Raw genomic sequence first — 201560 nt, 5'->3', positions numbered from 1 at the left:
ACGGCCAGCCGGGTCCTTACGGCCAGCAGCCGCAGGCTCCGCAGCCCGGCTACGGCTACCCCCAGCAGGCTCCCCCGCCCGGCCAGCCCGGATACGGCTACCCGCAGCAGCCCGGCCAGCCGGGCGTCCCGCCGCAGCAGCCGTACGGGCAGCAGCCCCCGTACGGCCAGCAGCCGCCCTACGGCCAGCCCCAGTACGGCATGCCGCCCCAGCCCCCCGCCTCGGGCGGCGGCGGCAAGAAGGCCGGGATCATCATCGGCGCGGTGGCGGTCGTGGCGGCCATCGGCGTCGGCGCGTACTTCGTGATCGGCGGGGGCGGCGGCGCGGGCGGCCTGGAGGACGACGGCGCGCACAAGCTGTCGACGCCGGAGACGGTCCTCGGCGAGTACAAGCGGGTCGGCGACGGAAACCAGACGAGCGATGCCGACACCACGAAGGACATGGAGAAGAGCGGCGTCAAGAACGGTACGGCCGTCGTCGGGCAGTGGTCGACCGCCGACTTGAGCAACTACGACCCTGAGGACCCCACCACGCTTCCCGACCAGTCCGAGCTGCTGACGGCCAAGGGCATGACGATGGTGGGCGGGTACGGCGAGATCGCCGACCCCCAGACCGTCCTGGACAAGTTCTTCGCCAACATCCAGAAGGAAGTCAAGGAGAGCTCGACCAGTGACACCGGCGGCATGCAGAACGCCGAGCTGATCGGTGAGCCCGAGGAGGTCGAGATCGACGGCGCGGTCGCCAAGTGCCAGTCGACCAAGAGCACCAACGCGCTGACCAAGAAGGAGTCGACCGACTGGTTCTGCGCCTGGGCCGACCACAGCACCGTCGCCATGGTCTCGCCCGGCGACAACAACGGCACGGGCGTCGGCAAGGACACCGCGGTGGACCTGACCACCAAGCTCCGCGAGCAGGTCCGCGTCAAGGCCTGACCGCCACCACATCAGCGACTGGAGGGGGAACCCCGTAATGAGCTACAACCAGCCGGGCCCGTACGGCGGGCAGCCACAGCAGCCCGGACCGTACGGCCAGCCGGGTCCTTACGGCCAGCAGCCGCAGGCTCCGCAGCCCGGCTACGGCTACCCCCAGCAGGCTCCCCCGCCCGGCCAGCCCGGATACGGCCATCCGCAGCAGCCCGGCGTCCCGCCGCAGCAGCCCCCGTACGGTCAGCAGCCGCCCTACGGCCAGCCCCAGTACGGCATGCCGCCCCAGCCTCCGGCGTCGGGCGGCGGCGGTAAGAAGACCGGTCTGATCATCGGCGCGGTGGCGGTCGTGGCGGCGATCGGCGTCGGCGCGTACTTCGTCCTCGGCGGGGGCGGGGGCGGCGGTGCGGACATCGCGGACGACGGGCCGCACAAGCTGGAGCCGCCGGCCTCGGTCGGCGAGTACAAGAAGGGCGGCTCGTCCGGTTCGAGCGACGGCGGCCCGACGGGGACCGAATCCGCCGCCGACCTGGAGAAGCTCGGCATCGAGAGCGGCACGGTGGTGAAGGCGTCCTACGCCAGCGGCTCGTCCACCGAGCTCGGCAAGGCCATGTCCTTCAACGGCGCCTACGGGGAGATCAGCGACCCGGAGGCCACCATCGACAAGGGCTTCGCCACCGCCCACGAGAACTCCAAGGACACCGGCGACAACGCGGGTGAGGCCGAGACGGTCACCTGGAAGGGCAGCCCGGAGACGGTCGAGCCGAACGGTCTCGACGGCGCCGTCATGAAGTGCCAGACGGCCTCGATCTCCGAGGGCACGACCGCGCTCGAGATGCCGGTGTGCGTGTGGGCCGACCACAGCACCTACGGCGTGGTCAACGGACTGGACCTGGCCGCGGCGGGCAAGGGCGGCAGCGGTGGCCTGGCCACGGACGACGTCGCCTCGTTCGCCGCCGAACTGCGCTCCACGGCGCGGGTCAAGGCCTGACCGTACGCGGCAACGCGAAGGGGCCCCGGTCGACCGGGGCCCCTTCGCGTTGCCGCCGCTGCGGCGGTTACGCCGTCTTCTGCTCGCCCGGGCCGCGGCCGCGGGCGTCGCGCGGGATCAAGGTGGGGTTGACGTTGGAGAGGACCACGTCGGCCGTGATGACCACGCGGGCGACGTCCTTGCGGGACGGGACCTCGTACATCACGCCCTGGAGGACCTCCTCCATGATGGCCCTGAGACCACGCGCTCCGGTCTGGCGGAGGATGGCCTGGTCGGCGATGGCCTCCAGCGCCTCGCGCTCGAAGTCCAGCTCCACGCCGTCGAGTTCGAAGAGGCGCTGGTACTGCTTGACGAGTGCGTTGCGCGGCTCGACGAGGATCTGCAGCAGGGCCTCGCGGTCGAGGTTGTGGACCGAGGTGATGACCGGGAGCCGGCCGATGAACTCGGGGATCATGCCGAACTTGACCAGGTCCTCCGGCATGACCTCCTCGAACTGGTCCTTGGACTCCCGCTCCTGCTTGGAGATGATCGTCGCGCCGAAGCCGATGCCCTTGGCGCCGGCCCGACCCTCGATGATCTTCTCCAGTCCGGCGAAGGCGCCGCCCACGATGAACAGCACGTTCGTCGTGTCGATCTGGATGAACTCCTGGTGCGGGTGCTTGCGGCCGCCCTGCGGCGGGACCGAGGCCGTGGTGCCCTCGAGGATCTTCAGCAGGGCCTGCTGTACGCCCTCACCGCTGACGTCACGGGTGATCGACGGGTTTTCACTCTTCCGGGCGACCTTGTCGATCTCGTCGATGTAGATGATCCCGGTCTCGGCCTTCTTGACGTCGTAGTCGGCCGCCTGGATCAGCTTCAGCAGGATGTTCTCGACGTCCTCGCCGACGTATCCCGCCTCCGTGAGCGCCGTGGCGTCGGCGATCGCGAACGGGACGTTCAGCATGCGGGCCAGGGTCTGCGCCAGCAGGGTCTTGCCGGAGCCCGTGGGGCCCAGCAGGAGGATGTTGGACTTCGCCAGCTCGATGGCGTCGTCACGGCCCTGGGCGCCGCCGTTCTCGCCGGCCTGGACGCGCTTGTAGTGGTTGTACACGGCGACGGAGAGGGCCTTCTTGGCCGCCTCCTGCCCCACCACGTACCCCTCGAGGAACTCGTAGATCTCGCGGGGCTTGGGGAGCTCCTCCCAGCGGACCTCGCTGGTCTCGGCGAGCTCTTCCTCGATGATCTCGTTGCAGAGATCGATGCACTCGTCGCAGATGTACACACCGGGCCCTGCGATGAGCTTCTTGACCTGCTTCTGGCTCTTGCCGCAGAACGAGCACTTGAGCAGATCGCCGCCGTCACCGATGCGTGCCACGGTGTGCTTCCCCTTCGCCTGGGAGACGCGGACGCGGGCGTCCGGCGGCTCCTGGTGCTGCCTTATGTCCGACGGTACCTTGCCGAGCCCCCCGTTCGGGCCCCCCTTGGCACGGTTCACTTTGACGTGGACCGTGCCAAACCGTGCCAAGGGGCGGCAGACGTCACACTCCCGCCCCGCGTCAGCGCAGGCTGGAGTTGTCCATCTTCCGGGTGGTGATGATCTGGTCGATCAGGCCGTACTCCAGCGCGTCCTCGGCCGTGAGGATCTTGTCGCGCTCGATGTCCTCGCGGATCTTGTCGAGCGGCCGGGTGGAGTGCTTGGCCAGCATCTCCTCCAGCTGGCTGCGCATCCGGAGGATCTCGTTGGCGGCGATCTCCAGGTCGGAGACCTGACCGCGGCCGGTCTCGCTGTACGGCTGGTGGATCAGCACGCGCGCGTTCGGCAGCGCCATGCGCTTGCCGGGCGTGCCGGCGGCCAGCAGGACGGCGGCGGCGGAGGCCGCCTGGCCCATGCAGACCGTCTGGATGTCCGGCTTCACGTACTGCATCGTGTCGTAGATCGCCGTGAGCGCGGTGAAGGAGCCGCCGGGGCTGTTGATGTAGACCGAGATGTCCCGGTCGGGGTCCATCGACTCCAGGCACAGCAGCTGCGCCATGACGTCGTTGGCGGAGGCGTCGTCGATCTGGACGCCGAGGAAGATCACGCGCTCCTCGAAGAGCTTCGCGTACGGGTCGTACTCGCGGATGCCCTGGGAGGTGCGCTCGACGAAGCGCGGGATGACGTAGCGGGACTCGGCCGAGGGGCCGGTGTACCGGCCCTCGGAGGCGGCGGGCGTGCGGTCGTACAGGCCGCTGCCGGGGAAGCTGTTCACGGTGTCTCCTGAAAGGGGCTGAGGCGGTCGGCTGGGGCTGCTGGGGCTGTTCCACCCGGCCCGGGGGCCGGGTGGGGCGTTCACGGGGCCGCGAGGGCTCCCGTGAGGCCGCTCAGGCCCCGGTGCCGCCGCCGCCCGGCATGCCGGCGGCCGTGGCGATCACGTCGTCGATGAGGCCGTACTCCTTGGCCTCGAAGGCGTCGAACCAGCGGTCACGGTCGGAGTCGCGGGTGATCTGCTCGACCGTCTGGCCGGTGTGCTGGGACGTCAGCTCGGCCATGCGCTTCTTGGTGTGCAGCAGTCGCTCGGCGTGGATCTTGATGTCCGAGGCCGAGCCGGCGAGGCCGGCGGACGGCTGGTGGATCAGGATCTCGGCGTTCGGCAGCGCGAAGCGCTTGCCGGGGGTGCCGGCGCTCAGCAGGAACTGGCCCATGGAGGCCGCCAGGCCCATGGCGATCGTCACCACGTCGTTCTTGATGTACTGCATGGTGTCGTAGATCGCCATGCCGGCCGTGATGGAGCCGCCGGGGCTGTTGATGTACAGGTAGATGTCCTTGTCCGGGTCGGAGGCAAGGAGCAGCAGCTGTGCGGTGATCTTGTTGGCAATGTCGTCGTCGACCGGCTGGCCGAGGAAGATGATCCGCTCGCCGAGCAGCCGGTTGTAGACCTGGTCGCCGAGGCCACCACCGATGGAGGGCTCGCCGGCGGCTGAGGGCATCAGATTCGTCACGTATCCACCTGCTCGTCTTACGACGGCGCCGGGCCGTCTCACGTGTCCCTACGGGGGCGGAGCCGTATTCGGTGACTCACGTCCCCTGGTATTCAAGGACCCTAACGCGGTGACTCCGCCAGGGAATCCCGGTAACGGGAGTGTTCGCCGGGGGCGTAGAGGGGTGTACTCCGCGGTGTGCTCCGCGGGGAGCGCCGTTCGCCTTTCCGGCGGGGCCACTGGTCCGTGGGCGGCTGCGGCCCGGTGGGGGCCGGTCGCGCCCACGCGGCGGAGCCGCACGTCGGCACCGCCCCGCGCCCCCGGTCGGCCGCCCCGGCGCCAGACACCAGGGCCCCGGGGTGTCGCACACCCCGGGGCCCTGGTGATCACGTCGAAGGCGATACGAGGGTCAGCCCTCGGTCTTCTCCTCGGCGGCCTCGGCCGACTCGGTGGCCTCGGCCTCGGTCTCGGCGGTCTCCGCCTCGTCCTCTTCCTCGTCCTCGAGGTCGATGACCTCGCCGTTGGTGTCCTTAACCGTGGCCTTCTCGACCACGGCGGCCAGGGCCTTGCCGCGGGCGACCTCGCCGACGAGGAGCGGGACCTGGCCCTGCTCGACGACGGCCTGGGCGAACTGGTCGGGGGACATGCCGGAGGAGGCGGCACGCCGCATGAGGTGCTCGGTGAGCTCCTCCTGGTTGACGTTCAGCTTCTCCTGCTTGACGAGCTCGTCGAGCACGAACTGGGTCTTGATGCCCTTGATCGCGGCCTCGCGGGTCTCGGTCTCGAACTCCTCCTCGGTCTTGCCCTGGATCTCCAGGTACTTCGCGAGGTCGAGGCCCATCTGGCCGAGCTGGTGGTGCTCGAGGTTGTGCTTGCGGGTGTTGATCTCGTCCTCGAGCAGCTTCTCGGGGACCGGGACCTCGACCAGCTCGAGCAGCTTCTCCAGGACACGCTCCTGGGCCTGCGTGGCCTGGTCGTACTCCTTCATGTTCTCCAGGCGCTTGCGGCTGTCCGCCTTCAGCTCCTCGAGGGTGTCGAACTCGGACGCGAGCTGGGCGAACTCGTCGTCCAGCTCCGGCAGCTCACGCGCGGCGACCTGGGACACCTTGACGGTGACCTCGGCCTCCTTGCCGGCCGCCGAACCGCCCTTGAGCTCGGAGGTGAAGGTGGCCTCGCCACCGGCCTCCAGGCCCTTCACGGCGTCGTCGATGCCGTCCAGCAGCTCGCCGGAGCCGATCGTGTACGACACGCCGTTCGCGACGCCGTCCTCGAGGACCTCGCCGTCGACCTTGGCCTCCAGGTCGATGGTGACGACGTCGCCCTCCTCGGCGGCGCGCTCCACCGGGGAGGTGGAGGCGAAGCGCTCGCGGAGCTGCTCGACCGACTTCTCGACGTCCTCGTCGGTGACCTCGACGGCGTCGACCTCGACCTCGATGCCGGAGTAGTCCGGGATCTCGATGGTCGGGCGGATGTCGACCTCGGCGGTGAAGTTCAGCGTCTCGCCGTCCTTCAGCTCCGTGATGTCGACCTCGGGCTGGCCCAGCGGGCTCAGCTCGGCGTTGTTGACGGCGTCGGTGTAGAACTTCGGGAGGGCGTCGTTGACGGCCTCCTCCAGCACCGCACCGCGGCCGAAGCGCTGGTCGATGACCCGGGCCGGGACCTTGCCCTTGCGGAAGCCCTTCACCGTGACCTGCTGGTTGATCTTCTTGTACGCCGCGTCGAGGCTGTCCTTGAGCTCCTCGAAGGGCACCTCGACAGTGAGCCGAACCCGGGTCGGGTTCAGGGTCTCCACGGCGCTCTTCACGGTTCGGTCTCCTTGTGGCTGACTTCTCGGGTTCTGCCGGGACCAGAGGGGTCCGGCCGATTCGCCGCCCGGAGGACGTCAGAGACACACGGGCGTGCAGCTTGCATAGTAACGGCAGCGGCTACGGCACCCAAAAGGCGATCACCGGTGCATGAGCAGGTGGCTGGTCGGGGTGGCGGGATTTGAACCCACGGCCTTCCGCTCCCAAAGCGGACGCGCTACCAAGCTGCGCCACACCCCGTCTGGTGCGACACGTAGGGTACATGCACCCGGGCGAAACGGCCGCCGAGTTTCGCGGGCGCGGTGCGGCACCGGGGGCGGTCCGGAAACGGGGTGTGCGACGGGGGCCCACGACCCGCTACGATGCCTGTCAGTGCCGCGGTCACCGACGCGCGGCGCGTTCCGTGCGGGCGTAGCTCAATGGTAGAGCCCTAGTCTTCCAAACTAGCTACGCGGGTTCGATTCCCGTCGCCCGCTCCATACGGCTCAGGGCCGGGCCGGAGGATCATTCCTCCGGCCCGGCCCTGAGCGCGTCGGCCCGACGTGTGCGGAAGAGGGCACCGTGAGCGCCCGGGGCGGGACGGTCCGCGACCTCGGTAAAAGTAACGGGTGCGGTCCTCGGCGAGGGTGACGGCTGCGGTCCTCGGTGCGATCGGCACGGCCACCGGGATCGCGGGGCTGGTCCGTGCCGTCGGCGGTCGGGGCTCCGGCGCCCCTCAGAAGCTGATCGAGTTGATCATCTCGGCTATCGAGTCCAGGAACCGCTGGATGTCGTCGGCCATGCCGGTGGAGGCGAGGAAGAAGCCGAAGAGGACGGCGACGATCGCCGGCCCGGCCTTGATGGAGCCGCTTCTCATCAGCACCACCAGGATGATCGCCAACAGCAGCACCACGGACAGTGAAATGGCCACAACTGATCACACCCTCGGTCGGTTCCGCTTCCCCGGCCCGGGCGACGCGACCCCGCGCACCCCGCCAGAACCATCGTGCCACCAACACGGCCGCCCTATGCGGCGGCTGACGCATCATCCGTCCCGGTGCGTCCGGACCCGCCCGCGCGCGGCCGTCCGCGCGGGCCAACGGCGGTGCGTCGTACGGCAATTCGAAAGAACACCCGTGGAGAGAATTCAACCGGATCATTTCCGTCTCCACACAATGCGTTCGCAGCCAATTCGAATTGTCTCCGCAGGTGTTCCGGCAGACTTTCACGCAATACCGGAGAGATGCACTGAAGCCGGACATATCACCGGAGCCGCCTGCCGACCTTATGCATGGATCGGTCCGGAATAATCATGACAAGGACGGCCGCGCGACGACCAAGTCCCCTATACGCACAGAGTGTCGGCCATCACTCCGACCGCGTCGCGCACTTTCCCCGATCCGGGGTACCCGAGCCTAATACCGGGAACGACGTCGGACGTTTTACGAAATCCCGCGGACGAGGCTAGGGTGCCTCAGATGTTCCACGCTGCCTCGTCCCCCGCAAGCGCAGCGAGCTCACCGATCGACTTCCCGAGTTCCCGCCGGGAGGGTCAGTGACGAACTCGCAGCGACCGTACGGCAACCGCAGAACGCCGCTCCCTCCGGCACAGTCGCCGGCGCCCGGAGTACCGAGTCCGCGCACGGAGAACCGGCGCGGCGACCGGCCGGCGCCGTCCGGCAGACAGCGCGACGCGTTCTTCGACAACGCCAAGTACCTGGCGATCGTGCTGGTGGCGGTCGGCCACGCCTGGGAGCCCCTCAAGGGCGACAGCCGGGTCCTGGAGGCGGCGTACACGGTCGTGTACTCGTTCCACATGCCGGCCTTCATCATCATCTCCGGCTTCTTCTCGCGCAGTTTCGACATGCGGCCCGACCGGCTGCGCCGGCTGATCACCGGCGTCGCCGTGCCGTACATCGTGTTCGAGACCGCCTATCCCCTGTTCAGGCGGGTCGTCGACCACGCCCCGGAGCAGGAGATCAGCCTGCTCGACCCCTGGTATCTGACCTGGTTCCTGGTCGCGCTGTTCGTGTGGCGGCTGACCACGCCGATCTGGAACGCGGTACGGCACCCGCTGCCGCTGGCCCTCGGCATCGCCGTGCTGGCCAGTGTCACCCCCGGGATCGGCGACGACCTCGACCTACAGCGCGTGCTGCAGTTCCTGCCGTACTTCGTGCTCGGTCTGTGCATGAGGCCGGAGCACTTCCACCTGGTGCGCCGCCGGTCGGTGCGGATCGCGGCGGTGCCGGTGTTCGCGGCGGCGCTGGCCTTCGGCTGGTGGGCGGTGCCGCGGATGAACACCGCCTGGTTCTACCACCGTGACGCCGCGCAGGAGCTGGGCGCTCCGTGGTGGGCCGGCCCGGTCATGGTGCTCGCGATGTTCGGCTGCTCGCTGCTGCTGACCGCCTGCTTCTTCGCCTGGGTGCCGGGCCGCCACCTGTGGTTCACGGCGCTCGGCGCGGGCACGCTGTACGGCTATCTGCTGCACGGCTTCGTGGTGAAGGCCAGCGACTACCGGGGCTGGTTCGACCACTCCGTGCTGCACCGGCCGCTCGGCGAGATCGCGGTGAGCGTCCTGGCGGCGGTCATGGTGACGCTGCTGTGCACCGCTCCCGTGCGGCGGGTCTTCCGGTTCGTGATGGAGCCGAGGATGGAGTGGGCGTTCAAGCGGGACGCCGCCGAACTGGCCCGCGAACGCGAGCGGCGGAGGTCGGCGGAGACCCGCGAGAAGGTCTCCGCCTAGGAGTCCCCCTCCTCCGCCACGAGACCGAGGAGTGCGCGCATCCGCGCGTACTTCTCGGTCAGCCGTGCGCGGGTCGGCCCGTCCAGTACGGCGAGGCGGGCCGGGTCGGCGTTGTGCGCCAGGTCCGCCTCCTTCACCAGCAGCGCGCCGGGGGTGGCGAGGATCCGGGCCGCGTACGCCTCGGGGGGCTCCCCGGACCGTTTGGTGACCGCGAGGACGATGTCCTTGGTCCGCCGGGTCAGTGCGGCCTCCTCCAGCCAGCGCTGCGACAGCCTGTCGTCCTCGACGGCGTCGTGCAGCCAGGCCGCCGCGATCTGCTCCTCGTCGCCGCCGCGCGCCCGCACCCCCTCGGCGACGGCCCGGAGGTGTTCGGCGTAGGGCCGGCCCGCCTTGTCGGTCTGGCCGGCGTGCGCGGCGCGGGCGGTGGCCTCGACCCTGGCCGTGGTCATCGGCGCGGGCGGTGTCGTCTCGGTCACCCGTCCAGTGTGCACGGGTCAGCGGGGAGCGGCCGTCGGACCCTCACGGCAGATGAGCAGCAGCGCACGGTCGTCGTTGACGTCCTTGGCGACCGCCTCGATGAGGTGCCAGGCGGCACCGTGGAAGCCGCCGGCGACGTAGCGGTCGGCCTCGCCGGTGAGGCGGTCGATGCCCTCCACGATGTCCCGGTCGGAGGTCTCCACCAGGCCGTCCGTGAACAGCATCAGCACGTCCCCGGGGCGCAGCGAGCCCTTCACCGAGTCGAACTGGGCGCCGTCGTACACGCCCAGCAGCGGGCCGTCGGCCGCCTTCTCCTCCCAGCGGCCGCTGCCCGCGCTGAGCTGGAGGCCCGGCGGGTGCCCCGCGGAGTAGAGCTCGTAGTCGCCGGAGTCCAGGTCGAGCACCAGGTGGATGGAGGTGGCGAAGCCCTCGTCCCAGTCCTGGCGCAGCAGGTAGCCGTTGGCGGCCGGCAGGAAGGCGTGCGGCGGGAGGCTGCCGAGGAGGCCGCCGAAGGCACCGGAGAGCAGCAGGGCGCGCGAGGCGGCGTCCATGCCCTTGCCGGAGACGTCGGTCAGCACGACCTCCAGGGTGCGCCCGCCGTTGGTGCGGGCCGCGACCACGAAGTCGCCCGAGAACGACTGTCCGCCGGCCGGGCGGAGGGCCATCTCGCGGTGCCAGCCGTCCGGCAGTTTCGGCAGCTTGCTCTGCACCCGGATGCGTTCGCGCAGGTCGAACAGCATGGTGCCGCCGCGCCGCCAGGGCACGCCGACCCGGCTGCGGAACTGGGCGACGAGCAGCCCGAAGAAGCCGCAGGCGGCGACGGTGAGGACCACGCCGGGGGTGACGCGGGCCGCGCCCTCGGTGTAGGGGCCGAGTCGCACCGACTCCACGATCAGCGCCGTCGCCGCGGCGGCGTACAGGCCGAGCAGGCTCGCCGGGCGCAGCAGCAGGCCGCCGGCGACGATCGGGACGACCAGTGCGGCGGGCGCGCACCACACGGAGTTGGCGAGCGTCCCGGCCGCGATCAGCGGGACGGTGAGGAGCAGTCCGGCGAGCGCGACCCAGTCGGAGCCGTCCCCGCGGAAGTAGTCGACGGCGGCCCGGCGCACGCCGACGCGGGCCCGGTGCCACTGCTTCTTCCACCGGGCCGTGAACGTCTCGGCTTCCGCGCGCCGCTCTCGTCCTGCTGCCATTAGTTCGGGACCCTATCCATCAGACCGGCCACTTGGCACGGGAGGTCCTGGTTGTCCCCTTGTCGGGGCCGACTTCACAGTCAACTTCACCGGACGCCGTCGTGGGGCCGCCAGCGGGAAATTGCCTCGCTCGTCCCGTACCGCCCTGGTAGGCATGGCTCATGGCGAACGAACAGGCGGACCTCACAACCGGACTTCGAGTACTTCATCCGGACGATTGGGACAAGTGGTACGCGAACCTGATCCGTGCGTTCGGCGGCGCCGAGGAGGCGGACGAGGAGCGCGAACTGTGGAACTCGCTCACCGAGTACGACCGTTCCCTGGGCGTCTGGGACGGTGACGTGTGCGTGGGGACGGCGGGAGCGTTCTCGTTCCGGCTGACCGTCCCGGGTGGTGAGTCCGTTCCGGCCGCGGGCATCACGGGCGTCAGCGTGGCCGCCACGCACCGGCGGCGCGGCATGCTGCGGACGATGATGCGGCGCCAGTTGGACGACATCCGGTCCTGGGGCGAGCCGCTGGCGGTGCTCACCGCGTCGGAGCCGGCGATCTACGGCCGGTTCGGGTACGGGGCGGCCGCCTTCCAGCTGAACGCCGAGATCGACACGAGCCGTACGCGCCTGTCGGTCCCGCCGGGCACGGACGACGTACGGGTGCGGTACGCGGCCCCCGCCGACGTGCTCGACGCGTGCGAGGCGGTGTACGCCCGGCTCGTGCCGGGCCGGCCGGGGATGCTCGCGCGCCGGCCCGGCTGGGAGCGGCTGGGGACGCTGGACCCGGCGAGCAGCCGGGGCGGGGCGTCGCCGCTGCAGGGTGTCGTCGCCGAACGGGACGGCGAGACGGTCGGGTACGCGTGGTTCCGGGTGAAGGGGGAGTACGGTCCGACGGGGCACGACGGCTCGGTGCTCCTCAGCGCCCTGGCCGCGCTGGATCCGGCGGCGGACGCCGCGCTGTGGCGGTTCCTGTACGGCATCGACCTCACGTCGACGCTGGTGGTGCGCGGCCGGCCGGTCGACGAGGCGTGGCAGTACATGGTGTCGGACATCCGCCGGTGCCGTCCGGAGGTGCGGGACTCGCTGTACGTACGGCTGGTCGACGTCGGGGCGGCGCTCCGGGCGCGGACGTACCGGGCGCCGGTGGACGTCGTGTTCGCGGTGGAGGACGCCTTCTGCCCCTGGAACGCGGGGCGTTGGCGGCTGAGCGGGGACCCGAAGGGCGCGTCCTGCGAGCGTACGGAGGACCCGGCCGACCTCGCCCTGTCCGTACGGGAGCTGGGCGCGGCGTATCTGGGCGGGGTGAGCCTCACGGCGCTCGCGGCGGCCGGCCGGGTGGAGGAGCTGCGGCGGGGCGCGCTGGCGGAGGCGTCCCTGGCGTTCGGGAGCGACCCGGCGCCGTGGCTGCCGCACGGGTTCTGAGGGCTCAGCGGCGCTGGCACTCCGGACACCAGAACAGATTGCGGGCGGCGAGGTCGGCGGTGCGGATCTCGCCGCCACAGATGTGGCAGGGCAGGTGGGCCCGGCGGTAGACGTACACCTCGCCGCCGTGGTCGTCGACGCGCGGCGGGCGGCCCATGGCCTCCGGGGTGTGCTCGGGGCGGACGGTGTCGATGCGGTTGTTGCGGACGCCCTCGCGCATCAGCGCGACGAGGTCGGCCCAGATCGCGTCCCACTCGGCCGGGGTGATGTCCCGGCCCGCGCGGTACGGGTCGATCCCGTGCCGGAAGAGGACCTCGGCGCGGTAGACGTTGCCCACGCCCGCGATGACCTTCTGGTCCATGAGGAGGGCGGCGATCGTCGTACGGCTGCGGCCGATCCTGCGGTGGGCGAGGGCGGGGTCGGCGTCCGGGCGCAGCGGGTCGGGGCCGAGGCGGTCGTGGACGGCGCGCTTCTCGCCGTCCGTGATCAGGGCGCAGGTGGTGGGGCCGCGCAGGTCGACGTACGACGTGGCGTCGGCGAGGCGGAGCCGGACGGTGTCCGTGGGCGGCGGCGCTGGGGCCGGGCCGAAGGTGACCTTGCCGAAGAGGCCGAGGTGGATGTGGACCCACTCGGCGGGCTCGGCGTCGCCGAAGCCGAGGAACAGGTGCTTTCCGTGGGCGTCGGTGGTGTGCAGCGGCGTGCGGTCGAGGAGGGCGGCGGCGTCGGCGAACTTGCCCTGGGGGCTGGTGACGCGGAGGGGGGTGCCGGCCGGGAAGGCCGCGGCGTAGTCCTCGGCCAGCCGGTGGATCGTGTGACCCTCGGGCACGGGTCGGTCCCCCCTCGCTCGCTCTTCCTCCGCTTCGTCCCGCTCGCCCGCTACTGCTGCGGGTGGTGGGCCGGGATCGGCGGGAGGCCGCCGCCGGTCTCGTAGGCGGCGAGCATGTCGATCCGGCGGATGTGGCGCTCGTCACCGGAGAACGGGGTGCTCAGGAAGGTCTCGACGAACTTCGTCGCCTCGTCCTGAGTGTGCATGCGCGCGCCCACCGCGACCACGTTGGCGTTGTTGTGCTGGCGGCCCAGGGCCGCCGTCTCCTCGCTCCACGCCAGGGCCGCCCGGACGCCCTCGACCTTGTTCGCGGCGATCTGCTCGCCGTTGCCGGAGCCGCCGATCACGATGCCGAGGGCGCCCTCGTCCGCGGCGGTCCGCTCGGCGGCGCGGAGGCAGAAGGGCGGGTAGTCGTCCTGGGCGTCGTAGATGTGCGGGCCGCAGTCGACGGGCTCGTGGCCCGCCGCCTCGAGCCATTCGACGAGGTGGTTCTTGAGTTCGTAGCCCGCATGGTCCGAGCCGAGATACACGCGCATGGTCCGAGTGTGACACGGGGGTTCACGGGAAGGCGCGCCGGGTGCCGCAGCCGAAAACGTGAGGAGAATTACAGAACCTCAGGAAAAGCTCAAGTAACAATATGGATTCGAAGGTTCCCCAATTCGTTGGCCTCCGTTTCACTGGTCCGGCCCGTAGACCCATACGGAGTACAGCTCCCCCCACGGCGCAAAGGAAATCTCATCCATGACCTCGCAGCCGACCCTGAAAACAGCCGGAAGCGGTCCCGGAGACCCCGGAGAGTCCGGCAGCAGCCCTTCGGACCACGATTCCGGGCTCCAGGCCGGGCTCAAGAACCGCCATCTGTCGATGATCGCCATCGGCGGTGTGATCGGCGCGGGCCTCTTCGTCGGCTCCAGCTCCGGCATCGCGACCGCCGGCCCCGGCATCCTGCTGTCGTACGCCCTCGTCGGCACGCTCGTGGTGCTGGTGATGCGGATGCTCGGTGAGATGTCCGCGGCCAACCCGACGTCCGGGTCCTTCTCCGCGCACGCCGACCGGGCGCTCGGGCCGTGGGCCGGGTTCACGATCGGCTGGCTCTACTGGTTCTTCTGGGTCGTCGTCCTCGCGGTCGAGGCGACCGCCGGTGCCGCGATCCTCGAAGGGTGGATACCGGCCGTTCCGCAGTGGGGCTGGGCGCTCATCGTGATGGTGGTGCTGACCGCCACCAACCTGGTGTCCGTCGGTTCCTACGGCGAGTTCGAGTTCTGGTTCGCCGGGATCAAGGTCGTCGCCATCGCCGCGTTCATCGTCGTCGGCGGGCTGGCCGTCTTCGGTGTGCTGCCCGGCGTCGACAGCGACCAGGCCGGCCTCGCCAACCTCACCGACCACGGCGGCTTCCTGCCCAACGGCGCCGGCGCGATCCTCACCGGCATCCTGCTCGTCGTCTTCTCCTTCATGGGCAGCGAGATCGCCACCCTGGCCGCCGGTGAGTCGGAGGACCCGCAGCGCGCCGTCACCAAGGCGACCAACAGCATCATCTGGCGGATCGGCGTCTTCTACCTCGGCTCGATCTTCGTCGTGGTCTGCCTGCTGCCGTGGGACAGCGAGTCCATCACCGAGGACGGCTCCTACGTCGCGGCCCTGGACTCCCTCGGCATCGCGCACGCCGGTCAGATCATGAACTTCATCGTGCTGACGTCCGTGCTGTCCTGCCTCAACTCCGGGCTCTACACGGCCTCCCGGATGGCCTTCTCGCTCGGCCGGCGCGGGGACGCGCCGAAGGCGTTCGCCCGGACCACGAGCCGGGGCGTGCCGCGGACGGCGATCCTCGTCTCCGTGGTGTTCGGCTTCGTCGCCGTCTTCTTCAACTACAAGTTCCCGGACTCCGTCTTCCTCTTCCTCGTCAACTCCTCCGGAGCGGTCGCGCTGTTCGTCTGGCTGGTGATCTGCTTCTCGCAGCTGCGCATGCGGAAGATCATCGAGGCGGAGGCGCCGGAGAAGCTGGTCGTGCGGATGTGGCTGTACCCGTATCTGACGTGGGCCAGCGCCGCACTGATCATGTTCGTGCTCGGTTACATGCTGACCGACACCGAGCACGACGGGCGCACGACGGTGCTGCTGTCGCTGCTGGTCGCCGCGATCGTGCTCGTCATCGCCCTCGTCAAGCAGCGGACGGCCGGACGCCGCACGGAGGACCGGGACGGGATCCCGGCCGGCTGAGGCACTCGTCCGTACGGCAAGAGGCTCGGCGGAGGCGCTGTACGGCGCCTCCGCCGAGCCTCTTGCCGCAGCACTCCGGCGGTTACCGCTTGTCGACGAACTTCCAGGCGGTGGGCAGCACGCCCATCGCCAGGGCCGCCTTCAGGGCGTCGCCGACGAGGAACGGGGTGAGGCCGGCCGCGATCGCGGCGGAGGCGGACATGCCGGTGGCGAGGGCCAGGTAGGGCACGCCGACGGCGTAGATGACCGCCGAGCCGAGCACCATCGTGCCCGCCGTGCGCCAGGCGGAGCGGTCGGCGCCGCGGCGGGCCAGGGCGCCCACGACGACGGAGGCCAGCAGCATGCCCAGGACGTAGCCGAAGGACGGCATCCCCATCCCCGACCTGCCCTCCGCGAACCACGGCACGCCGGCCGCGCCCACCAGCGCGTACACCGCCAGGGAGGCGAAGCCGCGGCGGGCGCCGAGGGCGGTGCCGACGAGGAGCGCCGCGAAGGTCTGGCCGGTCACCGGCACCGGGGAGCCGGGGACGGGCACCGCGATCTGGGCGGCGAGGCCGGTGAGCGCGGCGCCGCCGAGCACGAGCGCGGCGTCCCGGACACGGGAGGCCGGGATGAGGTCGGCGAGAACCTGTCCGGATCGGGCGGACGTGACGGTAGCGGTGCTCATGAGGTCTCCGCGGGGTGAGGGCAGTTGGGGACACCGCGACGCTATACCGGCGTCCGCGCGCCGATCACCGTCAGCGGTCGACAAAGGCGCCGACGCGGACTTGGTGGGCTCCGGACAAAGGGCGGGGTGACGAGGGGCGCGAGGTGACACCGGTCACTGAGGTGGCGTGGTTTCGCCGACACACCGTCCGGGAAGGGCGGCTGTAGGGACCCGCCAAACGTGCCGGGTGACGCCTCGCACCGCGCGACGGCCACCAGGAAGTAACCGGAACATCACCCTCCGCATGACACGTGTCCATATGCTGGGCGGCCTCCCCGTGCACGCGGGCGGGCCGCCCACACTGGGCGGCGTTTTTGCCGTCTCCCGCATTGGACGAGCCGCGCCATGCCCCGCACCACTGTCGAGACGCCTTCCGAGGCGGACCGCGTCTCCCTCTCGCACGGTCTGAAGCAACGCCATCTGTCGATGATCGCCCTCGGCGGGGTGATCGGCGCCGGACTGTTCGTCGGCTCCGGGACGGCCATCGCCGCCGCCGGCCCGTCCGTCGTCGTCGCCTACACCCTCTCCGGCCTCCTGGTGATGCTGGTGATGCGGATGCTGGGCGAGATGTCGGCCGCGTATCCGTCGTCCGGCTCCTTCTCGGCGCACGCCGAGCGGGCGATCGGGCCCTGGGCGGGGTTCACCGCCGGTTGGTCGTTCTGGGTGCTGCTGTGCACGGCGGTCGGCCTGGAGGGCATCGGCGCCGCGACGATCGTCACCGGCTGGCTGCCGGGCACGCCCGCGTGGGCGTGGGTGGCGCTGTTCATGGTGGTGTTCTGCGGGACGAACCTCGCGGCGGTGAAGAACTTCGGCGAGTTCGAGTTCTGGTTCGCGGCCCTCAAGGTCGGCGCGATCTCCCTGTTCCTGGTGCTCGGCGTGCTGGCGATCGCCGGTGTGCTGCCGGGCACGGACTCCCCGGGCGCCTCCCACCTCACCGACTTCCTCCCCCACGGCGGCGAGGGCCTGGTGATCGGACTGCTCGCCTCCGTCTTCGCGTACGGCGGTCTGGAGACGGTGACCATCGCGGCGGCCGAGTCGCGGAACCCGGTCGAGGGCGTGGCGGGCGCGGTCCGTACGGCGATGTGGCGGATCGCGCTGTTCTACATCGGTTCGATGGCGGTCGTCGTCACCCTGGTCCCGTGGGACTCCCCGGCGGTGGTCGAGGACGGCCCGTACGTCGCCGCCCTGGACCGCCTCGGCATCCCGGGCGCCGACCAGGTGATGAACGTCGTGATCCTGGTCGCGCTGCTGTCCGCGATGAACGCCAACATCTACGGCGCCTCACGCATCGGCTACTCGCTGGTGGAGCGGGGTCAGGGGCCGAAGGCCCTCGGCCGGGTGTCGGGCGGGGTGCCGCGGGTCGCCGTACTGGCCTCCTCGGCCTTCGGCTTCCTGTGCGTGCTGCTGAGCTACTGGCGGCCGGACGACGTCTTCGCCTGGCTGCTGAACACCATCGGCGCGGTGATCCTGGTCGTCTGGATCTTCATCGCCGTCTCCCAGCTGCGGCTGCGCCGCCGGCTGGAGCGCGAGGCGCCGGAGCGGCTCACGGTGCGGATGTGGGCGTTCCCGTGGCTGACGTGGGTGGCGCTGGCCGGCATGGCGGCGGTCTTCGTCCTCATGGCCCGGGAGCCGGACACGCGGGTGCAGCTGTACTCGACGGGCGCGATGACACTGCTCCTGGCGGCCGGGGGATACGCCTGGCAGCGGGCGCGCGCCCGGAGCTGATGCCCGCCCCGACGGCCCTCGCGTGCCCACGCGGGGGCCGTTTCGCGTACCGGGGCTCACGGGCGGCCCTTTTCGCTGCTAGCGTGCAGTTGCAAGTGCTTTGCAATATGTGTCCTGCCCCGTGACCGTCTTCTCACCGTTCACCCGGCAGGCTGAAAGAAGGAAGCCCCCGCGAGGACAGGACTCGCGGGGGCTTCCGGTATGCGGTGATTCGGGTCATCGTTGCGCAATGGCGACACAGAGGACGATGAAGGACTACTGCTGGACCTGCGACGGGGAGCAGGAGCACCGTCAGCTGAACGAGAAGGAGGAGGACTGGCTCAAGGAACGGCTCGGCCGGTCCGGAGTCGGCGAGTTCTGGCTCTGTGTGAACGTGCTCGACCCCGACACCGGGAAGCAGTGCCGCAACCTGCGCACGGGCTTCAACAAGAAACCCTTCGCCACTCCGATCAAGGCACCCGTGATCGAGTGACCGTCACAGGTTGCTGAAGTCCGGCCCCTTCGTCCGGGAGCGCTTGATCTCGTAGAAGCCGGGGACGGAGGCCACCGCGAGGGTGCCGTCCCACAGGCGGGCGGCCTCCTCGCCCTTGGGCGCCGGGGTGACGACCGGGCCGAAGAAGGCGATCTCCTCGCCGTCGGGTCCGGGGACCGCGATGACCGGGGTGCCGACCTCCTGGCCGACCTTCTCGATGCCCTCCTTGTGGGAGGCGCGCAGCTCGGGCTCGTACGGGGTGGAGTCCCAGTGCTCCATGAGGGACTCGGGCAGGCCGACGTCCTTCAGGGCGGCGGCGACCGTCTCCTTCTCCGGGCCCCCGCCCTGGTTGTGGATGCGGGTGCCGAGCGCGGTGTAGAGGTCGCCGAGCACCTCGGCGCCGTGCTCCTGCTGGGCCGCGATGACCACCCGGACCGGGCCCCAGGCCTTGACCTCGAGCATCTCCCGGTACTCCGCGGGGAGCTCGTCGAGCTTGTCCTCGTTGAGGACCGCGAGGCTCATCAGGTGCCAGCGGACCTCGATGTCCCGCACCTTCTCCACCTCCAGCACCCAGCGGGAGGTCATCCAGGCCCAGGGGCACAGCGGGTCGAACCAGAAGTCGACGGGCGTGGCGGGAGACTTCTCCGACATGTCGCTCCTCAGTGAGGTCGGTGAGGGAAGTGTTTCCCCGGGGGAACACCGCGCCTCCTCCCGGCCATTCCCGGCTGCCCCTCGTCAGGAGCGCATGGCAGGATCGGTCCTGTTCATCCCTGTCGACGACGCCTGAGGAGTGCCGCCCGTGCCCGGTGAGAATCTGACCCGCGACGAGGCCCGGGAGCGGGCAGCCCTGCTGTCCGTCGACGGGTACGAGGTGTCCCTGGACCTGCGTTCGGCGGTCGGCGAGCACGACGGCGGGGGGCCGCGCACCTTCCGCTCCGTCACCACCGTCCGGTTCCGCTGCGCCGAGCCGGGCGCGAGCAGTTTCGCGGACCTGATCGCACCCGGCGTGACGGCCGTCTCCCTCAACGGACGCGACCTGGACCCCGGCCAGGTCTTCGACGGCTCCCGGATCACGCTGGAGGACCTGGCCGCCGAGAACGAACTCGTCGTCGACGCCCAGTGCGCCTACTCCCGCACCGGCGAGGGCATGCACCGCTTCGTCGACCCCGAGGACGGCGAGGTGTACCTCTACACCCAGTACGAGCCGGCCGACTCCCGTCGCGTCTTCGCAAACTTCGAGCAGCCCGACCTCAAGGCGCCGTACCGCTTCGAGGTGCGCGCGCCCGAGGGCTGGACGGTGTGGAGCAACGGGGCCGGTGAACTCACCGACGGGGTGTGGCGGTTCGCGGAGACCAAGCCGATCTCGACGTACATCACGTGCGTGGTGGCCGGTCCGTACCACTACGTGACCGACTCCTACGAGCGGGTCCTCGAGGACGGTACGCGCCTGGAGATCCCGCTCGGCGCGATGTGCCGCAAGGGGCTCGCGCAGCACTTCGACGCCGACGACGTGTTCCTGGTGACCAAGCAGGGCCTGGACTTCTTCCACGACCACTTCGACTACCCGTACCCGTTCGGCAAGTACGACCAGGCGTTCGTGCCCGAGTACAACCTGGGCGCGATGGAGAACCCGGGGATGGTGACCTTCCGCGAGGAGTTCATCTTCCGGGGCAAGGTGACGCGGGCGTCGTACGAGGGCCGCGCCAACGTGATCCTGCACGAGATGGCGCACATGTGGTTCGGCGACCTGGTCACCATGGAGTGGTGGGACGACCTGTGGCTGAAGGAGTCCTTCGCGGACTTCATGGGCGCGTTCTCGCTGGTCGGCGCGACCCGCTTCACCGACGGCTGGATCACCTTCGCCAACCGCCGCAAGGCGTGGGCGTACCGCGCGGACCAGCTGCCGTCCACCCACCCGATCACCGCCGACATCCGCGACCTGCAGGACGCCAAGCTCAACTTCGACGGCATCACGTACGCCAAGGGCGCCTCGGTGCTCAAGCAGCTGGTGGCGTACGTCGGTCAGGACGCGTTCCTGGAGGGCGCCCGGCGCTACTTCAAGCGGCACGCGTACGGCAACACCCGCCTCGGTGACCTGCTGTCGGTCCTGGAGGAGACCAGCGGCCGCGACATGGCCGCCTGGTCGCGGGCGTGGCTGCAGACGGCCGGCGTCAACTCCCTCACCCCGCAGGTGCTGCTGCGCGAGGACGGCCGGATCGACGAGCTGGCGATCGTGCAGGAGGCCGCCGAGTCGCACCCCGAACTGCGCCCGCACCGGGTCGCGGTGGGCCTGTACCGGCGTACGGACTCCGGCACCCTGGAGCGGTACGCGCAGGCCGAGACGGACGTCGAGGGGGCGCGTACGGTCGTGGCGGAGCTGGCGGGCGCGGACGCGCCGGAGCTGGTGCTGGTCAACGACGACGACCTGACGTACTGCAAGACCCGCTTCGACGAGACGTCGCTGGCCACGCTGCGCGAGCACCTGGGCTCGCTGACCGACCCGCTCGCCCGCGCCCTGTGCTGGTCGGCGCTGTGGAACATGACGCGGGACGCGCTGCTGCCCGCGCGGGACTTCATCGGCCTGGTGGTGCGGTTCGCCGGACGCGAGTCCGACATCGGCGTGCTCCAGATGCTGCACGCCTGGGCCGAGTCGGCGCTGGTGCACTACGCGGCGCCGGACTGGCGGGAGACCGGTGAACGGCTGGCGGCCGAGGACGCGCTCCGGGAGCTGCGGGAGGCCGGGCCGGGCAGTGAGCACCAGCTGGCGTGGGCACGGTTCTTCGCGACCGTGGCCTCCGCCGAGCAGGACCTGCTGCTGCTGTTGAAGGACCTGCTGGACGGCACCGTGGAGATCGACGGCCTGGAGGTGGACCAGGAGCTGCGCTGGGCGTTCCTGGAGCCGCTGGCCGCGCACGGGGTGGCGGACGAGAAGCGGCTGGACGAGGAGCTGGCCCGGGACGACACCGCGTCCGGCAAGCGGCACCACGTGCGCTGTCTGGCCGCCCGCCCGTCGGCGGCGGTCAAGGCGCAGTGCTGGGCGCAGGTCGTGGAGTCGGACGCGCTCTCCAACGCGCTGGTGGAGGCGACGATCTCGGGCTTCGCGCAGGCGTCCCAGCGGGAGCTGCTCGCGCCGTACGCGGAGAAGTACTTCGCGGCGATCGAGCGGGTGTGGACCGAGCGGTCGATCCAGATCGGCATGGACGTGGTGCGGGGCCTGTTCCCCTCCTTCCAGGACTCGCGGGCGACGCTGGACGCGACGGACGCGTGGCTCACGTCCCACGAGGACGCGGCCCCGGCCCTGCGCCGCCTGGTCCTGGAGTCCCGCGACGACCTGGCCCGCGCGCTGCGCGGGCAGGCCTGCGACGCGGCCGCCGCCGGTCGCTGAGGGGCGGATCCGGCCCTCGGCCGGGCGTTCCGCCATCGTTACACGATGCCCGTGACCCCTGGTCCGCAGCCGAGCGGACCAGGGGTTCTCGGTATCCGAACACACGTCCTTTAGTGCGGGCTTGTCCTCATTTGTCGACGAACGTGTAACAGGGGTTCGAAGACGGGCCAAAGGCGGGGAAATTGCCGGGCATGAACCACAACACCCCGCTCTCCCCCCGCCCCCTGCACCACCTCTCCGCCGGCGCCGGGCGCCGGGTGCTGACCCACGCGCAGCTGCGCGCCCACGGCGTCTCGGCCGCGGAGGCCGGCCGGCGGTGCGGCCCCGACGGACCCTGGCAGCAGCTCCTCCCGGGCGTCGTCCTGCTCCACCCCGGCCCGCCGACCGGCGAGGAGCGGCTGCACGCGGTGCTGATGTACGCGGCACGGGAGCGGACCGCGGGCGTCCCCGTCCAGCCCGGTACGGAGGGCCCTCCCGCGTCCGCCTACGGGGAGGTGATGATCACCGGGCCGGCCGCGCTGACCCTGCACGGCTTCTCCTCCACTCCCCCGCTGCCGTCCCTGGAGGTCTTCGACGTCCTGGTCCCGCGGCTGCGCCGGCTGCGCTCGACGGGCTGTGCCCGTATCGTCCGCACCGCCGACCTGCCCGTCCCGGAGCAGGTCACGGGCCTGCCGGTGGCCCCGGTCCCGCGCGCGCTGGCCGACGCCGTGGCGGGCCTTCAGGACGCGGGCACGGTGCGCCGGCTGCTCACGGAGGCGGTGCGCGGCGGCTTCTGCGACCCGGCGACGGTGGTGCGCGAACTGACCGCCGCGAAGCTGCTGACCCGGCCGCACGTGGTGGACGCGGTGGACTCGCTGCTGGCCGAGGGGCGGGCGCTGGCGGAGTCCCGGCTGTACCGGATGGTGCGCGACCACGGCCTGCCCGACCCGTGCTGGAACGTCGACCTGCGGCTGCCGGGCGGACCCCGCCTCGGCGGTCTGGACGCGTACTGGCCGGAGCACGCGGTGGCGGTGGAGCTGGACACCCGTGCGCCGCGCCCGGGCCGGCGGCACGACGACGAGGCCGAGTGGTCGGAGTACGCCCGCAAGCGCGAACACCTGGAGCGCCTCGGCATCACGGTCGTCCACATCACCCCGCGCAAACTGCGGGACGCGATGGAGCAGCAGGCGGCGGTGGTCCGTACGGCGCTGATGACCTCGGCCGACCGCGGCCCGTCGGCGTACGTCGTGGTGCTGCCCCGGTAGGGGGCCGGAGCGGCACCGCCAGGAGGGGAGGGGAGGGGCCGCCGGGCGGCCCCTCCTCGTGCGTGCGCCGGGTCAGCGCTTCTTCAGCACCAGCTCGGTGTTGCGGTCCCCCGGGCCGCCGGCCAGGTCCGTGCGGGAGCCGGGGACGTTGAAGGAGAGTTCGCGGTAGAGGGCGGCCAGGCCGGTCTGGGAGAGGTCGGTGAAGTCCGTGCGGTGCGGGGCCGAGGACTCGACGAGGGTGGTGAAGAGCGAGAGCGTGCCGTCCTTGTTGTCCACCAGCTCGATGACGCGGGCCAGTTGGGGGAACTCGACGTGGGAGGCGGTGGAGATCTCCCAGAAGGTGCCGCCGGACCCGGTGTGCGGGGTGATCGCGTTGCGGTGGATGTGGCCGTTGACCCACGCGACCACGTTGCGGTGCCGGCCGAGCAGCGCGGCGACCTCCTCACCGGTGTGGCGCCGTTCGCCGGGGCGGGCCGGGTCGCGCCGGGTGTTGTGCATGCTCGTGCTGGTGTGGTGGCTGAAGACGATGGCGTACGCGTCCGGGTTCGCCCGCAGTGTCCGCTCCAGCCAGCGCAGCTGGGCCGTGCCGACGGAGCCGGTGTAGTGGCCGCCCGGGTCGGTGGTGTCGAGGCTGATGCCGAGGACGTCGTCGGCGACGCGGAAGGTGTAGTACTGGGTGCCCGTGTCGAGGTTGTCGGCGGAGTAGCCGTGACCGACCGGGCCGGGACCGCGGTACGCCGGGTCCAGGTGGGCCCGCAGGTACTCGGCGGGGGTGAAGGGCGCGCGCTTCTCGTCGGGGGTGACGGAGCGCATCGAGCGGGCGTGGGCCTTCAGGAAGTCGCCGTAGCGGACGCCTTCGGGGTCGGTGGCCTTCGAGATGGTCTGCCGGAGCCTGTACGCCTCGTCCGCCGGGACGTCCATCAGTTTGCGCCCGCCGACCGCGAGGTCGGTGAGGTAGGAGTCGCCGTGGGAGGCGTAGCAGCCCAGCGGCATCGCGTCGTGGTTGCCGACGGTGGAGTACCAGGGCAGGTTGAGGCCGGGGCTGTTGACCTCGCGGAGGGCCGCCGCGAGGAAGCCGTCGAGGTGCGGGAAGCCGCGCTGCTTGTCGGCGTCGCGGAGTGCGGAGTCGGGGTGCCAGTACTGCCTCAGGCCGCTGTTCTGGACGCCCTCGTAGTGGCGCGGGTCCCCCGTGTTGGGGGTGATACGGCCTCCACTGAGCACCGTCAGGAACCACTCCAGTTCGGAGCGGGCGTTGTTGTCCGTGTTGTCGCCGGTGGTCATCGCGAAGTGCAGCGGTGAGCCGGTGACGGGGGCGCCCCGCAGCGCGTTGACCCGTTCCACGAGGGCGACCGCGCCCTGGACGGTCAGCGCCTCCTGGGGCCGCCAGGCGTTGACGCCCGCCGCCCGCAGGTACTCCAGACGCAGCGGATGCTGGGCGTCGATGATGTGCAGGTCGGTGAGCTGCACGAAGGACACGAGCGGGGTACGGCGGCCGGCGCGCCCGGAGCGCGGGTCGGCCAGGTCGTCGCGCACCACCCGGCGCCAGCCCGGTCCTTCGGCGAGGCGCCGGTATCCCGGGCCGCGGCGGGCGTCCGCCACGGCGGCGACGGTGGTGCCGCGGGTGTACGGGGCGAGCGGGGCGGCCGGTGCCTGCCGGGAGGAGGCGAGCACGGCCCCCTCCGCGGCGGAGCCGGAGTCCGCCGCGGAGGCGGTGCCGCCGTCGGGCCACAGGGCGTAGCCGGCACTGGCGGAGAGGGCCACCGCTCCGGTGGCGGCGAGGAGGGAACGGCGGTGGGGTCCAGTGGAGCCGGCGACTGAGCGTATGCGCGACATGGCGCTTGTCTCCCCGGGTGCGAACGCGTCGGCAGTGGTCGCGGAGCACTCGCCGGGCGAACGTCCCGCTCGTACTGGATGCTTGGCACCGGGGATGGCCTGGGCGTGAACGAGACGGCAACGCGCGACGCCGATCGCCGTACGTCGATCTCGGACCGCCGCAGGTGTCGACGACCGCTCCCGCACCCGCCGGGGAGCGGTCAGTCCGCGTTCATCTCCCGGGGCAGCGGCCGGCTTCCGGCGGTCTCCAGCCGTCCTGCCGCCGGACGTTCCCGCCACAGTCGCAGCCCGATGTCGACCATGCGGACGCGGACCAGGTCCGGGACGGCGTCCAGGGGCTGCCAGGCGGCGAGGTCGGTGGAGCCGCCGATCTCGTTGCGCAGTTCGCCGCCGGTGATGCGGCCCTCGTAGACCAGCCGTACGCCGTGGTGGTCCACGGAGCGGCCGAAGCGGGCGGGGAAGGTGCGGCGGGTGGAGTTCACGCCGAGCAGTCCGGTGACCTCGATGCGGTAGCCGGTCTCCTCCTCGACCTCCCGCCGCACGGTGTCGTAGGGGTCCTCGCCGTGCTCCATGCCCCCGCCCGGCAGCACCCACTCGGGGACACCGCCGGGGCCCGGTGACCGGGCGAGCAGGAACTGTCCGTCGCGCACCACCACGGCGTAGGCCGCCACCCTCAGATTCCGTCGCATCCGGGGACGTTAACCCGACGGCCGGTACCGCGTGGGCGACTTGTCACCTTCAGTACCCCATCTCCCCATAAGGGCACCGGGGGTTTTCCCCATACATCCATTTCGACTCGGCCAACCCTCGCCAAACACCCGCCCCTTGCGTAAGGCTCAACGATCGTCCGGAATCGCATTCCGGACCGTTGCGACCAGGGTCGATCGACTCCGGTCGCTCCACGACCGTTCCTTTACTTACAAGGGATGCCGATGACCCACTCCCCCCAGCGCGAACCGATACCGGGCGCGAGACGCGTGGCCCGCATCGCCGTGGCCGCCGGTCTCGTCGCCGCGCTCTCCGCGGCCGGGCCGATCCCCCTGGCCATGGCCGCCGACACGCCTCCCGCCGCCCCCGCCGACGCGGACGTCAAGTCCGCGCACGACAAGCTCGGCGCGGACGACGCGGACCTGCTCGCCGAGGCCAAGGCCGACGGCGTCAAGAACGTCACGATGATGATCGCCACCGCCCCCGGGAAGACCGAGCAGGTCGCCGGGCAGCTGGACGCGGTCAAGGGCGGTTCCGTCGGCCGGACCCACGACGAGCTCGGCTACGTCCGCGCCACCGTCCCCACCGGCCGGGCGGACGCGGCGATCGCCGCCGCCACCAAGCTCTCCTCCGTGCACGGCGTCGACCTGCGCGAGGAGATCCCGCTGGACGACCCGACGCCGAGCGCGGACACCGCGAGGAAGGCCGGGGGCAAGGGCACCGCCACGTACCCGGCGCCGGGGAAGCGGACGCCCGCCGAGAACCCGTACAACCCGTCCTTCGAGACCGGTGCCGTCGAGTTCGTCGAGGACCACCCGAAGGCGGACGGCCGGGGCGTCACCATCGGCATCCTCGACTCCGGTGTGGACCTCGGCCACCCGGCGCTGCAGCGGACCACCACCGGCGAGCGCAAGATCGTCGACTGGGTGACGGCGACCGACCCGATCGTCGACAACGACCGGACCTGGCGCCCGATGGTCACCTCCGTCTCCGGACCGACCTTCACCCACGGCGGCAGGACCTGGCAGGCCCCGGCCGGTTCGTACCAGGTCAGCACCTTCCTGGAGTCGTACACCACCGGCGGTGACGCGGCCGGTGACGCCAACCGCGACGGCGACACCACCGACTCCTGGGGCGTCCTCTACGACGCGGCGGCCGGCACGGTCCGCGTCGACCTGAACGGCAACCAGGACTTCGGCGACGACACCCCGATGAAGCCGTACAAGGACGGCTTCCAGATCGGGTACTTCGGCACCGACGACCCGAAGACCGACGTCGCCGAGCGCCAGCCGTTCGTCGTGGAGATCCGCGAGGACGTCCCGATGGACCCCTACGGCGGCGACTGGACCGGCAAGACGGCCGACTTCGTCAACATCGGTGTCATCGAGGGCTCGCACGGCTCGCACGTCGCCGGCATCACCGCCGCCAACGGCCTGTTCGGCGGGCGGATGGACGGCGCCGCCCCCGGCGCGAAGATCGTCTCCTCCCGCGCCTGCACCTGGACCGGCGGCTGCACCAACGTCGCGCTCACCGAGGGCATGATCGACCTCGTCACCGAGCGCGGCGTCGACATCGTCAACATGTCCATCGGCGGTCTGCCGGCGCTGAACGACGGCAACAACGCCCGCGCCGAGCTGTACACCCGCCTGATCGACACCTACGGCGTCCAGCTGGTGATCTCCGCGGGCAACTCCGGCCCCGGCGCCAACACCATCGGCGACCCGTCGCTCGCCGACAAGGTCATCTCGGTCGGCGCGTCCGCCTCCAAGGAGACCTGGGCCGCCAACTACGGCTCCGTGGTGGAGAAGAAGTACGCCATGATGCCGTTCTCCTCGCGCGGTCCGCGTGAGGACGGCGGCTTCACGCCGACGCTGGTCGCACCCGGCGCGGCGATCAACACCATCCAGACCTGGCTGCCGGGCGCCCCGGTCGCCGAGGCCGGCTACGACCTCCCGGCCGGCTACGGCATGCTCCAGGGCACCTCGATGGCCTCCCCGCAGGCCGCCGGCGCCTCCGCGCTGCTGCTGTCCGCCGCGAAGCAGAAGCGGATCGACCTCACCCCCGCGGAGCTGCGCACCGCCCTCACCTCCACCGCCGAGCACATCAGCGGTGTGCAGGCCTACGAGGAGGGCGCGGGCCTCATCGACATCGAGGACGCCTGGGACGCCATCCGCGACGGCGCCACCGCGCACACGTACACGGTGAAGGCGCCGGTCGACACCGCGATCGACCAGTTCCTGAAGACCCCCGGCTACGGCACCGGTCTCTACGACCGCGAGGGCGGTCTGAAGGCCGGCCAGAAGAAGACGTACGACATCACGATCACCCGTACGTCCGGCCCCGACCGCGCGGTCCGGCACGAGCTGGACATCGAGAACAACGCGGGCCGCACCTTCCGCGTCCTCGGCGACGACGACGTCTGGCTGCCGCTGAACGAGCCGGTGACCGTGAAGGTCCAGGCGGCGCCCGGCTCGGCCGGCATCAAGAGCGCGATCCTGGAGGTCGACGACCCGCGCACCGAGGGCGTCGACCAGCAGGTCCTCAGCACCGTGGTCGTCTCCGCGCCGCTGGAGCACACCTTCTCCGCGTCCGGCACGGCCCAGCGCAACAGCAGCACCTCCTACTTCGTCACCGTGCCCGAGGGCGCGAAGACGCTGGAGGTCGCGATGAGCGGGCTGAAGGACGGCAGCCAGACCCGGTTCGTCGCCATCCACCCGTACGGCGTCCCGGCCGACAGCACGTCGACACCGGACTGCTACCACAACTACAACGACGGCAACGGCTGCCGCCCCGACTTGCGTGCGTACGAGGACCCGCAGCCGGGCGTGTGGGAGATCGAGGTCGAGTCGCGCCGCACCTCGCCGCTGCTCGACAACCCCTACAAGCTGGACGTCGCCGTGCTCGGTGCGGCCTTCGCCCCGGAGACCGTGACCGTGCCCGAGGCGAAGGTCGGCACGCCGGCCGCCGTCTCGTGGACGGTGACGAACGAGTTCGCCGCGCTGGACGGCACGCTGGTGGGCGGCCCGCTCGGCTCGTCGAAGACGGAGCGGCCGGCCATCGCGACCGGTGAGACCCGCACGACCACGGTCGAGGTGCCCGAGGGCGCCGCGTCGCTCGACGTGGCCATCGGCAACGTCTCGGACGCCTCCGCCGACCTGGACCTGACGGTCTACGACCAGGACGGCAACCAGGTCGGCCAGTCCGCCGACGGCGACTCGGAGGAGTCGGTCTCCGTCGTCGAGCCGGCGGCGGGCACGTACACCGTGGAGGTCGTGGGCTACTCCGTCCCGGCCGGTTCCACGGACTACGACTACCGGGACGTGTTCTTCTCCGCCTCGCTCGGGTCCGTCGGCGTCGACGGCTCCGCGCCGGTGAAGCTCGGCACGGGCGACTCGGCCACCGTCTCCGGCGACGTCACCGTCGCCGCGGCGGCCCCCGAGGGACGCGCGTTCTTCGGGCGCGTCCAGCTGGTCAACGCGCGCGGCACGGTCGCGGGCGTCGGCAACGTGGCGATCGAGAAGGTCGCCCCGTAAGCGGCTGACGGGGGATCCGGGGGCGGGCGTCCGATACGGGCGCCCGCCCCTTCGCCGTGTTCAGCCGCAGGTCAGGGTGCGTGACTCGGGGAGCGCGGCGGTGATCCGGGCCCGCTCGGGGGCGATGTCCGCCTCCCCGACGATCACCGTGTCCGGGTGGACGCCGGCGGGGGGCATGCCGACCATCACGTGGTCGCCCTCGTGCAGCGGGGGGTCGCCGGCGGGGTCCCGGAGGAAGGTGACCTCGCCCTCGCCCTTGTAGTAGCGGCTCGCCCTCAGCGTGACCCGCTCCGTGCCGGCGGCCCCCGGCACCTGCTCCACCGCCGTCACCGGACCCTCGGCGACGAGGCGGGCGCACGCGAGGTACCGAGGGCTGCCGAAGGCGGCCCCGCCCTCCTCCTTGGAGTCCGCCTGGGCGGCGGCACTGTCCCCCGCCGAGTCCGCCACTCCCCCGCCCTGCGCCACGAGCCACCCCATGCCGAGGACGAGACCGGCGGCGGCCGCGGCGACGAGCCCGCCGAGGGCGACCTTCACCGTCCGGTGACGGAGACGACGACGGGAGGACGGACCCCTCAGCGGGGCGGGCCCGGTCTCCGCGAGGTCGGGCGCCGCGCCGCCCGGGGCGTGCGTCCCCGCGCCGCGTCCCCCCGGCCCGGAGCCGGGTTCCGGCCGCTTCCCGGGCCGAGCGGCCTCGTCTCGCCCCGCCGGCGCACCGTCCTCCGTACCGGCGAGGGCGTCCCCGATCACCGTCAGCTGCTCGCGCAGGACCACGAGGTCGGCGACGGCCGCGTCCCGCGCGGCCAGGAACGCCGGATCCCGCCGGGCCCCCTCCGGCAGCGGCTCGTCGAGGAGGGCGGCCATCAGGGCGTCCGCGCCGTCGTACTCGGGCCCTTCGCCGGACGGGTCCCGGGTCTCGTCGTGGGCGGGCATGTCACACCACCTCGTCCTCGTGCAGGCGGGCGCGCAGGGCGCGTACCGCCGTGTGCAGCCTGCTCTTGACCGTGCCCTCCGGGACACCGAGCTGCTCGGCGATGGACCGTACCGGCAGGTCGGCGTAGAAGCGCAGCACCACCACCTGGCGCTGCGCGTCGGGCAGCTCGTCCAGGCCGCGGGCGACGGCGAGGGAGAGCAGGCTGGTCTCCTCGCCGGACGGAACCGCCTCCGCCGGACGGAGTGCGGTGAGGCGCTCGCCCAGCCGCTCCTGGCGCCGCTTGGCGCGGTGCCAGTCCATGGCGAGGTTGGAGGCGACGACCGCCGCCCACGCCGAGACGTCCCGCGGCGCCTCCCGCCCGCTCGCGGCGCGCTCCAGCAGCCGCAGGCGGACCTGCTGCACCCCGTCCGGCAGGTCCGCCTGCGGTACCCCGCCCAGTGCGAGCACCGCCCGCACCCGGCGTTCCTGCGCCGCGTCCAGCGGGTCGTCGTCCGTGGCGACGTACGACGACCCCCGGCCGCGCCGGGTCCTTCCGCGCAGCACCGGCCACCCCCCTCACGCTGTTTCCCCTACGACGCCGGTCCCGCCCGGAACGTTCGACGGGGTTCTCCGAACCCGGTCGAGGCGTACGTCACACCGCCGTGTGGACGGGGGCGGACCGGGCAGGGGACCTTGCGGTCCACGACCCCCGAAAGCTGAATTTATGCAGTTCAGAGGGGTGACGGCCGAAGGTCCGCAACCGGTGGCCGCGACCGGTGTGTCCCACGTGGTGGGCAGCACCCGCAAAGAATTGGACAGGCGGGCCGTGGTCGGCCGCATCATGGAAGAGCCTCGGCCAGGCATTCAGGAACAAACCAGGACACAGTAGGGAGTCGCCGTGAGGGTCGGAATCGTCGGAGCCACCGGTCAGGTGGGCACGGTCATGCGCAGGATCCTCAAGGAGCGGAACTTCCCGGTCACGGAGCTGCGCCTGTTCGCCTCGGCCCGTTCGGCGGGCACGGAGCTGGACGGCGTGACGGTGGAGGACGCGTCGGCCGCCGACTACAGCGGCCTGGACATCGTGCTGTTCTCCGCGGGGGGCGCGACCTCGAAGGCGCTGGCCGAGAAGGTCGCCGCGCAGGGCGCGGTCGTGATCGACAACTCCTCCGCCTGGCGCAAGGACCCCGAGGTCCCCCTCGTCGTCTCCGAGGTGAACCCGCACGCCGTCGCGAACCGTCCCAAGGGCATCATCGCCAACCCGAACTGCACCACGATGGCCGCGATGCCGGTGCTGCGTCCGCTGCACGCGGAGGCGGGCCTCGAGGCGCTGGTCGTCGCCACGTACCAGGCGGTGTCCGGCTCGGGCCTCGCGGGCGTCGCGGAGCTGCACGGCCAGGCGCAGAAGGTGATCGACGAGGCCGACAAGCTGACCCACGACGGCGCGGCGGTCGACTTCCCCGAGCCCGGCGTCTACAAGCGCCCCATCGCCTTCAACGTGCTGCCGCTGGCCGGCAACCTCGTCGACGACGGTCTGGGCGAGACCGACGAGGAGCAGAAGCTGCGCAACGAGTCCCGCAAGATCCTGGAGATCCCCGGGCTCAAGGTCTCCGGCACCTGTGTGCGCGTCCCGGTCTTCTCCGGCCACTCGCTCCAGATCAACGCCCGCTTCGCCCGCCCGATCAGCGTCGAGCGCGCGACCGAGCTGCTGGCGGACGCCCCCGGTGTCGTCCTCACCGACATCCCCACCCCGCTCCAGGCCGCCGGCCAGGACCCGTCGTACGTCGGCCGGATCCGCCCCGACGAGACGGTGGACCACGGCCTCGCGCTGTTCGTCTCCAACGACAACCTCCGCAAGGGCGCGGCGCTGAACGCCGTGCAGATCGCGGAGCTGGTGGTGGCGGAGCTGTCCGCCGCGTAGGACACCGCCTTCCCAGGGGCGGTCACCCGGTACCGGGTGACCGCCCCGTCCTCGTATGACGCCCCTCGTCGCGGAGTGCGGCAATCCGCCCCGCCACTCGTGTCGATCGTGTGAAGATCACGCCATGACGCAGATGACGAAGGGCGGCAACCTGCCCGTGCCCGCGGCCGCCCTCCAGGTGGCGGTGACCTGGCAGCAGGGCCCCGCCGTACCGGACGTGGACGTCTCGGCCCTGCTGCTCGACGCGACGGGCCGGGTCCGCTCGGACGCCGACCTCGTCTTCTACAACCAGCCGGCCCATCCGTCGGGCACCGTGCGCCACCTGGGCAAGGGCCAGGGGGCCGACGGCACGAGCGCCGACTGGCTGTGGCTGGACCTGGCGGCCGTCGAGCCCGGAGTGGACCGGGTCGCGGTGGCCGCGTCCGCCGACGCGGGAACGTTCGGGCAGGTGCCGCTGCTGGACGTCCGGGTCGCCCTGCCGGACGGGCAGCCGGTCGCGTCCTTCGCGATCGGGGACGCCTCGACGGAGACCGCCTTCGTCTTCGGCGAGTTCTACCGCAGGAACGGCGGCTGGAAGTTCCGCGCGGTGGGGCAGGGGTACGCCTCGGGCCTCGCCGGGCTCGCGACGGACTTCGGCATCTCGGTCGCCGAGGACCCGCAGCCGGTCCCCGCGGCCGCTCCCGCGCCCCTCCCCGCCGCCCCGGCCTCTCCTCCGCCGCCTCCCCCGCCTTCCGGCTTCGCTCCGGCCCCTTACGGCCCTCCAGACCCTTACGCCCCTGCGGCCCCTTACGCTCCTCCGGCCCCTTATGCCCCTCCGGCGGCGGCGCCCCCTCACGCGGCTCCGGCCGCCCCGTCCTCCCCGGCCGCGCCCGCCGGCCGCCTGGCGTCGGAGCTGACGCTCTCCTTCCCGCCGTTCACGCACCAGGCCTCGGGCAAGCAGCGCGTCACCTGCCCGCCGAACCTGCCGCCCGGCGCCCGCGTGGTCGTCGAGATCGAGTGCAGGGACAGCATCTCGGTGCACATCGACGCCTGCGACGCGTACGGCCGCGCCGACCGGGACCTGCTGTCGGCGTACGAGGACGAGGTGCACGCCCGTACGTTCGCCACCGTCCCCGAGGACCGCCCGCTGTCCCTGCTGGTGCGCGCCGACACGCCCTGGACGCTGCGGGTGCTGCCGCTCGCCCACGCCCGGCGTCTGGTGCACAGCCTCAACGGCAGGGGGCCGGACCTGCTGGTGTACGAGGGTCCCGCGGGCGTGCTGTCCTTCGTGCACCAGGGCGAGAGCAACTTCGTCGTCTGGCACCACTTCACCTCGCCCGACCCCGAGTGGCAGGGCGACGACGAGGACCTCCTCGTCAACGAGGTCGGCCGGCTCGACGTGCTGGCCCCCGTCCGGGCGCCCGGCCTCCTGCGCATCGAGGCCGACGGCCCCTGGCGGGCCGGGGTGGGCGGCTGAGACGGGCCCGGGGAGCTCAGTCCCGGCGCACCTCGTACAGGAAGCAGCCGTACTCGACGGCCCGTACGTGCACCAGTGCCACCTCGGGGTCGGTGAAGGCCTCGGTGAGGGCGGGTCCGAAGTCCTCCGGTGCCCCGACCAGGCGGCCGCCCAGGATGCGGCCGTCGGCGGAGTAGCGGCGGAGCGTGCGGTGGGCGTTCGTGAAGGGAAGCTCCGCGCCCTCCGGGCCCGCGCACTCCTCGGCGTGGATGAACACGGGGCCCTGTTCGTCGTAGGCGCCGGGGTCCGCGCCCGTCTCCGCCGCCCAGCGGCGCAGCGGCGCGTAGGAGACGAGGGCCACGCGCTCTCCCGGGCGGCTGCGGCGCAGGCAGCAGCGGAGCGGGGCGCCGCCCTCGTCGTCGGTGCGGGGGACCGCCGGGCGGCCGGCGTCGTCGGCGGCCAGCAGTTCTCGCAGGACCGGTGGCGGTACGGGACGTGCGGTGCGGTGCGTCATGTCCCCCAGGCTCGCTCCCCCGCGCCCCGCCCCGCTGGCGGATTCCGGACGTCGAACCCCACCCTCGCCCGCCGGACGACACAGGGGAATCCCCATGGTCCGGCTCGGTCATCGCCTCATCGCGATGTCGCGTGGAAGGATGGCGCAACCCACACATATCGAGGAGATGACCGCGTGCCTGGCACAAACCTGACTCGCGAAGAGGCGCGGCAGCGGGCGAAGCTGCTGACCGTTGACTCGTACGAGATCGATCTCGACCTCTCCGGCGCGCAGGAGGGCGGCACCTACCGGTCCGTGACCACGGTGCGCTTCGACGTCGCCGAGGACGGCGACGGCGCGGAGTCCTTCATCGACCTGGTGGCTCCCACCGTGCACGAGGTGACCCTCAACGGGGACTCCCTCGACCCCGCCGAGGTCTTCGCGGACTCCCGCATCGCCCTGCCCGGCCTGCTGAAGGGCCGCAACGTCCTCCGGGTGAGCGCCGACTGCGCGTACACCAACACCGGTGAGGGTCTGCACCGGTTCGTCGACCCGGTCGACGACCAGGCGTACCTCTACACCCAGTTCGAGGTGCCCGACGCCCGACGCGTCTTCGCGAGCTTCGAGCAGCCGGACCTGAAGGCGACCTTCCAGTTCACCGTGAAGGCACCCGAGGGCTGGACCGTCATCTCCAACTCGCCCACGCCCGAACCGCGGGAGAACGTCTGGACGTTCGAGCCGACCCCGCGCATCTCGTCGTACATCACGGCGCTGATCGTCGGCCCGTACCACTCCGTCCACAGCGTCTACGAGAAGGACGGCCAGTCCGTCCCGCTCGGCATCTACTGCCGTCCGTCGCTCGCCGAGTACCTCGACTCCGACGCGATCTTCGAGGTCACCCGGCAGGGCTTCGACTGGTTCCAGGAGAAGTTCGACTACGCGTACCCGTTCGAGAAGTACGACCAGCTGTTCGTGCCGGAGTTCAACGCGGGCGCGATGGAGAACGCGGGCGCGGTGACCATCCGCGACCAGTACGTCTTCCGGTCGAAGGTGACGGACGCGGCGTACGAGGTGCGTGCGGAGACCATCCTGCACGAGCTGGCCCACATGTGGTTCGGCGACCTGGTCACCATGGAGTGGTGGAACGACCTGTGGCTGAACGAGTCGTTCGCCACCTACACGTCCATCGCCTGCCAGGCGGCGGCGCCGGGCTCGAAGTGGCCGCACTCGTGGACGACCTTCGCGAACTCCATGAAGACCTGGGCCTACCGCCAGGACCAGCTGCCGTCCACGCACCCGATCATGGCGGACATCCGCGACCTGGACGACGTGCTCGTCAACTTCGACGGCATCACGTACGCCAAGGGCGCGTCCGTGCTGAAGCAGCTCGTCGCGTACGTCGGTGAGGACGCGTTCTTCCGGGGCGTGCAGGCGTACTTCAAGCGCCACGCGTACGGCAACACGCGCCTGTCGGACCTGCTGGGCGCGCTGGAGGAGACCTCCGGCCGCGATCTGAAGACGTGGTCGAGGCAGTGGCTGGAGACGGCCGGCATCAACGTGCTGCGCCCGGAGATCGAGACGGACGCCGACGGTGTGGTCACCTCCTTCGCCATCCGCCAGGAGGCCCCCGCGCTCCCGGCCGGCGCGAAGGGCGAGCCGACGCTGCGCCCGCACCGCATCGCGGTCGGCGCCTACGACCTCGACGCGGACGGCAAGCTGGTGCGCGGCGAGCGCGTCGAACTGGACGTCGACGGCGAGCTGACGGCCGTACCGCAGCTGGTCGGCAAGCGCCGCCCGGCGGTCGTCCTGCTGAACGACGACGACCTCTCCTACGCCAAGGTCCGCCTGGACGAGCAGTCGCTCGCCGTCGTCACCGAGCACCTCGGCGACTTCGCGGAGTCCCTGCCCCGCGCGCTGTGCTGGGCCTCCGCCTGGGACATGACCCGGGACGCGGAACTCGCCGCCCGCGACTACCTGTCCCTGGTCCTGTCGGGCATCGGCAAGGAGTCCGACATCGGTGTGGTGCAGTCGCTGCACCGCCAGGTGAAGCTGGCGATCGACCTGTACGCCGACCCGAACGCCCGCGAGACCCTGCTGGCCCGCTGGACCGACGCCACGCTGACCCACCTGCGGTCCGCCGAGCCGGCCGGTGACCACCAGCTCGCGTGGGCGCGGGCGTTCGCGGCGACGGCCCGTACGCCGGAGCAGCTGGACCTGCTGGAGGGCCTGCTGGCCGGTACGCAGACCGTCGAGGGTCTGGCCGTGGACACGGAGCTGCGCTGGTCGTTCGTGCAGCGGCTGGCGGCGGTGGGCCGGTTCGACGAGGCGGAGATCGCGGGCGAGTACGAGCGGGACAGGACGGCGGCCGGTGAGCGGCACGCCGCGACCGCCCGCGCGGCCCGCCCGACCCCGGAGGCCAAGGCGGAGGCGTGGGAGTCGGTCGTCGAGTCCGACAAGCTGCCGAACGCCGTCCAGGAGGCGGTCATCGCCGGCTTCGTCCAGACCGACCAGCGCGAGCTGCTGGCGCCGTACACGGACCGGTACTTCGAGGTGCTGGCGGACGTCTGGGCGTCCCGTTCGCACGAGATCGCCCAGCAGATCGCGGTCGGCCTCTACCCGACGGTCCAGGTCTCCGGCGAGACCCTCGACAAGACGGACGCCTGGCTGGCCTCCGCCGAGCCGGGCGCGGCCCTGCGCCGCCTGGTCTCGGAGTCCCGCGCGGGCGTGGAGCGCGCCCTGCGCGCCCAGGCGGCGGACGCGGCGGCGTCCTAGCCGGTACGCGCGTCAGGGGCGCCCGGCTTCGTTCCGGGCGCCCCTGTTCCCCGTCGGCGTTCCGCCGGGCGGCGGCCACCCGCTCCGTCTGCGACTCGGCCGCTACCGGTCGTCCCCGGCCGGGAACCCGACGACGGTCCGGACGAAATCGTCCGGGCCGGGCGGGGGGCCGTGACCGTTCCGCCGGGTCCCTCCGATGGCTCCGCGGCGCGGGCCGTCCGGGTGAGCGGGCCGGTCTGTCCCGCCACCGTCGCCCCGAACGCCAGTGCCATGCCCGCCAGTTGCAGCGGGGTCAGCGTCTCGCCGAGGGCCGCCCAGCCGACCAGCGCCGCCGTGAGGGGGCTGAGCGGGCCGAGGAAGGTGACCTGGGTGGCGGTGAGGCGGCCGATACCCCGGAACCAGAGCCAGTACGCGATCGCCGTGTTCGCCAGGGCGAGGTAGAGGTAGCCGCCGACCGCCGGGGCGTCCAGGGCGGGGGGCGCGCCCTCGGCCAGGAAGGCGACGGGCGCGATCAGCAGGCCTCCGGCCGTCAGCTGCCAGCCCGTCAGGGCGAGCGGGCCGACGCCCTCCGGGCGGCCCCAGCGCTTGGTGAGGACGGTGCCGGTGGACATCGAGGCGGTGGAGGCGAGGGCCGCGACGACACCCGGCACGTCCAGCGCGCCGACCGCCCTCAGGACCACCAGGCTGACGCCGAACGCGGCCACGGCCCCGGTGATCACATTGCGGACCGTCGGCCGCTGCCCCAGCAGCAGCGCCGAGAGGCCGACCACGAGCAGGGGGCCCACCGAGCCGACCACCGCCGCCATGCCACCGGGCAGCCGGTACGCGGAGAGGAACAGCAGTGGGAAGAAGGCACCGATGTTGAGCGCGCCGAGCACCGTCGCCTTCCACCACCAGGCCCCGCGCGGCAGCACCCGGACGAGTGCGAGCAGGACCAGTCCGGCGGGCAGGGCGCGCACCAGACCGGTGAACAGGGGGCGGTCGGGCGGGAGGAACTCCGTGGTCACGGCGTAGGTGGTGCCCCAGGAGACGGGGGCGAGGGCGGTGAGCGCGATGAGGGTGGCGCGGTTCGCGGCCATGACGGCGCACCCCTTCCAAGTAGGTCAATGGTGAGTAGCTTAGCCGCAAGCTACTTGCCGTCAAGCCACTTTCTTGCGGATGACCTACTCCCGGCGGATACTCCTGCCCATGACCGCAGAACAGCGCCCCCAGGACCCCGTCGACGCGATCATCGAGCAGTGGGCGCGGGTCCGGCCCGATCTCGACACCGCCGGCATGGAGGTCTTCGGACGCGTCTTCCGGCTCGCGCGCGCCATGGGCGACCGGATGGAGAAGGAGTACGCCAAGTACGGGATCTCACGCGGGGAGTTCGACGTCCTCGCCACCCTGCGCCGCTCCGGGGAGCCCTACACCCTCTCCCCCCGCCAGCTCTCGGCCACGCTGATGCTCACCACCGGCGGGATGACCGGCCGCCTCGACAAGCTGGAGCGCGCGGGACTGCTCCGCCGCTCCCCCGACCCGCACGACCGCCGCGGACTGCAGGTCACGCTCACCGAGGCGGGGCTGCGCCTGATCGACGCGGCGGTCGGCGCGGGTCTCGCCGTCCAGACGGAGGCCCTGTCCACCCTGGACGGGGAACGGGCGGGGCAGCTGGCCGACCTGCTGCGGGAGTTGCTGTTCGCGACCGAGAGGTAGCCGCCGCCTCAGCCGACGTGTGCGGCGAGCGCGGTCTCGATCTCGGCGGGTCCCGCCGAGTCCGACGCCCAGGCCACATATCCGTCGGGGCGCACCAGCACGGTCGTACGACGGGCGCCGGACGCCCAGCGCTCCACCGCCAGCCGTTGCCCGCGCGCGCCCCCGTCGTCGTACGGCTCCGGGGTGATCAGCGCGAAACGGCCGCCGCGCAGGGCCTCGTGAAGGCGGCCGCCCTCCAGTGCCACGTCGGGGACCCAGGTGCCGACCAGGCGGTGGGCACCGCGCGGGGCGGCGTACGCGTGACCGATGCCCGAGATCTGGGCCAGGGCCCTGGTCCGGGCGGGCCGGGAGGCGTTGACGAACGCGGAGACCAGGGCGCGCACGGCGCGCACCGCCGGGTGCCGCGCCCGCGCCGGCCGGACCCGTCGTCGCTGTCCCGGGAGGAGGTCGGCCGGGCCCTCGTGACGCACTTCCTCCCCATGTGGGAGGAGAGTGACGTGCTCGCGGCCCTGCTGCGGGTCGGCGCGACCGACGAGGCCGGGGCCGAGCGCGTGCGGGGCGTCTTCCGGGACCAGGTCCTCCCGCTCGCCCGTCGGTTCTGCCCCGACCCCGAGCAGGTACCGGTGCGTGCCGCGCTGGTCTCGTCGCACCTGCTCGGGCTGGCGCTGACGCGTCATGTCCTGCGGTTCCCGCCGGCCGTGGCGCTGGACACCGAGGAGGCCGTGGCGTGGCCGGCGCCCGCCGTGCAGCGCTGCCTGACGGCGCCGTACCCGCAGTGAGCGTCGCCCGGTCTCGCCGCCTCACCGCACGGTGAACACACCGAGGGCGCCGCCCCGTTCCGTACGGCGGATGCGCGTGCGTACGGAAGGGTCGGCGCCCTCGTGGAAGTGCGCGGGGCCGCTCGCGGGCGGCCTGCCCCGGATCAGGCCTTGGCGTCGGCCTTGGTGGCGATGTTGGAGCTGGTCGTGTCCTTCTTCTGGTGCGTCTTGTCGCCGACCATCACCAGGGCGGCGATGATCACGAACAGCGCGATCGGGGCCACGACGTAGAGGCCCAGCGTCTCGATGACGCTCAGGCCCGTGCCGGGGTCGTCGCCGTCGTCGCGGGTGAGCGCGAGCGCGGGGGACGACATGAGCAGCATCATCAGCGTCGTACCGGCTGCCAGGGCGCCGGCGCGCAGGGCGTTCTTCTTGTCCACGGTGCCCAAACTATCCAACGCGGTCGGGCTCCGCGCGGGCGGGGTGCCGTAAGGGGCGGTCCCGCCCGCCCCCGGCGTCACGCGGTGCCTCGCGCCGGTGTGGGCCGGGAGGTATTCGCGCGGCCCGGCGCTTGCGGGGTGCCGGCGCGCCCACCCTCCCCCACTCTCGGCTGCGCTCGAGCGGGGGGACCCCCATCGCCCCTGCGGCACGACTGCCCGCGATGACGAGTCATTCCCTCAGCACGTCCATCAGTGCCCGCAGCCTCGCCGACCCCGCCAGTTCCTCCAGCGTCACCGGTCTCCCCCGCGCGTCCGCGATCGGCAGCCGCCAGTTCGGGTACTGGTCCCACGTCCCGGGCAGGTTCTGCGGACGCCGGTCCCCGACCCCGTCCGGCAGCCACACCCCGACCATCCGCGCCGGCGTACGCAGCAGGCAGCCGTAGACGGCCTGGATCTCGGCCTCCTCGGAGGCGTCCGCCCCCAGCAGCCCCAGCCTCACGAACAGCTCCCGCCACTCCGCCGTGTCGGCCGCCGCCTCCGCCCGCTCCTCCTCCACGGACCGCGTGAGCAGCCCCAGGCTGTCCCGGAGCTCCACGTGCTCACCGCTGAGCCGCGCGGCCGTCGGCGGCAGGTCATGGGTGGTCGCGGTCGCCAGGCAGTCCGCGCGCCAGCCGTCCGGCGGCAGCGGGCGCCGGTCGCCGTCCCAGTCCCGTTCGAACCACAGCACCGACGTGCCGTACACGCCCCGTTCGCGCAGTGCCTCGCGCACGCCCGGCTCGACGGTGCCCAGGTCCTCGCCGATCACCACCGCCCCGGCCCGGGACGCCTCCAGGACGAGGACGGCGAGCATCGCCTCGGCGTCGTAACGGACGTACGTGCCCTCCGTGGGCGGGTGGCCCTCGGGGACCCACCAGAGCCGGAACAGGCCCATGACGTGGTCGATGCGCAGGGCGCCCGCGTACCGGAAGAGCCCTCGGAGCAGGGCGCGGAACGGGGCGTACCCAAAGGCGGCGAGCCGGTCGGGGCGCCAGGGCGGCAGGCCCCAGTCCTGGCCGCGCGCGTTGAAGGCGTCCGGGGGCGCGCCGACGGACATGCCGGCCGCGAAGTACTCCTGCTGCGCCCAGGCGTCGGCGCCGCCGGGGTGGACGCCGACGGCGAGGTCGTGGACGATCCCGACCGGCATCCCGGCCTCGCGTGCGGCCCGCTGCGCCGCGCGGAGCTGGGCGTCGGTGAGCCAGACGAGCCGGGAGTGGAAGTCGACGCGGTGCGCCAGCTCGCGCCGGGCGCGGGCGGTGTCGGGTGAGCGCGGGTCGCGCAGTGCGGCGGGCCACCGGTGCCAGTCGGCGCCGTGGACCTCGGCGAGCGCGCACCAGGTGGCGTGGTCCTGAAGGGCCCGGCCCTGTCCGGCGCGGAAGTCGTCGTAGGCGGCGCGGCGACCGGGCCCGAGCGGGACCTCGTGCACCAGTTCCAGCGCCTCCCGCTTGGCCTCCCACACGGCGTCCCGGTCGATCAGGGCGCCCTGGTCCAGCACCGCCTCGCGCAGCCGTCCGGCCCGCTCCAGCAGGGCGCGTACGCGGTCGCGGTCGTCGACGTACGCGAACTCGGGGACGTCCTCGATCCGCAGGTGGACCGGGTCGGGGAAGCGGCGGGAGGAGGGGCGGTAGGGGGAGGGGTCGGTCGGCGGGCCGGGGACGGCCGCGTGCAGGGGGTTGACCTGGACGAATCCGGCGCCGAGGGCGCGTCCGGCCCAGCCGGCGAGTTCGCCGAGGTCGGCGAGGTCGCCCATGCCCCAGGAGCGGCGGGAGAGGAGGGAGTAGAGCTGGACCAGGAGTCCGTACGAGCGTCCGGGCGGCGCGGGCAGCCTGGGCGGGGCGACGATCAGGTGGGCGCGGGCGGTGCGGCCGTCGGGGGCGGTGGCGGTCACCTCGTGCACGCCGGGCGGGAGGTGTTCGGCGGAGGCGCGGGTCTCGCCCTGTTCGGTGACGACGTGCAGCCGGGTGCCCTCGGGGAGTGCGGCCAGGGCGGCGGGGGCGTGGGTGTCCCAGCCGACCAGGGTGGGGGGCAGCAGCCGCTCGCCGAGTTCCCGTTCGCGGGCGGCGAGGGCGGCGCGGACGGCCTGCGGAGTGGCCGTGTCCACGCCGAGGGCGGCCAGCGCGAGGGTGACGGCGGTGGCCGAGGCCGCGACCGTGCGGTCCGGGGAGGGGCGGTAGGAGGTGGCGACGCCGTGCAGGGCGGCGAGCCGGGACAGGTCCTCGGAAGGGGGCTCGGCCGGCCGTGGCGCGCCCACCCTAGGGCTCCGGGCGGTACTGGGCCGGGAAGGAGTCGAGTCCGGAGGAGTCCGAGGTGTCCAGGAAGGCGTCGGACTCGCTGGTCAGGGGGGTGGTGTCGGCGAGCGGCGGTTCGCTGGTGAGGGGTTCGGCGTCGGGCAGCGGGGGTTCGCTGGTCAGCGGGACCTCGGCGCAGGAGCCTTCCGCGCTGAAGACGCAGAAGTGCGGCTCTTCGAAGTCGGCGGAGGGCTCCGCCGCGGGTTTGGACAGGGCGGGGGAAGGAACGTAGGCGGGTGCGACCACAATCGGCCTCCTCGTCGGGCACGGCGCGCGGATCACGCGGGGCGTGCGGGTCGTGCGGGTTATCTCGCAGCCCTACCCAGGGGGCGCGACGCCAGACGCACAAACCCTTCCCACGTGTCCCTGATCACATTCTTCCCCCGCCCCCTCTCTCCGTAGTGGGACAAACGCGCCACAACGTCCCCTCTCATTGACACGTTCACCGCAGAAATGGTGGGCTCGGGGTTCCTCGGTAACGGAATGGACACGGCCGCACCGGCCACCGGGCCGGGCGGCCCGTCGAGCGATCAGGAGGGCCCTGTGCGACTGCGGCGTGGGAGGACGGCGAACGCCAGGAGGACCGCCCTCGCCCTCGCCGTCCTCGTCGGCACCCTGGGCGCCGGGACCCTGAGCGCCGCGCCCGCCGCCGTGGCCGCGCCGCCCGCGCCGGGCACCACCACGTCCCCGGTCGCCACCGCCTCCCCGGCCGCCGGCACGTCCCCGACCGCCGGCACGGCTCGCGCGGCGGAGCCGTCCGTGTGGCCGCGCCCCCACGCGCTGCGCGCGAACGGCGCCCCGGTCGCGGTGACCGAGGAGGTCGCCCTGACCGCGGACGCGACGGCCGACGCGTACACCCTCGACGCGCTCCGCGCACTGCTGCGGGAAGCGGGCGCACGCCGGTTCACCGCCCCCGGCGCACAGGTGCCCGAGGGGGCGCTCGTGGTGCGCGTGGGCAGGGAACGCGCCTCGGACGACCCCCGGCACGCCCTCCCCGCCGGCGGCTACGCGCTGACCGTCGGCAAGGGTGCCGTCTCCCTGACCGGCGCGGACGGCGACGGTCTGTTCCACGCCGTGCAGACACTGCGCCAGTTGCTGCGCCCGGACGGCGCCACGTTCACCGCGGCCGTCGTCCGCGACTGGCCCGGCACCGCCGTGCGCGGCATCACCGAGGGCTTCTACGGCACTCCGTGGACGCACGAGCAGCGGCTGGCCCAGCTGGACTTCATGGGCCGCACCAAGCAGAACCGGTACCTCTACGCACCCGGCGAGGACCTCTACCGGCAGGCCCGCTGGCGCGAGCCGTACCCGGCCGAGCGGCGGGCGGAGTTCCGGGAACTGGCCGAGCGGGCGCGGCGCAACCACGTCACGCCCGGCTGGGCGGTGGCGCCGGGGCAGGCGATGTGCTTCGCCTCGGACGACGACCTGCGGGCGCTGACCCGCAAGCTGGACGCGATGTGGGCGCTGGGCTTCCGCGCCTTCCAGCTGCAGTTCCAGGACGTCAGCTACAGCGAGTGGCGCTGCGGGGCGGACGCCGACCGGTTCGGTTCGGGACCCGGCGCCGCCGCCCGCGCCCAGGCGCACGTGGCGAACGCGGTGGCCCGACACCTGGCGGAGCGTCACCCGGGTTCCGCCGCCCTGTCCTTGATGCCCACCGAGTTCTACGAGGAGGGTTCGACGGCGTACCGGCGCGCCCTCGCGGAGGAACTGGACGCGGGGGTCGAGGTGGCGTGGACCGGGGTCGGGGTGGTGCCGCGCACCATCACGGGCAGCCAACTGGCCGAGGCGCGGCGGGTGTTCGGGCATCCGCTGGTGACCATGGACAACTACCCGGTGAACGACTACGCCCCCGGCCGGATCTTCCTCGGCCCCTACCAGGGCCGCGAACCGGCCGTCGCCGCGGGCTCGGCCGCGCTGCTCGCCAACGCGATGGAGCAGCCCGAGGCGTCCCGCGTCCCGCTGTTCACCGCCGCCGACTTCGCCTGGAACCCGCGCGACTACCGTCCCCGGGAGTCCTGGCGGGCCGCGATCGCCGACCTCGCCGGCGGTGACACCCGGCGCGGGGAGGCCCTGGCCGCGCTCGCCGGGAACACCGCGTCCTCGGTGCTGGGCGGCGAGGAGTCGGCGTACCTGCGGCCGCTGATGGAAGCGTTCTGGCGGATCCGCACGACCGCCCGCGGCAAGGGCGGGACAGCGGAGGGGACAGCGGACGGGGCAGCGGAGGCCGGGCGGCTGCGGGCGGCCTTCACCGTCCTGCGCGAGCTGCCGGAGCGGCTGTCCGGGACCGGGCTCGCCGCCGAGACCGGCCCGTGGTCCCGGCGGCTGGCCCGTTACGGCGAGGCGGGCACCACGGCCCTGGACCTGCTCCGCGCGCAACAGTCCGGGGACGCGGGCGCCGCCTGGACGGCGTACCGGCGGCTGGGCGAGCAGCGGGCGCGGCTGGAACCGTCCCGGGTGACGGTCGGCGAGGGTGTGCTGGACCCGTTCCTGAGCCGGGCGCAGAAGGCGTACGAGAGCTGGGCGGGCATCGACCACGAGCCGCCGGCGCGGTCCGGCGGCGACCGCACGCTCCGCCTTCCGCGCGCCCGCGCGCTGGACGCCGTGACGGTGCTCACCGAGCCCGGCACGCGGGGGGCCGTGGAGGTCAGGGTGCCGGGTGAGGGGTGGCGCCGCCTCGGCGCGCTGTCCGCGACGGGCGCCACCGAACTGCGGCCCGGCGACGACCCGGTGGACTCCGTCCGGGTCACCGGCGCCGACGCCTCCCGGGTGCGGCACCTGGTCCCCTGGTACGCGGACGCGCCCGCCGCCTCCCTGGAGCTGTCCGACGACCGCGCGGACACCGACATCGGCGGCACCCGGACGGTGACGGCCACCCTCGGCCCGCTGCGCCCCGACGAGGTCCGCGGCAGGCTGACCGCGAAGGCGCCGAAGGGGGTCGGGGTCCGGGTGCCGAAGGACGCGCTGACCGTCCCGCGCGGTACGCCGGTGGAGGTACCGGTCGAGGTGACCGTGAAACCGGGCACGCCCACCGGGTCGTACGACGTCCGGCTCGCCTTCGCCGGCACGACCCGCACGCTGACGGTCCACGCCGTTCCGCGCACCGCCGGCCCCGACCTGGCCCGCACCGGCCGGGCGAGCTCCTCGGCCGACGAGACTCCCGACTTCCCGGCCTCGGCGGCGAACGACGGCGACCCGGGGACGCGCTGGTCGTCCCCGGTCGACGACGACGCCTGGTGGCAGATCGAGCTGGAGCGCCCGGTGCGGCTGGGGAAGGTCGCGCTGCACTGGCAGGAGGCGCACCCGTCGGCGTACCGCGTGGAGGTGTCGGCGGACGGCCGCACCTGGCGCACGGCGGCGACGGTGCGGGACGGCCGCGAGGGCCGGGAGACCGTCCGCATGGACGAGCCCGGCGTGCGCCACATCCGTGTCCAGGGCGAGAAGCGCGCCACGCGGTACGGCTACTCGCTGTGGTCGGTGGAGGCGTACGCGGTCGCCCGGTGAACGGGCCGCCACCACGGTGAACCGGCGTCCCGAGGACCGTCGATAGACGGGGTGTGAAACTGTTCCGCCCCGTGGGGGGCCATCGGGAGAAGGACGAGGGGGACACCGACGCGGCGCTGCTCCGGGCCGTCGCCGGCGGTGACCCGGCGGCGATGGCCGCGCTGTACGACCGGCACGCGGGCTGGCTGCACACACGGCTGAGCCGGCGCTGCGCCGATCCCGAGACCGTGCGGGAAGTACTCCAGGACACGTTCGTCACGGTGTGGCGGTCGGCAGGCGCCCATCGCGGCGAGCAGGCCGGCGGCTGGCTGTGGACCATCGCCGCGCGGCGCCTGGTCGACGCGTACCGGGCGCAGGAGCGTGCCGCTCGGCTGCGGACGGCACCGATGGAGGAGGCGTGGGACGGCTGCCCACCGGCCGGGGCCGCGTCGCCGTCCGCGGAGGACAGGGTGCTGGCAGGGCTGGAGTACGGCGATGTGGGAACCGCCCTGGACCGGATCTCGCCCGAACTGCGCGAGGTGCTGCGCGCCACCGTCGTCGACGGGTTGAGCACCCATGAGGCCGCGCGGCTGCTGGGCATCCCCGAGGGAACCGTCAAGACCCGCGCGATGCGCGCCCGCGCCGAACTGCGGGCGGCCCTCACCCGGATGAGCCCGTCGCCGATGGGAGGACCCGCATGACCGGCTGGCACGCGTCGGACGACCTCGTGACCCGTTACGCCGACGGCTCCCTGCCGGAGTCGGACGCCTGGTCACTGGAGAAGCACCTGGAGTCCTGCGGCGGCTGCGCACTACGGGTCTCGCACGCGGTGCGCGGGACGGCGGCGGGAGTGGTCCTGGCCGAGATCCGCGAGGCGGTACTGGCCGAGACACGCGACACGGTGCTCGCCACGGCACCGGTACCGGCGGCGGCACCCGCGCCGGCACGCTCGGCGGTGCCCCGGGCGTCCGCTTCCGCGAGGCCCGGCGGGCTTCTGGCGCGGGCCCGGTCGTGGGCATGCCGGTGGCCGGCCGGTGGCTCGGGGCCGGTGCGTGTGCTGTGGGCCCTCGGGCCCGCGGTGCGCGGTGCCTGGCTGCCGGCCGTGCTGCTCGTGGCCGTCGGCGCCGTCGCTCTCGCCTACGGGAGCGACGTCACGGACGCACGGCCCTGGCTGCTGGCCCTCGCCCCGGTCGTACCGGTCGCCGGCGTCGCCCTGTCCTACGGGCCGCACGCCGACCCGATGCACGAGATCACCGCGGCGACGCCTTCGGCCGGGCTGCGGCTGGTACTGATGCGGACGGCCGCCGTGCTGGCGGTGAGCCTGCCGCTGCTGACCCTCGCCGGAACCGCGCTGCCGTCCTCGGACGCCCCGAACGCCGCCGCGTGGCTGCTGCCGGGACTCGCGCTGACACTGGCCGCTCTCGCCCTGGCCGGTTTCCTCGGCCTCCGCTCCGCCACGGCCGTGACCGGCGGCGCCTGGCTGTGCGCTGTCCTCGGTCCGGTGCTCACCGCACCTGGCGGACGGCTCACCGCCCAGCTGAGCGAGCAGCTGTCCCTCTACCTGGACGGCGCCCGGACACAGGGTGGCTGGGCGGCTGCGGCCGCCCTGTGTGCCGCCCTGCTGGCCGCACGCCGTCCCGCCTTCCACTTCCTGGAGAAGAGTTGAGCACAGCCCCGAACACCGCTTCCCGTCCCGCGTCCGAAGTGTCGGCCGCCACGATCCGGATCACCGGCCTGCGTGTGCGGCACCGCAGAGCAGTGGCGCTGGACTCGGTGGACCTCGACTTCGGCCCCGGCGTGCACGGTCTGCTCGGCCCGAACGGCGCCGGCAAGACCTCGCTGATCCGCGTCCTCGCCACGGTCGCCGAACCGTCCGACGGCCGGGTGGAGATCCTGGGCCACGACACCCGCGACCACCGGCATCGCGGCGAGGTCCGCCGTCACCTGGGCTATCTGCCGCAGGACTTCGGCTACTACCCGGGCTTCACGGTGCGGGAGTTCGTCGCCTACGTGGCCTGGTTGAAGGAGATGCCCGCGGACCGCATCCCGGCCGCCGTCGAGCGGGCCGTGGCCCGCGTAGGCCTGGCCGACCGCATCGACGCGAAGGTGCGCGGCCTGTCCGGCGGCATGATCCGCCGCGTCGGCATCGCCCAGGCCGTCGTGAACGATCCCCGTGTGCTGCTCCTCGACGAGCCGACCGCCGGCCTGGACCCGGAACAGCGCGTGGAGTTCCGCGAGCTGCTGCGCGAACTGGGTGCCTCGTCCACCGTCCTCGTCTCCACACACCTGGTGGAGGACGTGGCGGCGGCCTGCACGGAGGTCACCCTCGTCGACGCGGGCCGGGTCGCCTACCGCGGGACGCCCCCGGCACTCGCCGCTCTCGGCGAGTCGGCGGGCGGCCCTGGCGACCACCCGATCGAGCGCGGTTACACGGCGGCGCTGCGGGCACACCGCGCGCCGGAGGCGCGGGCGGTCCGGCCGTCGGCTTCCGAAGGGACGGCCCGATGACCCTCCTGACGGAACGGACGTCCGAGGAACGCGGTGCGTCGCCGCACCCGCCCCTCACCCGGCACCCCCTGCGGGCGGAGGCCGTGCGCGGTTTCGCCCCCTGGGCCGGAGCGGCGATGACGCTCACGCTCGTGGTGACGCTGGCGGTCGGATCGGAGCAGTGGCAGGGGGGCTGGGCGGAGACCCGTGACCATGTGCACACGGCGGCGATGCTCCTCGGTGTCCCGCTGGCCCTGGCGGCCGGCTGCTGGCAGGGCCAGCGGGAACGCAGGCGCGGGACGGAGGAGTTGTTGGCGACGGCCGTGCGCGGCCGGACGGCGGCGTTCCTCGCGTCTGCCCTGCCGGTCGCGCTGTGGCTGGTCGCCGGGTACGCCGTCGCGACGGCCCTCGCGCTGCTCGCCACCTGGTACTGCGCCATGGGTGACCGGCCCCACTTGGGCACACCGCTCGCGGACGCCGCCGTCCTGGCGTGCGCCGCTCTGACCGGGCAGGTCGTGGGCCGTCTGGTGGCCTGGCGGCTGGCGGCGCCGCTGCTGGCGGCGGCCGGGTACGTCGTGCTCGGCGTCGTCGGGTACGAGCACCGCGGCTCCGTCCGTCACCTGTCGCCCTTCGTCGACGCCTTGTCCACCTCGATACCGGTGTGGTGGCAGCCCTTGATGACGGTGGCGTGGACGGGCGGCCTCACGGCCGCCGCGGTCCTCGCGTACGCCGCGCGCCGCCGCACGGTCGCCCTGCTGCCGCTGGTGGCCGCAGCCGCCGCCGGCACGCTGCTCGTCCATACCGGCGACGGTCTGTGGCACACCGACCCGCTCACCCGGCGTCAGGTGTGCGACACCTCCACCACCCCGCAGATCTGCGTGAGCGCCCGCTACAAGGGGCTGCTCCCCCAGATCACCGAGGCCCTGTCCGGGATGACGGGCCGTCTGGAGGGCGTGGAAAACCTGCCGGTGCGCTTCGAGGACCTACCGGGCCGGCCGGGACCGGACGAGGTCGAGCTGCCGATGATCACACCGATCGGCTGGTCCGTCGTACGAGGTCGGCTCGCCGATCCCGAGGAGTACGCGTGGGCGGCGGGGATGGCGTTGCAGGGCCGCGGGGACTGCGACGAGGTGGCGCCGCGGGTGGCCGCCGCGGACGACGCCGTCGAGTACTACCTGGCTCCCAGCCCGCTGCGGCGGCAATTCGACGAGCGGTACGCGCGGGGCAGCGCTGCCGAGCGCGCCGAGCTCAGGGAACGGATCGCGGCGCGCGAGCGTCTGGCGTCGATGGGTGAGGAGGAGCGCCGCGCGTGGCTGTCGGCGTACTTCGCGACGCGGAACGAGTGCGGCCGGAACGGGGTGCCGGCACTGTGACGCACGGCTTCCTGCTGTACGCCCGCGCGCGCACCGTTCCGCGCACCGTGCTCGTGCTCGTCGCGACCGCCGCCCTCGCCGTCCTGGGTGCCCGGAACCTGAACACGTATCTGGACCCGTCCCGACAGGTCCCGGTCGTCGCGCTGGCCCCGCTGTTCGCGGCGGCGGTGATCGGCACGAGCCTGCACAGCGCGTCCGAGGAGCTGGACCGCACCGCCGTACGTCCCTGGTGGCGCCGGCGTCTGGCCCATCTGCTGGCACTGACCGGCTGCGCCGCGCTCCTGCTGGCGGCGACCGTACTCGGCCCCTCGTCCCCGTTCGGTCCGTGGGCGATGATCCGCAACACACTGGGGTGCACGGGCCTCGCCGCCGGCGCGGTCGCCGTGTTGGGGGCCCGGCTGAGCTGGCTGCCGGTCTTCGGTTACATCAGCGCCGTGTATGTGGGCTCCGCGAGTGCACGCGGCACGCTGGTCCCGGTGTGGGCGTGGCCGGTGCAGCCGGCCGGGCAGCACGTCGCCTGGGTGACCGCCGTCGTGCTCCTGGTGGCGGGCACGGCGCTGTACGTCGTGCGCGGGGCACGGCCGGAGGGGCGGCACGACTGACGTGCCGCGTGGGGGCTCGCCACGGCCCCGGGGGAACGGGGGTTCCCCGGGGCCGGGTGGTCCGGACCGTCGTCAGGCGGAGATGCCGTCGATCCGGGCCGGCGCGTCGTCCGCGCCGTACGGCTGCGGGTACGGCAGCCGGCTCGTCTTCACGGGAGACTTCGCGGACCGCCGCTTCCCTGGAGGTCGCCACGGCCCCGGTACCGGGACGCGAAGGCCTTGGCCGCCTGCATCACAGCGTGGGACCGATCCCTCGCCTCACCGCCAGGAGGCATGCACCCCTCTGAAGATCGGGAGCATCTCAGCCTCTGGTGTTCATGTTCCGCTCATCTGAGTGAGCGAGTTGCATTCGTCCGTCAGATGCTCACTCTTTTCGGCAGGAGGAGGTGTCATGAGCGCTCGGGGGATCATGTCCCGCCGGGTGGTGCAGCCGGTCAAGTACGTGGAATACGCAGGTCACCACCCCATCGGCGCGGTCCGGGGACCGCCGACGGCGCTGGCGGCAGGTCGGCCGTGTGCGATGCCGGGGCCGGGGCCGTCGCCCCTGGGGTGGCCGACGTGCGGTTCACCGGAACACGTCGAGCAGGATCGCTTGCACCACGAGGCGGGACACTCCTCCTGTCGGTACCTGACGGCTCAGCGGAGTCGACCCTCTCGTCCCGTCATGGGCCGTCCCCGGCACACCCGACCTCGCCGCTCCGCGAACCACCGCATCCCCACAGCGGCCGCGGCGGTGACCGTGGCACCGCGGTTGACATCACGTCCGCGGTCGCCGGTCCCGCGGCTGATTCCGGCTCCTCCTCTTCTCTCTCAACGCGGTTCCGTAGCGCGGACCGTCTCCCGAGAAATCACATGACGCCACTGCCGCACCGAGTCCTCCAGGCGCTCGACCGGTTCAACGCCGCCCACCCCTGGGACCACAACGCCCACTACCACCGGTGGATCCTGCGGCAACTCCCCCGCCGGTTCGGCCGTGCACTGGACGTCGGCTCCGGCACCGGCGACCTGGCCCGGCTCCTCGCCACACGCGCCGACGAGGTCCGGGGCATCGACTCCGACCCCGCGATCACCTCGCGGGCGCGCACGCTGACCCCTGAGGCAACGCCGGTGTCCTTCACGGTCGCGGACGCCCTGACGGGACTCCCCGCCGGACCCCACGACGTCATCACCTGCGTCGCCACCATCCACCATCTGCCGTTCACCGAGGCCCTCACCGCCTTCCGGCGGCACCTGGCTCCCGGCGGCACCCTGGTCGTCGTGGGCCTCTTCCGGCCGCGGACCGCCACGGACCATCTGCTCGGCGCAGCCGCCACCCCTTTGAACGCCGCCACCGGGTGGCTCAAGAACAAGGGCCGCAGAGCGCCCCGGCCCGTCTCGATGACCGCGCGGACCCGGCCGGCCGACATGACCTTCTCCGACATCGCCGGTGAGGCCCGCGAGGTCCTGCCCGGCGCCCGGCTACGTCGGCGGCTCTTCTGGCGCTACACACTCTCGTGGCGTCACCCCTGAGCAGGCAGCCGCCCCAGCGCCCCTGCGAACCGCGCCCAGGCCCGCGGCGCGAGGCGGAGTATCGGGCCGTCACCGGAGTTCTTGGAGTCGCGGACGGCGACGGTCCCCGGAACGTTGAGAGCGACTTCCACACACTCCCCGCTTCCGCTGCTGTAGCTGGACTTCACGAAGTCGAAGTCGTTCATCAATGCATGTCCTCGCTGATGCTCTCGATCAGTCTGAGCGAGTCCTTGGGAGCCAGGCTCAGTCGTGCGGTGCGATCGAAGAACGAGCTGTACGTGGCGCTTTCGAACTCGTCCTCGACCCACACGGTAGCCGCGATGGTGTCGACGTGGACCACGTCCACGGCCTCGGGTTCGACGAACGAGACGATGCTGAAAGCTCCAGCCATACAGGCGTGTCCGCCCGCACGGAAGGGCAGCACTTGAAGTCGCACATTGGGGAGTTGAGCCAGCTCAAGGATGCGGCGAAGCTGCGCTCGCATCACGTCGGGCCCGCCGACCTGCTGTCGTAGAGCCGCCTCCCAGATCACCGCGTACAGCTGAAGGGGTTCGCTCCCCTCCAGACGCTCCTGCCGCTTCATCCGGACGTCTACGACACCTTCGATCTCGTCCGGGTCCGTCCAGACACCCTCACTGACCACCAAGGCCCTTGTGTACTCGGGCGTCTGAAGCAGGCCGGGCACGAAGGACTGTTGCCAGGTGCGGACCCGACTGGCCACATCCTCCATGGAGATGTACTCCGCCACCGCTTCGGCCTGCGGCGACTGCCTCCACCACCCCTTCGCCTTACGACGTTCCCGGTCCAGCCGGGCAATACCGAGGAGCCGGTTGACTGCCCGGTCCTCGCGTACTCCATAGAACTCACAGAGCGCGCGGATGTCCGGGTCCCGCATGGGAACCCAGCCACGTTCCATCTTCACGATCTTCGTCGCGGTCGCGGAGATGATGCCGGCCGCCTGCGTCTGCGTCCTGCCCGAGGCGTCACGCAGACGCAGCAGTTCGGCACCCAGCTTGCGGCCCAGAACTGTCGAGACCCGGTTTCCTGCGGCTTGAGTTGATCGCGTCACCGCCACAGTGTGGCGGCGATCCAGGGTCGCGTCGAGTTTTGGGGAATTAATTCCCCGTAGCGATTGCTCCCGTACAGCTCGTCTCGCCACGGTGAGTACCCGTTCGCTCACTCGGCGGAAGTGCACCGTCCTGCCCCACGCAGGCACGGCAGAGACACCGCCGCCCCCACTCGGAGGCATCCCCCATGGCAGAACCCGTGCCCTTGCCGGTACCACTCCTCCACGAGGACCGGCTCGACTACACCCCCACCCAGCGCAGCGTCCCCCTCGCCCGGCGCCGGGCCGCGCGGCTCGTCGCCGAATGGGGGCAGCCGGGACTCGCCGGGGACGTCGCCCTCGTCGTGTCGGAGTTGATGACCAACGCCCTGCTGCACGGCAGCGTCCGGGGACGGCTCATCCGCGTACACGTCACCCTCGGTCACCGCACCCTGCGGGTCGAGGTGAGCGACCCGCGCGGCGAGCGGCCGCCGAGGCCGCGGCCGGCCGGGGGCGACGCCGCCGATCAGTTCGGACGGGGGCTCTTACTGGTCGAGGCGGTCGCCGCGCGGTGGGGCTGGGAACCGCGGACCGTCGGCAAGACGGTGTACGCCGAATGGGACGTCCCCGACCGGACGTCGCCCACGCCGAAGCCCGTGACCGCCGGTCCGCCCCACACGCTCGTCACCGACGTCGAATGACTCGCCCGGCACGCGGTCGGGGCAGCGGTGGGCGCGCCCTCACCCCAGACCCCACCAGACCAGCGAAAGCATGAACAGCTGACGCCGACGTGTTCACGCCTTCGCGGAGCCCTCCGGAGCGGAGCCCCTACCGCGCGAAAACCCGGATCGGCGGCGTCAGGCGGAGATGCCGTCGATCCGGGCCAGCGCGTCGTCCGCGCCGTACGGCTGCAGGTAGGGCAGCCAGCGCGGGTCCCTGTGGCCGGTGCCGATGATGCGCCAGGCCAGGCCGGTGGGCGGGGCGGGTTTGTGACGCAGGCGCCAGCCCAGTTCGAACAGGTGGCGGTCGGCCTTCACGTGGTTGCAGCGGCGGCAGGACGCCACCACGTTGTCCCAGACGTGCTTGCCCCCGCGGCTGCGCGGGATGACGTGGTCGACGCTGGTTGCGACGCCACCGCAGTACATGCACCGGCCCCCGTCACGGGCGAACAGCGCCCGGCGGGTGAGTGGAACGGGCCCCCGGTAGGGGACCCGCACGAAACGCTTGAGCCGGACCACGCTGGGTGCGGGGACTGTGACGGTCGCGCTGTGCAGATGGGCGCCGGTCTCCTCGAGGCAGACTGCCTTGTTCTCGAGGACGAGCACGAGCGCGCGGCGGAGCGGTACGACGCCGAGCGGCTCGTACGACGCGTTGAGGACCAGGACATGCGGCACGGACGGCCTCCTTGTACGCCGGCGGCGCGTGGCTCGCGCCGGGACGATCCGTAGTCAGTCTCCCCTCATGCCTGGTGGACGCGCCACCATGTCCCGGTAACGGGCTGGGAGTGTTTTCGACCACATCCCGATTCATCCCCAGGATCACGGCCTGTTCAAGCGCGGGTGAGGACGGTCTCTTCTTCGCACATGCCGCCGATCCGCTCACAATGCCCCGTTAGTGTGGTGGTTCTGCCCGCGACGGTGACCCTTTCGTGACCTTGAAGATATTGACCGCCGCACCGGGGGCAGACATGCACCTGGAGGTACCTGCCGTGTCCTTGTCCGCCGTCCTGTCGGCCGTCGATCCGTCGCCGACGCCCTCGGAGTCCGGGACACCACGGGTGCCCTCGCTCCAGGACGCCCAGGAGACCGCCGGCAACGCCGCCGGCTGGGTCGAGGAGAACTGGTCGACGTGGCTCGCGATCGGGCTCAGGGTCCTGCTGATCCTGGTGATCGCGACGGTGCTCAGAGTCATGGTGCGGCGGGCGATCACCAAACTGGTCGACCGGATGTCCCGGACCGGCCAGGCGGTGGACGGCACCGCGCTCGGCGGTCTGCTGGTCAACGCCGAACGGCGCCGGCAGCGCTCGCAGGCGATCGGCTCGGTGCTGCGCTCGGTGGCGTCGTTCCTGATCCTGGGCACGGCCGCGCTGATGGTCCTCGGCACCTTCCAGATCAACCTGGCCCCGCTGCTGGCCTCGGCCGGTGTCGCGGGTGTCGCGATCGGTTTCGGCGCGCGCAACCTGGTCACGGACTTCCTCTCCGGCGTCTTCATGATCCTGGAGGACCAGTACGGCGTCGGCGACACCGTCGACGCGGGGGTGGCCTCCGGTGAGGTGATCGAGGTCGGGCTGCGGGTGACCAAGCTGCGCGGTGACAACGGCGAGATCTGGTACGTCCGCAACGGCGAGGTCAAGCGCATAGGCAACCTCTCCCAGGGCTGGGCGACCGCGGGCGTCGACGTCACGGTCCGTTCCGACGAGGACCTGGACCGGGTGAAGGCCACGCTGAGCGAGGTCGCCGAGAAGATGGGCAAGGAGGAACCCTGGAACGAGCTCCTGTGGAGCCCGATCGAGGTGCTCGGCCTGGACTCGGTACTGCTGGACTCGATGGTGCTCCGCCTCTCGGCGAAGACCATGCCCGGCAAGTCCCTGACCGTGGAGCGGGAGCTGCGCTGGCGCATCAAGCGCGCCTTCGACGCGGCGGGCATCCGCATCGTCGGCGGCGCCACGGCCATGGAGGACGTGGAGGCCCCCGACCCCACGGCGGGCATCGCGCCCCCGTCGGTCTACTCGAGCACGGTCTCGCCGCAGTCGGCGGCGGCGTCCCCGCTGCCCCCGCCGAGCACCACGAAGTAACCGTCGACCCCGAAGGGCGGCACCCGGAACTCCCCGGGCGCCGCCCTTTCCCGTACCGCTCCCGACGCTCCCCGCGCGGGAACCGAACTGATTTCCCGGGCGTGTTCGTGGGCAGGGTGGGGGCGGAATTTCCGGCAATCGCACCGCGATCGAATCAAGATCGCGCCAAGGCCGGTGCATATGTCAGTCGCGGCGGCGATACTTGCCGCGAGGGATGACCATGGGGGAGGTCACATGACACACACGCCGAACGGCGCGGCGCCACCCGGCACCGGCACGCCCGTGCCCACGCTGCCGGCGGTGCCGCCCCAGCCCACCCCCGCCGCCGTCCCCGTCCCCGTCCCCGCCGCGCCACCGCCGCAGGCCCGCCGCACCGCCTTCGCCGAGGGCGTCGACCGCCTCCGCAAGGCCGCCACCACCGAACCCGGTCGCCTCCGCATCATCGGCGCGGTCCTCGCCGCCCTCGTCGTCGCCTTCGGCGCGGTGACCGCCTGGCAGATGACCGACCGGGCTGCGGCCGCCGACGACGTCCTCACCAGCAGCCAGCCCCTCAGCTCGGACGCCGCCGACATCTACCGCTCCCTCGCCGACGCCAACACCGCGGCGTCCAGCGGCTTCCTGGCCGGCGGTCAGGAGACCGCCGCCTCCAGGGACCGCTACGAGAAGGACATCCGCACCGCCGCCGCGAAGCTCGTCAACGCCGCGGCCAACTCGGACCCCGGCTCCCCCTCCGCGGAGACCATCACCAAGCTCAACCGCCTGCTCCCCGAGTACAAGGGCCTGGTCGAACGCGCCCGCACCTACAACCGCCAGGGCTTCCCCGTGGGCGGCGCCTACCTGCGGTACGCGAACGAGAAGATGCAGGAGGAGATGCTCCCGGCGGCGGAGGACCTCTACACCAAGGAGAACCAGCGCCTCCGCGACGACTACGCGGACGCGACCCCCTACCCCTGGCCCGCCATCGCCCTCGGCGTCCTCGCCCTGGCCGCCCTCGCCTGGGCCATGCGCCGCACCTACCTGCGCACCAACCGGGTCCTCAACCACGGCCTGGTGGCGGCGACGACGGCGGCCACCGTCGTCCTCCTCTGGCTGACGGTCGGCCACACCCTCGCCCGCTCGGGCCTGAACGACTCCTACGACCACGGCGTCCGCTCGCTCAACGTGCTGCACGACGCCCGTATCGCCTCCCTGAAGGCGAGGGGCAACGAGAACCTGACCCTGGTGGCCCGCGGCGCCGAGACGACGAAGATCGGCGACGAGACGTTCGACGCCTACGACCACGACTTCGGCCGCGACATGGACACCCTCGGCAAGGGCCTGGCCCGGGCGGAGCGCCTCGCGGACGACGACAGCGGCACGAAGCCGGTCTCCGCGGCGGTGGGCAACATGACGGAGTGGAAGAAGCGCCACGCGGCCGCCCGTGAGCAGGACGAGAACGGCAACTACCAGCAGGCGCTGGACATGGTGATCGGCGCGAAGGGCGCGACCGGCGAGTGCTTCGACAGCGTCGACAAGAACCTGGCCGCGGCGCTCGCGCACGAGGAGAACGAGTTCGAGCAGGCGGCCGGCGACGGCCGGGACGCGCTGACGGGCCTGCCGGCCGGCGCGGCCGTGCTCGCCGTGCTGGGCGCGGCCGGCGCGGTGCTGGGCATCGGCCGCAGGCTGTCGGAGTACCGGTGAACGGGCGCGTGAAGGAGCCGAAGGGGGCCATGACGATGATCACACGACACCTGCGGGCCCGCCTGAAGGGCTGGGGCGGAGTGGGCGCGATGGCGACCGCCTGCGCCCTGACACTGCTCTTCGCGCTGGCACTGGCCTGCGTCGGCGCTCCGGCCGCCGCTCCCGCGAAGACCACCGGCCAGACCGTGTCCCACACCGCGCGGGCCCAGGCGGACGAGGACTGCGCGGACCCGGAGAAGCAGACCCTCTCCCCCTCCGACGCCGACGGCCCCACCATCGAGGAGATCAAGAACCGCCGGGGCGAGAAGCGCAAGCTGATCGTGGGAGTCGACCAGAACAGCTACCGCTGGGGCTACCGCGACCCCAACAGCGGGGAGGGCGGCACCCTCGAGGGATTCGACATCGACCTGGTGCACCGCATCGCCGAGGACATACTCGGCGACCGCGACGCGGTCCAGTTCAAGGCGATCCCGACCGACCAGCGCATCCCCGCGATCAAGGACGGCCGGGTCGACATGGTCGTCCGCACGATGACGATCAACTGCGACCGCATCGAGGACGTGGCGTTCTCCGCGCCGTACTTCAGGACGGGCCAGCAGGTCCTGGCCCCGAAGTCCTCACCGGTCCAGGGATACGACGAGACGCTCGCGGGCCGGAAGATCTGCACGGCGACGGGCTCGACCGCGTACACGAAGCTGGAGGCGGACAAGGAGGCGGGCAGGCTGCCGGCGTCCACCGACATCCGCACCACCGTCCCCAACCAGCTGGACTGCCTGGTGCGGCTGCAGCTCGGCGAGGTCGACGCCGTGGTCACCGACGGCGCGCTCGCGGCCAGCCAGGCCGCGCAGGACCCGACGGTCCAGCTCAAGGGCGAGGCCTTCACGACCGAGTACTACGGCGTGGCGATGAAGAAGGACGCGGACGACCTGGTCCGCCGGGTCAACCGGATCCTGGTGGACTTCCGCGAGGACGCCACGGACGGCTGGCAGGACGCGTACACCGAGTGGCTCTCGGCCACGCTGGGCGCCGACTCCTCCGAGTCGAGGCCCCCGACCCCGGAGTACCTGCGCGAGAGCTGACCCCGGACCGGCCCCGGCCGGACACACCCCAACCGTCAACAACCCCCCAGCGAGAGGTGATCGATGGCCGACACGGATCCCACCGGGCCGGTGATGGACCGGGACGAGGTGGACCGTGCGCTGGCGCGGCTCGGCGCGGAGCACGAGGCGATCGAGACCTCGCTCCTCGCCCTGCAGGACCACGCGGGCCGAAGACTCCTGGAGGGCGCGCGGCTCACCGGCATCACCGAGGAGCGCTGGACGGCCACCGAGGCGTCGATCGCGCTGTTGTGGACGTACTTCGACGCGTACACGGACGCGCTGCGCACGGCCCGGGACATCCGGTCCCGCCGCCGCTGGTCCAGCCGTGAGGACCTGGTGGAGCTGACGGAGCTGCTGCGCGGCGACTCGGTGACCGTGGCCGGCAGTGCGGCGGCGACCGCCAACGCGCCGACGCTCCACGCCGCCCCCGGGAAACTCAGCGAACGCTACTCGCTGGCCACCCTCGTCGACCGCATGAACGAGCTGTACGCGACCTCGCTGGACATGGTCGTCGCCGCCGACGCGGTGTGGTCCGCGCTGCCCGCCCGGATCGATCTGCTCGCCGCCGAGCTCCAGCGCACCAGCCGGCTCGCGCACTCGGTCGGCGTGCGCCCGGGCGAGCATCCGGCGGGCGACGACCTGGAGCGGATCACCCGCACGCTGACGAAGCTGCGCGAGCAGGTGGTGTCCGACCCGCTGGCGTACTGGAAGCGCGCGGAGGGCAGTTCGGCGCCCGGCGGCGGACGGCCCGACACCACGGTCTACGACCGTGAGGCGCGCGCGCTGGAGGACGTGCGCCGGGAGATCGACGCGGTGCTGACGGTCCGCCAGGACGCGGAGAAACGCATCGTCAGGCTGCGGGACGTGCTGTCCCGTGCCGACCGCACCCTCGCCGAGGCCCGCACCGCACGCGGCGAGGTGCTGGCGAAGATCGCCGCGACGGAGGTGCCGGTGGTCAGCGGACCGCCGACCGTGCTGCAGGAGCAGCTGTCGACGGCCGCGGAGTACCGCAGACACGCCCAGTGGCACCGCCTGTCCCCGCTCCTGGAGTCCCTCGAGCAGAAGGCGGAGGACGAACTGCTGCGCGCCCGCGAGTCGTTGACCGCGGTGACGGCACCGCTGGCGGTCCGTGCCGAGCTGCGCGGCCGGCTGGACGCGTACAAGGCGAAGGTGGCCCGGCACGGCCTGGCGGAGGATCCCGTCCTGGTGGAGCGGTACGAGAAGGCGCGCCGGATGCTGTGGAGCGCGCCCTGCGATCTGCGCGCCGCCGACCGGGCGGTGCTGCGCTACCAGCAGGCCGCCGCGGAAGTCCTCGGCACGGCGCCGCGGGTGCCGGACCAGGGCGTGCCCGACGACCGGAGGGGGCCCGGCGCATGAGCGACGAGGGGGAGGCCGCGCCATGAGCGAACCGGAGAACCGGACACCCGGGACCGGGTGCCAGCGCCCCGACTGCGGCGGCGCGTACGAGGACGTCGGCGGCGGCGAGCTGTACTGCGACACCTGCGGCCTCGCCCCGGTGGTGTCGCCGACCGGCATGGTCGGCTCGGCCCCGACCGGCATCACGGTGGGCGGCCGCGACTCGCGCGGCTCGGCGGGCAGCGGACGCTCCAGCGGACGCAGCGGCCGCAGTTCCCGTACCTCGTCCCAGTCGTCGAAGTCCCGCCGTTCGGTCTCCGGGCGGCTCTCCCGCTCGCTGTCGGGCCGGGCCACGGGCCGTTCGGTGTCGGTGCGCAGTTCCGGCGCGGGCGCCGGCTCGTCCGGCCGGGGCCGCCTCGGTGCCGGTCTGGTCGAGGTGCCGCCGATCCCGCGCCCCGATCCGCGCGCGATGGTGCTGGAGAACCCCGAGGTGCCCGAGCGGAAGCGGTTCTGCTCGCGCTCGGACTGCGGGGCGCCGGTGGGCCGGGCCCGCAGCGGCCGGCCGGGGCGCACGGAGGGCTTCTGCACCAAGTGCGGCCACCCGTACTCGTTCGTCCCGAAGCTGCGGGGCGGCGACGTCGTGCACGGCCAGTACGAGGTGGTCGGCTGTCTGGCGCACGGCGGTCTGGGCTGGATCTACCTCGCCGTGGACCGGGCGGTCTCGGACCGCTGGGTGGTGCTGAAGGGCTTGCTGGACACGGGTGACCAGGACGCGATGGCGGCGGCGATCTCCGAGCGGCGCTTCCTCGCGGAGATCGAGCACGCCAACATCGTGCGGATCTACAACTTCGTGGAGCACCTCGACCAGCGCACCGGCTCCCTCGACGGCTACATCGTCATGGAGTACCTGGGCGGCAAGTCGCTGAAGGAGATCGCCAACGGCCGTCGCACGCCGGAGGGAAGGCGCGATCCGCTGCCGGTGGAGCAGGCGTGCGCGTACGGCATCGAGGCCCTGGAGGCGCTCGGCCACCTGCACAGCCGGAACCTGCTGTACTGCGACTTCAAGGTCGACAACGCGATCCAGACCGAGGACCAGCTGAAGCTGATCGACATGGGCGCGGTGCGCCGGATGGACGACGAGGAGTCGGCCATCTACGGCACGGTCGGCTACCAGGCGCCCGAGGTCGCCGACGTCGGTCCTTCGGTGGCGTCGGACCTGTACACGGTGGCCCGTACGCTCGCCGTCCTCACGTTCGACTTCCAGGGTTACACGAACGTCTACGTGGACTCACTGCCCGACCCGGACGGCATCGAGGTCTTCCGGCGGTACGAGTCCTTCTACCGCTTCCTGGTCCGCGCCACCGACCCGGACCCGGCCCGCCGGTTCGCCTCCGCGCAGGAGATGACCGAGCAGCTGACGGGCGTGCTGCGCGAGGTGGTCTCCCTGCAGTCGGGCCGCGCCCGCCCCGCGCTGTCCACGCTCTTCGGCCCGGAACTGCGGGTGACGGACACGGAGTTGTTCCCCGCGCTGAACGGGGACGTCTCCCGCCTCGGCACCCGCCCGGGCCGCCCCCGCAAGGGGGCGCCCCGGGCGCTCCCGTCCGCCGCCGGCACCTCCGTCCTCGTCAAGCCCGTCGACTGCGCCGCCGCCGCGCTCGCCCTGCCCGTGCCGCACGTGCACCCCGCCGACCCCAACGCCGGTTTCCTCGCGGGTCTGCTGGCGTCCGCGCCCGGCGAGCTGATCAACGCGCTCGCCGCCGCGCCCGCCCCGTCGGCGGAGACCCGGCTGCGCGAGGTCCGCGCCCGGTTGGAGACCGGCGAGTGGTCCACCGCGCTGGCGGTGCTGGGCACGCTGGAGGAGCGGGACCCCGACGACTGGCGGGTGGTCTGGTACCGGGGGGTGGCCGCGCTCGTCACCGGCGACCACGAGGGCGCCGCGCTCGCCTTCGACGCGGTCTACGACGCGTTCCCCGGCGAGATCGCGCCGAAGCTGGCGCTCGGCGTGTGCGCGGAGGTGCTGGGCCAGCTGGACAACGCCGCCGAGTACTACCGCCTGGTGTGGTCGACCGACCCGAGCCATGTGAGCGCCGCGTTCGGGCTGGCCCGGGTGCAGTTGGCGGCCGGGGACCGCGGAGGCGCCGTACGGACGCTGGTGTCGGTGCCGGAGTCCTCCATCCACTACACGGCCGCGCGGGTGGCGTCCGTCCGGGCGCGGCTGCGCGGGCGTGCGGTCACCGCCGGTGACGTACCGTTCCTGGACGACCTGACCGCCGCCGCCGGGCAGGTCGAGGCCCTGGAGGCGTACGGTCTGGACCCGGCGCGGCGCGAGCTGTTGTCGGCCGAAGTCCTCGGCTGCGGGCTGGACTGGGTACTCTCCGGGGGCCAGGGTTCCGCTCCTCCCGCCGCCGGGGGGCGGACGCTGCTCGGCAGCGGTCTGGACGAGCGGGGCCTCCGTTTCGGCCTGGAGCGTTCGTACCGCACGCTGGCCCGGCTGGCGCGCAGCGGCGAGGAGAGGATCGACCTGGTGGAACGTGCCAATCGTTACCGCCCCCGGACGTGGGTGTAGTTGATGTCGCAGATGCCTCAGCAGGCCGCTCTGTCGAAGTGCCCGAGCTGCGAGGAGCCCCTCGAGTCGGGTGACCGTTTCTGCGGTGCGTGCGGATACGACCTGTCCGCGGTCCCCGCACGACCGCGGAACGAGCCGACGATCGCCATGAACGGCGCGGTGCCGTCGCAGGCCCCGGCGGAGCGGGGCCTGCCCCGGCCGCCGTCGGCCCCGCCCGCCGCACCGGCCTGGCCCACCCCGGACGGCCCCGCCGCCCCACCGGCCCACCGCCCGGCCGACCCGCCCGGCACCCCCCTGCCCGGCACGTCGGCCGGCCATGGAGCACCGGTCCAGGGGGCGCCCGTACCGCCGCCTCCGGTGCCCGGCGCCCAGATGCCGCCGTCCACCGTCCCGGACACCCCCGAGGCTCCGTATCCGGACCAGGGCACCCCCGTGGCTCCGCCCCCGGCGCCCGACGCCCAAGTGCCGCCGTCCACCGTCCCGGGCACTCCCGTACCGCCGTCGGCCCAGGGTGCCCCTGTGTCGCCGTCCCCGGCGCAGGTGACGCCCGTACCCCCGTCCCACGTCGAAGGCACCCCCGTGTCACCGGCGTTGACGGGTGCCGTACCGGCGCCTCCGCCTGCGGAACCCCCCGTGCCGTCGTCCGGGGTGCGCTTCGACCGGCGTGCGCAGTCGGAGGAGCGGGCCGCCGCCGGCCGATCGGCCGCGCAGCCCGACGAGTACCCGCTCCAGGCTCCGGACCCGCGGGTGGCGGCCGAGCAGGGGGCGGCGGCCGGGCAGGCTCCGGCCGCCGGTGGTGCCGCGGTGTGCGTGGCCTGCCGTGCGGGCCGGGTCGACGACGACGGCTACTGCGAGAACTGCGGTCACGCCCAGCCACGCGAACGGGACCACATGGAACAGGAATGCGGCCCCGTGGCCGCGGTCAGCGACCGCGGCCTGCGCCACCACCGCAACGAGGACGCCTTCGCCGTGAGCACCACGGCGCTGCCCGACGGCTCCCCCGCCTCCGTGGCGATCGTCTGCGACGGCGTCTCCTCCGCCACCCGCCCCGACGAGGCGTCACTCGCCGCCTCCCGCGCGGCGAACGAGTCCCTGCTCGCGGCCCTGCCGCGCGGCACGCACCCGCAGACGGCGATGCACGACGCGATCGTCGCCGCCGCCGACGCGGTCAACGCGCTGGCCGACGAGCCCGCGGGGGCCCGTGAGCACGCCCCGCACCAGAACGCCCCGGCGTGCACCATCGTCGGCGCCGTGGTGACGGCCGGTCTGCTGGTCGTCGGCTGGGTCGGCGACAGCCGCGCCTACTGGGTGCCGGTCGACCGCTCCGCCCCGGCGGCCCGGCTCACCGAGGACGACTCGTGGGCCGCGCAGATGGTCGCCGCGGGCCTGATGGGCGAGGCCGAGGCGTACGCCGACCAGCGCGCGCACGCGATCACCGGCTGGCTCGGCGCCGACGCGTACGAACTGGAGCCGCACACCGCCTCGTTCAAGCCGGACCGGCCCGGTGTGGTCGTGGTCTGCACGGACGGCCTGTGGAACTACGCGGAGTCGGCCGACGAGATGGCCGGGGCCGTGCCCGCGGACGCGGCCGTACGGCCGCTGCACGCCGCCCGGGTTCTGGTCGGCCACGCCCTCGACGGCGGGGGCCACGACAACGTAACAGTGGCCCTCGTGCCGTTCCCGGCCGTCCCGCAGGGGGCAGGATCGGCCTGAGGCCGCTTACGGGACGCCTCGCACGGGGAAGCCTCAACGGACCGGAGGGGACCGGTCCGTCAGCCGTCGTCGCCCCGCGCCGTCGGGGCAGCCAAGGGGGAGCGAACAGGCATGGCCAATTTCTCGAAATCGAACGTGCCGCAGTTCTCGGTGGACGTGTACCAGAACGAGTACCTGCCGGAGGGCGGCCGCGAGGTCAACGCCATCGTCACGGTGACCGCGACCGGCGGCGGCACCATCGGCAGCGCGGTGGCGGCACCCCACCTCTACCCGCCCGGTGAGGGGCCGTCGGCGGCCGTGGTCCTCATGGTCGACTGCTCGGGTTCGATGGACTACCCGCCGGCCAAGATGCGCAACGCCCGCGACGCGACGGCCGCCGCGATCGACGCCCTGCGCGACGGCGTGAACTTCGCGGTGGTCGGCGGCACGCACGTGGCCAAGGAGGTGTATCCGGGCGGCGGCGCCCTGGCGGTCGCCGACGCGGGCACCCGTGAGCAGGCCAAGCAGGCGCTGCGGAAGCTGAGCGCGGGCGGCGGCACGGCGATCGGCACCTGGCTGCGACTGGCCGACCGGCTGCTGGCGTCGGCGGACGTGGCGATCCGGCACGGCATCCTGCTCACCGACGGCCGCAACGAGCACGAGTCGCCGCAGGACCTGAAGGCGGCCCTGGACGCCTGCGCCGGACGGTTCACCTGTGACGCCCGCGGAGTGGGCACCGACTGGGAAGTGAAAGAAGTCACAGCCATCGCCTCCGCCCTCCTCGGCACCGCCGACATCGTCGCCGACCCGGCCGGTCTCGCCGCCGACTTCACGCGGATGATGGAGACGGCGATGGGCAAGGAGGTCGCGGACGTCTCGCTGCGGCTGTGGACCCCGGTCGGCACGACGGTGAGGTTCGTCAAGCAGGTCGCGCCGACGGTCGAGGAGCTGACCGGCCGCCGTACGGAGGCGGGTCCGCGTGCGGGCGACTACCCGCTGGGTTCCTGGGGTGACGAGTCCCGCGACTACCACGTCTGCGTCGAGGTGCCGCCCGCGGGCATCGGGCAGGAGATGCTGGCGGCCCGGCTGTCGCTGGTGATTCCGCAGTCGTCCGACGGCAGCGTGCGCAGCCTCGGGGCGCAGGGTCTGGTCCGGGCCGTGTGGACGGACGACATGGCCGCCTCGACGTCGATCAACCCCCAGGTCGCCCACTACACCGGGCAGGCGGAACTGGCGGAAGTCATCCGACAGGGTCTGGATCTGCGCAAAGAGGGGGATATCGACGGAGCGACGGCCAAACTGGGCAGGGCCGTGCAGCTCGCGAGCGCGTCCGGCAACGCGGATACTGCGAAACTGCTTGCGAAGGTGGTGGACGTGGTCGATGCCGCGACAGGTACTGTGCGACTGAAGGCGAAGGTCGAGGAGGCCGACGAGATGACGCTCGAGACTCGGTCGACAAAGACTGTTCGTGTAAAGAAGTGATCCGTAAGTAGTCGAGCCTGACCCCTCGGGGTTGGAGAAACCGGCCGGAACCGGCCGGACAAGGAGAGGGGGAAGCGCCGACATGCCGACCTGCCCGAACGGACACCAGTCGGGTTCCGACGACTGGTGCGAGGTGTGCGGTCACCGCATGGCGGGTGCCGTGCCCCCACCTCCTCCCCCGCCGCCCGCACCCGGCGGCGGCTACGGATTCCCGCCGCCCGGCGGCCCCGCCGGCGGTCCTGGCGGCCCCGGTGGTTTCGGTGGCCCCGGCGGCGGCTCGCCGGAGCTGTGCCCGCAGTGCCGTACGCCGCGTGAGGGCGCGGCGCCGTTCTGCGAGGAGTGCCGGTGGAACTTCCTGACGAACACGGCGACCTCGTACACCCCGGCCGCCCCGCGTCCGCCGGCCCCCGGCCCGGGTCCGGGTCCGGGTCCGGGTGGGCCCTTCCAGCAGCCGCCCGGCGGACCGTCGTACGGCGGCGGTGACTCGTTCGACTACCAGGGCTCGCGTCCCTCGCAGGTGAACCGCCCCGCCGAGCCGATCCCGCCGGGCCCGCCCGGCTTCGGCGGCGACCCCTCACGACCTGTACCGCCCCCGCCGGGTCCGCCCGGCCCGGGCGGCTTCGGTGGTCCCGGTGGGCCCAACGGTTCCGGTGGTCCCGACGGTCCTGGTGGGCCGAACGGGCCCGGAGGACCTGGTGGGCCTGGTGGGCCCGGCCGCTTCGGTGGACCCGGTGGACCTAACGGTCCCGGGGGCTTCGGCGGTCCTGGTGGCCCGAACGGACCTGGTGGGCCCGGGGGGCCCGGAGGCTTCGGCGGTCCGGGTGGTCCTGGTGGACCTAACGGTCCCGGGGGCCCGAACGGGCCTGGTGGGCCTGGTGGCCCCGGAGGCTTCGGCGGTTCCGGTGGACCTAACGGTCCCGGCGGTCCGAACGGGCCCGGTGGCTTCGGCGGTTCCGGCGGTCCCGGTGGACCTAACGGTCCCGGCGGCCCCGGTGGCCCGAACGGCCCCGGTGCTCCGCAGGCGTTCCAGCCCGGGCCTCCGGCCCCGCCCGGATTCCCGCAGGAGACCGGCCGCCCCCAGCCGGGCGGGCCGCCCTTCGGCGGCGGTGACAACGACTGGGTGATCTCCCCGCCGACCGGCGGCCCCGGTGGTCCTGGTGGCCCCGGCGGTCCCGGCCCTGGTCCCGGCGGTCCCGGCGGTCCGAACGGCCCCGGTCAGCGCGGCGGTTACGGCTACCCGCAGCCCGGTGCGACCCAGGCGCCGCCCGGGCCCGGCGGCTTCCCGCAGCAGCCCCGGCAGCCGCAGGGACCGGCGACCTGGACCGCGACCATCGGTCCGGACCGTGAGTACTTCATGGCGATGATGCAGCGCTCCGGCCCCGAGGCCGCGGGCCTGAACCTGCCCGCGTACTCGCCCGAGCAGCAACGCACGCTCACCGGCAACCAGATCACCATCGGGCGCCGTCGCCACTCCACCGGCGACACCCCCGACATCGATCTGTCCACCCCGCCGGAGGACCCGGGCGTCTCCCACCAGCACGCGGTGCTGGTGCAGCAGCCGGACGGCACGTGGGCGGTCGTCGACCAGAACTCGACGAACGGCACGACGGTCAACGGCTCGGACGAGCCGATCCAGCCGTTCGTCCCGGTCCCGCTCCAGGACGGCGACCGGGTCCACGTGGGCGCCTGGACGACGATCACCATCCGCCGGGGCTGAACGACAGTCCTACGCGGCGGGCACCGGCCAGACGTGCGGCCCTCCGGGGTCGTCCAGCCAGGCGCGGTCGCCCTCGGCGTCGACCGTGAGGCCGTAGCGTTCGCGCTGCGGCCTCCCCTCGCGCTCCCAGAGGCCGTACGCCTCCCGCCACACCGGGTCAGCGTCGAAGGCCCCGCTCGCACCGATCTCCCGCACGAGCGCGGCCCGCATCTCGCGGTCCTGTCCACCTCTCTTGCCAGGCAGGGTGCCCGGTGGAGAGTGGTGGCGGAGGTGGCTCACTCGTTCGAGTGAGCCAGGCCGGATGCGAAAAGAAAGGCAAGCGTCGGGGCTACGTTTGGCGGCATGTCACGTCTCCGGATGTACCCGACGGCCGCGCAGGTGGAGCGGATGCTGCTGCACTGCGCGCACGCCCGGTACGTCTGGAATCTGGCCGTCGAGCAGCACGCGCGCTGGCGGCCGGGCCGCAGGTCCGCTCCCGGGTTCGCCGAGCAGTGCCGTCAACTGACCGAGGCCCGCAGGGACAACGGCTGGCTAGCCGCGGGAAACGCGGATGTGCAGCAGCAAGCGTTACAGGACTTCGCCAAGGCCAAGAACGCCCGGTTCGCCTCCGGGTCCGGTGAGCCGACCTGGCGGAAGAGACATGTGCACGAAGGCTTCCGGGTGATCGGCACCGACCGCGTCCCGGAGTTCGAGGTGGACGGTTCGCCAAAGCTGAACGCCCGGGGCAGGCAGGTGATGGGCCGGTCGGTGGTGGTGCAGAAACTGAACCGGCGGTGGGCGCGGGTGAAGGTGCCCGGCTGCGGCTGGGTCCGCTTCCGCCTCACCCGCGCCGAGCTGCCGCAGGCGAAGACCTTCCGGGTCACCTTCCGCAACGGTCGGTGGCACATCGCCTTCGCGACCGTCCCCAACCCCATCCCGGCGCCCGGCACGGGTGAGGTCATCGGGATCGACCGGGGCGTGAAGATCACCGCCGCCCTGTCCGACGGCCGAAAACTGAACTGCCCCCAGCTCACGGTCAAGGAGCGCGCCCGGATCCGTAAGCACCAGCGGCGGGCGACCCGTGCCCCGAAGGGCAGCGAGGCCAAGGCCGCCGAGCACGCGAAGGTGGCCAGGCTGGAGGCCCGTGAGACGGACCGACGCAAGGACTGGTGCGAGGAGACCAGCACCATGCTCGCCCGCACCTGCCGCCTGATCCGGTTCGAGAAGCTGAACATCACGACCATGACCCGCTCAGCGAAAGGAACCGTCGAGCAACCGGGCAGGAACGTCAGGCAAAAGGCGGGGCTGAACCGGAGCATCCTGGCCCAGGGCTGGGGTCTGCTGCGCCGCCGCACCGGTGAGAAGGCTCCCGGGCGGGTGGAGGACGTCCCCGCCCCGTACACGTCGCTGCGGTGCAGTGCCTGCGGCTGGATCGAGAAGGACTCGCGCAAGAGCCAAACCGAGTTCGTCTGCGCATCCTGCGGGTTCACCTGCAACGCGGACGAGAACGCGGCAGTCAACGTCGCGGCAGGACAGGGCGGGATCCCCCGCCCCCGGCGCACAGCCGGTGCCGGAGGGGTGACAGCGGCCACCAACCGCTCGAGCACCCGTGAACCCCAACCCGTCCGGATTGGAATCCCCCTCCCTTGAGGAGGGGGAGGATGTCAAAGTAGGCCCGGTCCTAGGCCTCGAGTCCTATGCCGTCGCGTCTGAGACCATGGACGGCGTGACAGAGATTCGGCGCGGCACGCTTCAGGAGCAGACCTTCTACGAGCAGGTCGGCGGGGAGGAGACCTTCCGCCGGCTCGTCCACCGTTTCTACCGAGGAGTGGCCGAGGACCCGCTGCTGAAGCCCATGTACCCCGAGGAGGACCTGGGCCCGGCCGAGGAGCGGCTGGCGCTGTTCCTCATGCAGTACTGGGGCGGTCCGACCACCTACAGCGAGAACCGCGGCCACCCGCGCCTGCGGATGCGCCACGTCCCGTTCAAGGTCGACCGGGCGGCACACGACGCCTGGCTGAAGCACATGCGCGACGCCGTCGACGAACTGGGCCTGTCCGAGGAACACGAACAGACCCTGTGGAAGTACCTGACGTACGCGGCGGCATCGATGATCAACTCCCCGGACTGACGACACAGCCCCGCATGAACAGCCCCTCCGGCGTTTGAGGAGCGGGGTCCGGGGCGGAGCCCCGGGACGGGACGGGAAGGGGCGGCGGGGGCGAAGAGAACCCTCCCGCTCGCATTCCGGTCACCCAACGCCGATTTCCGATCACAATCCGGTCAAGTCCACCTCCTGAACGGTTACCTCCGGCACACCCCCTCTGACAACATCACCCGGAGGTCCGGACAACCACGGGGGGTTGCGGTGCCATCCGCAGGGGGCTCGGCGAGATTCGTGCTCGCCCGCGCACGCGCGCACAGACCCCTCCTCGCGGCCGCCCTCCTCACCGTCCTCCTGACCACGGCCGTCCTCGCCACCCTCACCGCCTACTCCGCCGCCGTCGGCGACGCCTCCCTGCGCCACGCCCTGGCCGCCCCCCGCGACGCCGCCGACACCACACTCACCGTCGAGGCCGAAACCGTCCCGGCGGCAAGCCGCGCCGCCGCCGACACCGCCGTACGCGAAGGCGCCCGGAAGGCCTTCGACGGACTGCCGGTGACGCTGCGCACCCTCACCCGCTCCGGTCCGTACGCCCTGCCCGGCTCCCTCCGCCCCCCGGACGGACGCGCGGAGGCGGACGAACCCGACCTCACGCACTTCGCCGCACTGGACCGCACCCAGGTGCGCGTCACCGAGGGCCGGATGCCCGCGGAGAGCACCGGCACCGAGATCGAGGCCGCCCTCCCGGAGACCGCCGCCCGTGTCCTCGCCCTGGAGCCGGGCGCCCGCCTCACCCTGGACGACCGGCTCGACGGACCGCCGGTGACGGTCCGGATCACCGGCCTGTACCGGCCCGTGGACACCACCGCGCCCTACTGGCAGCTGGACGACCTGAACGGCCGGGGAATCGTCCAGGGGCACTTCACGACGTACGGCCCCCTGCTCGCCGACCCCGCGGTGTTCACCGGAGGCGAGGTCAGCACGGGTCCCTCGGGCTGGCTGGCGTCGGCCGGCTTCTCCGCGATGACGACCGGGCGGATCGACGCGCTGCGCGAGGCGGTGCGCCGGGGCGTCGCCGCCCTGCCCGAGGCCGAGGCGCTGGACGGCACGGCGACCGCCACCAGCGAGCTGCCCGCCGCGCTGGACCGCATCGAGCGCTCCCTGCTCGTCTCCCGCTCCACGCTGCTGGTCATCGCGGTCCAGCTCGCCCTCCTCGCCGCGTGCGCCCTGCTGCTGGTGGCCCGGCTGCTGAGCGCCGAACGCGCGGGTGAGACCCGGCTGTTGCGGGCCCGCGGCGCCTCCCGCGCCCAGGTGGCCCGGCTCGCCGCCCTGGAGGCGCTGCTGCTGGCCGTGCCCGCGGCGGCCTGCGCCCCGCTGCTCGCGGGACCGCTCACCCGGCTGCTGGCCGGGCAGGGCGCGCCGGCCCGGATCGGGCTGCACCTGGACGCCTCCGTCGGCGCGGTCGCCGGACGCGGCGCGGTGTGGCTGGTGGCGGCGGGCGTGGCGCTGGGCTGTGCGCTGGCCGTCACGGTCCCGGCGCTCGTCTCCTCCTTCACGGCCGGCCGTGCCGAGCCGCTGCCGGGCGCGGTGCGCGCGGGCGCGGACGTGGGTCTGCTGGTGGTGGCCGGTGTGGCGTACTGGCGGCTGAGCCGTCGGCCCTCCGGTGCCGTCGGTGAGGACCTCGGCGTCGATCCGCTGCTCGTGGTCGCCCCGGCGCTGGCGCTGCTCGCCGGCACGGTGCTGACGCTGCGGCTGCTGCCGCCGGTGGCGCGGCTGGCCGAGCGCCGGGCGGCCCGCGGCCGCGGGCTGCCGGGGGCGCTGGCGGGCTGGCAGCTCAGCCGCCGCCCGATGCGCGGGGCCGGACCGGTGCTGCTGCTGGTGCTCGCCGTGGCGCTGGGCATGCTGGCGATCGGCCGGGGTTCCTCGTGGGAGCGCTCGCAGGACGACCAGGCGGACTTCCGGGCCGGTGCGCCGGTGCGGGTCCTGGCCGCCGGGGAGGACGCGTTCGGCCGCGGTCAGGCGTACGCGGCCGTGTCCGGCGTACGCGCGGCCGCCCCCGCCTTCCGTACGACCGTGCCGCTGTCCGGCGGGCGGACGGCGACCGTGCTGGCGCTGGACACCGCGCACGCGGCGGACACGCTGCTGATGCGCTCCGACCTGGCACCGGTGCCGTCGCGCGCGCTGGTGTCCGGGCTGTCGCCGGAGGGCGCCGCGGCGGGCGTCCGCGTGCCGGCGGGCACCGCGCGGCTGACGCTGACGGCGGCGCTGCGGGGCGCGGACGCGCGGACCCCGGTCGACGTCACCGCCACCGTGGAGGACTCCTACGGCACCCCGCACACGCTCGGCCTCGGCGGGCTGCGCGCCGACGGCCGCCTCCACGACCTCGCCCTCGACCTCGGGGCGGCCGCCGAGGCGCCGCTGGGCGCGCTGACGCTGACCGGGCTCCGGCTGGAGCTGACCCAGCCCGTAGGGAAGGCCGAGCGGCACCGCCTCACCCTGGCGGCGCTGACCGCCACGGACACCGGCGGCCGGGACCGGGAACTGCCGCCGCCGGCCGAGTGGAAGGTGTCCGTGCGTGCCGGTGGCGCGGCGTCCTCCCCCGGCGGGGACACCGGCCCGGCCCCGCCCCGCGTGGTCCCCGGCGACCCGACGACCGTCGTCTACGGCACCGGTCACCTCCCGGCGGACCTGGCCTGGCGGCCCTCGCCGCTCACGGTCGGCCTCCAGGTGCCGCAGCCGCCGTCGTCCGAGGTCACCGCCGTGGCGACGGACCGCTACCTCGCCTCCACGGGCGCGCGTCCGGGGCAGCGGGTGGACGTGCGGATCGGCGGGTCCACCGTGCCGCTGCGGCTCGTGCGGGCGGTGCGGGAGCTGCCGTCCACGCCGGTCGGCGGGAAGGACGACGGCGGGGCCCTCCTCGTCGACCTGCGGTCCGTCAACCGGATGATCCAGGCGCGCCAGGGGGAGAGCGTGCTGCCGAACGAGTGGTGGCTGGCGACCGCGCCGGGCGCGTCGGCGCGGGTGGCGGGGGCGCTGCGCGGCCGGCCCGACGTCGATCCGTCCCGGGTGGTGGTGCGGGACGAGATCGCCGCGGAGCTGCGCGACGACCCGTTCGGCGCCGGGCCGGGCACGGTGTTCGGGGCGGCGGCCCTCGCGGCGGCGGCGCTGACGGCGGTCGGGTTCGCGGTGAGCGCGGCGGGGTCGCTGCGGGAGCGGTCCGCCGAGTTCGCGGTGCTGCGCGCGCTCGGCGCCTCCCGGCGGCGGCTGGCCCGGGTGGTCCTCGTCGAGCAGGGGGTGCTGGTCGGTCTGGCGCTGGCGGTGGGCGTCCTGCTCGGCACGGTGCTGGCCCGGGCGGTGATCCCCCTGGTCATGCTGACCGCGGAGGCCACCCGCCCGGTCCCCGGGGTCCTGGTGGAGCTGCCGCCCGCCCGGGTGGCCGCCCTCCTGGCCGCCGTGGCCGCGGCGCCCCTGCTGATCACGGCCGTACTGGCCCTGCGCAGGGCGGACCCGGTGACGTCGCTGCGGGAGCGGGGAGGCGAATGAGGGTGAGCGTCCTGACCGTGCGAGCCCCGTGGGCACACACCCGGCGTTGCGCCGGCCCGGCGCTCCCCGCCGCCACGACCATGGCCACCGCCGCGCATCACGGCCGTACCGCCGCGGGAACGGGAGGCGACTGACGTGACCGTGCGGACTCCGGGACGGGCGCGGCCGGTCGCGCCCTGGGTGCGTACCCGGCTGCGGTCGGCTCCCGGTGCGGCGGCGGCGCTCGCGCTGCTGGTGGCGGTGACCGCGTTCCTGGCCGCCGCGCTGCCGCTCGCGGTCGACCGGTACGGCGACGCGGGGCTGCGCCGGTCGGTGGAGGCGGCCGGGCCCGGCCGCACCACCGTCCAGCTGTACGCCTCCCAGGACAGCGCCTTCACGCCGTACGAGGAGTGGGAGGCGCAGCTGCGCCCGGACGCCGTGCGCGGCTCCTACGCCGAGATCCTCGCCCTGTCCGGCCGCTTCCTCCCGCTCGACCCCGGGCAGTCGTCCCACGGTGTGCGCACCACCCGGCGGCTGGCGGCCCCGGACCCGTACCTGTCCCGGCCCGACGGGATCGCCCCGGAGTTCCACCTCGTCGCCCCGAGCGGGCTCGCCGGTCACTCGCGGCTGCGGGAGGGCCGGCTGCCGACGGCCCCGGACGACGTCACCGCGGCGACGTCGGCGGTGGAGGCCGCGGTCACCACGGAGACGGCCCGGAAGCTGAACATCGAGGTGGGCTCGGTCGTCCACGTGCCCGGTGTGGAGCGCGCCCCGCTCGCGGTGCGGGTCACCGGCACCGTCGAACCGCTCGCGCCGCGCGGGGCGTACTGGTCGACCACCCCCGTGCTGCGCGGCCCGAGCCTGCTGACCGTCCCCGGCGACCCGCAGCGCAGCGTGTTCTGGGCCGGCGCGCTGCTGCTGCCCCCGGAGGCGGCGCCGGTGCTGCCGGGCACGGGCGGGTTCCCCGAGCGGTACTGGATGCTGGCCCCCGAGGTGTCCGCCCTGCACGGTCACGACCTGCCGCGGCTGACGTCGGCCGTCGCCTCCCTGGAGGCGGGCCCGCTGCTGCAGCGGGCCCGTGCCGCCGCCTCGCCGGCCGTGGACTCGGAGACCTCGCTCGACGAGGTGTTCGCCGAGCACACCGAGTTGCGCTCCGTCATCGGCCCCCTGGTCGGCGTCGCCGTCTTCGGCACCGGCACGGTCGCGGCCGTCGTCCTGTTCATGGCGGGCGGTCTCGCCGCCGACCGGCGCCGCGCCGAGCTGACCCTGCTGCGCGCCCGCGGCGCCTCCCTGCGCGGTCTGGCCGGCCGGCTGCTGGCGGAGACGGCGGTGGTCGCCGTACCGGCGGCCGTCCTGGGCCTGGCCGCCGCCCGGCTCGCGGTCGACGGGGGCCGGCCGTCGTACGCCGTGGCCGCCGCCGGTGCCGTCGCCCTGCTCGCCTGTGCGGCGCTGCCGCTGCGGGCCGTCGCCGCGCACCGCGCGGTGCGGGTGCACGCCGCCCGCGACGACCTCGCCTCGGCCCGCCCGTCACGGCGTCGCACGGTCGCCGAACTCACGCTGCTCGCCCTGGCGGTGGGCGCGGTCGTCGCGCTGCGCACGCGCGGTGCGCCGGACGGCGAGGGGGCGTCCGGGGACGGGCTGGTGTCGCCGGCCCCGGTGCTGGTGGGGATGGTCGCCGCGCTGGTACTGGTCCGTCTGTACCCGCTGCCGTTGCGCGGGCTGGCCCGCCCCGTCGGGCGGCTGCGGGGCGTGGTGGGCCCGCTGGCGCTGGCCCGCGCGGGCCGTGCGTCCGGGTCCGCGGTGCTGCCCCTGCTCGCCCTGCTGACGGCGCTGACCACGGCCGCCTTCGGCGGTTCCGTCCTCACCGGTGTGGCCGACGCCCGGGACCGCGCGGCCGTCCTCGCCGTCGGCGCCGACGCCCGCGTCGAGGGGCTGCGGGCGCTGCCGTCCGGTCTCGCCGACCGGGTCCGGCGCGCACCCGGCGTGCGGGACGTCACCGCCGTGAGCGTCTCCTACGACGGCCGGCCCCCGGGCGGCGGCCCGACCGTGCCGGTGGCCGGTGTCGACCCGGACGGTTACGCGGCCCTCAGCCGGCACACGGGCATCGGCGCCTTCGACCCGGACGGGCTGAAGGCGTCCGGTGCCGGGCCCCTGCCCGCCCTGGCCTCCCCCGAGGTCGCCGACCGCTACGGCACCGGACGGTTCCGGGTGCGCCTGGACGACGGCAGTGACATCACCGTGCGGATCGTGGGGGTGCGTGAGCAGACCCCGGCGCTGGCCGGGCTGGACTTCCTGGTCGTGGACCGCTCCGGGCTGCCCGACGGCCCCGCCCGTCCGACCGCGCTGCTGGTGACCGGCGACCGGCCGGACGCGGGCGCGCTGCGCGAGGCGGCGGGCGGCGCCGCGCAGGTCCGGCTGCGCGCGGAACAGTTCGCGAAGTACGTCGACTCGCCCCTGCAGTCCGGTGCCGAGCGGGTCTACACCGCGGCGGTGGCGGCGGGCGCCGGGTACGCCGTGCTCGCCCTGCTGCTGACCCTGCTGCGTGCCGCGCCCGAACGCGCCGCGCTGCTGGCCCGGCTGCGCACCATGGGCCTCACCCGGGCCCAGGGCCGCCGCCTGCTGGTGCTGGAGTCCCTGCCGCAGGCGCTGCTCGCGGCGGCCGGCGGCACGGTCACGGCGTGGGCCGCCGTCCGGCTGCTGTCGCCCGGCATCGACCTGACGACCGTCGCCGTCTCCGCCTCCTCGTCCCCGGCGGGGCGGGCGGCGCTGCGCACCGATCCGGTGTCCCTGCTGGTGCCGGCCCTGACGGTGGTGGCCCTGACCGTCGGCATCGCGGCGGCACAGGCGTGGTGGACGGGCCGCAGGGGCGCGGTGCGGGAGCTGAGGGCGGGGGACGCCCGATGACCTCTCCCCGCCCCGTCCCCCCCGTGCCGTACCGACTTCTCCCCGCAGGAGGCCCCCGATGACCTCGGATCCCACGCTCGCCGAGCTGGCCGGCCGTGTCGCCGCCGACCGCGGCCGCCCGACCTACGGCCATGACGCGCTCATCACCTGCGACCGCCTGGTCCGCGTCTTCACCGCGGACGGGGTGGAGGTGCAGGCGCTCCAGGGGCTGGACCTCCTGGTGCGGGAGGGCGAGTTGATGGCGCTCGTGGGCGCGTCCGGCAGCGGCAAGTCGACCCTGATGAACATCCTGGCCGGTCTGGACACCCCCACGGCCGGCGCGGCCCGCGTGGCCGGCCGTGATCTGCTCACGATGACCGCGAAGGACCGGCTCGCCTACCGCCGTGAGGTCGTCGGCTTCGTCTGGCAGCAGACCTCCCGCAATCTGCTGCCCTATCTGACCTCGGCGCAGAACGTCGCCCTGCCGATGCAGCTCGCCGGCCGCCGGGGCCGCTCCCGGTCCGCGCGCCGCGCCCGCGCCGAACGCGCGCTGGAGCTGCTGGAACTGCTGGAGGTGGCGGACTGCCGTGACCGCCGCCCGCACGAGATGTCCGGCGGTCAGCAGCAGCGTGTCGCCATCGCCGTGGCCCTCGCGGGTGACCCTTCCGTGCTCCTCGCCGACGAACCCACCGGCGAACTGGACTCCCACACCGCGGAGCAGATCTTCGCCGCGTTCCGCACCGCGAACGAACGGCTCGGCACGACCGTCGTGATCGTCACCCACGACCAGGCGGTGGCGGGCGAGGTCCGCCGCACGGTCGCCATCCGCGACGGCCGCACCTCCACCGAGGTGCTGCGCCGCAGCGAGGTCGACGCGGCCACCGGCCACGAGACCGTCGTCGCCCGCGAGTACGCCATGCTCGACCGCGCCGGCCGCCTCCAGCTGCCCGCCGAATACACGAAGGCGCTGGACATGCGTGACCGCGTCGCGCTGGAACTGGAGGCCGACCACATCGCCGTCCGCCCGGACGACAGCGCGGAATAGCGCGCGGGTCGGCCTCAGCGCACGCTGAGGCCCAGCGCCCCGAGGCCCGCCCGGCGCACGGCGACCGACCCGTAGGGCGTGCGCAGCCGGAGCCAGGACCCCGAGGAGAACAGTCCCTGTTCGCCGCCCCGCAGGAACCCCAGCGACTGGGCGGCGTGCACCGCCCGCACCGGAAGCCCGGTCTCCGCGACCGTGCGGGACCAGATCTCCCGCCCGATCCGGTCGAGCTCCGCCCGCGTACGCCGCTCGGGCGCCAGCTCCTCCGTACGGGAACGGAATTCCGCGACCGACGCGGCGACGAGCCCGCGCAGCTCCTGCGGCGCCGGCAGCCCGGGCTCGGCCCGCCAGCCGCCGCGCGGCGGCAGCACCCCGGCCCACGGCGGCCCGGTCACCGCGCCCGGCACGACGGCCGTGGCGGCGGACTCGTCCACCGACTCCAGCAGCTCGCCGGCGGACACGGTCACGTCCAGGGTGACGTCCAGCCCGTTCTCGTACGGCTTCGCCAGCCGTACGGCGCGGACGGCGAGCACCTCGAAGGAGGGCGGCCGGCCGAAGACGGCGAGCGCCGTACCGGCCGCCTGCAGCCGCACCGCGGCGGAACGGTCGTAGTGCAGCAGCCGGGAGAGGAAGGCCGCGAGATCCGCGGCCTCCCCCTCGTCGGCGAGGTGGAGCGCCGTCATGCGGCGACGGCCTCCTCGTCGCCGGCGGTGTCGTCCGTGTACTCCTCGAGGAACTCGCGCTCCTCCGCGGTGAGCCGGCGCGGACGCTGCGCCTCGAAGTCGAACGGCACGATCACCGTCGACGCGCGGACGTAGACGAGGTCGTCGTCCTTCACCTCGTAGGTGAGGGTGAAGGACGCCGCCCTGATCTCGGTGACCCACAGCTCGATGTCGACCGGGTGGTGCCGGTGGACGAGCTGCCGCTTGTAGTCGATCTCGTGGCGCGCCACCACGGACCCCTGCTTGAAGTCCTTCTCCGGGCGGAACAGGAAGTCGATACGGGCTTCCTCCAGGTAGCGGAGGAACACCACGTTGTTGACGTGGCCGTACGCGTCCATGTCCGCCCAGCGCAGCGGGCAGCGGTAGATGTGCCGCAAGAGATCAGCCCCGGGTCAGCTTCTTGTAGGTGGCACGGTGCGGACGCGCGGCGTCCGGCCCGAGCCGCTCGACCTTGTTCTTCTCGTACGACTCGAAGTTGCCCTCGAACCAGAACCACTTGGACTCGCCCTCGTAGGCGAGGATGTGCGTGGCGACCCGGTCCAGGAACCACCGGTCGTGGGAGACGACCACGGCGCACCCGGGGAACTCGAGCAGTGCGTTCTCCAGGCTGGAGAGCGTCTCGACGTCGAGGTCGTTGGTCGGCTCGTCGAGGAGCAGCAGGTTGCCGCCCTGCTTGAGGGTGAGCGCGAGGTTCAGCCGGTTGCGCTCACCGCCGGAGAGCACCCCGGCCGGCTTCTGCTGGTCCGGGCCCTTGAACCCGAAGGCCGAGACATAGGCGCGGCTCGGCATCTCGACCTGACCGACGTTGATGTAGTCGAGCTCGTCGGAGACGACCGCCCACAGCGTCTTCTTCGGGTCGATGTTCTCGCGGCTCTGGTCGACGTAGGAGATCTTGACGGTCTCGCCGACCTTGATGGAACCGGAGTCGGGCTCCTCGATCCCCTGGATCATCTTGAACAGCGTGGTCTTGCCCGCGCCGTTCGGTCCGATGATGCCGACGATGCCGTTGCGCGGCAGCGTGAACGACAGGTCGTCGATGAGGAGCTTCTCGCCGAAGCCCTTGGTGAGGTTGTTGACCTCGACGACCACGCTGCCCAGGCGCGGGCCCGGCGGGATCTGGATCTCCTCGAAGTCCAGCTTCCGCATCTTGTCGGCCTCGGCGGCCATCTCCTCGTACCGGGCCAGACGCGCCTTGGACTTGGCCTGCCGCCCCTTGGCGTTGGACCGCACCCACTCGAGCTCTTCCTTGAGGCGCTTCTGCCGCTTGGCGTCCTTCGCGCCCTCGACCTTGAGGCGGGCGGCCTTGGTCTCCAGGTACTTGGAGTAGTTGCCCTCGTAGCCGTGCAGCCGGCCGCGGTCGACCTCGCAGATCCACCCGGCGACGTTGTCCAGGAAGTACCGGTCGTGGGTGACGGCCACGACGGTGCCCTCGTACTTGGCGAGGTGCTGCTCCAGCCAGTTCACCGACTCGGCGTCGAGGTGGTTGGTGGGCTCGTCGAGCAGCAGCAGGTCGGGCGCCTCGAGGAGCAGCTTGCACAGCGCCACGCGGCGCTTCTCGCCACCGGAGAGGTTCGCGACCGGCCAGTCGCCGGGCGGGCAGCCCAGGGCGTCCATGGCCTGCTCCAGCTGGGCGTCGAGGTCCCAGGCGTTGGCGTGATCGAGCTGCTCCTGCAGCTTGCCCATCTCGTCCATGAGCTCGTCGGTGTACTCGGTCGCCATCTGCTCGGCGATCTCGTTGAACCGGTCGAGCTTGCCCTTGACCTCGGCGACACCCTCCTGGACGTTCTCCAGGACGGTCTTGTCCTCGTTCAGCGGGGGCTCCTGGAGCAGGATGCCCACGGTGTAACCGGGAGTGAGGAAGGCGTCACCGTTCGACGGCTGTTCCAAGCCCGCCATGATCTTCAGGACCGTCGACTTACCAGCGCCGTTCGGACCGACGACACCGATCTTCGCCCCGGGCAGGAAGCTCAGGGTGACGTCGTCGAGGATCACCTTGTCGCCGTGCGCTTTGCGCGCCTTGCGCATGGTGTAGATGTACTCAGCCAAGAGAAACCGTCCGGCAGCTTGAAATCTGGCAGTGGGCAGATACACCCCATCTTGCCCGACCGCTACCCCTCGGGGGAAACCCGTATGGTCCGGGGCCTCCGACCTGGGGTTTCACGGACGGCGCCGGAGACCCGACTGTCACTGCCGGTCGCCGCCGGTTGCCGCCGGTCGTTCTCGGGCTATCGTGCCGCCGTGACCAGCGCGGTGGAGCGCCCCCTCCTCTTCCTCGACGTCGACGGGCCCCTGATCCCGTTCGGGTCGCCGTCCGGTCACCCGCGGGCCGCTACCGTCGCCGCCTCGGCGCCCGCCGATCGAGGGAACCCGCTGCTGCCCCGGCTCGCCCCCGGGATCGGGGCGCGCCTCATGGCTCTGGGCTGCCGTCTCGTGTGGGCGACGACGTGGATGGAGGCGGCGAACGAGGTCGTCGCCCCGCGCATCGGGCTGCCGAGGCTGCCCGTGGTGGAGTGGCCGGACGCCGACGCGGAGGAAGGCCCGCGGGGTCTGCACTGGAAGACCCGTCCCCTTGTCGAGTGGGCCGACGGCCGGCCGTTCGTCTGGGTCGACGACGAGATCGGCGCCATGGACCGTCTCTGGGTCGCCGCCGGCCACCCCGGGCCGTCACTGCTTCATCGGATCGACCCGGCCAAGGGCCTCGAAGACGCCGACTTCCACACGCTCGCCGGGTGGCTCGATGCCGTCGCGCCGGGATGAGCACCACCCCAGGAGTCCGGCGGTGCGGCCCCCGCCGGGACCGCCCCGTCCGCCGCTGTCGATGTCAGCCGTGGCCGATGCTCCTTCTCCTGTCGGACCGCCCTGACATCCTGCGCCCGTGAGAATGACATGGGCCGACTTCTGGGCACTGACAGCCACCCTGAACGGCAAGGCCACCCGGGCGAACTGCCAACGCCTCGCCGAAGAACTGAGCCGCCGCTCCGTCCCCGACATCATCGGCTTCGCGGAACGCCATGCCGAGGCTCTCCACCGTCTGGACCAGGAGAAGTTCGGCACCCTCCCCGTCGTCGACCTGACGGCCCGGTACGGCAGCCCCTTCCCGCAGTCGGCCGACGTGTTCCTGTACACCCGCTGCGCTGTGGTGGCCGCGGGACAAGCCGTGTGGGAGAGCGTCTTCTTCGACCCCGCGAAGTTCGCCCCGTACACCTCCTCCGAGTACGACGGCGAACGGTTTCTGTACGTGCCGGGCATGGCGTACGAGCTGGCCACCGGCGAGGAGTGGGACCGCCCGACCCGGTACTGCGTCGAGAGCTTCTCCAACCGGGACGGCTGGCCCCAGCCGCGGGACTGACCGGTTCCTCACCCATCGTGCTTCCTCCCTGCGAGAAAGAGACAAGGAGACATCGTGCTGCTGTTCTTGATGGGCATGCTGCTGCTCATCGGTCTGGCTCGTGTTCGTCTGTCTGCCGGCAAATTTTGCCGTCGTCCTGGCCTGTGCCGGCGCAGTCCTGCACCGGCAGGCCCCCATAGCCTCTGAAGGGTCGCGGTGACAGCGGTGAAGGCGAGGAAGTGTTCCGGCTTGCGCTCGTGGCGGCGGTGGAGGCGTCGACAGCCGGACAGCCAGGACGACCAGGGCAACCGGGACACGGTCCGCTCCACACCCGGCGGTGCCGGCCCAGGCGTCTGGATGACTCGATGCCCCTGCGGGCGAGGCGGTGCCGGATGCCGCGGGAGGACGGGCGGCCGCCGCCTCAGGTGCCGGTAGTCGTACCCCTGGTCCCCGTGCGGCTTGCCGGGCCGTCTGCCGGACCTTGGAGAGCAGGCGCTTTTCCGTGTGGTCCCGGCCGGTCGGCCCGGGGGCGGTGTTCGCCGTCGTCGGTGTTCAGCACCACTGCGACTTCGCGCGGTCCGCGACGATCTCCACGTGGAGGAGGCCGTCGTCCGGACCCTCCACACCGAGGTAAGCGGTCGTGCCTCCCATCGGCTTGGTGAAGCAACCGGGCGCGGTCCGCGGTCGCCAGCCGTCGGCGCGGGCCGCCTCCCCGTAGTACCGCAGGGCGTTCTCCGAGGAGCCGTCGTACCGGTACCGCGCCCCCACGACGACGAAGCGGTCGTCGTCGTCGCACTCCTGGTAGCGGTCCTTCCGGCCCGCCCCTTCCGGAGCCGCGTCCAGTACCGTCTCGCCGGACATCACCTCGGCCAGCCGGTCCTCCTCCTCGCCACAGCCGTGGACGGTCAGGAAGTACAGCGCGGGCAACCCCGCCAGCAGCAGTCCCGAAACGGCCACGGCGGCAGCCGCGCGGATTCCGGCCCCCGTTCCGCTCATGCCGCCGGACGTCGGCGCACCGGGCACCAGGGGTGCCTCAGTCCCCGGAGGGGGTGTTCCTGCGGCGGGCGACGACCAGGCCCGCTCCGCCGAGGACGACCAGGGCGATGGCGGTGCCGGCGATCCACGGGGTGGCGCTGGAGGAACCGGTTTCGGCGAGGTTGGTGTCGGTGGGAGTGCCGGCGACGGGAGTGGGGCTCGGACCGGTGAGGGTGTGGGTGGTGGTGCCGATCTCGGCGGCTCGGGTGAGGCAGTCGAGCATGCCGGTGAACCGCTGCTCGAAGCCGCCCGGCCCCTCGACCGTGAAGTCGTACGGCCGGTCCTCGCTCAGCGGAACCGTCACCGTCCGGGACTCTCCGCCCGCGACGGTGTGCTCCGCACCCGCCACTTCGAAGGTGAACGGCTCGTCGTCCTGGTTGGCGACGGTGACGTCCACACCGCCCTTGGCGCAGTTCTCGCGGGCGGACAGCGCGGGTATCGCGCCCTTGAGCGCCCAGGTGGCGCTCGCCGTCGCCGAGACGGTCGACTCGCTGGAACCGGCGAGGATCTGCGTCTGGCTCCGGCTCTCGGAGACGAAGGCACGGCCGACGGGCACCGTGGTCGACGCCTGCGCGGTGAGCTCCGCGGTGTCCGCCGCCGCGTCCTCGGGCACCTCGAAGAAGATCTGGCTGCCGTCGGCCGCGGTGGTGACGGGCTCGCCGTTCTTGTCCACGATCCGCACCCCGCTCGTGGCGGCGTCCGCCGGCGGGGAGACGGTCACGCTGCGCGCGTCCGTGCGCACCGTCACCGGACCGACCGGCTCACCCGGGCGGCCGGAGACCGCGGGCGGGTCCAGAGCCAGCGACGCCTTGGGCTCCTCCTCGTCGCGGGCGTTCTTCTGCAGGTAGTCGGCGAGCTGCTCGGCCTGGGGGTCGGCGGCGTCCACGGAGACGTCGTCGGAGTACCGCCAGATGGCCACCTGCGTGCCGGCCGCCGCGTCCTGCTCGGTGAGCCGGCCGCGTACGCCGGCCTTCTTCGCGAGTGCCGCGAGGTCGTTGACCTGCGGGTAGGAGTTCTGCAGGATCCAGCGGATCCGGCCGGCGTCCTCGTTGGCGCCCAGCGAGGTCCCGCTCCAGGCGGTCTCGTGGTACTTGGCGTCCTTCTGCGTGGGCGTCTGGATGTCGACGCAGTAGGTCTGCAGCATGCCGCCGCCCTCGACGGACATCTCGAACAGTCCCGCCGACACCTGCTGGTCCCTGGCGGCGCCGCGTATCACGGCCGCGCCGTAGGTCTTGAGTCCGCTTATGGTCGCGGCCGCCCCGCTGTGATCCGGTGCCGTCTCCTCGTCGGCGGCCGCCGTCCCGGCACCGGCCAGTACGGCTGTGGCGACGAGTCCGGACACCAGCGTCCCTGCGGCGAGGCGGGCCGACCCGCGTCCGCGCGCGGGCCCCGCGGAGAACGAAGCAAACACCGAAATCCTTCCCGGGTGGGACCCGTTGACGTGGGGGGTGATGGTCCCACCAGCAGAATCACCGGCCCCGAGAGTCCCGGGAGCCATGCCCGGCATCCTAAGGAGACGGCGATGCACGCTTGCCGGTGATCGCGTCGGAGGAGTGATCCGACTCGGAATCGTTATCGCGGAAGCCGCCGCGGGCAGGGCTTATCGACAAATCCACCCGGGATGGTTCGGTATGCATCCGTCGATAAGCCTCAGTTCGGTCAGCACCGGCACCGAGGCCGGATCACTGACCTCATGTCACCGCTGCGGGCTCCGGCTGCCGTTGGGGTGCGGTTCCGTCCGCGATCGCCGAATTCTCTGTTCCGCTTTCCCAGTTGGGCTCGGGGCGCTCCGGCGCGGAGGCCTGCTCCGGTCGCTGTGCGCGCCGGAAGGCGGCCGTGCCCCGGGCGAGGTCGTGGCCGATCGACACCGCGTCGATGTCCGCCGACATCCACCCCTGCTGCCCCTCGCGCGTCTCCGTACGCACCTTCAGCCTGCCCTGGACGATCACCGGTTCGCCCACCGACAGCGACGCCGCCGCGTTGGTGGCGAGCTGCCGGTTCGCCCACACCGTGAAGAAGTTGGTGTGCCCGTCCGCCCAGGCGCTCTTCTCCCGGTCCCAGTACCGGGACGTGACCGCGATCCGGAACCTGGCCGCGGGGCCGGACGCCGTCTCCCGGTACACCGGCCGCGTCGCCACGTTGCCCACCACGCACACCATCGTCTCGTTCATCGTGTTTCCCTCCCTCGCCCGTCCGCCGGCTACGACACCGGCGCCGGGCCGGTACGCGTACGGGCCCGTCCCGTACGGCTGCCGTCCGGCAGGGCGACCGCGAGCCGTCCCGCGATCGCCGTGCGGCCAGACTGCCTCCGTCGGGCCGGGCCCGCTGAGCGCTGTGGACCACCTCCGGTCTGTGGACATCCCCGCCACCCGAACGAGGTGCTCCGCCCCGGACCCGTCTTGCCCCGCCGCCGTCAAGCGCGGTCGGCCCCCGCCGCCGTCAAGCGCGGCCGGTCCCCGCCCCCACGACCCGCCCGTACTGCTCCCGCACCTCCCGGTACCGCAGCAGCTCCGCCGCCACCGGGTCCAGGACGCGGGCCCGGCCGCACCCCGCAGCCGCCTCCCGCAGCCGTCTCTCCGCCTCCTGCCCGTACCGCCGGGCGGGCCCCCGGGCCGCCATGCGGCAGCTCCACTCGACGAGCGGGCCGCCGACGATGCCGATCACCATCAGCAGCACCGGCACCCCCAGGTTCGGCGCCACGACCCCGACGATCTGTGCCAGCAGCCACAGCCCGCCGATGAACTGAAGAACCGTCATCGACACCTGGGCGAACACGGCCAGCGGCCACCACCCGGGCCGCGGCGGCCTCCCCGGCGGCAGTCCCGCGCGTACGGCCAGCTCGTCCAGCGCCTCCGGCAGGCCCTGGGAGCCGCGTACGGCCGCCTCCCGCACCGCCTGCGCCCACGGCGCCGGCAGTCCGGCGCAGGCGCGGTCGGCCACCGTGCGCACCGCCTGCTCCACGCGCTGCCGGGCCGTCGCCTCCGCGTCGGGCTGACCGCGCAGGGCGACCCGGCCGGTGGACGGCTCGCTCCGCTCCTGGCACCAGCGCCACAGCCGGAGCCAGGGCGTGCCGCACGCGCGGTTGGCATTGCGCAGCCACGCGCGTTCGGCCGCCTCGCCCGTGGCGGTGGCCCCCACGGCGTCCGCGAGCCGGTCGGCGAACTCCTCGCGCGCCTCCTCGCTCAGCCCGGTGCGTCGGCGGGTGGCGTACACCGGCCACAGCCGGGCCGCCGCGATGTCCACGTCCGCGGAGATCCGCCGGGCCGGGGCCCCGCGTTCGGCCACGAACCGGGCGAGCGATTCCCGCAGCTCGCCGACCCCGTCCCCGGTGAGCGCGGACAGCGCCAGCACGGTCGTACCGGGTTCGCCGTACTCCCCCAGGACGATGCCGTCCTCGTCGAGCAGCCGCCGCAGATCGTCCAGGACCTGCTCGGCGGCCTCCCCGGGCAGCCGGTCGGTCTGGTTGAGGACGACGAACATGACCTCCGCGTGGGCCGCCATGGGCCGCAGATAGCGTTCGTGCAGCATGGCGTCGGCGTACTTCTCGGGGTCGACGACCCAGATGACCGCGTCGACCAGTCCCAGGACGCGGTCCACCTGCTCCCGGTGCTGGACGGCCGCCGAGTCGTGGTCGGGCAGGTCGACCAGGACCAGCCCGCGCAGCCGCTCGTCGGCGTCCGCGGTCGCCTGGAGGGGGCGCCGCCTGAGCCTGGGCGGGATGCCGAGGCGTTCGATGAGGCCCGCCGCGCCGTCGCTCCAGCTGCACGCGATGGGTGCGGCGGTGGTCGGCCGCCGTACGCCGGTCTCCGAGACGGGCACTCCGGCCAGCGCGTTGAACAGCTGTGACTTGCCGCTGCCGGTGGCGCCCGCGATGGCCACGACGGTGTGCTGTCCGGAGAGCCGGCGCCGCGCGGTGGACTCCTCGAGGACCCGGCCCGCCTGCGCGAGGGTCCGGTTGTCGAGCCGGGCGCGGGAGAGCCCCACCAGCTCGCGCAGCGCTTCGAGCCGCGACCGCAGCCAAGGGTCGTACGCGAGCGGAGCCACGGTCTGCGGCGCGGGTGTGCGGGTTGCCGCCACCCCGCCCTGCTCCTCGCCGGCGCTCCCGTTCGCCCGGCGCGCGATCAGCCCGTCGTCCCAGGGGCTCGCAGGGCTCGCGGTGTCCGTACGGGGTGCCCCCTCGGCCTCGCGGTCGGGGTGCTCGGGATGCTCGGGGTGCTCGGTGTGGTCCTGGTCAGTGACGGCGGTCACCGGTCACCTCTCCTTCTGCAGTACGGACAACGCGGCGATGAGTTCGGCCTGGGGCTCCGCGTGCACCTCGAGCGCGTCGAGCGGGGCGAGCCGGCGTTCGCGTTCGGCGTGCATGACGCGGTCCACGTGCTCGACGAGCAGCCGTCCGCCCCGGTCGCGCAGCCGCAGCGCGCCGTGCGCGCCGATCCGCTCGGCGATCCCCTCCCCGGCGGTCCGGGCCCGGCGGCCGCCCAGCAGGGCCGTGGCGACCAGCGCGGCGACCGTCTCGGGGTCGGGCGCGGTGCTGCGGTCCAGCACCCGCACCTCGTCCTCGGCGTACTCCTCGAGCTCGCGCCGCCAGCGCCGTACGGCCAGTCCGATGCGGTGCTCGGTGCTCTCGGGCACGGTGTCGCGGCCGGCGAGCTCGGGGGCGTCCGCCGCGGGTTCGCGCCGCCAGGCGTCGTCGACGCGTTCGTCTGCGGCGGCGACGGCGCACAGCAGCAGCGCGCTCAGGCTCTCCACCAGGGCGTCGAGGAGTTCGCCCGGGGTGCAGTCCAGGGGGAAGGCGCGCCACCGTCTGAGCGCGTCACCGGCGAGTACGGCCCCGGCCTGCAGCCGGCCCCGCACGCGCGCGTGCTCGCTGTCGTACGCCCCGTCGATGGCGGCGGTGAGCCGCAGCGCGGCCGCGTACTGCGCGGCGGCGGCACCCGCCAGTTCGGGCATGCGGGAGTCGAGGGAGCCGAGGACGCCGTACGCGGTGCGGGCCATCACGTACTGCCGGGCCGCGGGATCCAGCGCCTGGTGGACCAGCCAGGTCCGCAGCGAGGCCACGGCGGTGGCGGGCAGCAGTCCGCCGCCCCAGGCCGACTCGGGCAGCTCGGGCACGGTGAAGCGCGGTACGTGGCCGAGTCCGGCCTTGGTGAGCAGGGCGCCGTACTGCCGTGACACCTCGGAGACGACCTGGTGGGGCACGCGGTCCAGGACGGTCACCAGGGTGACGTCGTACTCCTTGGCGGTGCGCAGCATGTGCCAGGGCACGGCGTCGGCGTAGCGGGCGGCGGTGGTGACCATGACCCAGATGTCCGCGGCGCTGATGAGTTCGGCGGCGAGGACCCGGTTGTCGGAGACGAGGCTGTCGATGTCGGGCGCGTCCAGGAGGGCGAGGCCGGGCGGCAGGGTGTCGGCGGTCTCGACGCGCAGCACCCGCGCGGGGTTCTCACCGGGGAGGAGCAGGTCGTCCGCGGGGTCCCGGTGGTGGGGCACCCACACGCGCGTGAGGTCGGGCAGCACCCTCATCCCGCTGAACCAGTGGTGGTCCTCCGGATGGCAGACGAGCACCGGTGTCCGGGTCGTGGGCCGCAGCACGCCCGCCTCGCTGACCCGGCGGCCCACCAGGGAGTTCACCAGGGTGGACTTCCCGGCTCCGGTGGATCCTCCGACGACGGCCAGCAGGGGCGCTTCGGGATCTCTCAGCCGGGGCACCAGATAGTCGTCGAGCTGCGCGAGCAGTTCGTCGCGGTTGGCACGCGCGCGTGCGGCCCCCGCCAGGGGCAGCGGGAAGCGGGCGGCGGCGACACGGTCGCGCAGGGCGGAGAGCGCGTCGAGCAGCTGGGGCCGTACGTCCAAGGTCACCACATGCGAAGAATGCCCAATTTTGGGGGAATTCTGAAGCATATGAGTATGCCTGCGCGCCGACAGGACACAAGGGGCGGAAGGGACGACCGCGACGCGTACGCGCTCCAGGCATAACGAGTGCACAACACCCGGTGCGCGAGAGACCAAAAGCGGTGCACGATTCGTACCTGCCTGCGATTATCAGGACCGCTTCACCGAACCTCCACATCGAGCCACGGAGGCGAGGCGACAGGGGGCAAGGATGCGGGAGCCCTATCCTTGTCTCCGGCAACGTCACGGACAGGCCCGGACCCGGGCACCACGACGACAGGCCACCACACCGGCCCCCGTAGCTCAGTGGATAGAGCAGGCGCCTTCTAAGCGCTTGGCCGCAGGTTCGAGTCCTGCCGGGGGCGCCAGTCTCCACCCTCCCCTTCGGGAGGGCTTTCCGCTGGTCAGAGCCATTACCGGCCGCCACGACGAAACCCCGGACGCCCTCTTGACGATCAAGGGAGGGCTCCGGGGCCGTCCGGCTGTCACCTGGGTTTTCGCGGGTGACCGTGTCGAACGCGTGTCGAAATCCCCGCCCGGAGGATCAGCCGACACCGGGCCCCTCCGGCAGATCACCCGCGGCCCCGAGCCGCCGCTTCAGATCCGGCAACCGCCCGTAGACGCCCCGGACGTATGTGGCGAGCAGCACAGCCACACTGTTCCCGGCCCACTCCGCCACCCGGGCGGGCGGAATGCCGTCGTTGAGCCACTTGGCCAGGCGCGTGTGCCGATTGTCATACACGCGCCGCCCGGCCGACGACTCGAAGACGTACGGAAGCAGCACGACCCTGCGCGCACCACGCCACACCCGACGGATGACCGACCCGGCGAGAATGCCGCCCGACTCCCCCTGGAACAACAGATCACCCGGCCGCAACCGCTCGCCCTGGATGCGCTGCCGCAGGCTGCGCGTGAGCGCCGCATGCCCCGGCCCGATGCCTGCCTCACCCTCCGCACGACCCCTCAATCAACTCATCCCAGCGGGATAAGACTTCCCTGCCTCATCAAGGCCCGCGCGCGGCGCGAGCGCGCGCCGCCTCTCCGGCGCGGCCTGCCTCCTGTCTGCGCCCCGGCTGGCCGCGCCCGGCAGCGCGCTCGGCAGCGGGCATGAAGGTGGGAGACACCCTCTGCGGCTGGGGCGGTCGGCTCCACGGCTTCAGGCAGCCACTTTGGGGCGAGCCTCGAAGATCATGGCCCCAACGTCGTGCTTTACCGGGCAGGTCCACAGACTGCCCGACGCGCCGGAAGCTTACGGGGCCAAGATCACTCGCCCCAAAGCAGCTCCCGCCCAAAGCCGCTCCACCGACCTAGTCGGACGCGGTGTTCGGTGCTTCGTCGGTGCCGGGAAACATCAGCCGAGCGCCGAGGCTGATCGCTCCGACCGACGCCAGCGCAAGGCCATGACGGAGCCACCTCATATCGCCCTCCCACTCTTGAGGACGACCGAAGACAACCCAGAACGCGACGGCGATGCCAGTGAGGAGGGTCGCTGTGCCGACCATCCGGCTTAACGCAGGACTCATACGCTCATGTTGCATACGCCTCCGACGTACGTGACGACGGCGCACTCTGTATGACTGGACTCACAGCCCACGAGCCTGCGAGAGCGACGCGACTGTGTGTCCCTCGTGTGCCCGATCAGGCAGCGACCAACGGGGAACAGCGGGGAACATTGGCAAGCACCCCGGAAACGCACAGGTCACGGTCCCCCCGGTCCGCGTACGCGATCTTCCAAACTGATGACATGCCACACATGCAGCAGCCGCCTGCGGCAGGACCGCAGACCGAGTTGGCCCGGAAGGGAATCGTGTCAGAAGTCCGGTCCAGGTTTGGCCTGTGAACCACAGCCGTCCCAACGCCGGGACGCCCCGCGAGCCTGACTTGCCGCCCTACCAGGTGGTCCTGGCGGAGACTGATTGGGGTTCGCTCCAGACGGCTTTCGGGAACGGTGAGGACCTTCCCAGGGTTCTGGCACGGCTGTTGGAGCCCGATCCCAAGGTTCAGGTCTCCGCTTTGTCGGAGCTGGGCGAGCTGGTCGGCCACCAGAACACCATCTACGAAGCCACCGCCCCCGTCGCCATGTATGTCGCCGGCATCCTCACCCACCCGGCGGCCATGACCGTCCGGCCCTATCGCAATGTCCCCATCCGCGCGACGCTGTTGAACTGGTTGGTCTCCACGGCCTACGACGCCTCCGACGAGATTGTTGGCCGCGTAGAGCAGTACTTCCCTGGCTTCCTCACCCACGACACCACCGTGGCGGCCTTCCGGGACCTGCGCCCGATGCTTTACCGGGCCGTCGCGCCCTTCCTCCAGGACAGCCACGAGGACGTGCGCGAAGCCGCCGTCATCGCCGCGCTCATCCTCGCCGAACACCCCGCGCTCGCCGAGCACCGCGATCACCTCGCCGTGCACGCGCGCGCCATCCTGGACACCAGCAGCGACGACCCCAACCGGCGCGTTGCCCGGAAAGCACTCGAAGCATGGGGCCACGACGTCCCCGCCCCTGAACCTTTCCGAGAAGAGCCCTGGGACCGGGGGCCACACAGCGATGGCCGCGGCGATCTCGAACCTCCCTTCTGACCGATACGCGCACGGCCCACCGTCGGACCACTGCAGCAGGTGAGAGACACAAGAGGCGGCTCGCGGGGTGACCGTACGAGCATGGCGCGCGCTACCGGCGTCCTGAGTAGTCCCCACCGGAACCCGGCTGTACGGCAGAGAAGTACAGCAACCCCAGCAACCGGCAGGGCCCCACGCTGCCCCCCCATGGGCTTCCCGGCAGCCTGTACGACCTCCCATGACCGATCTCTACAGAGCTACGGATCAGAAGGCCGAGCACAAGGGCCTGCCCGTCAGGGCAGGCCCTTCGGCCGCTCAGGCGACCGTCCGATGAGACCTACCCGTCGACGTGCTCGGACCACCAGCTTCGGTCGGCTTGCCACTCCTGGAACCAGGCCACGAAGTCGGCCTCAGGCTCGCTTTCCTCCCCCGCGTCCGCATACGGAGCCGCACATCCATCCCCTAGCCACCAGACCCGGCCCCGCTGAGACCCCGTGACCACGAGTACCCAGAACTCACAGTCACGGTTGCCACCCAGGAGGACCGAGCCGTTCCGATAGATGCCGTGGAGGAGAGGTGAGTGCTCATCGTGGTCGTAGGTAGTCGTACTCCCACTGCCACTCCTCCGTCAGCGGGAACGACTCGGTGAACTTGCGTTCGGCCGTTCCATCGAATGGTTCGGGGCTGAGCCAACAATCGGCCTTCCAGCTCAGCCAGTTCTCAGGCAGTCTTCCCAACGGAACGAGTCGGTGAGCCATGGATGCACCCTCCGACGAACCGTTGGAAACCTCCGCGACGAACGTACGGTAGGGCTCTGGTAGCTCGATGCCGTGAGCGGCTTCCCACGCCCGTACGCCAGCCCAGCCGAGGGGAGACCGTCGAAGATCTACGGGGACGGCATCGCAGAGGGCAGAGATCACACTTCTCAATCGGTGCTGCTCTGAACTGCCTGTCATGCGCCTAGTGAACACCGGCCAGACAGCGAAAGCCGCCGCCCAGGTGCGACAAAAGTCAGCTGCCTCACCGCCACCGCAGGACCGTGCCACTCCCGCACTACGGGGGAACCTCAGGGAACACCGGGGAACCAGCCGGCCGCCCGCCAAACACCGGCGCTGCCCCGCCGCAGCTCAGGCAGGTGAACCGCTACGAGTCGCCTCAGCTTCCCAAGCTGAGAGTCTTCACGGCACCATGGGCTGACGGACTAGGGGGGTCGGGGGGATCGTGGTCAGTAGCGTGAGTCGGCGCACAGTCTGGGGCGCAACGTTGGCGGCGTCTGGTGTGCTCATAATCCTCGTAAGCACGATCACCCTGGTGCCTCGTCTGCTTTACCCTCCCCTAAGTGCAGCGGATCTGCGTGGCGTTGGGAGCGCACAGGCGCGCATTGAGCTGCAGCAAGCTCAGTCTCGCTTGGCCAACGACGCGCGATCGGCGATTCTTCAAAGCTGCGTGGGGTTGTTGGTGGTTATTGGCGCCGCGGCGACTTGGCGGCAGGTCCACGTCAGCCGGGAAAGCCACATCACTGAGCGCTTCACCCGGGCTGTGGACCAGATCGGTAATGGGGACATCAACGTCCGCATCGGCGGGATCTATGCACTCGAACGTATCGCCAAGAATTCTCCCGCTGACCGTGACCCGATTCAATTCCTTCTAGGCGCTTTCGTTCGCGGCAGACTCACTTGGCCAGTTGGCGCTGCCGACGGACCGGAGCACCCAACCACCTCAGTGAATGAACAACTGCCGGTGATGAACGTCCGCGCCCCGGATGTTCAGGCCGCCATGTGGGTCTTGGAGCGCCGTCCCAGAACCCCAGAAGATCCTAAACTCTACCTGTCACGAGTGGATCTGCGCGGAATATCGCTCCGTGATGCCCGATTGAGTCGGACCCTGTTTCGCCACTCCAACCTTGCTCGGGCCGCATTGACTGGCGCTCAACTCGATCACTCTGACTTTACAAATGCCGACCTTCGGAGGGCCCTCCTCGATGGTGCGAGCCTCAAGGGCACGAACCTCAGTCGCGCACATCTACAAGGGGCCAGCCTGCGCCGATCTGACGTTCGCGGCGCGAATTTGCGTGGCACCGATCTCAGCGACACGGTGCTTAGCGAAACACTGCTAGCCGGCGCGCACGCAGATGCGACAACAGTCTGGCCCACCGGACTCAGCGCTGAAGGGCGCCGTGAGATGGGAATTATCGACGTCGATCGAAGCCCGTAAGTTGATCCCCGCTCACCCGTCCTCTCGCATCGCAGGGAAATCCGGTAAGCCTGCACTCCGGAGTTCCTTGAGGTTGAACGCGGGAAGTAGGAAACGGGCGATGAAGGCTTGCTCGAGCTGTTCGGCGTGGGGGGCCGATGCGGGCCACCTCGATCAGTCTGGTGGCGTGGAGGGTTCCGACGCGTTCGATAGGGGCGCGTTTCTCGCGCCGCTCACTCACTTACCGCTCGTACGCGACACGCTCGCGGCAGTCCTTGCTTCAGCAGCGGGCGGCTAGTCCAAAGACGCCGGCAGTGGCCACCGGCCACGGAAGCCACGGCATTCCGCCGACGTATCCGGCCACGCCCGCACAGTGAGTGCATCGGAGGCCACGAAGGCCGTTCCGGCAATGGTGCACAGGGATGCTCAACGGGTCGTCCCGTAGATTGTCGACGAGTTGGCGCATCAGCTCGCTGAGGGCTCCGGCGCGGCCCCCTCTGACATCTACTGACCTTGAATGCGTGATGTCGTCATGATGGTTTGCGTAGGCCGGTGCCGGTGAGGCAGCCGTCGAGGACGTCGTGTCGGTACTGGAGCTGGCGCAGGCCGCGCCGGACGGCGGTGATCAGGTCGTCGGGGTCGGCGAAGGCGCGGTTGGCCGTGGTGGTGCGCCGCAGCACGGACCAGATGTCCTCGACCGGGTTGAGGTCGGGTGCGCAGGGCGGCAGCTGGAAGACGGTGAGCCACTCGCGGTCGGCGTTGTAGCGGCGCATCCCGGCGGTGAGGTGGGTGTTGAGGTTGTCCCAGACCAGCACGATCAGGCCGCCGAGCTGCTGGTGGGCACTCTGGATGAGGTCGCGGTAGTCCTTCCAGGAGAAGCTTTTGCGTCCGTCGGGCCGGGCGTCGGGGCAGGGCCGGTAGATCAGCCGCGAGGGTTCGCCGGCTTTGTAGCAGGCCAGGGCGGCGACCGGTAAGCGGCGGCGGGAGCGGCCTCGGACGCGGATCACGGGGGTGTGGCCGCGGCGGGATCAGGTGCGGGTGGTCGGCGGCGTCATCGAGAAGCCTGCCTCGTCCTCGAAGACGAGCCAGGCGTCGAGCGCCGCCACGGCCCTTCCACCTGGGGCCAGGTCTCCTTCACCCAGCCGGCCACCACGTTCTCGTCCCGCTCGATCGCGCGGCGGGCGGGGACCTGGCAGCTCCAGCCGTGCCGTTTGAGCAGGGCGGCCGCCCCTTGAACGGTGTAGCTCTTGTGGAACCGGCGCCCGATGAGCGTCTTGATCCGTGACAGGGTCCAGGTCTGGTCCGGCCAGCCGTGTGCCACCGGCCCTTTCGAGGCCAGGGCCCTCGACCCGGACTGCGACCAGGCCCTGCGCCAGCGCTGTACCGACCGGACGCGGACCCGTAGGTCGTGAGCGATGACCGTGTTCTCGTCGCCCCGGACGAACCGCTCGGCCGCCTCCATCCTCAGCTTCTCCCGGAAGAACCGGCGTTCATCGGTCAGGCCACCACCCTGGGCATACCTCATGTACTCGGGATACCGCAGGGATCAGAGGGCGGGGCGCACGGTCAGCGGTGCTCATCATGGCGAGGGAGGAGTGCGTCGTCCACCACGCGCACCAGGTCGGTCTCCTTCTTGATGTGCTTGGAGCAGTCGAGGTCGTTGTCGGAGGATGAGAAATTCGACTGGTCGATGCCTTCGTTGACCTCACAGCTTTGGACCTGCTCGTTGCTGCCGAGATTCGACGGGTCGTCGTCGGCCGCCTGCGCGGTCCCGGCGGCGCCACCAGCGACGGCCAGAGCGACGAACGCGCAGGCGATGGCACTCTTGAACTTCATAGGTGTCTTTCCTCTCGGAATTTCCTCACGTGGGTGCACTGGCACAGACCCGCACGACCGGCCGACAGTCCGATTTACGGAATTCTCTGCCACTGCGGACAGTTATATCCGCAAGTCATCCAATCCACCCATCACCAAGCAGCGAATGAAGTTCCATCCGAGAAGGTATTACTCCGGTCAGGTGACGCCGACACCGTTCAGTTCGCAGCCAGTTCCTCTCGGTCACCGCTTCGACATCGGCCACTCGCGTGCCATCGGCAGCACTGTCCGTTCCGGAAGCACTACCGCGCTTCGCGCTACGGCACCGGCCATCACAGCCACGGCGAGCAGAACGGCGCCATCACCGCCTACGTCCGCCGGCGCCACGCCCGCGCCGAACCGGGTACGGCCTCCGGGCCCGGAGACGTGGAATTCCCTGACGCTCAGCATGGCCACCCGAGCCGCGGTCCACAACCTCTACCAGGCGAGGCCAGGACCGACGCGAAGGAAGCGGCCGTCGTCACGAACGCCGCCCGCACCTACCGCACCCTTGAACTCGGCGACGAAGTCACCGCCGAGCTGACCATGTTGGCCGGCTTTGACCAGGACCTGGCGGATGAGGTGACTCGCACGTCCAACCGCATCCGCGGCCTGCTCCCCGTTCCACCCCAGGCTCCACCCCAGCCTCGAACGCGTCCTCGGCCGCCGCAATCTCGTCGACGTCGTCCGGCCCAGGGCACCGCACACGGCCGAACGGCTGGCCGACGAACAGACCGTCGGCGTACGAACCCGGGAGCCCCCGCCTCGCTCGACGAAAGACATGGGGGCACCCCCATCCGGCACCTCGAACGCTTCAAGATGCAGCCGCTACCCCGAACCCATCAGATACATCGGGCGGATCAGGCAGGTTGCGGCAGTTCGCCTCGACAAGCCGGAGTCGGCAACACCACGAAAATCCGAGGAGTTCAGACGGGCCGCAAGCACTTCGGCCACAGCAGCCGCGATCACGAGAAGGCCAAAGACACCCGCGCCCGCGGGCACTTCACCAATGAGACCGCAGCCCTGATATGGGTATACACGGCGCTGATGGACCTGAACCCACCGGCAAGGGTCGCAAACGGAGGGACATTCCCTGGAAGGCACCCCTGAACGCCTTCCGGATCGCCTGGGGGCCGCCTCATCCCGACCACCCGGTGGCCGACTCAACAGCATGGAGAACTGGACGAGTTGACGCCTCGGGGGAAGGCGTTTTCGCTACTCACGAGAGCCTGCGGATCTTCCCGACCGGTAAACGACTCAGCCGAAATAGCCAACAAATGAGTAATTGCGCCACTATTGTGTAGTTCCTGATGGTCACGGAATGGTTCGCCGCCTTCCGTCTTCCTGCCGTTCTCCGGAGCCGCTCATGCGCACTGCCGTCATCACCGCACAGAACCCGCCCGCCGTCGGGCGCCCCGGGTCCGTTCCCCCGGCGCCGGGGCAGGTGGAGGAACGGGAGCTCGTCTTCGAGGGCTTCGCGTACGGGTGCCGCATCGTCCACCAGCCCGCGCCGCTGACCGCGCCGCTGGTGCTGCTCGGAGGCTCGTCCCAGGACAGGTACTCGTGGCAGGGGCACGAGAAGTACCTGTCACCGCTCGCCACTCTGGTCACCGTGGATCTTCCCGGTTACGGCACCGCGGACTTTCTGCCCGCCCGGTACGGCATCGACTTCCTCGCCGCCGCGGTCAGGCACATGCTGGTCGAGATCGGAATGCCGCGCGTGAACCTCTTCGGCGGCTGCTTCGGTGAAGTCATCGGGCTGCGTTTCGCGCAACTCCACCCCGAGTTCGTCACCCGCATCGTGTTCTGCGGCGCGGCCAAGCGCTTTCCCGAGCTCTACACCCACGCCGTCCCCCGCCTGACCCGTGCCCTCGAACGCGGCGAGATCGAAGAGGCCGCCGAGGGACTGGTGCGGATGTTCATGTCGAACCCGGGCGCCGGACGGGTCCGCCGGCACGCGGCCGTGACCCGTCTGCTCCACCGGCAGTTCCTGAACCAGACACCGGACGAGCTGGAGAAGGTGGTCGAGCACAACACGAGGCTGCTGACGCACGGTTGCTACGAACCCCTGCCCATCCCCGATGTGCCCTCCCTGGTGTTCAACGGAGAGTACGACACCCTGTGCACCCCGCAGATGGGCCGGGAGCTCGCCGCGGTGATGCCCTCGGCACGGTTCACCACCCTCAAGGAGACGGACCACCTGGTCACCGTCGAACGCCGGGAGGAGTCCTCGGACCTGATCGGCCGGTTCTTCACCGATCGTCCGATCGACGGCCTGCCGTACTGCAACGCCGTGGAGTCCCTGGGGTTCGCGGCCGGGTGAGGCCGCTGCCGTCCGAGAGCCGCGTGCGCGGTCGCCGCCGGTGACGAGCCGGCGGCTCAGCCATGCCGCCGGCTCACCTCACGCGTACCGGTAGATCCGGCCGACGTCCTCCAGCTCGGCCGGTGTCACGTCCCACGGCGGCAGCCGTTCCTGACGCGCCACGACCCGGCCGTGCTGCGCGTCGCCGGAACCCGGCGGAGTCGCGGGCAGGTAGCGGGCCCCGCGGTGCCGACGTTGCCATTGGTGCCACTGCAGGTCGACGAACGCGTGGTGCAGCCAGAAGACGGGATCGTTGACGGAAGCACTGGTGAGCATCGCACCGCCGACCCAGCGGTGCACCCGGTTGTGATTGCGCCATGAGGCGCTGCCCCGGCCGGTGCCCCAGCCCTCCAGCCGGTTGCGGAAACCCCGGGTGACCGTCGAGTCCCAGGGCGTCACGTCGTACTCGATTTCCTTCAGCGCCCACTCCAAGTCGCTCTTGGTGGGCAGGTCGATCGAGGCGCTCCTGCGGCCGAGGTCCCTGGTGAGGAACTCCCCTTCGGTGACGCTCACCTTGATGTTCCAGTTGCCCTCGTGGTGGGCGAACGGTCCGGTCATCACCCGGTGGTCGGAGCGGCGCCCGTTGCCGCCGAGGAGATCCGCCGTCCACGGGGTGGAGGTGGTCGTGCGATCGCGGGTCCAGTCCCAGTACGGGAGGGTCACCGAGGAGTCGACCCGGCGCAGGGCGCTCTCCAGGTCGAGCAGGAACCGGCGGTGCCAGGGCAGGAAGGAGGGCGCCATGTGCGCGGTGCGCAGTCCGCGCTCACCGTCGGACGCGTAGTGGGCGATGTGTATCCGTACGAACTCGTCGTACTCGCCGCGCCGTTTGATCTCGAGCAGCGCGTTGACGAACCGGCGCTTCTCGTCGGCCGTGAGTGTGCCGGCGTCCTTACGCACGTACGCCATGACGGTCCCCTCCGGGCGAGTGTGCCGTGCCGTCGTCCGGGCCCGCGCGTAGCCCCTGGCCGGGGGGAAGGGCGTCGACGGCCGCGCGGGCGGCCTCGAGCGGTGTCCGGTACGAGCAGTAGTGGTCGACCTCGCTCAGCCAGGTGCCGTCGGCGCGGCGCATCAGATGGAGGGGCCGGTCGTCGACGGTGACGTGCCACCGGCCGTCCTCGGCCGCATCGCGTGCGGGGAACCACATTCCTCGGATACGGCGGCCTCGGTGGGTACGGTCGAAGGCGGTGCCGTCCGGAACGCCGTCCTCACGCGCAGGCCGGAGGTACGGGGACCGGGAGGCGGCGAGCAGCGGCGCCAGGGTGACGGTGAGGGCACAGGCACGCAGACCACGCACCACCTCCCGCCGGGTCCCGCCCACCGGGCCGGGCCGGGCCGTTTCCGGTGTTCCGTCCGTGGTATCCACCGGTGTCCCACCGGTGTCGACGACCATGGTCCACTCCTTCGTCCGTGCGGTTGTCCGTAGTAATAACCGCTGGTCGCCTTCTGCGGTCACCGCCGCGCCAGGAGCGGGAACCGTATACACGAAAGGCGGCTCCGATCCCGATCGACGGCCCGGCAAGGACGGCGCCGGCTCTCCGGCCCCGGTCGGCGCATTCGAGCGGAACTCCGTCGCACAGAGCCCCGGTTGCCGGACACCGGTGCCCTCCGACCGGACGACCGCCGGCGGCCTCGAAGGCCGTTCTCCCGTACGGGTCCGACTCGTCGAGTCAGGCCGCGGAACGGAGCCGAAGCGCAGCACCCGCCCGTAAGGGTGATGCGGAACGGGCGGCCGGAGAAGCGGGAGAGGCGACACGGATAGCGCTCCATAGCGCCAATGGATTCATTGGATCACTCTTTCAGCGGCATGACTCATGCGGTTCGCCGTCGTTACCCCGATGCTGATACTCGTGCCGGGCCTCACAAGAAGCCCGGCACAACATCGCCCGCTCGTATCGAATGTACGAGCCAACAGCGGAGGTCCATCTTGCGCCGGAAAGAAGTAGCCGTTCTCTCTCTGTCGGCTGCCGCCCTCTTGATGGCGGGAGGAGGGAGCGCCCACGCCGAGGAAGGGCCCAAGTTCCAGAACGACAACAAGATTTTCTCCTGCACGGTTCTGGAGGTCATCGACATCCCGATCCTGTCGTCCGCCAACAACAACATCGACTGCTCGACCAATTACAACGTCGAGCAAAAGGAGTACGTGACGACCGAGGACGACCACAAGAACTGACCCGGATGGAGCAAAACCTTCCAGTGAGCCCCCTCGTTCACTGGTTGGTAACGTCGGAGGGCATCGCAGAGCACTCGGCTAAAAGATGTAAATTAGCGGATATCTGCGGAGCCGGCGTTAGAACTGGGAAAGAGTGTGCTACAAATCCCAGTCACAGAGACTTTCCGCTCTGCCAGTCCCGGAAAGATGAAGAGAAAAACATCCCTCCACGAGGAGAAGAAGTGAAGCTCAGCAAGGCCCTCATCACCACCGCCGCCACCGCCATGGCCATTGTCGGTGCCGGAGCCGGAGTCGCTCAGGCCGCGAACGACGGCGACACCATCTCCGAGAGCTGCAAGGTGACCGAGGTCATCGACATCCCGATCATCTCGTCCGCCAACAACAACATCGACTGCTCGAAGAGCGTCGAGGAGGAGACGTCGCTGCACGTCGAGGACGAGGACAGCGCTCAGTCGGCCGTTCTCCTCCCCCTCTACGAGGACGACAAGGGCAAGAAGCACTGACCTTCGCAGCCCGCCGAGAACAGCGTGTAGCTGGGCGAGCCGAGAAGGTACCGTGCCGCTCCGGCATGGCCGGAGCGGCACCATAAGCAAGGAGAAGCCCCCATCATCCTGGGGGCTTCTTTGCGTGTCCGGCCGGCCGGGATTTGCTTTCCGGCAGCCGGCACACCGCGTAATCGGCCGTCCCGGTACAGAAGAACCCGCCCGGACTGCCGCGGAGGCAAGCCTCCCGACGCGCCGACGGCCTTATCAAAGGGCCGGTCCGTGGATGCCGCCGAAATGGCTCGAGCCATCGCGATGGAATCCTCACGACGGGCGGGACACCAAGTCGCTCCCACCCGTGAGCGGGTCGGCGTCACGCCGGTTCGGGCGACGGGCGGAATCCGCCCGGCAGTCATCCATCCCTCTCGGAGTCGACATCCGCCCCTCACCTGTTCGGCACATTCACGCTCACATCTGGCCCGGAATTCATTGGCCCCGTTCCGGAGCCGTAAAAAAGGGTGCCGAGGTCGGCTCCACCCACTCGGAGCAATGTCCGTCCTGGGTGACCCCGCACTCGCCACTCGGGGGCAAGTGCGGGTCGGCTCCATACGGATACCGGAACCCCGGGGGCGGGGAATTCCATGAGTCCAACCAGGTGATCGTCCGCGTCCCGCGACCGAAGCACCGACATGAAAGCCCTCGGCCGCGCCCCGGCCCGCCGACCGACCGACAGCACGCCCGCACCCGCTCACCCACAACCGGTCATGCGCCGTTCGCGGTTCCTCGTTCACCCTGTTGCCCGTCCTGCCGGGTGGGCCCGGTTCCCGTTCGGTGGGGCGGCGGCACGGCGGTACCACAGCAGCGGCACGGCGGGATCCGGCTTCACGGTTTCAACACACATGTCGACATTCATCGAGTTTCGGGTGATTTGTCCTTTTGGTGTCTAGAGTGATGAACCTCCCCGCGCATTCCTCCGGGCGGACGCAGCGCACTCGTCCCGCTGCCTGCCACCGGCCTCCCCCTGAAAGGCTCCGACGGTCATGCGTCAATCCCTGGGCCAGATGCTCCGCCATGCGGCGGTGGGCGTCTTCTCCCTCGCAGTGATGTGGGCACCCTGCGGCTCCGCGGCCGCCGCGCCGGTCGCGCCCTCCCCGGAGGCCGACGGCCTCGCCTTCTCCCAGCGGTACCGCGCGGTCCAGCACGGCGGCATCGTGCGGGCCGCCAACGCCTCCGCCACCTGCCGTGCCCAGGCGTCCGCGTGCCGGAACGCGCAGGCCGGCGGGCAGGGGGTGAACGGCGACTTCGACATGTTCTACATCGACGTCGACAGCGACCCGAACACGTACAACTCCTCCCGCGCGGAGGTCCGTCTGCCCGCCGGCTCCCGGGTGACGTACGCCCGCCTGTACTGGGGCGGCAACCTGCTCGCCGGTGAGCAGAAGCCCTGGCAGGACAACGGGCGGGTGCTGATCGCCGAACCCGGCGGGGAGTACAAGGAGTTGCTCGCCGACACGGTGGTGGGGCACCGGGTGGCGGACGGCGCGGACGCCTTCCAGGCCTCGGCGGACGTGACGGAACTGGTGCGGGACAGCAAGCCGGGCCTGTACACGGTGGCGCAGGTCAACGTGGCCATGGGCAGATCGGCGGCCGGGACCTGGGGCGGCTGGACGCTGGTGGTGGCGTACGAGAACCCGGAGGAACCGCTGCGGCACCTCGCGCTCTGGGACGGATTCGCCCCGCTGGGCGGCCGCTCGGGGGTCGAGATGCCACTGAGCGGCCTGCCGTTCCCGGCGGGCGCCGGGGGCCGGGCGGGACTGGTGGCGTACAACGGCGACCGCGGCACCGCCGGCGATTCGCTCGTCCTCACCGCCGGCGGGCCCGTCCCCACCGCGTTCACCGACCGGGCCAACCCCTTCGACGACGTCCTGAACTCCACCATCGCCGATCCCCGCGGAGCGTCCCCCGACCGGGTACCGGCGTACGCCAACACCCTCGGCTACGACTCCGACGTGTTCGACCTCGAAGGGGGCCTGCCGCACGCCGGTGACCGGGTGGCCTTCCGGCTCATGTCCCAGCGGGACGCGGCATGGGCGGGCGTGCTCTTCGCCGCCGTCGACGCCCGGCGGTGAACGCGTCCGCGCCGAGCGCCTTCGGGAACACGGAAACCCTGCCCGCGGACCCCGCGAACCCCGCGGACCCCGCGAACCCTGCGGACCCCGCGAACCCCTCGGACCTCTCGGACCTCTCGGACCCTATGGACCCCGCGGACCCCGCAGACCCCGCAGACTCCGCAACCCCTGCGAACCCCGCGGCCGGCGGCCACCGGCCGCGGGTCCTGCACCTCACTCAGCCGGTGGACGGCGGAGTGGCGCGTGTCGTGACGGACCTGGTGCGGGCCCAGCTCGCGGACGGCCTGGACGTCATCGCGATCTGCCCCGCCGGCGCGTTCTCCGGCCGGCTGCGGTCGCTCGGCGCGCACGTACGGCACTGGGAGGCGACGCGTTCGCCGGGCGCCTCGCTGGCGCGGGAGGTGCGGCAGCTGGCCCGGCTGATCGACGAGGTGCGCCCCGATCTGGTGCACGCGCACAGCGCGAAGGCCGGGCTCGCCGGGCGGCTCGTGGTGCGCGGGCGCATCCCCACGGTGTTCCAGCCGCACGCCTGGTCGTTCGAGGCGGTGGGCGGAAGCACGGCGGCCCTCGCGCTGCGCTGGGAACGGTGGGCGGTCCGCTGGGCCGCGCGGGTGGTGTGCGTGAGCGAGGCGGAACGCGCCACCGGCGTGCGCGCCGGGATCGCCGGCCACTGGGTCGTCGTGCCCAACGGCATCGACCCCGACCGTTTCCGCCCGGCGCCCGCCGGCCCCGTACGGGCCGGGCTCGCGCCGCTGGCCGGGCCGGGCGCGCAGGCGCCGCTCGTCGTGTGCGTGGGCCGGCTGTGCCGGCAGAAGGGGCAGGACGTCCTGCTGCGGGCCTGGAGCGCGGTGCTGCTCCGGGTGCCCGACGCCCGTCTCGTACTGGTCGGCGACGGGCCGGACCGTGACCGGCTGCGCGCGGCCGCCCCCGGCTCCGTGCTGTTCGCGGGGGCCGTCGCGGACGCCTCCCCCTGGTACCAGGCCGCCGACCTCGTCGTCCTGCCGTCCCGCTGGGAGGGCATGGCGCTGGCCCCGCTGGAGGCGATGGCCTGCGGGCGGCCCGTGGTCGTCACGGACGTCGACGGCGCCCGCGAGAGTCTGCCGCCCTCCTTCGCCGCTCCGTGCGTGGTGCCGCCGGAGGATCCTCGGGCCCTGGCGAGGGCGGTCGGCGAGCTGCTGCTCGACCCGGCGCTGCGCGCGTCCCTGGGCGACCGGGGCCGCCGGCACGTGCTGTCCCTCCACGACGTGCGGCACACCGCGCGGGCGGTCGCCGACGTCTACCACGACCTGCTCGGCACCCGGCCCGCCACGGCAAGGACACGCCCGTGCCGGGCGGCCGGGGACGCCGAGGCCGACCGGACGACATCGCGCGTCGATCCCTCCGAGCACAGGGAGTGCCTCCACTCGTGACTGCCGAACACACCGTGCCCTCCCCCGGCGTGCCGCCGCGGGACCACGGATTCTCCTCGCCCGTCTCCGTCATGCCGCCGCGCGGCACCGATACCGGCCCCCGCCTGCCCGCCGCGCCGCCCCGGGCGGCCTCACCGTTGCCGCTGCTCGTCGCGGACGGTGCCGCCGTCCTGCCCGCCGCGCTGGCGCTGCCCGGGGCCCGGCACCATCCGCTGCTCGTCGCCCTGCTGATCGCGGTGTCGCTGCTGCTGCGCCCGCGTGACACCCGGCCGCCGGTGCCGGGACTGCTGGAGGAACTGCCCGCCGTGTGCGGCCGTGTCGCGGTGGTCTGGACGGCCGGCGCGGTGCTGTGGGCCGCGTACCGGCCGGAGCACGCGCTGTCCACCGGCACCGTGCTGACCGGACTGGCCGTACAGGCGGCGGCGGCCTGCGCGCTGCGCGCGGCCGTGCACGGGCGGCGGCGGGCCGCGCTGCTGCGCCGCCCGCACGCCGCGCTCGTCGTCGGTCCGGTCGGGACCGCGCAGCGCGTGGCCGCCGCCGTGCTGCGCCACCCGCGTTGCGGGGTGCGGCCGGTGGGGATCGTCGCCGGGCAGTCGGACGGCGCCGAGGGCGTGCCGGTGCTGCGCACGGACGAGGAGGTCGAGCGGGCGGTCATCCAGAACGGGGTGCGGGCGGTGCTCGCCGTCCATCCCTCGGTACGGACCGAACAGGGGCCGCTGCTGCGGGCGCTGGCCGAGTCGGGCTGCGCGGTCTGGGAGGTCGACGCCGACCCGGTGCCGTACCCGGCGCGGGAGCGGCTGGCCGGGTTCTCCTGCCGTCGGCTGGACTTCGCCCCGGCGCGCGGCGGCGACCTCGGCAAGCGGATGCTCGACATCCTGGTCTCGGGGACGCTGTTGCTGCTGGCCGGCCCGCTGCTGCTGGTGTGCGCCGTGACGCTGCGGCTGGCCGACGGGCCGGGTGTGGTGTTCCGGCAGGAGCGCATCGGCCGCGACGGGGAGCCGTTCACGCTGCTGAAGTTCCGCACCCACCGCCCGGTCGACGAGCACGAGTCGGCGACCCGGTGGAGCGTGGCCAACGAGCACGAGATGCGCTGGTTCTGCCGCATGCTGCGGCGCACCTCGCTGGATGAGCTGCTCCAGCTGTGGAACGTGCTCCGCGGCGACATGAGCCTGGTCGGGCCCCGGCCCGAACGCCCCTACTTCGTCGCGCAGTTCAGCCAGACGTATCCCGGTTATGCGGCCCGGCACCGGATGCGTACCGGCATCACCGGTCTGGCGCAGATCCACGGGCTGCGCGGCGACACCTCGATCGAGGACCGGTGCCGGTTCGACAACGCCTACATCGACGACTGGTCGCTGTGGCGGGACATCTGCATCCTGCTGCGCACCGCGGCCACGCTGGTCCGTCCGACGGGGAGCTGACGCCACGTGAGCCACGCCCTCGTCCCGCCGCGCCGAGCCGCTGCCGCCCTGGCGCCGGTCCTGCCGCTGGTGGCGGTGGTCGCCCTGGCGGGCCTGCCGTCGACGGGGGACGGCGCGGGGCCCGCCGACGTGGCGTCCGCGCTGGTGGCCGGGTACTGCGTGATCCGGCTGCTGCGGGAACGACGGCGTCCGCTGTCGCCCCGCGCGGCCGTGGTGCTGGGACTGCCGGTCGCGGGGCTGGCGCTCGCCGCCATGGGGGCGGCCTCGCCCCAGGCGGCGTTCGGCGGCCTGGGCCGCTATCTGCAGGTCTTCGTGCTCGTCCCGGCCGTCGTCCTGGTGCTGCTCCGCGGCCGGGCCGACTTCCGGGTGCTGGCCTGGTCGTTCGTGGGGCTCGCCCTGTGGCAGGGGGCCGTCGGGGTGCACCAGTACGTCACCGGGACCGGTGCCTCGTACCAGGGCGAGACCGTCCGCGCGGTCGGCACCTTCGGGGCGCAGGACGTGATGGGCATGGCGACGGCGGTGTCGCTGGGCGTGGTGTGCGCGGCGGGGATCGCGCTGGGGCGGGCCCCGGTGTGGCAGCGGACGGCCGCCGCCGGGTGCGCCCTGGTCCTGGTGCTGCCGCTGGCGCTGTCCTTCAGCCGGGGCGCCTGGATCGCGACCGCGCTGACGTGCGCGGTGCAGCTGGCGCTGGCGGGGCTGCGGCGCGCGGTGAAGGTGGCGGCGGCCGTGGTCGCGGCGGGCGTCGTCCTGACGGGCGGCTTCGGAGTCGGTACGGCGATGCTGCAGGAACGGATCGACAGCATCACGGAGGTCGCCGACACGCCCGACCAGTCCGTCGTCGACCGGTACACGCTGTGGGCGGCGGCCACCGGCATGTGGCGCGAGCACCCGCTGACCGGTGTGGGTCTGAAGGGCTTCCCCGAGTACCGCGACGGGCACGCCACCCTGGCGCTGTCCTCGGGCAGCGACATCGAGGGCGCCGGCGAGGAGTACCACAAGCAGGCGCTGCTGTCGCCGCACAGCATGTACCTGCTGGTGCTGAGCGAGCAGGGCCTGATCGGGCTGCTGGCGCTCGCCGGGAGCTGGCTGGCGCTGCTGGTGTGCGCGCTGCGGCGCCTGCTGCGGGCCCGCCGCCGCGGCCCCGGCCTCGACTGCGCGCTCGTCGCCGTCGGCCTCCTGCTCTGGCTGCTCACCGACTTCGTCTACGGCGACATCGGCGGCCCCTCGACCGTCCTGACCGGCATGGCGCTGGGCCTGACGGCGTGGTGGGCGCTGTCCCGCGACGACCGGGCGGACGCCGCCCCGCAGGACGGAGCGCCCGCCCGCATCGAGGAGGCCGCGACCCGATGACGATGCTGCCTTCACAGACTCCCGGATCCGAGCCCGCCGGATCCGAGCCCGGCGGGCTCAAGACCGGCGGTCCCGAAGCGGGTGGACCCCGGACCGGCGAGCTCAAGACCGGTGGCCCCGAAGCGGGTGGACCCCGGACCGGCGAGCTCGAAACCGGCGACCCCGCCTCCGGTCGGCCCGCGGCAGACGCCCCCACGACGGACGGGCCCCGGCCCGCGGAACCCGGACCCGCCGGGCCCCCGGCCGGCACCCGCACGACGGCCGGCGCACGCACGACGGCCGGTGATCCCGTGTCCGGCGGATCCGAGTCCGACGGGCCCGAGGGCGCGGCGGGTGGCGGTCCGGGCGCACCGCCCGCGGCGCGTGCCGTCGGGCCGGGTGGTGACGGTGGTGAGTCGGGCGCGGTGTCCCGGAGGTTCCTCGCCCGGGCCGCGCTGGGGACGGCGGTGCTGTCCATCGCCGGGTCGGTGCTCGGGCTGGTGCGGGACCAGTCGCTGGCGCGGCTGTTCGGGGCCGGGAGCGACACGGACGCCTTCCTGGTCGCGTGGACCGTGCCGGAGATCGCCGCGACGCTGCTGATCGAGGACGGGCTGGCGATCGCGCTGATCCCGGCGTTCAGCGTGGCGCTGGCGCGCCGGGCCCGGGGCGTGCCCGGCGACCCGGTGCGCGATCTGGTCAGGGCCACCCTGCCCCGGCTGTGCCTCGCCTTCGCCGCGGTGACGGCGCTGGTCGCCGCCGGGGCCCCGTACCTGGTCCGCGTCCTGGCGCCCGGTCTGTCCGATCCCCGCCTCGCCGTCGACTGCACCCGGCTCACCGCGCTCAGCCTGCTGGCCTTCGGGCTCGCCGGGTACTGCAGCGCCGCCCTGCGGGCGCACCGCCGTTTCTTCGCGCCGGCGGCGATCTACGTCGCGTACAACACCGGCATCGTGGCGACGATGTTCCTGCTCGGCGGCGCGTGGGGGGTGCGCGCGGCGGCCGCCGGGGTCGCGGTGGGCGGCTGTCTGATGGTGGCGGTGCAACTGCCGTCCCTGTGGCGCCGGCTGGCGTCGCCCGCGCCCACGCCCGCGTCCGCCGCGACCGAACCGGCGGACGGGGAGCGGCCGGTGCGCCTCGCCCTGATCGCCGCCGTGTTGCTGTTCGCGCTGTGCCGCCAGTCGCAGGTCCTCGTCGAACGGTTCCTGGCGTCCTCCCTGCCCGCCGGGTCCATCTCGCACCTCAACTACGCGCAGAAGGTCGCCCAGATCCCGATGACGCTGTCGCTGATGGTGTGCACCGTCACCTTCCCCGTGGTGGCGCGGGCGCTCGCCGAAGGCGACACCCGCCGGGCCCGCGCCCGGGTGGAACGGGACCTGGTGCTGGCGTCCTGTGTGGTGCTGGCCGGCATGTGCGCGGTGATCGCCTGCGCCCCGCAGATGATCGAACTGCTCTTCCAGCGCGGCGCGTTCACCGCCGCCGACACCACCGCCACGGCGAACGTCATGCGCGTGTACGCCCTCGGTCTGCTCGGCCAGACCCTCGTGGGCGCCCTCGTCCGCTGCTACTTCTCGGCGGGCCGCCCCAGCTGGTACCCCCTCGGCGTGATGGCGGCCGGCATCGCCGTCACGTCCCTGATCGGCGCCTTGGCCGTGGGCCGCTGGGGGGTGGCGGGGATCGCCGCCGCCAACGCCTTCGGCATCACCGCCACGGCCGTACTGCTGCTGACCGGCCTGCGCGCACCCCGCCCCGGCGACACGGCCGGCGTCACGGTCGGCGTCCGCGAGGTCCTGGGCCGACTGAGCCGGCCCGTGCTCGCCTCGGTCCTCGCCGTCGCCGCCGGGGCGTTCGCCGCGAGCCGCTTCGAGTCCCCGGTGGCCGCCCTCGCGGCCGGCTGTCCGGCCGTGGCCGCCGTCTTCGTGCCGCTCGCCCTGTCCGCGCCGGTCGCCCGGCACTCCGCATCCGTCGCATCCGCACTGCGCTCCGTACGCACCGTCACACGAAGGCTCACACATGGCCGCTCCCGTTGATTCCGTCGCCCCCGGCAGACCCTCCGCGCCCCGTCCAGGCCCCGTCCCCTGGGTGGCGATGTACCACTCGGTGGGTGACTGCTCGGACGATCCGTACCGCATCACCGTCACCCCCGAGCGGCTCGGGCGGCAGCTGGCCTGGCTGTGCCGGCGGGGGCTGCGCGGCGTGTCCGTCGCCGAGCTGCTCGCCGCGCGCGCCCGGGGCGAGGGCCGGGGCCTGGTCGGCCTCACCTTCGACGACGGCTACACCGACTTCCTCACCGGCGCCCTGCCGCTGCTGCGCCGCTTCCGCTGCGGCGCCACCCTCTTCGTCCTGCCGGGCCGGCTCGGCGGCGACAACGCCTGGGACCCGCTCGGCCCGCGCAAGCCGCTGCTGACCGCGGACGGCATCCGGCGCGCCGCCGACGGGGGCGTGGAGATCGGCTCGCACGGCCTCACCCACGTCGACCTGACCCGCGCGGACGACGCCACGCTCACCGCCGAGGTCGCCGAGAGCCGCGCCCGGCTCACCGAATTGACCGGCGCCCCGGTCGACGGGTTCTGCTACCCGTACGGCACGGTCGACGCGCGCGCCGTCGAGGCCGTACGGAAAGCGGGCTACACCTACGCCTGCGCCATCGACCCCGGCCCGCTGACCGGCCCGCACGCCCTGCCGCGCGCGCACGTCGGGCAGAACGACACGGCGTTGCGCCTGCACCTCAAGCTCCGGCTGCACCGGCTGCGCCGGCGCCCGGTGGAGGGCGTGTGATGAGGGCGCTGCACATCATCACCGGGCTCGGTGTCGGCGGTGCCGAACAGCAGTTGCGGCTGCTGCTGCGTCATCTGCCGGTCGACTGCGACGTGGTGACGCTCACCAACCCCGGCGCGGTCGCCGACGGGCTCGGCGCCGACGGCGTGCGCGTCGTGCACCTGGGCATGGGCGGCAACCGCGACCTGGCCGCGCTCCCCCGTCTGGTCCGGGTGATCCGCGCCGGCGGCTACGACCTGGTGCACACGCATCTGTACCGGGCCTGTGTCTACGGCAGGATCGCCGCCCGGGTCGCCGGGGTGCGCGCGGTCGTGGCGACCGAACACTCCCTGGGCGACACCCAGATGGAGGGCCGCAGGCTGACGGCCGGGGTACGCGCGCTGTACCTGGCGAGCGAACGGCTCGGGTCGGCGACGGTCGCCGTCTCCCCGACGGTGGCCGACCGGCTGAAGCGCTGGGGCGTGCCCGCCCCCCGCATCGAGGTCGTCCCCAACGGCATCGACCTGGACCGTTTCCGCTTCGACCCGGAGCGGCGGGAGCACACCCGCCGGCGCCTGGGCCTGCCGGAGGGCGCGTTCGTCGTCGGCGGCGTCGGCCGGCTCACCCGGGGCAAGCGGTTCGACGTCCTCGTCCGCGCGCTCACCCTGCTGCCGGAGGACCACTGGCTGCTGCTGGTGGGCGGCGGCCCCGAGGAACACGTGCTGCGCCGCACCGCGCACGAGGCCGGGGTGGCGGGGCGGGTCCTGTTCACCGGCGAGCGTCCCGTCGTCCCCGACGGCACCCCCGGCCCCGACCTGCCCTCGCTGACGGCGGCGATGGACCTGTTCGCCTCCCCGTCCGCGGAGGAGGCCTTCGGTCTGGCCGCCGTGGAGGCGCTGGCGTCCGGCCTGCCCGTGCTCTACGCCTCCTGCCCGGCGATCGAGGACCTGCCCCCCGAGGCCTGCGCCGACGCCCGGCGGGTGCGCGGCGGCCCCGGGGCGTACGCCCGCGCGATCGCCGAGGTCCGTACGGCGGGCCCCGGACCGCGCACGGCCGGCCGGGCCGCGCACCACTACAGCATCACCCGCAGCACAGCCCGCCTCATGGACGTGTACACGGCGGCCGTCACCGGCTCGTCGCCGTCCGCCGCACCGTGAGCCCCCACCGCACCTTCGAGGGAGCAAGCCCGTCATGACCGACACCCCGACCCGTCGGCTCCGTCCGTCCCTGGACCGTGTCAGAAAGCTGCCCGCCTGGTCCGCGCTGGTGGCGGGCACGCTCCTCGGCGGTCTGCTCGGCGGCGCGTACGGCCTGCTCACGCCCCAGGCGTACACGGCCACCAGTTACGTCGTCGCCGTACCGACCGACAAGGCCGCCCCGGACGCGGCCAGCGGCTTCGCGCAGGCGTACGGCCGGGTCGCCACCCAGGTCGCGGTGCTCGGCGACGCGCAGGTGTGGGCCGGGGTGCCGGTGCGGACGCTGCGGGACAGCGTGCGCACGGCGACGTCGCCGGACGCGCCGATGGTCGCCGTCACGGCCACCTCCGAGCAGCCCGAACTGGCCGTCGACATGGCCAACGCGGTCGCGCGCGCGCTGACCCGGCACGCCGAGAACACCAAGGGCAGCACCCAGGTCCGGCTCGTGCAGTTCTCGCGCGCGGTGAAGCCGGGCAAGCCCTCGTCCGCGCCGCCGGGGGTGACCGCGCTGGTGGGGGCGAGCGCGGGCGGCCTGCTGGGCGGCCTGGTGCTGCTCGCCCGGCCGGGGCGGTCCGGCCGGGGCGACGGCTCCGCCCCCGCCGCCTCGGTGCCCGGCCCGGCCACCGCCGCCGATGTGCAGCGGTGACGCGGCCGGGGTGGCGCTAGCGGGTGCGCGACCACCAGTCGAAGCGGAGGCAGAGTTTCCCGCCGAGCCAGTACTCCACCCACCGGCCCAGGTCCAGCGGCGAGCAGTTCTCCGGCAGCGGTGTGCCGGGCACGGTCGGTACGGGAGTGGGTGCCGGGGTGTCCGGCTCCCCCTCGTGCGTGCGTCCGTAGAGCACGGATCTGTAGACGCGGGACGAGTCCGGGTTGTCGTCGCACTGCCACACGCCGTGCGGGCAGTAGTCGGTCAGCGTGTTGTAGAGCGGCTTGTGCCGGTCGATCCACGCGAGCATGCGCCGCATGTACTCGGGATTGTCGCCGTTGCGGAAAAGCCCCCATTCGGGATAGGAGAGGGGTTTTCCGTGGGCCTTCGCGAAATCCACGTGCGCCTGGAGTCCGTACGGTTCCTTCACCTGTTCGTCGAAGGAATGCCCGGCGGGCTGGTCGTAGGAATCCATGCCGACGATGTCGACCGTGTCGTCCCCGGGGTAGCACTCTGTCCAGGGAACGGCGTCCCGGCCGCGGCTCGGTGCGAAGTCGAAGCGGAATTCCTGGCCCGGCACCGCGCGCATGGTTCTCACGATCCGGTTCCAGTACTTCTTCCAGGATTCCGGGTCGGGACCGCAGCGGTGGGTGTAGGTGACGCCGTTCATCTCCCAGCCGAGCACCAGCACCGTGTCCGGCACCTTCAGCTCGACCAGCCGCTCGGCGAGGGCACGGAAGTGGTGGTCGAACTCCCCGGCCGCGCCCCGCCGCAGCAACTGCCGGACCTCGTCGTCGGGGACTCCCTCCTCGTTGCGCTCCTGCATGGGGACGTTGAGGACGAGCATCCGGTCGTCGTCGGCGTTGCGCCAGCGCGCCCACGACTTGAGGAAGCCGATGTCCCCCTCGATGTCGCTCCAGTGGTTGCCGGGCAGGTAGGTGTGGCCGACGCGCAGCTCGGCACCGCCCAGCCAGCGGCTGAGCTGCCTCATGCGGGCCACGCCGCGCGCGTCGGAGGCGAGGAAGGCGCCGAAGGCCGGAACGCGCGGGAGCGGCACCGGCAGGACCGGGCCGGGAACCGGCGGGAGGCCGATGTCCGGGACGGCGGGGACCGGCGGGAAGCCGACGTCCGGGACGGCGGGGACCGGCGGAAGGCCGACGTCCGGGATCGCGGGGGCCTGCGGGGCGGCGGGGGCCTGCGGATCCGCAGGGGCCTGTGGGCCCGCGGAGGCCTGCGGGACTGCGGGGACCTGCGGGGCAGCGGGGGCCGTGGGAGTGGCCACGGGCCCGTCCGGGGCCGGCACCGTCGGACGGGGGTCGTCGGTTCGCACCGACCCCGCCGCGGGTCCGGCCGCCAGGGCGGCGGACACGACGACCGCCGCCGCGCCCACGGCCATCCCGCGGGCCCGGACCCGCCTGTGCTGTGGGGCCATTGGCTGCTCCTCTTCTCACTCACATCCGCTTTCTGCCCGACGTCCCTGTTTTTGACGGACAGTCATATGGATTCAGGCACAAGAAATACGACGGTGCCAATGTCACTGCGGCTTTCGAGTGCCGGGCTCGCCCGTGCGGGTGAGCCGGTACCAGAAGAAAGTGAGTATTCGTGTCGCTGCTCGACACCCGTGTCCCCGCCGTACTGCTGCGGACCGACCGGAATCCCTTTCACCACGGAACGCTGGGGGCCGTGCGGTCGCTCGGCAGGGCGGGAGCGGAGGTGCATGTCGTCGCCGATCCCACGGGAAGTCCCGTCCGTCACTCGCGTTATGTCCGCAGCATGCATGTCCCGCCCCCACCGGGCGCGTCCGCGCAGCAGGTCCTCGCCGTGCTGCGCCGGGTGGCCGACCGGGTGGGACGCCCGGCCGTGCTGATCCCGCTGGACGACGCGACCGCGATCGCCGCGGGCCGGCTGCGGGACGACCTCGCGCCCTCCTACCTGCTGCCCGAGATGCCGGCCACGCTGCCCGAACGCGTCGCCGACAAGGCGGAACTGGCCGCCGTGTGCGCCGCCGCGGACGTTCCGCATCCGCTCACGCTCGTCCCGGACAGCCCGCGGCGGGCCACCGCCGACGCCCACCGGCTCGGACTGCCGCTGGTCGCGAAGTGGAGCCGGCCCTGGCTGCTGCCGGCCGGCGGCGGACTGCGCAGCACCCAGCTGGTGCACTCCGCACGGCAGGCCGGGGAACTGTACGCGCGCACCGCGGAGGCGGGCAGCCCGCTGCTGCTCCAGGAGTACCTGCCGCCGGGCGCGGACCGGGACTGGTTCTTCCACGGCTACGCCGACCGCGCGGGCGCCGTGCGCGCCGGAGGTCCGGGCCGCAAGCAGCTGTCCTGGCCGCGCGGCGCGGGGCTGACCGCGGTAGGCCACTGGACACCCAACCCCGAGGTCCGGGAACTCGCCGAACGGCTCACCGGCGAACTCGGCTACCGCGGCGTCTTCGACCTCGACTTCCGCCGCTGCGGCACCACCGGCCGCTACCACCTCCTCGACTTCAACCCGCGCCCCGGCGCCCAGTTCCGGCTCTTCGCGGACAGCGCGGGACTGGACGTCGTACGCGCCCTGCACCTGGATCTGACCGGACGGCCGCTGCCGACCGGGGATCCGGTGGCCGGGCGGTCGTTCGTGGTGGAGAACTACGCGCCGTTCGCCGCGCTGCGCACGGCGCCCGGCGGACGCGAACTGGCCTGGTACGCCAGGGACGACCGCGCCCCCGGATGGGCGATGTGGGCCCTGTGGGCCCGCCATGTGTCCGGCCGGCTGCGGCAGCGGCTGGTCCCGGCGGCTTCCCCGGCGCCCCGCCCGGCCCCCCGGGCGGCCACGTCCTCCCTGACCGACAACGAGAAAGCGAGCAGCTGATGATGTACGACCTCCTGGTGGTGGGCGCCGGTCCGTACGGTCTGTCGATCGCGTCCCACGCCGCGGCCGCCGGGCTGAACCTGCGCGTGTTCGGCCGGCCCATGGCGTCCTGGCGGGACCACATGCCCGACGGCATGTTCCTGAAGTCGGAGCCGTGGGCGTCCAACCTGTCCGATCCGGGCGGGCGCTGGGGGCTGGACGCGTACTGCGCCGAGCAAGGGCTGACGGCACGTCACGCGCACCCGATCCCGGTGGAGGCGTTCGCGTCGTACGGCCTGTGGTTCGCCCGGAACGCCGTGCCGGAGGTGGACGAGCGGACGATCACCCGGGTGTCGTCCGGTCCCGGCGGTTTCACGGCGGTCACCGAGGACGGGCAGGCGCTGCACGCGCGGACGGTGGCGCTGGCGGTCGGGGTGATGCCGTTCATCGAGGTGCCGCCGGCCCTGCGCGGGCTGCACCCGACGCTGGTGACGCACAGCAGCCACCACAGCGACCTGGGCCACTTCCAGGGCAAGGACGTCACGGTGATCGGCGGCGGCCAGGCGGCCCTGGAGACGGCGGCGCTCCTCGCGGAACAGGGCACGCGGGTACGGGTGCTGGCGCGGGCGGAGCGGCTGCGGTGGAACGACGTGCCGCCGCCCTGGGAGCGTCCGTGGTGGCGGTCGGTCCGCTCACCGCACAGCGGTCTCGGGCCCGGCTGGCGGAACTGGTTCTACGCCGAGCGTCCCGCTCTGTTCCGGCGGCTGCCGCAGGCGTCCCGGTCGCGGATCGCGGCCACGGCGCTGGGCCCCGCGGGCGCGTGGTGGGTGCGGGACCGGGTGGAGCGGGCGGTGGACCTGCTGCCGGGCCAGGAGGTCACCGCGGCCGCCGCGGTGCCGGGCGGGCTGCGCCTGGACCTGGCCGGCCGTGACGGCTCCCGGCGTTCCCTGGAGACCGAGCACGTCATCGCCGCCACGGGGTTCAAGGCGCACCGCGACCGGCTCTCCCTGCTCTCCGCCGAACTGCGCGGGACGCTGGCGGCGCTGCCCGACGGTTCCCCGGTGCTCGGCCGCAGCTTCGAGTCGTCGCACCCCGGGCTGTTCCTGGCGGGCCTGGTGACCGCGTCCGGCTTCGGCCCGGCGATGCGCTTCGTGTACGGCGCGACGTTCACGGCGTCGACCCTGGTCCAGGGAGTGCGCCGGCGGCTGAGGTCGGCCCCGGTGCGCGGCGCGGTCTCCGTCCCGGGGACCGGCAGTCGCAGCGGGTCGCCGTCGCCGGTGCGCGGCTGACCGGCACCGACCCGCACCGACCCGCACCACCCCGCACCGACCGGTGCTGACGGCGGCGTCCCCCGGACCGATCCCGGTCCGGGGGACGCGTTGTCGTACGGGTGCGGCTGCCGGTGGGGGGCGGCCCGGCAGCCGACGCCCCCGGCCCGGTCCTCGACCCGTGCGGCGGGCCGTGGGGTGGCCGGCTCCTCCGTCCCGAGGCACCGTTCGACGCCGGACGCCGAAGACCGGGCTAGCTTCGGGAGGCCAGGCGGCTCCGGCGGTAGAGCATCGCGCCGCCGGTGATCAGGACGGCACCGGCCGCCGAGGCGGCGATCATGCCGTCGGTGCCGGTCATCGCCAGGTGCGGCGGGTTGCCGGGCGCCTGCTCCTCCTCGGCCGGGGGCTTCTCGGCCTCGCGCGTGGGAGGCGTCTTCACCTTGGTGGGCGGAGGCGTCACCTCCTTGCCGGGCTCGTCCTCCTTGCCGGGCTCGTCCTCCTTGCCGGGCTCGTCCTCCTTGCCGGGCTCCTCCTCCTTGCCGGGCTCCTCCTCCTTGCCGTAACCGCCGTCGTTGGCGCAGGTGTTCCCGTAGGCGCCGTTGAACAGGCCGTAGACGTCGACGGAGTTGCCGCACACGTTCACCGGCGCGTCGACCGACGTCTGCACGTTGTTCCCGGACAGCACGCCGGGCGACCACTCGGCACCGCCCACCGCGTACGCGCCACCGGAGTCGCCGTACGAGGAGTCGCCGTACGCGCTCTCCCCGTTCTCGCCGTCGGTGGACTCCTCCGCGTGACCGTGGGAACCGTTGACGCAGGTGTTGTCGGACGTCCAGTTGCCGGCTCCGACCACGTCGACGGAGTTGCCGCACGCGTTCACCGGCCCCTGGACCGGTGCCTGCACGTTGTTCCCGGACAGCACACCGGCCGAGCCCTTGGTGCCGCCCACCGCGTACGCGCCACCGTCGGAGTCACCGTGCTTGCCGTCCCCGGACGTGCTGGAGCCGTTGACGCAGGTGTTGTCGGACGCCTCGTTGAAGGCTCCGACCACGTTGACGGAGTTGCCGCACTTGTTCACCGGCCCGTGGACCGGTGCCTGCACGTTGTTCCCGGACAGCACACCGGGAGAGTCCTCGGCAGCGCCCACCGCGTACGAGTCGGCGAGGGCGGGGGTTCCGTACAGGGACAGAATGCCCGTGGCGGCGGCGGCCGCCACGAACACTCCCCTGCTCAGGGTCTGTCGCAATGTGGTTGTCTTCCTGCTTGAAGAGGTGGGAGCGGCCACGCGTTCTGGCCCTCCGCTGCCGCATGGCCTACTCCCTCATCAACCCGACTCGGCCGAATCGGTTGCGCAGGTTCACCCGGTTGGACCGCGCCGACGGGCGCGCGGTCCGGGGGGTCAGGACACCACGTCCTTGCGGACGAAACCGCGGAACGCCAGCGCGAACAGCACCAGCGCGTACGTCACGGACACCGACGCGCCCTGGATCATCCCGGACCACTCCGGGGTCGGCTGGACGGCGTCCGCCCAGGCGAACTGCCAGTGCGCGGGCAGGAAGTGACGCCAGTCGCCGAGGGCGGTGACGGCGTCCAGGACATTGCCGACGATGGTCAGGCCGACCGCGCCGCCGACCGCGCCCAGCGGGGCGTCGGTGCGGGTCGACAGCCAGAACGCGAGCCCGGCGGTGACCAGCTGCGACACGAAGATGTACGCCACTACCACCACAAGCCGCTGCGCCGCCGTACCCGGGTCGAGCGCGCCGCCGGTGGGGATCTCCAGCGGACCCCAGCCGTAGGCGGCCGTGCCGACGGCGAGCGCCACCACCGGCAGCAGCACCATCGCGGCCAGGCTCATCCCCAGTCCGACGATCAGCTTGGACCACAGCAGCCGCATCCGGGGCACCGGCGCGGCGAGCAGATAGCGCAGGGAGGACCAGCCGGCCTCCGAGGCGACCGTGTCCCCGCAGAACAGGGCGACCGGGATGACCAGCAGGAAGCCCGCGGACACGAACAGGTTCACGGCGGCGAAGTTGGCGCCGGAGGCGGTGGCCGTGTCCATCAGGTTGACGCGGTTGCCGTCCGGGCCGCCGTCCGGCGTGCCGCCGATCGCGAAGGCGACCACCAGCACGAACGGCAGGACGGCGAGGATCGCGCCCATCACGAGGGTGCGGCGGCGCTTGAGCTGGCGGACCAGCTCCACCCGCAGCGGCAGGGTGCGGCCCGCGCGGTAGCCGGCGGCGACCTCGACGGGCTCGGCGCGCTCGGTGGGCTCGGTGGGCTCGGTCGGCCCGGCTCGCTCGGTGAGCGTGCTCATGCGGAACCTCCGATCAGGGTGAGGAAGGCGTCTTCGAGGCGGCGGTGCGGGCCCACCGACGCCACGGGCACCTCCAGCCGGACCAGTTCGGCGACCAGGCGCGGGGCGGTGCCGTCGGCGTCGAGCCGGACCAGCAGCCCCTCGTCGGTGCGGACGGCGGAGGCGACGCCCGGCAGCGCGGCGATCTTCTCGGCGACCGGCTCGTCCACGGGCGCGACGGTGCCGACGAGCAGGGTGTCGCCGGAGCCGACGATCTCGTGCACCGGACCGGCCTGGACGAGCTGCCCGCGGTCCATCACCACGAGGTGGGTGCAGGACTGCTCGACCTCCGACAGCAGATGGCTGGAGACGATCACCGTGCGCCCGGCGGCCGCGTACCGGATCATCACCTCGCGCATCTCGCGGATCTGCGGCGGGTCGAGTCCGTTGGTCGGTTCGTCGAGGATGAGCAGGTCCGGCAGGCCGAGCATGGCCTGGGCGATGGCGAGGCGCTGGCGCATGCCCTGGGAGTAGGTGCGCACCGCGCGGGCGAGCGCGTCGCCGAGCCCGGCGATCTCCAGGGCCTCCTCCAGGTGGGCGTCCTCGGGCGGGCGTCCTGTGGCCTGCCAGTACAGTTCCAGGTTCTCCCGGCCTGACAGGTGCGGCAGGAAGCCCGCGCCCTCGACGAAGGCGCCGACCCGGGAGAGCACCGGGGCGCCGGGGCGGATGGCGTGGCCGAAGACGCGGATCTCGCCGCCGTCGGGCTTGATGAGCCCCATCAGCATGCGCAGGGTGGTGGTCTTTCCGGCGCCGTTCGGGCCGAGCAGGCCGAGCACCTGCCCCTTCTCGACCCGGAAGGACAGGTCCCGTACGGCGTACCGGTCCGAGGAGCGGGAGTACCGCTTGCTCAGGCCGGTGATCTGGAGCGGGACGTCGGCCAGTTCCGGGTCGGGCGCCGGGGCGGTGGTGCGGCGGCGGCCGGTGAGCAGCAGGGCGAGCGCGATCAGGGCGCCGGCGAGCGGCAGCCACACCACCCATGCGGGCAGCGGGGCCGCGGCGGTGGTCACGCCGGGGGCGGTGGGCACCGTGAGGTCGCTCTTCAGGGAGACGGTGTACGTCGCCGGGGCGGCCGGGGAGGCGTAGCCGAGGTCGGTGGAGGCGAGGACGAGGCGCAGCCGGTGGCCCTCCTGGACCTCGTGGTCGACGGCCGGGAGGGTGAGCGTCACGTCCTTGCCGGCCTTGGCGCCCTCGACGCGGACCGGCGTGACCAGCTGCGAGGGCAGCACCTGCTGCCGTCCGTCCGGGCCGACGTCGTACACCTTGCCGAAGAGGACGGCGTCCTCGCCGGTCGACCCGACGTGCACGGTGACGGTCGGCGATCCGGTGATCCGCAGGTCGTCGCGGACCGGGGCGGACTCGAAGCGGGCGTACTGGCCCGGGAAGTCCAGGGAGATGCCGACGCCGAGCGAGGACAGCTGGGCCAGGCCGCCGGAGCCGCCGAGGCCGGGCAGGGAGGAGATCGCGGGCGGGTTGGCTCCGGCCGGGTTGGCGAAGCTCTGCTCGCGTCCGGTGAGGGGGAAGGAGCGGCCGCCGTTGGTCAGACCCGGGTAGGTGTCGGCGCTCGCGCCGTTCAGCACGGCCCGGCCGTCGGTGGAGTCCACGCCTCCGGTGCGGGTGACGCGGAAGGCGGGGCCGGTGTCGGCGCCCTTGTCGTCCTTCAGGTACCGGTCGAACCAGGTGCTCACGCGCTGCTGCACGCGGTCCGTCTCCAGGCTGCCGCCGTCGTGGCCGCCCGCGATCCAGTCGACGTCGACCGGGGCGCCGTTGGCGCGGATCGCCTTGGCGGCGGCGTCGGCCTGACCGAGCGGGAAGAGGGAGTCGGTCTGGCCCTGCACGAGCAGCGTGGGCACGTCGATGCGGTCGGCGACCGCGGACGGCGACCGCTCCTCGAGCAGCTCGCGCGCCTCGGCGTCCGGGACGCCGGACTCGGCGACCCGCTCGTACATCGCGCACAGCGCGGGCTCGAACTTCTCGCAGCCGCCGCCGGAGTTGACGAAGACGCCGGCCCACAGCTTCTTGAAGACACCGTTCGGGAAGAGCGCGTCGGCGAGGTCGAAGTAGGTGATCGCCGGGGCGATGGCGTCGACCCGGTCGTCGTACCCGGCACCGAGCAGCGCGATGGCGCCCCCGTACGAACCGCCCGCCATCCCGACCCGCGGGTCGCCGTCCTCGTCGAGCTCGACCTCGGGCCGGTCCGCCAGCCAGTCGATCAGCCGGGAGACGTCGGCGACCTCGCCCTCCGGGTCGTTCAGCCCGATCCTCCCGGTCGACCCGCCGAAGCCGCGCGCGGACCAGGTGAGGACCGCGTACCCGTCGCGCGCGAGGTCCTCGGCCTGCTCCCGCACGTCGTCCTTGCTGCCGCCGAAGCCGTGCCCGAGCAGGACGGCGGGGCGGCGGCCGTCGGGTCCCGCGGTGAAGTACGAGGTGTCGATGCGCACCCCGTCGCCCGTGCTCATGACCCGGTCGGCGCGGCGGACCGCGGGCGCGTCGTCGGAGGCGACGGCGGTCCACGTACCGGCACCGGCGAGCACGACGACGGCGGCCGCGGCGGCGGTGACCCGTCGCGGCCGCCGTGACCGCAGCCACCGCGATCCGGGCAGTCGAAGATCCATGCGTCAACGGTACGGGGCGAACCTGTCGGGCAGATGTCGACTGGAGACCGAACCCGGGGACCTCCCGGGGGCGTACGGCGACCCCCCCGCCTACCGCGTCCGCGGTACACCGGCGGTTCAGGACCGGGCGTCCTCCGGCAGGGTCACCAGCCAGCGGGTGGTGGCGCGCGGGCGGAGGTAGAGGACCCAGTAGGAGGTGGCCACCGCCATGATGCCGCCGGTCCACAGGAGGTGGCCCGGCTCCTGCCGGGTGAGGACGTAGCCCAGGACCACGATCAGGAGGGCCGGTACGGCGGGCCACAGCGGCATGCGCCAGGCGCGGGCGTGGCGGTGGACGCCGCGGCGGGAGAGCAGGGCGGCGACGGCGACGAGCAGGTACATGCCAGTGACGGAGACGCCCGTGACCCCGTACAGGGTGTCCAGGTTCACGAAGCACAGGGCCGCGCCGGGGATGCCGACCGCGAGGGTGGCGACCCAGGGGGAGCCGAAGCGGCCGAGCCGGGAGAAGACGGCGTTCACCGGCTCGGGCCAGGCCCTGTCGCGGGCGGAGGCGAACAGGACGCGCGAGTTCTGGATGACCATGACGATGCCGGCGTTGACGATCGCGAGCGCCACGCAGAGGCTGACGAAGGTGCCGACGGCGGAGTTGGACCAGGCGGTGACCATGGCGGAGATGTCGCCGCCGGTCAGCTCGGCGAGGTCGGAGGCGCCGAGGGTGATGGCGACGACCGGCACCAGGATGATGACGGCGGAGATGCCGAGGGTGGCCAGCACCGTGCGGGCGACGTTGCGGCGCGGGTTCTCCAGTTCCTCGGAGAGGTAGACGGCCGAGGCGAAGCCCTGGGTGATGAACAGGGCGATGGCGAGGCCGGAGACGACCAGCAGGGCGGTCACGGCGTCCGGGCGGCCGTCGGCGCCGGCGACCTCCATGGAGGCGAGGCTGCCGAGGCCGCGCTCGCTGTGGGCGAAGCCCAGCACCGCCACCACGGCCGCCGCGACGACCTCCAGGACCAGGAAGACGCCGGTGATCCAGGCGTTGGCGCGCAGGTCCAGCAGGCCGGCGAGGGTGGCGAGCAGCATGACGGCGGCGCCCGCCAGGGACGGGTCTAGGCGCACGATCGGTTCGAGGTAGTCGGCCGTGCCCATCGCGATCACCGGCGGGACGATCATCACCACCAGCAGGGACAGTACGAAGACCAGCCAGCCCGCCAGCCGTCCGGCGAGCGTGGAGACCATCGCGTATTCGCCGCCCGCGCTGGGGACGAGGGTGCCCAGTTCCGAATAGCAGAACGCCACGGCGACGCAGAGCAGCGAGCCGATGGCGATGGTGAGGGCGGTGGCGGTGCCCAGGGAGCCGAGCAGGTCGGGGACGACCACGAACAGCGTCGAGGCCGGTGTCACGCACGAGAGGGTGAGGAGTGTGCCGCCGACGACCCCGATGGAGCGCTTGAGCTTCTGGGGGCTGTCCGGGGCCGCCGGGGCGACGGCGGTCTCGGCGGGGCGGAGCGTGTCGGTCATGCGGCGGTTCCGATCGACTCGTGCGACAAGAAGTGAGGGCCGGGAGCGCTATCGCCTCCGGCGGATCAGGTCGTACGTCGTGTGTCCGCTCCCGGTTTCGCAGAATGGAATCCGACGGAAACCGTGACGTCAATGGGCCTTCACCTACGGAATTCGTTGCCTTCTGGCCTCGTCAATGACCACCTGAACACAACAGGGCACTGATGAAGCGGCTTTGCCTTCCTGCGGTAACCGCAGGGGGAACCCGCAAAAAAATGAGGCCGCCCGCATGACGGACGGCCTCTGGGGGTGTTCGGTGACGCTCAGTGGTTGCGCGGGAAGCCCAGGTCGACGCCGGTGGGGGCGTCCGCCGGGTCGGGCCAGCGGGTGGTGACGACCTTGCCGCGGGTGTAGAAGTGCGTGCCGTCGTTGCCGTAGATGTGGTGGTCGCCGAAGAGGGAGTCCTTCCAGCCGCCGAAGGAGTGGTAGCCGACGGGGACCGGGATCGGGACGTTCACGCCGACCATGCCGGCCTCGACCTCCAGCTGGAAGCGGCGGGCGGCGCCGCCGTCGCGGGTGAAGATCGCGGTGCCGTTGCCGAACGGGGAGGAGTTGATGAGGTCCAGGGCCTCTTCGTAGGTCTCCGTGCGCAGGACGCACAGGACGGGGCCGAAGATCTCGTCCTGGTAGGCCGCGGCTGACGTCGGCACCTTGTCGAGGAGGGAGATGCCGATCCAGTGGCCGTTCTCGTGGCCGTCGACGGTGTAGCCGGTGCCGTCCAGGACGACCTCGGCGCCCTCGCTCGCCGCGTTGGTGACGTACGACGCCACCTTGTCGCGGTGGACCTTGGTGATCAGCGGGCCCATCTCGGAGGTGGGGTCGTTGCCGGGGCCGATCTTGATCTTCTCGGCGCGCTCGCGGATCTTCTCCACCAGCGTGTCGCCGATCGCGCCGACGGCGACGACCGCGGAGATCGCCATGCAGCGCTCGCCCGCCGAGCCGTAGGCCGCGGAGACGGCCGCGTCGGCCGCCGCGTCGAGGTCGGCGTCGGGGAGGACCAGCATGTGGTTCTTGGCGCCGCCGAGGGCCTGGACGCGCTTGCCGTTCGCCGAGGCGGTGGTGTGGATGTAGCGGGCGATCGGGGTGGAGCCGACGAAGGAGACCGCCTTGACGTCGGGGTGGGCGAGGAGGCGGTCGACCGCCACCTTGTCGCCGTGGACGACGTTGAACACGCCGTCGGGGAGTCCGGCCTCCGAGAGGAGTTCGGCGAGGCGGATCGAGGCGGACGGGTCCTTCTCGGACGGCTTCAGGACGAAGGTGTTGCCGCAGGCGATGGCGAGGGGGAACATCCACATCGGCACCATCGCCGGGAAGTTGAACGGCGTGATGCCGGCGACGACGCCCAGCGGCTGGCGGATGGACGACACGTCGACGCGGCTGGCGACCTGCGTGGACAGCTCGCCCTTCAGCTGCACGCTGATCCCGCAGGCCAGGTCGACGATCTCCAGGCCGCGCGCCACCTCGCCGAGCGCGTCGGAGTGCACCTTGCCGTGCTCGGCGGTGATCAGCCCGGCGATCTCGTCGCGGTGGGCGTCGAGCAGCGCGCGGAACCTGAAGAGGATGGTGGTGCGGGTGGCCAGGGAGGACTGGCCCCAGCTCAGGTACGCCTCCTTGGCGGCGGCGACCGCGGCGTCGACCTCCTCGACGGACGCGAACGCGACCTTCGTGGTGACCTCGCCGGTCGCCGGGTCCGTCACCGGGCCGTAGGTACCCGAGGCGCCTTCGGCGGTCTTGCCGCCGATCCAGTGGTTGACGATCTTCGTCATGACCGAGAACTCCTTCACAGATGGCGGCGACGGGTGGAGACGTGCCGTTCGTACAGCTCGTGCGGCCCGGCCGCGGGCGGACGCGCCGCGGCTTTGGCCACGGATACATCCCACCAGCCGCGGGGCCTCGGGCGGGCCCGACACAGTGTCGGCCGTTCGGGTCCCCGAGTGGACACATGACACTTCGGCGGGACCTCCGGCGCGGGGCCGCGGCGGGCGGGGAGTCGTCGCTCGCTCTTCGCTCCTGCCAAAGCGATGCGGCCTTCCGCGCCGGAGGCGATCGGTGCCGGGGTGCCGGTGGTGGCGCCCCGGGGGACGTACGGGTCGGTCATGTGACGGCTCCCGCGGCGAGCGCCGCGTCGATCCCGTCGGGGGCGGGCATCGCGGAGGGGCACTCCGGGCGGGAGGCGGCGACGGCCCCGGCGGCGTCGGCGCGCCGCACGGTCTTCTCCGGGTCCCGGCCGGCCGGCGGGCCGTGGCGGAGCGAGCCGCCGGGGAACGTGCCGAAGGACGTGACCCGTGGCAGCGGTACGCCCGTCCGGAGCGGGTGGAGGTCCGCTCCGATCCGCCCCGTGGTGATCACGTCGTACGCCATCGCGTCCCCTTCGTACGGCTCCACGTCCGTGTGGTCCTCCCCGGTTCTAGCTCCGGGCGTGAAGCCCTGTCAATGTTTTGTCCGGACATTCGGACGAGACTTTGTCGAGGCTTGCCCGGACCCGTGTCCGCGGGGGAAGTCCACGCGCCCCGCCGACGGACCGGTGTGCGCCTGTGTGACATCCCTGTCACAGACACTCCCGTGCGGTCACGGACGTCACACGTGCGCGGGCCTTCCGTCACACTCGGCGCACAACCCCTGCCCCGCCGCCGACGGGCCTCGTTCACCGGGCACAACGCATGTCTGATCACCAGCGCACGCCCGGTTCCCCCTGACGGTCGCCCCCGGCCGTCGCCGCGGTGTGCGCGGGGAGGTGCCACCATGACCGACCGATCGCTGTGGTCCTACAAGGACATCGCGGCCCACATCAAGGTGCAGCCGGACACCGTCCGCTCCTATCGCAAGCACGGCCTGCTGCCCCCGCCCGACCACGTGGAGGCGGGCAAGCCCTACTGGTACGCCGACACCATCCGGGCGTGGGTCGCCTCCCGTCCGGGCAACCGGGGCCGCGGGGGCGGCTGACCCCCGTCGCCCTTCCGGCCGGGGTCCCGGTCAGCTCCAGGGCTCGATGACGGTCACGCCCGCCCCCGCCGCCGCCCCGCCCATGGCCGCGAGGGCGGACGGGGCGGCGTCCAGGGCGATGGTGGAGGTCACCAGCAGATCGGGGCGGAGCACACCGGCCCGGACCAGTTCCAGCATCGGGGGATAGGCGTGCGCGGCCATGCCGTGGCTGCCGAGGAGTTCGAGTTCGAGGGCGATGGCCCGGGCCATGGGGACGGGCGTGGTGCCCGTCGGTGAGGGCAGCAGGCCGACCTGGACGTGGCGGCCCCGGCGGCGCAGGCCGTCGACCGAGGCGGCGCAGGTGGCGGGTGCGCCGAGGGCGTCCAGGGAGAGGTGGGCGCCGCCGCCGGTGAGGTCGCGGACCGCCCCGGCGGGGTCCGGTACGGCCGCCGCGTCCACGCACTCCGCCGCGCCGAACCGCCGCGCCAGGTCGAGGGCCCCCGGGGACACGTCGACGGCGACGACGCGCGCGCCGGCCGCCGCGGCGATCATCACCGCCGACAGCCCCACCCCGCCGCAGCCGTGCACGGCCACCCACTCCCCCGCCGCCACCCGGCCCCGCTGCACCACCGCGCGGTAGGCCGTGGCGAAGCGGCAGCCGAGCGAGGCGGCCGTCGCGAAGGACATCCCGTCGGGGACGGCGACGAGGTTCACGTCGGCGTGGTCCAGCGCCACGTACTGGGCGAAGGAGCCCCAGTGCGTGAAGCCGGGCTGGGTCTGGCGTTCGCACACCTGCTGGTCGCCGGCCGCGCAGGCGGGGCAGGTTCCGCAGGCGCAGACGAAGGGGACGGTGACCCGGTCCCCGGCGCGCCAGCCGGTGACCCGGGCGCCGACGGCCTCGACCGTTCCGGCGAGTTCGTGGCCGGGGACGTGCGGCAGGGCGATGTCCGGGTCGTGGCCCTGCCAGCCGTGCCAGTCGCTGCGGCACAGGCCGGTGGCCTCGACGCGGACCACCACCCCGTGCTCCGCCGGCTCCGGGTCCGTGACCTCCCGCACCTCGGCCGGTTCCCCGTACCGCTCGAACACCACCGCCCGCATGACCGTCCCGCCCTTCGGTGATCGCCGCTTCCGGCGGAACGCTATCCCCCGGCTCCCGCCTTGTCGCGGGTGTCCTCTTGTCGCGGGTGTCCTCGATCCGCCTGACGCCGCCCCGGCCGTCAGACTTGGATTCATACCCCCTAGGGGTATAGTCTGAAGTCATGGCCAAGGCCACACCGCCCCCATACGCCTCGACGAGGAGTAACGACATGACCTCCCAGACCGACACCCAGGGCTCCGTCACCACCGTCTACAAGGTGAGCGGGATGAGCTGCGGGCACTGCGAGGGCGCCGTCTCCGGCGAGATCTCCCAGATCGCCGGCGTCAGCTCGGTGCAGGCGGTCGCCTCCTCCGGCGAGGTGACCGTCGTCTCCGCCGCCCCGCTCGACGAGGAGGCCGTCCGCGCCGCCGTCGACGAGGCCGGCTTCGAGCTGGCCGGCCAGGCCTGAACCGGGAGTCCCGCTTCCGCACGGCGTGAACCGGGCCGCAGCGGCCACCCGTTCCCCGCGGCCCGGCACGCCACCGCCCCCGGAGCCCCGGACGCCCTCGGAGCCCCGGACGTCCCTGGAGTACGGACATGACCAGCACCACCGCCACCGAGGCACCGGCCGCCGGACAGCCGGCCCTCTCGGAGGTCGAGCTGCTCATCGGCGGGATGACCTGCGCCTCCTGCGCGGCCCGCGTCGAGAAGAAGCTCAACCGCATGGACGGCGTCACCGCCACGGTGAACTACGCGACGGAGAAGGCCCGGATCACCTACCCGCCAGGCACCGAGGTCGCCGACCTGATCACCACGGTGGTGCGGACCGGCTACACCGCCGAGGAGCCTGTGCGGGAGGTGACCGAGGAGGGCCCCGACACGCAGGCCGACCCCGAACTCGCCGTCCTGCGACGGCGCCTCACCGGCTCCGCGCTCCTCGCCCTCCCCGTCGTCCTCCTGGCGATGATCCCGCCCCTGCAGTTCGACAACTGGCAGTGGCTCTCGCTCACCCTCGCCGCACCCGTCGTGGTCTGGGGCGCCGCCCCCTTCCACCGGGCCGCCTGGACCAACCTCCGGCACGGCGCGGCCACCATGGACACGCTGGTCTCCGTCGGCACGCTCGCCGCGTTCGGCTGGTCCCTGTGGGCGCTGTTCCTCGGCGACGCGGGCATGCCCGGCATGCGGCACCCCTTCGAGCTCACCGTCTCGCGCACCGACGGCGCCTCCACCATCTACCTGGAGGTCGCCGCCGGCGTCACCGCCTTCATCCTGCTCGGCCGCTACCTCGAGGCCCGCTCCAAGCGCCGCGCGGGAGCGGCCCTGCGGGCGCTGATGGAGCTGGGCGCCAAGGACGTGGCCGTACTGCGATACGAGGAGGGCGAGCGCGAAGCGCTCTCGGTTGAGGGCGGTGGTGGGAGACGGGTGGGCGGGCGCGAGGTGCGGATCCCGGCGGAGCGGCTGGCCGTGGGCGACCGGTTCGTCGTACGGCCCGGGGAGAAGATCGCCACCGACGGCACGGTCCTCGAGGGCTCCTCCGCCGTGGACGCGTCCATGCTGACCGGCGAGTCCGTGCCCGTGGACGTCACCGTCGGCGACACCGTCACCGGCGCCACGGTCAACGCGGGCGGACGGCTCGTCGTCGAGGCGACCCGGATCGGCGCCGACACACGGCTCGCGCGGATGGCGCGGCTGGTGGAGGAGGCGCAGAACGGCAAGGCCCGGGTCCAGCGCCTCGCCGACCGGATCTCCGGGATCTTCGTCCCCGTGGTGCTGCTGATCGCCGTCGGCACCTTCGGGATGTGGCTGGGTGCCACGGGCGACACCGTCGCCGCGTTCACCGCCGCCGTCGCCGTACTGATCATCGCCTGCCCCTGCGCCCTCGGGCTCGCCACGCCGACCGCGCTGATGGTCGGCACCGGGCGCGGGGCCCAGCTCGGCATCCTCATCAAGGGTCCCGAGGTCCTGGAGTCCACCCGTCGCGTCGACACCGTCGTCCTGGACAAGACCGGCACCGTCACCACCGGACGGATGACCCTCCAGGAGGTGTACGTCGCCGAGGGCACCGACGAGCGGCTGCTGCTGCGGCTCGCGGGCGCCCTGGAGCACGCCTCCGAGCACCCCGTCGCGCGGGCGGTCGCCGCGGGCGCCGAGGACCGCGCCGGCGCGCTGCCTCGTGCCGAGCACTTCGAGAACGTCCCCGGCCGGGGCGTGCGCGGACGCGTGGAGGGCCACGAGGTGGCCGTGGGGAGGCTCTCCGAGCTCTTCGGGGAGCTGCCCCCGGAGCTGGCGCGGGCGAAGGGCGAGGCCGAGCGGGACGGGCGTACGGCCGTCGTGGCCGGCTGGGACGGGGTGGCACGCGGTGTCCTCGCGGTCGCCGACGCCGTGAAGGAGACCAGCGCCGAGGCGGTGCGCGAGTTGCGCGCCCTGGGGCTCACGCCGGTGCTGCTGACCGGTGACAACCGGACCGTCGCCGAGGCGGTGGCGCGGAGCGTGGGCATCGACGAGGTGATCGCCGAGGTGCTGCCCGAGGACAAGGCCGACGTCGTACGGCGGCTGCAGGACGAGGGACGCAGCGTCGCCATGGTCGGCGACGGCGTCAACGACGCGGCCGCGCTGGCCGTCGCCGATCTGGGTCTCGCCCTGGGCACCGGCACGGACGCGGCGATCGAGGCGGGCGACCTGACCCTGGTCCGCGGTGACCTGCGGGTGGCGGCGGACGCGATACGGCTGTCCCGCAGGACACTCGGCACGATCAAGGGCAATCTGGTGTGGGCCTTCGGCTACAACGTGGCCGCGCTGCCGCTGGCCGCGGCCGGGCTACTGAACCCGATGATCGCCGGTGCGGCGATGGCGTTCTCCTCGGTCTTCGTGGTGACGAACAGCCTGCGCCTGCGGGCGTTTCATTGAGGTCTCAAGTTGGGGTGTACCCCTGTCGTCCGGTACGACCCTCACATAAGCTCTTCACAAGGCTCGCGCATCATCCTTACGCTTGAGTCCCGTGAGCGGTTTGCGGGCTCTTGCGCACCTTTGGGGGATATGCAAGAGACGCAGATCACAGTGATCTGAACGTAACCATCGAAGGGGTTCGAAGGTCTAAGTTGGCGATGTCAGGCAGCGTCTTGGGGGGCGCCGTCTGACATCTGGGGAATGTCTTGGGGGACTTTCTCCGGAGATTGCGTTGCCGGGGCACGTACCAGCGGGGAGCTTTGAGCGGCCCTCCCGACACGTGCGCTGTCCCGGCAGACCGCACATCGACGAGTGCGGCGGGTTCAGGTCCGTCCGTGCTCGCACAGCGATTCAGGCGCTGTTCTCACAGACGCCCGGCCGGATCCCGTGGGGGGAATCCGCACCGGGACATGGGAAGGCGCCCCGGCTCGGCGGCCCGTGGGGGGACCGTCGGCCGGGGCGCCTTCTTTCTTGCTCATCACGCTTGCGGCTGCGCAACGCGCCTGAAGGGGCGCGGGACTGTGCCCGGCATGCGGCTCCGCCGCGTGGGCGCGGCCGGCCACAAGACCGGCCCGCGGTCGCCCACGCCCCTTCAGCGACGAGTTCTCAGGCGCACAACACGCCCACCGGCAGGTGTCAGCGCTCCTCGACCGGGACGAAGTCGCGCTCGACGACGCCCGTGTAGATCTGGCGCGGGCGGCCGATGCGGGAACCCGGCTCCTTGATCATCTCGTGCCACTGGGCGATCCAGCCCGGAAGGCGACCGAGGGCGAACAGGACCGTGAACATCTCGGTCGGGAAGCCCATGGCCCGGTAGATCAGGCCGGTGTAGAAGTCGACGTTCGGGTAGAGGCTGCGCGAGACGAAGTAGTCGTCGGAGAGCGCGTGCTCCTCCAGCTTCAGCGCGATGTCCAGCAGCTCGTCGGACTTGCCGAGGGCGGACAGCACATCGTGCGCGGCGGCCTTGATGATCTTGGCGCGCGGGTCGAAGTTCTTGTAGACCCGGTGGCCGAAGCCCATCAGGCGGACGCCGTCCTCCTTGTTCTTCACCTTGCGGATGAAGGAGTCGACGTCGCCGCCGGCGTCGCGGATGCCCTCCAGCATCTCCAGCACCGACTGGTTGGCGCCGCCGTGCAGCGGGCCCCACAGGGCGTTGATGCCGGCGGAGATCGAGGCGAACATGTTCGCCTGCGAGGAGCCGACCAGGCGGACCGTGGAGGTCGAGCAGTTCTGCTCGTGGTCCGCGTGCAGGATCAGCAGCTTGTCCAGGGCGGCGACGACCGTCGGGTCGAGCTCGTACTCCTGCGCCGGGACCGAGAACGTCATGCGCAGGAAGTTCTCGACGTAGCCGAGGTCGTTGCGCGGGTAGACGAACGGGTGGCCGACCGACTTCTTGTACGCGTACGCCGCGATCGTCGGGAGCTTGGCGAGCAGGCGGATGGTGGAGAGGTTGCGCTGCTGCTCGTCGAACGGGTTGTGGCTGTCCTGGTAGAACGTCGACAGCGCGGAGACGACCGACGACAGCATGGCCATCGGGTGGGCGTCGCGCGGGAAGCCCTTGTAGAAGTTCTTGACGTCCTCGTGCAGCAGGGTGTGCTGCGTGATCTCGCCCTTGAACGCGGACAGCTGGTCGACGGTCGGCAGCTCACCGTTGATCAGCAGGTAGGCGACCTCCAGGAAGGTGGAGCGCTCGGCCAGCTGCTCGATCGGGTAGCCGCGGTACCGGAGGATGCCGGCCTCGCCGTCCAGGTAGGTCACCCCGGATTTATAGGCGGCGGTGTTGCCGTAGCCGCTGTCCAGTGTCACCAGACCGGTCTGTGCGCGGAGCTTCCCGATGTCGAAGCCCTTGTCGCCGACGGTGCTGTCGATCACCGGGTAGGTGTACTCGCTGCCGTCGTACCGCAGTACTACAGAGTTGTCGCTCACGTCTTCCCTCACCGACCTAGTGCCTCATCTTCGAGGTGCCCTGACTGTCTCCACCATCCCCCACTCGGCGCAGGAGAGTGCACTCGGGGTCGACCATCGGGCCTATCGGCGGCACTGAGTGCCGTCAACTTGCCCATCCTGCCCCCTGTGTCCCCTGACCGGAAGGGCTCTGTGACCTTCGTGACTCATTTGATCGATCATTTTTTGGTGACGGACCGCTCACCGGGGTGACGCGGGCGCCGAGAGGCGGGAACCGGCGAGACGGAAGTCCAGCGCCGTGCACCGGCGGCCCGCCGAGACCGTGCGCACCGCCTGCCCGATCGCCTTGCGGGAGCCGACGAGGACGACCAGCCGCTTGGCCCGGGTGACCGCCGTGTACAGCAGGTTGCGCTGGAGCATCATCCAGGCGCCCGTGGTCACCGGGATGACGACCGCCGGGTACTCGCTGCCCTGGGAACGGTGGATGGTCACGGCGTAGGCGTGCGCCAGCTCGTCCAACTCGTCGAAGTCGTACGGCACCTCCTCGTCCTCGTCGGTCAGCACCGTCAGGCGCTGGTCGACCGGGTCGAGGGCGGTGACCACGCCCACGGTGCCGTTGAAGACACCGTTCTCCCCCTTCTCGTAATTGTTGCGGATCTGGGTGACCTTGTCGCCGACGCGGAAGACCCGGCCGCCGAACCGCTTCTCGGCGAGGTCGGGGCGGCCGGGGGTGATGGCCTGCTGGAGCAGCCCGTTGAGCGTGCCCGCGCCGGCCGGGCCCCGGTGCATGGGGGCGAGGACCTGCACGTCCCGGCGCGGGTCCAGCCCGAACTTCGCCGGGATGCGCCGGGCCGCGACGTCCACGGTGAGCCGGCCCGCCTCCTCGGTGTCGTCCTCGACGAAGAGGAAGAAGTCCTTCATGCCGTCGGTGACGGGGTGCTGCCCGGCGTTGATCCGGTGGGCGTTGGTCACCACGCCGGACTGCTGGGCCTGACGGAAGACACGGGTGAGCCGCACGGCGGGGACGGGGCCCCCCTCGGCCAGGAGGTCCCGGAGCACCTCACCGGCGCCGACGCTGGGCAGCTGGTCCACGTCGCCGACGAAGAGCAGGTGGGCGCCCGGGGGCACCGCCTTGACCAGCTTGTTCGCGAGGAGGAGGTCCAGCATGGACGCCTCGTCGACCACCACCAGGTCGGCGTCCAGCGGGCGGTCCCGGTCGTAGGCGGCGTCGCCGCCGGGCTTGAGCTCCAGCAGACGGTGGACGGTGGAGGCCTCGGCGCCGGTCAGCTCGGCGAGCCGCTTGGCGGCGCGCCCGGTCGGGGCGGCGAGGACCACCTTGGCCTTCTTCGCGCGGGCCAGCTCCACGATCGACCGGACGGTGAAGGACTTTCCGCAGCCGGGGCCGCCGGTGAGGACGGCGACCTTCTCGCTCAGCGCCAGCCTGACGGCCGCCTCCTGCTCGGGGGCGAGTTCGGTGCCGGTACGGCCCTTCAGCCAGCCGAGCGCCTTGTCCCAGGCCACGTCCCGGAAGGCCGGCATCCGGTCCTCGTCCGCGCGCAGGAGCCGCTGCAACTGGGCGGAGAGGGCGACCTCGGCGCGGTGGAAGGGGACCAGGTAGACGGCGGTGACGGGATCACCGCCCTGCGGGTCGGGGACCTTCTCCCGTACGACTCCGGGGTCTTCCCCCTCCTCCGGCTCGGCGGCCAGCTCGGCGAGGCACTCGATGACGAGGCCGGTGTCCACCTGGAGCAGCTTCACCGCGTCGGCGATCAGCTTCTCCTCGGGGAGGTAGCAGTGCCCCTGGTCGGTGGCCTGCGACAGCGCGTACTGCAGGCCGGCCTTCACCCGGTCCGGGCTGTCGTGCGGGATGCCGACGGACTGGGCGATCTTGTCGGCGGTGAGGAAGCCGATGCCCCAGACGTCGGCGGCCAGCCGGTACGGCTGGTTCTTCACGACGGAGATCGAGGCGTCGCCGTACTTCTTGTAGATGCGCACGGCGATGGAGGTGGAGACCTCGACGGTCTGGAGGAAGAGCATGACCTCCTTGATCGCCTTCTGCTCCTCCCAGGCGTCGGCGATCTTCTTGGTCCGCTTGGGACCGAGACCGGGGACCTCGATGAGGCGCTTCGGCTCCTCCTCGATGACCGTGAGGGTGTCGATGCCGAAGTGCTGCGTGATGCGGTCGGCGAAGACCGGACCGATGCCCTTGACCAGGCCGGAGCCGAGGTAACGGCGGATGCCCTGGACGGTGGCCGGCAGCACGGTCGTGTAGTTCTCGACGTGGAACTGCTTGCCGTACTGGGGGTGCGACCCCCAGCGCCCCTCCATCCGCAGGGACTCCCCCACCTGCGCGCCGAGCAGCGCGCCGACGACGGTCAGCAGGTCACCGGCGCCCCTGCCGGTGTCGACGCGGGCGACCGTGTAGCCGTTCTCCTCGTTGGCGTACGTGATGCGCTCCAGCACGCCTTCGAGGGTGGCGAGCCGGCGTTCGCCGGGGGCGGCGGCTGCGGACTGGGCGGACTGGTTGGACATGATCCGACGGTACCGGTGGGGTGTGACAGGGCGGGGCGTTCCCCGGGCGCACAGGGGACGGGGAGGGGTCCGGCACGCCGGGGCCGCCTCCGTGGCGTGCGGGACGTGTCCCTCCCTCCCCGAAGCCGCGCTCAGGGCGTGGAGACGGTGAGGCCACGCGCGGCGGGCCGGTGTGTCTGCCGGGTGCGGACCAGTGTGGCCGCCGCCGCGGCGATGAAGACGATCTGCAGCAGGGTGCGCCGGCCAAGTGGATCCCCCTGGGCCACGCCCCTGCGGGCGGCCGAGACGTTCGCCGGGAACATCGCGATCATCAGCAGGATGAGCCCACCGGCCGCCCAGCGAGCGGTCGCCGGAATCAACAGGCCGACCATCCCGGCCACTTCGAGCAGACCGGTGACGGTCACCAGCAGGTCCGCACGAGGCATCCACGGCGGCACCATGCCGATGAGCTCGGACCGCAGCCGGGGTACGAAGTGCGCAAGCGAGGTGAGGAGGAACATCGTCACCAGCCCGGCCCTCAGAGCGGGCTGCCACCCGTCGAGAGCACCCACTCCGATCAGCCCTGCGAGACGGGCCCCCGTGAATCCCACCACCAGCGCGATCAGCGGCTCCACGGCGCACCTCCCTTCCCTCCGCACGCAGGCCCTCGCCGGCCGGAACGCCACGCTCACCCGTGTCCCACTCCACCATCACGACCGGCCTCCCGCCACCCGTGACGCCCCCGGGGTCCCACCAGCGGCCGGTGATCCGGAGACGGGGGCCGGCTCCCCCGCGTCATCGCTCCTCATCCGCACAGCCCACACGCCATTACGCCGCCGGTCCGCCACGCCACGCACGCACCCACCCGCTCACCCACCCCGGTCACGATTGGGTTTCGGCCACCCCTCACCCTCTTGCCAGCCACCCGTGTAATCGTTTCCAATCCTCCGTGTAATCGATTCCACGAGGAGGTGGAACGGCGATGGCGAGTATCAAGGACGTCGCCGCCGAGGCGGGGCTCTCCGTCGCCACGGTGTCGCGGGTGCTGAACGACCATCCGTCGGTCAGCGAGGACGCCCGCAGGCGTGTGACGGCCGCCGTCGAGCGGCTGGGCTACCGTCCGAACGCCGTCGCCCGGTCGCTGCGCACCGACCAGACCCGCACCCTCGGGCTGGTCATCAGCGACGTGATGAACCCGTACTTCACCGAGCTGGCCCGCTCCGTCGAGGAGGAGGCCCGCGCGCTCGGCTACAGCGTGATCATCGGCAACGCCGACGAGCGGCCCGATCTGCAGGACCACCACGTCACCACCCTGCTGGACCGGCGCATCGACGGGCTGCTCGTCTCCCCCACCGACGGCGGTTCGCCGCGCATGCTGGACGCCGCCCGCACGGGGACGCCCATGGTGTTCGTCGACCGGTGGATCCCCGGCGTGGACGTGCCCGTCGTCAGGTCGGACGGGCGCGGCGCCGTGCGGGACCTCGTGGCCCATCTGTACGCCCTCGGGCACCGGCGGCTCGCGATCATCGCCGGGCCCGCCGCCACCACCACCGGCCGCGAGCGCGTGGACGCCTTCCGGGAGGCGCTCGGCGCGTACGGGCTCGCCCTCCCCGACGCCTACATAGGCCAGGGCGACTTCCAGGCCGACAGCGGACGCCGGGTCACCGAGGGCTTCCTCGATCTGGCCGAGCCGCCCGAGGTCGTGTTCGCCGCCGACAACCTGATGGCGCTCGGCGCGCTGGACGCCGTACGCGCGCGGGGGCTGCGGGTGCCCGACGACATCGCGCTGGCCGCGTTCGACGACATCCGCTGGTTCGTGCACACCGACCCGCCGGTCACCGCGATCGCCCAGCCCACGGGCGCGCTGGGACGAGCCGCCGTGCGCGCGCTGGTCGACCGCATCGAGGGCGGGCCCGGCGAGTCCGTGACCCTGCCCGCCCGGCTCGTCGTACGCCGCTCGTGCGGTGAGCCGACACCCCCACGGTCCGCACCCCCACAGTCCCCGTCCCCACAGTCCCCGTCCCCCGTACGAAGGAGTACGCCGTGAGCAACCCGGACGAGTTGCTGCGCATCGAGGGCATCCGCAAGACCTTCCCGGGCGTGGTCGCCCTCGACAGCGTCGACTTCGACCTGCGCCGAGGCGAGGTGCACGTGCTCCTCGGTGAGAACGGCGCGGGCAAGAGCACGCTGATCAAGATGCTCTCCGGCGCCTACACGCCCGACACCGGCCGGATCACGGTCGGCGGCGAGGAGGTGCGCATCCACGGTGCGCAGGACTCCGAGCGGCTCGGGATCGCCACCATCTACCAGGAGTTCAACCTGGTTCCCGATCTGACGGTCGCCGAGAACATCTTCCTCGGACGGCAGCCGCGCCGCCTCGGGATGATCGACCGGAAGAAGATGGACGCGGACGCCGAGGTGCTGCTCGAGCGGGTCGGCGTCGACGTCTCTCCCCGTGCCCGCGTGCGTGAACTCGGCATCGCGCGCCTCCAGATGGTCGAGATCGCCAAGGCGCTCAGCCTCGACGCGCGCGTGCTCATCATGGACGAGCCGACCGCCGTGCTGACCTCCGAGGAGGTCGAGAAGCTGTTCGCGATCGTGCGGCGGCTGCGCGAGGACGGCGTCGGGATCGTGTTCATCACCCACCACCTGGAGGAGATCGCCGCCCTCGGCGACCGGGTCACCGTCATCCGGGACGGCAGGAGCGTCGGACAGGTGCCCGCCGCCACGCCCGAGGACGAGCTCGTCCGGCTCATGGTCGGGCGGTCGATCGAGCAGCAGTACCCGCGCGAGCGCGCCGAGGCCGGTGACGCGCTGCTCACGGTGGAAGGGCTCACCCGGGACGGCGTCTTCCACGACGTGAGCTTCGAGGTGCGGGCCGGTGAGGTGGTCGGCATCGCGGGGCTCGTCGGGGCCGGGCGGACGGAGGTGGTCCGGGCGGTGTTCGGGGCCGATCCGTACGACGCCGGGGCCGTGCACGTCGACGGCGTGCGGCTCCGCCGCCACGACGTGAACGCCGCCATGGCGGCCGGCATCGGACTGGTGCCCGAGGACCGCAAGGGGCAGGGGCTGGTGCTCGACGCCTCCGTCGAGGAGAACCTCGGCCTGGTCACCCTCCGGTCCGCCTCCCGCGCGGGGCTCGTCGACCTCAAGGGGCAGCACGAGTCGGCGGAGCGGATCGCCGGGCAGCTCGGCGTGCGGATGGCCGGGCTCGGGCAGCACGTGCGGACGCTCTCCGGCGGCAACCAGCAGAAGGTCGTCATCGGCAAGTGGCTGCTGGCGAACACCAAGGTGCTCATCCTCGACGAGCCGACGCGCGGCATCGACGTCGGCGCCAAGGTCGAGATCTACCAGCTCATCAACGAGCTGACGGCCGCGGGTGCCGCCGTGCTCATGATCTCCAGCGATCTGCCCGAGGTGCTCGGCATGAGCGACCGGGTGGTCGTCATGGCACAGGGGCGCGTCGCGGGCGAACTCCCCGCCGACGAGGCCACGCAGGACGCCGTGATGGCCCTCGCCGTCAGCACTCACACCAACGGAACGGAGGCCTCCCGTGGCCACTGACACGCTCAAGGGCAAGCCGGGCGCGCAGGGCGGCGCCACGGCCGGCCTGCGCCGCCTGCTGCTCGACAACGGCGCGCTGACCGCGCTGATCGTCCTCGTGATCGCCATGTCGGCGCTGTCCGGGGACTTCCTGACCGCCGACAACCTCCTCAACGTCGGCGTCCAGGCCGCCGTCACCGCGATCCTCGCCTTCGGCGTCACCTTCGTCATCGTCTCGGCGGGCATCGACCTGTCGGTCGGCTCGGTCGCCGCGCTGTCGGCCACCGTGCTGGCGTGGAGCGCGACCGAGGCCGGGATACCGGTCGTCCTCGCCGTCCTCCTCGCCGTCGCGACGGGCATCGCGTGCGGTCTGGTGAACGGTTTCCTCATCTCGTACGGGAAGCTGCCGCCGTTCATCGCGACGCTGGCCATGCTGTCGGTGGGGCGCGGTCTGTCGCTCGTCATCTCGCAGGGCTCGCCGATCGCCTTCCCGGACTCGGTCTCCCACCTGGGTGACACGCTGGGCGGCTGGCTGCCGGTGCCGGTGCTCGTGATGGTCGTCATGGGGCTGCTGACCGCCTTCGTGCTCGGCCGGACGTACATCGGCCGCTCCATGTACGCCATCGGCGGCAACGAGGAGGCCGCGCGCCTCTCCGGCCTGCGGGTGAAGCGGCAGAAGCTCGCCATCTACGCGTTCTCCGGTCTGTTCGCCGCCGCCGCGGGCATCGTGCTCGCCTCCCGGCTGTCCTCCGCGCAGCCGCAGGCCGCGCAGGGCTACGAGCTGGACGCGATCGCCGCCGTCGTCATCGGCGGCGCCTCACTCGCGGGCGGCACCGGCAAGGCGTCGGGCACGCTGATCGGCGCGCTGATCCTCGCGGTGCTGCGCAACGGGCTCAACCTGCTGTCCGTGTCCGCGTTCTGGCAGCAGGTCGTCATCGGTGTGGTCATCGCACTGGCCGTCCTCTTCGACACGCTGCGCCGCAAGGCGGGCGCGACCACCCCGGCGGCCGGGGCGTCCGGGAACGGCGGCAGGGGCAGGCAGGCACTGACGTACGTCGTCGCGGCCGTCGTCGCCGTCGCGGTGGTCGGCGCGACCTCGCTGCTGCACAACGGGTCCTCGGCCGGGAGGACACAGAAGATCGGCCTGTCGCTGTCGACGCTCAACAACCCGTTCTTCGTGCAGATCCGCGCCGGGGCCGAGGAGGAGGCGAAGAAGCTGGGCGTCGACCTGACGGTCACGGACGCGCAGAACGACGCCTCCCAGCAGGCCAACCAGCTGCAGAACTTCACCAGCGGCTCGCTCTCCGCCGTCGTCGTCAACCCGGTGGACTCCGACGCGGCCGGCCCCGCGGTGCGCGGCGCCAACAAGGCCGGCATCCCGGTCGTCGCCGTGGACCGCGGGGTCAACGAGGCGGACACGGCCGCGCTGGTCGCCTCCGACAACGTCGAGGGCGGTGCGCTGGGCGCCGAGGCGCTCGCCGAGAAGCTCGGCGGCAAGGGCACCATCGTCATCCTGCAGGGACAGGCCGGCACCTCCGCCAGCCGCGAGCGCGGCGCGGGCTTCGCCGAAGGGCTGAAGGACTACCCGGGCATCAAGGTCGTCGCCGAGCAGCCCGCGGACTTCGACCGCACCAAGGGCCTGGACGTGATGACGAACCTGCTCCAGGCGCACCCCGACATCGACGGTGTCTTCGCGGAGAACGACGAGATGGCGCTCGGCGCGATCAAGGCGCTCGGTTCCAAGGCCGGGACGTCGGTCCAGGTCGTCGGCTTCGACGGCACGCCGGACGGGCTGAAGGCGGTCGAGGCCGGCACGTTGTACGCGTCCGTCGCGCAACAGCCGTCGGAACTCGGCAGGATCGCGGTACGGAACGCGCTGCGGGCCGCCGAGGAGAAGAAGGTGGAGAACATGGTGAAGGTGCCGGTGAAGGTGGTCACCCAGGAGAACGTGGCCGGCTTCGAGGGCTGACACCGAGAGCGGGGAGCAACACATGTACGACTACGACCTCCTGGTCGTCGGATCGGCCAACGCCGACCTGGTGACCGCGGTCGAGCGCCGGCCCGGTGCCGGGGAGACGGTGCTCGGCTCCGACCTCGCCGTCCACCCGGGCGGCAAGGGCGCGAACCAGGCGGTCGCGGCCGCCCGGCTCGGCGCCCGTACGGCCCTGCTGGCGCGGGTCGGCGACGACGGGCACGGACGGCTGCTGCTGGACTCGCAGCGGGCGGCCGGGGTGGACACGGTGGGCGTGCTGGTGGGCGGGGCGCCCACCGGGGTCGCGCTGATCACGGTGGACCCGTCGGGGGACAACAGCATCGTCGTCTCCCCGGGCGCCAACGGCCGGCTGACGCCGGCGGACGTGCGGGCGGCCGGGAGCCTGTTCCACGCCTCCCGGGTGGTCTCCACACAGCTGGAGATCCCGCTGGAGACGGTGGTGGAGGTGGTGCGGAGTCTGGCGCCGGGCAGCCGGTTCGTGCTGAACCCGTCCCCGCCGCAGCCGCTTCCGGCGGACGTGCTGGCGGCCTGCGACCCGCTGATCGTCAACGAGCACGAGGCGAAGGTGATCCTGGGCGACGCCGCCGGGGTGAGCGACGGGCCCGAGGACTGGGCGCGGCTGCTGCTGGCGAAGGGCCCGCGCTCGGTGGTGGTGACGCTGGGCGGCGAGGGCGCGCTGGTGGCCTCCGCGGACGGGGTCGACCGGGTTCCGTCCGTCGAGGTGCGCGCCGTGGACACCACCGGGGCGGGTGACGCGTTCACCGCCGCGCTGGCCTGGCGTCTCGGCGCGGGCGAGCCGCTCGCCGGGGCGGCGGCGTACGCGGCCCGGGTGGGGGCGGCGACGGTCACCAAGGAGGGCGCGCAGGTGTCCTTCCCGACGGCGGCGGAGGTCGCGGCACTGTGAAGAAGCACGGAATCCTGAACCGGCACCTCGCCGGCGCCCTGGCCGGACTCGGGCACGGCGACGGGGTGCTGGTGTGCGACGCCGGGATGCCGATCCCCGACGGGCCGCGCGTGGTGGACCTGGCGTTCCGCGCGGGGGTGCCGTCGTTCGCGGAGGTGCTGGAGGGGCTGTTGGAGGAACTGGTCGTCGAGGGCGCCACGGCCGCGTCCGAGGTGCGGGAGGCCAATCCGGCGGCGGCCGGGCTGCTGGCGGACCGCTTCCCCGGCCTCGGTCTGGTCCCGCACGAGCGGCTCAAGGAGCTGAGCGCGGGCGCGCGGCTCGTCGTGCGCACCGGTGAGGCACGGCCGTACGCGAACGTGCTGCTGCGCTGCGGGGTGTTCTTCTAGGGACGCCCGGTGCGGGGCGCGTCCACACGTCGCGCACGCACTTCGAGGGGGCCCGGTCCGTCGACCGGGCCCCCTCGTCCCTCCCCGTCAGAACCCCTCAAGCCCCCCCGGGTCCCCTCCCAGAAGTCCTGACGCCGAGTAGGACCCGCAAGGCGCGGGGACGGTTGCACAATCCCTCCGGAATTTTTCCGGTCCCGGTTCCCTACGATGTCCTCCTGGGCAGGATGCGGTCGTCCGGTACGCGTTGGGGGCGTGTGGCGATGCTGGTGCAGGAGTTCCGGACCGGGGCGGTGCCGTCCGCCGAGCGGTGGGATCTGTGGCAGGACGTCGCCACGCGGACGCACGTGCCCACCCTGATGCGCAGTGGGCGCAGCGACGACTTCGAGGCCACGATGCGGGTCCTGCCGCTGGGGGACCTGCAGATCGCCGAGCTGGACCTGCCGCACCTGGACACCGTGCGCACACCGCGGGCCATCCGGCGTTTCGACCCCGAGTTCCTGCAGATCAACTGTCAGCTCGCCGGTGACGGCGGTATGGCGCAGGACGGCACCGAGGCGGTGTTCGGGGTGGGGCAGCTCATCATGGCCGACACCAGCCTGCCGTACGACGTCCGCATCAACAGGACGTCTCAGCGGTCCACGACGGTGGTCGTCAGCATGCCCCGGGCCCGGCTCCCGCTGCCGCCGCGCGCGATGCGCCGCCTGCTGGCGGTGCCGGTCCCGGTGGACCGGGGCATGGGCGGCGCGCTGCAGCGCTGGCTGGCCGACGTCGCCCGGCGGGCCGAGGAGTTCACCGAGGCCGACGTGCCGGCACTGGCCTCGATGACCACGGATCTGCTCGCCTCCGTGCTCGGCCGCTGCGCGGACTTGGAGGACGCGCTGCCGCCGGAGTCCCGCCGGCGCGCCCTGCGCACCAGGATCCGGGACTTCATCGACCAGAACCTGGGCGATCCGTCGCTGTCCCCGGCGACCGTCGCGGCGGCCCACGGCATCTCGGTACGGCATCTGCACCAGCTGTTCGCGGCGGAGGGCGAGGCCCCGGCGGCCTGGATCCGCCACCGCCGTCTGGAGCGGTGCCGCCGTGACCTGGCCGACCCCCGGCTGCGGGGCCGCTCCGTCCACGCGATCGCCGCGCGGTGGGGCTTCACCGACGCGGCCACCTTCAGCCGCGTCTTCCGCCGCGCGTACGGCATGACTCCGACGGACCACCGCCACCACCACGCGAGCCCGTAGGGCCGGTGTTCCGTCCTGCCGGAATCGACAAGATCCCTGCACGGACGGTCAAGGATTCAAGCGTCCCGCGGACGCATTCTGGTGCCTGTGCGCAGTGGGGGCTGTGCACTCACGGGGGAGCCGGGGGGAAGCAGCGTGCGGTGCCGGCGAACGTCGGCGTCCGGTCCGGCACCGCACGGCTTGCGCCCCGCGCGGGACGACAGGGCACGGGAAGACCTCTCCCCAGAGTTTTTCCCGTGCCCCGCCGCCTCAGCGCGCGGCGGACCTCATCCCGCGTGCTCCGCGAACCGTGCCGCCGTCTCGGCGAGGACCTCGCGGCCGTCGCGGGCCCAGAGCGCGTCGTTGAACAGTTCGACCTCGATGGGGCCGGTGTAGCCGGCCGCCTCCACGTATCCCTTCCACTCCCGCATGTCGACCGCGCCGTCGCCGATCTGGCCGCGGCCGTTGAGGACGCCCTCGGGCAGCGGGGTGGTCCAGTCGGCGAGCTGGAAGGTGTGGATGCGGCCCTGGGCGCCCGCGCGGGCGATCTGGGCGGGGGCCTGGTCGTCCCACCAGATGTGGTACGTGTCGACCGTGACGCCGACCTGCCGGGCGGGGAAGCGTTCCGCGATGTCCAGGGCCTGGGTGAGCGTGGAGACCACGCACCGGTCGGAGGCGAACATGGGGTGCAGCGGCTCGATGGCCAGTCTCACCCCGTGTTCCTCGGCGTAGGGGCCGAGTTCGGCGAGCGCGTCCGCGATGCGCTCGCGGGCGCCGCGCAGGTCCTTGGAGCCGGCCGGGAGGCCGCCCGAGACCAGGACCAGGGTGTCGGTGCCGAGCGTGGCCGCCTCGTCGACGGCACGGCGGTTGTCGGCCAGGGCCGCCGCCCGCTCGCCGGGGTCGGTCGCGGTGAGGAAGCCGCCCCGGCACAGCGTCGTCACCGCCAGGCCCGCGTCGCGGACCAGTTTCGCGGCCGCCTCCACGCCGTACGCCTGGACGGGTTCGCGCCACAGGCCCACGCCCGGTACGCCCAGCTCCCGGCAGGCGTCGACGAGGTCCGGCAGCGACAGCTGCTTGACCGTCATCTGGTTGATGCTGAAGCGGGTGAGGTCGGCGGTCACGGGGTCACTCCGTACAGGTCGAGCAGGGTCCTCATCCGTTCCTCGGCGAGTTTGGGGTCGGGGAACAGGCCGAGGCCGTCGGCGAGTTCGTAGGCGCGGGCGAAGTGCGGCAGGGAGCGGGCCGACTGCAGGCCGCCGACCATCGCGAAGTGGCTCTGGTGGCCCGCCAGCCAGGCCAGGAAGACCACGCCCGTCTTGTAGAAGCGGGTGGGCGCCTGGAAGAGGTGGCGGGAGAGGGCGACGGTGGGGTCGAGGAGGGCGCGGAAGCCCTCCGTGTTCCCGGTGTCGAGGACGCGGACCGCTTCCGCCGCGAGCGGGCCGAGCGGGTCGAAGATGCCGAGCAGGGCGTGGCTGAAGCCCTGCTCGTCGCCGGCGATCAGCTCGGGGTAGTTGAAGTCGTCGCCGGTGTAGCAGCGCACGCCCTGCGGGAGGCGGCGGCGCAGGTCGACCTCGCGCCGGGCGTCCAGGAGGGAGACCTTGATGCCGTCGACCTTGTCGGGGTGGGCGGCGATGACCTCCAGGAAGGTGCCGGTGGCCGCGTCGAGGTCGGAGGAGCCCCAGTAGCCCTCGAGGGCCGGGTCGAACATCGGGCCCAGCCAGTGCAGGATCACCGGCTCGGCGGCCTGGCGGAGCAGGTGGCCGTAGACCTCCAGGTAGTCGTCCGGGCCCTGTGCCGTCGCGGCCAGCGCGCGGGACGCCATCAGGATGGCCTGCGCGCCGGACTCCTCGACGACCGCGAGCTGTTCCTCGTACGCCGCCCGGACCTCGGCGAGGGTGCCGCCGGTGATCTGGTCGGTGCCGACGCCGCAGGCGATGCGGCCGCCGACGGCCTTGGCCTCGGCGGCGGAGCGGCGGATCAGCTCGGCCGCGCCCGCCCAGTCCAGGCCCATGCCGCGCTGGGCGGTGTCCATGGCCTCGGCGACGCCCAGGCCGTGCGACCACAGGTGGCGGCGGAAGGCGAGGGTGGCGTCCCAGTCGACGGCGGCGGGCGAGTCGGGTGACACGTCCGCGTACGGGTCGGCGACGACGTGCGCGGCCGAGAAGACCGTACGGGAGGTGAAAGCGCTTCCAGGAGTGACGGCGAGGGGTTCCGTGCGGGGCTCGTAGGCGCGCAGGGTGCCGTTCGCGTCGGGCAGGTGGAGGGTCACAGCGCGATCTCCGGCACGTCGAGGCGGCGGCCCTCGGCCGAGGACTTCAGGCCCAGCTCGGCGAGCTGGACGCCGCGGGCGCCGGCCAGCAGGTCCCAGTGGTAGGGGGCGCCGGCGTAGACGTGCTTGAGGAAGAGCTCCCACTGGGCCTTGAAGCCGTTGTCGAACTCGCCGTTGTCCGGGACCTCCTGCCACTGGTCGCGGAAGGCCTCGGTGGCGGGGATGTCCGGGTTCCAGACCGGCTTGGGGGTGGCGGAGCGGTGCTGGACGCGGCAGCCCCGCAGTCCGGCGACGGCGGAGCCCTCGGTGCCGTCGACCTGGAACTCGACCAGTTCGTCGCGGTTGACGCGGACCGCCCAGGAGGAGTTGATCTGGGCGATGGCGCCGCCCTCGAGCTCGAAGACGCCGTAGGCGGCGTCGTCGGCGGTGGCGTCGTAGGGCTTGCCGTTCTCGTCCCAGCGCTGCGGGATGTGGGTGGCGGTGAGCGCCTGGACGGACTTCACGCGGCCGAACAGCTCGTGCAGCACGTACTCCCAGTGCGGGAACATGTCGACGACGATGCCGCCGCCGTCCTCGGAGCGGTAGTTCCAGGACGGGCGCTGGGCCTCCTGCCAGTCGCCCTCGAACACCCAGTAGCCGAACTCGCCGCGCACCGAGAGGATCCGGCCGAAGAAGCCGCCGTCGATGAGGCGCTTCAGCTTGAGCAGGCCGGGGAGGAAGAGCTTGTCCTGGACGACGCCGTGCTTGACGCCGGCCGCGTTCGCCAGGCGGGCGAGTTCCAGGGCGCCGTCGAGGCCGGTGGCGGTGGGCTTCTCGGTGTAGACGTGCTTGCCCGCGGCGATCGCCTTCTTGATCGCCTCCTCGCGGGCCGAGGTGACCTGGGCGTCGAAGTAGATGTCGACGCTCTCGTCGGCGAGGACCGCGTCCACGTCCGTCGAGACGTGCTCGAGTCCGTGCCGCTCGGCCAGCGCCTTCAGCGCGTGCTCGCGGCGGCCGACCAGGATCGGCTCCGGCCACAGCACGGTGCCGTCACCGAGGTCGAGGCCGCCCTGTTCGCGCAGGGCCAGGATGGAGCGGACGAGGTGCTGGCGGTAGCCCATGCGCCCGGTCACACCGTTCATCGCGATACGCACCGTCTTGCGTGTCACGTCATTCCCTTCGTACGCGGTTCGCGCGCCGCGTACGCCCCACTGGTGAGCGTGACAGCAAGCGCTTTCTATGTACGTAGAAGCTAGCCTCTGAACAGCGGTGTGGACAAGACCACGGCGAACCCGAGTTGTTCGAGGGGGCGAACAACCGGGCGGATGGCCGTAGGGTCTGCTCGGAACCATGGGTGTGGGTGTGGGTGTGGGTGTGTACGACGGCGTACGGCGAACGCGCGAGGCGGAGGACGAGACATGACGGTGACCCTGGCGGACGTGGCGGCTCGCGCGCAGGTCTCCCCCGCGACGGTGTCGCGCGTGCTCAACGGGAACTATCCCGTGGCCGCGACCACCCGTGAACGGGTGCTGAAGGCCGTGGACGAGCTGGACTACGTCCTCAACGGCCCCGCGAGCGCCCTGGCCGCCGCCACCTCCGACCTGGTGGGCATCCTGGTGAACGACATCGCCGACCCGTTCTTCGGGATCATGGCGAGCGCGATCCAGGCGGAGATCGGCGGTCCGGGCGGGCGCGCGGGCGGGGAGAGACTCGCGGTCGTGTGCAACACCGGCGGCTCACCCGAACGCGAACTGACCTATCTCACGCTGCTCCAGCGGCAGCGGGCGGCGGCGGTGGTGCTGACCGGCGGCGCGATCGAGGACGCGCCGCACAAGGCGGCCATGGACGCGAAGCTGCGGAAACTGGCGGACGCCGGGACCCGGGTGGTGCTGTGCGGCCGGCCGCCGGCGCCGGAGACCGGGGCGATCGCGCTGACCTTCGACAACCGGGGCGGCGGGCGGGAACTCACCGAGCACCTCATCGGGCTGGGGCACCGGCGGCTGGGGTACATCGCGGGCCCCCAGGAACGCACCACCACCCGTCACCGGCTCGAGGGACACCGGGACGCGCTGGCCGCGCACGGCCTCGAGGAGGACCCGCGCTGGACGGTCCACGGCCGGTACGACCGGCGGTCGGGGTACGAGGCGACGCTCGAACTCCTGCGCCGTGACCCGTCGTTGACCGCCGTCGTCGCCGCGAACGACTCCGTCGCGCTGGGGGCGTGCGCGGCGCTGCGGGACTCGGGGCTGCGGATCCCGGACGACGTGTCGGTGGCCGGGTTCGACGATCTGCCGTTCAGCATCGACGCGGTGCCGGCGCTGACGACGGTGCGGTTGCCGCTGGCGGAGGCGGGGGCCCGCGCGGGGCGGATCGCGATGGGGCGGGAGGAGCCGCCGCCGGGAGGCATCGCGGGGGTCCGGGGGGAGTTGATGGTGCGGGGGTCCACCGCGGTGCCGCGGGGGTGATCGGACCGGGGTCCGGGGTCCGCACCGTCGGTGCGGGTGGTCGGTGGTTTCCGCGTGGTTCCCCGCGCTCCTGAGGGAGTGCCGGTGGCGGAGTCCGGAGGGTGCCGACGGCGCGGAGCGGCCGTGCGAACCGGTTCCCGTCAACGCCGCCGAGGCGGACGCGCAGGTCTGTGTCCGCCGGCCGCGGGCCGCGACACCGGAGTGACGAGAGGGAGTGACACCCGGGGTCGCGGGTAGGGTCCGTTTCCATGAAGCTGGCGTTCTCGACCCTCGGCGTCCCCGGTCTGCCCCTCACGGAGGTGCTGGCCCTCGCGACCGCGCACGGCTACCACGGCGTCGAACTGCGCGCCCATCCCGAGGAACCCGTCCACCCGGGTCTCACTCCCGCACAACGCGCCGACGTGGCCGCCGGGTTCAAGGCGGCCGGCGTCGAGATCCTGGGCCTCGCCGGGTACGCCCGGGTCGCCGCGCCCGGTGAGGACGAACCCGTCCTCACCGAGATCCGCGCCCTCCTCGACCTGGCCCGGGACCTCGGCGCCCCCTTCGTCCGGGTCTTCCCCGGCGGCGGCACCGCACAGAGCCCCGAGGAGGCGGACGCGACGGCCGCCCGCCGGCTGGGCACGGCCGCCGAGTACGCCGCCGACCTGGGCGTACGCATCCTGCTGGAGACCCACGACTCGCATCGCACCGGCGCCGACGCGATCAGGGTCCTCGGCCTCGTCGGCCACCGTCAGGTGGGCGCGCTGTGGGACGTGATGCACACCTGGCTCGGCGGCGAACAGCCCACCGAGAGCTACGCGGCCCTCTCCCCGCACCTCGGCTACGTCCAGGTCAAGGACATCGCCTCCGCCGACGACACGACGCCGTTGCCGCTCGGCGCGGGTGTCCTCCCGCTGGCGGACTGCGTGGAGGTCCTCTCCCGTCACGGCTGGGACGGCTGGCTCTGCTGGGAGTACGAGAAGCGCTGGTACGCCGACGCCGCCCCGCTGCCCGGCCTGCTCACTCAGGGCCGGGAGCACCTGACCCGGCTGCTGAACGAGTCGGCCTGACCGCACGGAAATCCACTGGCCGGGGCGGCCGGCGTCCGGTTAGTGTCCCCGCCATGCCTCAGTACGCCCGCCGTTCTTCCGCCATGCCCTCATGAGCCTGTCGCGCACGTTCATCGACGTGCGTCCCCTGCGCACCTCGCCGGTCTTCCGGCGTCTGCTGATCGGGCGGACGGTGTCCACCCTCGGCGGCTTCATGACCATGGTCACCGTCATGTACCAGGTCTGGGAGATGACGCACAGCGCGGCCTGGAGCGGCGCGGTGGGTCTCGTCCAGGCGGTGCCGCTGGTCTGCTTCGGCCTGTTCGCCGGGGCCTGGGTCGACCGGGGTGACCGGCGCCGGATCTTCCTGGCTGCGACGGTGGGCCAGGCGCTGTGCTCACTGCTGCTGGCGGTCCAGGGGTTCACCGGGAACGTGCCGGTGGCCGGTGTGCTCGCCCTGGTCGCCGCCCAGTCCGCCTGCGCGGCGGTCGGCGGTCCGGCGGCCGGTGTGTTCGTCCCCCGGCTGCTGCCCAAGGAGCAGGTGGCCTCCGGACTGGCGCTCTACCAGGTCACCGGTCAGGCGATGATGCTCCTCGGCCCCGCGCTCGGGGGTCTGCTGCTCGGCTGGTTCGGCATCGGCGTCTGCTATCTGCTCGACGCGCTGAGCTTCCTCCTGTCCTTCTACGGCGCGTTCGGTCTGCCCGCGCTGCCGCCCGAGGGCGAGCCGTCCCGCGCCGGACTGCACGGGGTGCTGGACGGGCTGCGCTTCCTGGCCGGCCACCGGGTGGTGCGCGGCGCGCTCGTCACCGACCTCGCCGCCACCGTCCTGTCGATGCCGGCCAGCCTGTTCCCGCTGATCAACGACGAACGGTTCGGCGGTGATCCGCGCACGCTGGGCCTGTTCCTGTCGGCGATCGCGATCGGCGGCGTGCTGGCGTCCGCGCTGTCCGGGGCGGTGACCCACCTGGGCCGTCCCGGTCTCGTGATGCTGTTCGGGGCCGGCGTGTGGGGGGCCGCGCTGGCCTCGTTCGGTGTCATGAGCAGCCCCTGGGTCGGTCTGGGGCTGCTGGTCGTGGCCGGTGGGGCCGACGCCCTGTCGGTGCTCTCCCGCACCACGATCGTGCAGACCCGTACGCCCGACGCCCTGCTGGGCCGGGTCACGGCCGCCGAGCAGATCGTCGGACAGGCCGGCCCGCACCTCGGCAACATGCGCGCGGGGCTGGTGGCCGGCGCGACGTCCGGGGCGGCGGCGCTGGTGACGGGCGGGCTGCTGTGCGTGGTCGCGGTGCTGTACGTCGGCGTGAGTACGCCGGAGTTGCGTGAGGGGTCTCCTGCGCCCTGACCCCTCCGGGGGCGCGCGAGCTCGGGGCGGAGGCCTTGTGCAGCGGGTGCGTCGTGGTTGTTCGCGCCCACGCGGCGGAGCCGCACATGTCACAGCCCCGCGCCCCTAAGGGGCTTCGCTTCCCGGCGTCCGGGCCGCCGCCACCCTCTGTTCCAGTCGGCGGCGGACCTCCGGCCAGTCCTCCGCCGTGATCGAGTAGATCGCCGAGTCGCGCAGGCGGTCCTCCTCGCCCGGTGCCCAGGAGCGGGACCAGTTGCGCAGGACGCCCTCGAAGCGGGCGCCGGTGCGTTCGATCGCGGTGCGGGAGCGGGTGTTGCGGGCGTCGGTCTTCAGGTCGACGCGGGACACGCCCCACTCCTCGAAGGCGTGCCCGAACAGCAGGAGTTTGGACTCGGCGTTGACGCCCGTGCCCTGGGCGGAGCCGGCCAGCCAGGTGAAGCCGACCTCGATCGCGTCGAGCCGGTCCTCGCTCAGCCAGGAGCGGGGTTCCCAGTACGCCGTGGCGCCCACCGCGCGTCCCGTGGCGAGGGAGATCTGCGCGTAGGGGGCGAGCCGGCCGGTCGCCGCGCGGGCGAGCTGCGCGTCGATGTACGCGCCGACCTCGCCGGCCCTGGGCACCCACGTGTACGCGTACGTGTCCCGGTCCTCCTCCGCCGCCAGGGCCAGCTCGGCGGTGTGCCGGTGCTCCAGCGGTTCCAGGCGCACCGACGCGCCCTCGAGAACCGGTCCTTCCAGGACGAAACCCATGTCGCTCTCCCTCATCGGCCGACCGGGGAGTCTTCCGCACGCGCCTCCGTCCGTCGAACGGGTTTCACCGCCGACACCGCCACCGGCCGCCGCGGGGGCACCGAGGCCAGCGCCACCCCGCCCACCAGCAGTGCCGCCGCGCACCACCGCAGCGGGGTCACCGACTCGCCCAGGAACAGCGCGGCCGACGACATCCCGAAGACCGGGACGAGCAGGGAGAAGGGCGCGACCGTGGAGGCGGGGTGGCGGCGCAGCAGCCAGCCCCAGGCGCCGAAGCCGAACACCGTGGCGATCCAGGCGACGAAGAGCACCGTGCCCGCGCCCGGCCAGTCCAGGCCGCGCAGCGCGTCGAGGTCCTGGGACGGGCCCTCGAGCAGCAGCGACAGGGCGAGCAGCGGCAGCACCGGCACCGTGCTCACCCAGACCATGAAGTTCAGGGCGTCCGGGGGTGCCGCCTTGCGGGTGAGGATGTTGGAGACGCCCCAGCAGGCCGCCGCCGCGACGACCAGGGCGAAGCCGAGCAGCGGCCCGGAGGTGCCCTCGTCGACCGCGGCCACGCCGATCCCGGCCAGCGCCACCGCCATGCCCACCAGCCGGACCCGGGAGGGGCGTTCGCCGAGGAGCGCGAAGGCGAACAGGGCCGTGAACACCGCCTGGATCTGGAGCACCAGCGAGGACAGTCCGCCCGGCATCCCCGCGTCCATGCCGACGAACAGCAGCCCGAACTTGGCCACCCCCAGGGTGAGCCCCACCCCCACGATCCACTTCCACGCCACCTTGGGCCGTCCCACGAGGAACACCGCGGGCAGCGCCGCCACCAGGAAGCGCAGGGCGGAGAAGAGCAGCGGCGGGAAGTGGTCGAGCCCGACCTCGATGACGGTGAAGTTCACCCCCCACACGGCGGTGACGAGGACGGCGAGGAACAGGTGGGAAGGGCGCATGCGTCGAGGATCACCGCCCGCCACACTTCAGCACCAGCGATGATCCCTGCATGGTTGGATGAAGCATCGCTAACCGATCGGGAGCCGCCGTCATGCTCGACCTCCAGCGGCTGCGCGCCCTGCACGCCGTCTCCGTCCACGGCACCGTCGGCGCCGCCGCCGTGGCGCTCGGATACACCTCGTCCGCCGTCTCCCAGCAGATCGCCAAGCTGGAGCGGGAGACGCGGACCGTGCTGCTGGAGCGGGAGGGCCGGGGCGTACGGCTGACCGACGAGGCGCATCAACTGGTGCGCGCCGCCCGGGAACTGATCGCCATCGTGGAGCGGGCGGAGACCGAGCTGGAGGAGCGGCGCGGGGTGCCGGCCGGGCGGCTGACCATCGCCGCGTTCGCGTCGGCGGCCCGCGGGCTGATGCCGCCCGTGCTGGCCGACCTGGCGCGCCGGCACCCCGCGCTCGACACCCGGCTCACCGAGATCGACCCCCATCTCTCGGTGGACCTGGTCGCCAAGGGCGCGGTCGATCTCGTCGTCGCGCACGACTGGGACATCGCGCCGCTGCCCGCTCCGGCGGGCGTGGAGCAGGCGGTCATCGGGGACGACCTGTGCGATCTGCTGGTGCCCGAGGGGCATCGGTTCGCGGGGCGTACGGCGGTACGGCGGGAGGAGCTGGGCGGTGAGCGGTGGATCTGCCAGCCGCCGGGGCGGGTCTGCCACGAGTGGCTGGTGCGCACCCTGCGCACGGCCGGGCACGAGCCGGAGATCGTCCACCAGGCCGACGAGAACCCGACCCTGGTCGCCCTGGTCGCCGCCGGGCTCGGCATCGCGCTGATCCCCCGGCTGGGGCGCGGCCCGCTGCCCGCCGGGGTGGTGGAGGTGCCGCTCGACCCCCTGCCCGTACGGCGGCTGTACGCGCTGTGGCGCACCGGGGCGGCCCGCCGCCCGGCGATCGCGGAGACCGTCCGCGCGCTGGGCGCGCACTGGCCCGAGGTGTCGGCCCACACGCCCCGCTGACCCCGTCCGGACCCCCGGTCCCGACTTCGGGGAACACGCCCCGGGCGGGGAACCCGTCCCCGCCTCCGTCCGTCCCATGTGCAGGCTGCCGGATGAGTCTCCGTGGTGCGGTGTCGGCCCTCGCTGCTGGCTGCGAGGGCCGACCAACCCTCTCCGCCGTGCCGCGGCCGGCAGCACGCCGTCATCGGCGCGCCCCCCTCCCGTTGCGCCGATGACGGCCCCTCCCGGTTGCCGCGCATGCCCTTGACTGGCAGAAACTTCCCGGATATTGGTGACCTCCTGGCAGTTTCCTTCAATGGATGCCCTTCAGCGGATCCCCGGTCCCCCGCGGATCACCTTCCAAAGGAGCGCACGTGCCCGACAGCAGCACCGGAAGCACGGGAAGCACCGCACGTCCGTCCAGACGCGCCGTCCTCGCCGCGACGGCGGGCGTCACCACCGCCCTCGCGGCCGGCGGCACCGCCCTCGCGACCGCCGGCCCGTCCGCGCACGACGACAAGAAGCTGCGCGCCCTCATCTCCCGTATGACGCTGGAGGAGAAGGTCGGCCAGCTGTTCGTGATGCGGGTCTACGGTCACTCCGCCACCGACCCGGACCAGGCCGACATCGACGCCAACCTCAAGGAGATCGGTGTCCGCACGGCCGCCGAACTGCTCGCCAGGTACCGGGTCGGCGGGATCATCTACTTCGCCTGGGCGCACAACACCCGCTCCCCGCACCAGATCGCCGACCTGTCCAACGGCATCCAGGAGGCGTCCCTCGGCCTGGAGCGCGGACTGCCCGTGCTCATCTCCACCGACCAGGAGCACGGCATCGTGGCCCGCGTGGGCGAGCCCGCCACCCTGTTCCCCGGTGCGATGGCCATCGGCGCGGGCGGCTCCCGTTCCGACGCCCGCGCCCTCGGCCGGATCGCGGGCCGCGAACTGCGCGCCCTGGGCATCCGCCAGAACTACTCCCCGGTGGCCGACGTCAACGTCGACCCGGCCAACCCCGTCATCGGCGTCCGCTCCTTCGGCGCCGACCCGCGGGCCGTCGCGGATCTCGTCGTGGCGGAGGTCGAGGGCTACGAGTCGTCCCGTGTCGCCTCGACGGCCAAGCACTTCCCCGGACACGGCGACACGATCACCGACAGCCACGCCGAGCTGCCGTACATCCACCACACCCGCGAGGAGTGGGAGCGGCTGGACGCGCCGCCGTTCCGGGCCGCGATCGGCGCGGGCATCGACTCCATCATGACCGCGCACATCGTCGTCCCGGCGCTCGACGCCTCCGAGGACCCGGCCACCCTCTCCCGCCCCATCCTCACCGGCATCCTGCGCGAGGAGCTGGGCTACGACGGCGTCGTGGTCACCGACTCCCTCGGCATGGAGGGCGTCCGCACGAAGTACGGCGACGACCGGGTGCCGGTGCTGGCACTGAAGGCGGGCGTGGACCAGCTGCTCAACCCGCCCTCCCTGGACGTCGCCTGGAACGCGGTCCTGAACGCCGTGCGCGACGGCGAGCTGACCGAGTCCCGGCTCGACGAGTCGATCCTGCGGGTGCTGCGGCTGAAGGCGAGACTGGGCCTGTTCGAGGACCCGTACGTCTCGCACGCCGGGGTCGACCGCACCGTCGGCACCCGTGCGCACCTGGCCGCCGCCGACCGGATCGCCGAGCGCACCACCACCCTGCTGGTCAACGAGGGCGGCCTGCTGCCGCTGTCCCGGCGCCGGCAGCCGAGGCTGCTGGTGGTCGGCGCCGACCCCGCCTCCCCGTCCGGTACGACGGGGCCGCCGACCGGGGTGCTCGCGGACGCCCTGACCGGGCTGGGCTTCACGGCCACCGCCCTGTCCACCGGCACGGCACCGTCCGCCGCCACCGTCGCCAAGGCGGTCGCGGCGGCCCGGGACGCGGACGCGGTGGTCGTCGGGACGTACAACGTCGGCGCGACCAGCAGCCAGAAGACGCTGGTCGAGCAGTTGCTGGCGACCGGGAAGCCGGTGGTCGCGGTCGCGATCCGCAACCCCTACGACGTGGCCCACCTGCCCGGCGTGGCGGCGTGTCTGGCGACGTACTCCTGGACCGACGTCGAACTGCGGGCGGCCGCACGGGTGATCGCGGGCACGGTGGACCCGCGCGGGACGCTGCCGGTGCCGGTGCAGCGGGCGGACGACCCGGCGACGGTGCTGTACCCCGTCGGGCACGGGCTGACCTACTAGCCGCCGCGCACGGGCACCGCCCCTCCCCCGTCGGACGTAGCGCCCGTACGTCACACACCCGACGCACCACACCCAAGGTGCGCAAACCACCCCGTTTGTCTGGCGTGACCCGGCGGACCGGGTCACGCTGGACGAGGGTGTCCGGGGGGATGACGATGCACGTGAGAAGTGGGTGGGGAACGCGCGCCGTGCTCGCGGCGGCGGTCGCGGTGCTGCTCACCGGCTGCCGGGGCGCGCCGGACGGCGGTGCCGAGGAGGACGGCCGGCCGGGCGAGCGGCGCACGGCGACGCCGACGGCGGTCCTGCCGTCCGGGTACGGGGCGGTGTTCCTCGCGGTCGACGAGTGCAGCTCCTTCGGCCGGACCAGCTTCACCGAGGTGTCCTGCGGGAGCGAACGGGCGGCGGCCCGGGTCGTCGCCCGCCACGACGGGACCGTGCGCGGCGGGCCGCGCTGCCCGGCCACCACCGACTTCGTGCTGCACATCAGCGAGCAGCGCCCCTCCTCCGACGAGGACGGCGACGGCTCGGTGCCGCGCGGCTACGCCTGTATGCGCCACCTCCAGCCGCCGCATCCCGGGGACCCCGGCGGCGGGGGCGGGCCGCGCACCATCGTCGGCGACTGCGTCTACGACCTGGGCGACGGCAAGGTCCGGGAGACGGCGTGCGACGGCAGCGGCGAGCGGAGACCGGAGTTCGAGGTGACGAAGGCCGTGGACGCCCGGTCGAAGTGCCCGGAGTCCACGGCCCTCTACGTCCGGCTCGGCGGGACCACCCCGGTGGGCTGCGCCCGCCCGGTGTAGTCCCGCGCGGGCCTTACGGCCGCAGCGTCCGCTGCCGTTCGACGTCCCGCTTGTCGAGCGTGGCGTCGAACTTCGCCAGCGGCTTCGCCGCCGCCGGGTTCTCCTGGACCGCGTTCGGCGCGACGTCCGCCCAGTCGAGGATGCGGGCCGTGGCGAACGCCTTCTCCTCGGCGACGAGTCCGGCCACGTTCGCGCCGTGGTTCATGCCGGGCGCGGTGAACACGTACGCGTCACGCGCGCCGTGCCCGACCCGGAACGGCTCGGCGCCCCACGGGTCGTTCTCGCCGTACACGAACAGCATGTGCCGCGCGTGGTGGCGGACCCAGGAGTCGACGTCCCGCATGGCCCACGGCTCGAAGTCCATGTCGATCGAGCGGGGCACGAAGTTGCGCGGCGGCTGGTAGCCGTAGCGGATGTACTTCTTCTCGATGTGCGGGAAGCGGATGGTCGGCGCGCCCAGCTGCGTACCGGCCTGGTAGTAGTACGGCGTGTACGGGCTCAGGCCCTGGTCCGTGTAGAACGAGAACCCGGAGATCGTGTCGATCGAGGTCCAGATCTCGTCGTCGGTGGCGTTCTTCGCGTCCGCCGGGATGTCCTCGCAGTCGGCGAGGGTGCTGTACTGCCAGAAGCCCCACACGTAGTCGAGGACGACGGCCTCGTACGCCCGGTCCAGGCTGCCGATGGTGTCGAAGGTGTAGCCGTTCTCGGCGGCGTACGCCTCGTACTTCTTCTCCAGCGGCTCCCGGCGCACCAGCGCCTCGCGCTGCACCCCGTTCAGCCGGTCCCGGCACTCCTCGGTGCCGACGTTCGCGAAGAAGCGGTCGTAGGCCGAGTCCTCCTTGTTCACCACGTCGTTGGGGGCGACGTAGGCGACCACGCCGTCCATGTCACGTGGGTAGAAGCGCTCGTAGTAGGTGGCGGTCATGCCGCCCTTGGAGCCACCGGTGGAGATCCAGTTCTCCGAGTAGATCTTCTTCAGCGCCGTGAAGATGCGGTGCTGGTCGCTGGCGGCCTGCCAGATGTCCAGCTTCGACCAGTCGGCCGGTTCGGGCCGGGACGGGGTGAAGAAGCGGTACTCCATGGAGACCTGGTTGCCGTCCACGATCTGGGTCGGCTCGGCGCGGCGGGGCGTCGTGGAGACGCTGTAGCCGCCGGTGTGGAAGACGGTCGGCCGCGCGGTGTCCTTGTGCAGCACGGTGATCCGCTGCTGGAACGTGCCCTCGGAGGGCCTGCGGTGGTCGACCGGCTGGGTGTAGTTGAGGACGAAGAAGCGGTACCCGGTGTACGGCTTCTCCTCGATCAGGCTCATGCCCGGTACGGAGAGCAGTCTCTCCTTGATGTCAGTGGTGCCGGTGGCCTCCGGCTCGGCGGCGGTGGCCGCCCCGGCCGTACTCATGGTGCCTATGAGCACCGTGAGCGCCAGCAGCCATCTGAGCGCCTTACGCATGCGCACTCCCCTGTGAGACAGATGTGCGCCGGAAGCTACTGGACCAACTCCCCGCAGCACCAGGGGACATAGGGTTAACCCTCGGTCAGGCGCCGGTCAGCACAGGATCCAGCCGGAGCTGACGGACCCGCCGCCGACCCTGCCCTTCACCCACACGCAGCGGCGGCCGGCGTGCACGGTCACCGGTCCGGCGTGGTGCTTGAATTTGCCCTCGTCGACGACCGGGCGGCCCCCGCGCGCCCGCACGCTCACCGACATCTTCCGTTTGGTGCCGGGGTTCTTGGCGAAGGTGACGGCGCAGACGTAGCCGCCCCGCTTGTAGACGGCCACCGAGCCGGTGGAGAACGGCAGCGTGCGCACCTTGCGCCCGGCGCAGTACGCGGCGGCGTGTGCGTCGGCCGGCGCGGCGACGACGAGCAGCCCCGAGACGGTCAGCACCGCAAGGACCGGCGCGAGTCGCCGACGTATCGCTCCACTGCCCACAGTCGTCCTCCCCGTACCGCACCTGCCGCGTCAGGCGGCGTACGCGTGTACGGACGCATGACGTACGCCGGATGGTTGCGCACGGAGCCGTCACGACCGCCGTTCACGCCGGCGTCGGCACGTCCTCCCCCACGAACGTCCGCCACAGCCGGGCGTACGCGCCGCCGAGCCGGAGCAGTTCCTCGTGCGTGCCGTCCTCCACGACCCGGCCGTGGTCCATCACGACCACCCGGTCGGCGCGGGCGGCGGTGGTGAGGCGGTGGGCGACGACGAGCGTCGTACGGCGTCCCGCGAGCCGGTCGGTGGCCTGGTTGACCTGCGCCTCGGTGGCCAGGTCGAGCGCGGCCGTCGCCTCGTCGAGCAGCAGCACGTCCGGGTCGACCAGTTCGGCACGCGCCAGCGCGATCAGCTGGCGCTGCCCGGCGGACAGGTTGCGGCCCCGTTCGGCGACCTCGTGGAGGTAACCGCCGTCCAGCGTGGCGATCGTCTCGTGCGCGCCGACCGCGCGGGCCGCCGCCTCCACCTCGGCGTCGGTGGCGTCCGGGCGACCGTAGGCGATGGCGTCGCGGACGGTGCCGGGGAAGAGGTACGCCTCCTGCGGTACGACCCCGAGCCGGTGCCGGTACGCGGTGATGTCCAGGTCCCTCAGGTCCGTGCCGTCGACGGTGACCCGCCCGCCCGTCGGGTCGTAGAACCGGGCGACCAGCTTGACCAGCGTGGACTTCCCGGCGCCGGTCTCGCCGACGAAGGCGACGGTCTGCCCGGCGGGGATGGTGAGGTCGATGCCGTCGAGCGCCTCCTCGCCGTCGCCGTACGCGAAGTGCACGTCCTCGAAGGCGATCTCCCCGCGCAGCGACGGCACGTCGAGCGGCTTCTCGGCGGCGCCCGTGGAGGCCGGCTCGCGCAGCAGCTCCTGGATGCGGCCCAGGGAGACGGACGCCTGCTGGTAGCCGTCGAAGACCTGGGAGAGCTGCTGCACGGGCGCGAAGAACAGGTCGATGTAGAGCAGGTACGCCACCAGCGAGCCGATCGCCAGCGTCCCGTCGTCGACCCGGCCCCCGCCCACGACCAGCACCGCCACGGCCGCGACCGAGGACAGCAGCTGCACGAACGGGAAGTACACCGAGATCAGCCACTGGCCCCGGATCCGCGCCTCGCGGTAGTCGGCGCTGCGCTGGGCGAACCGGCGCCCGCCGTCCCGCTCGCGGCGGAACGCCTGCACGATCCGCAGCCCCGCCACCGACTCCTGCAGCTCGGCGTTGACCACCGACACCCGCTCCCGCGCCAGCTCGTACGCCTTCACGCTGGCCCGGCGGAAGAAGTACGTGCCGACGATCAGCGGGGGCAGGGTCGCGAAGACGATCAGGGCGAGCCCGACGTCGAGGACCAGCAGGGCCACCATGATGCCGAAGAAGGTGACCACCGAGACGAACGCCGTGACCAGGCCCGTCTGCAGGAACGTCGACAGCGCGTCGACGTCCGTCGTCATCCGGGTCATGATCCGGCCGGTCAGCTCGCGCTCGTAGTAGTCGAGGCCGAGCCGCTGGAGCTGGGCGAAGATCTTCAGCCGCAGCGCGTACAGGACGCGTTCGCCGGTGCGTCCGGTCATCCGGATCTCGCCGATCTGCGCCGCCCACTGCGCGAGCACGGTGAGCAGGCCCAGCAGGGAGGCCGCCCAGACCGCGCCGAGGGCGGCCTGTGTGACGCCCTGGTCGATGCCGTGCCGGATCAGCACCGGCAGCAGCAGGCCCATGCCGGCGTCCACGGCGACGAGGCCGAGGCTGATGAGGAGGGGGGTGCGGAAGCCGCGCAGGAGACGGCGCAGGCCGTAGGAGTCCTCCGGCCGGACGGCCTGGGCCTCGTCGACGTCGGGGACGTCGTCCGCCGGGGGCAGCGCCTCGACCTGGGCGAGGAGTTCCGGGGTGGCCGGGGTGCCGGCCAGGGCGGTGTCCTTGGGCTCGCGGTCGCCGGTCCACAGCCGGGGGGTGACCCCGCGTTCGGCGTCGAACTCGGCGTCCAGCTCCGCACGGACCGAGGTGTCCTCCTCCCGCGGTCCGGCGGGCGGGGTGTGGCCCGGGGAGACGGCGCCGAGCTCGTCGGGGTCGGTGAGCAGCCTGCGGTAGAGGGCGGAGCGCCGCTGGAGCTCGTCGTGGGTGCCGATGTCGGCGAGCCGGCCGCCGTCGAGGACGGCGATGCGGTCGGCGAGGTTGAGGGTGGAGCGGCGGTGGGCGATCAGCAGGGTCGTCCGGCCCCGCATGACGCCCTTGAGCGCCTCGTGGATCTCGTGCTCGACGCGGGCGTCCACGGCGGAGGTCGCGTCGTCCAGGACCAGCAGGCGCGGGTCGGTGAGGATCGCGCGGGCGAGGGCGACGCGCTGGCGCTGGCCGCCGGAGAGGGTCAGGCCGTGCTCGCCGACGGTGGTGTCGTAGCCGTCGGGCAGCTCGTCGATGAACCGGTCCGCCTGGGCCGCGCGGGCGGCGGCGGTGATCTGCTCGTCGGTGGCGTCCGGGCGGCCGTACGCGATGTTGGCGCGCACGGTGTCGGAGAAGAGGAACGAATCCTCCGGGACCAGTCCGATCGCGGCCCGCAGGGACTCGGTGGTCAGCTCGCGCACGTCGTGGCCGCCGACGAGGACGGCGCCGTGTGTGACGTCGTAGAAGCGCGGCAGGAGCAGGGAGACGGTGGACTTGCCGGAGCCGGAGGCGCCGACGACGGCGAGGGTCTCCCCGGGCCGGATCTCGAAGGAGAGGCCGTCCAGGACCGGCCGGCCGGGGTCGTAGCCGAAGGAGACGTCGTCGAACTCGACGGTCGCCGGGGCGTCGGCGGGCAGTTCCCTGGTGCCGTCGCTCAGGGACGGCTCGGTGTCGATCAGCTCCAGGACGCGTTCGGTGCCGGCGCGGGCCTGCTGGCCGACGGTGAGGACCATCGCGAGCATCCGGACCGGCCCGACGAGCTGGGCGAGGTAGGTGGAGAAGGCGACGAACGTGCCCAGCGTGATGTGCCCGCGCACCGCGAGCCAGCCGCCGAGCGCCAGCATCGCCACCTGGCCGAGGGCGGGGACGGCCTGGAGGGCCGGGGTGTACCGGGAGTTCAGCCGGATGGTGCGCAGCCGCCCCGCGAACAGCCGCCGTCCGACCTCGCGCAGCTTGCCGGTCTCCTGCTCCTCCTGCCCGAAGCCCTTCACCACGCGTACGCCGCTGACCGCGCCGTCGACCACTCCGGCCACGGCTCCCGCCTGCGCCTGCGCGTACCAGGTGGAGGGGTGCAGCCGGGTGCGGCTGCGCTTGGCGATCCACCACAGGGCGGGGGCGACGGCGAGGGCGACGGCGGTGAGCGGCAGCGACAGCCACGCCATGATCACCAGGGAGATCAGGAACAGCAGGAGGTTGCCGATGGTCATCGGCAGCATGAAGAGCAGGCTCTGGATCAGCTGGAGGTCGCTGGTGGCACGTCCGACGACCTGCCCGGTGGACAGCTCGTCCTGGCGTCTGCCGTCGAGCCGGGTGATCGTCCCGTACATCTCGGTGCGCAGGTCGTGCTGGACGTCCAGGGCGAGCCGGCCGCCGTAGTAGCGGCGGATGTAGGTGAGGACGTAGACGGCGAGCGCGGCCCCGACGAGCAGCCCGGCCCAGGTGGCCATGTCCTTGGTCTTGTCACCGATGACGTCGTCGATGATCACCTTGGTGATCAGCGGGACCAGTGCCATGACGGCCATGCCGCCGAGGGAGGAGCCCAGCGCGAGGACCACGTCCCCCGGATGCCGCCACGCGTATCCGGCCAGTCGCCGTGCCCATCCCCGTTGCGGTGTCACGCGGGTGCCCTCCGATCGTCCTGATCTACCGGAAGGCACCAACGCGGTCAGCGGCGGATTTCATCCCTCCGCAACATTCAGAGGCGTACGCGCAGAGCGTAGAGGCGGGTGGTCTGGCTCGCGTTCTGGTTGTCGTCGCTGACCAGGAGCACCTTCAGCCGGCCGTGGTCGCGGCCCGTGACCACCATGCCCTCGATGTTGTCGAGGAGCGGGTTGGGCTGGGGCTGTTTGGCGGTGGCGCCGAGGGAGGGACAGTCGGCGAGGTCGGCGAGCAGGGTCTTGTCGTACACGGTGCCGTGCCGGTCGGCCAGGTAGAGCCGGACGGTGTTGCCGACGCCGGAGGTGAAGCCGCGCTCCAGGACGAGCAGCCGTCCGTCGGGGGTGGCGGTGACCTCGGTGACCCCGAGCCCCCGGTCGGTCGTGTACGTGTACTGGGCACCGAGCCGGAAGTCGCCGTGGGCGGTGCGCCGCCAGGTCTGGAGACGGACCTGGTCGTCGGGGTCGCCGGTGAGGGCGTACTCCATCGACGCGACCAGCGTGCGGCCGCCGGGGAGGAGGGTCAGGCCCTCGAAGCTGCCGTTGGTACGGGCGCGGGTGCCGAGCTCCTCGGGTACGGACAGCCGGTCGAGGATCTTCCCGTCACGGGAGTAGCGGCGCACGGTGGGCTCGGTCTCGGAGGAGACGAGGTAGGTCCCGTCCCGGTCGACGACCAGTCCCTCGGAGTCGAGCGCGGCCCCGTTCTCGTCGGCGAGCGGGATCACGTCCTCGGGCCGCAGGGTCCGCGCGTCCAGCCGGAACAGGGCGGACCGGTCGGAGAGGGCGGCGACCGTGCGGTGCCGGTCCGGGGCGAGGGCGGAGAGGTTGCCGACGTAGGTGCCGTCGTACGTCGTCTTGTCGAGCGCGTCGGAGAAGCGGTCGATGGAGACGGTCGTGGAGCAGGCGTGATGCGCCCTGTTCTGCTGGGCGCCGGCGGGTCCGGCGGCGGTCAGGCAGGTCGCGGCGGCGAGAGCGGCGGCGGTGGTGGCGAGGAGGGTTCTCAGGCGCATGCCGCCACCGTAGGACGGCCGGGTGACGGCCGGTCACCGCTTACCGACACATGACCGACACCTCTTCTTCACCCCTGCGCATACATGTCCATGTCACTCTTCCGTTCGGCCGCTCAATCAACTCGCGTAGATCGGACGTCCCCCATGCCCGTGACACACATACGCCGCCGCTGGAAGAGCCTCGCCCTGGCCACCTCGGCCGTCCTGGTCGGGCTCACCGTCCCCGCCCTGACCGCACCGGCCGCCGGCGCCGCGACCACCGCGTACGACGACACGTACTACGCCGCCGCGATCGGCAAGTCCGGCACGGCGCTGAAGGACTCCCTGCACACGATCATCAGCGACCAGACGAAGATCTCGTACTCGGCCGTCTGGAACGCCCTGAAGGTCACCGACCAGGACCCGAACAACAGCAACAACGTGATCCTGCTGTACTCGGGCGTCTCCCGCAGCAAGTCCCTCAACGGCGGTGACACGGGCGACTGGAACCGCGAGCACGTGTGGGCCAAGTCCCACGGCGACTTCGGCACCTCCACCGGTCCCGGCACCGACCTGCACCATCTGCGCCCCGAGGACGTCCAGGTCAACTCCATCCGCGGCAACAAGGACTTCGACAACGGCGGCAGCTCGTTCACCAACAGCGGCGGCAGCCTGACCGACTCCAACTCCTTCGAGCCGCGCGACGCGGTCAAGGGCGACGTGGCCCGCATGATCCTCTACATGGCCGTCCGCTACGAGGGCACCGACGGCTGGCCCGACCTGGAGCCCAACGACTCCGTCACCAACGGCAGCGATCCGTACCACGGCCGCCTCTCGGTCCTGAAGCAGTGGCACCAGGAGGACCCGCCGAGCGCGTTCGAGGAGCGCCGCAACGAGGTCATCTACGACTCGTACCAGCACAACCGCAACCCGTTCATCGACCACCCGGAGTGGGTCGAGTCGATCTGGTAGCCGCCAGGCGGGCGCCCCGGCTCCCGGCGATCCGACGCACGTCGGTGAGCGACTCGCACATGCGCGCGAGCAGGAACCGGAGCTGGTCCGCGGTCACGCGGCGGTCGGCCAGCAGGTCCGCCGCGTGACCGAGCAGCTCGTCGGCCATGGCGAGTTGCGTCCGCTCGACGGCGTCGGCGCGGCGCGAGAGGTGTCCGGTTCCGTCGGTGACGAGGTAACAGGGTTTTCCGTCCACCCCCGTCCAGGGCAGAAGGCGCGGTTCGGGGTCCCGGTGCGTCATGCCGTCACCTCCACGCCGTGGATCGTCCGCGACCCGGCGTCGGTCGTCCACGGCCCGGCGTCGGTCACCCGCGCCCCAGCGTCGACCGTCCTCGGCCCGGCGTCGTTCGTCCACGGCCCGGCGTCGGTCGTCCACGGCCCGGCGTCGGTCACCCGCGCCCCAGCGTCGACCGTCCTCGGCCCGGCGTCGACCGTCCTCGGCCCGGCGTCGACCGTCCTCGGCCCGGCGTCGACCGTCCTCGGGCCGGCGTCGATTGCCCGCGGTCCGATGTCCACGCCGTGTACGGCGAGCCACGACGCGCGGCGCCGGGTCCGCTGCCGCCGCGCCTCTTCCCGGCCCTCGTGGGCGAGGACGCAGGGGTGAACGAGGGCGTCGTCCTCGCCGCGGAGGTACCGGGTGCCGGCCCGCCCAGCGGCCTGCACCTCAACGCCCGGCGCGATCCGCCGCGGGACGGGCGCGGAGGCGGTGCGGTGCCTGCCCCTGCCGGGCGGCAGAAGCAGCAGAGGTCCGGCAGGACGGGTGGGACGGTCGTTCATGTCGTCGACTCCTCGGACTCGTTGATGAGCACACCCCCGGACCGGCCCGACGGTCACGGGAGGGGCATCACCTTGTGCAGCCATCCGATCACAGCGTGGGACGGGTGCGGCTAGGCTCGCCAGAGGGGAGCCGGTGACAAGGCCTTCGTCGCAAGGAGGTTGACGCCATGAGCAGCGCCTACGGGGATTGACTCAAGGAGCAGCGCGAGTCCGCGGGCCTGACCCAGCAGCAGTTGGCCGACACGGTGATCATGACGCGTTCGCACATCGCCCACATCGAGGCGGGCCGCCGGGTGCCGTCGAAGGAGGACGCACGCCGCCTGGACACGGCGCTGAACACGGGGAATGTACTGAGCAGCTTCCTGCCCGAGCAGCATGCCGCGGTCGCCGACTACTTCGAGACGGCGCGGCAGCTCGAACAGCAGGCGGTGATGATCCGCGAGTTCGCCCTCTCGTACGTCCCGGGCATCCTCCAGACCGAGCGCTACGCACGGGCGGTACTCGGCCTGTCGTTCCCTCCCGTGAGTGACGAGGAACGTGACAGGCGCGTTGTCACACGGCTCGAGCGTGCGAAGGTCCTTGACGATCCGGTCTCGCCGGTGGTCTGGGTGTTGCTGGACGAGGCCGTGCTCCGCCGGCTGATCGGCGGGCCGGACGTCATGGCGGAGCAGGTCCGCCACCTCGTACGTCTCGCCGAGAGCGGTCGGATCCAAGTGCACGTACTGCCGTTCGCGTTGGGTGTCCATCCCTTGTTGAGCAACATGCTCACGCTCATGTGGTTCGAGGACCAACCTCCCCTGGCCTACGGCGAGGGACTGCACATGGGCAGGATTCACGACGCCCCGGCCGTGGTTCAGGATCTGCAGCACCGTTACGATTTCGCGCTGGGCAACGCACTGCCGCTGAAGGAATCACTGGCTTTGCTCAGAGCGACGGCGAAGGGCTACGAGGGCCATGACTGACCGAACCATCCCGCACTCGGGCGCGTTGCGGGGCTGGCGGAAATCGTCACACAGCAACGACCAGGGCGGGAGTTGCGTCGAAGTGGCCGATGATGACGGTGTCGCGGGTGTGGCGGTGAGGGATTCCAAGGTGGGGGACGGGCCCGCGGTGGTGTTCTCGGTGGCGGGCTGGACCTCGTTCATCACCGCCCTCAAGAACTGACCCCCTTCAGAAAAACCGTCAACACTTCAGCCCTCACTGTCCCCCCGTCGCTCATCCGAGTGGCCAACAGACGTTGGCCCACCATCTGCTCACCCTTTTCCACCAGGGTGTCCCCCATGAGCTCGCGCTTCGCCTTCGACCACAACCCCCACAGCACCGGCCACGTGATCCGTACCGTGCGCACCCTCATGCGTACCGGTGGCCTGGACGTGTCCCTGACCAGCGTCGCCCGCGAGTGCGGCACCACGCGCAACTTCCTCTACGGCAACTGGAAATCCGCCTCCGCACTCCATCTGCGCGCGCTCGGTTCGGAGTTGACGCAGGCGTTCGACACGGCGCACCGCGTCCGACCGAGTGATGGCACCGTCGCGGGGATCACCGCGCACCTCACGGAAGTGGTGCGGACCGTTCGCCGTCACCCAACCACCGCCGCCGTCGCGCGGACCGCGCCGAAGGTCTTCGCCGCCGCGCACACCGCGACCGAGGGACCGCTGGTGCGGACCGTGACCGAACTCATCAGCGACGTACTGCACCCCCTCTGCCCGCAGGGCGGTGTCTGGGGCGATGCCGCGCTGGGCTCCCGGCCCTGGAAGATCCTGTGGATCGCCCGGCCCGCCGCCCTCTGCCCCGATGCCGTGGGGGACGACATCCGGGAGAACACACTGGACAACGCCTTCGCCGAAGTGCTCCGTGACCTGCTCAGCCCTTGGGCCCCGCAGGGGAGTTGAAGGAGATCCAGACATCGGGAGGCAGGTCAGGCCGGTCCGGCACCCCTCTGCGTTCCTCGGTCCACGCCTCGCCGGCGATCTCCGTGGCGACGCGGCGCCAGAAGCGCACCCCGGCGGCGTTGGCGTCCTGGAAGGCGATGTCCCACGCACCCGGGTGCCTGACCACGATCTCCCGAGCCATGCGCAGCCCGGCCCCCGTCCGCCGCGCGCCCCGCGCGACGAAGAAGCTGTTCATGACGCGGGCCGGCCCGTCCAGCCCACGGACGAACGCGAAACCGGCGGGCCTGTCCCCCATGACCGCGAGGTAGGGCGCCCAGCCGGGCTCGGTGAACGCCATGTGGAGCCGCTCGCTGCGGAAGGTCCCGTCGGCGTTGGGCAGCAGCCCCTGGAACTCCGACATGTCGTGGCGGAACATCAGCCACAGCCGCTCCACCACGGGACGGTCGGCGTGACCCGCGGGGCGAATGGACAGCTCTGACACGGAACTCCCTTCGTCACTTCCGTCAGCATCGCAAGTACGCCGGGCACGGCGCCCACCGGCCCGCACGCCCCGCGCGTGCGGCGCCCGCCCTTCGACGGCGAGCACCGCGTCGAGCCCCTGGTTCGCTCCATCAGGTGGTGTGGACCGGTGACCGGCCGATCGGCCCCACCACGCGGCGACGATGGAATCGCCCCGGCACGTCCGCCGGGGCGATTCCATGCCTCCACGACGCCTTACTGGAGAGTGCCGTGAAGACTCGTTCCTGGTCCCTCGCCGCCGCCCTCGCCCTGACCGCCCTGCTGCTGCCGGCCCACGCGGCGTCCGCCGCCCCGGCCGCGCCGCCGTCCTGTCCCGACGGGTCGGTGTGCTTCTGGAGCGGCGAGGGCTTCGACGGCGACTACTGGGAATGGACCGCGCGCAGCGGCTACCGCGACATGCCGCCCCGCCTCCACGACCACGTCGGCTCGGTCGTGGCAAGCACCCGGGCCTGCTTCGTGAACTGGCAGCCCGTCGAGAAGCGGGACGTCTTCAACGGCGACTGGCGCTCCCGCTACCTCGGCGACTTCGGCGGACGCATCGACGGGGTCGGTCCGGGCGGCTGCTGACCCACCGGACCCGCTCCAGCAGCGCTGCCCTCGCGAGACCGGCGCTCCTGGGTCCGGGATCGTACGGACTTCCGGGCCCCGAACGACTCGGTGCCGGTGCTCGGTCCGCCCGCCGTCCGTCGGTGACGGACGGCGGGCGGTCGCGCGCAAGGATCGGCGTGCGCCTGCCGTTCGATGCCGGTGACGACGGCTGTGAGTTCATCGTCGACCCGGACGGCATCCGACGCGGCGTCCACGAGCGGCCCGGAGAGGTCCCGCCAGCGGACCAGTCCCTCAATGCCGTCGATGCCGTCGATGGCCTCCGCGACCGAATCGATGCTCCGCCAGGTCACTTCGGGGTTCATGATGAACCCGACGCCGGGGAAGACCGGATGGTCGGGCCTCGTCCAGCTCCACGAACCCTCGACGAGCAGCACCGCACCCTCGTCGGGGACGAGCAGCGTCTGCCGGATGAACGCCTCACGTTGTGCCCGCTCACCCTCCGGGTCGATCAGCCACAGATCGCGGCGGAACCAGTGGAAGAAAGGCGAGAGCTGCGGGTGGTTGTCCGTCCCCGCCGTGGATGACCCCGGTTTCCCGGCCACTCGTGGATACCTCCGCCCGGGAGGCGTCCCGGTCCGGCCGCACCTTACGGTGACCGCGCGGGGAGCTGTGCAGGCATTCGCCCTCGACGCGGCTCCCGCTCAGCTCGAACCCGTACGTCCAGCGGACCCCTTCGAGAACGAGGTCCACTGTGCAGAAGCTCGGCTCGCTCTCCGCCTTGGAACCGAGCGCGAAGACGGTGCGCGGCACACCCTCGTACGAGGCCCGCCGCGCACAGGAGTCGAGGACGGCGTTCCGCATGCCGACCAGCGGGAGAGCACCGATGGCCCGACCACTGGCCAATTCCACGGCACGGGCGACGGACTCGTCATCGCTCCGAGACTCGACGAACGACAGCTCCTGCTCGTCCCGCGGGGACCGCACGTTCGCGACGCGGAATCCCGGCGGCAAGCCGTCGTTCTCTCCCTGCCCGGGGCAGTCGCCGCGTACGACGACGGCCCGGCCGGGAGCCTGTGGCCTCGGGGAACACACCGTTCATCGCCGCGTCTCAGGGACCCGCGGGCTGCTCCGCCCGGACCTCGGCGTGCCAGGCGCGGGCCGCGACGGTCTCGGGGTGGTCCTCGCCCAGGATCGCGGCCCGCTGCTCGGCCACCTCGCGCGCGCTGTCGGCGGCCTGCTCCCGCTTGCCCTGCGCGTACTGGGCGCGGCTGAGCTGGATGAGCACCCCGAGGACCAGCGGATGGTCGTCCCCGTACCCGGCCCGCTGTCCGGCGAGCACCCGGCGGAAGAGGTCCTCGGCCTCTGCGCCCCGGCCGGAGCGCAGAAGCCCCCGCGCCAGTGCGTCACGCGCCCACACGGTCACCAGGTGGTCGGGGCCGAGACGGCGTTCGCAGTCCCCCGCCAGCTCCTCGGCCGCCGCCGTGTAACCGTCGAACTCGTCCCGCGCGAGGCGGAGTTCCAGCATCTCGCAGCGGGTCTTGAGGGTGGCGACGTGGTCCTCGCCGAGCGCGTGGCGGCGACCGTCCAGGACTGCTTCCAGCAGCGTACGGGCTTGCGTCAGGTCGCCCAGGCGGTGCAGTACCCGCTGCAGTTCGTAGGCCGCGTCCAGGGTGCGCGCGTCATGGGGTCCGAGCGTGCGCAGCGCGTCCTGGTGGACCGGTCGCAGGAGGTCGGCGGCTTCGGCGTACCGGCCGAGTCTGAACAGGATGGGCCCCTGGCCCGACCGGGCCTCGATGGTGGCCGGGTTCTCGTCCCCCAGGTGCTCCGCGGCCGTCTTCGCCGCGGTGGAGGCCAGGGCCAGCGCGGCGGTCCAGTCCCCCGCCTCGTACACCAGCCGCGCGACACGGACCGCGATCCGTACGGATTCCGCCGTCACCAGCCCGTGGCGGTGGGACCGGTGCAGCAGGCCGGTCGCGTGCGGTGCCAGGAGCCGCACCTGGGAGCGGGCCCGCGGTGACGCGGCGCCCTCCTGCGGCAGTGCCGCCCGCAGCAGCCGGCCCGCCGCTCCCGCCAGGAGCTCGCGCTCCGTATCGGGCACGCCCGCGGCGACACTGTCCAGCAGGACCCCGTGGGCCTTCACGCAGCGGTGCCCGTCCGTCTCGACCATGTCGATCAACGAGTGGTCGAGGAGCGCGCGCAGGGCCGGTTCGACTCGGGTGGCGGTCAGCGGCGGATCGAGGTGCTCGAGGCCGACCCCGCCCTGTGCCGCCGGCATCAACAGCGACAGCGGCACGGGATCCGCCGCCCAGAAGGACAGCAGCCGCAGCAGGGCCGTCGCCTCCGGCAGGCCGCCTTCCGCCAGGCTGTCCAGCGAGAGCTGCCACGTGCGGCCCACGAGGTGGCGGGACTGTCCGCCGCCGGTCGCCGGCGCCCCCCGGTCGACCAGGGCTGTCGACTCCTCGGTCAGTTTCCGGTCGTACTCGTCCATGGACCACGACTCCAGCAGCTGATGGGCCAGATGTGCCCCGGCCAGGGTCAGTGCCAGGGGCAGACAGCCCAGACGCCGGGCGACCTTCCGCGCGGACTCCCGCGTACCCGCGTCCGGAGCCAGATCACGCAGGACCAGGGTCGCGTCCTCCAGGGGAAGTACGCCGAGCCGGTGGCTGCTCACCCCCGGCATACGCCACAGCGGGGAGGTCGCGTGGCGGGTGGTCACCAGCACCGTCCCCGAGGGGCTCGGGCGCAACCAGGCGCCTTCCTCCAGGATGCCGGGGTCGTCGGCGTTGTCGAGGACCAGCAGCCAGGGTTCCGCCGAGTGGTCCAGGTAGTGCCAGACCAGGTCGGCCGCGGCACGTTGGCCGCCGGCCGCGGCGGCCAGTTCGCCGTCGGCGGCACCGCGGTCACCGGCGACGGCGAGCATCCCGGCGCGCAGGGACACCCGTTCGGAGGCGTTGACCCACAGGCCGACGCGGCCGTGATCCCGTACGGCCTCGGTGAACAGGGTGTGGGCTACGGCCGTCTTGCCGCAGCCGCCCATTCCGTGCAGGACCTGGATGCCACCGCCGGGTCCGGCCACGGCGGCCCGTAGGCGCCCCATGAGGTCGGTGCGGTCCCGCAGGACGCCGGGCGCGCGACCGACCAGGGGCATGCGGACGGAGTCGGGAGCGGTTCCCCGGGGCTCGGCCGGGCCCGTCCACGGGTGCCCGAACAGCGGGGCCGAGCCCGGGGCGTAGTGGTGGACGTGTTCCTCGATGTACTGGTCGCCACCGGTCTGGTAGACCCGGGCGCTGCCCGAGGCGCGGCCCTCCATCGGCCTCGGCACGCTCATCGTTCGGTGATGTGCTGGTCGCGCCCGGCCTGGTAGATCCGGGCGCTGCCCGAGGCGCGGGCCCGCAGGTGGATCCGCTGCGTCCCCGGCTCCTCCGGAAGCGACGGGTTCAACTCGTCCAGGATGCGACGCAGTTCGTCGGCGGCCTCCGGCTGGGCGAGCAGGAACCGTCGTACGCGGCCCTGCCATTCGGCGGTCAGCTCGGCCTCGAGTGCGGCGTCACCGGCCCGGCGCGCGAGGAGCAGCTCCTCACGGCCCGCTTCCAGCTCCTCACCGACGCTCTCGGCTCTGGCGGGCTGGAAACGGCGCCACAGGGCGACCATGCCGTCCCGCGCCGATTCCCAGGCGTTCGTCACCATCAACGTGACGACGGTCGTGCCCGCCGTCCCTGCCAGTGCGGCGATCTCCGGATCCACGGTCCCCCCTACGGCCGGCTCCCGATCCTAGGGCCCCGGGGGCGGGGAGAGGGGAAGGGCTCCAGGCACGGGACATGACTGAGCACGCGGACATGCGGGGCTTTGTACCGGTACGTCCGCGTACTCGACGGCGGGGCGGGTGGGTCAGGCGCCGGGGGCCACTTCCGGGGCGGCGTCGGAGGCCGCGTCGCCGTGGGGAGCGGGGAGGCGCGCTCCCCTGCTGCGGGCGATGCGGTGCACGTCGTGGAGCGCTTCGGCCAAGCAGGCGGCGGGAAAGCGGAGTTGGGGCGCGGTGGCCTTGGCGTCACCCAGGAGATCGACGGCGTGACCGAGGAGGTCGTCGGCCATGCCGAGCTGGACGGTTTCGACGTCGTCGGCGAGGCGCGAGAGACGGCCGGTGCCGGTGTCGTCGGTGACGAGGTAGCAGGGGTTGCCGTCGAGGTTGGACCAGGGGAGGAGGCGGGGCCGGCCGACGGTGGGGGCGGCGGCCGGGTGCGATGGGGGCGGTCGGCACGGCGGTGGGCCGCGCCCCTCCCCCGGCGCGGTGCCGGTGGCGCCCGGAGGCGGGCCACAGCAGGGCTCCTCCTGCCGGTCGAAGGGCACGTCCCCGGCAGCCGAGCGGTGCGTCAGCTTCACCGTGTCCTGGCCCGGGCCGTCCCGGACGACCGTCGCTCCGGTGACGCCGAGGTCGGCGACCCTCAAGAGCTCATGGATCCTGGTGGCCCTCGGACCGGACAGTTCCTTCGTGGTGTACCGCGCGCGCTCGTCCCGCTCGGCCTCACACGCACGGGAAAGTCGGCCACCCGGAGTGAGCCGGGGGGATCCGGCGACGCCGGGCCCGTGCACCCCGCGCGTGCGGCGCCCGCCGCTCGGTGGGAAGCACCTCCGCCGAGCCTCCGGTTCGTCCCATCAGGTGATGTGGACGGTGGCGCGGGGCCGATCGGCCCCGTGCCACCGCGAGCATGGGATCGTCCCGGCACGGACACCGGGGCGATCCCACGCTTCGACGACGCCTTACTGGAGAGTGCCGTGAAGACTCGTTCCTGGTCCCTCGCCGCCGCCCTCGCCCTGACCGCCCTCCTGCTGCCCGCCCACACGGCGTCCGCCGCCTCGGACGAGCCCCCGTCCTGTCCCGACGGGGCGGTGTGCTTCTGGAGCAACGAGGGCTTCGACGGCGACTACTGGGAGTGGCACACGCGCAGCGGCTACCGCGACGCGCCGTCCCGCTTCCACGACCACGTCGGCTCGTTCGTCGCCGGTACCCGGGCCTGCTTCGTGAACTGGCAGCCGGCCGAGAAGCGGGACGTCTTCGACGGCGACTGGCGCTCCCGCTACCTCGGCGACTTCGGCGGACGCATCGACGGGGTCGGTCCGGGCGGCTGCTGACCCACCGGACTCGCCCGGGAGCGCCGACAGCGCCCTCGCGAGGTCGGCGCTCCCGGGTTCCGGGAGCGCACGGGACGCGAGCGCCCGGGCTCACTGCAGGTGCGTCGGCGCGAACATCCGCAGGACCGCCGGGAGGACGACGACCGCCGGGCCCGGTGTCGTCAGGGCCTTCGCGAGGTCCTGTTCCAGGGTTTCGGGGCTGGTCCGCAGGCCGGGGACGCCGAAGGACTCCGCCAGGGCCACGTAGTCGGGGCGGGTGAGTTCCGTCGCCGTGGGTTCGCCGAAGGCATCGGTCATGTACTCGCGCAGGATGCCGTAGCCGCCGTCGTCGACGATCAGCCAGGTGACATCGAGGTCGTACTGGCGGGCCGTGGCCAGCTCGGCGACGGAGTACAGGGCGCCGCCGTCTCCCGAGACCGCCAGCACCGGGCGGGTGGGGTCGGCGACCGCCGCGCCGAGGGCGGCCGGGAAGCCGTAGCCGAGACCGCCGGCGCCCTGCGCGGAGTGCAGGCGGTTGGGGCCCATGGCGTCGAACGCGGACCAGGCCCAGTAGGCCAGGATCGTCATGTCCCAGAAGGACGGCGAATTCGTGGGCAGGGCGCGGCGGACCGCCGTCAGCACCTGCTGCTCCAGGGCGAGTTCCTGGGACGCGAGGCGCTCACGGACGCGGTCCAGCACTCCCCGTACGCGCTCGGGCGCGGTCGCGTCCTCGCGCGGTTCCACCGTCTCAAGGAGCGCCTGGAGGGCGAGGCGGGCGTCGGCGTGGATGCCGAGGCCCGGGTGGTTGGACTCCAGTTTGCCGAGGTCGGCCTCGATCTGGACGACCCGGCCGCGCGGCTCGAACGTGTGGTAGTTCGAGGAGAGTTCGCCGAGGCCGGAGCCGACGACCAGCAGGACGTCCGCGTCCTCCAGGAAGTCGGTGGTGTGGCGGTCCTCCAGCCAGGACTGCAGCGACAGCGGGTGCGTCCAGGGGAAGGCGCCCTTGCCGCCGGGGGTCGTGACCACGGGCGCCCTGAGCCGTTCGGCGAGCTGCTTCAGCTTGCCGGAGGCGTCCGAGCGGACCACTCCCCCGCCGGCGATGATCGCGGGACGGGCCGCGTTCGCCAGCAAGTGGGCGGCGAGGGCGGTCAGTTCGGGGCGCGGGGGCAGCTCGTCGGGGGTGGCGTCCACCGCCGTCACCACGGGCAGGTCCGTCTCCGCGAGCAGTACGTCCTGCGGGATCTCCACCCACACGGGGCCGTGCGGGACGGTCAGCGCCGACTTCCAGGCCTCCGCGATCGCGGACGGGATCTGGGACTGCGTACGGGCCGTGTGGACGGACTTGACCACGCCGCGGAACGAGGCCGACTGGTCGGGGAGTTCGTGCAGGTATCCGTGGCGGCCACCGCCCAGGCCGGCCGTCGGGACCTGACCGCAGATCGCCAGCACCGGCGCCGAGGCCGCCGCCGCCTCCTGGAGCGCGGCCAGGGAGGTGAGGGCGCCCGGGCCCGTGGACAGCAGCAGCGGGGCCGCCTCGCCGGTGATCCGGCCGTAGGCGTCCGCCGCGAAACCGGCGTTGTTCTCCACGCGCAGGCCGATGTAGCGCAGGTCGGAGCGGCGCAGGGCGTCGAACACGCCGAGGGCGTGCTGGCCGGGCAGGCCGAAGACGGTGGTCGCGCCGAGCCCGGCCAGGGTCTCCACGACCAGGTCCCCGCCGTTGCGGCCGGGAGGAGGATTCAGCGCGGCCTCCGTCTGGGCGGCGGTCGGGCGGAGCACCAGGTCGTGGTCGTGGGTCACTGCGCGCGGGCCTCTGCAATCTGGCGGGACATGATCGTGGTCAGCTCGTACGCCGTGTGGGACGCGGCCACCGAGGTGATCTCGGCGTGATCGTACGCGGGGGCCACCTCGACGACGTCGGCCGAGACCAGGTTGCAGGACGCCAGTCCGCGCAGGATCTCGAGGAGCTCGCGGGAGGTCATGCCGCCGGCCTCGGGGGTGCCGGTGCCGGGGGCGTGGGCCGGGTCGAGGCAGTCGATGTCGATGGAGATGTACAGCGGGCGGTCGCCGATGCGCTGGCGCAGCTGGTCGGCGACCTCGTCGGCGCCCCGGCGGTAGACGTCCGCGGAGGTGACGATGCCGAAGCCCATCTTCTCGTCGTCGGTGAGGTCCTGCTTGCCGTAGAGCGGGCCGCGGATACCGACGTGGGAGAGGGCGGAGGTGTCGAGGATGCCCTCCTCGACCGCGCGGCGGAAGGGGGTGCCGTGGGTGTACTCGGCACCGAAGTAGGTGTCCCAGGTGTCGAGGTGGGCGTCGAAGTGGAGCAGGGCCACGGGGCCGTGCTTCTTGGCGACGGAGCGGAGCAGCGGCAGGGCGATGGTGTGGTCGCCGCCCAGGGTCATCAGGCGGGCGCCGGTGCCGAGGAGGTCGTCGGCGGCGGCCTCGACCGTCTCCACGGCCTCGTTGATGTTGAAGGGGTTCACGGCGATGTCACCGCCGTCCGCGACCTGGGCGAGGGCGAAGGGGGAGGCGTCCTGCGCGGGGTTGTAGGGGCGCAGCAGCCGGGAGGCCTCACGGATGGCGTTGCCGCCGAAGCGGGCGCCCGGCCGGTAGGAGACGCCCGAGTCGAACGGCACGCCCACCACGGCGACGTCGGCGCGGCCGACCTCGTCGAGACGGGGCAGCCGGGCGAAGGTCGCGGGACCGGCGTACCGCGGGATGCGGGACGAGTCGACGGGGCCGCGGGGCGTCTCGTTGCTGCTCATGGAGTACTGCCTTCTTTCCTGCGCTTTGTCGCGTATGCACTGCCCGCCCTGATGACTCTACTGGGCGGCGGGGACCCGGATGGCCGACCGCCGTGCGGGTCCTTCTTCGCGCACTGCCGGTCACTCCGACCCTAGGTGGCCGAAAGGCGACTGCGAAGTGTACGTTTCCTCCATATCGACCGAACGGGATGGAGGAAACATCCACCATGCCGGATCCCATGGTCCCGCCCACGCCGCCCGTGCCCCTGGAGGCCCTGCTGGCCCGCGCGGACCTCGGCCTGCGCCGGATCGCGGGGCCCGACGACCCCGGCACCGTCGTGCACTGGGCGCACGCCTCGGAGATGGCGGACCCGTACCCGTATCTGCTGGGCGGGGAGCTGCTGCTGTCGGCGGGGGTGCACATCCCGGAGGGGGCGGGCGCGGGGTATTTCGACGCCTATGTCTCCAGGATCGTGGCGGCGGGCGGGACGGCGCTCGGTTTCGGTCTGGCGCCGGTCCACGACGCGGTGCCGGGGGCGCTGGTGGAGGCCTGCGAGATGCACGGGCTGCCGTTGCTGGAGGTGCCGCCGCGGACCACGTTCTCGGGGGTGGCGCGGGCGGTCTGGCAGTTGATGGCGCAGGCCCGCCTGGCGGAGCTGCGCCGGGTCACGGAGGCCCAGCAGAGCCTCGCCACCGCGGCGGCCCGGCCGGACCCGGTCCGGCCGGTACTCCACCAACTGGCCCAGCGGATCGAGGGCTGGGCCGTCCTGTTCGCCCCGGACACCACCGAACTCGCCACCTCGGGCACCACCCCGCCCCCCGAGACACGACAGGCCCTGACCACCCTGACCAAGGTGGTACGACCCCCCACAGCCACAGGCAGCCACACCGACGCAGCCGCGGGCAGTCGTGCCGCTGGGGCGGCACGGGTGGGCGGTGGGGGTCCCCCCGCTCGAGCGAAGCCGAGAGTGGGGGAGGCACCCGGCAAACGCCAGCACGTGACACCCACCCCCACCCCCACCACCGCCAGCGACACCGTCAACGGCACCCACCTCGCCGCCTACGCCCTCACCCCCGGACACGGATACGTACTCGGCGTGGCCTCCCCCCAACGCACCCCCGGCGACCACACCATCGCCTCCGTCGCAGCCGCCCTGCTCACCCTCCTCACCGGCCAACAGCAGAGCGGCACCGGCGCGGCCCACTCCTCCGCCCTCGTACGACTGCTGCTGGGCAGCCCGCCCGAGGACGTGGCACCACTCCTCGGCGGAGAACGGTGGCGGGTGGTGCACGCCGAACCGGACGGCCAGGCCACCCCCGACCCCGTGTCCGCCGCCGCGCTCGGCGCCGCCCTCGGTTCCGCCCTGGTGGACCCGACGGACGAGGTCGTACGGATCCTGGTGCCGGCCGACCGGCCCGTGGAGCCGCTGCCGGGCTGGACCCTCGGCGTCAGCACGGCCGCCGCCCCGCCCGACTGGCCGGACGCCGACACCCAGGCCGCCCGTGCCCTGGCCCGGGCCCGCGCCACCCGCGCCCCGCTGCTCCGGCACGGCGACCGCCCCGCCCTCACCGACCTCGTCCCGCCGCACGACGCGGACGCCCACGCCCGGTCGTTGCTCGCGCCGATAGCGGCCGCTCCCGCCCTCACGGACACCCTGCGCACCTGGCTGTCCCTGCACGGCAGTTGGGACCGTACGGCGGTGGCGCTCTCCGTGCACCGCAACACCGTGCGGCAGCGGATCGCGCGGTGCGCCGCGCTGTTGGAGGCGGACCTGGACGACCCGGACGTACGGATGGAACTGTGGTTCGCGCTGCGGCGGACGTGAGGGCCTGAGTAGCCGTACGGAGTCGACTGAGTACTTGAATCCTCCCCTCCTCCCTGAAGGGAGGGGATTCCTGGATCAGGCTGCCTCCGGGAGCAGCGCTCCCGGAGGTCTTACGCCCTCGGCACCAGCCGGGATGAGACCAGCCCGGACCAGCATCACACGCGCTGAATTCTTGTCCCTGGGCAGGACGACTCCGCACGCGGTGCAGGTGTAGGTACGTTCCGACAGAGGAAGTGCGTGCTTGGTTCTCGCTCCGCACGACGCGCAGTCCATGGTGGTGTGCGCGGGATGCACGAGGCGGATGTCCCGCCTGTACTTGCGGCCCATCTCGATCAGGGCCTGCTTGGTGGCGCCGATCGCGGCGTCCGCCGCCTTGCACGCCATGGTGGTCTTCGCGAGGAACTTCGGCTTGAAGTCCTCGACGGCGATGGCATCGTGGTCGGTCACGACGCGTTTGGCCCACTTGCGGCCGGTGTCCTGCCGCTGCCGGGCGATCTTCTGGTGCGTCTTCGCGCGCAGCTTCTTCGCCTCGCGGTAGCCCTTCGAGGCGGCCTGGCCTTTCTTCGGTCTGCGGCGGGCCATCATCCGGTCGTACCGCGACAGCTTGGCCCGGGCCTTCTGTCTGTGTCGGGGGTGTGGCAGGTCGTAGGCGTCGGACGTGGTGGTCGCGGTCTCCTTCACGCCCCAGTCCACACCCAGCACCGCACCGGTCTGTGGCAGCGGTTGTACCTGGGCGGGTACGACGAAGCTCGCGTACCAGTGCCCGATGCCGTCGCGGTACACGCGCACACTGGACGCGACAGCGGGCAGGTCCCGCGACCAGACCACGCTCACCACGATTCCGCCCGCCAGGTGCATCCGGCCGTCCTTCATCCGGAACCCACGCCTGGTGTAGTTCAGGCTCGGGTCGGCATCACACTTCTTCTTGTGCCGGGGCATCCCGGCGCGCTGCTTCACCGGCAGGCGCTTCTCGATGTCCTTCAGTGCCTTGGAGCGGGACGTGGCAAAGTCCCGGATGATCTGTTGCTGCGGGACGCTCGCGCCCTGCCGGAGCCACGGCAGTGCCGCGCGGGCCTCGGTCAGCATCTTGTCGAGCTGGGCCGGACCGCACGTCAGCCTCTCATCGGGGTGCGCCTTGTTGTGCGCGTGCGTCTGCCGGGACTTGGCAACGCACTCGTTCCAGATCCACCGGCAGCGGTCCCACTCCGCGAGCAACGCCGTTCGGGCGATCGATGACACGCGAAGCCGGTACGTGTACCGGGCGTGCCCGGCCTCCGCAGCAGCTCTCACCTGCGCCATCTCGCCCCCTCGCGACCTCCGGCGGTAACACCACGGCATCCAAAACCCTCCGAAGGACCATACGTACGAACGCCGCACGCACGTACCTCGATCCCACAGTCACCACCCCAACCAGCGATCACGAGCACATGCGTTCGCATCATCCTGGAGGTGCTGAACAGCGATATGGACGCTCCGCGTCACCACACTCTGATGCGATTCCTCTCCGGCGTGAACGCCGGGCATCCTCGCAAGAAACAGGTGACGCACATCCCAGGAGGCGATACGCCGGAGACGCCCGCAGGACGCTGCTCCACAATGGGGGGCATGCCGATACCCGGGACACCCAGCCGCGCCGAACTCGTCGAGCACCTGGTCGCCACACGCATCGCGGGCGATGTCGCCACGCCGCGCGAGAACAACCTCTCCCACTACCGCAAACTGGCGAACGGTGACCGCCACTTCTGGCTCGGTCTGGAGCTCGGCGACCGCTGGACCGACGAGCAGGACGTGCTCGCGGTGATGGCGGAGCGGGTCGGCGTCAACGACGACCCCGAGTACCGGTACGGGCAGGACACCATCGACCCGGAGCTGACCGTGGCCGGGCTCGAGCGCATGGCCGGGCGGCTGCGCAAGGCGGCGGACGGGCAGCAGCGGGTGCTGTTCGCGACCGGTCACCCGGGCGGGCTGCTGGACGTGCACCGTGCGACGGCCGCCGCGCTGCGGGCCGCCGGCTGCGAGATCGTGGTCATCCCGGACGGACTGACCACGGACGAGGGCTACGTGATGCAGTTCGCGGACGTGGCGATGCTGGAGCACGGCGCGACGCTGTGGCACACCCACTCCGGTGAGCCGATGAAGGCCATCCTGACCGCCCTGGAGCGCGAGGGCCGCCCGCTGCCGGACCTGGTCGTCGCCGATCACGGCTGGGCGGGTGCCGCGGGGCAGTACGGCGTGGACAGCGTCGGCTACGCCGACTGCAACGACCCGGCGCTGTTCCTCGCCGAGGCGGAGGGCACCGTCCAGGTCACGGTCCCCCTCGACGACCACGTGGTCAGCCCCCGCCACTACGACCCGATGACGGCGTATCTGCTGGCGGAGGCCGGTCTGGCGCAGTGAGAACGCCCGCGTCGGCCGGTGGCGGGGGAACACCCCCGGCCGACGCGGGCAGTCGGTGGACGCCGGGTCAGCCGGTGAACGGGACGGCGTCGGCGGGGTCGGCGTGCCAGTTGGTGGCGATGGGCTGGTCGACCGTGGCGGTGTCGGGGAGGCGGAGCGTGACGGAGTTCTCCTCGTCGCCGGCGACCGAGAGGTGGAGCCGGTCGAACTGCACGCCGTTGTCGTTGTTGGTGGTCTTGGGGTTGATGCCGGCGTAGGCGGCGGTGGAGCCGCCGAGGACGACGTCGTCGCTGACGCTCTGCTCGGCGGGCGAGACCTCGGTGTCGGGGGAGGAGCCGAAGGAGGCGGAGGGGGACACGCCCTCCAAGTGGCAGATGATGCCGGGCTTGGCCTTGGCGGTGATCAGGTAGTAACCGCCCGCCTGCGTCTCGGAGGTGACCTTGAAGCTCAGGTCGCTGGTCGCGCAGGGCTGGGTGGTGGAGCTGTCGGCGGTGGCCGTGGCGGTGGCGGCGCCACCGAGGGCGAGCGCGGCGACGGCGGCCAGGGCGAGGCGGGCGGAGCGGGTGGCGAGGCGTGAACGCATGACGGTCTCCGTGGTGTGACGAGGTGGATCGTCCAGCGGGTCGCTGGGGATGACCGCAGCTTGTGCCGTGATCCGTCCCACCCGCCACACCGGACGTCCATCATGGGACGCTGGGACGCTGGAACAGGCGCTGACCAGCACGGATGCCGACCGCGTGAAACGGTCCACCGGGACGAGGACAGCCGTCCGGCCCGTGCGCGGGACACGTGCGGGGCCCCTTCCGTGCCTCGGGTGGGCGCGGAGGACGTCCGGAGCCGGCTCAGGGGCGCGGGACGCGGACCACGCCCTCCTGGATGACCGAGACCGCGAGGCGGCCGTCCTGGGTGTAGATGCGGGCCTGGCCGAGGCCCCGGCCGCCGTGGGCCGAGGGGGACTGCTGGTCGTACAGCAGCCACTCGTCGGCGCGGAACGGGCGGTGGAACCACATCGCGTGGTCCAGGGAGGCGCCGACGACGTCGCCGACGGCCCAGCCGCCGCGGCCGTGGGCGAGGAGGACGGAGTCCAGCAGGGTCATGTCGGAGACGTACGTGGCGAGGACGACGTGCAGCAGGGGGTCGTCCGCGAGCTTGCCGTTGGTGCGGAACCACACCTGGGAGTGGGGTTCGCGGGGCTCGCCGAAGCGGCCGTAGGGCGGCTCGTCGACGTAGCGCAGGTCGACGGCGGCCCGGGCCTCCAGGAAGCGCTCCACGACCTCGGGCGCGAGGTGGGCGTAGCCGCGCAGGCGTTCCTGCGACGTGGGCAGCGTGGCCGGGTCGGGGGACGGCGGCATCGGGTCCTGGTGGTCCAGGCCCTCCTCGTACGTCTGGAAGGACGCCGAGAGGTGGAAGATCGGCTTTCCGTGCTGGACCGCGACCACCCGCCGGGTGGTGAAGGAGCGGCCGTCGCGGATCCGGTCGACGGTGTAGACGATCGGGGCGCCGGGGTCACCGGGGCGCAGGAAGTACGCGTGCAGGGAGTGGGCGGGCCGGTCCTCGGGGACGGTCCGTCCGGCGGCGACCAGCGCCTGCGCCGCGACCTGTCCGCCGAAGACGCGGGGGACGACGGCGCTGCGGGAGTGGCCGCGGAAGATGTTCTCCTCGATCTGCTCGAGGTCGAGCAGATCGAGGAGATCCTGTAGTGCCTGACTCATGAGGTCAGTTGTATACGGCAGGGATTTCCGGGACCTTACAGCCCCATGTCCTTGGCGATGATCGTCTTCATGATCTCGCTGGTGCCGCCGTAGATGCGGTTGACGCGGTTGTCCGCGTACAGGCGGGCGATCGGGTACTCGTTCATGTAGCCGTAGCCGCCGTGCAGCTGGAGGCAGCGGTCGATGACGCGGTGGGCGACCTCGGTGCAGAACAGCTTGGCGCTGGCGGCCTCGGCGGGGGTGAGCTCGCCGGCGTCCAGGGCCTCGGTGGCGCGGTCGGCGACGGCCTCGGCGGCGTCCACCTCGGCCTGGCAGGCGGCCAGCTCGAACTTCGTGTTCTGGAAGTGGGCGACCGGCTTGCCGAAGACGGTGCGCTCCTGCACGTACTGCTTGGCGAACCGGACGGCGGCCTTGGCCTGCGCGTAGGCGCCGAAGGCGATGCCCCAGCGCTCGGAGGCCAGGTTGTGGCCGAGGTAGTAGAAGCCCTTGTTCTCCTCGCCGAGCAGGTCCTCGACGGGGACCTTGACGTCGACGAACGCCAGCTCGGCGGTGTCGGAGGTCTTCAGGCCGAGCTTGTCGAGCTTGCGGCCGACGGAGTAGCCCTCGGACTTGGTGTCGACGGCGAACAGGGATATGCCGTGGCGGCGGTCCTCGGCCGTCGGGGCGGCGGTGCGGGCGCAGACGATCACCTTGTCGGCGTGGACGCCGCCGGTGATGAAGGTCTTGGCGCCGTTGAGGACGTAGTGCGTGCCGTCCTCGCTGAGCTTGGCGGTGGTCTTCATGCCCGCGAGGTCGGAGCCGGTGCCCGGCTCGGTCATCGCGATGGCCCACATCTCCTCGCCGGTGACGAACTTCGGCAGGTAGCGCTTCTTCTGCTCGTCGGTGGCCAGCATCTTGAGGTACGGCAGGGCGAGCAGCACGTGCACGCCGGAGCCGCCGAACTGGACGCCCGCGCGGGCGGTCTCCTCGTAGAGGACGGCCTCGAACTTGTGGGTGTCCATGCCCGCGCCGCCGAACTCCTCGGGCACGCTGATGCCGAAGATGCCCAGCTCACCGAGCTTGTAGTAGAAGTCGCGGGGCGCCTGGCCCGCCGCGAACCACTCGTCGTAGACGGGGACGACCTCGGCCTCGATGAAGGCGCGGATCGTCTCCCGGAACGCCTCGTGATCCTCGTTGAAAACCGTACGGCGCACTGTCCGCCACCTCCAGAACCTGGGCATGTCTAAGCGCTTGCTCAGATCAAAGGTACCGGCGAGTATCCACAGCCGTCCAGAGCGGAGGCCCCGTAACGCTCGTCACTCCGCCGGGGTCAGGGCGAGCCCGCCGCCGCGAACGCGCCCCGGGCCATCCGGTGCAGCAGCTCGGCGGTGCCGGCGCGACCCGGCAGGGAGCCGGGGCGGGCCAGGTGCGGGGTGGAGTTGAGCAGGCCGAACACCGAGTGGACGGCCGAGCGGGCGGCCGGTTCGGCCAGCCCCGGGTACAGCTCGCGCACCACCCCCACCCACAGCTCGACGTACTGCCGCTGCAACTGGCGGACCAGCTTGCGGTCGGTGTCCCGGAGGCGGTCCAGCTCACGGTCGTGCAGGGTGATGAGGGGGCGGTCGTCGAGCGCGAAGTCGATGTGTCCTTCGATCAGCGAGTCGAGGACCGCCTCGGGGGCCGCCGCCCCGTCGGCCTCCGCCAGGCGCCGCTTCGCGCCGGTCAGCAGCGAGCCGCTGATCCCCACCAGCAGCTCCGCGAGCATCGCGTCCTTGCCCGCGAAGTGCCGGTAGAGCCCGGGCCCGCTGATGCCGACCGCGGCACCTATCTCGTCGACCCCGACGCCGTGGAAGCCGCGTTCGGCGAAGAGCCGCGCGGCCTCCTTGAGGATCTGCTCGCGGCGGGTGGGGGCGTCGGTTCTGGTGGCCATGAAGACGATTCTAGACAGCGGGGTTAGCGCTCGTTAACCTGAAGGAAATGCGTTAACGCTCATTAACAAGGTGAGGGGACCCGCAGGATGCATGAGGCACCGGAGCTTCACAGCGCGGCCGATCCCGCGTCGGAGGCCTTTCGGGCCAACGAGGAGGCGCACCGCGCCCTCGTCGAGGAGCTGCGCGGCAAGCTGGCCGCGGCGGCGCTCGGCGGCGGCGAGCGGGCGCGGGCACGGCACACCGCGCGCGGGAAGCTGCTCCCGCGCGACCGCGTGGACACTCTCCTCGACCCCGGCTCGCCCTTCCTGGAGCTGGCCCCGCTGGCGGCCGACGGGATGTACGAGGGGCAGGCCCCGGCGGCCGGCGTGATCGCCGGGATCGGCCGGGTGAGCGGCCGGGAGTGCGTGGTCGTGGCCAACGACGCCACCGTCAAGGGCGGCACGTACTACCCGATGACGGTGAAGAAGCACCTGCGCGCGCAGGAGGTGGCCCTCGACAACCGGCTCCCCTGCGTCTACCTGGTGGACTCCGGCGGTGCCTTCCTGCCGATGCAGGACGAGGTGTTCCCGGACCGGGACCACTTCGGGCGGATCTTCTACAACCAGGCCCGGATGTCCGGCGCCGGCATCCCGCAGATCGCGGCGGTGCTCGGCTCGTGCACGGCGGGCGGTGCGTACGTCCCGGCGATGAGCGACGAGGCGGTGATCGTCCGGGGCCAGGGCACGATCTTCCTGGGCGGCCCGCCGCTGGTGAAGGCGGCCACGGGTGAGGTGGTCACGGCGGAGGAGCTGGGCGGCGGCGAGGTCCACTCGCGGGTGTCGGGCGTGACCGACCACCTCGCGGAGGACGACGCGCACGCGCTCAGGATCGTCCGCACCATCGTCTCCACGCTCCCCGCGCGGGGAGGGCTTCCCTGGCGGGTCGAGCCGGCCGTCGAGCCCAAGGTGGACCCGGCCGGGCTGTACGGCGCGGTGCCGGTCGACTCCCGCACGCCCTACGACGTACGCGAGATCATCGCGCGGGTCGTGGACGGCTCCCGTTTCGCGGAGTTCAAGTCGGAGTTCGGGCAGACCCTGGTCACCGGCTTCGCCCGGATCCACGGCCACCCGGTGGGCATCGTCGCCAACAACGGCATCCTGTTCTCCGAGTCGGCCCAGAAGGGCGCCCACTTCATCGAGCTGTGCGACCAGCGCGGCATCCCGCTGGTGTTCCTGCAGAACATCTCGGGCTTCATGGTGGGCCGGGACTACGAGGCGGGCGGCATCGCCAAGCACGGCGCCAAGATGGTCACGGCGGTCGCCTGCACGCGCGTGCCGAAGCTGACGGTGGTGGTCGGCGGGTCGTACGGGGCGGGCAACTACTCGATGTGCGGGCGGGCGTACTCCCCCCGCTTCCTGTGGATGTGGCCCAACGCCAAGATCTCGGTGATGGGCGGCGAGCAGGCCGCGTCCGTCCTCGCGACCGTCAAGCGGGACCAGCTGGAGGGGCGCGGCGAGGAGTGGCCGGCGGAGGACGAGGACGCCTTCAAGGCCCCGATCCGTGCGCAGTACGAGCGTCAGGGGAACGCTTACTACGCGACGGCCCGCCTCTGGGACGACGGCGTGATCGACCCGATGGAGACCCGGCAGGTCCTGGGCCTGGCCCTGACCGCGTGCGCCAACGCGCCACTGAGCGACCCTCAGTTCGGCGTCTTCCGGATGTGAGGGGACCCCTGACGATGACAGATCAGATGTTCGAGACGGTGCTGGTGGCCAACCGGGGCGAGATCGCGGTCCGCGTCATCCGCACGCTGCGGTCGATGGGCGTGCGCTCGGTGGCGGTGTACTCCGACGCGGACGCCGACGCCCGGCACGTCCGGGAGGCCGACACGGCGGTACGGATCGGTCCGGCGGCGGCTTCGGAGAGCTACCTGTCGGTGGAGCGGCTGCTGGAGGCCGCCGCCCGCACCGGTGCCCAGGCGGTCCACCCGGGGTACGGCTTCCTCGCCGAGAACGCCGGTTTCGCGCGGGCGTGCGCTCAGGCGGGGCTGGTGTTCATCGGGCCCCCGGCGGACGCGATCGCCCTGATGGGCGACAAGATCCGCGCGAAGGAGACGGTGCAGGCGGCCGGGGTGCCGGTGGTGCCCGGCTCCAGCGGCAGCGGCCTCACGGACGGACAGCTCGTCGAGGCCGCCCGGGAGATCGGCGTGCCGGTGCTGCTGAAGCCGTCGGCGGGCGGCGGCGGCAAGGGCATGCGCCTGGTGCGGGACGCCTCGCTGCTGGCCGACGAGATCGCCGCCGCGCGGCGCGAGGCCCGCGCCTCCTTCGGCGACGACACGCTCCTGGTCGAGCGGTGGATCGACCGTCCCCGGCACATCGAGATCCAGGTGCTGGCCGACGGCCACGGGGGCGTCGTCCACCTGGGCGAGCGCGAGTGCTCCCTCCAGCGCCGCCACCAGAAGATCATCGAGGAGGCGCCCAGCGTGCTCCTCGACGAGGAGACCCGGGCCGCGATGGGCGAGGCGGCGGTCCAGGCGGCCCGTTCCTGCGGCTACCGGGGCGCGGGCACGGTGGAGTTCATCGTCCCGGGCAACGACCCCTCCTCGTACTACTTCATGGAGATGAACACCCGCCTCCAGGTGGAGCACCCGGTCACCGAGCTGGTCGTATCCATTGGTGCGGCTGGCGCCGCGGGGGGTCTCGATCTGGTGGAGTGGCAGCTGCGGGTGGCGGCGGGCGAGCCGCTCGCCTTCGGGCAGGACGACGTCACGCTCACCGGTCACGCGGTCGAGGCCCGTATCTGCGCGGAGGACCCCGCGCGAGGCTTCCTCCCCTCCGGCGGCACGGTGCTGAAGCTCCGCGAACCGCAGGGCGACGGCGTGCGCACCGACTCCGGGCTGAGCGAGGGCACGGAGGTCGGCAGCCTCTACGACCCGATGCTGTCCAAGGTGATCGCGTACGGCCCCGACCGGGCGACCGCGCTGCGCAGGCTCCGGGCGGCGCTGGCGGAGACGGTGACGCTGGGCGTGCAGACCAACGCCGGGTTCCTGCGGCGGCTGCTGGCGCATCCGGCGGTGGTGTCGGGCGACATGGACACCGGGCTGGTCGAGCGTGAGGTGGACGGGCTCGTACCGGACGGGGTGCCGGCGGAGACGTACGCGGCGGCGGCGCTGCTGCGCCAGGCGTCCCTCCGGAAGCCCGCCGGCGGCTCCGGCTGGACCGACCCGTTCGCCGCCGCCGACGGCTGGCGCATGGGCGGTGAGCGGGCGTGGACGGCGCACCACCTGCGGGTGCCGGGCCACGACCCGGTGACGGTGCGCGTGCGCAGCACACCGGACGGCGGGACGGAACTGCTGCTGCCGGGGACCGACGCCCCGCTGCGGGGATCCGCGGGCCCGGGGGGCGAGCACCGGTTCACACTCGCGCTCGACGGCGTCGCCCACACCTTCGCCGCCCTGCCGGACGGCACCTGGCTGGGCCGGGACGGCGACGCCTGGCACGTGCGCGACCACGACCCGGTCGCCGCGTCCCTCACCCGGGCGGGTCAGGCGGGCGCCGACTCGCTGACCGCGCCGATGCCGGGCACGGTGACGGTGGTGAAGGTCGCCGTCGGCGACGAGGTGAGCGCGGGCCAGAGCCTGCTGGTGGTGGAGGCGATGAAGATGGAGCACGTCATCTCCGCCCCGCACGCCGGCACGGTCACCGAACTGGACGTGGCCCCGGGCACGACGGTCGCGATGGACCAGGTGCTGGCGGTCATCGCCCCCGTGGAGGAGGAGACGGCATGAACGCCCCGGAACTGGGCCTGCCCATGACCGTACCGGCGGACGGACTGCCCGCCCGGGTGCGGATCCACGAGGTGGGCGCGCGCGACGGCCTGCAGAACGAGAAGGCGATCGTCCCGACGGCCGTCAAGGCGGAGTTCGTCCGCCGCCTGGCCGGGACCGGCCTGACCACGATCGAGGCGACGAGCTTCGTCCACCCCAAGTGGGTGCCGCAGTTGGCGGACGCCGAGGACCTGTACCGGGCGGTGTCCGACCTGCCGGTGTCGCTGCCGGTCCTGGTGCCGAACGAGCGCGGCCTGGACCGCGCACTGGCGCTGGGCGCCCGGCGGGTGGCGGTCTTCGCCAGCGCCACGGAGTCGTTCGCCAAGGCCAATCTCAACCGCACGGTGGACGAGTCCCTGGCGATGTTCGAGCCGGTGGTGCGGCGGGCGAAGGCGCAGGACGTGCACGTCCGCGGTTATCTCTCGATGTGCTTCGGCGACCCGTGGGAGGGCGCGGTCCCCATCGCCCAGGTGGTGAAGGTGTGCCGCGCCCTGCTAGACATGGGCTGCGACGAGCTGAGCCTGGGCGACACCATCGGCGTGGCGACCCCCGGCCATGTGACGGCCCTGCTCACCGCGCTCACCGAGGCGGGCGTCCCGGTGTCCGCGCTGGCCGTGCACTTCCACGACACCTACGGCCAGGCCCTGGCCAACACGCTGGCCGCGCTCCAGCGGGGCGTCGGCACGGTCGACGCCTCCGCCGGCGGACTGGGCGGCTGCCCGTACGCGAAGTCCGCCACCGGCAATCTCGCCACCGAGGACCTCGTGTGGATGCTGCGGGGCCTCGGCATCGACACCGGGGTCGATCTCGACCGTCTGGTCGCCACAAGCGTCTGGATGGCCGCGCACCTGGGCCGACCCAGCCCGTCCCGCACCGTACGAGCCCTCTCCCACCAGGAGCAGTGAACGACCATGGACCACAAGCTCTCCCCCGAACTGGAAGAACTCCGCCGCACGGTGGAGGAGTTCGCGCACGATGTGGTGGCGCCGAAGATCGGTGACTTCTACGAGCGGCACGAGTTCCCGTACGAGATCGTGCGGGAGATGGGCCGGATGGGCCTGTTCGGGCTGCCGTTCCCGGAGGAGTACGGCGGCATGGGCGGCGACTACTTCGCCCTCGGCGTGGCCCTGGAGGAGCTGGCGCGGGTCGACTCGTCGGTGGCCATCACCCTGGAGGCGGGCGTCTCCCTGGGCGCGATGCCGATCCACCTCTTCGGCACCGAGGAGCAGAAGCGCGCGTGGCTGCCCCGCCTCTGTTCGGGCGAGATCCTCGGCGCGTTCGGCCTGACGGAGCCGGACGGCGGCAGCGACGCGGGCGCGACCCGTACGACGGCCCGGCTGGACGAGTCGACCGGCGAATGGGTCGTCAACGGCACCAAGTGCTTCATCACCAACTCGGGCACGGACATCACGGGTCTGGTCACGGTCACGGCGGTGACGGGCCGCAAGCCCGACGGGAGGCCGCTGATCTCGGCGATCATCGTCCCGTCGGGCACGCCGGGCTTCACGGTGGCGGCCCCGTACTCGAAGGTCGGCTGGAACGCCTCGGACACGCGGGAGCTGTCCTTCCAGGACGTGCGCGTGCCGGCCGCGAACCTCCTCGGCGAAGAGGGCCGCGGTTACGCGCAGTTCCTGCGCATCCTGGACGAGGGCCGCATCGCCATCGCGGCGCTGGGCACGGGTCTGGCGCAGGGCTGTGTGGACGAGTCGGTGAAGTACGCCAAGGAGCGGCACGCGTTCGGCAAGCCGATCGGCGCCAACCAGGCGATCCAGTTCAAGATCGCCGACATGGAGATGAAGGCCCACACGGCCCGCCTCGCCTGGCGCGACGCGGCCAGCCGTCTGGTGGCGGGCGAGCCGTTCAAGAAGGAGGCGGCGCTGGCGAAGCTGTACTCGTCCACGGTCGCCGTGGACAACGCCCGCGACGCCACCCAGATCCACGGCGGCTACGGCTTCATGAACGAGTATCCGGTGGCCCGCATGTGGCGCGACTCCAAGATCCTGGAGATCGGCGAGGGCACGAGCGAGGTCCAGCGGATGCTGATCGCACGGGAGTTGGGCCTGGCGGGCTGAACCTTGGGGTCCGGCCCGCGTCCAGCGTGTACGCGGGCCGGTCGCCCCGTCAGCGAAGGGCCGAAGACCGGGTTGATCACCCAAAGAACACAGGCGGACACGATGCGAAGTCGTCAGTACTCTGGGGTCATGGACTACGCGAAGATGCGCGCGATCGCCGAGCAGCTCGGGGCCCACGCCGAACAACTCGAAGGTGCCTGGAGCGTAGAGATCGGTCCTTCAGGTCCGATACTGGCCATGATGTGCCCCTCGAAGCGCCACGAGGGCACCATCCGGCGCATCTGCAAGCAGTTGGACGAGCAACTCCTCACCACCCACCCCGGCTACATCTGCGCGAGCGGCCCGGAGATCGAACACCCCGCGATCGGCCGCATGCGGCGCCCCGACGCCATCGTCATTCCCGAGGCCGTGCTCGACGAGGAGGGCCTCGCCGTCGACGCCACGCAGGTCCTGGCGGTGGTCGAAATCGTCTCCCCGTCCAACCCGAACAACGACTACGGCGAGAAGCTCGCCGAGTACCCGGCGATGGGCATCCCGCACTACATGATCGTCGATCCTCGCACCGGCACGATCGAGGTGCACTCGGTCCCCTGCGGGAACCACTACGGCCACAAGGACCCGTACATCTTCGGGGACATGGTCCCGTTCGGTCCCTGGACGGTGGACACCTCCGCGTTCCGCCGCTACGGCCGGGACCGGGACGCCGACTCCCCTGTGTGAGGGGATGCATACGGAGCACCCCCTGGACAGATCATGAGGTTAGGCTAACCTAAGCCTGTTTCCAGCCAAGGCCGGCTCCGTACGCACGAAAGCAGACCCTCCCATGTCGAACGCCAGTACCGCCCGCTTCTCCCGTCGGGGACTGCTCGCCGCCGGTGGCGCCCTCGGACTCGGCGCCGTGCTCACCGCCTGCGGGGACGACGACGCGAAGAGCGGCGGAACGGACGCGACGGGGTCCGGCGCCGCCAAGTCCGGCCCGTGGTCCTTCAAGGACGACCGCGGCACCACCGTGAAGCTCGACAAGGTGCCGACGAACATCGTCGCGTTCACCGGTGTCGCCGCCGCGCTGTACGACTACGGCGTCGAGGTGAAGGGCGTCTTCGGGCCGACCAGGACGACGGACGGCAAGGCCGACGTCCAGGCCGGCGACATGGACGTCAGCAAGCTGACGATCTTCGGCAACAAGTTCGACAGCTTCAACGTCGAGCAGTACGCGGCCTTCCAGCCCGAGGTGCTCATCAGCACGACGTTCGACGACGCCGGGACCCTCTGGTACGTGCCCGAGGCCTCCAAGGACAAGATCGCCAAGCTCGCCCCGAGCGTGGCCGTCTCCGTCTACGACCGTCAGATGCCGGAGCCGCTGCAGCGCATGGCCGAGCTGGCCGAGTCGCTGGGCGCCGACATGAAGGCGACGAAGGTCGTCGAGGCGAAGAAGAAGTTCGAGGCCGCCGCCGAGCGGCTGCGCAAGGCCGCGAAGGCCCGCCCGGAGATCAGGGTGCTGGCCGGTTCCGCCGCGCAGGACGTCTTCTACGTCTCCGGCTCGAACTTCTCCGTCGACCTGGAGTACTTCAAGGCCCTCGGCGTGAACCTGGTGGAGCCCTCGGAGGAGGCCAAGAAGGCGACCGGCGGCTGGTTCGAGACGCTGAGCTGGGAGAACGTCGACAAGTACCCGGCCGACGTCATCATCATGGACGACCGCGCCTCGACCATCCAGCCCGCCGACATCACCGAGGCGACCTGGAAGGAGCTCCCCGCGGTCAAGGCCGGCCAGGTCATCGCCCGCTCCCCCGAGCCGATCCTGTCCTACGACAAGTGCACGCCGCTGCTCGACAACCTCGCCGAGGCCATCGAGAAGGCCAAGAAGGTCGGCTGACCGCACCCACCGCACCCCCTCCCTCCCCGGAGCCGCACGTGAGCACCGCCGTAGCCGCCCCGTTCCGTTTCTTCGCCCTCCGGGTCGCGGGGACGAGGCGGCTCGGACCGTCCCTGGTCCGGGTCACCTTCGAGGGCCCCGACCTGCGGGAGTTCCGCTCCGACGGGCGCGACCAGTCCCTGTCGCTGTTCCTGCCGCACCCGGGGCAGAGCGCGCCGGTCGTGCCGGTCGAGCTCGGTGACGACTGGTGGCGGGGCTGGCGCGAACTGCCCGACGACGTACGGGCCGTGATGCGCTCGTACACGCTCCGGGGGCTGCGCGCGGACGCCGAGGGGCGCACCACCGGCATCGACGTCGACTTCGTGCTGCACGGCGTCACCGAGGGGGCCGGTCCGTCCGCCGAGGCGGGCCCGGCCTCCCGCTGGGCCGCCCGCGCCGCCGCCGGTGACCGGGTGCTGCTGCTCGGCCCCGCGGTCGCCGACAACCGTGCGATCCGCTTCCGCCCGCCGGAGGACACCGACCTGGTGCTGCTCTGGGCCGACGAGACCGCCCTGCCGGCCACCGCCGCCGTTCTGGAGACCCTCCCGGCCGGCACCCGTGCCCGGGTGTGGCTGGAGGTGCCGCACTCCGGGGACGTCCAGGACCTGGCGACCGACGCCGACGCCGAGATCACGTGGCTCGTCGGGCACGCGCACGACCAGGGCTCCCCCATGGCCCTGGACGACATCCGCACCACCGAACTCCCGCCCGCCGAACGGCCGTACGTCTGGATCGCCGGAGAGGCGGACCATGTGAAGCGGCTGCGGCGGCACTTCGTGGGTGAGCGGGGCATCGACCGCCGGCGGGTGACGTTCGTGGGCTACTGGCGCCGCGGACTGACGGAGGAACAGCTGCGCGAACAGGGGTGACCCCGAACGCGGTCCACCCCGGTCACCCCTGATACGGGAGTGATCACGGTCACGGCAGTGGCCGCCTTCATGGCATGTTACTTAGGTTAGGCTAACCTAAGTAACATGCCGCCGGCTTTCCCCGCCCCGGATCGTCCCCACCGGAGGACCCCCACATGCGCTCGCACCTGCTCAACGACACCACCGCGGAGCACTACCGCCGCTCCGTGACCCAAGGAGTCGAGCGGGTGGCGGCCAAACTCGCCACCACCGAACGGCCGTTCACCGGCATCACCGTCGACGCGCTCTCCCCGCGCATCGACGGCATCGACCTCGACCGGCCGCTGCACGACACCACCGCCGCGCTGGACGAACTGGAGGACGTCTACCTCCGGGACGCCGTCTACTTCCACCACCCCCGCTACCTCGCCCACCTCAACTGCCCGGTCGTCATCCCGGCCGTGCTCGGCGAGGCCGTGCTCTCCGCCGTCAACTCCTCCCTGGACACCTGGGACCAGTCGGCCGGCGGCACCCTCATCGAGCGGAAACTCATCGACTGGACGACCGGCCGCATCGGCCTCGGCCCGGCCGCCGACGGCGTGTTCACCTCCGGCGGCACCCAGTCCAACCTCCAGGCACTGCTGCTGGCCCGCGAGGAGGCCAAGACCGACGACCTGGCCGCACTGCGCGTCTTCGCCTCCGAGGTCAGCCACTTCAGCGTGAAGAAGTCCGCGAAACTGCTCGGCCTCGGACCCGACGCCGTGGTGGCGATCCCCGTCGACCACGACAAGCGCATGCAGACCGTCGCCCTCGCCCGCGAGCTGGAGCGCTGCGCCGAGGCGGGCCTGGTCCCCATGGCCGTCGTCGCCACCGCCGGCACCACCGACTTCGGCTCCATCGACCCGCTGCCCGAGATCGCCGAGCTGTGCGGGCGGTACGGCGCCTGGATGCACGTCGACGCCGCCTACGGCTGCGGTCTGCTCGCCTCGCTGAAGTACCGGGACCGCGTCGCCGGCATCGAGCACGCCGACTCCGTCACCGTCGACTACCACAAGTCCTTCTTCCAGCCGGTCAGTTCGTCGGCCGTGCTGGTGCGCGACGCGGCCACGCTGCGGCACGCCACCTACCACGCCGAGTACCTCAACCCGCGCCGCATGGTGCAGGAACGTATCCCCAACCAGGTGGACAAGTCCCTGCAGACCACCCGCCGCTTCGACGCGCTCAAGCTGTGGATGACGCTGCGCGTGATGGGCGCCGACGGCATCGGGCAGCTCTTCGACGAGGTGTGCGACCTGGCCGCCGAGGGCTGGAAACTGCTGGCCGCCGACCCCCGCTTCGACGTCGTGGTCGAGCCGAGCCTGTCCACCCTGGTCTTCCGCTTCGTCCCGGCCGCCGTCACCGACCCCGCCGAGATCGACCGCGCCAACCTCTACGCCCGCAAGGCCCTGTTCGCCTCCGGTGACGCGGTGGTCGCGGGCACCAAGGTGGCGGGACGCCACTACCTGAAGTTCACCCTGCTCAACCCCGAGACCACGGTGTCCGACATCGCCGCCGTCCTCGATCTGATCGCCGGCCACGCCGAGCAGTACCTGGGAGAGTCCCTTGACCGCGCTTCCTGAAGCCCCCGAGACCACCTACGACTTCGTGGGGATCGGCCTGGGCCCCTTCAACCTCGGCCTCGCCTGCCTCACCGAGCCCATCGACGAGCTGAACGGCGTCTTCCTGGAGTCCAAGCCCGACTTCGCCTGGCACGCCGGGATGTTCCTCGACGGCGCCCACCTGCAGACCCCGTTCATGTCGGACCTGGTCACCCTGGCCGACCCGACCTCCCCGTACTCCTTCCTCAACTACCTGAAGGAGAAGGGGCGGCTGTACTCGTTCTACATACGCGAGAACTTCTACCCGCTGCGGGTCGAGTACGACGACTACTGCCGCTGGGCCGCCGGCAAGCTGAGCAGCATCCGCTTCGGCACGACGGTCACCGAGGTGACGTACGACGAGGGCGACGGGCTGTACGCGGTGGCGACGGCGGCCGGTGAGACGTACCGCGCCCGGCGCCTGGTGCTCGGCACCGGGACCGTGCCGTTCGTGCCCGAGCCGTGCCGCGGGCTGGACGGCGGCCTCTTCCACAACGCGCAGTACATGCACCGCAAGGCGGAGCTGCTGGACAAGGAGTCGATCACGATCGTCGGCAGCGGGCAGAGCGCCGCCGAGATCTACTACGAGCTGCTCTCCGAGATCGACGTCCACGGCTACCGGCTCAACTGGGTCACCCGCTCCCCGCGGTTCTTCCCGCTGGAGTACACCAAGCTGACCCTGGAGATGACGTCCCCGGACTACATCGACTACTTCCGCGCGCTGCCCGAGGAGACCCGCTACCGGCTGGAGAAGCAGCAGAAGGGCCTGTTCAAGGGCATCAACTCGGAGCTGATCGACGCGATCTTCGACCTGCTGTACCAGAAGAACGTCGTCAGCGGCGACCGGCCGGTCCCCACCCGGCTGCTCACCAACTCCTCGCTCACCACCGCCCGGTACGAGGACGGCGGCTACACGCTCGGCTTCCACCAGGACGAGCAGGACAAGGACTTCGAGATCCGCACCGAGGGCCTGGTCCTGGCCACCGGCTACCACTACGAGCCGCCGGCCTTCCTCGACCCGGTCCGCGACCGCATCCGCTTCGACGGCCACGGCCGTTTCGACGTCGCCCGCAACTACGCCATCGACGTCACCGGCCGCGGCGTCTTCCTGCAGAACGCCGGCGTCCACACGCACAGCATCACCAGTCCCGACCTGGGCATGGGCCCGTACCGGAACGCGACCATCATCCGCGAGCTGCTCGGCACCGAGTACTACCCGGTCGAGAAGACGATCGCGTTCCAGGAGTTCGCCGTATGAGCAGGACGAGCAGTACGAGCATCGGTACGTTCACCGTCCGCCCCCTCGACCCGCTGAGGGACGCCGAGCTGCTGCACGGCTGGGTGACCCACCCCAAGGCCGCGTTCTGGATGATGCAGGACGCGAAGCTCCAGGACGTCGAGCGCGAGTACATGCGCATCGCCGCCCACGAGCACCACCACGCCTACCTGGGCCTGCACGACGGCGAACCGGCCTTCCTGATGGAGAAGTACGACCCCCGGTACGTCGAACTGACCGGCCTGTACGACCCCGAGCCCGGCGACGTCGGCATGCACTTCCTGGTCGCCCCCACCGACCGGCCGGTGCACGGCTTCACCCGGGCCGTCATCACCGCCGTGATGGAGGAGCTGTTCGCCGACCCGGACACCCGGCGGGTGGTGGTCGAGCCGGACGTGACCAACAAGGCCGTGCACGCCCTGAACGAGGCCGTGGGCTTCGTTCCCGAGCGTGAGATCGACAAGCCGGAGAAGCGCGCGCTGCTGAGCTTCTGCACGCGCGAACAGTTCGAGGCCGCCGCCCGAGGAGTTTCCGTATGACCCTGTCCGACGCCGTGGCGCACCTGTCCCCCCACCGCTGGGCGCGGGCCAACCGCCTGCTGATCCGCAAGGCGCTCGCCGAGTTCGCCCACGAGCGGCTCGTCACGCCGGAGGCCACCGGCGACGGCGGGTACGTCGTCCGCAGCGACGACGGCCTGACCCGGTACGCCTTCACTGCCACGCTCCGCGCCCTGGACCACTGGGTGATCGACGCCGACTCGATCACCCGCCGGCGCGGCGACGTGGAACTCGAGCTCGCGGCCCTGGACTTCTTCATCGAGCTGCAGAAGTCGCTGGGCCTGAGCGAGGAGATCCTGCCGGTGTACCTGGAGGAGATCTCCTCCACCCTCTCCGGCACCTGCTACAAGCTCACCAAGCCGCAGGTCCCGGTCGCCGAGCTGGTCGACGCCGGCTTCCAGGCCATCGAGACCGGGATGACCGAGGGCCACCCCTGCTTCGTCGCCAACAACGGGCGGCTCGGCTTCGGCGTCCACGAGTACCTGGCGTACGCGCCGGAGACCGCCAACCCGGTGAAACTGGTGTGGCTGGCCGCGCACCGCTCGCGGGCCGCGTTCACGGCCGGGGTGGGCATCGCGTACGAGTCGTTCATCCGGCAGGAGCTGGGCGAGGAGACCGTCGAGGGCTTCCACGGCGTCCTGCGCGAGCAGGGCCTCGACCCCGACGACTACCTCCTGATCCCCGTCCACCCCTGGCAGTGGTGGAACAAGCTGTCCGTCACCTTCGCCGCCGAGGTGGCGCGCGGACACCTGGTCTGCCTGGGCGAGGGCGACGACGAGTACCTGGCCCAGCAGTCCATCCGCACCTTCTTCAACACCTCGCACCCCGAGAAGCACTACGTGAAGACGGCCCTGTCCGTCCTCAACATGGGCTTCATGCGCGGACTGTCCGCCGCCTACATGGAGGCAACCCCGGCGATCAACGACTGGCTGGCCCGGCTGATCGACAGCGACCCGGTGCTGCGGGCCACGGGACTGTCCATCATCCGCGAGCGGGCCGCCGTGGGCTACCGGCACCTGGAGTACGAGCAGGCCACGGACCGCTACTCGCCGTACCGGAAGATGCTGGCCGCGCTGTGGCGGGAGAGCCCGGTGCCGTCCCTGGAGGGCGGGGAGTCGCTCGCCACCATGGCGTCGCTGGTCCACGTCGACCACGAGGGGAAGTCCTTCGCGGGCGCGCTGATCGAGCGCTCGGGGCTCGCCCCGGCCGAGTGGCTGCGGCACTACCTGCGGGCGTACTACGTCCCGCTGCTGCACAGCTTCTACGCCTACGACCTGGTGTACATGCCGCACGGCGAGAACGTGATCCTCGTCCTGGAGGACGGGGTGGTGCGGCGGGCGGTCTACAAGGACATCGCCGAGGAGATCGCGGTGATGGACCCGGACGCGGTGCTGCCGCCGGAGGTCTCCCGCATCCGGGTGGAGGTCCCGGACGACACGAAGCTCCTGTCGATCTTCACGGACGTCTTCGACTGCTTCTTCCGCTTCCTCGCGGCGAACCTCGCCGAGGAGGGCGTCCTGGACGAGGACGGCTTCTGGGGCACGGTCGCGGAGATCACCCGCGAGTACCAGGCGTCGGTGCCCGAGCTCGCCGACAAGTTCACCCGGTACGACATGTTCGCCCCCGAGTTCGCCCTGTCCTGCCTCAACCGCCTCCAGCTCCGCGACAACAGGCAGATGGTGGACCTGACGGACCCGTCGGGCGCGCTCCAGCTGGTGGGCACCCTGAAGAACCCGATCGCGGGGCGGTAGCGGTCCCCCCATACCGATGGGCGTCCCGGAGTACGGTCCTCCGGGGCGCCCATCAGCACGAGCGCCTTTGAACTCCGTTGCTGCGCAAGGGAATCCGAACGAGGTACGGACCACTCTCCGGCAGATCCGGTGGAACAATCCCCCCATGGCGGAAATCATCCAGAAGGACGGTACGTGGACCTTCGACGGGGAGGTCCTGCGGCTGACTCCCGGGCGGGACAAGAACGTCGGACTGCTGCGCAGGACCCTGGGTGAACTGGTGCTGCCGCTACGGGCGTTGGCGGGAATATCGTTCGAGCAGGGCAAGAAGTCGGGACGGCTCAGGCTGCGGCTGCGCGACGGCGCCGATCCCCTGCTGCACACGGCCGGCGGCCGGCTCACCGAGCCGCACGACCCCTACCAGCTGATCGTCGACTCCGACCGCTACGGCGTCGCCGAGTACTTCGCGGAGGAGGTCCGCACCGCCCTGCTGCTGGACCAGGTACCCGCCGACCCGGTCACCGAGTACCTGCTGCCCGGCCCGTCCGTGCCGCTGTCCGTCTCCGCCGGGGACGGCACGGTGAGCTTCGACGGCGAGCGCGTCCGGCTGGAGTGGAACTGGAAGACGGAGGACGCCAAGGCCGCCGCCGGCACCCGCACCCTCGCGCTGGCGGACCTGACCGGCGTGGAGTGGCAGCCGGCGGTCGGACTGGAGAACGGCCACATCCGCTTCCTCGTGCGGCACTCCCCCACCAAGGCGCCCGCCAAGTACGACCCGAACTCGGTGGAGCTGTGGGGCTTCAAGAAGGACCCGCTGATGGCGCTGGTCGCCGCCGCCGTCCAGGCCCGTCTGCCGCACCCGGCCGCGCCCTCCGACGAGCGCCCGCGGGATCCCGGGGCCGCACCGCCGCAGGCGACCCCCGCCCCGGCCGAGGACGGCCACGACGCCCTGCTGCGCCGGCTGCGGGAGCTCGGCGAACTGCACCGGTCCGGGGTGCTGACGGACGAGGAGTTCACCCTGGCCAAACAGGCGGTCCTCAAGCGCCTGTGAGCCGAGCCCGAGCCCCGCCTGCGAGCCGAGCCCGAGCCCTGCCTATGAGCCGATCCTGAGCCCTACCTGTGAGTCCTGCCCGAAATCGGGCACGTTTCTTGCGAAACCGCGTCCGGTACCCCAGGATCATCGGGTGCACGACGAACTCGTTGATCATCTGACGCGGTCCACGCCCCTCAGCCGGGGCGAGGCGCTGCGCGTGATCCAGGACGTGCTCGCCTACTTCGACGAGACGACCGAGGAGTACGTCCGTCGCCGCCACCGCGAGCTCCAGGCCCAGGGCCTGGTGAACGCGACGATCTTCGAACGGATCGAGGCGGACCTCAGATACCGCGCGGTGGCCCCGCCCGAGCTCTCGCTCCGGCAACTGCGCCGCATCGTCTACGGCTAGGAACATACACATATGTGCGGAATCGTCGGATACATCGGCAGGCGTGAGGTCGCTCCCCTGCTGCTCGAGGGCCTGCAGCGCCTGGAGTACCGCGGCTACGACTCGGCGGGCATCGCCGTCACGTCCCCGAAGGCCTCCGGCCTGAAGACGGTCAAGGCCAAGGGTCGGGTGCGCGACCTCGAGGCCAAGGTTCCGGCGCGTTTCAAGGGCACCACCGGCATCGCCCACACCCGCTGGGCCACCCACGGCGCCCCCTCCGACGTGAACGCCCACCCGCACCTGGACGCCGAGGGCAAGGTCGCCGTCGTCCACAACGGCATCATCGACAACGCCTCCGACCTGCGCCGCAAGCTGGAGGCGGACGGCGTCGAGTTCCTCTCCGAGACGGACACCGAGGTCCTCGTCCACCTGATCGCCCGCTCGACGGCCGAGAAGCTGGAGGACAAGGTCCGCGAGACCGTGCGCCTCATCGAGGGCACCTACGGCATCGCCGTGCTGCACGCCGACTTCCCGGACCGCATCGTGGTGGCCCGCAACGGCTCGCCGGTCGTGCTCGGCATCGGCGAGAAGGAGATGTTCGTCGCCTCCGACATCGCCGCGCTGGTCGCCCACACCCGGCAGATCGTCACGCTGGACGACGGCGAGATGGCGACGCTGAAGGCCGACGACTTCCGCACCTACACCACCGAGGGCACCCGTACGACCGCCGAGCCGACCACCGTGGAGTGGGAGGCGGCCTCGTACGACATGGGCGGCCACGACACCTACATGCACAAGGAGATCCACGAGCAGGCGGAGGCCGTGGACCGCGTGCTGCGCGGCCGGATCGACGACCGCTTCTCCACCGTGCACCTCGGCGGCCTCAACCTGGACGCCCGCGAGGCGCGCCGGATCCGCCGGGTGAAGATCCTCGGCTGCGGCACCTCGTACCACGCCGGCATGATCGGCGCGCAGATGATCGAGGAGCTGGCCCGGATCCCCGCCGACGCCGAGCCGGCCTCCGAGTTCCGCTACCGCAACGCGGTCGTGGACCCCGACACCCTGTACATCGCGGTCTCCCAGTCCGGTGAGACGTACGACGTGCTGGCGGCGGTGCAGGAGCTGAAGCGCAAGGGCGCGCGGGTGCTGGGCGTGGTCAACGTGGTCGGCTCCGCGATCGCCCGCGAGGCGGACGGCGGCGTCTACGTCCACGCCGGGCCCGAGGTGTGCGTGGTGTCCACCAAGTGCTTCACCAACACCACGGTCGCCTTCGCCCTGCTCGCCCTGCACCTGGGCCGCACCCGTGACCTGTCGGTGCGCGACGGCAAGCGGATCATCGAGGGTCTGCGCAGGCTCCCGGGCCAGATCGCCGAGATCATGAAGCAGGAGGAGGAGATCAAGAAGCTGGCCCTGCGGTACGCCGAGGCCCGCTCGATGCTCTTCATCGGCCGCGTCCGGGGCTACCCGGTGGCCCGTGAGGCCTCCCTGAAGCTCAAGGAGGTCTCCTACATCCACGCCGAGGCGTACCCGGCCTCCGAGCTGAAGCACGGCCCGCTGGCCCTGATCGAGCCGGCCCTCCCCACGGTCGCGATCGTCCCGGACGACGACCTGCTGGAGAAGAACCGCGCGGCCATGGAGGAGATCAAGGCCCGCAGCGGCCAGATCGTGGCCGTCGCCCACCAGGAGCAGGAGAAGGCCGACCACACGATCCTCGTCCCCAAGAACGAGGACGAACTCGACCCCATCCTCATGGGCATCCCCCTCCAACTCCTCGCCTACCACACGGCCTTGGCCCTGGGCAGGGACATCGACAAGCCGAGGAACCTCGCCAAGTCGGTCACGGTCGAGTAGGCCGCCCAGGAGCGCGGGGCCGTATCGACATGCGGCCCCGCCACACGGCCGCGACAAGCCCAGGAACCTCACCGAGTCAGCAACGGCGGAGGAGCAAGCGCCCCACAGGGGCACGGGGCCGTATCGACATGCGGCTCCGCCGCGTGGGCGCGCTCAGCCCCCACGCGCCCGCACGGGCCGGAATACGGGTACGGGCCCCACGTGTCGCCGGCCAACACGTGGGGCCCGTGAACGACTTACGGAATAACGACGACCGGCCGCTGCGCCCGCTTCGCCAACCGCCCGGCGACGGACCCGAAGATCCGCCCCACGAGCCCGTGGGTGGAACCCACGACGATCGCATCGGCGGCATACTCCCGCCCCACCTCTTCGAGTTCATGGCAGATGTCCCCACCACGCTCGACGAGGATCCACGGCACCTCGGCCAGGTAGTCCGCACAGGCGAGCTCGAGTCCGAGCACCTCCGTGCGGTGGTCCGGGACGTCCACGAAGACCGGGGGCTCGCACCCCGCCCACACCGTCGTGGGCAGCCGGTTGGCGACGTGAACGATGATCAGGCCCGAACCGAAGCGCCGTGCCATGCCGATGGCGTACGCCAGGGCCCGTTCACTGGAGGTGGAGCCGTCGAAGCCGACGACGACACCGTGCCGGAACGCGGGGTCGCAGGGGTGGCGCGACTCCTCCGCCGCCAGGGGTTCGGCCGCCGTGGGATCGGCGACCGGCCGCTTGCGGTCCGCTGGTTCGAAGAATTCGTGACCGGCCATGGCTGTCTCGGGGTTGTGATCCTTTGTGGGGGACGACAGTGTGCGGCGGAGCTGTGTCCGGGAATTATCTTCCCAACCCCATACCCTCCAGGGTACGGCGGCACGCCTCCTAAGCCCAGATCCCGCGCATACCGGCAGGCGGGTTCCCCGGAGCATGCACGAGGGTCCGCCCGTCACGCAATGGTTGCTGCCCCGTACAGGTGGTTTGCACGGGGTTCACTCGCCGTTGCGAGGGTCCGCCGCGGGTCCGCGGTGACCGGCGGCCCGGCCGCGCGCCGAACCGCGTGATCCGCGTCACAGGGCTCTTCGTGCCGGCTACCGTCCGGGAGGCCGGAGCCCTTGCGGGGCCGGCCCGGGCGGGCCGGAGCGGGCGGGCCGGGGCGAGGGCGCCGACGGGACCGGCGGCACACTGGCGGGGGTACACCGGTCAACTGACCGGTTTCCGCGCCCTCGCCCGTATCTTTTCAGCCAACTTCTGGCTTGTGTGCTTCCCCCGCCGCACCCACCCCCCAACCCCCGTTCGACCTGCGCGGAAAGGGTCCAACGGGCCCTGTGTGCCCTACGTGGATTGGCCACCGCGACAAGGCGCACTTCCCCACACGGCCCACGAGTGCAACGCTTCGTGATCGAATGCTTCACGCCAAGTTGCCAAGTCGACAATGTGCCGGGTGGCGAACCAGCCACCGGCGCGCGACGGGACGCAGTAGATTCGATCTTGATGTCTTACGGCGGGGGACTCGTGCAGGACCGAGGGGAAACGTGCAGGAGCGACACAACCGAGGAGCCGCGACCACCGAGGGGGGCTTAGCAGTATGAGCCACGACTCCACTGCCGCGTCGGAAACCGCGGCCCGGAAACTCTCCGGGCGCCGCCGCAAGGAGATCGTCGCGGTGCTGCTGTTCAGCGGCGGCCCCATCTTCGAGAGTTCCATACCGCTGTCGGTGTTCGGGGTTGACCGCCAGGACGCCGGCGTACCGCGCTACCGCTTGCTCGTGTGCGGAGGCGAGGAGGGCCCGCTGCGGACCACAGGGGGCCTGGAACTCACCGCGCCACATGGCCTGGAGGCGATATCCCGGGCGGGCACCGTCGTGGTGCCGGCCTGGCGTTCGATCACCTCGCCACCGCCGGAGGAGGCCCTGGACGCACTGCGCCGGGCCCATGAGGAGGGCGCCCGCATCGTCGGGCTGTGCACCGGCGCCTTCGTCCTCGCGGCGGCGGGCCTGCTGGACGGCCGTCCCGCGACCACACACTGGATGTACGCGCCGACGCTGGCGAAACGCTATCCGTCGGTGCACGTCGATCCACGGGAGCTCTTCGTGGACGACGGCGACGTGCTGACGTCCGCGGGCACCGCGGCCGGAATCGATCTGTGCCTGCACATCGTGCGCACCGATCACGGCAACGAGGCGGCCGGCGCGCTGGCCCGCCGCCTGGTGGTGCCGCCGCGCCGCAGCGGAGGCCAGGAGCGCTACCTGGACAGGTCTTTACCGGAGGAGATCGGCGCCGACCCGCTCGCCGAGGTCGTCGCCTGGGCGCTGGAGCACCTCCACGAACAGTTCGACGTGGAGACGCTGGCGGCCCGCGCGTACATGAGCCGTCGTACGTTCGACCGCCGCTTCCGCTCGCTGACCGGCAGCGCGCCGCTGCAGTGGCTGATCACGCAGCGGGTGCTCCAGGCGCAGCGCCTGCTGGAGACGTCGGACTACTCGGTGGACGAGGTCGCCGGCCGCTGCGGCTTCCGCTCACCGGTGGCGCTGCGCGGCCACTTCCGGCGCCAGCTGGGTTCGTCCCCGGCCGCCTACCGGGCCGCGTACCGCGCGCGGCGCCCGCAGGCGGACCGGAACCAGGACGCCGAGGGCGCCCCGAGCACCGCGGGGGTCCTCCCACCGGGCCAGCCGGGCCACGCGGGAGTCCAGGTGCCGCCCGCCCTGCACCCGGACAGCCCACTCCCGCACCAGTCCCGCCGCACGGCGGCGGCAGGCGCCCTGGGCCCGTCCCTGACGGCCTCGGCCCTCCCGGGCCAGCGCAGCGCGCCGTGAGGTGACGGCGACGGCCGACGGGCCGGAGGCATCGGCTTCCGGCCCGTTCGTCGTGTCCGTCCGCACGTCCGGCCCCCGTGATGTTCACACCGGCACCGGCACATCGCGGAAACCCGCGCTTCACCACCCGGTCCCGCACGGCGCGGGGCCCCGTAAGGTTAGACACATGAACGATCGCATGGTGTGGATCGACTGCGAGATGACCGGCCTCTCGCTGTCGGACGACGCGCTCATCGAAGTGGCCGCCCTCGTCACCGACTCCGAGCTGAACGTGCTCGGCGAGGGCGTGGACATCGTTATCCGCCCGCCGCAGCGGGCCCTGGAGACGATGCCGGAGGTGGTGCGGGAGATGCACACCGCGTCCGGGCTGCTCGCCGAGCTGGAGGGCGGCACGACGCTCGAGGAGGCCGAGCGGCAGGTCCTCGACTACGTGAAGGAACACGTCAAGGAGCCCGGCAAGGCCCCCCTGTGCGGCAATTCCGTCGGCACCGACCGCGGTTTCCTGCTGCGGGACATGCCGACCCTGGAGGACTACCTCCACTACCGCATCGTGGACGTGTCCAGCATCAAGGAACTGGCCCGCCGCTGGTACCCGAGGGCGTACTTCAACAGCCCCGAGAAGAACGGCAACCACCGCGCCCTCGCCGACATCCGCGAGTCCATCGCGGAGCTGCGCTACTACCGCGAGGCCGTCTTCGTACCGCAGCCGGGGCCCGACTCGGACACCGCGAGGAAGATCGCCGCGAAGCACGTCCTGCCTGTTCAGTAGGCGGATCGGGGGGTCGTCGGGGGCCTCCGCGGAAAGCGTGCGCGAGCACCCCTTCGGACCCTGTACACTTTTTCTCGGCCGGTCGGGGAAGTCACTGACCTCAACCGACAAGGCTATGGTGGGTGTAGCTCAGCTGGTAGAGCACCTGGTTGTGGTCCAGGATGCCGCGGGTTCGAGTCCCGTCACTCACCCTCACCAGTCAGCCGGTGACCTCGTACGAGGTCACCGGCTGTACTCGTTTCCGCCACCGGAATGTCAGTGGGCCGCCCTACGGTCGTCGGCGAACAGGCGAAGGGCCTGTTCGCCGCCATAAGGGGAGGGCATGTGAGCGACGGTGTGCGGTGGATGGTCGGCACGGTGACGAGTTCCGGGTACATGTTCGACGTGCACGTCGCCCGCGGCATCGACGCCGAGGAGCTGGCGGTCCGCATGGGGGCGCGGCGCGGAGCGGCCGCCGGGCCGATGACCGACGCCGAGATGGCCGACGTCGACGTCGACGGCTACCCCGAGACCGGGCCGGGCAGCGCCGCGGTCCGTGTCGGCGAGCACGCCGGCTGGGCGTTCGCCGTCCTCTACGGCCGCTACCTCGAGCGGCGGGAGGAGGTCTCGCGCGACGGCGTGGAAGCCGTCCACTACCACTACAACTCGGAACACCCGCCCACCAACGTCCTGTACGCGCGCGACGGCCGCACCGTCTGCGGACACGGGCTGGGCGAGGAGGGCGTCCGCTGGGGCGAGGAACCCGATCTGCTCCTGCCCGACCTGGTGGCCGCGGGACTCCTGCTCCCCGACGGTGTGACGGACCCCGTTCCCGAAGAGGAGTACGACGACTACGACGACCACGACTACCGCGAACGCGACCGTCGCAGCCTGGCCGTCTTCGAGGAACGCCTCGGCCTCTCCCTGCCCCGCACCGTGCTCACCGACCGCCTTCCCGTGTACGCGGTCGCGGGTTCACCGGAGGGCGACTTCGAGGAGATCAGCGCCTGGGCCGAGGCCAACGGCAGACCTCTACCGAACCGGCGCCTGGGTCTGGTCCCGATCGGCCTGCGCAGGGAATACAAGCGGGCCACCGACCCCCGGTGGGGATAAGGCGGGGCGCACCGCGTAGCCGCCGGCGCG

Annotated in this window: 164 protein-coding genes, 4 tRNA genes and 6 pseudogenes; 97 read left to right on the top strand and 77 right to left on the bottom strand. The window is 72.3% G+C overall.

Annotated features, from left to right (window positions below):
* Positions 1 to 932 (top strand): hypothetical protein (locus tag KUM38_RS03665; protein WP_254396580.1); only part of this gene is annotated, 932 nt, incomplete at its 5' end.
* Between the two features lie 37 nt (positions 933 to 969).
* Positions 970 to 1914, top strand: a complete 945-nt coding sequence (locus KUM38_RS03660) for a hypothetical protein (protein WP_217127786.1) — start codon at positions 970 to 972, stop codon at positions 1912 to 1914.
* Positions 1915 to 1981: 67 nt separating this feature from the next.
* Here KUM38_RS03660 and clpX read toward each other — a convergent pair whose 3' ends face one another.
* The 5 genes from clpX to KUM38_RS03635 form a co-directional block, all read right to left on the bottom strand.
* Positions 1982 to 3268, bottom strand: a complete 1287-nt coding sequence (gene clpX, locus KUM38_RS03655) for an ATP-dependent Clp protease ATP-binding subunit ClpX (protein WP_217127785.1) — start codon at positions 3266 to 3268, stop codon at positions 1982 to 1984.
* Positions 3269 to 3449: 181 nt separating this feature from the next.
* On the bottom strand, positions 3450 to 4142 hold the full coding sequence (locus tag KUM38_RS03650) for an ATP-dependent Clp protease proteolytic subunit (protein WP_053635736.1): 693 nt from the start codon (positions 4140 to 4142) through the stop codon (positions 3450 to 3452).
* Between the two features lie 112 nt (positions 4143 to 4254).
* A complete protein-coding gene (locus KUM38_RS03645) occupies positions 4255 to 4860 on the bottom strand; it encodes an ATP-dependent Clp protease proteolytic subunit (RefSeq protein ID WP_024887530.1) in 606 nt (201 codons plus the stop codon).
* Positions 4861 to 5260: 400 nt separating this feature from the next.
* The gene (gene tig / locus KUM38_RS03640) at positions 5261 to 6655 is read right to left on the bottom strand and encodes a trigger factor (protein WP_217127784.1); all 1395 of its coding nucleotides are present in this window, start codon (positions 6653 to 6655) and stop codon (positions 5261 to 5263) included.
* Between the two features lie 164 nt (positions 6656 to 6819).
* Positions 6820 to 6896 (bottom strand) — tRNA-Pro (locus tag KUM38_RS03635).
* A 165-nt stretch (positions 6897 to 7061) separates the two neighbouring features.
* On the opposite strand from KUM38_RS03635, the gene KUM38_RS03630 reads away from it, so the two are divergent.
* Positions 7062 to 7135 (top strand) — tRNA-Gly (locus KUM38_RS03630).
* Positions 7136 to 7371: 236 nt separating this feature from the next.
* On the opposite strand, the gene KUM38_RS03625 is transcribed toward KUM38_RS03630, so the two are convergent.
* The gene (locus KUM38_RS03625; protein ID WP_217127783.1) at positions 7372 to 7566 is read right to left on the bottom strand and encodes a hypothetical protein; all 195 of its coding nucleotides are present in this window, start codon (positions 7564 to 7566) and stop codon (positions 7372 to 7374) included.
* A gap of 624 nt (positions 7567 to 8190) precedes the next feature.
* On the opposite strand from KUM38_RS03625, the gene KUM38_RS03620 reads away from it, so the two are divergent.
* Complete coding sequence (locus KUM38_RS03620) at positions 8191 to 9378, top strand: acyltransferase family protein (RefSeq protein ID WP_217127782.1); 1188 nt, start codon at positions 8191 to 8193, stop codon at positions 9376 to 9378.
* Here KUM38_RS03620 and KUM38_RS03615 read toward each other — a convergent pair.
* Positions 9375 to 9827: an HD domain-containing protein gene (locus KUM38_RS03615; protein ID WP_217127894.1), complete on the bottom strand. Its 453-nt coding sequence runs from the start codon at positions 9825 to 9827 to the stop codon at positions 9375 to 9377. The two genes, KUM38_RS03620 and KUM38_RS03615, sit on opposite strands and share 4 nt — an antisense overlap.
* A gap of 45 nt (positions 9828 to 9872) precedes the next feature.
* Entirely contained in the window at positions 9873 to 11048 is a 1176-nt protein-coding gene (locus KUM38_RS03610) for a PP2C family protein-serine/threonine phosphatase (protein WP_217127781.1), read from the bottom strand.
* A 161-nt stretch (positions 11049 to 11209) separates the two neighbouring features.
* On the opposite strand from KUM38_RS03610, the gene KUM38_RS03605 reads away from it, so the two are divergent.
* Positions 11210 to 12460, top strand: a complete 1251-nt coding sequence (locus KUM38_RS03605) for a GNAT family N-acetyltransferase (protein ID WP_217127780.1) — start codon at positions 11210 to 11212, stop codon at positions 12458 to 12460.
* A 4-nt stretch (positions 12461 to 12464) separates the two neighbouring features.
* On the opposite strand, the gene KUM38_RS03600 is transcribed toward KUM38_RS03605, so the two are convergent.
* A complete protein-coding gene (locus KUM38_RS03600; protein WP_217127779.1) occupies positions 12465 to 13286 on the bottom strand; it encodes a DNA-formamidopyrimidine glycosylase family protein in 822 nt (273 codons plus the stop codon).
* Positions 13287 to 13336: 50 nt separating this feature from the next.
* Positions 13337 to 13822, bottom strand: a complete 486-nt coding sequence (locus KUM38_RS03595) for a ribose-5-phosphate isomerase (RefSeq protein ID WP_217127778.1) — start codon at positions 13820 to 13822, stop codon at positions 13337 to 13339.
* A gap of 205 nt (positions 13823 to 14027) precedes the next feature.
* Here KUM38_RS03595 and KUM38_RS03590 point away from each other — a divergent pair, with 205 nt between their 5' ends.
* Entirely contained in the window at positions 14028 to 15503 is a 1476-nt protein-coding gene (locus KUM38_RS03590) for an amino acid permease (protein ID WP_217127777.1), read from the top strand.
* Positions 15504 to 15585: 82 nt separating this feature from the next.
* Here KUM38_RS03590 and KUM38_RS03585 read toward each other — a convergent pair whose 3' ends face one another.
* A complete protein-coding gene (locus KUM38_RS03585) occupies positions 15586 to 16170 on the bottom strand; it encodes a biotin transporter BioY (protein WP_217127776.1) in 585 nt (194 codons plus the stop codon).
* Positions 16171 to 16554: 384 nt separating this feature from the next.
* Here KUM38_RS03585 and KUM38_RS03580 point away from each other — a divergent pair, with 384 nt between their 5' ends.
* Both KUM38_RS03580 and KUM38_RS03575 read left to right on the top strand, forming a co-directional pair.
* Positions 16555 to 17934 carry an amino acid permease gene (locus KUM38_RS03580; protein WP_217127775.1) on the top strand — a complete coding sequence of 460 codons (1380 nt, stop codon included), beginning with the start codon at positions 16555 to 16557 and terminating at the stop codon, positions 17932 to 17934.
* Between the two features lie 229 nt (positions 17935 to 18163).
* Entirely contained in the window at positions 18164 to 18406 is a 243-nt protein-coding gene (locus tag KUM38_RS03575) for a hypothetical protein (RefSeq protein WP_217127774.1), read from the top strand.
* A 3-nt stretch (positions 18407 to 18409) separates the two neighbouring features.
* On the opposite strand, the gene KUM38_RS03570 is transcribed toward KUM38_RS03575, so the two are convergent.
* On the bottom strand, positions 18410 to 19057 hold the full coding sequence (locus KUM38_RS03570; protein ID WP_217127773.1) for a DsbA family protein: 648 nt from the start codon (positions 19055 to 19057) through the stop codon (positions 18410 to 18412).
* A 148-nt stretch (positions 19058 to 19205) separates the two neighbouring features.
* On the opposite strand from KUM38_RS03570, the gene pepN (KUM38_RS03565) reads away from it, so the two are divergent.
* Positions 19206 to 21791 carry an aminopeptidase N gene (pepN, locus tag KUM38_RS03565; RefSeq protein ID WP_217127772.1) on the top strand — a complete coding sequence of 862 codons (2586 nt, stop codon included), beginning with the start codon at positions 19206 to 19208 and terminating at the stop codon, positions 21789 to 21791.
* A 191-nt stretch (positions 21792 to 21982) separates the two neighbouring features.
* Positions 21983 to 23035, top strand: a complete 1053-nt coding sequence (locus tag KUM38_RS03560; RefSeq protein ID WP_217127771.1) for a hypothetical protein — start codon at positions 21983 to 21985, stop codon at positions 23033 to 23035.
* Between the two features lie 72 nt (positions 23036 to 23107).
* Here the strand turns inward: KUM38_RS03560 and KUM38_RS03555 are convergent, their stop codons facing one another.
* Both KUM38_RS03555 and KUM38_RS03550 read right to left on the bottom strand, forming a co-directional pair.
* Positions 23108 to 24868, bottom strand: coding sequence for a TIGR03767 family metallophosphoesterase (locus KUM38_RS03555; protein WP_217127770.1), 1761 nt, complete (start codon positions 24866 to 24868; stop codon positions 23108 to 23110).
* 200 nt (positions 24869 to 25068) lie between these two features.
* A complete protein-coding gene (locus KUM38_RS03550; protein WP_217127769.1) occupies positions 25069 to 25557 on the bottom strand; it encodes an NUDIX hydrolase in 489 nt (162 codons plus the stop codon).
* 243 nt (positions 25558 to 25800) lie between these two features.
* Here KUM38_RS03550 and KUM38_RS03545 point away from each other — a divergent pair, with 243 nt between their 5' ends.
* Positions 25801 to 29109, top strand: coding sequence for a S8 family serine peptidase (locus KUM38_RS03545; protein ID WP_217127768.1), 3309 nt, complete (start codon positions 25801 to 25803; stop codon positions 29107 to 29109).
* A 60-nt stretch (positions 29110 to 29169) separates the two neighbouring features.
* Here KUM38_RS03545 and KUM38_RS03540 read toward each other — a convergent pair whose 3' ends face one another.
* Positions 29170 to 30039, bottom strand: coding sequence for a hypothetical protein (locus KUM38_RS03540; protein WP_217127767.1), 870 nt, complete (start codon positions 30037 to 30039; stop codon positions 29170 to 29172).
* Position 30040: 1 nt separating this feature from the next.
* Entirely contained in the window at positions 30041 to 30583 is a 543-nt protein-coding gene (locus KUM38_RS03535; protein WP_217127766.1) for an RNA polymerase sigma factor, read from the bottom strand.
* 334 nt (positions 30584 to 30917) lie between these two features.
* Between KUM38_RS03535 and KUM38_RS03530 the strand changes: the two genes are divergently transcribed.
* Together KUM38_RS03530 and KUM38_RS03525 are read left to right on the top strand one after the other, a co-directional pair.
* A complete protein-coding gene (locus KUM38_RS03530; protein WP_217127765.1) occupies positions 30918 to 31937 on the top strand; it encodes an aspartate-semialdehyde dehydrogenase in 1020 nt (339 codons plus the stop codon).
* Between the two features lie 124 nt (positions 31938 to 32061).
* Positions 32062 to 33393 (top strand): TerD family protein, encoded by a 1332-nt coding sequence (locus KUM38_RS03525; RefSeq protein WP_254396579.1) that lies wholly within the window; start codon positions 32062 to 32064, stop codon positions 33391 to 33393.
* A 16-nt stretch (positions 33394 to 33409) separates the two neighbouring features.
* On the opposite strand, the gene KUM38_RS03520 is transcribed toward KUM38_RS03525, so the two are convergent.
* Positions 33410 to 33886 (bottom strand): DUF1203 domain-containing protein, encoded by a 477-nt coding sequence (locus KUM38_RS03520; protein WP_217127764.1) that lies wholly within the window; start codon positions 33884 to 33886, stop codon positions 33410 to 33412.
* A 174-nt stretch (positions 33887 to 34060) separates the two neighbouring features.
* Here KUM38_RS03520 and pepN (KUM38_RS03515) point away from each other — a divergent pair, with 174 nt between their 5' ends.
* Positions 34061 to 36637, top strand: a complete 2577-nt coding sequence (pepN, locus tag KUM38_RS03515; protein ID WP_217127763.1) for an aminopeptidase N — start codon at positions 34061 to 34063, stop codon at positions 36635 to 36637.
* Here pepN (KUM38_RS03515) and KUM38_RS03510 read toward each other — a convergent pair.
* Entirely contained in the window at positions 36634 to 37716 is a 1083-nt protein-coding gene (locus KUM38_RS03510; protein WP_254396578.1) for an EamA family transporter, read from the bottom strand. The two genes, pepN (KUM38_RS03515) and KUM38_RS03510, sit on opposite strands and share 4 nt — an antisense overlap.
* A 109-nt stretch (positions 37717 to 37825) precedes the next feature.
* Here KUM38_RS03510 and KUM38_RS03505 point away from each other — a divergent pair, with 109 nt between their 5' ends.
* Positions 37826 to 38332 (top strand): MarR family winged helix-turn-helix transcriptional regulator, encoded by a 507-nt coding sequence (locus tag KUM38_RS03505; protein WP_217127762.1) that lies wholly within the window; start codon positions 37826 to 37828, stop codon positions 38330 to 38332.
* Between the two features lie 8 nt (positions 38333 to 38340).
* On the opposite strand, the gene KUM38_RS03500 is transcribed toward KUM38_RS03505, so the two are convergent.
* Complete coding sequence (locus KUM38_RS03500; protein ID WP_374227034.1) at positions 38341 to 38715, bottom strand: hypothetical protein; 375 nt, start codon at positions 38713 to 38715, stop codon at positions 38341 to 38343.
* A 33-nt stretch (positions 38716 to 38748) separates the two neighbouring features.
* On the opposite strand from KUM38_RS03500, the pseudogene KUM38_RS03495 reads away from it, so the two are divergent.
* Positions 38749 to 39111, top strand: a pseudogene (locus KUM38_RS03495) (TetR/AcrR family transcriptional regulator); the annotation flags it as partial.
* Positions 39112 to 39254: 143 nt separating this feature from the next.
* On the opposite strand, the gene KUM38_RS03490 reads toward KUM38_RS03495, so the two are convergent.
* From KUM38_RS03490 to KUM38_RS03480, 3 genes are all read right to left on the bottom strand, one after another.
* Entirely contained in the window at positions 39255 to 39530 is a 276-nt protein-coding gene (locus KUM38_RS03490) for a hypothetical protein (RefSeq protein WP_217127760.1), read from the bottom strand.
* A gap of 229 nt (positions 39531 to 39759) precedes the next feature.
* Positions 39760 to 41817 carry a 4-alpha-glucanotransferase gene (malQ, locus tag KUM38_RS03485; protein WP_217127759.1) on the bottom strand — a complete coding sequence of 686 codons (2058 nt, stop codon included), beginning with the start codon at positions 41815 to 41817 and terminating at the stop codon, positions 39760 to 39762.
* A gap of 1 nt (position 41818) precedes the next feature.
* Positions 41819 to 42100, bottom strand: coding sequence for a hypothetical protein (locus tag KUM38_RS03480; RefSeq protein WP_217127758.1), 282 nt, complete (start codon positions 42098 to 42100; stop codon positions 41819 to 41821).
* Positions 42101 to 42397: 297 nt separating this feature from the next.
* Between KUM38_RS03480 and KUM38_RS03475 the strand changes: the two genes are divergently transcribed.
* The 7 genes from KUM38_RS03475 to KUM38_RS03445 all read left to right on the top strand — a co-directional run bounded on the left by KUM38_RS03475 (position 42398) and on the right by KUM38_RS03445 (position 51305).
* Positions 42398 to 45355, top strand: coding sequence for a beta-N-acetylglucosaminidase domain-containing protein (locus KUM38_RS03475; RefSeq protein ID WP_217127757.1), 2958 nt, complete (start codon positions 42398 to 42400; stop codon positions 45353 to 45355).
* A 53-nt stretch (positions 45356 to 45408) separates the two neighbouring features.
* Complete coding sequence (locus KUM38_RS03470) at positions 45409 to 46035, top strand: RNA polymerase sigma factor (RefSeq protein ID WP_217127756.1); 627 nt, start codon at positions 45409 to 45411, stop codon at positions 46033 to 46035.
* Complete coding sequence (locus tag KUM38_RS03465; protein WP_217127755.1) at positions 46032 to 47000, top strand: zf-HC2 domain-containing protein; 969 nt, start codon at positions 46032 to 46034, stop codon at positions 46998 to 47000. The genes KUM38_RS03470 and KUM38_RS03465 overlap by 4 nt, the downstream gene beginning before the upstream one ends.
* Positions 47001 to 47059: 59 nt before the next feature.
* Entirely contained in the window at positions 47060 to 47842 is a 783-nt protein-coding gene (locus tag KUM38_RS03460) for an ABC transporter ATP-binding protein (RefSeq protein ID WP_217127891.1), read from the top strand.
* Positions 47839 to 49194 carry a hypothetical protein gene (locus KUM38_RS03455; protein WP_217127754.1) on the top strand — a complete coding sequence of 452 codons (1356 nt, stop codon included), beginning with the start codon at positions 47839 to 47841 and terminating at the stop codon, positions 49192 to 49194. The genes KUM38_RS03460 and KUM38_RS03455 overlap by 4 nt, the downstream gene beginning before the upstream one ends.
* Entirely contained in the window at positions 49191 to 49796 is a 606-nt protein-coding gene (locus KUM38_RS03450; protein WP_217127753.1) for a hypothetical protein, read from the top strand. The genes KUM38_RS03455 and KUM38_RS03450 overlap by 4 nt, the downstream gene beginning before the upstream one ends.
* Positions 49797 to 50648: 852 nt before the next feature.
* Positions 50649 to 51305, top strand: coding sequence for a bifunctional 2-polyprenyl-6-hydroxyphenol methylase/3-demethylubiquinol 3-O-methyltransferase UbiG (locus KUM38_RS03445; RefSeq protein ID WP_217127752.1), 657 nt, complete (start codon positions 50649 to 50651; stop codon positions 51303 to 51305).
* On the opposite strand, the gene KUM38_RS03440 is transcribed toward KUM38_RS03445, so the two are convergent.
* Both KUM38_RS03440 and KUM38_RS03435 read right to left on the bottom strand, forming a co-directional pair.
* Positions 51296 to 51490: a DUF397 domain-containing protein gene (locus tag KUM38_RS03440; protein ID WP_217127751.1), complete on the bottom strand. Its 195-nt coding sequence runs from the start codon at positions 51488 to 51490 to the stop codon at positions 51296 to 51298. The genes KUM38_RS03445 and KUM38_RS03440 overlap by 10 nt on opposite strands.
* Positions 51490 to 52374, bottom strand: a complete 885-nt coding sequence (locus KUM38_RS03435) for a helix-turn-helix transcriptional regulator (RefSeq protein ID WP_308408893.1) — start codon at positions 52372 to 52374, stop codon at positions 51490 to 51492. The genes KUM38_RS03440 and KUM38_RS03435 overlap by 1 nt, the downstream gene beginning before the upstream one ends.
* Before the next feature lie 185 nt (positions 52375 to 52559).
* Between KUM38_RS03435 and KUM38_RS03430 the strand changes: the two genes are divergently transcribed.
* A complete protein-coding gene (locus tag KUM38_RS03430) occupies positions 52560 to 53051 on the top strand; it encodes an ATP-binding protein (RefSeq protein WP_217127749.1) in 492 nt (163 codons plus the stop codon).
* Between the two features lie 156 nt (positions 53052 to 53207).
* On the opposite strand, the gene KUM38_RS03425 is transcribed toward KUM38_RS03430, so the two are convergent.
* Positions 53208 to 53744, bottom strand: coding sequence for an HNH endonuclease (locus KUM38_RS03425; RefSeq protein ID WP_217127748.1), 537 nt, complete (start codon positions 53742 to 53744; stop codon positions 53208 to 53210).
* 293 nt (positions 53745 to 54037) lie between these two features.
* Between KUM38_RS03425 and KUM38_RS03420 the strand changes: the two genes are divergently transcribed.
* The 8 genes from KUM38_RS03420 to KUM38_RS03385 all read left to right on the top strand — a co-directional run bounded on the left by KUM38_RS03420 (position 54038) and on the right by KUM38_RS03385 (position 66737).
* A complete protein-coding gene (locus KUM38_RS03420; RefSeq protein ID WP_217127747.1) occupies positions 54038 to 55144 on the top strand; it encodes a mechanosensitive ion channel family protein in 1107 nt (368 codons plus the stop codon).
* 234 nt (positions 55145 to 55378) lie between these two features.
* Complete coding sequence (locus KUM38_RS03415; RefSeq protein WP_217127746.1) at positions 55379 to 56824, top strand: hypothetical protein; 1446 nt, start codon at positions 55379 to 55381, stop codon at positions 56822 to 56824.
* A gap of 35 nt (positions 56825 to 56859) precedes the next feature.
* Positions 56860 to 57903, top strand: a complete 1044-nt coding sequence (locus tag KUM38_RS03410; protein ID WP_217127890.1) for a glutamate ABC transporter substrate-binding protein — start codon at positions 56860 to 56862, stop codon at positions 57901 to 57903.
* A gap of 63 nt (positions 57904 to 57966) precedes the next feature.
* Positions 57967 to 59301, top strand: coding sequence for a hypothetical protein (locus KUM38_RS03405; protein ID WP_217127745.1), 1335 nt, complete (start codon positions 57967 to 57969; stop codon positions 59299 to 59301).
* Positions 59302 to 59323: 22 nt separating this feature from the next.
* The gene (locus KUM38_RS03400; RefSeq protein WP_217127744.1) at positions 59324 to 61846 is read left to right on the top strand and encodes a serine/threonine-protein kinase; all 2523 of its coding nucleotides are present in this window, start codon (positions 59324 to 59326) and stop codon (positions 61844 to 61846) included.
* 3 nt (positions 61847 to 61849) lie between these two features.
* Positions 61850 to 63559: a PP2C family serine/threonine-protein phosphatase gene (locus KUM38_RS03395; RefSeq protein ID WP_254396576.1), complete on the top strand. Its 1710-nt coding sequence runs from the start codon at positions 61850 to 61852 to the stop codon at positions 63557 to 63559.
* Positions 63560 to 63670: 111 nt separating this feature from the next.
* Positions 63671 to 65020 carry a VWA domain-containing protein gene (locus KUM38_RS03390; RefSeq protein ID WP_217127743.1) on the top strand — a complete coding sequence of 450 codons (1350 nt, stop codon included), beginning with the start codon at positions 63671 to 63673 and terminating at the stop codon, positions 65018 to 65020.
* Between the two features lie 82 nt (positions 65021 to 65102).
* Positions 65103 to 66737, top strand: a complete 1635-nt coding sequence (locus KUM38_RS03385; protein ID WP_217127742.1) for an FHA domain-containing protein — start codon at positions 65103 to 65105, stop codon at positions 66735 to 66737.
* Positions 66738 to 66746: 9 nt separating this feature from the next.
* Here the strand turns inward: KUM38_RS03385 and KUM38_RS03380 are convergent, their stop codons facing one another.
* Complete coding sequence (locus KUM38_RS03380) at positions 66747 to 66947, bottom strand: hypothetical protein (protein WP_374227033.1); 201 nt, start codon at positions 66945 to 66947, stop codon at positions 66747 to 66749.
* Positions 66948 to 67079: 132 nt separating this feature from the next.
* On the opposite strand from KUM38_RS03380, the gene KUM38_RS03375 reads away from it, so the two are divergent.
* The 5 genes from KUM38_RS03375 to KUM38_RS03355 all read left to right on the top strand — a co-directional run bounded on the left by KUM38_RS03375 (position 67080) and on the right by KUM38_RS03355 (position 76270).
* On the top strand, positions 67080 to 68366 hold the full coding sequence (locus KUM38_RS03375; RefSeq protein ID WP_217127741.1) for an RNA-guided endonuclease TnpB family protein: 1287 nt from the start codon (positions 67080 to 67082) through the stop codon (positions 68364 to 68366).
* A gap of 67 nt (positions 68367 to 68433) precedes the next feature.
* The gene (locus KUM38_RS03370) at positions 68434 to 68847 is read left to right on the top strand and encodes a globin (protein WP_217127740.1); all 414 of its coding nucleotides are present in this window, start codon (positions 68434 to 68436) and stop codon (positions 68845 to 68847) included.
* Positions 68848 to 69084: 237 nt separating this feature from the next.
* Positions 69085 to 72363 (top strand): ABC transporter permease, encoded by a 3279-nt coding sequence (locus tag KUM38_RS03365; RefSeq protein WP_308408892.1) that lies wholly within the window; start codon positions 69085 to 69087, stop codon positions 72361 to 72363.
* A gap of 135 nt (positions 72364 to 72498) precedes the next feature.
* Positions 72499 to 75246: an FtsX-like permease family protein gene (locus KUM38_RS03360; RefSeq protein WP_374227032.1), complete on the top strand. Its 2748-nt coding sequence runs from the start codon at positions 72499 to 72501 to the stop codon at positions 75244 to 75246.
* A gap of 58 nt (positions 75247 to 75304) precedes the next feature.
* Positions 75305 to 76270 (top strand): ABC transporter ATP-binding protein, encoded by a 966-nt coding sequence (locus KUM38_RS03355; protein WP_217127739.1) that lies wholly within the window; start codon positions 75305 to 75307, stop codon positions 76268 to 76270.
* A 14-nt stretch (positions 76271 to 76284) separates the two neighbouring features.
* Here KUM38_RS03355 and KUM38_RS03350 read toward each other — a convergent pair whose 3' ends face one another.
* From KUM38_RS03350 to ettA, 3 genes are read right to left on the bottom strand one after another with little or no spacing between them, the layout of a single operon-like run.
* On the bottom strand, positions 76285 to 76950 hold the full coding sequence (locus KUM38_RS03350; protein ID WP_217127738.1) for a hypothetical protein: 666 nt from the start codon (positions 76948 to 76950) through the stop codon (positions 76285 to 76287).
* Positions 76947 to 77366, bottom strand: a complete 420-nt coding sequence (locus KUM38_RS03345; protein WP_217127737.1) for a thioesterase family protein — start codon at positions 77364 to 77366, stop codon at positions 76947 to 76949. The genes KUM38_RS03350 and KUM38_RS03345 overlap by 4 nt, the downstream gene beginning before the upstream one ends.
* A gap of 4 nt (positions 77367 to 77370) precedes the next feature.
* Positions 77371 to 79035, bottom strand: coding sequence for an energy-dependent translational throttle protein EttA (ettA, locus tag KUM38_RS03340; RefSeq protein ID WP_217127736.1), 1665 nt, complete (start codon positions 79033 to 79035; stop codon positions 77371 to 77373).
* Positions 79036 to 79227: 192 nt separating this feature from the next.
* Here ettA and KUM38_RS03335 point away from each other — a divergent pair, with 192 nt between their 5' ends.
* On the top strand, positions 79228 to 79746 hold the full coding sequence (locus KUM38_RS03335; protein ID WP_217127735.1) for an HAD domain-containing protein: 519 nt from the start codon (positions 79228 to 79230) through the stop codon (positions 79744 to 79746).
* 124 nt (positions 79747 to 79870) lie between these two features.
* Positions 79871 to 80338 carry a DUF4240 domain-containing protein gene (locus KUM38_RS03330; protein ID WP_217127886.1) on the top strand — a complete coding sequence of 156 codons (468 nt, stop codon included), beginning with the start codon at positions 79871 to 79873 and terminating at the stop codon, positions 80336 to 80338.
* Between the two features lie 185 nt (positions 80339 to 80523).
* Here KUM38_RS03330 and KUM38_RS03325 read toward each other — a convergent pair.
* The 6 genes and pseudogenes from KUM38_RS03325 to KUM38_RS03300 form a co-directional block, all read right to left on the bottom strand.
* Positions 80524 to 80817 (bottom strand): annotated as a pseudogene (locus tag KUM38_RS03325) (IS5/IS1182 family transposase); the annotation flags it as partial.
* Positions 80818 to 80869: 52 nt separating this feature from the next.
* Positions 80870 to 81313, bottom strand: coding sequence for a hypothetical protein (locus tag KUM38_RS03320; protein ID WP_254396575.1), 444 nt, complete (start codon positions 81311 to 81313; stop codon positions 80870 to 80872).
* Between the two features lie 37 nt (positions 81314 to 81350).
* Positions 81351 to 82763 carry a Cys-Gln thioester bond-forming surface protein gene (locus KUM38_RS03315; protein ID WP_217127734.1) on the bottom strand — a complete coding sequence of 471 codons (1413 nt, stop codon included), beginning with the start codon at positions 82761 to 82763 and terminating at the stop codon, positions 81351 to 81353.
* 280 nt (positions 82764 to 83043) lie between these two features.
* Positions 83044 to 83523, bottom strand: coding sequence for a single-stranded DNA-binding protein (locus tag KUM38_RS03310; protein WP_217127733.1), 480 nt, complete (start codon positions 83521 to 83523; stop codon positions 83044 to 83046).
* A 268-nt stretch (positions 83524 to 83791) separates the two neighbouring features.
* Positions 83792 to 85600, bottom strand: a complete 1809-nt coding sequence (locus KUM38_RS03305; protein ID WP_217127732.1) for a YfjP family GTPase — start codon at positions 85598 to 85600, stop codon at positions 83792 to 83794.
* Between the two features lie 3 nt (positions 85601 to 85603).
* A complete protein-coding gene (locus tag KUM38_RS03300) occupies positions 85604 to 87214 on the bottom strand; it encodes a dynamin family protein (protein WP_217127731.1) in 1611 nt (536 codons plus the stop codon).
* Positions 87215 to 87536: 322 nt separating this feature from the next.
* Between KUM38_RS03300 and KUM38_RS03295 the strand changes: the two genes are divergently transcribed.
* Positions 87537 to 87612, top strand: a tRNA-Arg gene (locus KUM38_RS03295).
* 176 nt (positions 87613 to 87788) lie between these two features.
* On the opposite strand, the gene KUM38_RS03290 is transcribed toward KUM38_RS03295, so the two are convergent.
* A complete protein-coding gene (locus KUM38_RS03290) occupies positions 87789 to 88211 on the bottom strand; it encodes a hypothetical protein (protein ID WP_254396573.1) in 423 nt (140 codons plus the stop codon).
* Positions 88212 to 89080: 869 nt separating this feature from the next.
* Here KUM38_RS03290 and KUM38_RS03285 point away from each other — a divergent pair.
* The gene (locus tag KUM38_RS03285) at positions 89081 to 89827 is read left to right on the top strand and encodes a hypothetical protein (protein WP_217127730.1); all 747 of its coding nucleotides are present in this window, start codon (positions 89081 to 89083) and stop codon (positions 89825 to 89827) included.
* A gap of 563 nt (positions 89828 to 90390) precedes the next feature.
* On the opposite strand, the gene KUM38_RS03280 is transcribed toward KUM38_RS03285, so the two are convergent.
* Positions 90391 to 90564 carry a hypothetical protein gene (locus KUM38_RS03280; RefSeq protein WP_217127729.1) on the bottom strand — a complete coding sequence of 58 codons (174 nt, stop codon included), beginning with the start codon at positions 90562 to 90564 and terminating at the stop codon, positions 90391 to 90393.
* Positions 90565 to 91213: 649 nt separating this feature from the next.
* On the opposite strand from KUM38_RS03280, the gene KUM38_RS03275 reads away from it, so the two are divergent.
* Entirely contained in the window at positions 91214 to 92020 is an 807-nt protein-coding gene (locus KUM38_RS03275) for a pentapeptide repeat-containing protein (RefSeq protein WP_217127728.1), read from the top strand.
* A 509-nt stretch (positions 92021 to 92529) separates the two neighbouring features.
* Here KUM38_RS03275 and KUM38_RS03270 read toward each other — a convergent pair.
* From KUM38_RS03270 to KUM38_RS03260, 3 genes are read right to left on the bottom strand one after another with little or no spacing between them, the layout of a single operon-like run.
* The gene (locus tag KUM38_RS03270; RefSeq protein ID WP_308408891.1) at positions 92530 to 93006 is read right to left on the bottom strand and encodes a transposase; all 477 of its coding nucleotides are present in this window, start codon (positions 93004 to 93006) and stop codon (positions 92530 to 92532) included.
* Between the two features lie 44 nt (positions 93007 to 93050).
* On the bottom strand, positions 93051 to 93524 hold the full coding sequence (locus tag KUM38_RS03265; RefSeq protein ID WP_217127727.1) for a winged helix-turn-helix domain-containing protein: 474 nt from the start codon (positions 93522 to 93524) through the stop codon (positions 93051 to 93053).
* Between the two features lie 41 nt (positions 93525 to 93565).
* Positions 93566 to 93835: a hypothetical protein gene (locus tag KUM38_RS03260; protein ID WP_217127726.1), complete on the bottom strand. Its 270-nt coding sequence runs from the start codon at positions 93833 to 93835 to the stop codon at positions 93566 to 93568.
* Between the two features lie 459 nt (positions 93836 to 94294).
* Here KUM38_RS03260 and KUM38_RS03255 point away from each other — a divergent pair.
* Positions 94295 to 94523: pseudogene (locus KUM38_RS03255) on the top strand (transposase); the annotation flags it as partial.
* A 696-nt stretch (positions 94524 to 95219) separates the two neighbouring features.
* Entirely contained in the window at positions 95220 to 96176 is a 957-nt protein-coding gene (locus tag KUM38_RS03250; protein ID WP_217127725.1) for an alpha/beta fold hydrolase, read from the top strand.
* 78 nt (positions 96177 to 96254) lie between these two features.
* On the opposite strand, the gene KUM38_RS03245 is transcribed toward KUM38_RS03250, so the two are convergent.
* The gene (locus KUM38_RS03245; RefSeq protein ID WP_217127724.1) at positions 96255 to 97121 is read right to left on the bottom strand and encodes a tyrosinase family protein; all 867 of its coding nucleotides are present in this window, start codon (positions 97119 to 97121) and stop codon (positions 96255 to 96257) included.
* Positions 97105 to 97605, bottom strand: a complete 501-nt coding sequence (locus KUM38_RS03240; protein ID WP_217127723.1) for a tyrosinase cofactor — start codon at positions 97603 to 97605, stop codon at positions 97105 to 97107. Before KUM38_RS03240 ends, KUM38_RS03245 begins: the two co-directional genes overlap by 17 nt.
* A gap of 585 nt (positions 97606 to 98190) precedes the next feature.
* On the opposite strand from KUM38_RS03240, the gene KUM38_RS03235 reads away from it, so the two are divergent.
* The 10 genes from KUM38_RS03235 to KUM38_RS03190 all read left to right on the top strand — a co-directional run bounded on the left by KUM38_RS03235 (position 98191) and on the right by KUM38_RS03190 (position 109748).
* The gene (locus KUM38_RS03235) at positions 98191 to 98385 is read left to right on the top strand and encodes a hypothetical protein (protein ID WP_217127722.1); all 195 of its coding nucleotides are present in this window, start codon (positions 98191 to 98193) and stop codon (positions 98383 to 98385) included.
* 221 nt (positions 98386 to 98606) lie between these two features.
* Positions 98607 to 98888, top strand: coding sequence for a hypothetical protein (locus KUM38_RS03230; RefSeq protein ID WP_217127721.1), 282 nt, complete (start codon positions 98607 to 98609; stop codon positions 98886 to 98888).
* Positions 98889 to 99907: 1019 nt separating this feature from the next.
* On the top strand, positions 99908 to 100996 hold the full coding sequence (locus KUM38_RS03225) for a DUF3344 domain-containing protein (protein ID WP_217127720.1): 1089 nt from the start codon (positions 99908 to 99910) through the stop codon (positions 100994 to 100996).
* A gap of 125 nt (positions 100997 to 101121) precedes the next feature.
* Complete coding sequence (locus KUM38_RS03220; protein ID WP_217127719.1) at positions 101122 to 102405, top strand: glycosyltransferase family 4 protein; 1284 nt, start codon at positions 101122 to 101124, stop codon at positions 102403 to 102405.
* On the top strand, positions 102402 to 103826 hold the full coding sequence (locus KUM38_RS03215) for an exopolysaccharide biosynthesis polyprenyl glycosylphosphotransferase (RefSeq protein WP_217127718.1): 1425 nt from the start codon (positions 102402 to 102404) through the stop codon (positions 103824 to 103826). The genes KUM38_RS03220 and KUM38_RS03215 overlap by 4 nt, the downstream gene beginning before the upstream one ends.
* Positions 103827 to 103832: 6 nt before the next feature.
* Positions 103833 to 105176 carry an O-antigen ligase gene (locus KUM38_RS03210; protein ID WP_217127717.1) on the top strand — a complete coding sequence of 448 codons (1344 nt, stop codon included), beginning with the start codon at positions 103833 to 103835 and terminating at the stop codon, positions 105174 to 105176.
* Positions 105177 to 105466: 290 nt separating this feature from the next.
* Positions 105467 to 107179, top strand: a complete 1713-nt coding sequence (murJ, locus tag KUM38_RS03205; RefSeq protein WP_217127716.1) for a lipid II flippase MurJ — start codon at positions 105467 to 105469, stop codon at positions 107177 to 107179.
* The gene (locus tag KUM38_RS03200; protein ID WP_217127715.1) at positions 107163 to 107927 is read left to right on the top strand and encodes a polysaccharide deacetylase family protein; all 765 of its coding nucleotides are present in this window, start codon (positions 107163 to 107165) and stop codon (positions 107925 to 107927) included. Before murJ ends, KUM38_RS03200 begins: the two co-directional genes overlap by 17 nt.
* Positions 107927 to 109063 carry a glycosyltransferase gene (locus KUM38_RS03195; RefSeq protein WP_217127714.1) on the top strand — a complete coding sequence of 379 codons (1137 nt, stop codon included), beginning with the start codon at positions 107927 to 107929 and terminating at the stop codon, positions 109061 to 109063. The genes KUM38_RS03200 and KUM38_RS03195 overlap by 1 nt, the downstream gene beginning before the upstream one ends.
* A 34-nt stretch (positions 109064 to 109097) precedes the next feature.
* Positions 109098 to 109748 (top strand): lipopolysaccharide biosynthesis protein, encoded by a 651-nt coding sequence (locus KUM38_RS03190; protein WP_217127713.1) that lies wholly within the window; start codon positions 109098 to 109100, stop codon positions 109746 to 109748.
* Positions 109749 to 109764: 16 nt separating this feature from the next.
* Here the strand turns inward: KUM38_RS03190 and KUM38_RS03185 are convergent, their stop codons facing one another.
* Positions 109765 to 111180 (bottom strand): glycoside hydrolase family 26 protein, encoded by a 1416-nt coding sequence (locus KUM38_RS03185; RefSeq protein WP_217127712.1) that lies wholly within the window; start codon positions 111178 to 111180, stop codon positions 109765 to 109767.
* Between the two features lie 170 nt (positions 111181 to 111350).
* On the opposite strand from KUM38_RS03185, the gene KUM38_RS03180 reads away from it, so the two are divergent.
* Positions 111351 to 112601 (top strand): ATP-grasp domain-containing protein, encoded by a 1251-nt coding sequence (locus KUM38_RS03180; RefSeq protein WP_217127711.1) that lies wholly within the window; start codon positions 111351 to 111353, stop codon positions 112599 to 112601.
* Positions 112602 to 112603: 2 nt separating this feature from the next.
* Positions 112604 to 113869, top strand: coding sequence for an NAD(P)-binding domain-containing protein (locus KUM38_RS03175; RefSeq protein WP_217127884.1), 1266 nt, complete (start codon positions 112604 to 112606; stop codon positions 113867 to 113869).
* Positions 113870 to 114101: 232 nt separating this feature from the next.
* Here the strand turns inward: KUM38_RS03175 and KUM38_RS03170 are convergent, their stop codons facing one another.
* From KUM38_RS03170 to KUM38_RS43215, 6 genes and pseudogenes are all read right to left on the bottom strand, one after another.
* A complete protein-coding gene (locus tag KUM38_RS03170) occupies positions 114102 to 115094 on the bottom strand; it encodes a chaplin family protein (protein ID WP_217127710.1) in 993 nt (330 codons plus the stop codon).
* Positions 115095 to 115247: 153 nt separating this feature from the next.
* Positions 115248 to 116162 (bottom strand): ABC transporter permease, encoded by a 915-nt coding sequence (locus KUM38_RS03165; protein ID WP_217127709.1) that lies wholly within the window; start codon positions 116160 to 116162, stop codon positions 115248 to 115250.
* Positions 116159 to 118813, bottom strand: a complete 2655-nt coding sequence (locus KUM38_RS03160; protein ID WP_217127708.1) for an alpha/beta fold hydrolase — start codon at positions 118811 to 118813, stop codon at positions 116159 to 116161. The genes KUM38_RS03165 and KUM38_RS03160 overlap by 4 nt, the downstream gene beginning before the upstream one ends.
* A gap of 117 nt (positions 118814 to 118930) precedes the next feature.
* Positions 118931 to 120331, bottom strand: coding sequence for an APC family permease (locus KUM38_RS03155; RefSeq protein WP_217127707.1), 1401 nt, complete (start codon positions 120329 to 120331; stop codon positions 118931 to 118933).
* A 302-nt stretch (positions 120332 to 120633) separates the two neighbouring features.
* A complete protein-coding gene (gene mmsA, locus KUM38_RS03150) occupies positions 120634 to 122136 on the bottom strand; it encodes a CoA-acylating methylmalonate-semialdehyde dehydrogenase (protein ID WP_217127706.1) in 1503 nt (500 codons plus the stop codon).
* Positions 122137 to 122620: 484 nt separating this feature from the next.
* Positions 122621 to 122731 (bottom strand): annotated as a pseudogene (locus tag KUM38_RS43215) (5-dehydro-2-deoxygluconokinase); the annotation flags it as partial.
* A 381-nt stretch (positions 122732 to 123112) separates the two neighbouring features.
* On the opposite strand from KUM38_RS43215, the gene KUM38_RS03140 reads away from it, so the two are divergent.
* Positions 123113 to 123313 (top strand): AlpA family transcriptional regulator, encoded by a 201-nt coding sequence (locus tag KUM38_RS03140; RefSeq protein ID WP_217127705.1) that lies wholly within the window; start codon positions 123113 to 123115, stop codon positions 123311 to 123313.
* 30 nt (positions 123314 to 123343) lie between these two features.
* Here the strand turns inward: KUM38_RS03140 and KUM38_RS03135 are convergent, their stop codons facing one another.
* Positions 123344 to 124390, bottom strand: coding sequence for a zinc-dependent alcohol dehydrogenase family protein (locus tag KUM38_RS03135; RefSeq protein ID WP_217127704.1), 1047 nt, complete (start codon positions 124388 to 124390; stop codon positions 123344 to 123346).
* Positions 124391 to 124599: 209 nt separating this feature from the next.
* Between KUM38_RS03135 and KUM38_RS03130 the strand changes: the two genes are divergently transcribed.
* Positions 124600 to 124839, top strand: coding sequence for a heavy-metal-associated domain-containing protein (locus tag KUM38_RS03130; RefSeq protein ID WP_217127703.1), 240 nt, complete (start codon positions 124600 to 124602; stop codon positions 124837 to 124839).
* A gap of 128 nt (positions 124840 to 124967) precedes the next feature.
* Positions 124968 to 127277, top strand: coding sequence for a cation-translocating P-type ATPase (locus KUM38_RS03125; RefSeq protein ID WP_217127702.1), 2310 nt, complete (start codon positions 124968 to 124970; stop codon positions 127275 to 127277).
* 675 nt (positions 127278 to 127952) lie between these two features.
* Here the strand turns inward: KUM38_RS03125 and KUM38_RS03120 are convergent.
* The 3 genes from KUM38_RS03120 to KUM38_RS03110 form a co-directional block, all read right to left on the bottom strand.
* On the bottom strand, positions 127953 to 129242 hold the full coding sequence (locus KUM38_RS03120; RefSeq protein WP_217127701.1) for a citrate synthase: 1290 nt from the start codon (positions 129240 to 129242) through the stop codon (positions 127953 to 127955).
* Between the two features lie 219 nt (positions 129243 to 129461).
* Positions 129462 to 131753: an ATP-dependent RecD-like DNA helicase gene (locus tag KUM38_RS03115; protein WP_217127700.1), complete on the bottom strand. Its 2292-nt coding sequence runs from the start codon at positions 131751 to 131753 to the stop codon at positions 129462 to 129464.
* 131 nt (positions 131754 to 131884) lie between these two features.
* Positions 131885 to 132367 carry a hypothetical protein gene (locus tag KUM38_RS03110; protein WP_217127699.1) on the bottom strand — a complete coding sequence of 161 codons (483 nt, stop codon included), beginning with the start codon at positions 132365 to 132367 and terminating at the stop codon, positions 131885 to 131887.
* A 347-nt stretch (positions 132368 to 132714) separates the two neighbouring features.
* Between KUM38_RS03110 and KUM38_RS03105 the strand changes: the two genes are divergently transcribed.
* From KUM38_RS03105 to KUM38_RS03080, 6 genes are all read left to right on the top strand, one after another.
* Positions 132715 to 133779, top strand: a complete 1065-nt coding sequence (locus KUM38_RS03105) for a LacI family DNA-binding transcriptional regulator (protein ID WP_217127698.1) — start codon at positions 132715 to 132717, stop codon at positions 133777 to 133779.
* Entirely contained in the window at positions 133776 to 135296 is a 1521-nt protein-coding gene (locus KUM38_RS03100) for a sugar ABC transporter ATP-binding protein (protein WP_217127697.1), read from the top strand. The genes KUM38_RS03105 and KUM38_RS03100 overlap by 4 nt, the downstream gene beginning before the upstream one ends.
* Entirely contained in the window at positions 135286 to 137244 is a 1959-nt protein-coding gene (locus tag KUM38_RS03095; RefSeq protein WP_217127696.1) for a substrate-binding domain-containing protein, read from the top strand. Before KUM38_RS03100 ends, KUM38_RS03095 begins: the two co-directional genes overlap by 11 nt.
* Positions 137245 to 137266: 22 nt before the next feature.
* Positions 137267 to 138172, top strand: coding sequence for a ribokinase (locus KUM38_RS03090; RefSeq protein WP_217127695.1), 906 nt, complete (start codon positions 137267 to 137269; stop codon positions 138170 to 138172).
* Positions 138169 to 138558 (top strand): D-ribose pyranase, encoded by a 390-nt coding sequence (rbsD, locus tag KUM38_RS03085; RefSeq protein ID WP_217127694.1) that lies wholly within the window; start codon positions 138169 to 138171, stop codon positions 138556 to 138558. Before KUM38_RS03090 ends, rbsD begins: the two co-directional genes overlap by 4 nt.
* Positions 138559 to 138818: 260 nt before the next feature.
* A complete protein-coding gene (locus tag KUM38_RS03080; RefSeq protein ID WP_217127693.1) occupies positions 138819 to 139790 on the top strand; it encodes a helix-turn-helix domain-containing protein in 972 nt (323 codons plus the stop codon).
* Positions 139791 to 140056: 266 nt separating this feature from the next.
* On the opposite strand, the gene KUM38_RS03075 is transcribed toward KUM38_RS03080, so the two are convergent.
* The 3 genes from KUM38_RS03075 to KUM38_RS03065 are packed head-to-tail and all read right to left on the bottom strand — an operon-like array spanning position 140057 to position 143186.
* The gene (locus tag KUM38_RS03075) at positions 140057 to 140854 is read right to left on the bottom strand and encodes a sugar phosphate isomerase/epimerase (RefSeq protein WP_217127883.1); all 798 of its coding nucleotides are present in this window, start codon (positions 140852 to 140854) and stop codon (positions 140057 to 140059) included.
* Between the two features lie 32 nt (positions 140855 to 140886).
* The gene (locus tag KUM38_RS03070) at positions 140887 to 142038 is read right to left on the bottom strand and encodes a dihydrodipicolinate synthase family protein (protein WP_217127692.1); all 1152 of its coding nucleotides are present in this window, start codon (positions 142036 to 142038) and stop codon (positions 140887 to 140889) included.
* A complete protein-coding gene (locus KUM38_RS03065; RefSeq protein WP_217127691.1) occupies positions 142035 to 143186 on the bottom strand; it encodes a Gfo/Idh/MocA family protein in 1152 nt (383 codons plus the stop codon). Before KUM38_RS03065 ends, KUM38_RS03070 begins: the two co-directional genes overlap by 4 nt.
* A gap of 249 nt (positions 143187 to 143435) precedes the next feature.
* Here KUM38_RS03065 and KUM38_RS03060 point away from each other — a divergent pair, with 249 nt between their 5' ends.
* The 3 genes from KUM38_RS03060 (at position 143436) to KUM38_RS03050 (ending at position 146852) form a co-directional block, all read left to right on the top strand.
* Positions 143436 to 144482, top strand: a complete 1047-nt coding sequence (locus KUM38_RS03060) for a LacI family DNA-binding transcriptional regulator (protein WP_217127690.1) — start codon at positions 143436 to 143438, stop codon at positions 144480 to 144482.
* Positions 144483 to 144730: 248 nt separating this feature from the next.
* Entirely contained in the window at positions 144731 to 145531 is an 801-nt protein-coding gene (locus tag KUM38_RS03055; RefSeq protein ID WP_217127689.1) for a sugar phosphate isomerase/epimerase, read from the top strand.
* 91 nt (positions 145532 to 145622) lie between these two features.
* Positions 145623 to 146852 (top strand): MFS transporter, encoded by a 1230-nt coding sequence (locus KUM38_RS03050; protein ID WP_217127688.1) that lies wholly within the window; start codon positions 145623 to 145625, stop codon positions 146850 to 146852.
* A 105-nt stretch (positions 146853 to 146957) separates the two neighbouring features.
* On the opposite strand, the gene KUM38_RS03045 is transcribed toward KUM38_RS03050, so the two are convergent.
* Together KUM38_RS03045 and KUM38_RS03040 are read right to left on the bottom strand one after the other, a co-directional pair.
* Positions 146958 to 147599 carry a GNAT family N-acetyltransferase gene (locus tag KUM38_RS03045; protein ID WP_217127687.1) on the bottom strand — a complete coding sequence of 214 codons (642 nt, stop codon included), beginning with the start codon at positions 147597 to 147599 and terminating at the stop codon, positions 146958 to 146960.
* An 11-nt stretch (positions 147600 to 147610) separates the two neighbouring features.
* Positions 147611 to 148540 carry an EamA family transporter gene (locus KUM38_RS03040; protein ID WP_217127686.1) on the bottom strand — a complete coding sequence of 310 codons (930 nt, stop codon included), beginning with the start codon at positions 148538 to 148540 and terminating at the stop codon, positions 147611 to 147613.
* 92 nt (positions 148541 to 148632) lie between these two features.
* Here KUM38_RS03040 and KUM38_RS03035 point away from each other — a divergent pair, with 92 nt between their 5' ends.
* The 3 genes from KUM38_RS03035 (at position 148633) to KUM38_RS03025 (ending at position 152548) form a co-directional block, all read left to right on the top strand.
* A complete protein-coding gene (locus KUM38_RS03035; RefSeq protein WP_217127685.1) occupies positions 148633 to 149550 on the top strand; it encodes a LysR family transcriptional regulator in 918 nt (305 codons plus the stop codon).
* A 353-nt stretch (positions 149551 to 149903) separates the two neighbouring features.
* Positions 149904 to 151748 (top strand): glycoside hydrolase family 3 protein, encoded by a 1845-nt coding sequence (locus KUM38_RS03030; protein ID WP_217127684.1) that lies wholly within the window; start codon positions 149904 to 149906, stop codon positions 151746 to 151748.
* 149 nt (positions 151749 to 151897) lie between these two features.
* Positions 151898 to 152548, top strand: coding sequence for a hypothetical protein (locus KUM38_RS03025; protein WP_374227031.1), 651 nt, complete (start codon positions 151898 to 151900; stop codon positions 152546 to 152548).
* A 13-nt stretch (positions 152549 to 152561) separates the two neighbouring features.
* On the opposite strand, the gene KUM38_RS03020 is transcribed toward KUM38_RS03025, so the two are convergent.
* The 4 genes from KUM38_RS03020 to KUM38_RS03005 all read right to left on the bottom strand — a co-directional run bounded on the left by KUM38_RS03020 (position 152562) and on the right by KUM38_RS03005 (position 159335).
* Positions 152562 to 153995 (bottom strand): S28 family serine protease, encoded by a 1434-nt coding sequence (locus KUM38_RS03020; protein WP_217127683.1) that lies wholly within the window; start codon positions 153993 to 153995, stop codon positions 152562 to 152564.
* A 96-nt stretch (positions 153996 to 154091) separates the two neighbouring features.
* A complete protein-coding gene (locus tag KUM38_RS03015; RefSeq protein ID WP_217127682.1) occupies positions 154092 to 154478 on the bottom strand; it encodes a hypothetical protein in 387 nt (128 codons plus the stop codon).
* Positions 154479 to 154581: 103 nt separating this feature from the next.
* On the bottom strand, positions 154582 to 158289 hold the full coding sequence (locus KUM38_RS03010) for an ABC transporter ATP-binding protein (RefSeq protein WP_217127681.1): 3708 nt from the start codon (positions 158287 to 158289) through the stop codon (positions 154582 to 154584).
* Positions 158290 to 158366: 77 nt separating this feature from the next.
* The gene (locus tag KUM38_RS03005; RefSeq protein WP_217127680.1) at positions 158367 to 159335 is read right to left on the bottom strand and encodes an esterase-like activity of phytase family protein; all 969 of its coding nucleotides are present in this window, start codon (positions 159333 to 159335) and stop codon (positions 158367 to 158369) included.
* Positions 159336 to 159479: 144 nt separating this feature from the next.
* Here KUM38_RS03005 and KUM38_RS03000 point away from each other — a divergent pair, with 144 nt between their 5' ends.
* Positions 159480 to 160286: an endonuclease I family protein gene (locus KUM38_RS03000; protein WP_217127679.1), complete on the top strand. Its 807-nt coding sequence runs from the start codon at positions 159480 to 159482 to the stop codon at positions 160284 to 160286.
* On the opposite strand, the gene KUM38_RS02995 is transcribed toward KUM38_RS03000, so the two are convergent.
* Complete coding sequence (locus tag KUM38_RS02995) at positions 160249 to 160566, bottom strand: hypothetical protein (RefSeq protein ID WP_217127678.1); 318 nt, start codon at positions 160564 to 160566, stop codon at positions 160249 to 160251. The two genes, KUM38_RS03000 and KUM38_RS02995, sit on opposite strands and share 38 nt — an antisense overlap.
* The gene (locus KUM38_RS41525; protein WP_254396567.1) at positions 160563 to 161102 is read right to left on the bottom strand and encodes a hypothetical protein; all 540 of its coding nucleotides are present in this window, start codon (positions 161100 to 161102) and stop codon (positions 160563 to 160565) included. The genes KUM38_RS02995 and KUM38_RS41525 overlap by 4 nt, the downstream gene beginning before the upstream one ends.
* Before the next feature lie 167 nt (positions 161103 to 161269).
* On the opposite strand from KUM38_RS41525, the pseudogene KUM38_RS02985 reads away from it, so the two are divergent.
* From KUM38_RS02985 to KUM38_RS02975, 3 genes and pseudogenes are all read left to right on the top strand, one after another.
* Positions 161270 to 162064 (top strand): annotated as a pseudogene (locus tag KUM38_RS02985) (Scr1 family TA system antitoxin-like transcriptional regulator).
* Positions 162057 to 162266, top strand: coding sequence for a DUF397 domain-containing protein (locus tag KUM38_RS02980; protein WP_217127677.1), 210 nt, complete (start codon positions 162057 to 162059; stop codon positions 162264 to 162266). Before KUM38_RS02985 ends, KUM38_RS02980 begins: the two are co-directional and overlap by 8 nt.
* 116 nt (positions 162267 to 162382) lie before the next feature.
* Complete coding sequence (locus KUM38_RS02975; protein WP_217127676.1) at positions 162383 to 162994, top strand: hypothetical protein; 612 nt, start codon at positions 162383 to 162385, stop codon at positions 162992 to 162994.
* On the opposite strand, the gene KUM38_RS02970 is transcribed toward KUM38_RS02975, so the two are convergent.
* Entirely contained in the window at positions 162966 to 163475 is a 510-nt protein-coding gene (locus tag KUM38_RS02970; RefSeq protein ID WP_217127675.1) for a GNAT family N-acetyltransferase, read from the bottom strand. The genes KUM38_RS02975 and KUM38_RS02970 overlap by 29 nt on opposite strands.
* Positions 163476 to 163723: 248 nt before the next feature.
* Between KUM38_RS02970 and KUM38_RS02965 the strand changes: the two genes are divergently transcribed.
* Positions 163724 to 164080, top strand: coding sequence for a peptidase inhibitor family I36 protein (locus KUM38_RS02965; RefSeq protein WP_217127674.1), 357 nt, complete (start codon positions 163724 to 163726; stop codon positions 164078 to 164080).
* On the opposite strand, the gene KUM38_RS02960 is transcribed toward KUM38_RS02965, so the two are convergent.
* The 4 genes and pseudogenes from KUM38_RS02960 to KUM38_RS02945 form a co-directional block, all read right to left on the bottom strand.
* On the bottom strand, positions 164026 to 164664 hold the full coding sequence (locus tag KUM38_RS02960) for a hypothetical protein (RefSeq protein ID WP_217127673.1): 639 nt from the start codon (positions 164662 to 164664) through the stop codon (positions 164026 to 164028). The genes KUM38_RS02965 and KUM38_RS02960 overlap by 55 nt on opposite strands.
* A 506-nt stretch (positions 164665 to 165170) precedes the next feature.
* Positions 165171 to 167390: a tetratricopeptide repeat protein gene (locus KUM38_RS02955; protein ID WP_217127672.1), complete on the bottom strand. Its 2220-nt coding sequence runs from the start codon at positions 167388 to 167390 to the stop codon at positions 165171 to 165173.
* A complete protein-coding gene (locus tag KUM38_RS02950) occupies positions 167387 to 167806 on the bottom strand; it encodes a hypothetical protein (protein WP_217127671.1) in 420 nt (139 codons plus the stop codon). The genes KUM38_RS02955 and KUM38_RS02950 overlap by 4 nt, the downstream gene beginning before the upstream one ends.
* Before the next feature lie 144 nt (positions 167807 to 167950).
* Positions 167951 to 168286, bottom strand: a pseudogene (locus KUM38_RS02945) (hypothetical protein); the annotation flags it as partial.
* A gap of 549 nt (positions 168287 to 168835) precedes the next feature.
* On the opposite strand from KUM38_RS02945, the gene KUM38_RS02935 reads away from it, so the two are divergent.
* Entirely contained in the window at positions 168836 to 169192 is a 357-nt protein-coding gene (locus tag KUM38_RS02935) for a peptidase inhibitor family I36 protein (RefSeq protein WP_217127670.1), read from the top strand.
* 90 nt (positions 169193 to 169282) lie between these two features.
* Here KUM38_RS02935 and KUM38_RS02930 read toward each other — a convergent pair whose 3' ends face one another.
* Together KUM38_RS02930 and speB are read right to left on the bottom strand one after the other, a co-directional pair.
* A complete protein-coding gene (locus KUM38_RS02930; RefSeq protein ID WP_217127669.1) occupies positions 169283 to 170968 on the bottom strand; it encodes a thiamine pyrophosphate-binding protein in 1686 nt (561 codons plus the stop codon).
* Positions 170965 to 171933 carry an agmatinase gene (gene speB, locus KUM38_RS02925; RefSeq protein ID WP_217127668.1) on the bottom strand — a complete coding sequence of 323 codons (969 nt, stop codon included), beginning with the start codon at positions 171931 to 171933 and terminating at the stop codon, positions 170965 to 170967. The genes KUM38_RS02930 and speB overlap by 4 nt, the downstream gene beginning before the upstream one ends.
* Before the next feature lie 206 nt (positions 171934 to 172139).
* Here speB and KUM38_RS02920 point away from each other — a divergent pair, with 206 nt between their 5' ends.
* Positions 172140 to 173738, top strand: a complete 1599-nt coding sequence (locus KUM38_RS02920) for a PucR family transcriptional regulator (protein ID WP_217127667.1) — start codon at positions 172140 to 172142, stop codon at positions 173736 to 173738.
* Between the two features lie 75 nt (positions 173739 to 173813).
* On the opposite strand, the gene KUM38_RS02915 is transcribed toward KUM38_RS02920, so the two are convergent.
* Positions 173814 to 175037 (bottom strand): RNA-guided endonuclease TnpB family protein, encoded by a 1224-nt coding sequence (locus KUM38_RS02915; RefSeq protein WP_217127666.1) that lies wholly within the window; start codon positions 175035 to 175037, stop codon positions 173814 to 173816.
* Positions 175038 to 175343: 306 nt separating this feature from the next.
* Between KUM38_RS02915 and KUM38_RS02910 the strand changes: the two genes are divergently transcribed.
* A complete protein-coding gene (locus KUM38_RS02910; protein ID WP_217127665.1) occupies positions 175344 to 176135 on the top strand; it encodes a phosphatase in 792 nt (263 codons plus the stop codon).
* A 67-nt stretch (positions 176136 to 176202) separates the two neighbouring features.
* Here KUM38_RS02910 and KUM38_RS02905 read toward each other — a convergent pair whose 3' ends face one another.
* The 4 genes from KUM38_RS02905 to KUM38_RS02890 form a co-directional block, all read right to left on the bottom strand.
* Positions 176203 to 176718, bottom strand: a complete 516-nt coding sequence (locus KUM38_RS02905; protein ID WP_217127664.1) for a DUF4232 domain-containing protein — start codon at positions 176716 to 176718, stop codon at positions 176203 to 176205.
* Between the two features lie 259 nt (positions 176719 to 176977).
* Positions 176978 to 177847 (bottom strand): acyl-CoA thioesterase II, encoded by an 870-nt coding sequence (gene tesB, locus KUM38_RS02900; protein ID WP_217127663.1) that lies wholly within the window; start codon positions 177845 to 177847, stop codon positions 176978 to 176980.
* 35 nt (positions 177848 to 177882) lie between these two features.
* Positions 177883 to 179040 carry an acyl-CoA dehydrogenase family protein gene (locus KUM38_RS02895; RefSeq protein WP_217127662.1) on the bottom strand — a complete coding sequence of 386 codons (1158 nt, stop codon included), beginning with the start codon at positions 179038 to 179040 and terminating at the stop codon, positions 177883 to 177885.
* Between the two features lie 116 nt (positions 179041 to 179156).
* Entirely contained in the window at positions 179157 to 179756 is a 600-nt protein-coding gene (locus KUM38_RS02890; protein WP_217127661.1) for a TetR/AcrR family transcriptional regulator, read from the bottom strand.
* Between the two features lie 87 nt (positions 179757 to 179843).
* Here KUM38_RS02890 and KUM38_RS02885 point away from each other — a divergent pair, with 87 nt between their 5' ends.
* The 14 genes from KUM38_RS02885 to glmS all read left to right on the top strand — a co-directional run bounded on the left by KUM38_RS02885 (position 179844) and on the right by glmS (position 196866).
* Positions 179844 to 181460, top strand: coding sequence for a carboxyl transferase domain-containing protein (locus KUM38_RS02885; RefSeq protein ID WP_217127660.1), 1617 nt, complete (start codon positions 179844 to 179846; stop codon positions 181458 to 181460).
* 26 nt (positions 181461 to 181486) lie between these two features.
* Positions 181487 to 183523 carry a biotin carboxylase N-terminal domain-containing protein gene (locus KUM38_RS02880; protein ID WP_217127881.1) on the top strand — a complete coding sequence of 679 codons (2037 nt, stop codon included), beginning with the start codon at positions 181487 to 181489 and terminating at the stop codon, positions 183521 to 183523.
* Positions 183520 to 184467: a hydroxymethylglutaryl-CoA lyase gene (locus tag KUM38_RS02875; RefSeq protein WP_217127659.1), complete on the top strand. Its 948-nt coding sequence runs from the start codon at positions 183520 to 183522 to the stop codon at positions 184465 to 184467. Before KUM38_RS02880 ends, KUM38_RS02875 begins: the two co-directional genes overlap by 4 nt.
* 6 nt (positions 184468 to 184473) lie before the next feature.
* Positions 184474 to 185634 (top strand): acyl-CoA dehydrogenase family protein, encoded by a 1161-nt coding sequence (locus KUM38_RS02870; RefSeq protein WP_217127658.1) that lies wholly within the window; start codon positions 184474 to 184476, stop codon positions 185632 to 185634.
* A gap of 129 nt (positions 185635 to 185763) precedes the next feature.
* Positions 185764 to 186354 carry a Uma2 family endonuclease gene (locus KUM38_RS02865; RefSeq protein WP_217127657.1) on the top strand — a complete coding sequence of 197 codons (591 nt, stop codon included), beginning with the start codon at positions 185764 to 185766 and terminating at the stop codon, positions 186352 to 186354.
* Positions 186355 to 186457: 103 nt separating this feature from the next.
* Positions 186458 to 187507, top strand: a complete 1050-nt coding sequence (locus KUM38_RS02860; RefSeq protein WP_217127656.1) for an ABC transporter substrate-binding protein — start codon at positions 186458 to 186460, stop codon at positions 187505 to 187507.
* A 38-nt stretch (positions 187508 to 187545) separates the two neighbouring features.
* Positions 187546 to 188415 (top strand): siderophore-interacting protein, encoded by an 870-nt coding sequence (locus tag KUM38_RS02855; RefSeq protein ID WP_217127655.1) that lies wholly within the window; start codon positions 187546 to 187548, stop codon positions 188413 to 188415.
* Positions 188416 to 188570: 155 nt separating this feature from the next.
* Positions 188571 to 190013 (top strand): lysine decarboxylase DesA, encoded by a 1443-nt coding sequence (gene desA, locus KUM38_RS02850; protein ID WP_217127654.1) that lies wholly within the window; start codon positions 188571 to 188573, stop codon positions 190011 to 190013.
* Complete coding sequence (locus KUM38_RS02845) at positions 189997 to 191289, top strand: lysine N(6)-hydroxylase/L-ornithine N(5)-oxygenase family protein (RefSeq protein ID WP_217127653.1); 1293 nt, start codon at positions 189997 to 189999, stop codon at positions 191287 to 191289. Before desA ends, KUM38_RS02845 begins: the two co-directional genes overlap by 17 nt.
* Positions 191286 to 191846 carry a GNAT family N-acetyltransferase gene (locus KUM38_RS02840; protein ID WP_217127652.1) on the top strand — a complete coding sequence of 187 codons (561 nt, stop codon included), beginning with the start codon at positions 191286 to 191288 and terminating at the stop codon, positions 191844 to 191846. The genes KUM38_RS02845 and KUM38_RS02840 overlap by 4 nt, the downstream gene beginning before the upstream one ends.
* Positions 191843 to 193615 (top strand): IucA/IucC family siderophore biosynthesis protein, encoded by a 1773-nt coding sequence (locus KUM38_RS02835; RefSeq protein ID WP_217127651.1) that lies wholly within the window; start codon positions 191843 to 191845, stop codon positions 193613 to 193615. The genes KUM38_RS02840 and KUM38_RS02835 overlap by 4 nt, the downstream gene beginning before the upstream one ends.
* A gap of 145 nt (positions 193616 to 193760) precedes the next feature.
* Positions 193761 to 194645, top strand: coding sequence for a DUF4429 domain-containing protein (locus tag KUM38_RS02830; RefSeq protein ID WP_217127650.1), 885 nt, complete (start codon positions 193761 to 193763; stop codon positions 194643 to 194645).
* 133 nt (positions 194646 to 194778) lie between these two features.
* Positions 194779 to 195036: a hypothetical protein gene (locus tag KUM38_RS02825; RefSeq protein ID WP_030869322.1), complete on the top strand. Its 258-nt coding sequence runs from the start codon at positions 194779 to 194781 to the stop codon at positions 195034 to 195036.
* 12 nt (positions 195037 to 195048) lie between these two features.
* Positions 195049 to 196866, top strand: coding sequence for a glutamine--fructose-6-phosphate transaminase (isomerizing) (gene glmS / locus KUM38_RS02820; RefSeq protein ID WP_217127649.1), 1818 nt, complete (start codon positions 195049 to 195051; stop codon positions 196864 to 196866).
* A gap of 236 nt (positions 196867 to 197102) precedes the next feature.
* Here glmS and KUM38_RS02815 read toward each other — a convergent pair whose 3' ends face one another.
* A complete protein-coding gene (locus KUM38_RS02815) occupies positions 197103 to 197630 on the bottom strand; it encodes a universal stress protein (protein WP_217127648.1) in 528 nt (175 codons plus the stop codon).
* An 812-nt stretch (positions 197631 to 198442) separates the two neighbouring features.
* On the opposite strand from KUM38_RS02815, the gene KUM38_RS02810 reads away from it, so the two are divergent.
* The 4 genes from KUM38_RS02810 (at position 198443) to KUM38_RS02795 (ending at position 201530) form a co-directional block, all read left to right on the top strand.
* Positions 198443 to 199669 carry a helix-turn-helix domain-containing protein gene (locus KUM38_RS02810; protein ID WP_217127647.1) on the top strand — a complete coding sequence of 409 codons (1227 nt, stop codon included), beginning with the start codon at positions 198443 to 198445 and terminating at the stop codon, positions 199667 to 199669.
* Positions 199670 to 199835: 166 nt separating this feature from the next.
* Positions 199836 to 200438 (top strand): oligoribonuclease, encoded by a 603-nt coding sequence (orn, locus tag KUM38_RS02805; RefSeq protein WP_217127646.1) that lies wholly within the window; start codon positions 199836 to 199838, stop codon positions 200436 to 200438.
* Positions 200439 to 200556: 118 nt separating this feature from the next.
* A tRNA-His gene (locus KUM38_RS02800) sits at positions 200557 to 200629 on the top strand.
* A gap of 133 nt (positions 200630 to 200762) precedes the next feature.
* On the top strand, positions 200763 to 201530 hold the full coding sequence (locus KUM38_RS02795; RefSeq protein WP_308408890.1) for a DUF6461 domain-containing protein: 768 nt from the start codon (positions 200763 to 200765) through the stop codon (positions 201528 to 201530).
* Positions 201531 to 201560 lie beyond the last annotated feature (30 nt).

The organism is Streptomyces sp. AC558_RSS880, assembly GCF_019049255.1.
Lineage (GTDB): Bacteria > Actinomycetota > Actinomycetes > Streptomycetales > Streptomycetaceae > Streptomyces.
The sequence above is the reverse complement of the archived record's forward strand: the minus strand, read 5'-3'. Positions and strand labels throughout refer to the sequence as shown.

Excerpts from the sequence above, each read along its gene's own strand:
- KUM38_RS03590 (WP_217127777.1), top strand. The coding sequence starts at position 14,028 with ATGACCTCGCAGCCGACCCTGAAAACAGCCGGAAGCGGTCCCGGAGAC.
- KUM38_RS03380 (WP_374227033.1), bottom strand. The coding sequence starts at position 66,947 with ATGCGGGCCGCGCTCGTGCGGGAGATCGGTGCGAGCGGGGCCTTCGAC.
- KUM38_RS03310 (WP_217127733.1), bottom strand. The coding sequence starts at position 83,523 with ATGAACGAGACGATGGTGTGCGTGGTGGGCAACGTGGCGACGCGGCCG.
- KUM38_RS03125 (WP_217127702.1), top strand. The coding sequence starts at position 124,968 with ATGACCAGCACCACCGCCACCGAGGCACCGGCCGCCGGACAGCCGGCC.
- KUM38_RS03400 (WP_217127744.1), top strand. The coding sequence starts at position 59,324 with ATGAGCGAACCGGAGAACCGGACACCCGGGACCGGGTGCCAGCGCCCC.
- KUM38_RS03410 (WP_217127890.1), top strand. The coding sequence starts at position 56,860 with ATGATCACACGACACCTGCGGGCCCGCCTGAAGGGCTGGGGCGGAGTG.
- KUM38_RS02835 (WP_217127651.1), top strand. The coding sequence starts at position 191,843 with ATGACCCTGTCCGACGCCGTGGCGCACCTGTCCCCCCACCGCTGGGCG.
- KUM38_RS03465 (WP_217127755.1), top strand. The coding sequence starts at position 46,032 with ATGACCGGCTGGCACGCGTCGGACGACCTCGTGACCCGTTACGCCGAC.
- KUM38_RS02815 (WP_217127648.1), bottom strand. The coding sequence starts at position 197,630 with ATGGCCGGTCACGAATTCTTCGAACCAGCGGACCGCAAGCGGCCGGTC.
- KUM38_RS03265 (WP_217127727.1), bottom strand. The coding sequence starts at position 93,524 with ATGAGGTATGCCCAGGGTGGTGGCCTGACCGATGAACGCCGGTTCTTC.
- KUM38_RS02975 (WP_217127676.1), top strand. The coding sequence starts at position 162,383 with ATGAGCTCGCGCTTCGCCTTCGACCACAACCCCCACAGCACCGGCCAC.
- glmS (WP_217127649.1), top strand. The coding sequence starts at position 195,049 with ATGTGCGGAATCGTCGGATACATCGGCAGGCGTGAGGTCGCTCCCCTG.
- orn (WP_217127646.1), top strand. The coding sequence starts at position 199,836 with ATGAACGATCGCATGGTGTGGATCGACTGCGAGATGACCGGCCTCTCG.
- KUM38_RS02955 (WP_217127672.1), bottom strand. The coding sequence starts at position 167,390 with ATGAGCGTGCCGAGGCCGATGGAGGGCCGCGCCTCGGGCAGCGCCCGG.
- KUM38_RS03385 (WP_217127742.1), top strand. The coding sequence starts at position 65,103 with ATGCCGACCTGCCCGAACGGACACCAGTCGGGTTCCGACGACTGGTGC.
- KUM38_RS03235 (WP_217127722.1), top strand. The coding sequence starts at position 98,191 with ATGGCGGGAGGAGGGAGCGCCCACGCCGAGGAAGGGCCCAAGTTCCAG.
- KUM38_RS03405 (WP_217127745.1), top strand. The coding sequence starts at position 57,967 with ATGGCCGACACGGATCCCACCGGGCCGGTGATGGACCGGGACGAGGTG.
- KUM38_RS03005 (WP_217127680.1), bottom strand. The coding sequence starts at position 159,335 with ATGCGCCTGAGAACCCTCCTCGCCACCACCGCCGCCGCTCTCGCCGCC.
- KUM38_RS03350 (WP_217127738.1), bottom strand. The coding sequence starts at position 76,950 with ATGACGGCGCTCCACCTCGCCGACGAGGGGGAGGCCGCGGATCTCGCG.
- KUM38_RS03355 (WP_217127739.1), top strand. The coding sequence starts at position 75,305 with ATGACCTCGGATCCCACGCTCGCCGAGCTGGCCGGCCGTGTCGCCGCC.
- KUM38_RS03200 (WP_217127715.1), top strand. The coding sequence starts at position 107,163 with ATGGCCGCTCCCGTTGATTCCGTCGCCCCCGGCAGACCCTCCGCGCCC.
- KUM38_RS03505 (WP_217127762.1), top strand. The coding sequence starts at position 37,826 with ATGACCGCAGAACAGCGCCCCCAGGACCCCGTCGACGCGATCATCGAG.
- KUM38_RS03545 (WP_217127768.1), top strand. The coding sequence starts at position 25,801 with ATGACCCACTCCCCCCAGCGCGAACCGATACCGGGCGCGAGACGCGTG.
- KUM38_RS03175 (WP_217127884.1), top strand. The coding sequence starts at position 112,604 with ATGTACGACCTCCTGGTGGTGGGCGCCGGTCCGTACGGTCTGTCGATC.
- KUM38_RS03575 (WP_217127774.1), top strand. The coding sequence starts at position 18,164 with ATGGCGACACAGAGGACGATGAAGGACTACTGCTGGACCTGCGACGGG.
- mmsA (WP_217127706.1), bottom strand. The coding sequence starts at position 122,136 with ATGACGAAGATCGTCAACCACTGGATCGGCGGCAAGACCGCCGAAGGC.
- KUM38_RS03585 (WP_217127776.1), bottom strand. The coding sequence starts at position 16,170 with ATGAGCACCGCTACCGTCACGTCCGCCCGATCCGGACAGGTTCTCGCC.
- KUM38_RS03155 (WP_217127707.1), bottom strand. The coding sequence starts at position 120,331 with ATGACCGACACGCTCCGCCCCGCCGAGACCGCCGTCGCCCCGGCGGCC.
- KUM38_RS02870 (WP_217127658.1), top strand. The coding sequence starts at position 184,474 with ATGGACCACAAGCTCTCCCCCGAACTGGAAGAACTCCGCCGCACGGTG.
- KUM38_RS03190 (WP_217127713.1), top strand. The coding sequence starts at position 109,098 with ATGACCGACACCCCGACCCGTCGGCTCCGTCCGTCCCTGGACCGTGTC.
- speB (WP_217127668.1), bottom strand. The coding sequence starts at position 171,933 with ATGAGCAGCAACGAGACGCCCCGCGGCCCCGTCGACTCGTCCCGCATC.
- KUM38_RS03330 (WP_217127886.1), top strand. The coding sequence starts at position 79,871 with ATGACATGGGCCGACTTCTGGGCACTGACAGCCACCCTGAACGGCAAG.
- KUM38_RS03510 (WP_254396578.1), bottom strand. The coding sequence starts at position 37,716 with ATGGCCGCGAACCGCGCCACCCTCATCGCGCTCACCGCCCTCGCCCCC.
- KUM38_RS03610 (WP_217127781.1), bottom strand. The coding sequence starts at position 11,048 with ATGGCAGCAGGACGAGAGCGGCGCGCGGAAGCCGAGACGTTCACGGCC.
- KUM38_RS03415 (WP_217127746.1), top strand. The coding sequence starts at position 55,379 with ATGACACACACGCCGAACGGCGCGGCGCCACCCGGCACCGGCACGCCC.
- KUM38_RS03135 (WP_217127704.1), bottom strand. The coding sequence starts at position 124,390 with ATGCGGGCGGTGGTGTTCGAGCGGTACGGGGAACCGGCCGAGGTGCGG.
- KUM38_RS03250 (WP_217127725.1), top strand. The coding sequence starts at position 95,220 with ATGCGCACTGCCGTCATCACCGCACAGAACCCGCCCGCCGTCGGGCGC.
- KUM38_RS03440 (WP_217127751.1), bottom strand. The coding sequence starts at position 51,490 with ATGAACGACTTCGACTTCGTGAAGTCCAGCTACAGCAGCGGAAGCGGG.
- KUM38_RS03040 (WP_217127686.1), bottom strand. The coding sequence starts at position 148,540 with ATGCGCCCTTCCCACCTGTTCCTCGCCGTCCTCGTCACCGCCGTGTGG.
- KUM38_RS02860 (WP_217127656.1), top strand. The coding sequence starts at position 186,458 with ATGTCGAACGCCAGTACCGCCCGCTTCTCCCGTCGGGGACTGCTCGCC.
- KUM38_RS03420 (WP_217127747.1), top strand. The coding sequence starts at position 54,038 with ATGCACCTGGAGGTACCTGCCGTGTCCTTGTCCGCCGTCCTGTCGGCC.
- KUM38_RS02880 (WP_217127881.1), top strand. The coding sequence starts at position 181,487 with ATGTTCGAGACGGTGCTGGTGGCCAACCGGGGCGAGATCGCGGTCCGC.
- KUM38_RS03520 (WP_217127764.1), bottom strand. The coding sequence starts at position 33,886 with ATGACGCACCGCACCGCACGTCCCGTACCGCCACCGGTCCTGCGAGAA.
- KUM38_RS03445 (WP_217127752.1), top strand. The coding sequence starts at position 50,649 with ATGACGCCACTGCCGCACCGAGTCCTCCAGGCGCTCGACCGGTTCAAC.
- KUM38_RS03240 (WP_217127723.1), bottom strand. The coding sequence starts at position 97,605 with ATGGTCGTCGACACCGGTGGGACACCGGTGGATACCACGGACGGAACA.
- KUM38_RS03430 (WP_217127749.1), top strand. The coding sequence starts at position 52,560 with ATGGCAGAACCCGTGCCCTTGCCGGTACCACTCCTCCACGAGGACCGG.
- KUM38_RS03165 (WP_217127709.1), bottom strand. The coding sequence starts at position 116,162 with ATGAGCACGCTCACCGAGCGAGCCGGGCCGACCGAGCCCACCGAGCCC.
- KUM38_RS02840 (WP_217127652.1), top strand. The coding sequence starts at position 191,286 with ATGAGCAGGACGAGCAGTACGAGCATCGGTACGTTCACCGTCCGCCCC.
- KUM38_RS02830 (WP_217127650.1), top strand. The coding sequence starts at position 193,761 with ATGGCGGAAATCATCCAGAAGGACGGTACGTGGACCTTCGACGGGGAG.
- KUM38_RS03260 (WP_217127726.1), bottom strand. The coding sequence starts at position 93,835 with ATGAAGTTCAAGAGTGCCATCGCCTGCGCGTTCGTCGCTCTGGCCGTC.
- KUM38_RS03035 (WP_217127685.1), top strand. The coding sequence starts at position 148,633 with ATGCTCGACCTCCAGCGGCTGCGCGCCCTGCACGCCGTCTCCGTCCAC.
- KUM38_RS02980 (WP_217127677.1), top strand. The coding sequence starts at position 162,057 with ATGACTGACCGAACCATCCCGCACTCGGGCGCGTTGCGGGGCTGGCGG.
- KUM38_RS03140 (WP_217127705.1), top strand. The coding sequence starts at position 123,113 with ATGACCGACCGATCGCTGTGGTCCTACAAGGACATCGCGGCCCACATC.
- KUM38_RS03060 (WP_217127690.1), top strand. The coding sequence starts at position 143,436 with ATGACGGTGACCCTGGCGGACGTGGCGGCTCGCGCGCAGGTCTCCCCC.
- desA (WP_217127654.1), top strand. The coding sequence starts at position 188,571 with ATGCGCTCGCACCTGCTCAACGACACCACCGCGGAGCACTACCGCCGC.
- KUM38_RS02915 (WP_217127666.1), bottom strand. The coding sequence starts at position 175,037 with ATGGCGCAGGTGAGAGCTGCTGCGGAGGCCGGGCACGCCCGGTACACG.
- KUM38_RS03160 (WP_217127708.1), bottom strand. The coding sequence starts at position 118,813 with ATGGATCTTCGACTGCCCGGATCGCGGTGGCTGCGGTCACGGCGGCCG.
- KUM38_RS03570 (WP_217127773.1), bottom strand. The coding sequence starts at position 19,057 with ATGTCGGAGAAGTCTCCCGCCACGCCCGTCGACTTCTGGTTCGACCCG.
- KUM38_RS03390 (WP_217127743.1), top strand. The coding sequence starts at position 63,671 with ATGGCCAATTTCTCGAAATCGAACGTGCCGCAGTTCTCGGTGGACGTG.
- KUM38_RS03645 (WP_024887530.1), bottom strand. The coding sequence starts at position 4,860 with ATGCCCTCAGCCGCCGGCGAGCCCTCCATCGGTGGTGGCCTCGGCGAC.
- KUM38_RS03075 (WP_217127883.1), bottom strand. The coding sequence starts at position 140,854 with ATGACGGTCAAGCAGCTGTCGCTGCCGGACCTCGTCGACGCCTGCCGG.
- KUM38_RS03000 (WP_217127679.1), top strand. The coding sequence starts at position 159,480 with ATGCCCGTGACACACATACGCCGCCGCTGGAAGAGCCTCGCCCTGGCC.
- KUM38_RS03375 (WP_217127741.1), top strand. The coding sequence starts at position 67,080 with ATGTCACGTCTCCGGATGTACCCGACGGCCGCGCAGGTGGAGCGGATG.
- KUM38_RS03130 (WP_217127703.1), top strand. The coding sequence starts at position 124,600 with ATGACCTCCCAGACCGACACCCAGGGCTCCGTCACCACCGTCTACAAG.
- KUM38_RS03220 (WP_217127719.1), top strand. The coding sequence starts at position 101,122 with ATGGACCCCGCGGACCCCGCAGACCCCGCAGACTCCGCAACCCCTGCG.
- KUM38_RS03455 (WP_217127754.1), top strand. The coding sequence starts at position 47,839 with ATGACCCTCCTGACGGAACGGACGTCCGAGGAACGCGGTGCGTCGCCG.
- KUM38_RS03105 (WP_217127698.1), top strand. The coding sequence starts at position 132,715 with ATGGCGAGTATCAAGGACGTCGCCGCCGAGGCGGGGCTCTCCGTCGCC.
- KUM38_RS02885 (WP_217127660.1), top strand. The coding sequence starts at position 179,844 with ATGCATGAGGCACCGGAGCTTCACAGCGCGGCCGATCCCGCGTCGGAG.
- KUM38_RS03580 (WP_217127775.1), top strand. The coding sequence starts at position 16,555 with ATGCCCCGCACCACTGTCGAGACGCCTTCCGAGGCGGACCGCGTCTCC.
- KUM38_RS03225 (WP_217127720.1), top strand. The coding sequence starts at position 99,908 with ATGCGTCAATCCCTGGGCCAGATGCTCCGCCATGCGGCGGTGGGCGTC.
- KUM38_RS03550 (WP_217127769.1), bottom strand. The coding sequence starts at position 25,557 with ATGCGACGGAATCTGAGGGTGGCGGCCTACGCCGTGGTGGTGCGCGAC.
- KUM38_RS03525 (WP_254396579.1), top strand. The coding sequence starts at position 32,062 with ATGACGCAGATGACGAAGGGCGGCAACCTGCCCGTGCCCGCGGCCGCC.
- KUM38_RS03245 (WP_217127724.1), bottom strand. The coding sequence starts at position 97,121 with ATGGCGTACGTGCGTAAGGACGCCGGCACACTCACGGCCGACGAGAAG.
- KUM38_RS03050 (WP_217127688.1), top strand. The coding sequence starts at position 145,623 with ATGAGCCTGTCGCGCACGTTCATCGACGTGCGTCCCCTGCGCACCTCG.
- KUM38_RS02810 (WP_217127647.1), top strand. The coding sequence starts at position 198,443 with ATGAGCCACGACTCCACTGCCGCGTCGGAAACCGCGGCCCGGAAACTC.
- KUM38_RS03090 (WP_217127695.1), top strand. The coding sequence starts at position 137,267 with ATGTACGACTACGACCTCCTGGTCGTCGGATCGGCCAACGCCGACCTG.
- KUM38_RS03020 (WP_217127683.1), bottom strand. The coding sequence starts at position 153,995 with ATGCGTAAGGCGCTCAGATGGCTGCTGGCGCTCACGGTGCTCATAGGC.
- KUM38_RS02890 (WP_217127661.1), bottom strand. The coding sequence starts at position 179,756 with ATGGCCACCAGAACCGACGCCCCCACCCGCCGCGAGCAGATCCTCAAG.
- KUM38_RS02910 (WP_217127665.1), top strand. The coding sequence starts at position 175,344 with ATGCCGATACCCGGGACACCCAGCCGCGCCGAACTCGTCGAGCACCTG.
- KUM38_RS03080 (WP_217127693.1), top strand. The coding sequence starts at position 138,819 with ATGCTGGTGCAGGAGTTCCGGACCGGGGCGGTGCCGTCCGCCGAGCGG.
- KUM38_RS03395 (WP_254396576.1), top strand. The coding sequence starts at position 61,850 with ATGTCGCAGATGCCTCAGCAGGCCGCTCTGTCGAAGTGCCCGAGCTGC.
- tesB (WP_217127663.1), bottom strand. The coding sequence starts at position 177,847 with ATGAGTCAGGCACTACAGGATCTCCTCGATCTGCTCGACCTCGAGCAG.
- KUM38_RS03025 (WP_374227031.1), top strand. The coding sequence starts at position 151,898 with ATGACGATGCACGTGAGAAGTGGGTGGGGAACGCGCGCCGTGCTCGCG.
- KUM38_RS03195 (WP_217127714.1), top strand. The coding sequence starts at position 107,927 with ATGAGGGCGCTGCACATCATCACCGGGCTCGGTGTCGGCGGTGCCGAA.
- KUM38_RS03540 (WP_217127767.1), bottom strand. The coding sequence starts at position 30,039 with ATGCCCGCCCACGACGAGACCCGGGACCCGTCCGGCGAAGGGCCCGAG.
- KUM38_RS03615 (WP_217127894.1), bottom strand. The coding sequence starts at position 9,827 with ATGACCACGGCCAGGGTCGAGGCCACCGCCCGCGCCGCGCACGCCGGC.
- KUM38_RS03185 (WP_217127712.1), bottom strand. The coding sequence starts at position 111,180 with ATGGCCCCACAGCACAGGCGGGTCCGGGCCCGCGGGATGGCCGTGGGC.
- KUM38_RS03605 (WP_217127780.1), top strand. The coding sequence starts at position 11,210 with ATGGCGAACGAACAGGCGGACCTCACAACCGGACTTCGAGTACTTCAT.
- KUM38_RS03595 (WP_217127778.1), bottom strand. The coding sequence starts at position 13,822 with ATGCGCGTGTATCTCGGCTCGGACCATGCGGGCTACGAACTCAAGAAC.
- KUM38_RS03370 (WP_217127740.1), top strand. The coding sequence starts at position 68,434 with ATGGACGGCGTGACAGAGATTCGGCGCGGCACGCTTCAGGAGCAGACC.
- KUM38_RS41525 (WP_254396567.1), bottom strand. The coding sequence starts at position 161,102 with ATGAACGACCGTCCCACCCGTCCTGCCGGACCTCTGCTGCTTCTGCCG.
- KUM38_RS03560 (WP_217127771.1), top strand. The coding sequence starts at position 21,983 with ATGAACCACAACACCCCGCTCTCCCCCCGCCCCCTGCACCACCTCTCC.
- KUM38_RS02905 (WP_217127664.1), bottom strand. The coding sequence starts at position 176,718 with ATGCGTTCACGCCTCGCCACCCGCTCCGCCCGCCTCGCCCTGGCCGCC.
- KUM38_RS02875 (WP_217127659.1), top strand. The coding sequence starts at position 183,520 with ATGAACGCCCCGGAACTGGGCCTGCCCATGACCGTACCGGCGGACGGA.
- KUM38_RS03280 (WP_217127729.1), bottom strand. The coding sequence starts at position 90,564 with ATGGCTCACCGACTCGTTCCGTTGGGAAGACTGCCTGAGAACTGGCTG.
- KUM38_RS03045 (WP_217127687.1), bottom strand. The coding sequence starts at position 147,599 with ATGGGTTTCGTCCTGGAAGGACCGGTTCTCGAGGGCGCGTCGGTGCGC.
- KUM38_RS02920 (WP_217127667.1), top strand. The coding sequence starts at position 172,140 with ATGCCGGATCCCATGGTCCCGCCCACGCCGCCCGTGCCCCTGGAGGCC.
- KUM38_RS03320 (WP_254396575.1), bottom strand. The coding sequence starts at position 81,313 with ATGAGCGGAACGGGGGCCGGAATCCGCGCGGCTGCCGCCGTGGCCGTT.
- KUM38_RS03055 (WP_217127689.1), top strand. The coding sequence starts at position 144,731 with ATGAAGCTGGCGTTCTCGACCCTCGGCGTCCCCGGTCTGCCCCTCACG.
- KUM38_RS02865 (WP_217127657.1), top strand. The coding sequence starts at position 185,764 with ATGGACTACGCGAAGATGCGCGCGATCGCCGAGCAGCTCGGGGCCCAC.
- KUM38_RS03660 (WP_217127786.1), top strand. The coding sequence starts at position 970 with ATGAGCTACAACCAGCCGGGCCCGTACGGCGGGCAGCCACAGCAGCCC.
- KUM38_RS03115 (WP_217127700.1), bottom strand. The coding sequence starts at position 131,753 with ATGTCCAACCAGTCCGCCCAGTCCGCAGCCGCCGCCCCCGGCGAACGC.
- KUM38_RS02995 (WP_217127678.1), bottom strand. The coding sequence starts at position 160,566 with ATGACGCACCGGGACCCCGAACCGCGCCTTCTGCCCTGGACGGGGGTG.
- KUM38_RS03555 (WP_217127770.1), bottom strand. The coding sequence starts at position 24,868 with ATGTCGCGCATACGCTCAGTCGCCGGCTCCACTGGACCCCACCGCCGT.